This window comes from Snodgrassella sp. B3882, from assembly GCF_026535915.1.
GTDB lineage: Bacteria > Pseudomonadota > Gammaproteobacteria > Burkholderiales > Neisseriaceae > Snodgrassella.
The window spans coordinates 115,343-312,503 of the sequence record NZ_JAFNPF010000001.1 but is presented as its reverse complement, the minus strand read 5'-3'; the positions used below and the strand labels follow the sequence as shown (position 1 = coordinate 312,503).

Below are 197,161 nucleotides of genomic sequence, written 5' to 3'. Positions count from 1 at the left end.
CAGAAAACAGAAAACAGAAAACAGAAAACAGAAAACAGAAAACAGAAAACAGAAAACAGAAAACAGAAAACAGAAAACAGAAAACAGAAAACAGATTGCTGAAAAACTGAACAACAGTAAAGTGATGATCCACCAAACTAGCCAAATCAACCCCAGTAATAGCGCCTCAAGATTTTAGAGCCTAAAAAAACCTAAGCTTTTAGATAACTTAACTTAGGCATAGCTCAATATTATTGTGAGGGAAAATAAACAATAAAAAAAGAATAGATAACCAAAATCTGATTTAAATTCTAAGCAGCACAGCAATTCTCACTTAATTAAACCGCAGACTATCTATTGAATGACTACTTTAAAAAATATCACAGGAACGGTATCCTTAGCCTGGTCAAAACAACATTCATGCAAGCCAGCCATTTAACAAAATCTTGCAATCAAAATTTATTTATAAAACAACTTAAAACAACCATTTAGCGATATTGAAAAAATGAATACTTGATACAACATTGACATGACAAAACAGTTAATAACCCGTTTTTAGAGAACATCATATCCACCTTAACCAGTAAATTGCATATCATTGCGAATAGGAATGATTCCCAATAAAAACAAACTACATCCCCAGATAAAGAAAGTGAACCACTGTGTCAGCACTAACTCTGGATCAACTTCCACTTGGACAAACGGCCGTCATCAACTCCTTACTTCCAGAATCACAGCAGTTCAGACGTCGTCTGCTGGCCATGGGCATCACCCCTGGTAGCGAAGTCACCGTGATCCGAACGGCTCCGTTAGGAGATCCTCTTGAGATCAGAACCCGTGGATTCAATCTATGCTTGCGTCGTCAAGAAGCCCGAGCAATTAGCGTGGTGAAAGTTAAATAATGAAAATAGCATTAATTGGTAACCCCAATTGTGGCAAAAGCACCCTATTTAATGCCCTAACTGGCGCGCGCCAACACATTGGCAACTGGCCAGGGGTTACCATCGAACGCAAAACCGGTAGCATGCACATCAACAACCAGTCTATTGATATTGTTGATTTACCCGGCACGTATGCCATCGAAAATCTGCAAATCGCCACCTCTGAAGATGAGCTGATCGCGCGCGAGTTTGTATTGAATGAACCTGACAGCCTGATCGTCAACATCATTGATGCTACCAACCTGCAACGCAGCCTTTACCTGACTTTTCAACTGTTAGATTTGCAAAGACCAATGATCATCGTCCTCAACATGATGGACGCTTTAAAAAACTTGGGCGAACAAATCAATATCGCCAAACTAACCCAACAATTGGGTTGTCCCGTGGTACCCATTTCTGCCGCCAAAAAAAACGGCTTGGATCAATTAGAGCAGGTTTTGAGTGAAGTCATTCATAACCCAATCCTGCCTAATACCCAAATAGCTACCTTAGGTGACAAACAAACCAGCATTATTCATCAACATTTAGCCAAACTGCCAGCGGATAGCTTTATCCACCAGCTAAATCAATGGTCACTAATAGAGTTGCTATTAAATGGCGCAACTACCCAGCTCACCCCTGCGGAAACATCAACATTGCATCAATGTCAGCACGATTTATCAGCATGGTGTAACAATGAGATAGATGTGGCTCTAGCCAGTGCGCGTTATGAAGCTATCGATCAGCTTTGTCGTCAGGTCATTGAAAAACCGCGCGAGGCGAATATATCCCTGTCAGATAAGATCGACAATCTTACCCTTGGTCGATTTACCGGGATTCCTTGTTTTCTGCTGATGATGTATCTCATGTTTATGTTGGCCGTCAAATTCGGTTCAGTATTTACAGACTTCTTCGATGTATTATTCGCTACCATCTTTGTCGATGGGTTTTCCTATTTGCTCAACAGCGTACATGCACCCGCCTGGCTCACCGCCATATTGGCCAATGGCATAGGTAGTGGTATCCAAACCGTCGCCACCTTTATTCCTGTTATTGCGGCCATGTTCCTATGCTTGTCTTTGTTAGAAGATTCAGGTTACTTGGCACGCGCGGCCATGGTTGTTGATCGGGGTATGCGTGCCATCGGCTTACCTGGCAAAGCATTTGTACCTATGCTCGTTGGCTTTGGTTGTGGCGTACCTGCCATTATGGGTACCCGCACCTTAGAGTCTACCCGCGATCGTCTCATGTCTATCTGCATGATTCCATTTATGTCTTGTGGTGCACGCCTACCTGTTTATACCTTATTTGCCACCATCTTCTTTCCCCAAAATGCCGCAACAGTTGTATTCAGCCTTTACCTGCTCGGCATCGTCATCGCCATTATTACCGGATTAATCCTCAAGCACACTCTGCTACCGGGGGCTATCACTCCATTCATCATGGAATTACCTGCCTATCGCTTACCTACCCTGCGCGGCATGCTGTACCTGACCTGGTCACGACTCAAAGGGTTTATCTTCCGTGCTGGTCAGGCCATCGTTGTCATGGTCACCATCTTAAGCCTGCTAAATTCAATAGGTACCGATGGCTCGTTCGGTCACAACAACAGCGACCGCTCTATCCTCGCCGTCACCAGCAAAAAAATCACCCCCGTTTTCCAACCAATGGGAATCAATGAACACAACTGGCCCGCCACAGTGGGCATATTTACCGGCATATTTGCTAAAGAAGCCGTTATAGCCACACTCAATTCCCTTTATTCGATGGAAACTGAAGACAGCTCTAACGAGACATTTAACTTCATTGAAGGTGTAAGCAAAGCATTTAAAACCATTCCAGAAAATTTAGCTAAACTCAAAGATTCTGTATTGGATCCGCTCGGCATAAGCGCAGTAAACGAAGATTTAGCCAGTGTGCAGGAAGAGCTTGAAATATCAACGGGCACTGTTTCCAAAATGGAAAAATCCTTCAGCAATAATCATGCTGCCATGGCTTATCTCATCTTTATCCTGCTTTATACACCTTGTGCAGCTGCATTAGGTACCATCTATCGTGAAGCCGGCTGGCGCTGGATGCTGTTTGTTGCTGGTTGGACATTCTTCATTGGCTGGACATGCGCAACCTTTTATTACCAATCTTATTGGATCAGTGAATCGAAATCGGCCATCTATATCTTAGGCACCATAAGCCTGTTATTTATCTTATTGATTACCGCGATGAAAATGATCGGTCCGCGCCAGCCAACCCTACAGCGGCCTTCGCAACACCCCAACCCTGACAATTGTTGCCATTAAAACCATAATTTACCGTGACTTACTCAACATTTACCCATACAGATAGTGATCTTAGCAAATTAACCACCATCTGTATGGTCACCACGAAAGATCCCTAACCAATATAAATCCACTATCCAAAACATTGCAGCACAGGAACTTAATTTCGATGCTCATCACCGCCATTAGAGACTATCTGGTCAGCAAAGGACAGGCCAATTTGCAAGATCTGGCTCGACACTTTCAGGTGCAGGAAAGCGCCATGGAACAGATGCTGACATTCTGGTTGCAAAAAGGCACCATAGAGCAAATAAATCTAAACGATGAAAGTTGTTCAACAGCCAATTGCAGCGATTGTTTCTCCTGCCCGCCTGGAGTGAAAAAAATTTATCGAATTGCCGCAAAAATGCCTAAAACCATTCCCATACAACTGCTGCCAAGCTAGGAAATAAGCAAATCAACATTAAGAATAGGTAGAGCTACTGTGCAAAACGTGCTTTTCCATTACAATTACCCTTTTAGAATGAAACCAGCAATACCAGAGCAGTGGTCTGCATAGCGAAATAAAAGCAAGAGCTGAATTTTTCAGCAAAACCATCCTTAATCAGGATCGTGACCATTTGCACAGTCAAAGGATAAAACATGTGTGGTATAGTCGGCGCTATTCGCGCCCAAGACAAAGTTGTCGAATTTCTTACCAGCGGTCTGGAACGGCTGGAATATCGCGGTTATGACTCATCCGGCATCGCCGTTTGGACAGCTAATGGCATCGAACGCGTACGTCGCGTTGGTCGCGTCAAACTTATGGAACAAGCCGCCCACGCAGCTGGACTAAAGGGTAGTCTGGGTATCGGACACACCCGTTGGGCTACCCATGGTGGCGTCACCGAGCCTAATGCCCACCCGCACATTTCAAATGACCTGATCGCTATTGTGCATAACGGCATCATCGAAAATTTCGAAAGCGAACGCACCCGACTGCAAGAACTGGGATATCAATTTACCTCACAAACCGATACCGAAGTCATCGCCCACAGCATCCATTACGAATACACGCATAGCAGTGACGGTAACCTATTCCAAGCCGTACAAAACGCTTGTCAGCATTTTCAGGGGGCTTACGCCATCGGCGTCATCGCCCGCGATAATCCCGATAAACTCGTGGCTGCGCGTATGGGTTGCCCATTATTAGTTGCACTGGGTGATGATGAAAGCTTTATCGCTTCTGACGTCTCTGCCGTTATCGCCTATACCCGTCGTGTTGTCTTCTTAGAAGACGGCGATATCGTCCAACTTTCCACCCAAGGTATTGATATCCTGCTCGACAAACAGCAGCAGCCGGTAGAGCGCGAAATCAAAATGTCCGAGCTGTCTCTCGCTTCGCTGGAATTGGGTCTGTACAGCCATTTTATGCAAAAAGAAATTCACGAGCAGCCTAAAGCCATCACCGATACCGCCGAAGTATTTTTAGTTGGAGGCTTTGAACCGGAAAACTTCGGCACCAACGCAGCCGATATCTTCCAACGCATCCGCAGCATCAAAATTCTTGCCTGTGGCACCTCATACTACGCTGCCTTGACCGCGCGCTACTGGTTTGAAGCCATCGCCCAAATGCCTACCGATGTCGAAATTGCCAGCGAATACCGCTACCGCAAAGTTATTGCCGATCCTGAACAATTGGTGATTACCATCTCCCAGTCTGGTGAGACCCTCGACACCATGGAAGCGCTCAAATATGCCCAGTCTTTGGGCATGCAGCATAGCCTATCTATTTGCAACGTCATGGAATCTGCCTTACCACGCGAAAGCGAGCTGGTACTGTATACCCGTGCTGGTGCTGAAATTGGCGTTGCCTCTACCAAAGCCTTCACTACCCAACTGGTGGCACTGTTCGGGCTGGCTGTAACGCTAGGTAAAATGCGCGGATTGGTTACCCCTGCCGCAGAGGAGCAATACACCAGCGAATTGCGCCTGCTGCCTGGCAGCATACAGCACGTACTTAATCTCGAACCTCAGATCGCCAGCTGGGCAAACCAGTTTGCTGCCAAAAACAACGCCCTCTTTCTCGGCCGCGGTATCCACTACCCTATCGCCCTAGAAGGTGCACTGAAACTAAAAGAAATCACCTATATTCATGCCGAAGCCTATCCTGCTGGTGAACTTAAACACGGTCCGCTGGCACTGGTCGACCAGAATATGCCCGTTGTTGTGATCGCGCCAAACGACAGCTTGCTGGAAAAAGTCAAAGCCAATATGCAAGAAGTAGCTGCCCGTGGTGGAGAACTCTTTGTGTTTACCGATTTGGATAGTGAATTTACCGCCGGCGAAGGTGTGCACGTAATCCGCACTCCGCGCCATATGGGCGTACTTTCCCCCATCGTCCACACCATCCCCGTACAACTATTGGCTTACCACACCGCACTAGCCCGTGGCACCGATGTGGATAAACCACGCAATCTGGCCAAATCAGTCACGGTTGAGTAAAATAAATTCAAGCTAAAAGCGTAAAATGAGTTCTGAATTTCAGCTAAAAGCTAAAATAAATTCCCTATGCCAAACAATAGGGAATTTTTTTAGCCATCAAACTACTGCCACAATATCTAAAATAGTAAACATCTATTCCTCATACACATAACTTCAAATCCAAATAACACAAGCATAAAAGCATCTTCGCCTGCAACAGCATTACATTAAGCAGATTAATTCAAATAATACAGTTAAATCTTCATAAAGCAATTTATTATCAAATGTCATTTTGGACACGTTTAAGCTAGCACAACACGAGCTTGGGCAGAAATTTATAAATTTACATTAATGTAAAGGTGATACAATAATACCAATCCAGACACAGTTCGTTAGTGGATGTGCTGAAATTCAATGGTGCATATTATTTGATCAACTATTTTCACCAGAATAAAAACCATTTCTGGAAAATTTTATGTCATCAAATAGTGATCGATTCAAGAATTTTTTTAGATTGAATACTTCAATAACATCCAGAGTCAGTGGTCTGTTTTATATCTTCAAAGCTTATTGACCTGCATCAATAAACTGCTGAATCACGCTGGTAACTGCCGTAAAACCATTGCCATATGATAATAATTATTATTTAATCTTGCAGCCATCAAAAATATATCTAAGCTATGAAATCATTGGATCTAAGCCGTTTTTATGCCGCAAACGCCGACTTACCTTTTCAGAATAGATGGGCAGTCATGCCATTGCGAGCCAGTATGCCTGTGCCCGCTGAAAAGATGGAAGCAAATTGGCAATTATTACAGCAAACCTCTTTAACGGGCAACAAAAGACTGATTTATATTCATATTCCCTTTTGTGATACCCATTGTCAATTCTGCGGGTTTTATCAAAATTTGCTGCGTAAATTTGATACTGAAGCCTATATCGATGCTCTACTGAACGAAATTGCTTTGGAAATGAATAATCCGGCCATCCAGTCAGCACCAATTCATGCTGTGTATTTTGGCGGGGGAACCCCTTCTGCATTGCCTGCAGGTCAACTGGCTCGAGTCATCAAACTATTGAAACAATCTTTACCCTTGGCTCCTGACTGTGAAATCACCATTGAAGGACGGATTACTGATTTTGATGAAGCCAGAACAGACAGTTATATTGCTGCTGGAGCAAACCGATTTTCCATAGGCATTCAGACTTTTGATACAGCCATCCGCAAAAAACTGGGTCGCTTATCCGCCCGCGAAGAAATTATTGAAACATTCGAACGAATTGCGCTAAAAGACAGTGTTGCCTTGGTTTGTGATCTCATGTTTGGTTTACCCGGTCAAACCACACAAAGCTGGCAAACAGATTTAGAAATCGCTGCAGATTTGCCATTGGATGGCGTAGATTTGTATGCCTTGAATCTGCTTTCAAGTACACCATTGGCCAAACGTGTTGAAAATAAGCAGCTTGAACTGCCTTCCGTGGCAGCAAGACGAGATTTTTATCTACAAGGTGCAGATTACTTATATCGTCGGGGCTGGACGCAATTAAGTAACAGCCACTGGGGTAAAACCACGCGTGAGCGCAATTTATATAATCTACTCATCAAACAGGGTGCTGATTTCTTTGCTTTTGGTTCAGGTGCCGGTGGGCGCCTAGATGGTCAGTCCTTTATGCTGCAACGAGATTTAGCAGAATATTATGCTCAACTGCAACAAGGCAAAAAACCATTGATGATGCTTACTGGTCAATCCTTATTGGGGGATTGGCTTTATCAGTTACAAGCCGGAATTGAGCGAGGACGGGTAGAGTTACCAGCCCTGACTACCCAAAGCACCCTACTCAATCCGCTGATTGAACAATGGCAACAGTCAGGTTTATTGGTCAGCGATGACCATTGTTTCCGCTTAACGCCATCGGGTCGCTTCTGGTCAAGCAATCTGCTACAAGCCTTACAGCAACTATTACTAGAATTAAATAATCCTGAACATCTAAAGTTACAGGAAAAAATGATGCAAATACGCAAATCTGGTCAAGCGGTTCACCCGCATGCCACTGCTTCATAAACCATGCGGTTAAAGAAATCAATTTAATAAAGGGAATAATGATGTCTAAACAATCTCAACATAATGATCTTCATGCTTTTATGCAAACCAATCCAGAAGGCACATTGGAGCAGATTGCCCAACAATATCAGGCAACCATGACCGAGGTGATTGCGGCTATTCCAGATGCAATTATCACTGACGGCAGCCAGTTTGATACAGTGTGGCAAGAAGTTGCTGGTTGGGGGGAAATTACTTTCCTGGTGCACACGGCGGATATCATTGCTGAATTCTCCGGTGAGCTGCCAGAAGGCAAGCATGGTGCAGGTTATTTTAATTTACACCATAAACAAGGTTTTGGCGGGCATATTCGTGCCGAAAATTGCCAGCATATTGCTTTTGTAGAGCGTAATTTTATGCGTATGGCCACCGCTTCAATTCTTTTTCTCAATCACCATGGCGAAGCCATGTTCAAGATTTTTGTCGGCCGTGATCAACAGCGACAGTTGAAAGCAGATCAGTTAGAAAAATTCAGAAATTTAGCGCAACGTTTCAAATCTGCATAAGGCGAATCCGATGAAAACTTTATTGCTATTTGGGGTAAGCCCGAAAATGGGCACAGGCTATCAGGTATTGCAGCAAGCTATGCAACAACCAACACCATGGCGCTGTGTGGCTTTAGTCCGCGATGCTGAATTTGCCAACCAGTTAAATCAGCAAGGTGTGATCACCGTAGTCGGTGATGCCATGGATGCAACCAAGGTTCAAGAAATCTGTCAGCTGGCCGGTGCGGATACCGTTATTGTGTCCACACTGGGCGGATCGTCTGGTGCACATTATGAGGCACAGCGTCTGATTATGGATACGGCTGAACAATGTGGTATCCATCAAATGCTTCTGGTGACTTCACTCGGTTGTGGTGACTCATGGTCAACCATGTCTGAACGAGCCAAGCAAGCATTCGGGCATGCTCTACGTGAGAAATCTCTGGCTGAGGCATGGTTGCAAACCAGCTCTTTGAATTACGTTATTTTACGTCCTGGTGGTTTAATCACTGGGGAGATCACGGGTAAAGCAGAATGTTTTAGCCAGCAAGAGGTTCATGGGTGTGTTCATCGGGCAGAACTGGCACGGGTGATCTTAGAGAAAATTAAAGCTGATAAACTGGAAAACAAAATTTATGCTGTGGTTGATCCAAGTTTGTCTATGAATGAAAGATAAAATTTAATCCCTTTACTGGTGAATAGATCAATTTATGCACCAGTTAAAATTGGTCCGTATCTCAACCAAATTTTGACAGACGGACCAATTTTCGTTTAGCAATAAAGTTAAAATTTGCTTTAGGCTTTTTTCACAAAACACGCCTTCAACATAATTTTCATCCCATCTACCTTACAGTCGATTTCGTGATCCCCTTCAACCAAGCGGATCCCTTTGGCTTTAGCGCCTTTTTTTAGCACCTGACTGCTGCCTTTAAGTTTGAGGTCTTTAATTAAAATGACATCATCTCCATTGGCAAGCAAATTGCCATTGCTGTCTTTCACAACCAATTCATCAGTATTGCTGGCATTGTTAGCATCCCATTCATGCCCACACTCGAGACAAACGGTAAAGGTACCATCGAAATAGTTCTGTTCACTGGCACATTGTGGGCATATTTGTGTTGATTCTGACATATTAGACCTCTGCTAGGGTAAAGCGGGGATTGTACCGAATTTTCTCTGTCTACGACATTTTTATGTAAATTGTAGTCGAATCGGCTTAACAGTATAGTGTTAAGCCATTCTTTTTTTTTATTTACTGGTATTGTTTAGCGACTTTTTCCGCGCGTTTAAACACCAACTCATGCTCAGTCGATTCGTTTTTAATAAATTGATAGCCATTGGTGTTGAATTCATGCAGTAATTTTGGCGATTCCAGTTTATTGTCGACAATAAAACGAGTCATCAAACCCATTGCTTCTTTAGCATAGGCATTGACATTCATATATCTACCGGCTTTTTCATCCAGAAATACCGGTTTAATGACTTTGGCTTGGAGTTTATCCTGATCAATCGCTTTGAAATAGTTATCAAAAGCCAGATCAACAATGGTATCAGTTTCAGTGTCATTGAGGTAATGGGTCAGCGTTTCATGCCAGAAATGATATAAATTGATACCCTTCGGGTTTTCCAAACGGACATTCATGCTGAGGCGATAGGGCTGGATTAGATCGAGGGGTCGCAACAAACCATAAAGCCCAGACAAAATCCGAACTGCTTGTTGCATATAATCCAGTTTATGCAATGATAAATCATCAACATGCAAACTATTGTAGATATCACCACCATACGCAAATATAGCCTGTAAAGCATTGTCCGGAGTAAAAGGTTGATGCCATTCGCGGAAACGTTGTTGATTCAGTTCAGCCAAATGTGGGCTGATATGCATGATTTCTTCCAACTGGGAAAGACTCAGTTGACGGCACAGATGCACCAGTTGAGCACTTTGTTGTAGAAACTGAGGCTGAGTATAAGTAGAACTTAAACGGGGATTAGCAAAATCCTGTGTGGTTGGGGCGGCAATAACAGTTAACATACTTTCTCCTGTAATCAATATCTCACATCACTCGTCTATCGGATCAAACTTGAAGTTTAATCATAATAATAAAATACAAGTTTATGTTTTTATTTACTTTACCTGAGAAACAAACATGAAAACGGCTAAAGGTGTGAATTTAGCATATTGCTACACTGATATTACATTTTCCCAACATAGAATAATTGTATTTATTTTTGGCAATCAGACTCTTAGATATATAACGCCAACTTAAAAAATAAAAATACTAAAGAGTAAATTCGTACTATTTTCTTTTTTTTCTTTTCAGTTTAAATTATATATTGATGATTTAATTAAATATTACAATATAATATACCCATTATGTTTAAATTGATATGCCCAGAAAATGATTTGAGTGTATTCAATCAGTTTAATAATGTGTCATTCCATAGCCAATGAATTTTGCTGATTAATATTGTCATTTCACTGCCAATGCAGGTTTATTAAGACAAATTTATGCTACTGGTTGCCAAGTTCACTGTTTTGGCACACATTAGTTAGTGTGCCTACTTATTACAAATATTTGAATTGTACTGTTCTCAAACACCAAAGTACTTTGGTTAATTTAAACTAGATAATGTCTTAAAAAAACCTATTTAGTGACGATTATCACATTTAAATTCTATCCCTTCCGCATCAGGCACAATAAAATCGACTCCTCCACAGCCAAATGCGAACGATTCAAAGCCAAATACAACTGGCGGTAAATCTTTGAATAATTGTCCTGCCCATTGGAATTGATCATTTCCATCTTCATGGAAATTATTTAACTCAACCAATGAGGTACCTTCATCTTGAAACATGCGTCTTTTAAAAAGAGTGTTACCTTCATCATCTAAAACCAGAAGTTCTCTTGCCAAAATTTTATCAATTCCTAACCTTTCGGGTTGGCTTTCATCTACATAATCCTGAACATAAAAAGTCATATTATTCGCCTTAGCCAGGTAACTTTTTATCACCTTCGAGGCATTTCCATCATCTCTATTGGATAATTGATCTGCTCCTGTATGCGGATAATTTGCATTTGGAATGATTTGCCAGTCAAGGGGTGTAAGTTGTTTTTGTGCAAAAGGATTGTCTTTTGTTATATAAACGATTAAACCAGAATTTGAACGAAGCATTGACCATAACGCTTGCGGTAATTCAAATCCAATTCGATAATTTGTCGTTTCATATGGTGGGGTAAGATCGTATTTAAAAATATCTAATATTGCCGTGACTTCCATAGATGAAATGGGATAAGAAAATAGTTGATTGTTGGTATAATCATAAATCCTGACATACGCCGCTTCTGGAATCCCAGCCAATTTCATAAACAATTTACGTTTGTTACCGATTATGGTGTATTTTTTTTGGGTTAAATTGGCAGGCAATATCTTCTTGTCTGCATCGGGCGGTAAAGTTTCTGATAACGATACGTGAAAAAATTCCCGATCAGGGTCGATATATTCGACACTACTCACAGAATATAGATCTAAATCTTTGATCACTTTTATCTTCGATTCGGCTGCTTCAGTTTTATCCAACTTGGTGATGGTGCTGCAATTGCTAAGTATTAACAAAGTGATAAAACTCATTATTAATCGATATAACTGTTTTTTCATTGGGTTCCCCAAGCTTTTTTTTTGCGACAACATTATGCTATTGGTTGTCTAGTTCATTGTTTTAGCACACTTTAGTGTGCCTTTATATTACCGGTACTGGTATTGTAATTGTGTCGAATAGCAAAGTGCTTTGGTTAATTTTTAACTTGATAATGTCTTGAAAGTCCTATTTCATGGCGATTATCACATTTAAACGCTAATGAGTCCTTATAAGGTTACATTAAATACACTCTATCACCAGCAAATGACAACTTTGTATCAGCAAATCAACACTTACGGCATAAAAACTCTTTTTCTGACATTTTCCTAATTGTCGCCGCCTATCATTCACTACCCAGAAAAACGGGGATAATAAAGTAACCTCTGCTGAGAAATAACCAATCTGTCATCGTACATTTATGCAGCTATTGACGTCATCGGTAAACCAAATAGCGCGTCATATCTTATCTTAATTGCAATGAATATTCATGGCCACGGGGATGGAGTCAACTTGCGGCAACTTCGTGGCGCGACCCTATAGTTAATATCGTGAATCCTCTAAAGATATGGTCAGCTATAAATCCGCTTAAACTTTTTTCTCAGCTTAATCACCAACTCCATTAAACTATGATTATCAATTAATCTACTGACGATAAATAGAATGCTTGGTAGACATCTTATTTATCCAGTGACAAGATTTGCTATTTTTACCGACAACGACTATCGTATTGATACATAAGGAACAATGAAATTATATAAACTGTTTTGAAGGACGAAAAGGAAATTGATGATGAGTAAACTGGCAATTGTGGTTTTTTCTGGCTACGGTCATACCCTAAAAATTGCAGAGGCAGTAGCGGCGGATACGGATGCTGTATTGGTTGAAATTGATGCTAATGGTGATCTGGATAATGACCAGTGGCAACAATTACATTCTGCCAAAGGTATTATTCTTGCTGCACCAACTTATATGGGAAATGTACCTTGGCAATTTAAAAAATTTGCCGATGCCACTTCGGGTTTATGGGCTGAACGCGCCTGGCAAGACAAGATTTTTGGCGGTTTTACCAACAGTTCCAGTTTCAATGGTGACAAACAAATTACCATGATCTGGATGCAAACATTTGCTGCTCAGCATGGCGGATTATGGGTTAGCTTGGGCGTATTACCCGCAAACACTAAAGCTGCCGAGCGCGACGATGTCAATGTTTTGGGTGGTTCAGCAGGTGCAATGGTACAAACACCAGCTGATGCCAGTGTGGATGAAATCCCTCGCGGTGATATTGAAACAGTCAAAATCTATGTGGCTAGGATAAGTGAGTTAATCAACAAATTAAGTTGATCATGCCATTCTGAGCTGAGACTTCTATTGACGTAGCAAAGTGGATATTTCTTAAAAATATCCACTTTGTCGCATATTGTTGTTTACTCAACAGATTTGTGCGTAACCGGCTGTTGGCAATTTTTCCACCAAGATGCCAATATCGCCATCAATAAAGCGGTGAAGACAACAGCCAAAGATGCCCAGGAAGGGATATGCCACCATTTTACCACCAGCATTTTCCCGCCGATAAAACTCAATACCACCGCCAAGCCATATTTCAAATAAACAAATTTTTCCACCACATTGGCTAATAAAAAATACATCGCCCGTAATCCCAATACGGCAAAAATATTGGAAGTAAATACAATAAACGGATCTGTAGTTACCGCAAAGACGGCTGGAATACTGTCAACAGCAAAAACCACATCGCTTAATTCAATGACGATTAAAGCCAATAATAGTGGCGTGGCTAAACGTTTACCATTTTCTACCGTAAAGAATTTTTCATGATTAAAATGATCACTAACTGGAAAATGTTGATGCAACCATTTTATCAATGGATTAGCTTCAAGACCTTTATTGCCTTCTTTTTCAGGCAACATCAACTTAATACCACTATATAGCAGAAATAGCCCAAACAAATATAAAACCCAACTGAAGCGGCTAACCAATACCGCACCTAAGCCGACCATGATCGCCCGCAGTATTATGGCACCTAAGACCCCAAAAAGAAGGACACGATGCTGAAATGCCGCTGGTACCTTGAAATAACTGAAAATCAGCACGAATACAAATATATTATCCACTGATAAAGACTTTTCCAGCACATAACCTGTCAGAAAATCCATCACCGAATCGGCAGCAACGTCATGCCCCATTGATGGATTATGTAATAGTTCGAAATATAGCCAGACAGCAAATCCCAATGAAACACTAATCCATACCGTCGTCCACAATAAAGCTTCTTTACTGCTCACTTTATGTACGCCTTCTTTTTTTAAAGTAAGCATATCAATGACAATCATCACCATGACGATTGCGCTAAACACACCGTAAAAAAACGGTGTACCCACCGAATTTAACTGTGACTGCATGTTCTCTTCCTACTAAAAATATTGATCATACACAAATCCATTTGATTTTATAGAGTTTATTTTTACCATACCGGACATTGTTTGGCTTGTTTATCGACATTAGCATATTTCTGCTTAAAATTTAAAGCATTGTCGCCGTCTAATGCACCGTATTTGCAGCAAACTGACAGCCATCAAAAATAAAAACCATCCCTGATTGAAGTTGTATTGTTAATAATGGCACGATTATTATATAAAATCGTGAGGAAACGTTACTGAACATTTTACATATGCAAACAATCAATATGGGAGAAAATCAATGACTCAAGTTTCTGTTCAGCAACGCTGGCAGCAGTTGTGCCATGCTAAGCTCTTGTATCGGTTTATAGATGTATGGCTGCGCAGTTATGGTCAGGTTATGTTGCAGAACAATGCTTTATCAGGACTGATTTTTTTCACTGGCGTGTTGGTTGCGAGCTTAAGCATGAATAAACCTGAAATTGTCTGTGCCAGCTTGATAGCTGTTATTTGCGCCAATTTAATGGCTTATATTTATCAACTAAATCATAAAGCATGGCAACAAGGCATTTATGGCTTCAATGCCTGTTTAATCGGCATCGCCCTGGCTACTTTTTGTGAACAGTCATTGTATTTATGGAGCGAAATTGTTCTGGCTGCTTGTCTGTCGGTTTTCGTGACCCAAGCATGCAGTAACATCTTACAACACTGGTATCTTCCCTGTCTGACCTTACCTTTTATCCTGTTAAGCTGGCTTTTTTTACTGTGTATCCCAGCATTTTCGCAGTTAAATCCTAGCCATACCGTAAATGCTCTTACACATTCTAGTCAGTTCAATCTGCACACGATCACCTCAGGCAGCCTGTTGGGGCTTGCAGAAGTGTTTCTAGCTAATAGTACGCTGGCGGGGATATTATTTTTGCTCGGTCTTGCCATCAACTCACGCAAAATAGCGATTTATAGTGTGATCGGTTCTGCACTGGCTGTCGGTATAGCATTACTGTATGGCGGTCAGATGGAACTGATTAACTTAGGACTGTATTCTTTCAATGCGGTTCTCACCGCCATTACTTTAGCCACATTCTGTGATAAACAAAATTTGAAAACTGTGGTTTATATTTTACTGGGTATTATTCTAACCGTGTTAACACAAGCTGCTTTAATGGCTGTGCTTACACCCTATGCTATTCCAGTATTAACCATGCCTTTCGTGCTGGTCAGTTGGTTGTGGCTCTTAACCAACCAGGTTTTAAATCAAATTGACAGTGAACGCTAATTACTCTGCTCAGCAGAATAGACAAAAAAAAGACCGTTCCACTGCAAACGTACCTTTTAATTAAAAATAATACATTGGTGATATGGAAGACAAATTAAAAAGCATATCGATAAGAGGCAGGTTGTATCTTGCTTTAATCGGTATTGACAATGCTTTCAAACATCATAACATCAATAACGCTGAATCCAAGTGAATCATTAATATTCTCAGAGAATTTTTAAAGTCTGATAACTTAAGCGATTGGGAGGAATTAGCCAATAATATACAACTTATCAATATATTAGATCCTAAATTTGAGATAAACGACTTTTCGTTTGAGCATAAAATAGTTTTAAAGTTAAAAAATTTTATGCCCATATTCCTCGATGTTGATCAGAAATGATCGCTTACACCTTGAATGTGGGTTTAAATAATTTATATGGAGGAACTGGAGAATACAGTTCTTTAACAGTAGATCTTGTGCTAAAAGTTATATAAATCGGCAAAGAAAACCATTTAGAGTTACCCCATATAACTAACTTTTTAAATTATTCTTATCAAGACAAAGGTGGCTGGAGAAATATTTTCAATGAATAGAAATACACATTTGCTATGTTATCTACATAAAAATAATACCTCTTTTTTGTAGATAAAATAGGCTGTTTATTCTCTACTCAATCTTCATTTGGTAACTTATCCAGCTAAACAATCTCTTTGCCACAGATAAAAAAAGACTGCCTGATTAAGGCAGTCTTTTTTGATACAACATGTTGCAAACTATTAAGAACGTTTGAACATATTGCCGTATTTTTGATTGAATTTGTCCACACGACCGGTAGAGTCAACGATTTTCTGTTTACCAGTGTAGAACGGGTGACATGCAGAGCATACTTCAATATTGAACGTGTCTTTTTCCATGGCGGATTTAGTCACGAAAGTATTGCCGCAAGAGCAGGTCACAGTAATATCGTGGTAGTTTGGTTGAATGCTGTTATTCATAGTATCTTCCTCGGTTGGCGGGCACAGGGGTTGTGCCTGTACCTCTTAAAACGGATGTTTTTAATCAATTAATTATACACGTTCTGAATAAATTTTCAAGCCTGCAAAAGTGTAATTGGCATAAATGTACAGCCGTGCCAGCTAAAAGCTAACTCAGTTTCTGATCACCCTAGTACGCTGATTATTAACTCTGAGCCTGTCTGATCTGCTGTAAAAGTTGCTGAGTGGCCGCCCCGACATCAGGCTGAGCACAAATGGCAGAAATTACCGCGACACCGTCAACTCCAGTCTGCATGACTTGCGTAATATTACTGCGATTAATGCCGCCAATGGCCACGGCGGGACACTGCTTAGACTGCACCAGTTTTTGCAACTGTTCAACTCCAAGTACTGGCGCAGCATCACTTTTAGAATTGGTAGGATAAATAGGGCCAATCCCCAGATAATCAACCTGTTCCCAGGGTACAGATTGCATCTGACTGGCATTGGATACCGACAAACCAATCAATTTTTCGGTGCCAATCAATTTGCGTACCACATCAACCGGCAAATCACTTTGTCCAACATGAACACCATCTGCTTGTACCGCCATGGCCACATCAACCTGATCATTAATCAACAATGGCACCGTTGTCTCAGCCAAAACTTCCTTTAACGCCAAGGCAGCCTGATACCAGTCTCGCCGGTCATATGCCTGTTCAGAACGTAACTGTACCGCAGTCACTCCGTTGGCCACAGCGAGTTGCGTAGTCTGTACCATTCCGGCAATACCACCACACAAAACCGGATCCAAAACCAGATACAAAGTCAAATCAAGTTGCTTCTGCATTTTAAACACCCTTTGAACCAGTCGATCCCATCAAAGAAAGCTGATCCAGCAGCGACACGGCAAAGGTACCTAGCCCGGCATTTTTTTCTGCACCCTCTCCGGCTTTTTTCATCATATAACAAGCTGTCGCCGTTGCCAGCAACTTATCCTCTGCCCCAGCAATCAATGCCGCCACCATCGCCGATAAAGAACACCCAGTACCGGTTACTCTGGTTAGTGCATGGTCACCGCCACTAACAGCATAAACGGTTGCACCATCCGTAATGTAGTCAGTCTCGCCGGTTACCGCCACAATAGTCTGATATTGTTGTGCTAATTTGTTCGCTGCCCCCAGTGCGGATTCAGTAGGGTCCTGACTATCTGGTCCCTTAGCTCTGGATTGTTCGCCCGCCAGCATCAACACTTCTGCAGCATTGGCTCGAATCACCTGTGGGCGCAAGTTGAGAAGTTCATGTGCTAGATGGGTACGAAAAGACAAAGCTGGACTGACAGCCACTGGATCCAAAACCCACGGTACCTGAGCCTGCATCGCCTGCTGTGCCGCCAGCACCATACTGTGTGCACTTTGCTGCGTCACCGTGCCGATATTGATCAACAAACCATCAGATATCGTCACAAACGATTGCACTTCTTCCGCGGCGATCACCATCGCCGGACTGGCACCAATAGCCAATAAAATATTGGCGGTGAAGTTTTGTACCACCTGATTAGTGAGACAATGAATTAATGGTTGTTGTACCCGAACATTTGCCATAAACGGCTCGGCCTGAGCAGCCTGAAATTCTTGAGGAGATGACATATTCTTTCCTTTATAAAAATAGGCAGAGAAGAATAGGTCAGAAAAGACTTAGACTTCCCTACGCTGGTATGATCCAGATCAGGTTCAACGGGTAAAATCTCAGTCATCGCCACGCAACCAGCCAATGACACCCCGAGTCAATCGTATCTACTTAATTATGCAGATACCTGCCAAAAGATTCAATAACAATGTAAAGCATTGATAAAATAAGCACTAGGTACTAAAGCTAAACAGCATTAACCACGTCGCCAACTGGTACCACTAGCACTGTCCTCAAGCACAACGCCAGCAGCAGCCAACTCATCGCGAATGCGATCGGATTCTGCCCAATTTTTATCTGCGCGTGCCTGTTGTCGTGCTGCAATTAACGCTTCAATCGTCTCATTAGTCAGCGAACTGCCGTTTTCGCCAGCCCCGGCCTGCAAAAATTCTGCCGGTTCACGCTGCAACAACCCCATTAATCCAGCCAATCCCTTCAGGCAGCCGGCTAACTGACTGTCGTGCGTCTTATTCACTTCATTCGCCAGTTCGAATAACACCGCAACAGCTTCTGCGGTACCAAAATCATCATTCATTACTGTATAGAAGCGACGGGTGTAATCATTTAATTCAGCTTTGATCGTCACTTCTGCCGGCGCTGTATTCTTCAAGGCCGTGTATAGACGCGTTAACGCCCCCTTAGCATCATCCAAATGTGCATCAGAATAATTCAACGGACTGCGATAATGAGCACGTAAAATGAAAAAACGCACCACTTCAGCATCGTATTTTTGCAACACTTCGCGAATCGTGAAGAAATTTCCTAATGATTTAGACATCTTTTCATTATCAACACGAATAAAACCATTATGTAACCAATACTTAACATGACTGGCAAAATGATTTTTTTGTTCGCAACAGGTGTTTTTTTCAGCACCGCAACTTTGAGCAATCTCATTTTCGTGATGGGGAAACTGTAAATCAGCTCCACCACCATGAATATCAAACGGATTACCCAACAAAGCTCGGCTCATGGCCGAACATTCAATATGCCAGCCTGGTCTACCTCTGCCCCACGGACTATCCCATGCAGGTTCATCCGGTTTGGCCGATTTCCACAGAACAAAATCCAGCGGATCTCGCTTGTGATTATCTACTTCAACCCGTTCACCGGCGCGCAAATCATCCAGACTTTTACCGCTGAGTTGACCATAAGCTGGAAATTCACGTACTGAGTAATAAACATCACCATTATCAGCCACATAAGCCTTACCATTGGCGATGATTTCTTCAATCATCGTGATCATTTGTGAAATATAATGTGTGGCACGCGGTTCATGATCTGGTGGCAATACGCCTAAAGCAGCCGCATCTTCATGCATTGCCTGAATAAAAAAGTCTGTCAGTTCATGGATACTGATCTTCCTTTCATTGGCGCGAGCAATGATTTTGTCATCAATATCAGTAATATTGCGCACATACTCCAACGAATATCCCAACTCTCTCAGCCAGCGAGCCACCAAATCAAACACCACCATGACCCGAGCATGACCAAGATGACAATAGTCATAAACCGTCATTCCACACACATACATACGAACATGAGATGGATCAATTGGGGTAAATTCCTGTTTGGTTTTGGTTAAAGTGTTATATAAACTGAGCATATATGATTCCAAAGTGGCTTGATAGCAGCTCTTACATGCAAACAATGAAGTGATATCGTGCTGAAATCATCGTATTCCAGCCATCCGCGCCACAGCACATGTAGAGATAAAATAAAATTGTAATACAGACAGAAAAACTTGTCGCGCAAAGCTGCTTTCTGATACAACATAATCTTGCGACAAATGCATAATAAACGAATATAAAAATAACCCCTATCCGATCAAGCTGCTTTACATAACTTGCATTTTACAATCAGATAGCCTAAAACACTAAGTGTGTAGTTACTAAATAAATGTTTCTAAATAGAAAGGAGTCTTTATGGCTTTCATGAAACCACTGGCAGCTTTTGTTGCCGCTTCTACTCTGGCCTTAACCGGATGTATTACCGACCCTAACACCGGCGAAAGACATGCCAGCAAAACAGCCGTTATTGGTTTAAGCAGTGCTGCGGTGTGTGGCATTGTTGGCGCAATCACACACAATAGCCGTGGTGCCCGTAATGCGGCATTAGGTTGTGGTGCCATTGGTGCCGGTGTGGGTGCTTACATGGATTATCAGGAGCATTTGTTACGTCAAAAACTGGCCAACACCAATGTTGAAGTAAGACGTGAAGGTAACCAAATCAAACTCGTGATGCCTGAAAACGTGACTTTTGCTACTAACAGCTATCAATTAAATAGCAGTGCCACCTATTCACTGAACTCTGTAGCTGAAGTGTTGGCAAAATATGTTGACACCAATATTTCTGTGGCAGGCTATACAGACAGCACCGGCAATGACAGCATCAATATGCCATTGTCGCAGCGTCGTGCGCAAGCTGTTTCCAACTATTTAATCAACCGTGGTGTGGCGAGCAACCGCATCAGTGCAATGGGTTACGGCGCAGCCAACCCCATCGCCAGCAATGCCACCGCTCAAGGCAAAGCCCAGAATCGCCGTGTGGAAATCAAAGTCATTCCAGTACAGCAGAGCCGAGTAAGCACCACACAAACCTACGTTCAATAATTGCTTATACTTCCCTCCATCAGCCAAATAGCTGATGGAGGTATTTACTCAACATAGCCATCCAACTTCTGCGTTTATCGTCCATATAGTCTCGATTAGCACACCCATCTCTTACATTAGCTATATTGGTACTTAGATTTGCAACCACCCAGACAAAATTATTCACACATTCAAATAACCTTCCCTTACCAGTGTAGAATAAATTGACCATAACACAGTCAAAACCGGTTTTCCCAGAAACACCTCTCTTACTTTTAAATCTTCCCTTAAGCAAAAACTTTACTCTATTAATCATCACTCAATCATTCAGTATTCCCATCAAACCACCCATACCCTACTACCCTCTACACTAACTAATACCAAAATCATTACAGAATTTCTTGGACCAATTCCGACAAAATAAATGCCACATCTCTCAACCTGATATAACCTTAAACCAGAACAAATTTAACAAGCATCGTTAAACAAAAAAGCACTTCTTTCGAAGTGCTTTTTAAACATGCGCGCTTAAATATCCAGCGAACGATGCATTTTGGCTCGTTGTTCAATTCGTTTATTGATAAACCACTGCTGGATCAGAGTCAGGATATTATTGGTTAACCAATACAGCACCAAACCTGCAGGGAAGAAGAAGAACATCACCGAGAACATAATTGGCATGATTTTCATCATTTTAGCCTGCATCGGATCCGTTGGTGGCGGATTCATAAAGGTCTGCAAATACATCGTCAGGGCCATCAGTACCGGCAGAATATAATAGGGATCCTGACGACCTAAATCAGTAATCCAACCAATCCATGGTGCACCACGTAATTCAACCGAAGCAAACAATGCCCAGTACAAACCGATAAACACCGGAAACTGAAGCAACATCGGTAAACAACCACCAACCGGATTAATCTTTTCTGCCTTATAAATGGCCATCATCTCCTTTTGCAGGCGCATACGATCATCACCATACTGATCTTTTAAAGCCTGCAAGCGAGGCGCAACGGCGCGCATTTTCGCCATCGATTTATAAGAAGCATTGGTCAACGGGAATAAAATTGCTTTAACCGTCAGCGTCAGCAAAATAATCGCCCAGCCCCAGTTTTTCACCAGATTATGCCACCAGTTCAACAACCAGAATAAAGGTGAGGAAAACAGAGAAACTTTACCGTAATCCTTAATCATTTGCAGATTATCAGCTACATTGGTAATAACAGAATAGATCTGAGGGCCAGAATACAAAGAAATACCAAAGCTGCTGGTTGAGTTGGCAGGAATATCCTTAACAGGCACTCTTACCCCAGCTGAATATAAACCGTCACTGCGTTTGCGAATATCAATCTGACAATCAGTACCCGCACAAACACTTTCACCACCTTTAGGCTGTAAAATCCAAGTGGTCATAAAGTAATGTTGCATCATACCAATCCAGCCAGTATTGGTTTTGCGTTCATAGTCAACTTTATCGCGACCAGAAGCATAATCACTGTCCAGATCAGAGAAAGTCACTTTTTCAAATTTACCGGTTGGCGTATAAAGAGCTGGGCCAGTAAATGTATGATCGAAATAACCGGTACCTTCAGGTTCTTTGCCATCACGTAACACACGGTAGGCGACATCAAGTTGTAATGGTTGTGCACTTTGATTGGCAATCTCGTAGCGCAATCCAATCAAATAACTACCCTTAGTAAAGGTATAAATCTTAGATACCTGAATACCATTCTGTTCTGTAGCTGTTAAACGCACATCCAACTTATCACCGTTCAAGGTGTAATGCTTTTGCGCAGCAGTAAAAGTTAAATCTTTAAACAGGTAATCACCCTGTCGATTTAATAACACAGATTGGGCAATGTACTGATGACCGTTCTGACCATTATCGAGCAAAACAAAGGGTTTATTGGCGTCAGAAGTAGCTTTATATTGATTTAAAATTAAATGACGCAAATCACCGGTTTTCTCATCAATAATCGCTTTTACCGTATCAGTATCCACGGTAATCGGATCAGTTTTGCTCAGAGCAACATCACTAGTGCTGCTAACTGGAGCTGAAGAATTCGTTGCGGCAGATGATGTTTGTTGCGCTGTAACCTCTTGCTTAGGCTTCGGATACATCTTTTCCCAGCCCAACAAAATGGCCATAGTCAGCACAAAAAATATCAATAATCGTTTAAAATCCATAGTCTTTTCCGTATTTAATTGCTAAGGAAGAGGATCATCACCGCAACCACCCCATGGGTGACAACGACTGATACGTTTTAAAGCCAGCCAGCTACCCTTCACCACACCATATTTTTGCACGGCCAGCACTGCATATTGCGAGCAAGTTGGACGAAAGCGACAACGTGGTGGTAAAAGCGGGCTGATTGCATATTGATAAAAACGAATCAACCCAAGCAATAAAAATTTCATTGCGAAGTTTTACATGTACTGGCTGCTAGCAGTAGCTGTTGTAAATTATTGATTACAACACAGTAATCAGAATGTGTGAAAGGTTGGCGGACACGAATAATAATATCCACCGCAGGCATTTCATGCTTATGAAGCCGAAACCACTCTCGCAGAACCCGTTTCATATAATTGCGTTTGTTGGCGCGTTTGGCTACTTTTTTCGCCACAATCAACCCCAAACGAGGATAATCCAGAGAATTTCGCGCCTGAAATATCTGTAAACAGCCTCGGCTTTTTTGACAACGTAACGCAAAAACGGATGAAAAATCATCCGTTTTCAATAGGCGATACTTTTTGCCAAAATGAAATTCCATTATTAATGCTTACACAGCCAAACGTTTACGGCCTTTGGCACGACGAGCGGCCAACACAGCACGACCACCACGGGTTTTGCTACGAACCAGGAAACCATGAGTGCGTTTGCGACGGGTAACGGATGGTTGATAAGTGCGTTTCATAATTTATTCCCGAATTAACTTTAAATAAAACGTAGCATTACACAACAAGAACAGCACTTTGTCAATGTATATAGATTAATCTCCCTTTGCGCAAAACTGTCTTTACATAAATACAAAGCGTGGTCAGTATTTTGATTTATGCGTATAATTAGTATAATACACGTCATATGATATCTGTATTTTGCCCTAATCTCCGATTCACCCCAAGTTAAGCCAGAAGCATGACCATCACCGAGTTTTGGCCGCAGTGCCTGTTACATCTGCAACAACATTTACCTGCTCAGCAATACCAAATGTGGATTGCTCCCCTAACCGTGGGTGAAGAAGAGGGTAAATGGGTGATATTTGCGCGCAACACCTTTACATTTAACCATGTGCGTGATCGCTTCTGGTCGGCTATCGAAGAGGCTCGTTTAGCCATCAATCCAGAAAATACCCTTCCGTTAACGTTAAAAATCGGACAAGGACAATTATTGCAGGCTTCGGCCACAGCCTCAGTTCAAGCACCACAAGCCGAATCAGCAAAACCTGCTACTGAACCTTCCATCGAAACATCCCATCCTGCACCAGAGATGCCTGCACAACCAGCAGAACTGAAAAGCACCATCTCAGCGCAGGACATCATTGCTAAACGCTTACGCCATACTCAGCCAAAAACAGCAACAGAAACGGCTCAGCATGATGACATCATCATTAAGGCTAAAACCAATAAAGCTGATAAAAGCGAGCTGCCAGCTTCTGTAACTACAGACAACGCCAGCGAGCAAGCGAAAAAAAACCGCTACATCGATACCAACTTAAACCCCGAACATACCTTTGCAACCTTAGTACAAGGTAAAGGTAACCGCCTGGCTCATGCTGCCGCCTTATCCATCGCAGAAAATCCCGGCAACAGCATGTATAACCCGTTTTTTGTCTACGGTAGCACCGGCTTAGGTAAAACTCACTTAGTGCAAGCCATTGGTAACCAGCTTTTTGCCACCAATCCTAAATTTAAAATCCGTTATATCCATGCCGATGAATTTATTCGCGGCATCATGAACGCCTTTCACGCCAAATCCTTCGATGCCATGCGACTACAATATCAGCAAGTTGATCTGCTGATCATGGATGATGTACAGTTTATTGCCGGCAAAGATCGCACCATGGAAGAATTTTTTTACGTCTACAATCACCTGATAGATGAAAAAAAACAAGTTATACTCACATGTGATACCCTGCCATCACATATCGATGGCATGGACGATCGGTTAAAATCCCGATTCTCATGGGGACTAAGTTTAGAATTAGAACCTCCAGAGCTCGAAATGCGGGTAGCCATATTGCAAAAAAAAGCCGAATTGGCACAAGTGAAACTGGAGGATGAGGCAGCATTCTTCATCGCCAAGCACATCCGCAGCAATGTGCGAGAATTAGAAGGTGCATTTAAGCGCGTCGTCGCGCAGAGTCGCTTTGCTAGCCGTCCAATTGATGTGGGTTTAGCCACCGAAGCATTACAAGATATACTGGCTGTGAACCATAAACCTTTAACCTTGGAACACATTCAGAATACCGTAGCCAAATTTTACGGCATAACCATTAGCGACATGGTTGGCAAAAAGCGTACCCGTAATCTGGCTCGTCCGCGTCAAATGGCGATGACATTGGCGAAAGAACTAACACAGCTTAGCCTGCCAGCCATTGGCAGTGGATTTGGTGGTCGCGACCACACCACCGTCATGCATGCAGTTAAAAGTATTACCAAACTACGCAAAGATGATGCCGAAACGGCGAAAGCGTATGAAACCTTAATGATGATTTTACGAGATTAAACAAGGATCAAGGATATAGAGTATGCTGATATTACAAGCAGAACGCGATAGTTTGCTTAAACCGCTGCAAGCCGTAACCGGTATAGTTGAACGTCGCCATACCCTGCCTATATTGTCCAATGTTTTATTGGAAAGCCACCAGGGGGAAACAAAATTTCTGGCAACAGATCTGGAAATTCAGATTGATACCATCGGCCCACAAAGTGAAGCTGAAGATTTTCGCATCACCACCAATGCCAAAAAACTTCAGGACATCCTGCGCGCCCTACCCGCCGGCTCCATCGTGTCATTAGACTGGAGCAACAATCGTTTGGTTTTAAAAGCTGGCAAAAGTCGCTTTAACTTACAAACCCTGCCAGCCGAAGACTTTCCTCTGATGAGTGTCGAACAGAATGTGGATACCATATTCACCCTGTCACAGGAAACCTTTCGTGAAATGTTATCTCAGGTTCAATACAGTATGGCTATCCAAGACATACGCTATTACCTGAATGGGTTATTGATGCAAACTGAAGGCAATCAGCTTAGACTGGTTGCTACTGACGGTCACCGTCTAGCCTATGCAGCTTGCAACATCGATGCCGACCTACCTAAAGCTGAAGTGATTCTGCCGCGTAAAACAGTATTAGAACTGCTAAAATTGCTGATGTTTCCCGAGCAACCCATCACCATTGAACTGCTCAACAACCAAGTACGCTTCCGTTGTAATGACACCATAATTGTATCCAAAGTAGTAGATGGCAAATTCCCTGATTACAACCGCGTCATTCCCTTGGATAACGATAAAATTTTTCTGGCGAACCGCACCGAATTACTCGGCGCACTGGAACGCGCAGCTATTTTGGCCAACGAAAAATTCCGCGGCGCTCGATTACAGATCCAGCCAGGATTACTGAGCGTAACTTGTAACAATAACGAGCAAGAAGAAGCACGGGAAGAGCTCGAAATTGCTTATCAAGGGGACACCCTGGAAGTTGGTTTCAACATCAACTACCTCATGGATGTGTTGCGCAACGTGCATGCAGACGATTTACAACTGGCTTTTGGTGATGCCAACCGCTCAACCTTATTCACCATTCCCAACAACCCCAATTTCAAATACATCGTCATGCCGATGCGTATATAATTGTCATTTCAATAACTTAAAAACTGCCGTCAGTTCTTTCCAAGAAATAAAAATCATCTTAGATCGACTCACGGCAGTTTAGTTTTATGCAAAATCTAACAGATTCCAATAAACAGCATGTAAAACATCATGTTAAATAGATATATTATCTGAAATAAAATACGTTTTCTGCTATAATATATCCTTTGGTCTAACGTGTTCAGCCAGTTATTATCATGCTTATGAATGCCAAAAATAACTGGCCATATCCCCAGTACACCTAAATGACCAGCTTTTCAGATTAGTAAAGAATACTTATGACAGATCATCACTCTGAAGATTACGGCGCCGACAGCATCAAAGTTTTAAAAGGACTGGATGCTGTGCGCAAACGTCCCGGTATGTACATTGGCGACACCCAAGATGGTACCGGCTTGCATCACATGGTATTTGAAGTTTTAGATAATGCCATTGATGAGGCATTGGGTGGTTATTGCGACCGCATCACAGTAGCTGTCAATGCCGACAACTCCATCACCATCGAAGACAATGGTCGCGGTATTCCTACCGATATGCACCCAGAAGAACACCGTTCTGCCGCAGAAGTCATCATGACCATCCTGCATGCAGGCGGCAAATTTGATAATAACAGTTATAAAATTTCCGGTGGATTGCATGGCGTTGGTGTATCCGTAGTTAACGCCCTTTCCGATTGGCTACGCCTAACGATCTACCGCAACAACAAAGAACACTTTGTTGAATTCCGTCAAGGTGACGCTGTCGCCCCATTGGCGGTAGTCGGCGATACTGACAAACAAGGTACCAGAGTACAGTTTCTTGCCAGCACCGAAACCTTTGGCAATATCGACTACCACTTCGATATACTGGCCAAACGCATACGTGAATTATCCTTCTTAAATAACGGCGTTAGCATTGAACTGTTCGATAAACGCGATGGCAAACATGAAAATTTTGCCTTCAGCGGCGGGGTTGCTGGTTTTGTACAGTATATGAACCGCAACAAAACCGCTTTACATGAAAAAGTCTTTTATGCTAGCGGTGAAAAAGATGGCATGAGCGTTGAATGTGCCATGCAGTGGAATGACAGTTATCAAGAAAATGTCCAATGTTTCACCAACAACATTCCCCAGCGTGATGGTGGTTCCCATCTGACCGCCTTACGTCAGGTTATGACCCGCACCATCAACAACTACATTGAAGCCAATGAAGTGGCCAAAAAAGCCAAGGTAGACACCAACGGCGACGATATGCGTGAGGGTCTCACCTGCGTACTGTCCGTAAAACTGCCTGATCCAAAGTTTTCATCACAAACCAAAGACAAATTGGTTTCCAGTGAAATCGGACCGGTCGTAAACGAAGTACTAGGCAAAGCCTTGTCCGAATTTTTGGAAGAAAATCCAACCGAAGCCAAAATTATTACCGGTAAAATTGTAGACGCAGCTCGAGCACGCGAAGCAGCACGCAAAGCACGTGAAATCACTCGTCGCAAAGGTGTCATGGATGGTCTAGGGCTGCCAGGTAAACTGGCCGACTGTCAAGAAAAGGATCCAGCATTATCAGAACTTTATCTGGTCGAAGGTGACTCCGCTGGTGGTTCAGCCAAACAAGGGCGTGATCGCAAATTTCAAGCCATCTTACCGTTAAAAGGTAAAATTCTGAATGTCGAAAAAGCCCGCTTCGAAAAAATGCTCGCCAGTCAGGAAGTCGCCACCCTCATCACCGCATTAGGTGCCGGCATTGGCAAAGAAGAATTCAATCCCGAAAAACTGCGTTACCATCGTATTATCATCATGACCGATGCCGACGTAGATGGTGCACATATTCGTACCCTGCTACTAACCTTCTTCTATCGGCAAATGCCTGAATTGGTTGAACGTGGCTATGTCTATATTGCCCAGCCGCCTCTATACAAAGCCAAACACGGCAAACAGGAACGTTACCTGAAAGACGAGTTTGAAAAAGATCAGTTCCTGCTCAGTCTTGCTTTAGACAAAGCAAAACTGATTGTTGGAGACAGTACTCTGGAAGGCAATGCGCTGGCAGAGATTGCCAAACAATTTATTCTGGCACGCAATATGGTGGAACGAGAAAGCCGTATTATCGACAGTGCTGTACTCAAAGCCCTGCTGCACTACAATGAAAATGTAGACCTCAACACCGTAGCTTCTGCTGACCAAGCCATAGCAGCTTTAACCAGTATCATTAATGATGATCAACTAAAATTAGAACGCATCGGTGCCGATGACGAAGTGCAAATGATTAAAATTACCCGTCAATTGCATGGTAACCAAATGGTCAGCTATCTGGAGCAGAAATTCGCTGAAGGGCGCGCCTATCAGCTTATTCGTCAAACTGCGGCCACCCTCAGCGGCATGATGGACGCCCAGATCGAAGTTGTCAAAGGTGAACACACCACCACAGTATCTGGTTTTGCTCAGGCTCTGGATTTACTGATGACCAACGCTCAGAAAGGGCTGGGGATCCAACGTTATAAAGGACTGGGTGAGATGAATCCCGAGCAATTGTGGGAAACCACCATGGACCCAACCGTGCGCCGCCTACTCAAAGTCAAAATCGAAGATGCCATGGCCGCAGATGATGTATTCGTTACCCTAATGGGCGACGAAGTCGAACCACGGCGAGCATTTATCGAAAACAACGCTTTGAATGCGCAAGTCGATATTTAACGAGTTATACAAAACGCAAAAGGATGGCTATTGCCATCCTTTTTTGATTACTGGTTACTCCTCATCAATAAACTATATAATTAGAACTTTAAATCTGATACCAACTTTTTGAAACTAAATTATTATTTTAAAATTAATAAAGCCATAAAAACAATACCAGCACGGAATAAACTTAGTGCTTATACTTAATACAATTTATGGAAAATAGACATTTAACCATACATTTCAATAAACATAGAATACACGATATCAAATATTAAAACTACAGTTGACTCTTAAACAAAAAAATTTCTCTTGATTAGCCTAAACTATCCATACTATCCTTGAATTATTGCGTTAAATCCGCAACTAAAAACCAAAATTTAACCTAAGCATGGTTTGCGAATGATTAATCAATAGGGAAACTACCCTATCTCTCAACATATATAATCTGTATTAAAGCAACGATCATACACTATTTTATTTGTGCATTTAAACAATTTAGCACAATTCATTCATTTTAAATAATTTATTATTAGCAAAAAATAGTTAATAATACAGGTTGATTATCACGTTAGCGCATTCAATGTAGGAATATTATAAGCCCATAGATAATAAAGGGAATGCAAGCCAGTAACGAAAGTTTTAGCGAGCATTTTAGTGCGGAATTGTTAACGACTTATTAATTAACAAATATATTTGGTCAACTTAATACATTAGAATTCATTAATTTTTTATCAGAAAGTGAAGTTAATCCTATCCAATTCTTCTCTTTTTCATAATAAACCATCAAATTTCACCACCTATACCCTTAAATTTCTCAACTAATTCAGCAATTTTTTTGAACACCTTTTGTTTTTTGGGTAAATATTGCGGATTAAGCGGGCTCATTTTGGGCAAGACTTCGTTTAGCTCAGTGCCATTTTCCGTCGCATATTCACGTCTTAATGAAGATGAGATATAACGTTTAGTGGCAGCTTCATTTAACTCTTCCTCGCCAATTAATGCAATTACCTCGGCTTGTTGCTGTTGTTGGGCATATTGGTAAAAGGCATCAATCATATTGGTTTTATCAGCAATTGCACTCAAATCGGTATGTTGAATAAATTCAATAACCAATTCCTCCTTGGCTCGATAACCCAAACTGGCACGAATTAAACGCTGTGCATCTTCAACAATGATTTGTTTATTTTTGTCTTGTTTATTCTGCTCAAAAATTAACTCCAGAATATAATCCAAATTAATCTCTTGTGATTTTAATAAATCCACCTCAAAAACCACATCATCCCAATCAATGGTTAACTGCTCCTGTTTTTCTGCAGCTTTTTGCCTGTACAACCAATCACGAATATCATGGTAAGCTGAGCGGTAATTCTGAATGGCTCTTTCTGATGGTAACTTAATCTTTTGCATTTGCTCAAACTCATCATCTGAAACATAATGCAGCGCTTTGAACTGTTCAATCGCCTGTTTATCTGTCGGGTCCAGCTGTTGCAATGCTTTTAAAGCAATGTACTCATCATAATTTTGTAATGCATTATCGGCACGCAAATACTGGCCAAATAATTTAATAAACGCTTTTTTATCTTTTTCAGTAACAATTTGATCTGGATGGGGAAAACGTTGCTGTAGCTCAGCTACAAGAGCTATATATCCACTATGGATTTCACCGGAAATCTCATCGGTGTAACCCTGCATGCATTCATCATAGCTTTTTTCTAATACCACATTCTGAGTGTTTTTTTTGCAAAATATTTTAATCGCAGCAATAGTAGCTTGTTCTAAATCACGAAATGCCACAATATTACCAAACGCTTTCGTGTCATCGTAAATGCGATTGGTGCGTGAAAAGGCTTGAATTAGACCATGATAACGTAAATTTTTATCGACAAATAGGGTATTGAGGGTTGGCGCATCAAAGCCTGTTAAAAACATGCCCACGACGATTAATAAATCAATTTCCTGCTTTTTAACGCGCAAAGATAAATCACGGTAATAATTTTGAAATTGCCCGCTGCTAACATTATAGTTAGATTTAAACATTTGATTATAATCATCAATCGCAGAAGCTAAAAACTCTTTAGCACTTTGACTTAAAGCATTGGTTTCAAAGCTTTCATCAGGGATGATCCCTGCGGGGTCTTGTTGCTCATTAGCAGCAAAGGAAAAGATTGTAGCAATTTTCAATGGTTTAATGGATGCTGCTTGCAGCTTTTTTAATGACTCATAATACAGCTTTGCTGCGTCGACACTGCTTACGGCGAATATGGCATTAAAGCCTTTACCCGTACCCCTCAAGCGATGTGTTTTCTGGTTAAAATTGTTCAGAATATATTGGCTGATCTGTTCAATCCGTTTGGGATGCAGTAACGCTTGCTTATTTTCGGCGGCACTGAGTTTGTCCAAATTTTGCTCACATTCAATCGCTTTAAAATGCGGGCGTACATCATTATAGTCAACTTTAAATTTAAGTACTTTTTCATCCCGAATGGCATCGGTGATCAAATAGCTATGTAATTCACGCCCAAATACCTTTTCTGTTTTTTTTTCGCCAAACGCATTATCGTCCAAAATTGGCGTACCAGTAAAACCGAATTGATAGTATTTTTTAAACTTTTTCTTCAGATTTTTTTGTGCTTCGCCAAATTGTGATCGGTGCGCCTCATCAAAAATAAACACAACATGCTGATTATAGATTGCTAAATCATCCTTCGCTTTTATCAGATTATTAAGTTTTTGAATGGTGGTGACAATAATTTTATTATCTTGTTTCTCAATATTGCGCTCCAAACCAGCAGTACTATCCGAACCATTGACACTGTCTTTTGAGAATTTCTGATATTCTTTCATGGTTTGATAATCCAGATCCTTACGATCCACCACAAAAAACACTTTATCAATAAATTCCAGCTCAGTGGCTAGGCGCGCTGCTTTAAAGCTGGTTAGGGTTTTTCCTGATCCGGTGGTGTGCCAGATAAAACCTCCACTATATAAGGTACTCCAGTTTTTGGCCTGATAAGCACTGATAATCTGCCATAAGATCCGTTCGGTTGCGGCAATCTGGTAAGGACGCATAATCAATAAAGTATCATTGATGTCCAGAACCGAGTAAGTAGTTAACACGCTTAACAGCACACGGCTAGCAAAAAAGGTAGCGGTAAAATCTTTTAAGTCATTAATCGGTTCGTTTTTAACATTTGCCCAATTTATGGTGAAATCAAAGCTGGCCTTATCCCGTTTGGTGGTATTGGCAAAATACCGGGTATCGGTACCGTTTGAAATCACAAATAACTGTAAATATTTAAACAGCGAACTTTCCTGATTAAAACTCTCTTTACTGTAGCGATGAACTTGGCTAAACGCTTCACGAATGGCTAGGCCACGTTTTTTCAGCTCTACCTGTACCAAAGGCAGACCATTAACTAAGATGGTCACATCGTAGCGATTAGCATAATTACCGGTTTGTCGAAACTGGCGAATTACTTGTAATTTATTGTTACTGATGTTTTTTTTATCAAGAAGATAAATATTCTGAATATGCCCATCATCAAACACAAAATCGTAGATATAATTATGGTGAATTTTACGGCTTTTATCGACCATCGATTCATTAGGTTTATCCAGATACTCTAATACAAATCGCTGCCACTCCTCATCGCTAAACTGCATATTGTTGAGGGTTTGCAACTGCACCCGAATATTAGCCAATAATTTCTGCTGATTATTTAGCTCAGGCAGATATTCATAACCTTGACGGCTTAAATCCTGAATCAATTCGTATTCTAATTCATTTTCAGTTTGATAGGCTGTTGCCGGCTCTTCAAGCTTGGTGTAGTTATCTAAAATAATATAGTGATCTGTTTCGGCAATGGGAGTTGTGTAATTGACCATCTTCTATTCCTGCTCGTTAAAATTATAATTTTCGAGTAAATGCTTCAATAAAAAGGCAATAATTTGTTTTATAGATCCGGAAGCTTCTGTAACCCTTTCATAGCACAGGGTTGAATGACTGGCAAAATTAATTAACCATGTTAAATATACTTATATCATTAAGCAGTAAGTTTGATCAATGCTGATCGCTTAAAAACAAGTGGTTTTTTCATACAGGCTACGTGATAAGATAAAATAATATTTTTCAATTTTATTTTCCTAAATCGCTTCTTGCAGCAACTATTTTAAATACAGATGATAGGAAAAACTGTGGTTTGAATCGTCTATTTTGTCTTTTAGTTCAAAATAGCCATCTGCTAATCGTCTTAAAATATATCTGTTTTTTAATCCCAATTCATTATAAAATATATTATATAACAGTGAATTATGAGAAGCGATGATAAATTTAATATCAGATTTGCTCGTTTTAATTAATTTTGCGCTATCCACTGCCAATTGAATCAGATGATTCTCATCTAATGAGCTTACCGGATCATCAATAAAAATATAACGTAATTGGTCAAACTCATGAGTGGAACGCTCGCTTTCTTCTGCAATATTGCGTTCGGTAAACACTAAACTAATCAGTGTAAAAAATACTCTAAATTAGATTATTTTCTTCTCCTTTGGAGATTTTAATATTATCAATACACTGATCATTTCCTGCTGCGGACGAAAAGTAATAGCAGAAAAATCCTCATTGAAATGTGGCGTTAGGTTTTGCTGAGTATAAGCTTGGAAGTATCTGACCACATTTTGCTCCTGCCCTTGCTCTTGCAGAATCCAATCCGTAAATGAATTGGATGGAATGCTTTTTTGATGCTCGCCCTGCTGATATTGATCGTTAATCCAGACAAATAAATCCGCTGTAAATGCGTTATAGTAAAAAATTTTATGCCGTGTTAAGGCACTACTGTCTTCTTCATCCGCTTTATTCTGCGATACAATAAACTCTTTAAACGTTTGCGATAAACGGGTTTTGCCAGTGCCATTAAAGGCATAAATCAGTTGGTTTTTTTCCGTTTTGGGCGTTTCTATCAATCTGCTCAGCAATATTGATCAGTGTATTATGCATATTCCGATTGTCTTGTCTTATTTATCTTCCACCTTAGGAAAGTTCAATAATAAATTCCGATAGTATTCGTACTGTTTTTGACGTAACTCAATCTCACGCGGTAAACCTTCGCTGAGTGAAGTGGTGATTGCATCGAATTTATCTAGGATTTCAACGATACGGGCTTGTTCCTTAAGTGAAGGGATGGGGATTTTAAACTGTTTTACTTTTGCATCTGAAATTGAAGGATATGCAGTGCCACTTTGGTTTTCATTAACATAATTATTAAATCGTGTAGATGAAATACTGTAGTAAATCCATTTAGGTAAAATATAATTACAATTTGCTCTTAAAACGCAGTAACCTGTGCTTGCAATGTTTCCTGAAAACTCTTTATCTATTAACGTGAATCTTTGCAGTGTTGGACGAGTTGTCGCAAAAATAACATCATTTTCTTCAACAACCTTCTGTGCCCTACTTGGTGCATTACTAGCTGTTATTTTAGTTGTTTCAATAATTGATTTAGTTTCACGACTAACAGAAGTTAAATCAATATATTTATAAGCTCGATCAGTTTCTTTCCATTTTATATTGCTTGTTGATAAAGTTAAATTTTCTAATGTCTTCCACTCAACCTCATTCTCTTTAAAGGTCAATAATTTATCACGATAATAATCGTATTGTTTTTTTCGTGCTGTGAGCTCTGCTGTGAGCTCTGCTGTGAGCTCTGTTAAAGTGTCTAGAATACGAACGATTTCGGATTGAATCAAAAAAGAAGGCACTGGAATTTTTTTATTAGCATAATTACTAATCCATTGTCTCTTATGATCATTATCTATCTTTTCATTTGGGAGTGTATTCATCCAATAATAAATATATTTTAAATGATACTTTTCTGCATCAGCTGAACTGATAATTTTCATTGCTGAAGATTTAACTTTGAAATCAAAATTAACCCATTTATTTGCAGTTGTAAAATCATCAAAAATGATAACTGGATTATTTTTTCCTGTATAAATTCCATCTATATCATTAGTATAGCCTAAAATGAAAGTTTTACCAGCTGTCAAAACAGGCGTTTTGTATTCATCATTGTAATTTGTCGATGTAACAAGATATTTGGTAGGTTGTTCGTAATTTGCTATCTCATCTAAACTCTTCAACTCAACCTTAACAGCTTTCAACAACTCAATTATGTTATTACGATTGCTCATGCCTCAATCTCCGCTACAATTGCATCAATTTGGCTTCGTAAGCTATTGATTTTAGAAACAGTGTCTTTTATTTCTGCATTAAGCTTATGGATATCAATAATTTCACGGGTATCTTCGGCTTCCACATATGAGCTGACCGATAAATTATAGTCGTTGTCGGCAACGGTTTGGTTAGCAACCGATTTAGCAAAATATTCGACGTCTTGCTTGCTGGCAAATACTTGCACAATTTCTTCAATATGCTTATCGGTGAGGATATTGTTATTGGTTTCTTTTTTAAACAGTTTGCTGGCATCAATAAATTGCGTGGTTTTGCCAGTTTTGTTTTTTGCCAGTACCAGAATATTGACCGCAATCGAGGTACCATAAAATAAGTTTGGGGCCAGTGCTATCACCGTTTCGACAAAATTATTATCGATTAAATATTTGCGGATTTTTTGCTCAGCGCCACCGCGATAAAAAATACCCGGAAAGCTAACAATTGCTGCCCGCCCTCGCTCGGACAAGTAGCTTAATGCATGTAAAATAAAAGCAAAATCGGCTTTGGATTTTGGCGCCAGTATGCCAGCAGGAGCATAGCGGTCATCATTGATTAAAGTTGGGTTATCACTGCCAATCCATTTTATTGAATACGGCGGATTGGAAACAATGGCATCAAATGGCTTTTCGTCGCCAAACTTAGGATTAAGTAGTGTATCGCCCAAGGCGATTTCAAATTTATTGTAGTTGATGTTGTGTAAAAACATATTCATACGGGCAAGATTATAGGTGGTATGGTTAATTTCCTGACCATAGAATCCGTCCTCGATGATATGCCTATCAAACTGTTTTTTTGCCTGTAATAATAAAGAGCCTGAGCCGGCTGCGGGATCGTATATTTTATTGATCTTGGTTTGATTATGTAAGGCTAATTGTGCGATTAATTTGGATACATGTGGCGGGGTGAAAAATTCTCCTCCTGATTTACCGGCTTTGGAAGCATAATTAGAGATTAAATATTCATAAGCATCACCAAACACGTCTATATGGTTATCTTCAAATTGCCCAAAATCCAACTCGGCGATGCCATTGAGCACCGCAGCTAGCCGTTTATTTTTATCTTCTACGGTATTACCTAAGCGGTTGCTGGTAGTGTCAAAATCAGCAAATAATCCTTTAATATCGTTTTCAGAAGGATAACCGATAGCTGAACTTTCAATTGCATTAAAAATATTGGCCAAATGTTGATTTAAGTCGTTATTGGTATTGGCCTTAGCAACAGTATGAAAAAAAAGTTGGCTCGGATAGATAAAATAGCCTTTGGATTTAATGGCATCCTGTTTGTTTTCGTGAGTAATCTCATTATCAGAGATTGTTTTATAATCAATATTCTCGTCGCCTGCCTGCATATAATCAGCAAAGTTTTCACTGATAAAGCGATAAAATAAGGTGCCAAGTACGTATTGTTTGAAATCCCAACCATCGACAGCCCCCCTTACCTCATCGGCAATTTTCCATATTTGACGTTGTAATTGATCTCGTTGCTGAATGCTGATGGCCATGCTTAAATTCCATTTAATTCTAAATTTAAATATATATATCTAATATCGATACAAAAGATGAGAACGTGTATTTTACCAGCAAGGCAGCTTATTGGTTCATCAAGGTAATAAATAATATATACCTTAAAAAAAGCTTACCTAACTACTCTATATGCTTAAACCATAAAATCTGTATCCATACTGAAATTTTTGCTTTAAATTAACATTATTCTTTTATATATAATAATTGTAATTAATCAATATTTTGCACATTGTATCAATTGGAAATAATTGTGAAAGTTTAACTGTTTTTTTGCCTATACAACAAAATCAGTCTTAATAGTATAAGTGTAATTTGATGTTAAATAGACTGAGAAACACGGATGAAGGAATAGCTGCAAGACCTATATGGTTTTTATGACGAATATTGAAGTTAATTAACAACGTGTTGGTAAAGAAAATAGTATTTAATACATTGCATTCTTTTAACTAGATCATTTTGTACAATTATCATAACATCTGTAATCTGAATTCAACTCAGTATCAAACTTATATAAAAGATATTCAATTTCAGTTTTTTTCACTAAAAATGAGAGTTCTCCTACGAAAATAATAGAGGGTCGGTTTATCAAAGGTAATCAATGAATAACAGGCAATATATTTAATTATTTAGATGATAAAAATATATCGGGATTGAAGATTGTTTAAATTGAAACTTACGTTATAAAACTGAAGAGTTAAATCATGGTTTAACAGCTAATTTAATTTTTATTGCTCATATCTCTAATGATTTATTCATTAACCTTAAAGGCAAGGTATGAGCAATTAAGTAAATGGGTCATGTTATAGATTGATTTTTAACTATTAGATGGTAAAACCTTTTGAACAATCGCTGATAGTCAAAATATTAAGCATTAATCTTATTAATGTTTGAGTATAAAAATTAAACATTCTTTCATTAATTATTTCATCAAAGTTTCAATTCTAAACTATTGATGTAAAGCAATTTTAAATTTAAAATAATCCTTAATTAATATTCATAATGTAGAACCTTCAACTAAATCAATCATTTTTTAACAGTGAATTTCATCTTAATTTAGATAATATTTATCTAACCCATATTTTAAAAAAATAATATTTGATTAATATTAATTTTTCTAAATATATTTCATCATAATTTTGGAATTTATTTTATTAATTCAGACTTTAATCTGGACAAAAAACTATAAATTTCAAATAAAACCAATTAATTTATATATTACTTAATAGAATTTAATATTATATAACCTATATTTACTTATGTATTCAAATGTGCTATTTGTTTTGCATATTATTCATTATTGGGGAAGTAATGATTTTTACGACACATAGTGCACATCGAACAACATTTAAATATATCATTATGAGTGTAACGGCGTTATTTTATTACCCTTATTCATATGCCGTGAATCAATTTTCTGATACGCCACTTCACCTGCAAAGTCAATCTATTCAAACTACTGGCTATTCTGTCAAACCGAATATTACCTTCTTTATTGATGATTCGGGGAGTATGGATACGATTATCAAACGCCAATGTTATGCTCATTACCGTAAGATGACATGCATAACAAAAATTAAATACACCTATCTGGGTAAAATTTACTGGTCTTGCAGACAATGGGATACAGATCCTTGGAGTGCTGATGAAGTTCTTGTAGGATCAATATCAGGTCCAACCGAGCTCTCCGATAATGATTCAACCATCATTGATTATAAACATCCGCAGAACTGCCATAGTACCACGAGAATGTCTACGGTCAACAATATATTAGAACAAATTATCAACACCTATCGCAATGATTTCAACTATAGTATTCAACCTCTAAATAGCCATACTGAATATGAATATAAGCGAAATCCTATAACCGGGAGTTGGGGTTACTTTGCTACAGATACCCACCCTGAATATAATCAATTTTATGACACAGAGAAATTACAGAATTATGAATTTGTTATCGATACAATTAAGGGTAATCCAGACAAAGGAAAACGAGGTTTATATGCTAATGGGGGCACACCAACATTTGCCCGAATCAATGCCGTAGTCAGAAATACTTTAATGAATAAGTTGAAATACCGCTGTCAGAAATCCTATTTAATCATTTTATCCGATGGTGAGGCTGATACCAAAGAGCCCATAACTGATTCAACTTTACAACGCAATGGTCGAGATTTTGGTTACGATGGTTATTTCGATGGTAGTGTGGCCCGAAATGAAAATATGTTTAGCTACTATAATCGCGAATATCTATTGGCTCTAAGTTATTACACTGAAACACTGCGCACTAAAAATTTTGGTAAATACATCTATAATTCCCCTATTGTAGATAATTGGGGAGAAAATTATGTTCAAACTACCAAGCATTCAGACCGCCGCCTAACCGATGATGCTGGACAGCCTTGGGATGCTCCTGACCCATTGGCTCATTTGCCTGGACACACGCCTACATTTACTCAGACTGCACAAACTTTCACCATTAGTTTTGGTTTAGATGCTAATGGTAATAGAAGAGCGGTTGAACTAATGAGAAATGCTGCTTCTCCTAAGCCAGACTATGACCCTGTTACCAATCCTAATGCACGGTATTATTTCAATGCCATGACTCCTGATACGGTTTTAAAAGCCTTTGAAGATATCTTCAAAGAAATTGCAGCTCAGACAAATGAACAGAAAGAAAGCATTACCACTACTACACCGATTATGGGTGAATCTTCTACCTCAAAGCAAAATTTGTTGATCAAATCCAGAGTCGATACTGAGCATTGGAGCAGCCAATTGTGTTTTCATCCCAAAGATGAAAATGCTGCGGACAAAAATGATTGCAATAAACAGCCCTCTTTTGCAAATCGCCAACTGGTTTTGAATGATGGCAACCAGTCCTATCTTTTTTCTGGCAGTCTCTTTAGCGGTCTAAAAAATGATTCGTTTAAACTTGCCGATAACAATAATCTGAATAATCTGGAATGGCGTGATGGTTTACTCAATTGGTTTAGCCGCAGCACTGCCGATAACCAGATCAAACAAAACGGCTTTGTACTCGATTATCGCCAGCGTCCTGAAAAATCTGGTTTTGGTTCCACCAGAAATATGGGCGACATCATCAATAATCCCATCGAAACCATCGGCCAAACAGAATTCAACAAACAAAAATATCTGATTACCTCCGCCAATGATGGCATGGTGTATGTATTTCGTGCCGCCAACAGCGATACCAACCCATATGATCTGAAGTTCAACTACATGCCGATGTCGATTGAACGTAACAGTACCGATGGCTCCGATCTGGTCAGCCATTATTACACAGATCTGACCAGCAATAATTATGGCAAAGACACCAACCATCCTCATCGTTATTTGCTTAATGGTGGCTTTACCGTGGTTCAAACGCCCAAACTACCGAATAAATCGCAACAGATTTTTATGGTCTCTAATATGGGTCAGGCTGGACGCGGTGCGTTTGCGTTGAATATCGGTGGTAAAAGTCTGACTACCGGGAAATCCATTGCTGCGGATAATATGCAGAATGCCAGTTGGTACCATGAACTGTTTTTATTTCAAACACCGAGTGGCTTTAATAATCAATTCGGTTACACAATCGGCACACCTGCCGTAGCCATTACCCGTGTCAACCGAGAGCAAAATGCTGCCAGGGATACTTATAATACCCATCTGCGCGAACTGGCATTTATCAATAATGGGGTAAATTTCCCTAATCAGGAAACCCACGAAAATGAGTCTGCACTGTATATTTATGATGTCTTGGGTGTGGATGTAGGAACAGAAAGTTATAGCGTTATTGGTGACAAGAAAGGTCAACTCGTTAAGAAGCTGACGGCTGCAGATGGCAACGGCGGATTGGCCAGTCCGGTGGTATTTGACAGTGATAATGATGGCGTAGCTGATCTGGTTTATGCTGGTGATTATGGCGGAAATCTGTACCGCTTTGATATTCGCGATCCTCATCCCGATAATTGGACGGTTAATAAAATTTTCACCGCTGATGGTCCAATTACCACGGCACCAGTTTTGTTTGAAGCCGCTCACGATGATAAAGATCCAAATGCTGCACATAAAGTCATTGTGGTCTTTGGTACTGGAAGTGATCTTTATCAATCAGATCTGCAATCGAAAAAACAACAAGCTATATATGGTATCTATGACGATTATGAACAAAAAACGGTTTCTCCCGTGAATAAGGGTGAACTATTGCAACAAACCATGAGTTATAGCAATAATACTGGGCAATTATCCTCACTACCCTTCTCTTCTGCCAAGTATAAAGGCTGGTATTTCATGCTCAATACTGATGGTGAACGGGTGACAACTGCATTCAGTCAGCTGCTCTCTACTGGTATGGTGATTACCAGATCCTATGATTTGCAAAAGAAAAACGGAAATCAAGGTCCTAATAGTGATCCATGTCAGATTAAACATTCTAGTCAATCCACCAACATACAGTCACGCATTACACAGTTTGACAGCCGCAATGGTGGACAGATTGATAAAAATAACCCGCACTTTATTCTTGATCAGAATAAAAATACCATTCAAAGTAGTTATAGTATAAATGGCTTTATTGGTGTAATGGTATCGGGAATTAATCATTACAATTCACTTAATGCAGGTAGGTCTGGTCAACAAAAAATCCCTGGTGATATTACGCCAAACGAGAATTGTTTACGCGTAAAACCCAGCGCGCATCTGTCTAGTGGTGAATATATTGAATTAGGAGGGATACCTATGTGCCCAGTAGGTTTTAAACGTATTGGGTGGCGAGAAATTAAGGAAACTATTTATTGATAAGGTTAGGATAGATTAGAAAAGGTCAGATAGATATCTGACCTTTTTAGTATTAATTCGATGCTATTATGCTTTGAATAACACCAATACATGGCAAAATATTTTTTCTAAAGATAGTAAAATCATTTTATTACCAATTTTTAGCATCATATTTTTTGTGAAAAAAGTATTAGAAAACCATAACAAGATTAAATAGTACTCAAAGTAATCAGGGCATTTACTTTACCTAGAAACCAGTTTAAAGCATAGAGTGGCATAGTGGTTTTAACCCTTTACGCAGACCACTTGCCGTAACTGATGCACGATTTCCACTAATTCGTTTTGTGCGGTCATGACGGCATCGATATCTTTATAGGCCATCGGTATTTCATCGATTACGTTGGCGTCTTTGCGGCATTCAACGTGGGCGGTGGCTTTAATTTGATCGTCTATGGTGAATTGCTTTTTCGCATCGGTGCGGCTCATTACTCTCCCTGCTCCATGCGAACAGGAGCAGAAGCTTTCTTCATTACCCAATCCACGGACTATATAGCTTTTGGTGCCCATTGAACCCGGAATGATGCCCAATTCTCCTTTACGTGCTGATACAGCACCTTTGCGGGTAATATATATCTCTTCTCCAAAATGTTGTTCTTTCTGCACGTAGTTATGATGGCAGTTAATGGCGGCTAGATGGGTGGTAAATGGTTTGGTTATGATTGTGCGCATTGCAGCAATAACGTTATGCATCATGACTTCGCGATTGAGTCGTGCAAATTCCTGTGCCCAATGCACGGCCTCGACATAGTCCTGAAAATGCTCTGTCCCTTCCTGAAGATAAGCCAGATCTGAATCGGGTAGATTTCTAATATGGATTTCCATATCTTTTTTCGCCATTTCGATAAAAAAGGTGCCAATCACACTGCCTATACTACGTGAGCCGCTGTGTAACATTATCCACACGCTATCGGCTTCATCCAGACAGATTTCGATAAAATGGTTGCCGGTACCCAGTGTACCTAAATGACTGTAATTCTTGGCTTTTAACAATCGTGGATACTTTGCGGTTAATTTTTTAAAACCCGGTACCAGTTGCTGCCAGTATTGATAAACAATTGGAGGGGGATTTTGCCAGCTACCATTATGTCGTCCACTTATTTTGGAGGGCATGCCATGTGGCACGGCTTTTTCGATAACTTGACGCAAAGACAATAAATTATCGGGCAAATCAGTTGCCACTAAGGAGGTTTGTACGGCAATCATGCCACAGCCGATATCCACGCCCACGGCTGCCGGAATAATTGCACCTATGGTTGGGATAACGCTTCCGATAGTCGATCCTTTCCCTATATGGACATCGGGCATGACGGCTATATGTTTAAAGATAAATGGTAACTGGGCTGTTTTGATTAGCTGATTTTTTGCTCCATCCTCGACCGATACGCCTTGTGTCCACATTTTAATTGGTTTTGCATTTTCCGCTTGCAACACATTATATTGAGTCATTTCTAATCCCTGCTTTTATCATGCCAAAGTTGATGGCATGATAAAAGGTTTTTGTTTACTATTTTTTTGCTTGAATATTGATTAATCCATGCAATACTTGATCCAGTCCCCCAACTACGGAAATTTTGTCAATCCGCTCAGCAATGCGCTCGAGTGTTTCCATTTCTTTTAAACGCAAAGCCACTGGATTGTTTTCCATTACGCGGGCCGTATTGAGTAGGGACCGGGTAGCGGAAGTTTCTTCGCGTCGACGAATGACATTAGCCTGTGCTGCTTTTTCTGCTTCCACCACCTGAGATAAAATAGTTTTCATGTCACCCGGCAAAATAATATCTTTTACGCCTATACTTTCAGGGGTTATTCCGAAACCATCCATGTTCTTGTGTAAATAGGCACTGATAACTTCATCTAGAAGATTTTTATTCTCTAGCAATTCATCCAATGTGCGCATGCCAATTGCTTCACGTAGACCAAATTGCAATTGCCGATAGAGTAGTTGCTCGGGCTGAGCAGTCTTGGCAAAAGCCACAAGTACATCGCTGTAACGCCAATTGGCGACCAGATTGATACGCAAATTGACTTTATCTTTGGTTAAAATTTCCTGCCCAGAGATTTCCAATGTTTGCAGGCGCGTATCAACTATTTCTACGGTGATTACCCGATTAAATCGCCAATATGCGGTGATGCCGGCATCAAGTAATTTTTCAACCCGCCCATTGACGGTTAGCACACCTACATGATATGCAGGTATTTGAGCAATCAGCACATTGCTGTCACCAATGACATCTTTTTTACGTAATTTTGGTTGCAACACTTGTTGCACAAGCTGTTCTGAAAGTTCATATCCTTCATTCAGCTCAATAGTTTGCATGTGTTGTTTACATTTATTCAGCCAATATAATCGTTTGGTTCCAGGTGGCAGTATTTCAACCAACAAATCATCCTCAAAGCGCAAACCAACCTGATTTGCACCTACTTGCATTTGCACACAAAATTGTTGTAATTGTTCTGGAGCATTTTGTTCAATGGTAGCGGCTAAAAGATCTTCGATTCGGCTGTTCAATAATTTATATTGACCAAGTATTAGCTTATGCTGGAACTCACATAGACCTATTACTGTTTTCGGTGCAATAATCTGTACAAACTGATTGTCAACAAACAGGGTTCCTATTTGCTCATCAATAAAGTGATGTAATATTAATTCATTCAAACCTTTAATTATTCTATGGGTATTTCTTGCCTGTAGCAGTTCAAGTGCTATATCATCTGGTAAACGATAGCCTTGTTCAAGATTGACTTTTTTTACCAAATGAGTTTTATACCCTTGCCAAAACATGGCGTTTGAAGTAGGGAAATGTATTTCCACCAGCATTTCATCTTCATAACGCAATGCGATCTCATTATCAGCGACCTTGATAAAATGACAATATTTTTCCACTAAATGCGGGTAAAAATTAAGCAACTTATCTGCAAGAGAAGTCGATATACGATTTTCGGCCAGATCCACGTTACAATATGACAAAGAGAAAAATGGATCCCATAAAATATGCGTGCCGGCTGAAAGAATGGTATGAATTTCTCCTTTTTTAAATATTATTGCCAATTCCCCTTTTTTTACATCAATTTTTTTTAACATTTTCTTTCTCCTAAAAATCCAGTCAGCAAACAAAATAAATAGAGTAAAACGGATTAAGTAACGAAATAACAGGGGAAATTTTTTTGTCCTTTCTACATAAAAACCCGAAATTAATTAAAAAAATTTTGCCTGCTATCCGGTTTTTTTATCCCGAACAAACTCATTAATCAGAATGCTTAAGGTTAACCGGTTTGACCATATTTAAGCCTTAGCTACTTGGCTCACTTTTATTTACTGACTGGTACTACGGATAATACAATTTTAACTACATGGTTTTGAAACAGGATTCGAACCTGTTACCTATTGGTTCCTGACCAATTGCTCTACCGATGAGCTATTCAATAAAATCTCCGTGACAGGGAGGTGTCTTTCATACAGTTCGCAGTATGCAAAGAATACATGTTGATAATGCAGTATTAATCTATTGGCTAATCTATAGCTGCATTCGCTATGCACTTTACTGCCAGAAATACAGTTTGCGTTACCATCCGATTTGCATTCAGACAGGCTTATTTTACATTTAAATCATCTATTCCTATATAATTTTTTTATGTTTTTTTAAATAAAAGAGGCTTATTCTTGAGAAGAAAGAGTCTAAAGACAGTATGGTTTTTAACAACTGCATAATGATGCCAATTCATTATATAAAAATAAAATTATTTAAGTCCATTTTATGCGTGATTTCTAAGGCTTAAGTCTCTGAGTTCTAAGGTTAAAACCCCTTAGTTCTACTAAATCTCCGCATGACACTGAGGCATCAATGATGCCATGTGAAAAGATTAATCTTTTTTGGTCAGAATTACCTAAATATGATTTAAATAAAGACTAAAATTTTATGAGCTCAATCTTTATATATTTTTTAAAGTTTAGAATAAACAAATAAATTAATCATTAATTCATTTTGAAATTGGGATTTCAAATGGTAAAAATAAAGTTTAACGTCAATGCAAATTATGGTATTTAACTAGCTGTTATATCCAGTTGTTATATTAGATGGAATAAGGCATTCAGCTTTATTCAATCTTTGAATTTAATCATTTTGGCAATAAAAATTTATTCGAAATAACTTAAAGTATTATTAGTGATTAAAAGGTAATTAAAGCCTGCTCGCATCAGCTTGCAGGCTTAATAAGTATCAGTAATGAGTTTACCTTCACTGTGTAATTAACACACCATCCGTTGTAGTAACTGTTTGAATTCTGCACCGACTATCGGATGTTTCATTCCATAAGCCACTGTGGCTTCAAGATAGCCAAGTTTATCGCCGCAATCATAACGTTTGCCATTAAAAGCATAAGCAATCATTTTTTCTTCAGTCAGCAAACGGGCAATTGCATCGGTAAGTTGTATTTCACCACCTGCCCCCAAGGGTAAGTTGGTTAGAAAATCAAAGATTCGAGCTGATAATATATATCTGCCGACAACGCCAAGCTGTGATGGTGCTTCATCCGGATGAGGTTTTTCAACAATATTTTGGATATAGTCAAACTCGTTATGTTGGGTCACTTCTACAATACCGTAAGCACCTGTCTGTTGTGGATCAACTGTCTCCACGCCCAGCACATTAGATCCGGTTTGCTGATAAACTTCCATCATTTGGCTCAATGCACCAGGATGGGCATCGATGAGGTCATCTGCTAATACAACAGCAAAGGGATCCTGTCCGATAGCTGCTCGGCTGCACAATACAGCATGACCCAAACCTAACGCCGCCGGCTGACGAATGTACAGACAGGTAACATTAGGTGGCAAGATATCTTGTACAAAATCCAATAGTTTATTTTTATTCCGATAGGCCAGTTCTGTTTCCAGCTCATACGCTTTATCGAAATGGTCTTCAATACAGCGCTTGTTACGCCCTGTAATAAAAACCAGTTCAGTACAGCCAGCAGCTACTGCTTCTTCGACAGCGTACTGAATTAAAGGCTTATCCACGATTGGCAGCATCTCTTTCGGGCTGGCTTTGGTAGCCGGCAAAAACCGCGTCCCCATACCGGCTACAGGAAAAACACATTTACGGATTGGTTTGATGTTCATTATTCTTTTATTCCCAACATAGTCATCAATGAGCTCTGATCTAGTATGGTAACACCAAGTGATTCAGCTTTACTAAGTTTACTGCCTGCTTCACTCCCCGCTACCACATAATCAGTTTTTTTGGATACACTACCACTCACTTTACCACCGGCTTCTTCAATATGTTGCTGCGCCACGTCACGGGACCAGCTAGGTAAGGTGCCGGTTAATACGAAGGTTTTGCCGGCTACTGCCTCATTAGCAGCAGGCACGGTTTTTTGTGGCTGTGCAGCAAGTAACTGTTCGCGTAAAGAAATGGTTTTTTGCAGTAATGTACGATTTTCTGGTAGTGCACACCAATTCTGCCAGCTTTCAGGCAGGGCTTTATCGGTTAATAAGTTTGACCATTCATTTCCTGCGAGTTGCCAAAGTTTTACTGCCCGCGTTTCGGTTAATCCAGCATCAGGCAAGCGAGCTAACACGCGTTCAGGCGCAAAATAGTCACTCAAATTCATGCGTCTGGTTTCCGGTTGTGGATCAACTCCGACATCAAGTAATTCTTGTAACTGACTTGTCTGGTCATCCTGACTGAAAAAATAGGCAACGGAATGAGCGACAACTTGACCGATATCAGGCAAGCAAGCCAATAATGGTTCTGTCGCCTGTGTCAGCGTAGCCAAATCGCCAAAAGCTTGTGCCAACTGTTTAGCAGTGCGCTCGCCCACATGAAAAATTCCTAAAGCATAGATCACATTCGCTAGTGGTCGTTGGCGACTGGCATTAATACCGGCAAGAATATTTTCTGCCCATTTGGTAGGCTGTTGCTTACCAGCTTTCCCGCCTGTTGATAAAGCCAATTCATCCGCAGCAGCCTGATCAGCATCTGCTGCCTCTTGCTTAGCTTGTTGCTTCATGGCCAAAAGATCGTCTAATTGCAATCGGTAGACATCAGCGAAATGATGCACCCTTCCCTGAGCCACCAACAATTCTATTTGTCGGTCTCCTAGGTTTTCAATATCCATAGCTCGACGGGACGCAAAATGAATCAGTGCCTGTACTCGCTGCGCCTGACAAAGCATACCTCCACTACAGCGTGCCACTGCCTCTCCCGCTTCACGCACAACTTCATGTCCACAAACCGGACAATGTTCAGGCAGACGAAATGGTGGATATTTCGGTATAGCCGGAGCTGGTGTATTTAGATCCGTAGCTGGCTCCTCTATCATGGGTCGCTGGGCCAATACCACGGAAACAATTTCCGGAATCACATCTCCGGCACGACGTACAATCACAGTATCCCCTTGACGTACATCTTTGCGCTGTGCTTCACCTTCGTTATGTAACGTTGCGTTGGTCACGGTAACACCACCGACAAAAACTGGGGTTAGCCGGGCTACTGGTGTGATTGCACCTGTTCGTCCTACCTGTACATCAATTGCTTCAACCGTGGTGAGCATTTCTTCAGCCGGAAATTTTTGTGCAATGGCAAAGCGCGGTGCCCGAGCAACATAACCCAGTTGTTCTTGCTGAGCCAAACTATCTACTTTAATGACAACACCGTCAATACCGAAGGGTAAATCAGCTCGGATTTGGAATATGTGCTCATAGAAGGCAAGCACTTTATCGATATTTGCCTGCCCACATAAGGTATCTTGTGGCGGAATGGTCAGACCAAAACCAGCTAACAAGTTCAACTCCTGACTATGACTAGTCGGCACAAATTGTTTATCCAATTGCGCAATGCCGTAGGCATAGAAATGCAGACGACGACGAGCAGTAATTTTGGGATCAAGCTGGCGTAAACTACCAGCAGCTGCATTGCGTGGATTGGCAAAGGTTTTCTGATTCTCTGCCTGTTGATGGGCATTAAGACGCTCAAAATCTGCTTTTAACATCAAAACTTCACCGCGCACCTCTAATACATCAGGCACTTTATCTCCATGTAAGCACAAAGGGATATTGACAATTGTACGGGCATTTTCAGTGACGTCTTCGCCAGTATAGCCATCACCACGCGTTGAAGCCTGAACCAATAAACCTTGCCGATAAACTAAACTGATGGCTAAACCATCAAATTTTGGCTCAACAATATATTCAGGTTCAGTACCCAGTGCATTCTTCACTCGTTTATCAAAAGCGTGCATTTCGCTGTGATTAAATTGGTTATGCTCATCCAGCGGTGAAAAGGCATTATTCAAAGATAGCATCGGAATTTGATGTACGACTGCAGCAAAACGTTGCTGAACTTGTCCGCCAACACGCATACTCGGACTATCTGGCTGGCGCCATTGTGGATACTTTTCCTCAAGTGCTTGTAATTCACGAAACAGTCGATCGTATTCTGCATCCGGTACCGTAGGTGCATCCAGATCGTAATATTCATGCGCATAACGATTTAGTAAGGCCGTTAAATCTTTAATTTGTTGTTCGCTGACTGAACTCATGTTCCTTAAACCTCCAAGCAGCTATAAATAAAAAAATGGCAAACCCCAAAGCGGCTTGCCATTTTTTTGATGTCAATCTCAGGCAATGTTACGAAAAAAGTCTCTTTGCCAACTCACCACCGGGCATGATATCTACCCGTTTCATTTCCTTCTGGCGGTCAATAACATAGCGACGTACTTCACGTAGCCATTCGGTAGATAACTCTTCTACCTTGTCATTAACCAGATCCAGACCAAGTTGACTGGATAATTTTACAGCCATATCCATAAACTGATCGAAACATTTTTCACCGTTCGGTATGTGAACTATATCAAATAACATGCTGAATCCACGATAATTTTGATTTGCTAACAAACTACCGGTAAAAGGTGAATTGTCTAACGTAACAATACTGAATAGTGGTTCACCATTGGTATCATTAAAATAAAATGCACCATCATGAGCCAACTCAAATCCCAGTTTTTCCACTGAATTGCGCAATTCCATACCACTTACATTACTGCGCGAAACCAAATGAATGGCAATAGTCTGATCAACCCGAGCACATAAATCATCAAGTGGTTGAGCTACATTTAGAAATGCATCCATATCGGTCAGTAGCAGCAAGCCATCCATCTGTTCGGCAAACTTATTTGCTTGCTCAGCAAACTGCATCAATTCCTCTTTGGTTACCAAGCCATTACGGCTGATTGCCTGTAATCCAACCACAAATCCTTGATAATAAACACTGGGTATTGGCTCAGCAACCTGATAGCGATCATCCATTGTACATCCTACCAACCGAAAGCGAGAGCGACTACTCAAGCGTGGCATAGCGTGGAGTTCCTTGGGTTCATACAAAGCAATATAGGCCAGATAATCAAAGCGAGCGTCGAACCATGGTAATGGTTGTTTGGACATATCACGTACATCCAAAAGAGGTTTACGTCCTTTTACCGGAGCAGTACGGGATAATGACTGTAACTGTGCTGGAGACAAAAATTCTTTTGGCTTTTTGTTCAACGGTTGAGTTTGCCCAATCGGTTGATTTTCGGCCACTTCCTGATTAGGATTGGGATTATCTTGTACCGGTTGTGCTGTGTGCACAGATTCGGTAACAGGCTGTTGGGGCACTGTTTGTTGTACTACTGATTCAGGAGTGGAAACAGCAACAAAAGCTGTCGATTCGTCTTTTTGCAGCGGTGCAGTTTGAGCTGACGATTTAGTTGCTATCGAACCACCGTCACGCACTGAATTGACCGAGCTATCTAGCAAGGCATCTTTATTGGCATGACCAAATTGGTCGCGCAATTGTTTACGGTATTTGCTTTCCTGAAAAATATTATAGGCCAGCACCACCAGAATAAAGGCAGCTCCAAGTACCAGCGCAATCAAAACAGAATCACTCATTACATTTCCACTAAACAATTTGCGTCAACCGCAATGAAATTAACAATTAAATAGAATTATAACCAAAAATGCTTTTTGTGACAGCTTAGCTAGCCTTTGGCCATTGATAATCTGTTACAATAGGTAAATTTTCTTTACGCAATTTATCCCACTGAAAATAATGTCCCGGGTCAGTTTTTCGCCCAGGAGCAATATGCTCATGACCTATTATCGCTTGGATAGGATAAAAACAACAAATTGACTTTAACAATAAAGTTAATTGAGTATATTGTTCTGTTGTAAATGGCTCAAAATCACAGCCTTCCAATTCTATGCCAATTGAAAAATCATTGCATGCTTCTCTAGCATTAAAACGAGAAATACCGGCCTGAAAAGCAGCATCATGACAAGAAACAAATTGGGTTAATTTGCCATCGCGTTCGATAAAAAAATGACTGGACACTCTCAATGCAGTCAAAGAACGCAGGAAAACATCTTCTTCATGCTGATCAATCTGATTAGTGAATAAACGCTGCACCGCCCCATGCCCATATTCAAACGGAGGCAGAGAAATATTATGGATAACAACAATAGAAATATCACTGGAATTGGAACGCGGAGCAAAGTTAGGTGAAGGCAGATGCGTGCATAACTGCAACCATCCATTTTCCCACTGTGCAGCTGTTTGGTTGTCCATTGTATCAATTGATCAACTGAAAATATCTACATTAATACAGTCGGGTTCAGACGTCCAGTTAAAAGCTGAAATTAAATGCCAAATACTGCAATACCCATCGCAATATACATGACTAGCTAAACCCTCCCTGTCTGTACCTGGAATATTTAACTGAATATTTTCTGAATTTTTCCAATGAATAAACAGCAACCTACCTCAAATTGCTTAGAAAATACTTGCCAACTGCGCACAAATCTGGTTAAATGCGCACTCTTCCCCGATGGCCAGATAGCTCAGTCGGTAGAGCAACGGACTGAAAATCCGTGTGTCGGCAGTTCGATCCTGCCTCTGGCCACCATATAACCACTTTAAAGTGGTTATTTTTTTTGCCTGATTACCCTCAAATGATTAGCCAACCATCAGCTAATTGCCCGTGTAAATTCCTTGCTACACAATTTCATTTCCAACAAACCTAATGATCAATGAACATTGACGGTCTATTGATTCTCTAAACTTGAAGCTGATGCAATACCTAGTCATCGGTAATAGAGTCTTTTTCAAGCTAGTCGGTCATCAGTAAGTCTTTATTGGTCAAAAATCAGAATTAGCATTCAAGTTGCCAAATTTGATTTAATGCCGTTTATTTTTCTAATCTATTATTGATGCCTCACACAGTTGACACCCTAAATGATATGTCATACAACATCATCATTTTTACACACTCTAATCAATTGAAAGCCTATTAATAACTTCCTCACAACCGCAAGCTCCTTTTTAAGAAAAAAGGAGCTTGGCAATTGAGTATAAGCATGTGATGTTTTCAATTTTAAATTATTAAAAATAATTTACTTATTATTAACAATAAATGATTGAGCAAAATTTCAAATCTGATTTAAATTTCTATTTTAGTTATCAATTTTTCTAGACATTGGTTATTAAGATAGCACAACTAAACAAGGATGATCTATTTACAGGCGGAATTGAAAACGATTCTTAGATACCTATTACTCCAAGTCATATATCGGTATGGATTGAGCATAACCACGGCAATTTATGACAGTGTACGAAACAGTGTACGAACAAGTAGGCTATAAAGCTGATTAGTTCGCACACTGTTCCTTCGAATTTTCCGGTTATCTGAAATACACAAAACTATAAACCACTCAAAGAAAAGCTAAAGTTTGCCATAAAGATTTACAAGGCATCAAATTCTCAATACTTAGATGCTGTATGATCATATATTTTCCTTGTTAAGCTACCAGTTCATTTACTGCATTTTGTCGCCCTTTTTTCTGCAGATCTTCTCTGCAAACGCAGCAAGAAAGCGATAACTTCTACTTCCCTGATACACTAAGTTTTCGTTGAGGTTTATTTTTTATTCAATTAGCATAATTGAATAAAATTGTTCATAATTTCTTAACTAACCAGCTATCGTGTAACCACTTCTGTGTTTGTCTTCCTGCTCGAATAAAATCCCATTCTACGTCTCTTTCAAAAACCATTACGCTTCCATCTGGGGCAATAATCGTCCAGAAGTATAAACCTGTATTTAAATCACGGCATTTAACCTTCATTCCGGTCAAACTGACTTTTCCCCCATCTACCATAATCACTTCATCATGGGTATCAATCCAATTATTTTTATAATTGTTTAATAAATCTGGAGCAAATTCTTGCAGAAATTTAAGCGTAATCTCTAATGCTTTATCTTTAGTCACTTGTTCTTGAGTTGATTGATATTGCGGCAATAATCTAACAAATCCTTGTAATTTCCCAGACTCATCATCAAGTAAAAATGAAATATGCTGGCTGTTTAGTTGCATGGTTTGTTGTGGTTCAAACCGATATAACGTCACAGCTTGTTGGTTATGCTTTCCTTTATGAGTTAAAACTAAATTAAAATTGAGCTCATCATTGCTTAATAACCGTTGTAAGTTAGGTTTAAGCTGTGAACTAAGCGTGGTTAATTGTGTAACGTTCATAGTATTTTCCTTAGGTCGAGTCCAATGTTGTGCACTGTAGGATGAATATAAAAAACATAATCCAAATATCAGCGCGATCAGCCGTTTCGTCATAAATAAAAATCCTTAATAATGAGTTGTATAGCGCAGAGCAAAAGTAAAATCGAAAGTACTGTTAACAAAATAGGAGGATTGAAGAGTGTTGGTAAGAATGCCCCTAGACTTGCACCAATAAATAAAATGCAGGTATATAAAGAAGTTGCTATACCACGGTCTGTTAACTCTGATTGTGTTGATATACAGACGATCATGGAAGGAACGGCATAGGCTAGACCAACAATTAAAATAAAATGAAAGAGATAGAGAATAAAAGGCGAGTTCAGATAATCTAGCAAATAAAATGTGTGAATCAATAATGATATGGCCATCAAGCACAATGCTATTGCTAGTACATAGCTTGGCTTAATCAATTTAAAGAGATAGCCAGCTGTTAAACTAAATAGCATGGCAAATATACCGATGGTTCTTAAAGTTGGAACCAAATTAATGAGAGAACTACGGTGTAACACCGAATAAAGTGCGACAAAACTGAGTAAAACAAATACCGAGCATATATATATTGGGAACAATTTTTTATTGGTCAGGATATTAGGTAGCTTAGAAAATATAGATAAGAGCGAAGTGCCGGGTAAAGCAAGATTGTTTTGTTCACCTTTTAAACGGTAGCAATAAAAAATAATGGCACCACAGGCATAAATACCGCCTAACAGCCACATCGCATAAAAAAGTGTGTTTGTGATCAGGAAAGACCCTAACCATTGACCAATCGTTGCCGCAAGTAAAAATGCGCAACTGATCATTGATATGGCTTTAGGTCTAGAGCTTTCAGGCAGATTGATCGAAACCCAAGCTAAAGCAACGGGTGGAAACGAAGCTGCACAAAAACCTTGAACAGCACGAGCAAACAATAATAAATAGAAGTCTTGTAATAGTGGCACGACAAAACTGACACCAGCAAGTAACAACAGACCAATAATTAAAGTTAAATCCTTACCGATTCTATCGGACAAACTCCCCCATATAATCAATCCGATAGCGTAGAAAATCCCAAATAACGAGGTTAATAGTCCAATATTTTGAGCACTTGCATGTTGTACAAAAAGCAGTAAATTTATTGAAACCGGCATGAGTACATACAGTTGCGTAACCACAGCAAGTGCAATTAGAGGAATGCATAAAGTACCAAGCATTAATTTGTATTTCATTTTGAGCTCTCAATATCCAATAATTGTAGTTTAAATACAATTATTGGATTATAGGCTCAATTATAATCCGAGTACAACATTATTTGTTGTAAAAACATATTGTGCACTATAATAGGCTGTGACTCAGCGTATAAATAGGGTTTTGATATGGAGAAAAATTCCTTAAAAAATTCTTATGATGACTTTCTATCAACCGTAATTGTTGGTATTGGAGAAGTTTCTGAAATGACTAAAATTCCAGTACGAAAATTGCGTTATTGGGAAGAAAAAGGCATCATCAAAACAGTGGATCCGCAATCTAAATCACGTCAATTCGATTTGGCCAATATCAAAAAGATCATTCTTATTCAGGAATTAATTGAAGATGGATATTCATTAGATGGGGCGGCAAAAAAAGTTGAAGAAAGAATGGCTAAAATTGGATCATTATTAAATTTAATTCAAATCTAGATACCAATAAAATAATCAAACAAACTAATTTGAAGGAAAATTTTTAAACGATTTTTAAAATTCAGATGGATAAGATTAAAGGTATAAAGCTCAAAACCCAAAATCAAATGGGTTTTGAGCTAAATGATGACAATGATTCAACAATGCCAAAATAGATTGCAATCTGCAAAGTTGCACTTTTCAGCTGAACAAACCAAAGATGACAAGATGCAATGATGATGAATACACTCTTTCTATGTGTAAAAGCAACCATTTTATTTTTTAGACAAAAGCATCGAACCCATAATTCTTCAACTATTAGTCAACATTCTCTGTTACATATTTTTCTTCATCACCCTATTTCGTCTGAGCAGATCAACGATATTGTGCACCATTATAATTCACCTTATATCGATCATAATGCCAATAATATCATTGTCATCATTGCCGGATGTGAGACATTCTGAAGCGGTTACTCATCATTGATCATGAATCGAAACATGACCCATTATTCAAAAAGCGTTCCCATCCATGAGTGATTAAGCCAGATGCAAACCCAATCTCATTCAGAACAACCCTATTCAAATCATTCAGGGGTACGTGATCAACCCTCGTGGTGATACCTCAACATTATTTGTCAAAACACGGCAACTTGATTCTAACTACCCACATCACGATATGATCATTTTGTACCTAGCTCGTTTAATCAACGCCTTAAACCTGAGGACTAGCAGCAAACGAATCAATCAAATAATTTAAATTATCTGCTCAATAAGTCATCATAAACACCCATCTCATCGCTAAGTAATCTGTTCAATAAAATCCTAAACACATAATTCTTAAAGTAAATATGCAGCAATAATAGTAATATACAATTTTGCATGAGATTACATGTTTTAAAGATTTGCAATATGAATTCTCTTTTCAATTTTCACGAAATGGTATCAATACTAAAATAAACTACCTGATGTACTTATATACTCTGTATTTCAGCTGTATCAGCTAAAGATATTATCTAAACAAGATCTAAATAAACATCTCAAAAACAATTAATAAAAATTTGCATTTAGACATTATTTAGAATGATAAAACCATATTTGACTATAATGTATTTGCATGACGGTAGCGCAAATGCCTTAGCTGAACTGAGACCAAGACTATTGTAACCACCGTGAAAATACGTTATTGCCGGTTATTTGACAGTATTAAGCTTTAACGGCAAGATAAACACGCTGTGTTCAATAGCACTGCCAGCTTTGACAGGCTGACAAAGAGAGAGATACCCCGCTATCTCATTACAGAAGAATTTTGTCTGTACCCCCCCATTGTTTTCCTCTTCCATGGTTGACAGTGGCAGGGAGGCGTTTCGCCTACCGGTTCTCTTTGTCGGTCTGTCAACCCTGCCACATGTCTGCCGCCAATTATGTTTGACAGCAAAACAGCGGCTTTTGACCAAAGAGAGAAAGGCAGTAATAAAATGGGTATCTACAAACGGAAATTATTTAAATACAAACTTCAGTTGAGCTATTTAGGCTCATTAACTTGTGCTGGTGATCTCAGAATAATCAAAACAAACAGCCTCTACAGCATCAATCCTTGGCTGTATGTTCATAGAGCGACAGGAGGTTCTTCATGAATCAACTTGCTCCCAGCATACAGGAAATCAAAGCTGCATTACGTGCTAACTTACAATCAGCCCAACCATTTGCTCCATACTATCTACAACAGGTTACCTCACAAAATAATCATTGGAAGCAACAAAAGAATGAGATGACGGAATATATTGCCTATATTTTGTCACCTTATCTCATCAGCGCAGATTCTGACTGGCAGGACAGAGGTAATCTGGTTTTCCAACCCTGTTCTAACCCAATGGAAGCCGAATTACGCGTATTTTCATTTTGTAAACAACACAACTGGCAACCATTGTTATGGCGTGGGTTAACCCCGATAGCACATCAAATTTGGTCGGCCATGCTTAATCGGGAATAAAAAAACAGCCTATGGTTGCCAACCATAGGCTGTTTTCATGATGCAATTATAAATGCCACTATGATTAAAAGTTTCTAGACTCAATCATTCAAATCAATTAATATCTAATTTCGTAATTCAATTAAAATTCTGTCCAATACCCAATAAGAATAAATATAATACCAAAATAAGTACTCATCAATCTGAGCAACTAACCGTTACCGACCCAACTAATTAAACCACTGAACAAACACTTTAATATCTTAAACTTTCGATCCGTCCAGATTAAACATCTCTTTTCTAGCATTTGTAATAATTATTACATAGGCTGATACTTACAGCTGCCTCTACACTCGAAACAAAATCTATAACATTTGCATATCCATTCACTTTCAGCCAATGTGATGTCATCAATCTGGATAAGAAAATCATTCCTATCAACATTTTTTACTATGCGAAGAAAAAAGAACAAATGTTTATTCCAAAATTTATTTTAAAATATTTCATCATAATATTATTTATCAAAAACAAAATGTGAACAAAAATCAAACACATCACTAACCAAATTTCCATCAACTATTGAACATCTCAATTAGCAATCGTACACATTTCAATTTTGCCAAAATCATAGCAGTAAAAGTGTCCTACCATTCTCGCTTTAATAATTAATTAACTTTATCCTTTATCGAATTTAAATCGCTATGCCTGTCTCTATCTCCTCTATCCAAATATTTTTTTCACAATTCAGTTTCTGACCTATCAAACTGCCCATCCATAAAACTAACCAGTAAAAAACAAAAGTTTATTTGTAACCTAAGAATAGCCGAATTGAACTTTAGGATATTTACCCATTCACTTTCAGTGTTGATATTCTAGATTTCAATATACACAAAATTAATAAATTATTTCTACCTAACTTTTACAATCACTAATTCATACGAAACAATGCCAATAATGTTTCTTTTTGGATCATCATAATCTGACCAATACATCCCCACTCCAATTAGCCTAAGGATATAGAAAATAAATATCATTTCCAATGATTTAGCGACATAACCTATGGGTAAATAGGATTTTTATACTACTCAATAATCCAACAAATATCAGCAAAAAATATAATTATTCAGTCAGTTATCTAGAAAATTATCAATAGTATGAAATTTATAAGATTTTTTTAAGTCAAATGTAGTTTTAGAGTTTTCATTTAACAATAATCAGAGTATATTGATAATACTTATCACTTAGTAGCATGAATTAACGCTATTATTGTTGACCTTTACTTCGATTAAACCTTGCTGATCAACTAGGAATCAATCATGTCTTTTCAGAAAATCATCATTGCCAGCGCTGTATTTATGTCTATGTCTGCTCTTGCACAAGAATATCCAATGGGTAAACCCTTTATTAAAAATGGGATGGAAATATCCGGGGTCTATCTTCCCCCAATCACTATGGATACAGATGGGATGGATCATAGCAATATGCATTTACCCGCCAGTAAAGCAGATGTGCATATGGAGGCTGACATTCATGCCACAGAAGGAAATCCCAATGGCTTTGCCGAAGGTGATTGGATACCAAACCTGAATATCGAATACACCATCACCAAACTAAATAAAGGTGCGCCAAACCGTAATGCCAACTATAACCATTCCGGCAAATTTATGACAATGGTGGCTAATGATGGTCCACACTATGGTGACAACATCAAACTTGCAGGTCTGGGCAAATATCGTGTTACCTACCGCATTTCTCCGCCAACAGCAAACCAGATGGCACGACATATAGATAAGGAAACGGGAGTAGCTCCATGGTTTGAACCGTTCGAAGTAAGCTGGGACTTCGATTATGCCGGAGTGGGTAGAAAAGGTAGCTATTAAACCCTACTTGAATTAGGGATTATCTTCAAGATCAATCATTAGGATGATCCCTAAGGATATTGCCGACGAATTTCACAGACACAATTTAACTTGCTATGAAAAAAATTATATTTGCTTTCTTGATGTTAGTTAGCACACTGACGTCATTTTCTACTTTAGCCGATGATAAGGTGACGCTAGAACTTAAAATGAAAGATGGAGACATGATCCCGCTGGTTCTCAATGCCCCAGCTAATAAAATCATTCGCATCAAAGTGAGCAATATTGGCAAAGGACCAGTCGAGTTTGAAAGCACCCAATTAATCAAAGAAAAAGTGTTGGCTCCTGGGGCCTCATCAGTGATCGTCATTGCCCCTAAAAAACCGGGTACGTACATATTTTTTGATGATTTTCATCTTAATAAGCCTAAAGGTCAATTAATCGTTAAATAACCCTTTAGTTACTGGATAAATTTATGGGACAAGTGATCTTTGTCGTTTGGCGTGAATGCTTTGAGGCTCTTCTGGTTATTGGCATTATATATGCGTGGATCAAACGCAATCAGAACAGTAAAAAAGGGCTGCAATATCTTGCCGGCGGAGTAGGATTAGGCATACTGACTTCTGTCATTCTTGCATTGGTGATCAATGGGGTTTTCAAACAATTGACCGATGATCATCAAACTTATTTTCTAATGGGAATGTCTTTTCTGGCTTGTATCTTAATCGTGCAAATGGTTTATTGGATGAACAAAGCCAACCGAAACATGAAAGCTGTACTGGAAAAAAACATAGCGCAGCAGGTGGCACATGATTCATGGTGGGGGGCTTTGTTTATTGTCGCCATTGCCATCGCGCGTGAAGGCAGTGAAATTGTCGTTTTTCTGTCTGGTCAGATTATGCAGCTCAATCAGACCAATTATGCCAGCTTTCTGATGGCGGTTGTAATCGGCATTATCGTTTCAGCCCTGACCTTTTACGTATTTATTCTCACCAGCCGTTTTATCCGCTGGCAGAAGTTTTTTACGGTTACCAGTATTGTGTTGCTGTTTCTGGCTATCTCATTGTGTTTGAAGGCTGTAGAAGATGGTACTAACCTGCTGATGGAGCATGATGTAGCAATTCCTGACTGGCTCATCAGTCCGGCGTGGAATATTTCGGCATTTATCGACGACAGCGGGCTGATTGGTAGTCTGGCCTCTTCACTGTTTGCCTACCGTTCTCAACCAATGTGGATCAGTGTGATCACCTTTGGTATTTTCTGGTTCATTATGGGCATATTATTTTTAAGGAAAAAAAATCATGCTGCCTAGAAAGCTGACGTTCATAGCCTTAGGCCTTATATTTTTCCCTTTACTGTCTCCAGCACATGGTTTACGGGCACCGATCATCACTGATAGTAATGCGGTTCCTGCTAAAGGCGATATACCTACACCGAGTAAATATCTTCCCGCTATTCGCGCCTATCAAAGCGAAGTGGTACAAAAGTTAAACACCACTCAACGATATGTACAGCATATTGCTGAAGCTGCTCAATCAGGTGATCTGCAAACAGCCCAGCACAATTATATCTTGGCACATCAACACTACGAGCAAGTACGTACCATTATCCAATTATTTGCCAATGCGGATGAAACCATCAACTCGCGTGCAGATTATTATCTGGACGGAGCAAACGACCACGCTTTTGTCGGATTTCACCGCCTTGAATATGATCTGTTTTCTCGCAAGAACCTGACTGATGCCCATAACCAAGCGATTGCGCTGCATTATAAGCTGGCTGATTTACAAAAAAGGGTATCCAACGACGAACTGGAGATCGCCAAAATTATCCAATCAGCAGCTGATTTTCCTGAGATGATTCTAAAAACCAAATTGATGGGATTAGAAAATCAATATAGTCATAGCGATTTAGCTGATATCGAGGCAAATATACAGGGTTCTGCGTTAATTATCCGCTACCTGCGTCCATTCATACCGGCGACACAATACAGTCGCATTAATCAAAATTATCAACAAATTTTTAATATATTAAAAAAATACCAGTTATCTCAAGGACAATACCAATCATTTGAATTGCTCAGTCAGTCAGATCATGACCAGCTCTATTCACTTGTTAGCGAACTAGCGCAACTGCTGGCTGAGTTAAGATCACAATTAGGTGTTCAGGTTTATTATAAATATAAGCACTAAGGTATCCTATGCAAAAAAAATATACTGCCGTTCAGCAAGATGTGTTGGATAATCCACAGCGTCGCCAAGGCATGAAGCTACTGATGGCTGGAGGTCTCGGCCTGGCCAGCGTCGCGTCATCTAAATTAGTCAACGCCAACGAACGTTGTGGTCATGATTATAATCAGGCAGTCGATTATCATGGACTACATCAGGCAGGGGTGATCACACCTGACACCAAAGAAGCGATTTTCGTCGCCTTCAATTTAACTGTATCGCAAACAAAACAATTACAACAATTATTGCAAATTCTTTCGCAAAGGATTGCTTATCTAACCACGCCTCAGAAAATACCTTCTGGTAAAAATGATCAATTACCCCCAGCTGAATCAGGCATGCTTGGTCAGCGTCTTTCACCTGATTCATTAACCATTACTGTCGCCGTAGGTCACAGTCTATTTGATCAGCGCTTTGGGCTGTCAGAAAAAAAACCCAAAAAACTCATTCCCATGCCCCGCTTTCCCAATGATCGGCTGCAAAAACAATGGTGTGGTGGTGATTTATCTATTCAGTTTTGTGCCAATAGTCGCGAAAGCGTCATTTATGCTTTGCGTGACATCATTAGTCATACAAACAAATATATGATTCCCATATGGAAAATCGATGGTTTTTTGCCCGCGCGCGACATTGATAATCATACTACTGCAGTCAACCTGTTTGGATTTAAAGATGGTAGCGGCAATGCAGCCAATACCGATACCGCTAAAATGGATGAATTAGTATGGGTTACACAAAACAATAATGAACCAGCATGGTGTCTAGGTGGTAGCTATCAAGCCATTCGTCTTATCCGTTTCAACCTTGAGTTTTGGGATAGAACACCGCTTGAAGATCAGGAAAACGATTTTGGACGCTATAAGCACAGTGGCGCGCCAATGGGAATGAAACATGAGATGGACGATCCGCAAATGGATAAAGACCCTCATGGTGATCGTATTTTATTTGATTCGCATATGCGCCGGGCAGAACCGCGTATACCTGAGCGTCACGTGGCCAAATTACGGCGTCGCAGCTTCAGTTATTCACTCGGTGTATTGCCATCTGGTCAAATGGATATGGGTTTAATATTTGTAGCTTATCAAAATGATTTGAAAAAAGGCTTTATCGATACCCAGAACCGACTTAATGGCGAACCACTGGAACGCTATATTAAACCGTTTGGTGGTGGGTTTTATTTTGTGTTACCCGGTATAACTAAGGGCAATGAGTATCTGGGAAAAAAATTGATCGAAGCTTAATCTACTTTAAATAAATTTATACACATTGCGAACACATTTTGTTACTGCTTAATATCTACGTAATTATTTCGAACGCATTAAAAAGAATATTCAATCCAATTTTATCCATTGATTTGCATATTGACATGCCAATCAAATCTTATTGAATAAAATTATTTAGAAAATAGAACCTATAAAAAAAAACCTGTTGCATAGCAACAGGATTTTTTACCAGAAATTGATAATATCTTGTCTGACTCAAATCGATAAGATTTTATCCACAATTTCACGACTGTCTTTAGATAAGCCTTGATGCTGCTGAATACGTTGTAATTGTTGTTGCATCAAAATGCGTCGTTTTGAATCAAGTTTACTATAAAGATTGAAAGCCTGTACCAGACGCGAAGCAACCTGAGGATTAAACGCATCTATTAGCAGGATGTAATCAGTAATAAATTGATAGCCTTTGCCATCTTCTGCATGAAAATGGCGAATGTTTCGACTGAAACTGCCTAATAAGGAACGAACCTTATTCGGATTTTCCAGACTAAAAGCAGGATGTTCTAAAGCAGCCTTTACCTGAGATAAAGTATCTGCCCGCTGACTTGAGCCGATCAGATTAAAATATTTATCCATGACCAGATCATCTTTGGCATAGCGCTGTGCAAAGCGATCCAACAACTGATCACGACCAGTTTCAGGCAGATGATTAATCGCAGTTAACATCCCAAACTCATGAGTCATGTTGGTGGCACGTTGTTCATAGTCCTGCTGTATTTGTGTTAGCAGTGCCGAATTGGCCTGTACACCCCAACTTAGTAAGGTATTGTACAAACTTCGTATACCGGCTAAGTCTGGATAATATTCTTGCGCACATGGATGGCTGCTTTGCCGTTCCTGAGTTTCCGCCCAATCACGCCACTGCGCTAATGTATGTTCTATGGTGGTGGCCAAATTTTGTAATAATGCCTGGCGTGCTTGAACATATAAGCCTGGATCAATTTCCTGCGCATCTTCCCACAATTCAGACTCAGCCGGAATCTGCAAAAGTATGGCTTTAAAGGCTGGATCCAGATCTGCATTCATCGCTGCGGCAATGGCTTTAGCCAGTTCTACATGATGTGGAACCGGTTTACCTGCCTGAAGTGCCGCTACGTTGGCCGCAACAGCACGACGATATAATGTTTGCGCCGCTTCCCAGCGGGCAAATGGATCAGAATCATGCGCCAGCAGCAAAATCAAATCTTCATCATGATAAGGATATTCCAGTCTGACCGGCGCACTAAAGCCACGCAACAATGATGGCACGACATCCTGATTAACCTGATGCAGTACAAAAGTCTGCTCAGGTTGATTAAAAATTAAAACTGTTTCAGTAATCGTATTATTTTCACCGTCTAACTGAAATGACACTACACTACCATCACGACCCACCAGCCCCATTTTTATCGGAATCACCATTGCCTGTTTTTCAGTCATGTCTGGAGTGGGTGGAATAGACTGTTGTAAATGTAAAGTCAGCGTTTGTTTTTGATGGTCGTAAACGCCGCGTGCTTTTACCTGTGGCGTTCCAGCCTGACTGTACCACAACGCAAACTGATCCAAATTAACGCCATTGGCGTCTGCCATGGCAGCACGAAAATCATCACAGGTTACAGCCTGTCCATCATGACGTTGGAAATATAACTGCATGCCCTTCTGAAATCCTGCTTCTCCAAGAAGGGTGTGATACATGCGCACCACTTCCGCCCCTTTTTCATAAACCGTTAAGGTATAAAAATTATTCATTTCTTCATAAGAAGCTGGGCGAACTGGATGTGCCATCGGACCACTGTCTTCGGCAAACTGCATGCTGCGCAAAACCCGCACATTTTGAATTCGCCGTACTGCTCTGCTGGCACGATCGGCTGAAAATTCCTGATCGCGGAAGACGGTTAAACCTTCCTTAAGTGATAACTGAAACCAGTCCCGACAGGTCACACGATTACCTGTCCAATTATGGAAATATTCATGTCCGATCACCGCTTCTATGGCTTCAAAATCTGCATCGGTGGCCGTATCGCTACTGGCGAGCACATATTTAGTATTAAAGATATTCAGACCTTTGTTTTCCATGGCACCCATATTAAAGTCACCCACAGCCACAACCATGAAAATATCCAGATCGTATTCCAGATTAAACCGCTCTTCATCCCATTTCATTGCCTGCTTAAGTGATTCAAGTGCAAAGCCAGCTTTCGCCTTGTCTTCTGGACGGGTGTAAAACTTTAAAGCAACCTTTCTACCACTTTTCGTGGTAAAACTTCCTTCCAGAACAGATAATTGACCAGCTACCAGTGCAAACAAATAGCTAGGTTTAGCAAATGGGTCTCGCCAGCATACCCAGTGTCGTCCATTACTGAGTTCACCACTATCGAGTAAATTACCGTTAGACAACATCACGGGATAGCGTTTCTTATCCCCAATAATGGTCGTGGTAAACTGACTCATCACATCTGGGCGATCCAAATAATAAGTTATTTTGCGAAAACCTTCTGGCTCGTTTTGGGTATAAAGATTATTACCAGACTCATACAGCCCCATTAAAGTTTTGTTCTGATCGGGGTATAGGCGTGTGGTTAGTTCCAGTTGAAACGGTTCATCCGGCACAGTATGAATGGTCAGCTTTTCATCTTCAACATTATATTCATATGGACACAAAGCCTTGCCATTAATCACCACTTGTAACAATTTGGCACTGCCATCTAGCACCAATGGCTGCTGTGACTTTTTCGGCACGATACTCATGCGATTAAGCACATTGGTGTAAAAACTCTCTATCGTAAAAGTCAGACTGATAGTAGGAATGGCAAATTCTGGTGCCTGATAATCCTTAAGATAATGAACTACCTTTTTTTCATTCATATACATACCCTTTTATTTAACTTCGTGTCCATTGTATGGGTTAACTGCCTATTATCAACCAATGTCAGCAGCCGGATATCGCCCTACTTTAACATGATTTCAAGCCCGATCAAGCAGAAAAACTGCCTCTAACAGTCATAATGAAGTACTTAGCAAACATGAGTATTAATTATATCAATCAGTGCATTATTCTGACGATAAGGCCAGAAAATTTCTCCCTTCCTACCCTTCAAAGCCATATCTCTTTACCAAAGACTATTGTTTAATATGCCTGCAACCTTAATTAACCATAATATTCATAATCGTCATTAGCCTTCCATCATCAACTGATCATCTGACTCAATAATCTGACATTGAGCTAACAACTTGTTTTTATGCACATCATTTTATAAAAATAGCAAACTTTATATGTTGCTCATCAAGTTTGACAGCCAAAATAGAATTTATTTAATGACCTTAAAACAATGCCAATAAAGATTTTAGCGGGATTTGGATCAACACAGCTGAGAAACATGACATCCGAGATTTGGCTGAACACCCGCCAGCCAAAACAGGACACATTAAGCATAAAATAGGTCAAAACCAAGCTTAAAGCAGCAAAATAAAATTTTATTGGCACTGTAAAAATATTGTTATAAGCTTACAGGTTTCTATTAATCAGTGTCACATCAAACCAAGATATGTTTCATCGTGTAAACCTCGTTTGTCACCCTTACACCCTCGTAACATCTATTCTTAATGATTAAGCCTCTCCCATCTTCACTTATTTTCAAGGATATCTCATGAATAAGGAAATACAATGAGCAGACAGCCGGAATTAAAACGCACATTGAAAAACCGCCATCTGCAACTGATCGCTATTGGCGGCGCAATAGGTACCGGTCTTTTCATGGGTTCGGGTCGTACCATCAGTTTAGCAGGTCCGTCTGTCTTGTTTGCCTATATCATCATTGGTGCTTTTTTATTTTTCGTTATGCGCGCCATGGGGGAATTACTGTTACATAATTTACAGTATAAATCCTTTGTCGATTTTACCGCGGATATCCTTAACCCTACCGTCGGTTATTACGTTGGTTGGTCTTATTGGTTCTGCTGGGTGGTGATTGGCATGGCTGATATCGTGGCGATTACCGGCTATACTCAATTTTGGTGGTCGGATGTTCCACTATGGTTACCGGGCATTTTGAGCATTGCCATATTATTGGCTTTAAATTTATTGTCTGTGAAACTATTTGGCGAACTTGAATTCTGGTTTGCTTTAATTAAAGTGTTAGCAATACTGGCATTAATAGTCTGTGGAGGTTATTTAATATTTAGTGGATTTGTCAGCTCATCAGGCACTAAAGCGCAAATTAGTAATCTATGGACACACGGTGGCTGGATGCCTCATGGCTGGTCTGGATTTTTTGCCGCCTTTCAAATTGCCATCTTTGCGTTCGTGGGCATTGAACTTGTTGGTACAGCCTCTGCCGAGACCGATGATCCCTATAAAACCTTGCCGCAAGCTATTAACAAAATACCCGTGCGAGTGATCGTGTTTTATGTACTAGCATTATCCATTATCATGACCGTCACTCCATGGAATATGGTTGCTCCTGATCGTAGCCCTTTTGTTAATATGTTTACCATGATTGGCATTGGTGCGGCAGCGACGATTATCAATTTTGTAGTATTAACCTCAGCTTTATCCTCCGCCAATAGTGGGATGTATTCCACAGGCAGAATGTTATATGGTCTGTCTAAAAACGGGGTTGGACCTCGCGTTTTTGCCCGCTTATCGGCTCAAGGAGTGCCGCAAAACGGCTTGTTATATTCCTGTGCTATGCTGTTAATTGGCATAGTATTGCTGTATGCAGAAGGGAATGTGATGAAAGTGTTCACCATCGTGACCACTGTGTCCAGCATCTGCTTTATATTTGTTTGGGCAGTAATATTAATCGCCTATCTACGCTACCGACATATCTATCCACAGGCACACGCCAAATCATCTTATAAAATGCCTTGTGGGATTCCAATGTGCTATGCCTGTCTTATTTTCTTTGCTTTTACGCTATACCTCTTCAGTCAGGATAAAGATACTTTAACAGGTCTGCTCGCTACCCCATTCTGGTTTTTTCTACTGACACTATTTTTACCCGTGTTTAAAAAACAATTGAAAAAACCGATCGTGTTGGCAACAGATTCAGAAAGCCCTACTGATCAGACATTTAATGAATCTCATGAATAAATAACACATTCTATACTTTTCAACTGATCATCGAAATAAAAAAGCTAAGACATGAATATGTCTTAGCTTTTAGTTTTAGCATATAAAAACCGAAATGAATTCAAACCTACACAATCAGTGCTCAACCCAGCTTAGTGCATCGAATTGAGACCAGATATGCTACTGGCCTGAATGCATTTTAATCCTGTGCCCGAGCTGTCTATCAATATGCAATCAGCTCAATGATACCATTGAGCTGATTAAAAACCTTTTATAGAAATTCGGGATCAGGTTTTTTGGTCAAACGATTACGTAAATCGCGGCGGAAAACTTCAATAGTCCACATCCATAACAGTGTACCAATAAGCTCAGAAAACAGCTCATCAAATGGCAGATTCCAAGCGGCAGGAGACAGATTCAAAATAGGCAGCACAATACCATGGAAAAGAATGGTTACTCCAATACCAAACGCTAAACCCTGCCAAAGTTTTACTTTAGGAAAAATTTCTGCTGCAACACAGTACAAGACCGCCCAAACAATAGAAAACAAAATGTGGACCAAACTACCTCCCCAGTTGATCACCTGATCAGAATACGTGTACACCAAATTATGAATATCAATGCCCATATCCTGAATCATCTGAATAGGTGGAGCGATACGGTCTGGGGTACGTGGTGGCATAATGCCTTCCGTACCTGACTTAACAAATGCAGAAATCAGTCCGCCCATAATACCGGCAAAAAATGCCACGCCATAATGACGTGCCTCGGGTTTGGTTCTAACAAATAAATTAAACATTATTTAAATCCTCTCAGAATATATATATATTAACAATTAAGCTAACTTTTTCTGTTATATTTAATTATGGTTAAGATTTTACCCCTGAATTTATTTAAAATGCAAATAGATTAACTTGGGTCAATCAGATTTAAATTGATAATTTTAATGTTAAATATCGATAATATTTATGTTATTATGTTTATATGATTCATTTTATTATATTTAGTAGCTCGGGGAATATCTAGCTGAATAATGGTGATGCTTAGTTAGCTTAAGACTTTATCATTAAGATAATAATAAATAATATTATTTTAATCTATACTTAATTATCTACAATCCATCTCTGCGCAGAGATTCAATGTTTAACTTGTCTTGAACGTAAACAACAGACATGAACTATATAAAAGGAGCATGTTGCCCTTATGATTTTGCTTTACGATTTTTGCTCATTGGCGGTCTAAAAATGATCTTAGCTACACTATGCCCATAGGGGTTTTCACTTGCTTTAGACCACATTCTGCAACACTGTTATTTCATACTCTCTTGAGTTACTGGTTTTATTTGAGTCATTTTTGAGAAATAAACTTATTGCTGTTCGAATAGCTTCCGTTTTGGCTATGGAAACTCAATTGCCCCAGTATCTATTTCTTTTACTTCATACCCCATAATCATCATAAACTGAGAACTTAGCAAACATAATCCTTGTGATACAACGATGGCTTTGTACACTTTTTCCTCCATCGCAGCATATCAAACTCCTACATCCCAATCTAGCCAACCACAGCATATAAACAATTGATCTTTGAAATATAGTGTTGTTCTCACCCACCAATTTGCGCCAGCCTTACCTTATTTTTTACCACCATATATGCAATCACATGACTTCCGTCTAAAGAGCGAAATATTTATTGACACACTTAGTTCAGACTTTCATTTATGTGCTTTGAAAATCATGGAGTAGAAATATAGCGCTGAATAGGCGTGCAAGTTTTGAATGATATAGACTTGAACAAATTCAATGCAATTTTGAACCACAATAATAAGTCAGCAACCATACAACATTGCTTTTTATCGACTGGCAGATGGATAAATAGCGCATGAAATCATCATCGCTTTGATATGTGACGATACAAACTAATTCTATTTATCATGATAAAAGTCATCCTTATTAACGTTTACGATGCTTAATGGACGCCGAAATAATCAGCTTTTGTAGCCAGGGGATGATATGGTTAACCCTAATGAACCCCACATCTTTTTGGGTTGAATCGTTAATCTGACCCGTCCACTTATCTTGACTAAAAATCTAAGCCACAGAAGACCAATAATCTATATGGTTTTTTTATGATCAACACCTTTTTTAGTATTTTAAAATATTTCATGCTATCGGTTGCTGCATAATTTAAGCATTATTCTGTTTATTTTACTTATATTAAACAAACATAATCCTCTGTATAACATTGATTTCATATATAAATTACCCTTGAACAATTATTTTTGAACAGATTGCATCAATTAAATAAGGAAAATGAAAAGACTGAGAATCAAATACCATATTGATAATGATTATCATTATCAATATAATGATGATGAGTCTGATTATTTGAAATCGAAGTTATGCCAAAACCTACGCCTATCAGCTTGGAAGAGATTAATAACACCGTACGTATTCCGGACGCTAAGTCAGGTTTTTTCCGCAAACTATGGGCTTTTTCAGGTCCTGGCGCTTTAGTTGCTGTAGGTTATATGGATCCGGGAAACTGGATTACCTCCATACAAGGAGGAGCACTATATGGTTATTTGCTCTTATCCGTTATCTTAATTTCCAGCCTTATAGCCATGCTGTTGCAAGCGATGTGTGTAAAAATAGGCATCGTTACCGGAATGGATCTGGCGCAAGCCACCAAAACACTGGTTGGCAAAAAAACTTCTTATTGTTTATGGATCACCACAGAATTAGCCATAATTGCCACCGAAATAGCAGAAGTGATCGGCGGAGCAGTAGCATTAAATCTGTTATTTAAAATTCCCCTATTGATCGGCGTTTTATTAACCGTATTAGATGTCTTCATTCTGTTGTGTTTAATGCAATTTGGTTTCCGCAAAATCGAAGCGATCGTTTTTTGTCTGATCGCAACCATTTTCATTATTTTTGTTTATGAAGTAGTTAGAGCGTCTCCGGAATTCAGTCAGATTATGAATGGATTTATTCCTAAGCGTGATATTTTCACTGCCACCATCAAAGGACATGATTCAGCTTTAATGTTGGCACTGGGGATCGTGGGTGCAACAGTGATGCCTCATAACCTCTATTTGCATTCATCCATCGTACAAACCAGAAAATATAACCGAACCAACAAAACCAGCCTGAAAGAGGCCATTAAATATGCCACCCTTGACTCCAACATCCAATTAACCTTCTCATTTTTAATCAACTGTTTGCTACTAATTCTCGGTGCTACCCTTTTTTATGGAAATAACCCCGATGATCTAGGCCGATTCACCCAGCTCTATGATGCTTTAAAAAACCCGCACATAGTGGGCACAGTAGCCAGTTCAACCATGGCTACCCTGTTTGCCGTTGCTTTGCTCGCTTCAGGTCAAAACGCAACCATTACTGGAACACTGACTGGACAGATAGTGATGGAAGGATTCATCAATTTATCCGTACCGCTATGGGTCAGAAGAATCATCAGCCGTGGTTTAGCCATAACACCAGTCATTTTATGTATCTATATATGGGGGGATAGAGAAAATATTGTCGAGAATTTACTGGTTTATACTCAGGTTTTTTTGAGTATTGCCCTACCTATATCCATGATTCCTTTAATCCTACTCACATCCAATAAACACAAGATGGGTGATTTCGTAAACAGTCAGTTGACCATGATCGTCGGTTGGGTGGCCACAACAGTACTGATCATTCTCAATGTCGAATTAATTTACGAAACAATCCAGTCACTATTTTAAATAGACGGAAAATCACAGACAGTAGTAAATTAACTTAAAAGCTAATCATTCATTGCCTCAAGCTGTATTGGATACCTGAAGCCAACCATAGCCGGAAAATTTTTCCGCAGATAAAATCAGATTTTGCACAAACAATATTAGAAACTGAATGTATTTATCACCATTATCAATTTGAGCTGATCAAGCAAAATACCTTGATGTATTTTAAAACTAACGCTATTTATTCTCCATACTATTATTGCTAAACTGATTTTACATAGCATTATCAGTTGAAATATTTAACTTACTACTCATCTTATTGAAATAAAAGCCTGACACGTATTATCTGAATAATAGTGCTAGGCTAAATATTCGTTATCGTTTAAGTTTCCTAATCGTTTTTTCGTGTTGAAGTTTTATCCAAGCTAGTAAAACAGATGTCAAAAATTTTTCCTCTTCACCCTAAACATCCGGAACGTATCTGCTGGGGCTGTGACAAATACTGTCGTCAGGATGATCTGTTGTGCGGTAATGGCTGCATTCGCATTCCCCATCCGTGTGAAGATTTTGGTAAACAGTGGTATTTGCATGGAGACTGGTCAGGATTACTTTCAGAAAAACAGCGTGCGCAGATTGCAGCAGAGCAACAAGCTCAATCGCCCGAACCTGAATCCGACAAAACCACCAAACCACACATTAAATTAGCTCTGAAAAAATAATTATCAGATTCAATTGATTGGCTGAAGCGAAAAGTGATCAGGTGGATTAAGTCTAAATATTTAGCACATAATCTGAGAGACCTGCATCAGCCTAATGAATCAATTAATCGCTAATTGCAGAACAACGCTTTAGGCTGTTGGGTTCAGTTTGATTTTTTTTAGCCCAAATAGTTACCTTGGCTTCTAAGCCTCGGCTTAATACTCTCTGTATTATGGTTATTTTTGAATCTGTGCATGGAAACCGCACCAATATAGTATTTGTATTACAGTAGCTAATCTCTAATGTGATCAAGTTTGATGATTACCATGCCAGTACATTGAGTTTAGAGCAAAAGGTTAAGTAGCGTGATCATCCTGAGCTGTAAAACACTACTTGACCCAATGATCAAGAAAATGAGTCTCACTTTATAATGATATTAACCAAACAGTACAAACATAAGTAAAATCGCCTGTTTCTCACACAGGCGATTTTTTTGGTATTACAACTTCCTCATTTCTACAATATGTCCTTGTATACTTGGCTTTTTTTCGGATATTAAGTCCGTTTGCTAAACTGTAATTTATCAAGCAGAAATAAGCAAGAAACTATAACTATAATCTCAGAAAAACCCATTTACTACTTTTTTTTAACGGATATTGATTTTTTATTTCATGCTTTTTGATAATTAACCAGTTTAATTGCTTTAATGTAAAAAACAGGTGATGCTATATCACCTGTTTTTTAAGTTGGCTAACTAAATAATTAGTTATTTCAACCTGTTAATTCATTTGTGTCGCCTGAATTGCTGTCAATGCAATGGTATAGACAATATCTTCAATCAACGCACCACGGGACAAGTCATTGACTGGTTTATTCAAACCTTGCAACATGGGTCCAACACTCAATACATGTGCGCTACGTTGAACTGCTTTATAGGTGGTATTACCCGTATTCAGATCAGGGAAAACAAACACAGTAGCCTGACCAGCTACTTTGCTGTCTGGAGCCTTCTGTTTGCCCACACTGGGTACACTGGCCGCATCATATTGCAATGGTCCATCAATATCTAAGTCACCACGTTTTTGCTTCGCTAACGCTGTGGCTTCTTTAACCGTATCAACATCCGCACCGCTACCAGATGAACCAGTAGAATAAGATATCATGGCTACTTTAGGATCGATACCAAACGCTTTGGCTGAATCAGCAGACTGAATAGCAATGTCAGCTAACTGTTCGGCAGTCGGATTAGGATTAACGGCACAGTCACCATAAACCAGAACCTGATCAGGCATCAACATGAAGAACACACTAGATACCAGACTGGCACCTGGCGCGGTTTTAATCAATTGCAAGGCTGGGCGAATGGTATTGGCTGTAGTATGTACCGCACCAGACACCAGACCATCCACATCACCGGTAGCCAACATCATCGTACCCAATACCACCGTATCTTGTAATTGCTGTTCAGCTTGTTCAGGAGTTAAACCCTTGCTCTTTCTTAATTCAACCATCGGAGCAACATAACGGGCACGGATGCTGTCTGGATCAATAATTTCTAGAGAAGATGGCAAAGTAATGCCTTTAGCTTTAGCGACTTCTTCTACTTCTGATTGTTTTGCCAGCAGAACACAACGGGCAATGCCTTTAGTTTCACAGATGGCAGCGGCGGCAATAGTACGTGGCTCATTACCTTCTGGTAAAACGATGCGTTTGTTTGCTTTGCGAGCGCGATCCATCATCTGATAGCGGAAAGCGGCCGGAGACAAATGCTGGTTAACTGGTTTAGCCAATTCACGGCACAATAAATCTGCATCCAACTGTGCAGCCACAGCCTGAGCAACAGTGCTTACCTGCCCCACTTCAATTGAAGTTGCCACAGCGGTAACCGCACCCAGACAATCTAACTGTTTGCCATGCTGAGCCAAAACACTTTTAACTTCATCGACAAAGCCTGATGGTAAAGCTACAGCAGAAGTTAGAATAAAACCACTGATTTCAGTATGGCCAAAAGAATAATCATATGCAGACAGCAACAATTCAGCTGCTACTGTAGCTGATGTTTTATCCGCAACGGCAGCAATCAGAATAACGCGAGCATTCAAAGCTGCGGCAATTTTCACATTCTGTGCTGGCAGATAGCTGCGGCCCGCTTCAGGAACCACGCCTTCAACCACCACTACTTCATGCGCAGCCTGCGCTACTTGGTCAAAAGTGGCAACAAAACCTTCAATAGCATCATCAGCCCGACCTTGATAAACCTGCTCATCCAGTTTGGTCAAGGACAAAGGTTCAGGCATAGTTTGACCCAAAAGCCCTTGCACCAAAGCAGCTGTTTGATCAGCAACATCAGCACTTACCGGCTTGAAATACAGCGGAGTGTGTTTTTTCAGAGCAAAGGTTTGTGCAACACCCAGACCAATAGCGGTCAATCCGTTTTGTGCCCCTGTTGGCACCAGCAAAAATTGCGGCATAACTATCCTTTTCATTTAATAACAACAGCAGCCTAAGCTGCACTTTTTTATCATCTCTTATTATAGATCAATTCAGAGCATCACATCATTGAATAACATCAATATCAACGCTAAAAAACGACAAAATCCATTGAACCCTAGACATGGCTAACTTGAATGCTGATCAATACAAAACAGTATAGACAGCCGGATACCGTGTACTGGCAGCGGCGGACAAATGCATCAACCTATCATGCAGATCATTTATACCAAAATATGGTTTTATCTTGATAGAGGATTTATGCTACTTCATCATCTATTCTGTCTGAATATATTACGCATAATTGCACTTGAAGTGGCAGATGACCTCCAAATTAATTAGTCCATAAGCTACTAAACTGGGCTAACCCGTTTTCCTTACGTTCCTGGCAACATGACGAGCGCAAAAAATGACCGCTACAAATAAAATCACCTTAAAATAATTTCCACCGCCCTTTGCTCTGTACAGACTAACTAATCATCATCTACTCAAACCAAATTTAAAGAGAAGATTGCATCTCCAGCAACATTAAGCTTATACCTTAATGAAAACAGCCTTGTTGATATCCGAAAAGTATTCAGTTATCAACAAGGCTGGGTGAACAGACCATGGCTTAAATCGAATATTGCCACAGCCCGTTTCATTAGGCTTACCGTGTTAATGGACGGCTGTGCCAATCTAATTCATCTGCAAGGATAAAGATTTACATCTTACTCAGTTCAGAAGATACATATTTTATTTCATCTTTAATGTTCGACCACAAGTCTTCACGAGCCTGCCCCTCCAATTTAGCCTGACTCAGTAAACTATTTTTGGTGTAGGGTTTGTATTTGGCAGGAGCTTTCCGATCAAACCAGCAACGGGTTTCCGAAGATAGACTTTTACCATAATAATCCTTGTTCAAATAATATAATCCTTTCATCCGAACAGTAGCTTTGATGGTCGACCTATTAACGGTTTTCTGACAGTACTCAGTAAAAGCAATATTTTTCATTACCGGTCGATCAACCATATTACCCTGTCCATCATCAACTTTCTCTGTTCCAACCTTAATATTATCGTGCCGTGTCATTGATTGAACGTTGTCACGTTTTTGTTGGTAATCTTTTTTGGTGGTGAGGTTAATGACCAGATTAGCTTGCTCGGGGGATGAAACAAAATCAATATACCATTCGCGCAACTCTCTACGAATGTTCTCACTGTAAACAGACTCTGCATCAATATAAATTTTGATTCGTCCTTGACGATAGTGACTCGAAGCCAGTTGAGCCGCGTCTAGGTATGGCCCATACTGGCGGTACACTTCCACAGCGCTGTTAAAATATGAAGCGGCTAGGCGATGATCTTTAAACAGCTTGGCTTTTTGACTGACTGTTTTCCCCATTTGATAATTTGCTTGAGCTTCCAAAGTACGCCATTTTTTTTCATAAAAAGCGGCTTGTTTGACGCTGTCTTTGTAATTTCCTAGAGGTTTATAAACTTGCTGTGCTTTCTGAAAATTGATCACGGCTTGTTTATAATTTTGATTTTTCACGTCATTTTGTGCGGCACGATAAAACTCTTCAGCAGCCGTTGTATAGTATAAGTTCTGACTTTCTTCCGCACGCTTAGCAATGTCCTTGTAATTAAAATACTTGATCCCTTCTCGATATTCCTTTGCTTTGCGTAGATAATCCTGACTATTACCTACCACAATATTGTCCGCTTTATCATAATACTGGGAGGCAATACTCTGTTTTAAATTTTCCTCAGGATACTGCTTTAAAAAATCCTCAATAAAGTTACTATAGCCTCGTCCGCTTAGCTTCTGTTGCATCGTCAATAACAATTTATAATTTCTAATTTTTTCGTCATAGTTTTGTGCATGCGCTTGGTCAATATTTTTTTGTGCCATCTGTGACACCTTAGTCACCGTATTTTTTAGATAATCTACATCCTTTTGTTTCCATTCCTTGTTTTTTTTCTTCAAACGCTCACTTTTGGCATTATAGTTCTGCGCCAAAATTTTAATTCCACCAGAATAATCGCCTTGATTAAACTTATCTTCTGGGTTGTCGAAGAACAAGGAACAACTTGCCAATAAAATACTTAACGTAATGACAAATAATTTCTGCATTGAACACTCCGATTTATTAATAATTTTTAATAAGTGCAAAGAAAAGAAAACATATATTATCATTTAATAACTTAAATAACAATAACTATAGTTACTTTATTTCTACAATAATCCTAATCCCTGCTAGATGAATTTGCGTTCATGCAGCAAAATTTTTAAAGATATTTTCTATTAAACAGCAAAAAAATCGTCTGCTTCACCGCAGATACGTTAAAATGAACTTTCCCATTATTTCCAGCCAGATCTAGCTCAAATTATCTTTTTTGATTTAGATAAAAATCAGATAATGTTATTGAAAAAAAATAATCCTTATTACGATCCTAGCAAACCTCACCATACTCCTGATGGATTTTGTAATCCGCAACCTATCATGATTAAGCAGCGTGATGTATTTCGATGGAATTGGGAAAGATTTTCACAACGCTTACCTAAACCGCCCAAACAAGGATATGCGGAGTTTGCCCGTCATTGGTATCAACAGCCTGATTTCAATTTACCGGATAATCGGCTTTGGTGGATCAGCCATGCAACCATTTTATTGCGTCTAAGAGACTGCACCATTATTACTGATCCGGTATTTTCACAACGGGTTTCCCCCGTTTCATTTATCGGACCCAAACGGCGCACACAACCGGCCGCCACCATTGACGAGTTACCGGATATCGACGTGATTGCTCTATCACACAACCACTATGATCATCTGGACAGAGCCAGCATTATTCAGTTAGCACGACGCTTTCCGTCAATTACGGCTGTTGTCCCTTTGGGACTAAAACCAAAAATGCTCAACATGGGCGTCAAAAATGTCATTGAACTGGATTGGTGGGAGTCGGCGAACTGCAAAGGGATTCACTTCCATTGCGTGCCTGCTCAACACTGGAGCCAGCGCGGTATATTTGATCGTAACCAAAGTTTATGGTGTGGCTGGATAATGCAGGTGGCTGAATCATTTACCTACTTTAGTGGTGATACCGGATTTAACGAATTTATGTTTCAACAGATTGCTGCTCGCTTTCCGCGCATAGACATGGCGGCTATCCAGATTGGCGCTTATGCCCCGCGCTGGTTTATGCAAAACCAGCACATTGATCCGCAGCAGGCAGTGGAAATCTTTAAAATACTCCATTGTCGTCATGCCATAGGTATGCATTGGGGGGCTTTTGAATTGGCTGATGAGCCATTAGACGAACCGCCACAATTACTGGCTGAAGCCTGCGCTCAGCAGCAAATTCCTTGTGGCAAATTCGAAAGCATTCGAATGGGCGCCAGCCGACCAATCAGTACTTAAACATCTCAGTTAGCTGAATATTTGCACCCCGTATAGCTGAAAATTAGCAATACAATAGTCATTAAACTTTCATATGCAAATTAAATAAACGCTTTAAACCCTAATTTACCGTGTGTTTTGCTATAGATATTGAAATCATTTAATGTATTAGCAAATACTTCACCAGATGCTCAAGGTATTAATAAGTCCTGTATTCCAACGGCAACCATTGCAATCATTTATGATGATCAGAGTTGATAAGCAATATGATTAACAACCATCAATGATCATATTTTTAATGTCACACAACATTTAATCATGAAGATAAATATTATTTGCACTGCGCTAACGATGGGATAAATCAACATCTGAATCATCTTCAATGACTCAATGTTCAACATGAGATTTTGAAAAAACAATTAGCTTCAACTATATGATCAACTGTCACCTTAATTGGCTGAATGATTAAATTAATTTAGATGATCTACCAAAATGGGTAGCCATACCATTTATGGCTGCCTTTTTGGTAACAACATTTGAGTTGCTAGTTTTGACTGTTATCTTGAGCATCCAGACTCAAAAAATCTTGAGAAAGATAGTTAAAACAATCGAAGTGGGTTTGCTATTGAATCGGTCAATTTTTTTTCAGCACATGGTAGTTAAGATTATTGTCGGGACAAAAATAATGTTTTTCCTCTAGAAGCAGGCGCAGCAACGATTATAGAAAAGATAAAACAGATTTTTAATATTCTGCTGATCCCCTCGGCATGAAGGATATACCCTAAGAAAAATGAAATCAGCGAAGTTGATTTGGCTGATTTTTGCCAATGTTCCTCAGGCATAAAGATGAAATTATGCCCAAGGATAGATCACGCCAGACTTAATACGTTTAATATCAAAAAGAAAATTATACGTGGTGATACAGTTCGGTCATCATCTGATTGAATTCTTCACGAAAATCAGCACTGACGTAGGGTCTGAGTAAACTTAAAGTTTGATAAGTGCCTCGGTATTTTGAGGCTTCTGTCAAAGAGGGTGCATATAAAGCACTGTCATAGTCACACCAGTACTTGGTAATTAACCAAATATTAACCGCCATGTCTTTGCGCGCTGTTTCATCAGTCTGAATCAAACCGATATCAGTTAAATGTTGCAACATATTAAGCAACATAGGTGATACCTGAACACGGGTAAATTTATTGTGTTCGCCCAATAATTCAGCACTGCGCGATAGCATCGCATTTAAATCACTGAACAAAAACCGGTACTGCCACATGACATCATATACACCAAACATATAGTTTTTGATGGCTTCGGTGGTTTGTGGCGGTGCTGCCTGCAATAAATAACGCAACAGTTCTTCACTATAACGTTTAAACAGCTGCATGATGATTTCATCTTTATTGCGGAAATGATAATACAGATTACCAGGACTGATCCCCAGATACGAAGCAATATGATTAGTAGTGACGTTACGTTCCCCTTCTTCATTAAACAGCTTCAAACTGGCGTCAATGATGCGGTTATAGGTATTCGGGCGTGATCCTTTGACCATTAGATTTTTCTTTCAATTATCTATCTTCATTCGGTGGTGGGAATGTATTACGGTTCATACCATATATACTGCTCAAGCTCTCAATGCCTCATCAAGATTGGGGCAGCCAAACTGGTTCTGTTTCCAGTTGCACCGCAAAACGTTTAGCCACACAAGCACATATGTATTGTGCCAGCGCTACCACATCGGCTGCGGTAGCCTGATTTTTATTAACCAGCACCAAAGCTTGTCGATCATGCACAGCCGCGCCACCTAACTGATGGCCTTTTAGCCCGCACTGGTCGATTAACCAGCCTGCAGCCAGTTTGATACGCCCGTCAGATTGTGGATAATGCGGCATATGAGGATTCTGCTCTAATAATACTGCTGCTGCTTGGGCATTTACAATTGGATTTTTAAAAAAACTACCTGCATTTCCGAGTAATCGCGGATCTGGTAATTTATGGCGACGAATATCGCAGATTGCCTGAGCAACTATGGCTGCATTGAGAGGTTGATTTTGCGCCAGCTCATTGGCCTTTTGTTCCAAATCGCCATAATGAAGCTGGGGTTTAAAATGACGTGAAAGCGCAAATTGTACTGAGGTAATGACATATCGTTTACCGGCAGCATGCTTAAAAATACTGTCTCGATAGGCAAAATGACAGTCATCCGCCTTCAGCCATACCCACTGTTCTGTCATCAGATCAAAACAATGAACCGCCGCAATACACGATTGAACTTCAACACCATAAGCACCGATATTCTGTACCGGAGCAGCCCCAACTGTGCCGGGAATGAGACTTAAGTTTTCCAACCCACTCCAGCCTTGAGCAACGGTGTATTGCACAAAATCATGCCAGTTTTCCCCAGCTGCTGCTTCGACCAGTACTTTGTCGCCATCATCAGCCATCAGCTGAATACCACGATTTGCCATGCGCACCACCAAGCCTGGGTAATCAGCGCAAAACAAAATATTACTGCCACCGCCCAGCCACAGCACCTGCTGTGCATCGTATTCCGGTAAAGCCAATATATCTTTTAATTGATTTTTATCCGTCAAAGTGACCAGAGCCTGAGCCCGTACAGGCAAACCAAAAGTATGCAGGGCTTGTAAATCAGCATCATAACTGACTTTAATCATGATTCTCTTTCGCTATGCTGATGGACCAATGACTGACTTTTTCGGTTCAGATACCACACTAAGGCAACTGCTGCTCCAGTTAAAGCGATCACCAACGCTAACCAGAAACCATAGAGTGCCATATTGAAATACAAACCAAACAAACAGCCAATCCCTAACCCCAGTCCCCAAAATGTAATCGCATGGATGACCATCGGTACTTTGATCAGTTTATAGCCACGCAATGCATAAGAAGCGATAGTTTGGGTGGCATCAGAGAGCTGGAAAATTGCCGCAAAAATGAGCAATGTTCCGCCTAACACAATTACATCCTGTTCTTGTGTAAACAACCCTATCCAGAAATGGCGGAATATCAACAACATCACACCGGTACAGCAAGCGCCAATCAACCCCATCACCAGCCCTACGCCAGAGACAAAGCGCGCGCGTACCCAATTATTAGCCCCAACAGCCTGTCCCACACACACTGCCAGAGCAATACCAACACTTTGTGGAATCATATAAATCAGCGAAGTAATATTGATGACCACCTGTTGCGCAGCAACCTGCGTTACCCCGAATCGAGCAATCAACGCCACAATAAACGTAAACAAACTCACTTCCAGAAAAAACGATAACCCAATTGGAATGCCCAGCAGCAATACTGCCCATTGTGCGCGCCAATTTGGCCACTCAAAACGGGCAAACAAGCCAAAAGGAGCAAAAAAACGCTGACGAACAATATAGATACCCAACACAATAGCGTTAAACCAAAAACAAATTGCCGAAGCCAGACCACAACCTGCACCACCCATAGCGGGCAGGCCAAATTTTCCATACACAAATACATAATTAAGAGGAATATTCAGCAACAAAGCAATCAGACTGACGATCATAATAGTCTTTGGTTTGTTTAAAGAAGAAGCAAAGGCATATAAAGAACGATGAATCATCGCTGCCGGCAAACCCAGCGAAATAAAAAACACAAATTGACCAAATGTTTGGGTGACATACTTTCCCATATTAAAATACGCTTGCAATGGCGAAATCAACGCCCAAAGCAAAAGCATGCCTAAAACACCTAAAAACAACCCAAACCACAGACCTTGCCGTCCTTGTTCACCGATTTCAGTCGTTTTTCCCGCACCGTATAACTGCGCCAAAATTGGTTGCAAAGCAGCCATCACACCTAATAATGTTATATACAAAGTGGTAAAAACGTTAGAACCCAAAGCCACACCAGCCAGATCGTTGGCACTGGCATGTCCGGCCATCATGGTGTCCACCGCACCGACACCCACCTGAGCAGCTTGAGCAATCAGAATGGGCAGAGCCAGTCGCACCAAACGGCGGCATTCATTCAGCAGTTCACTTCTGCTATGCTCATTCAATTCAAATAACATGTCTCACCTACCAATAATTACAGCTTAATATTTTTTCAGCACCGTTACGACATCACAGCAACGCTGACACATTCAGCAAAAACAGGCTGCCTGAATCATTCAGACAGCCTGTTCCAGCAAAAAAGACTTATGCGCGTTTGCGGAACTCAAAAGTGCGAGAATCAATTTCTACTTTATCACCATTTTCAACATAAGCGGCCACCTGAATTTCGGCACCACCAACCAGACGTGCATTTTTCATCACTTTTCCAGAAGTATCACCTTTTACAGCTGGTTCAGTGTATTCTACTTCACGAACAATGATGGTTGGCAATTCCACAGAAATAGCACGACCATCATAGAACGTTACTTCACATTTTTCTTCCATGCCGTCAACAATAAACTTGATTGCATCACCAATATTCTCAGCTTCTACTTCATACTGATTGAATTCATCATCCATAAACACATACATCGGATCAGCAAAATAACTGTAAGTACACTGTTTGCGGTCCAATACCACCACATCGAACTTCTCATCAGCTTTATAAACTGTTTCAGTAGCAGCACCAGTCAACAGATTTTTCAGTTTCATTTTTACCACGGCAGCATTACGACCGGATTTATTGTATTCGGATTTCTGCACCACCATTGGATCATTGCCCACCATAAATACATTACCCGGGCGCAATTCTTGTGCGGTTTTCATGTGTACACTTCCAATATAGAATTAATAATTAATAAGTATATTATTTTAGCGGAATTTGCCTAAATCTGGCTAGCCTTTCCATGGCACTACTGTGCAAATGCAGCGAATCCGACCAAGTTGAAGCTGCATTTACCCAATTTTGCCATTCAGAACGCAGATTCTGCCACAACCTCAAACGTAACGATTCCGACAAATGTTCGCCTCCATTCAAATCTGCCGACAAAGCAAGAACTGCTTCACGCACAGAAGCCGGCCAGTTTATTGACGCCTTGTGCCAGTAAGCATCCAGTTTTTGCAAATGCACTGCTTCTTCCTGTTGATAAATATGCCATAAAAACGGCAATCCTGCCCACAAAGCCCGCACAAAACTATCTTCACCACGCACTATGGCGCCATCGGCCAACCACAACAAATTATCAAAAGCAGACTGAGGAACAAAAGGGATACGCACCATGGTCACTTGCTCCAGCTCGAATGTATCGCCAACCTGTTGCAAGGCATCAGCTGCAATCACACCAGCAGCACGCAAACTATCCACCACCTCATGGCCGGCTAGCCATAATGTTATCGGCTCATTAGCACCGCGCCACATAGACAGCCATTGAGCCCAACGCTCACTGGTATAGGCAAAAATCAGCCACAATTGCCCAACGTGCTCTAACGGCAATCCATATTGCTGCTTAAAAGCCTGCTGCAAACACGGTTGTTGTAAAAACTCATTCCGTCGGGACAGATAATTGGCCTCACGCAACAGCCCACCACTTTGCTGATCTATACCCATAAACCAAAAATACTTAGCTAAACCATTGCCCTGTAAGGATGGCATTGCCTGTAAATCAACCGCCCAGTCTTCAGCAGTGAGATATTCCCAGTTGAGCCATAATGGTTGGCACTGTTGCATACGCCGTAAAACCGGGCTGGGTAAATCACAGCCAAACGTCTCAATGACCATAACAGGGTCTGCCAGCTGAGCTAATCGTAATGATACAGAATCCTCATCAGACCATTTTTCCACCATTACAGCATCCTGCACAGCAGCCAACTCTGCTGCTAGCACCAGTTTACCCAGCGCAGCCACATCATCAATCCAAAGCCGCACTCGCCATGGAAAACTGCAGGCCAATTGCATACACAGGCGCCACCCAACCCCTACATCACCCCAGTTATCGATCACACGAACAAATACCCACACCTCATCCGCAGTACATTTAGATGAAGAAGACACCCGTGAAATTTGTTGCTGCATAAAAATCCTTAAATCATTTATCTGAGGCAACTACTGCCATGTTAACTACCTGTCAAGTGCATACCACCCTTGACATTTTACATTTATCCACATGTAGCCCCTTAACACTTCAAATAAATATCAATTTTACAAATCCAAAAATCCAATGAATATTAACAAAAGTAATTCATTGATTTTAAATGATTTATTTTTCAGGCTTATTTTTTAGGCAAGGGCATGCAAGTCTTGATTTTTCGGCAATTAAGTGCCCGATGCCGTTATTTTCCACAAATTTATCCACAGATATTGTGAGCATATTCTTAAACCCTTTATAGACAAGGATTTTTAAACATATGCCACATTGCTTTGAAAAATAGCCGGCAAGAACCTCATGCTATGGTAAAATAAACAATAACCTTTATAGTTGTAAATACATTATGTCTGATGCACTTTTTGCCAAAGAAACCATAGCAGTATCTCTAGAAGAAGAGATGCGCCGTTCCTACCTTGATTACGCCATGAGCGTGATTGTAGGTCGCGCCCTTCCCGATGTACGCGATGGTCTGAAACCGGTTCACCGCCGCGTGCTGTTTGCGATGCACGAATTAAATAACGACTGGAACCGAGCCTATAAAAAATCAGCGCGTATTGTCGGCGATGTCATCGGTAAATACCATCCCCACGGCGACACAGCGGTTTACGACACCATCGTACGCATGGCGCAGGATTTTTCCATGCGCTACATGCTGGTGGATGGTCAGGGTAATTTCGGCTCTGTCGACGGCGACAGCGCCGCAGCCATGCGATACACCGAAATCCGCATGGCGCGCATTGCGCATGAAATACTGGCAGATATAGACCAGGAAACCGTCGATTTCATTCCTAATTACGACGGCAGCGAGCATGAGCCGGCTGTTCTGCCCACCCGTATACCGGCACTACTTATTAATGGCTCTTCCGGTATCGCAGTTGGCATGGCCACCAACATACCTCCTCATAACCTCAACGAAGTGATTGGTGGTGCCAAAGCATTACTGGCAAATGAAAACCTCAGCGTTGATGAACTGATCGATCTCATTCCGGCACCCGACTTCCCAACTGGTGGCATTATCTACGGATTAACCGGCGTGCGTGAAGGCTATCGTACTGGTCGTGGTCGCGTCATTATGCGTGGCAAAACCCATATCGAACCGATAGGTAAAAACGACGAACGCGAAGCCATCATCATTGATGAAATTCCCTATCAAGTTAATAAAGCCAGACTAGTCGAAAAAATTGGCGAGCTGGTGCACAATAAAATTCTGGAAGGCATCTCCGATTTGCGCGATGAATCCGACAAATCGGGTATGCGCGTTGTCATCGAACTGAAACGCAATGAAAATGCCGAAGTTATTCTGAATCAACTCTATAAATTGACTCAGTTGCAAGACAGCTTTGGCATCAACATGGTGGCGTTGGTGGATGGTCAGCCACGCCTACTCAACTTGAAACAGATTCTTAGCGAATTTTTGCGCCACCGACGCGAAGTCGTTACCCGTCGTACCCTGTTTGCCTTGCGTAAAGCTCGCGATCGTGGACATGTGCTCGAAGGTTTGGCTGTTGCCTTATCCAACGTAGACGAAATCATCACCCTGATCAAATCTTCCGCTACCCCACCGGAAGCCAAAGCCGCATTAACATCTCGACCATGGCGTTCTGAGTTAGTGGAAAACATGTTGGTGCGCAGTGATATCGATGTCAAACTGATTAAACCTCAAGAGCTGCCAGATAATACTGGACTAATGGCTAACGGTTACTTCCTTTCCGATGCTCAGGCTCAGGCCATTCTGGATATGCGCTTGCAACGCCTGACCGGTCTGGAGCAAGATAAAATTGTTGACGAATACAAAACCGTACTGGAAAACATTCTTGACCTGCTCGACATATTGGCCAATCCAGCTCGGGTGAACCAGATCATCCATGATGAACTGACTGCAATTCAGGAACAATTTGGTGATAACCGTCGTAGCGAAATTAATCCATTTGGCGGTGATATTGCAGACGAAGATCTCATCCCACAACGCGACATGGTCGTAACCTTAACCCATGGTGGTTATATTAAGACTCAGCAAGTAGACGACTATCAGGCTCAACGGCGCGGTGGACGTGGTAAACAAGCCACAGCCACCAAAGACGAAGATTTTATCGAAACCTTGTTTATCGCCAATACCCATGACTTCCTGCTGTGCTTCACCAGTCTGGGCAAATGTCATTGGATTAAAGTCTATAAGCTTCCAGAAGGTGGACGTAACAGTCGTGGACGACCAGTCAACAACCTGATCCAGTTAGAAGAAGGTGAAAAAATCAACACCATCCTACCGGTGCGCGAATTCAGCGAAAACGAATATGTCTTCATGTGTACCGAACAAGGCATCGTTAAAAAAACCTCGTTAATCGACTTCTCCCGTCCTCGTTCTGCCGGCATTATTGCCCTGGGGCTGGATGAAGGAGATCACCTCATTGGTGCCGTTAAAACGGCCGGCAAACATGACATCATGCTCTTCTCCAACGGCGGCAAAGCAGTTCGCTTCAACGAAGATAATGTTCGTCCAATGGGGCGCAGCGCTCGCGGCGTGCGCGGTATGAAACTGGCAGATAACAATCAGGTCATCAGCTTGTTAGCTTACGATAGCGAAGAAGATGGCGACAAACTAGTCCTTACTGCTACCGCCAATGGCTACGGCAAACGTACTGCCGTTGATGACTACCGCCGTTCCGGCCGTGGCACCCAAGGCGTCATTGCCATTGATACGGGCGAACGCAATGGCGATCTTGTTGCTGCTACCCTTGTGGCCGACAGCGATGACTTGATGCTGATCACCAGCGGTGGGGTATTAATTCGCACCAAAGTGGATCAGATTCGCTCTACCGGTCGCGCTGCGGCTGGCGTCAAACTCATCAACTTAGATGAGGGCGAAAAACTGGTGAGTCTCGAACGCATTGCTGAACCAGAAGAAAACAGCAACACCGAAGTCGATGTACTTGAAACCCCAGAAGACTAAATCCATAATCATCCACAAAGCCGACTGTATCCAGTCGGCTTTTTTCTTTCATACACAACAACCAGGCATCCTTTCAACACCTTGTGTATGACATAGATGCATCGTGTACTTGATAATAATAATGAAAGCCACTATCATTCACATCAACAAAAAAATTTCTATTCAAAGGAAGAGCCATGTACGTTTGTCTGTGCAATGCTATTACCGATCGCCAGATAAAAGAAAGCGTAGCTGCCGGAGCCAATAGCCTGACTGATTTACAATCGCAGCTTGGCGTTGCTACCTGTTGTGGCTGTTGCGCTGATTTAGCTAGCTCCTTTCTGTCTTCACATCACGAAAGTCAAACCAACTGCTGCAAAACTGGCTCCTAATCAACTTCTACCACATTCAAAAATAATTCTGAGAAAATGATGGCTGAGAGAAGCCATCCATAATAGATACATACGCTCAACAACCAATAGTCTATATTGCACCATCACCCGCAGATTTTGGGCAAAATAACTATGGAGTATTCGGCAGTAAAAATTTTATATTCTCAACAGCTTATGAAAAATATTCAATAACAACTTAGTCAAATCTACTTCCAGTACATAAAGTAAATATTTAAGGCTATACCTGTATTGGGTAGACAGATCGTATCCGATACTCACCATATTCATCAGATGATCAAATAAAATAATGCAAAATAGAACATTTTAATAATTATTTTTTCCCAATCAGGTCAATTTATAACTCCCTTAAAATGACAATTGGTAGTAAGAATAATGATCGACTGATTTAAATACCAAATGGCTTTGATGTTGTTGTTCAAACTTATTTTGTGTTTTATTCGCAGATCCAATTCAACTTTTACTGTGTTTTGACACATTTGAATCATTATCATTAATAATAAATTTATTAAGCATGACTATTTATGATTAGAAGCTTCAAATCTGGAAAAATTTTCCACCAGAAAAAGCCAATAAAGAGCTGACGCATTTTTTTTACATTAAATTTATAAACATTTCCATCGTGCATTTAATATAAAATACACCCTAGCCATCACCCCATGTAGTGGTTTTTGTTAACTACTGCTAAGCTTAAGAAAAATATGCTATATTATTTTTCAAGTGATTTACAAGGCAATAAAATGGATATCAAATTAACCAAGCATGACAAACGCTATATTGAAGGCACGGATGATGTGTACAGCATCATGCAACGTGTATTATTGCGTGATAACAAGATTGACCAAGAAAAAGAACATCTTTGGATGATTGGGATGAATCAAGCTGGTTATATACTGTATATCGAACTGATTGCACTTGGCACCTATAAATCGGTCGACGTTGAGCCCTTAAATGTGTTTCGTGTTGCAGTGATGAAAAACGCCTCACGCGTGATTTTAGTCCATAATCACCCATCCGGATCACTGACTCCGTCCGAAGCAGATAAAGATATCACTGACAGATTAATTCAAGTTGGACGCATTTTAAATATCGACCTTGTCGACCACCTCATAATCACCCCAAAATCCTATATTAGCTTCCGCAGTACAAGGCTTATGGACGAGTTAGAACAAAGTCTAAAATACGTCCCAACTTATCAAGTGGTTGAACGCATCCGTAGGGAAGAAAAGTTGATTGCTAAAGAGAAGTTAGCGGTTGAAAAGGATAAGACGAAAACAGAAAAAGCACGTCGAGAAAAAGCAGAGACTGAAAAGAAAATACTGATTAATGCTTTGTTGGATAAAGGTGTTCCCGTTGAAGATATTGCTAAGATTTTGGGGATTACACCAAGGGCAGTTGAAAAAAATTGTTGGTGAAACGGAGTAATTACAAATTTTGCGTAATAATCTATTTTATTTAAATAAAATAGATTATTACACAAATAAATTAGCAAAAATGCAGCAATGGTTGTCCTTGTCTAGCGTAATAAGAAGAAAACCGAGCAATAATATCTTTCATAAAATATGGCGAAATTTGCATTTTAAACTGAATACGGTTGGCTTTAATTTGAGAGTCAAAAAACTCTTTTTCAATCCCATGAAATTTTCTAAAATTAATATATCCAGGCTCAAAACTATTTGCTTTCGGTAAAAAATGATAATAATCGCAATTATTGCTATTGATTCTCTTATCAAATTGTTTTGCTTCACTATTTGTCAAAACTTTATTTTTTATTTTCTCATAATCAGCTTTTGCTGTTTTATAAGAATCAATTTCAAGCAATTGAATATATGTTGTTTTATTGTTTGCTAAATCGCATGCAGGAGTGATTACAATATAATTTTTATTTTCATAATAACAAATTAAGCCCGTACTAATTGGCTTATCTGGTTGATATTTAAGATAACATTCTTCAGGTAAAAGTTTTTCATGCTCATTATTCAATAAATAGTAAATATTATTTAATACATGCCTTAATAAACTCTTTTCGACATCAATCCCATCTTTTTTAGTGTATTCTATCCATGCTTGATGTTCTGGAAGCATAAAATCTTGAAAAACCTTATGAAGGGTTGTCTCAAAAGTTCCTTTAGCTCCCAAAATTTTAGTCAAACCAGTCTTATATACTTGATGTATATATGTAATCACATCATGATGTACATGATATCCTTTATCAAAGATGCTCATAATGGGTATTTTTGGGATATCATCTGGCGTCCCTGTATAAATGATAGTTGGAATTCTAATTAATTTATCATATATTTTGTTTGAAATATAATCAGCTCCAACGCCATCAGCTGTTCCTATTTTCAAATCAATAATAGCACAATCGAAGTCTTTTAAATCAATTTGTTCAGCAGCTTCTAGAGTCTTAACAGCTGTTAAAATTATATTAATGTCATTTATTTTTTTATAACGTTCTATAGCCTCTTCAAATGCAGAAATAATTTCAGCATCATCTTCTAAATAAAAAATATTAATCGTCATTCTTCAATCCTTTATTCTGTTTATTGAGCAATCGAAAATACGCACCATCTGTGGACTCTAAAACCAATAAGTCGAAACCTAAACGATTTGCTGTTTCTCCTGCAATGGTTAATCCTATCCCTATACCATCTATTTTAGTTGTAAAGCCAGGCTCAAATATAGCTTCTGAGGCAATCAATTCCGGATTTATTCCCGGTCCGCTATCTTTGTAATCAATAAACTGGATTTGTTCGTTTTCAATAATACAGTCAACAACAATTCGTTTAGGCTCTGAATTATTTTTTATCATCCAATACAAACTATTTGAAAATAGGTTAACAAATAATGATATAACATCTTGTTTATAACCTTGAATTATTTTATTATTAAAACCAGTAATATTTAAAATAATATCGTTTTTACTATAAGATTCTTCTAATGAAGTAAATGAATAAGCATTTTCGTAAGCGTTCCTAAGTTCTTGCTCTAAATTAATCTCAATAGGTCTTCCTCTTTTTCCTGTTGCTAAAGGATCCAACCTTTTTAATAAATTAGACAAATTGAGCACATTTTTATCAATTTTACCAGATGCATCTTTAATTTTAAGATTTAGTTCGGTCGACGCTGAGGTTAAAAATTTATCAATATCATCATTTAAAAAAATAATTGAATTACGTATATAACTGATATAATGACGTCCTTCATGAATAACATATTGAACAAGTTTACCTAATGTAGCTTGAGCTTGGAATATTGCGATTTGTTGTTGAATAAATGCTAATTTTTCTTGTCTTTTTTCTGCATCTTTATCAATATATGAGATGATTTTTGCTGTAACTTCAGGTGGCGCTTGTGTTGAGATTAAATGTTGTGTAATTTCACTTTTTAGATTTTCAAATGAAAAAACTTCTTGTACAACCTTCTCAATAGACTCTCTTTTTTTATTCGATAAGGCATTTCGGAATATGCTCCTTTTTTCTTCTAATTTAGCAATAACTGTTTGTGTAATTTTAATTAGATTTTCATACGCAAGATTATTTTTCAATCCGTCTCGAGCAGTTTTCTCAATAAGATCCGAGCTTTCTTCTGATTCAATTAAAACAAACCCTATAACTTGATCACTACCTATTCTTAAGCTAGGATTTTGTACGCGACGTTTGTCAAGTTCTAACCAATCAAACCCTGGATCACCAAGAGGACGAATTCTAAAACCATTTCGATAAACCCCGATACCATTATTTGCATTTAATAAACTTTTGGCTTGGTTTTTTCCTACATAGTTCCCTTGATCATCTTTTAATCCCTTTCTTATTAAATTATCAATATCGTCAGAACCACGATCAAACACACGTATATCAAAGTATAAATTTCCACATGATGTCTGTTTATCTAACGAAAAATTAATTGGAACTGTCTCTTCCTGCCCTTTATATTTTTGAAAGGTATATAATAATTCACATTTACCTGAATCTGTTATGCTTCCTTTTATCCTATAATCTGATAATTCTAAAAGAGGAAAAGGCTCAATTATTTCATTAATATTTTGACCTAAGAAATTAAAAGTGATTAATTCAATTTCAAAATTATCATCTGAAGAATGCTTGTTTGGTAATTCTTGTGGCGGTATGAGTTTTTTTAGTTGAAACATCAACTCATTAAACTGTTTTTTATTCCATTCAGATTCAGAAAATTTACTATTTATCGTCAAAGTAGTACCGGAAGGTAAGGAGTTTTTAGATAATTCAACTAAAATTTCAACTTGATCTAAATATTCCGAGTTTTCAAAATCAGCCCATACTAAATAAATTGTTGTTGTATTTCCGTTTGTATCTGTTGTTTCTAAAAGTAAATCTTCACCTAAAATTGAGGCCGCATATCGTCCAATTCCTTTGCGACCTTGCATAACCCTTTTACCATATGGACTTAATTTTCTTTTCAATTTGTCATCAGTTGAAGGCACTAACCATTGATTTAAAACAACATCAGTAGTCATCCCATGACCATTGTCCGAAACTTTTAGTGTTTGGATATTGTTACATTCATCTTGAGAAAATTCTAATGTTACTTTTGATGCATTCGCATCATAAGAATTTTTTACCAACTCTATAAGAGCTGCGTGCAAATCTTGTATTAGCTCTCTACCTATCGTTAACACATGGCGCCCTGCTGGGCGAATCTTTGCGGTAATACTATCCATAAAACCTCTCAAAAATTATGATTAATTTATTAAAATTTCCTTGATAGTTTTAGCTAAAACCTGTGACATCAGCGGAGGCACTGCATTACCAATTTGAGTAAATGCAGCGGTTCTAGATCCTTCAAAAAAATAATTATCTGGAAAAGATTGTAATCTTGCCGCTTCACGAACTGAAATAGAGCGGGTTTGTGTTGGATGAATATAGTAATGCCCATCCTTAGCAATATGAGCAACTAACGTATGCGAAAGTCCATTTAAGTCTACGACTTTGAATCTATCCAAAAAAGAAGATATATTATTTTGAGTTCTCAACTTTTTAGGCAAATCATTGTATTTGAGCCGATGCTTTTCATTATTCCATTTATCTTGAACAATTTTATAAATAGCTAAATCATTTGTGTTGTGGGGTCTTGTAATATGTTGGGTATAAAAATCAAAATTTTCTCTAACATGATATTTTTTTTGATACTCCGATGCAGATTTTTTATATTTACCATTGGAAATAGAATCGCCTGGTTTTAATACTTCTAAATCATGAAAAACATCAGCTGTAGTGTATTTTTCAATCATTTTTGGAAAGTCTGGATAAACTAGTTTTTTTGATTTTAAACTACCAATGATAATAACTCGTCGTCTTGATTGTAAAACACCAAACTCTTCTGCTTTTAAAATCTGATAATCTACATTATAGCCTAACTTATCATAATAACTACGTAAATCATTAAAGTACTCACCTTTATTTGCACTAATAATTCCAGGCACATTTTCAAATACAAACATACTAGGTTTATATTTCGCAAGAATTTTACCATATAGTTTGTATAGTTTCACACGTTCATCGTTATCCCAATCAATACCATGGCGACCTATAAGGGAATAAGCTTGGCATGGTGGTCCCCCAATTAATAAGTCAACTTTCTTGAATTTGCGTAATTTGAGATTTTTATCAATTTGTTTATAAATATAATTTAAGTTAGCATCATCAATTTTTAAATTTAAAATTGAATCTAATAAATCTATCGGTAAATTTTCATATAAATCTGCTCGAGAAATTTCAGCTTTTAAATAACTGGCATAAATATCTAATTGATTATTATTTTTCAAATAATGATATGCTAATCTTGTTTTTAAGGTATAACAAGCATCAACATTCATTTCGACATGAATAATTGGCTCAAAACCATTTCTAATAAAACCTTCCGAAAGCCCGCCAGCCCCAGCAAAAAGATCTACATAAGTTAACATTATATTTTTTTTAACTTTTGTACTTGACATCATTTTTAAAACAAGACCTATATAAAAATTTTGTTTATTATATATGAAATCTATTTGATTAATAACTAGATTATGACTTAGCTATACTGGTATCAAATTAAAAACCTCTTAACTGTAATCTGATTTCAAGTTAAAACTAGTCAAATATTCGCCCTACGCACCACGGGCAGTGAAATGGGGGAGCCAGAGAGTTTTGTTGGATACCTTTGGACGCCTGTACATCAATATTGTACGACCGCTTTAAAGACGAAAATTCTGGGAATTTTTTAACAATTTTTATCTATTAGCTCAAAGGATTAATTGTACGCATCAACAAACAATCAGCTTAATCTTATTGAAAAACTTGCATGTATCTTTGCCACAAACCCCCATTTAAATTTAAATATCTTCCAACATTTAACGCTGGAAACCTTAACAACATTAGATAGTGTTATAGATCAAAAGGAATTTTCTGTGCTGGTAAACTTCATTTTATAGTTATTAATTTATCACCTAAATAGTATCAATACGCAACGGCTAAATCATCTCCGCTCTGGTCGGTTTCGCCTATAAATAGATGATGATAAGCATCGATAAGAATTGCACCGAGATGATCCATGGTATCAGTATAATCATCAACAATTCGCACATCATGTCAACGTATTTTGAGGGAATGAATTACATCGTTAGGTATACGTCCTTCCACTTTAAGATTATTGGAAGATGCACCCCATGTGCGGCGATGTAACCCTCTTGGTGCATTAATGGCATCTTGTGGTGTCATGCCATAATCAACAATTCGAATCACAATTGCCGCTTGCGTTTGTGGTTGACCTTCTCCACCCATGGAGCCATAAACTAGACAAGGTTTATCATCTTTTAAAAGCATGGCTGGATTTAACGCATGAAAGGTGCGTTTATCTGGCTCTAACAATTAATATGGTTAGGATCTAACCAGAAAAACTACCGCGATTTTGCAATAAATTTCCATTATCTTAAGCAATAATGCCGGACCAAAAGATGATTGTATTATTGCATGTAAATCTTGACCAATTGGGTATAATAAAATTATAGGAATAAAAATTGCCATTTTATTGGTGAAAAAAATGACATTTTAGGATATGAAACTCATTCTGCACTATAAATCCTTATTAAAGGCAAATACCTTAACTTATTTAATACCAATGGCGATTATATGCAGAAATATCAAGTGCAAGCGGAAGCTTTTTATGGCAATGGGGACATCCCTTTTTCAATAGCAGAGTTTGTAAAATATCATGCACAAGATATTAATTAAGCTTCCTTAACGCGAAATCACTTTAACAAGAGAACACGCGCATAATATTCAAAAAAAATGATTAATGGTGATTATGCAATTCCTCCTTATTTCCAATATTGTACATATGCCATTTCATCTGTTTTAGACGAATATGGTCTACAAGAACTTTATTTGTGACCTGACTCTTTGGAAGAAGCTGTAAAAGAGATTGAAGATACATAAGGGCAATCTAATAAAAATAATTAATTTATTATTTTAAGTACCCGTTTTTAGCCAATATGGCTTATGTATTGGGAAGATGTGAGCATCTTGTTTGCTTATCCCAATAACATTCACACAGCAATTTGTACCACTAATGCAATAGAGTCTTTAAATAGTGTGATTCGTTATGCTATCAAGAACCGCAGGTTTTCCCTGACAGATGATTCGGTTAGAAGGTCATTCATTTAGCGATAAAACCAGTATCCGCAATATGGACAATGTCTATTTGAAACTGAAAAAGTGCGAGGAATCGATTTATTGTCGGATTTGATGACAGAATCAATTGTCACTTTTAACTGGCAGTTACACAAAATTTAGGAAAGGGTCAAAATTAGTCATTGCTTGGCTATTTTTTATAGTCGAGAGGTTATAACCCATTTTAAACTTAGACCTCTTGCTGCAAACACCATCATTGATGGTACCTGATCAATATCTTCCCCAACCAACAAAGCACAATATTTCTGCTGTTCGTCAAAAACATTCTCAATCACTAAGAGAATATTTTGCTAAACTAAGTTCGCCAAACGATAAAACGAATATTATTCATCAACAATCTATCGTTTCCGCATTCCATACCCCATTTTTTTTCACGCCCACAACCAGACCTTCTGTTTCTATCCCAGCTTGTCCAATTAATGCGCCAGTGCCATTCCATATTCCACTCTGGCCAATTGCAGACCATCCACCTGTTTCACCATAATAATTTGCCATCGCCACCAGCATTTTGTATTGGCGCGCATATTCACTCAGTATCCGGGTATCTTCAGCATAACCATTAGCGGTAATCAGCATCGAGCACAAATATATTGTTGCCCCTTTACCGGCTATATTTGCCGCATGAACAGAATTAGCTGTATCCGCACAGATTGCCAATCCTATTGATTCGCCGCCACAATCAAAAACCAACTCTTCTTCACCCTGTGCAAATATTTCATTTTCTCCAGCATGTAAATGCATCTTACAATAAGTTGATGTGGCGCAATTAGGGCGGAATATCAGCAAACCAATCCCAACTTTACCGCTCTGTTGCCATACCGGTGCACCGACAATGATGGTGATGCCAAATTGGTCAGCTAATTCACGAAAAATGTTCAGTCTGACATCATCAGCTGAAAACGCCAGTTTTTCGGCCAGTTCAAGTTCATACCCTGTTAACGACAATTCTGGAAAAATAATCATTTTTGCATTCGCCTCAATTGCCCGTTTAATTAAACGCACATGCCTGCGCGTATTCCAACCAATATCTCCCGCTACTGGACGAAACTGGGCTACTGCCAATGTAAAACCATCCATCATAGATCCCTTTTTATGCGTAATTTAAATCATTTATACTCTACTCTACCTTAACCTAATAAATATAATTTTATTATTCCATCTATCACTTCACAGCAGATAAATCGAGAAAATTCATGCTATTTTCCAAACAATTACAGGGGCATTTAATTGCACTGATTACTATTGTGATCTGGGCTACAACATTTATCTCCACCAAACTATTATTAATAGATTTTCAACCAATCGAAATTCTGTTTTTACGCTTTTTATTGGGCTATATTACTCTATGGCTGATCTGCCCACGCCGTTTTCCGTGGCAAGGCATAAAACGCGAATCCATTTTTATCGGTGCAGGATTTAGTGGCATTACCTGTTATTTTTTGTGTGAAAATACCGCACTAACTTATACGACTGCATCCAATGTCGGCGTGATCGCCAGCCTTTGTCCGGTTCTAACCGGTGTATTAGCTATCTATTTTTTAAATGCCGAAAAACCGAGCAAACCATTTTATTTTGGCTGCCTGTTTGCCATTATCGGCATTGCTCTGATAAGTTTCAACGGAAAATTTGTCCTTGCTTTAAATCCCTTGGGAGATATTCTTGCGCTCTGTGCCTGTTTATTTTGGTCGTGCTATTCCATTCTGACCAAAAAGAGCAGTAATTATGGCTACCCAATTATATCATTGACCAGACGTTTTTTCTTCTATGGGCTAGTCTTTATGCTACCTATGCTTTATTTGCTTAATTTTGAGTGGCAGCTATCTCGATTCAGTAAAGCCGATAATCTTTTCAATCTAATTTTTCTTGGTGTTGGTGCATCTGCTCTTTGTTTTGCTTCGTGGAACTATGCTGTAAAACTACTGGGGGCAGTTAAAATCAGTATTTACATCTACTTAATTCCCATATTTACTATTATTGCAGCTGTCATCATTCTCAATGAATCTCTTACTTGGATTGCTGTTGTTGGCACTTTATTCACCCTTACAGGTGTAGTACTGTCAGAAAATAAAATAAAGATCAGAAAAAAATCACAGCCAGAATGATCAGCAAACCTTCCATAGCAATTGAACAACTAAGCGACATGTTCATACAGTTAAAAGATCATTCATAGATGATGATTTTTACCTTGAACATAGTCTGCAAAACTCACATCCGCAGCCAGCAAACCTTGCTGATGCTGCTGATACCAGTCAATTTTATCATTCAATACACGTACATGTTGTTCCAATTCAGCTTGTTGCTGCAAAAATGCCGCTCGGGTTTGCAACAGCAAATCCAGCCGAGCAGCTATGGTCTCGTCTCCCTGACTTCGTAATAGTACATACTGCTGTAGCTGCGCCATACTCATACCCGTATTTTTTAAGTGCAACACAAAGCGCATCCAGTCTACATCGTGTTGCGTATAATAACGACGCTGATTTGCCTGCCGTTGAGGCTTAATTAAACCCATACTTTCATAATAGCGAACTGTTGCCGTGGTTAACTTAAACAGTTCAGCAAAATCCCGAATGCTATAGACGTTAGAATTAGTGGACGAGTTATTCATACAATATGCACACCAAATATAAGTTTTGATAATATTTATTACTACGTTTATGCTTCAAATCCATTTACATTACATCATTTCTCAACACTTCATATCAAATGTTTATATCCAACGTAAATTGGTCTTTCACTTAGATAATTCATTTTCCAATTCTTAGAGAGCTTTTATACCCAATCAAACAAAGCTAAATTGCCTATTTGGTTATTTATCAATTTCAAAGCCACTCTACCCAAGTTCAAAGCTAAATCATTTTGTACCAATGATTCTTAAGCTTTTTTTCCATTACTTTCTCTACATTGTTTATCATTAATCAATACCCACTTGGCTTGAATTCATTCATTGATCTAACTATTTCCATTTTTTATCTTTAGATATCACAACGACCTCATTTGATATGTTCAATTTAATGCTTGAGTTAAAGTGAACTTTAAGTTTTATACTTAAAGCAAACCACAATAGGAGCAAAACCATGTCTATCGATTTTGAACAAATTTTTCCACAAGGCAAGATAAACAGTAACTATGCACAATATTTTGTTGGTCAAAGTTATTTAGCCAATCTTGCTGCAATTGATGACAATATTGATGTGGACGTGAGTAATGTAACGTTCGAGCCAGGTTGTCATAACCACTGGCACAAACATTTAAATGGCTATCAAATACTGCTTGTTACCGCCGGTCAAGGCTGGTATCAGCAAGCGGGTCAGCCGGCTCAATTACTTAATCCGGGTGATGTAGTCGTTATTCATGCAGGCATAAAACACTGGCATGGAGCGACTAAAGACAGCTGGTTTAGCCATGTTGCCATCACCAAAGGGCAAAGTGAATGGTTAGAGCCAGTTGACCAAAATGTTTATAACCATTTATAAACATTGTATTTATAGGAGAAATATTATGAAAAAACAAACAGCGGGTCATGATTTATTGGGTGATTTCGCCCCACAATTTGCCCATCTAAATGATGATATTTTGTTTGGTGAAGTTTGGTCCCGACAACAGCAATTGCCAGCCAAACAACGCAGTATGATCACTATTGCCGCATTAATCAGTGGTGGTAATTTTGAGCAGTTAAAAGCACACCTGAGTATTGGCAAGCAAAATGGCATTACTAAGGCGGAAATGGTCGAAATCATCACTCATTTAGCTTTTTATACAGGTTGGCCTAAAGCATGGTCAGCGTTTAATTTGGCTAAAGAAATTTACCACGACAACGAAATATAAACTGAGCTAAACTACAGCAGTTTTGACTGCCATTTAAGTGAGCAAGTTGAAAAACCATCAAACTAACGAGCAGAAGAAATCAACGATAATGATTAAATTTTAGTCAGAAATCCAGCGAGTTGGTTAGATGATCAAACTATCAATGATAAGAAGGGATAAAATATGGGTGTACAGAATAAAGTAGTGATTATTACTGGAGCTTCATCAGGTATTGGCGCTGCCACAGCTCGGTTGCTGGCTAAAAACGGGGCAAAAGTTGTGTTGGCTGCACGTCGTGAAAACCAATTACAACAACTGCAGCAGGAGATAACTCACAATGGCGGACAAGCTATTTATCAGGTAACTGATGTACGCCAACCAGCGCACCTTCAATCATTGGTAGAATTGGCACAACAGCATTTTGACGGTGTCGATGTTATTTTTAATAATGCTGGCATTATGCCAACCTCTCCCATTAGTGCCCTGAAAACCAAAGACTGGGATGACATGATTGATATCAATCTGAAAGGCGTACTCAATGGTATTGCAGCAGTGATGCCTATTTTTACCCGCCAGAAATCGGGTCACATCATCACCACCTGCTCTATCGCCGGCATTAGAAATTATATTAACTGCGGTGTATATGGTGCAACCAAATTTGCCGTTCATAATCTGATGGAAGTGATTCGACAGGAAAGTGTTAAAGAACAAACCAATATCCGTACAACCACTTTGAACCCAGCTGCCATTAATACCGAACTTCTGCACAGCATCACTGATGAAGCAGTATTACAAAGTATGACTAAACTTTATCAAAAAGTGGGCATTAGTCCCGAAGCTATTGCCAGGGTCGTTAATTTTGCGATAGAGCAGCCTGAAGATACCAATATCAGTGAATTGACTATTTATCCTACTAAACAGGCTTAATCAATTTGGCGTAAACTGTACGATATCAGTTTGCTAAACATTTTCTGTTTATTAATAGACTGATGATCATCTGTAACCCATTTACGTCAGGTGGAATTAAGCTGAATACCAACCGAATGGGCATCAAAAAATGAAGCAAATATGGTGAATTGGGCGACATCTATTCTTTTTAGTTGCAATTCTCCTGCAGATGAAATCATATTGATTAAAATTCAAACAAAAACCCGAGTTTATGGCTCGGGTTTTCATCTAATAATATAGTTTTAAATCCTGAAATGCTTATCAGAAAGACTTATTTTCGATTACGCAAATAATCCAATGTTTTCAGCTGAGCAATGGCCGCCGCTAAAGCTACATGAGCTTTGGCTAAAGATGCATCATCCTGAGCTTCATGAATACTTGATTCGGCCGCTTTTTTAGCTTCCTCAGCACGTTGCTGATCCATTTCAGCACTGCGAACAGCCACATCGGCCAAAAGTGTAATCTTATCCGGTTGCACTTCCAATACACCACCAGAAACAGCCACCAGAATTTCATCTTTCTGATCAGGTACCCTTAAACGAAGGGCACCAGGACGCACCAGACTCATAATGGGTTCATGGTGAGGATAAATACCAAGTTCACCTTCTAACGTGGGCACCACAACAAAACTTGCCTCGCCGGAATAGATATTTTCCTCATTGCTCACTACTTCCACTTGCATGGTACTCATCAAGCGCTCCTTAGTTTAGGGTTTTCGCTTTTTCAGCAGCTTCTTCGATATTACCGATCATATAGAAAGCCTGTTCCGGCAGGTGATCATATTCACCATTAAGAATAGCTTTAAAGCCAGCAATCGTATCACGCAAAGAAACATATTTACCTGGAGAACCAGTAAACACTTCGGCCACGTGAAACGGTTGCGACAAGAAACGCTGAATTTTACGAGCACGATTAACTGTTAATTTATCTTCATCAGACAGTTCATCCATACCCAAAATGGCAATAATGTCGTTCAATTCTTTATATTTCTGCAAAGTGGTCTGTACGCCACGTGCCACATCGTAATGATCCTGACCAATAACAGCCGGATCAAGCTGGCGTGAAGTTGAATCTAGCGGATCCACAGCAGGATAAATACCTAACGAGGCAATATCACGACTCAGTACCACGGTTGCATCCAAGTGAGCAAATGTTGTAGCTGGAGACGGGTCGGTCAAGTCATCCGCGGGCACATATACTGCCTGAATTGAGGTAATAGAACCGGTTTTGGTAGAAGCAATACGTTCTTGCAAACGACCCATTTCCTCAGCCAAAGTTGGTTGATAACCTACAGCTGAAGGCATACGACCCAACAGTGCAGATACTTCTGTACCGGCCAGCGTATAGCGATAAATATTGTCAATAAATAACAAGACATCACGACCTTTACCATTTTCGTCTTTTTCGTCACGGAAATATTCGGCCATGGTCAGCCCAGTCAATGCCACACGCAGACGATTACCTGGTGGTTCATTCATCTGACCGTATACCATCGCTACTTTATCCAGCACGTTGGAATCTTTCATCTCATGATAAAAGTCGTTACCTTCACGTGTACGCTCACCCACACCGGCAAATACAGATAAACCACTGTGTGCTTTGGCGATATTATTAATCAATTCCATCATATTGACGGTTTTACCTACACCTGCACCGCCAAACAAACCTACTTTACCCCCTTTAGCGAATGGGCACAGTAAGTCAATGACTTTAATACCGGTTTCCAGTAGCTCGGTTGAGCTTGAAAGCTCATCAAATTTAGGCGCCAGCTGATGAATAGAGCGACTATTCTCGGCTTTGATTTCACCGGCTTCATCAACCGGATGACCTAAAACGTCCATGATACGACCCAAAGTGGCAGTACCAACTGGTACAGTAATCGGGGCGCCGGTATTGACCACAGCCATACCGCGTTTCAATCCATCAGAAGTACCCATCGGTATAGTACGTACAATACCATCACCCAATAACTGTTCGACTTCGAGAGTTAAGTCGATATCAACAAGTTTTAGAGCGTCATACACATTTGGAATAGCATCATGTGGAAATTCTACGTCCACCACTGCACCAATAATTTGTACGATTTTGCCTTGGCTCATTATCGCATCCTAAGTTTATTTGACCTGTACCGCTTAAACAGCAGCAGCACCGGCCACAATTTCTGATAACTCTGTGGTAATCGCCGCCTGACGCGATTTGTTATATACCAGACGTAATTCTTTGATGGCATTGCTGGCATTGTCGGTAGCAGCTTTCATTGCTACCATGCGCGCAGCCTGTTCGGCAGCCATGTTTTCAGATAACGCCTGATATACCACAGACTCTAAATAACGGCGGATTAAAAATTCCAGCACTTGCTGCGGGGAAGGTTCATAAACATATTCCCAGCCATACTCTTTGCTTTCGGAAACCTCGTCTAATACGCTCTGACCGATTGGTAAGAGTGTTTCCAACCGCGCTTCCTGACGCATAGTATTGATAAAGCCGGCATACACCAGATAAATCGCATCCAGTTGACCTTTAGCATATCGCTGAAAAATTTCTGTTAACGGACCCAGTAATGCGGCCAGTTTGGGGGTATCACCCATCCCAACAACACTGGCAATCACATTGATACCCACTCGATTACAGGCTGCTAACCCTTTGCTGCCCAGACATACTACTTCGGTATCCAGACCCTGATTGGTACATTCCTGCACTTTATGAAAGAATGCTTTCAGGATATTAGCATTCAGACCACCACATAAACCTTTGTCACTGGTAATCACAATAAACCCAACGCGTTTACTGTCATTATTACTTCGTAGCATAGGTATATTATGGTCTGAATGGGTTTGAGCCAAATGGTTCATCACCAAACGAATTTTATCGGCATACGGTCGCGCCTGACGCATCCGTTCCTGAGTCTTCCGCATTTTAGAGGTAGACACCATCTGCATCGCTTTGGTGATCTTTTGAGTATTTTGAACACTGCGAATTCTGGTGAGAATCTCTCTTCCTACTGCCATTTCAGACTCCTTTCAATACCCTACTTACGCTTGGAAGTTGTAAGACGATTTGAAGGTCTTCATGGCATCATCCAGTTTCTGAGCATTTTCATCGCTCAGTGTGCCGGTTGCATCAATGTCTTGTAATACTTGCGGACACTGAGTACGCACGTGACCGAGAAAATCTGCTTCAAAAGCCAACGCTTTGGCTACTGGAACATCATCATATGAACCATTATTAATTGCCCATAAGGTCAGTGCCATTGCACCGGTACTCAGCGTGCTGAACTGTTTCTGTTTCATCAGTTCAGTCACCACTTCACCGTGACGTAACTGTTTACGTGTTGCTTCATCCAGATCAGAAGCGAACTGGGAGAAAGCAGCCAATTCACGGTATTGTGCCAATGCCAGACGAATACCACCACCGAGTTTCTTAATCACTTTAGTCTGTGCTGCACCACCCACACGGGATACAGAGATACCGGCGTTGATGGCAGGACGGATACCAGAATTGAATAAGTCTGTCTCTAAGAAAATCTGACCATCAGTAATGGAAATCACATTGGTCGGTACGAAAGCGGATACGTCACCGGCCTGAGTTTCAATAATCGGTAACGCAGTAAGTGAACCGGTTTTGCCTTTTACTGCACCTTTAGTCAATTCTTCTACTTCATGAGCATTGATACGAGCTGCGCGCTCCAGCAAACGAGAATGTAGATAGAACACATCCCCAGGATAGGCTTCACGACCAGGTGGGCGACGCAAAAGCAAGGAAATTTGACGATAAGCCACAGCTTGTTTGGATAAATCGTCATAGACGATCAAAGCATCTTCACCGTTATCGCGGAAATATTCACCCATGCTACAACCAGCATAAGGGGCAATATATTGCAAAGCTGCCGCTTCAGATGCTGTAGCAGCAACGATAATGGTGTGATCCATGGCTCCTTGCTCTTCGAGTTTGCGCACAACGCTGGCAATAGAAGAAGCTTTTTGACCAATAGCAACATAAATACAGATTACACCGGTATCTTTTTGATTGACAATGGCGTCCAATGCTACTGCTGTTTTACCGGTTTGGCGGTCACCAATGATTAACTCACGCTGTCCACGACCAATTGGTACCATTGAATCAATCGCTTTCAGACCAGTTTGCATTGGCTGATCCACAGACTGGCGTGCAATCACTCCAGGGGCAATTTTTTCAACTGAAGCTGTATGAGAGGCATTAATTGGTCCCTTACCATCGATCGGACGACCCAGCGCATCGACTACACGACCTATCAACTCCCGACCTACTGGGACTTCTAAGATACGTCCGGTACAGGTTACTTCATCGCCTTCTTTAATATGCTCGGATTCGCCCAGAATCACGGCACCGACGGAATCACGCTCCAGATTCATGGCCAGACCAAATGTATTACCGGGAAACTCTAGCATTTCCCCTTGCATGACATCTGATAAACCATGAACACGCACAATCCCGTCGGTCACTGACATTACGGTACCGCGGGTACGTAATTCGGTGTCAACATTCAAGTTTGCGATTTTGGCTTTAATCAAATCGCTAATTTCAGCAGGATTAAGCTGCATGAAAACTCTCCTAATTCATCAATGCCACATGCAGGCTATTCAATCTGCCTTGCACGGACAAATCCAGTACTTGGTCACCAACTTCAACTTTTATGCCACCAATCAATTCCGGCGCCACTATCTGATGCACTTTCAATTTGCTTTTGAAATGTGCTTCCAGATCAGTCACTATGTGCGCAAACTGCGCATCATCAATTGCATATGCCGTGTATACGGTAGCTTCTTTGATGTGGTTAAGCGACAAAGTATAATCTTGGAATAACGTATAAATTTCTGGCAATATTGATAAACGTTTGTTTTGTGCCAACAGAACCATGAGATTTTTGATACTCTCAGCAGGCTGATTATCCAGTAAAGAGATGATAGCTTCAGCCTTTTTTCTGTCTTCACATTCTGGTTCATCTATCAATAACTGTACTTTTGTTTGCAGTACAATTTCAGCCAGCGTTTTCAGTTCGTCCAACCAAGACTCAATCTGATTTTGTTCTTGTGCCAGACTAAATAATGCTTTGGCATAGGGTCTGGCTATGGTTGCGAACTCAGCCATGGGTTTACAGCTCCTGTTTCAGGTTCGCCAGCAATTGGGCATGACGCGAAGCATCCACTTCACTGCGCAAAATAGATTCAGCCCCTTTTAGTGCCAAATCTGCAACTTGTTGGCGCAATGCTTCACGAGCCCGGTTGGTTTCCTGCTCAACATCAGCTTTCGCCTGAGCCAGAATGCGCGCTGCCTCTACAGATGCTTGATTTTTGGCATCTGCAACAATTTGTGCCGCACGTTTCTCCGCATTGGTCACCATTTCGGCAACCTGATTGCGCCCCTCAGCTAAGACATCAGCAACTCGTTTTTCCGCCTGTGCAAAATCATTTTTACCACGTTCAGCCGCAGCCAAACCTTCGGCAATTTTATCAGCACGTTCATCAAGCACTTTAACAATGGGTGGCCATACGAATTTCATCGTAAATAGCACAAACATGATGAAGACAAGTACCTGTGCAATTAAGGTTGCATTAATATTCACTATTAAACCTTTAGAATTTGCGCTTATTAATTAAGCTGTTAACAACCAACAAATCTAAAACTTATTACATTTTCAGGTAGTACAGGAATGATACGCCCACAGAGATGAAGAACAGAGCGTCAACCAAACCTGCCATGATGAAAAATTTAATTAGCAGTGATCCCGATAATTCTGGCTGGCGAGCAGATGATTCCATATATTTAGCACCCAACAAACCCACACCAATTGCACTTCCCAGTGCAGAAATGCCAATCATCAGACCACAAGCGATTGCGATTAAACCACCCATTTACTTCACTCCTTAAGATAATCAAGAATATTACAACTAAACAATTTACCCTTAATGGGAATCATGTGCCTGACCCAGATAAACAAAGGTCAGTACCATAAATAAATATGCCTGTAAAACAATTACCAAAATGTGGAATATTGCCCAAGCTAATCCAGCAATAATTTGCGCTGAAAATAATAAAATATTCTGCTTATCACTGGCACCTGCCATACCCCATGTACCACCTAATAAGGCAATAACAAAAAATACAATTTCACCAGCATACATATTTCCAAATAACCGCATGCCATGAGACAGTGTTTTGGATATAAACTCGATGATATTCATTACAAAATTTGGAATGAATAACCAAACACTATTACCAAACGGGGCACAAAACATTTCATGCATCCAGCCAGAAAAACCTTTGATTTTAAGGTTATATACAATACAAAGGAATAAAACTGAAATAGCCATTGCCATGGGTGTGTTTAAATCAGCGGTAGGAACAACACGCAGATAAGCATGAGGATCGCCGGATAAACTTTGCCATAATCTAGGTAACAGATCCACTGGCAGCAAGTCCATGGTGTTCATCACCATGATCCATACAAAAATGGTTAATCCAAGCGGCGCGATGACTCTGCGAGATTTTTCGTTGCTGATTAACTCTTTGCAACTACTGTCCACAAATTCCACTAGTAATTCAACCGCAGCCTGTAAACGTCCAGGCACACCTGCTTTCATTTTTCGCGCAGTAATGAACAAAATGAAAAAGACCAAAATACCCGTGGTGATAGAAAAAAAGAGTGAGTCTAGATTAATGTATGAGAAATCAAATATTCCAGTTTGTACATCGGGTGATTTCTGAGTTAAATTAATTAGGTGATGGCTAATATATTCGCCCGGAGTCATCTCTGTGCCGCTCATAATAACAATCTTTTTCTAAGTGTGAATAATCCTGCCTGACTAACTAATATCAGTCCGATCAGGAAAGCAAACCAATTAACAGCAGAATAACATATATATACCAGCAACATCATTAAAAAAACCATTAAAACTTTACTGACTTCAACGGTTATGAGGGTTGCAAGTGATCGTGCCGGAAAGTGTTTTACGGCTTTAAGAGTTAATAGTACCAATAAAGTGGGTATTAAGTAACACAATCCACCTAATACGGTTGACCAGATAGCAGAAGTGTCCCACACCAATGTGGATACACAAATTGCGACAAACAACATGACTGTTTGCCAAGTCATGATCCACTTCATCCTATCACTCTGGGAATACTACAAGTTAACTGGATTAATATAATCAACATACCCAACAACGTCAAGTAGTGTGATCTGCAGTTGTGTATGCGGTGTAATGATATTTTCTTATTTATGCCATTCTCTTGCTTTAAATCAGTTTCCGTTGATCCTGAGTTTGACATCATGCTGTTATTCTGTACGAACTGAATCCAATCCCAACTGCTTGAGAAGGTTTTCTAGCGTTTCTGGATTATCGAAATGAAAAACAATTCGACCGTTATGCTGATTTTTACTTTGCACCTGAACGGGAACGGCAAAACGTTGCTCTAAAGCTGCCTCAATATGACGAGCTTCAGTACTTTTTTCCTGAACTGGGCGTGGTGGCGTTTCTGGTTTGGATAGTGCTTGCTGACTACGCCGCTCTACCTCCCGCACAGACCAACCATTCTGTGCGGCTTTTTGCGCCAAATCGATTTGCTGTATTACCGGCAAAGTCAGTAAAGCGCGCGCATGCCCCATTTCCAGTTGCCGGCTATAGATCAGATCTTGTACAGGTTCAGGCAAGTTAAGTAAACGCAAACTATTTGAAATGCTGCTGCGACTGCGACCTACGGCTTTGGCCACGGTTTCATGGGTAAGTCCAAATTCATCTACTAAGCGCTTTAACCCTTGCGCTTCTTCGATCGGGTTTAAATTTTGACGCTGAATATTTTCGATCAGCCCCATCGCCAAAGCTGCTTCATCAGAGATGCTTTTGACCACCACTGGAAGTTCGTTAAGACCAGCTAGTTGCGCAGCGCGCCAACGACGTTCACCGGCAATGAGCTCGAATTGTTGTAAACCCATTTCACGGACGATTATTGGCTGAATCACACCCTGTGCACGGATGGATTCTGCTAATTCCTGCAATGCTTCATCATCTATCTGCGTACGTGGCTGATATCTGCCAGGTATAACATCGGTAATGGCTACTTTGGTCAAGCGATCACCGCCAGTTATGTCACTACCCGAACCCAGCAAGGCATCAAGCCCCGCTCCTAATCCTTTTGCTTTTGCCATGTAACGCTCTTTATATATTCAATGATTTACATCACTGTTCTGTTGATGTGGTTAATAAATGTCAGGAGACATTATGCCTGTTTCTGTGCAGCGCGCAATAATACTTCATCTGCCAGAGCAAGATAGGCCTTAGTCCCAGTAGCTTTTGGGTCATATTGTAAGGCTGGCATACCATGACTTGGCGCTTCAGCCAAACGGATATTGCGTGGTATAGGGGTAGCAAAGAGTTTGTCTGGAAAATGCGCACTTAACTGATCATCAACCTGTTTGGCTAACAAACTGCGCGGATCATACAGTGTGCGAACGATACCCAGAATATCGAGTTCTGGATTGATTGCCTGGCGGATTTTACGCACAGTAGCAATTAAATCTGAAATTCCTTCTAAGGCATAGTATTCACATACCATTGGCACAATGATGTATTGAGCCGCCACCAGACCATTGATTGTTAATAAGGTGAGTGTTGGCGGGCAGTCGATAATGATATAGTCATATTGATCTGCTATTTGACTCAAGGCATTTTTCAACCGCATTTCCCGCGCCAGTTCTTGAACCAATTCAACTTCGGCACCGGCCAAAGCCCTGTTTGCCGGCAGCACATCGAATCCGCCATGCTGTGCGGGTGTAATGGCAGACTGGATGTCAACATTACCCAATAACACTGCATAGATACCATTGCTCACATTACCTTTATTAATACCGCTGCCGGTGGTGGCATTTCCCTGCGGATCTAAGTCAACAATCAGAACTTTACATTGACGTTCAACGAGTGATGCGGCTAAATTGACTACGGTTGTGGTCTTACCCACACCACCCTTTTGATTGGCTACGGCGATAATATGCGCACTCATGTATTTTCTTTCTTACGTACCAGCACCATATGCCGTTCAGCATTTAAATGAGGAACTGTCAGTTTATCTACCTGAACCAGTTCGACATTGTCAGGCAAACGCTCGATTTCCTCATAGGGGTAAACTCCCTTCATCGCTGCCCAACAACCTCCTTTAGCCATAAGCTGTTTGGTGATGGTAATAAAATCGTTTAATTCGGCAAAGGCGCGACTGGTAATGACATCAAATTGTTCTCCTACCATCGCTTCCACGCGAGCAGTGATAACTTGTACATTAGTCAGACCCAGTTCAATCACAGCCTGCTGGAGAAATGAAGTTTTTTTACTGTTGGCATCTAAAAGTGCTACTGGCAGATCCGGTCGAGCGATGGCTACCGGTATTCCGGGCATACCCCCACCACTACCTACATCAATTAAGCCACGAGCGTGTTCGACATAAGGTAATAAGGTCAGGCTATCGAGAATATGATGGCTGATGACATCTTGATCATTGCGCAAAGCAGTCAAGTTATAGGTGCTGTTCCATTTTTTCAACAAGTCTATAAAAGCCAGTAACTGTAATTGTTGTGGCACTGTCAGATCAATGTTCATTTGCTGCAAACCTTGTTGCAACATAGATTTCATATCAGTCATGCTGTTTAGCTCCCTCGAATCCCCGTTTCAGATGAACCATCAGTAGGGCAACCGCCGCCGGCGTGACACCTGAAATTCGAGATGCCTGTCCTACTGTTTCTGGTCGGAACTGATTCAGTTTTTGTTGTACTTCGGCAGATAGGCCCTTAACTTGTGCATAATCTATATTAAATGGCAATTTGAGCTTTTCCAGATTTTGACGATGACTCATTTCTTCATTCTGTCGCTCAATATAGCCTTGATATTTAGCCTGTATTTCTACTTGTTCAGCCGCATCTGCATCCAGAATCTCTTGTTGTGCATTGGGCAAGGTCATTAAATCAACATAGCTGACATTAGGTCGACGCAACATATCTAATAAACTGGATTCTTTACTTAATGGCTGACCAAGCACTCGTTGCTGCTCATTAATTGGCAAATTCAATGGCGTATACCAGATTTGACTAAGCCGTTGTAATTCACGCTGTACTGATTCCTGTTTTTGGGTAAACATTTGCCACTGCTCATCCCCCACCAAGCCAATACGCCGCCCTAATTCGGTCAAACGCATATCAGCATTGTCTTCACGCAGTTGTAAACGGTACTCAGCTCTGCTGGTAAACATGCGATATGGCTCGGTCACGCCTTTAGTAATCAGGTCATCAACCAGTACACCTAAGTATGCCTGATCACGCTGCAACACCAGCGGTTCGTCTTCACGAATGTATAACACGGCATTGGCTCCTGCCAGTAAACCCTGTGCCGCAGCTTCTTCATATCCGGTGGTACCATTAATCTGACCAGCAAAAAACAAACCAGCAATGGTTTTGGTTTCCAAACTGGATTTGAGATTACGCGGATCGAAATAGTCATACTCAATCGCATAACCCGGTCGCAGTATGTGGGCATTTTGCAATCCAGGCATGGAATGAACCAATTGCAACTGGATGTCAAATGGCAAACTGGTGGAAATACCGTTAGGATAAAACTCGTGGGTAGTGAGTCCTTCGGGTTCCAGAAATATTTGATGACTGTCTTTATCGGCAAAGCGATTGATTTTATCTTCGATCGAGGGACAATAACGTGGACCAACGCCTTCAATTTTACCGGTAAACATTGGGCTACGATCAAAACCGCTACGAATGATTTCGTGCGTCTGTCCGTTGGTGTGAGTAATCCAGCAAGAAATCTGACGTGGATGCATAGCACGGCTGCCGCGCACAGAAAATACGGGAGCCGGATTGTCACCCGGTTGTTCTTTAAGTTGACTGAAATCGATACTTCGTCCGTCAATGCGTGGCGGCGTACCGGTTTTTAATCTTCCTTGTGGCAGATTAAGTTCTTTCAAGCAACCAGATAACTGTTGCGCTGCCGGGTCCCCCGCACGACCACCTGCATAATTTTCCAGACCAATATGTATTTTACCAGCCAGAAAAGTACCGGCCGTCAAAACGATGGCCCGACCTCGAAAAGTGACGCCCATCGAGGTCTGCACGCCGACTGCTCGACCATGCTCAACCACGATATCTTCAACCTGCTGTTGGAACAATTGCAGATTAGGCTGGTTCTCCAGCATTTCACGAATGGCCGCTTTATAAAGAATGCGGTCAGCCTGAGCTCTGGTCGCTCGCACTGCCGGTCCTTTCGAAGCATTCAGGCGTCTAAATTGAATACCCGCATAATCGGCGGCCAAAGCCATCGCTCCGCCCAGCGCATCTACTTCGCGCACCAGATGTCCTTTGCCAATACCGCCAATAGACGGATTACAAGACATTTGACCCAATGTTTCGATATTGTGAGTAATCAGAAGGGTATGGGCTCCCATGCGAGCTGCGGCTAACGCAGCCTCTGTACCGGCATGACCACCACCAACCACAATAACGTCGTATTCAATCGGATAATTCATTTTCGCAACAGTTAGCTCCATAAGCTTGTGCTAACAGGCAGATTTTGCCTGAGCAAAATTGTTTTATTTTACGCGAGCTACTGCTTTTTGTCAGGTTGCACAGCGATTAACTCGGTGAAAAAACTTGTATTAATTCTGTATAACAATCACTATTGATTATGATGCACTGCCTGCCATGCGGCATCCAGCCTCGCCCCTGCCGCCTGCAAGCTCGAATCTGCTTGCTGACGCTGCTGTTCAGCCTGATTAAAGTCATTCTGTAATCTGGTGACATTGTCTTGTGCATTACGTAATTGCAACTGTGCGCTTTCAAGCTGGATTTGCAGTTGCGAAAACTTAGTACGGCTATTATTCTGACTGGATAAGGCTGCCTGATAGGCCTTTTGCGCACTGAGTAATTCAATTTCCGCGGGGGTTTCTGCCTGCACCACGGAAGCTGCTATCAATAGTAACCATAAACTGTTTTTTAATTTCATGGCTTTATCCCCTTTAATAAAATTTAATGACCACAGACATGTTTATATTGCTGCTCTACTGCCGAACCATGTGTCACATTCATTGGGCGCAAATCGGAGTCATTAAAATGATCCTGACGTATTATTTCGCCTTTAGCATCAAGTAATTCTACATCGAGTATGCGGAATAGTTTGCGACCGCAATCAATCTGAGTAGTACTGATGGCAGTTTTATAGGCCGGCGTGTTACTGTAATACTGTTGTTTTAAATCGATAACGGTTATACGGTCTCGAAAGGTAACCAAATTATTTTGGCGTTTAATGCTACCGCTATCCAGCGCATACTGAAGATTGCCACTGGCGGAGACACCTAGATTAATCCAATGACCATTAGCACTGAGCGGAGAATTGGTATTCTGACAGGCGGCTAATACAATACTCATAGCCAACGTGGTAACAAGATAACGCAGTTGAATGATTTTCATGTTTATTCCTTATAACTGACTTAAAGTACAGTCGGAAAAGAAAGTTAGTTGCAGTACAATACCTGTTTCAGAACAAAAGCAACAGGTGTTTAGTGACCCATGCCAAGCAAATTTTACACGATGTTTTCGGATATCCGGAATTTCGTGGCCAACAGGCGGAAATTATCGACACAGTGGCTCGTGGCAACAACGCCCTGGTGTTAATGCCGACTGGAGCTGGCAAGTCCTTATGTTATCAAATTCCAGCTCTAATGCGCGCTGGTGTCGCCATAGTCGTTTCACCTCTTGTTGCTCTGATGCAAGATCAGGTTACCGCTTTAACCGTCAATGGCATATCCGCAGCCTGTGTATTCAGTGGAACGAGCAGCGACGAAATCAGGCGTATTGCTGATGAAATTATGGCAGAACGGCTGCAGCTTTTGTATGTCGCACCAGAACGTCTGGTTATGCCAAAATTTTTACAATTTTTACATAATACTCATATTAGTCTTTTTGCCATAGACGAAGCTCATTGTGTCAGCCAGTGGGGACATGACTTCCGTCCAGAATACCAGCAATTATCTATTTTAGCAGAACAGTTTGCCGATATACCACGTATAGCCCTCACCGCGACGGCGGATACCGCCACTCGTCGTGACATCCAACATTATCTGCATTTGTCAGATGCGCCATTGTTTATTTCAAGTTTTAACCGTCCAAATATTGATTATCAGGTGGTGGAAAAAAATAATGGAAAAAGACAGTTATTGCAATTTATTCGCTCACAAATGAATGGTCAAAATGGTATTGTTTATTGCTTATCACGTAAAAGAGTGGAAGATATCGCCGCGTTTTTAAGCGAAAACGGGCTCACGGCTGTACCGTATCATGCAGGACTGGACTGGGAAACTCGCAGTCAGAATCAACGTCGTTTTACTCAGGAAGATGGCATCATCGTCGTGGCCACCGTGGCGTTTGGCATGGGCATAGACAAACCGGATGTACGTTTTGTTGCTCATCTGGATATGCCTTCCAGTATTGAACACTTTTATCAGGAATCCGGACGAGCGGGACGGGATGGTTTGCCCGCCATTAGCTGGCTATGTTACGGGCTGAATGATTGGGTACTGTTACGTGAGCGCATTCAGCTGGCTGAGCGGGACGACGCGCAAAAACGAATTGATTTACAAAAACTCGATAGCATGCTGGCTTTTGGTGAAACTGCTGATTGTCGCCGCCAGTTGTTGCTGCGCTATTTCGGTGAAGAAAGTCAGCCATGTGGTCATTGTGACAATTGCATTGATCCACCCCAAAAATTTGACGGTACCATTTTGGTACAGAAACTACTGTCATGCGTCTATCGGGTCGGACAACGTTTTGCTACCGGTCATGTGATCGATGTTCTACGGGGGCGCGATTCAGACTGGGTGCACCGCTTCGGTCATCAACATCTATCCACTTTCGGCATCGGGCGAGAGCAGACGGTAAAAGAATGGCGAACAATAGTACGCCAATGTGTTGCAGCCGGTTATTTAAATGTTGATATAGCCAATCAGGCTTTACAATTAACTGAACAAGCGCGTGCCGTATTAAAAAATCAGCAGCAAGTATGGCTGCGTCCATTACAACATGATCAATCTCGCAGCAGCCACAGTACTGATATCTGGTTGCGCACTGAACGCGAAGAACGGTTATGGCAAAAATTGCGCGAATGGCGTAAAAACCGTGCGCGTCAAAATAATGTACCGGCTTATACCATCTTTGCTGACCGTACCTTACAAGATTTAGTACAGCATCCTCCAACTACCCTGGCAGATTTAAATCAAATTTATGGATTGGGTGAAAGCAAAATCAAAAATTTTGGACAAGATATTATTGCGATTTGTCGCCAATGGGCAAATTAAAACCTCTTTTATACAAAAGTATCAACGACAGCATATTACGTTTGATTTAAAATAGGTGATGAAACTGTTAAAATCTTCCAGCCCTTTCAACGTTGAGCAATACATCATCATGATTAAAATGTCTAACAACATCAACATCATTAATCTATAGTTGAGCAGTTATCCATGCCTTTCACGTTCGCCCATCCTGCTATTGTTCTGCCGTTATATCGTTTGCGCCGCTACTTTTCTTTGACTGGTCTCATCATAGGCAGCATGTCACCAGATTTTGAGTATTTCTTGCGCATGCATATTATGAATCACTACGGACATGAATTATCTGGACTCTTTGCCTATAACATCTTTACCAGCATCATCGTTGCATTTGTATTTCATCATATTATTCGTAATCCACTGCTGGATAATCTACCGCAATTTTTATATCAACGTCTGGCTAGATATCAGACGTTCAATTGGTCAGCTTATTTCAGACAACATTATCTTATCGTGATTTTCTCCATATTCATCGGTAATCTGTCACATCTCTTTTGGGATGCCTTTACTCATCCGCATGGATTTTTTGTCACACACCTGATCTGGCTACAGACTCAACTTCAAATTGGCTCTTTAACCTTACCGTTATACAAAATATTGCAACATAGCAGCTCAATAATTGGCATGACTTGCATCTTCGGCTTCATTCTGTTGCTACCGAAAACAACTTTATCCACGCATCACATTGATCCTAAATACTGGTTAACACTGATCATACTCAGCCTCTTAATTGTTACTACTCGAGTTCTCATCAATAGCAATGGGCTATTAATAGGCAACTTGATTGCCTCCTCCATCATGGCACTGTTCATTAGCTGTATCATTACTGCCATACTACCCAATTACGTGCACAAGCAGCAAAACTAACCATCATTAACCATTCAGTATTGGCACATATATCCAAAAATAAATATTAAAAATCAGATATAAAAATTGCATTTACGCTGAAGTGATCCAGCAAATGTGTTACCGAAAAACGCACTAGCAATAAAGAATATGTAAATTGGATTACATTTATTTACCAAATTACACTCACATTTAATTGATTGAATTAAATAGACTTCCAAACCTCATTTCCGCCACACAATGAGTTAAATCAAATAAAAGTCAAAAAGGGCACTTTCACCACATACCCAATCCCATATATAGTAAAAAAAAAGCAGGAATGAGCAGATAACTACTAGATATAGATTTTTTCTAATATACTTGTCTGCTCTACTCCATTTTATTGAATAGCCAGTGTGGTGATGGCCGCCTACTGCGGTATGAGAAGGAATAATTGACATGAAACCCGTTGTAATTAAAAGAGATGGCTGCAAAGTACAGTTTGACGCAGCCCGCATTAAACATGCCATTCAACGTGCGGCAGAAGCTTGTCAGATTGCTGATGAAGATTACTGTGCTCAGGTTGCCGCAGCCGTTACTGCAGCAGTGGCCGATCGGGATTATGTTGATATTCATGATATTCAGCAAGCAGTAGAAGACCAACTCATGGTCGGTCACTATAAAGAACTGGCCAGAGCGTACATTGAGTATCGCCATTCCCGTGATGTAGCACGTGAATCACGGGGGCGTCTGAATCGTGAAATCCAGGGTCTGGTAGAGCAAACCAATTTTAGTTTGTTGAATGAAAATGCCAATAAGGATAGCAAAGTCATCCCTACCCAGCGAGATTTACTCGCTGGGATTGTAGCCAGACACTATGCACAACAACATCTGTTACCGCGTGATGTGGTTCTGGCGCACGAACGGGGCGAAATCCATTACCACGACCTTGACTATGCACCCTTTTTCCCGATGTTCAACTGCATGCTGATCGATCTAAAAGGCATGCTAACTAATGGGTTTAAAATGGGTAACGCAGAAATTGAGCCGCCTAAATCCATTGCTACAGCTACTGCTGTTACGGCGCAGATTATTGCGCAAGTAGCTAGTCATATCTACGGTGGCAGTACCATAAATCGGATTGATGAAGTTTTGGCCCCATTTGTGCGCGCCAGCTACGACAAACACCTCGCCGTCGCCAATGAATGGAATATTGCCAATGCAGCCGACTATGCTCAAGCTCGTACAGAAAAAGAATGTTACGACGCTTTTCAGTCACTGGAATATGAAGTGAACACCTTGCATACTGCCAATGGACAAACTCCCTTTGTCACTTTTGGTTTTGGCTTGGGCACCAGCTGGGAAAGCCGCTTAATTCAAATGGCCATCCTACGTAACCGTCTGGCTGGCTTGGGCAAAAATGGCAAAACAGCCGTTTTCCCCAAACTGGTATTCAGTATCAAAGACGGCATCAATCACAAAGCACAAGACATTAACTACGATATCAAACAACTAGCATTAGAATGTGCTTCCAAACGCATGTATCCTGATATTCTCAACTACGATCGCGTCGTTGAGGTCACAGGATCCTTCAAAACACCAATGGGCTGTCGCAGCTTTCTTGGCATCTATGAAGAAAACGGCGAGCAGATTCATGAAGGACGCAACAATCTGGGCGTGATCAGCCTAAACCTTCCACGCATTGCCATCGAAGCTCAGCATGATGAAGCACGTTTCTGGTCATTGCTAGACGATCGCCTGCAACTATGTCGCAAAGCATTGATGACACGCATTGCCCGCTTCGAAAATGTCAAAGCACGTGTGGCTCCAATCTTATATATGGAAGGAGCTTGTGGCGTACGCCTAAATGCGGATGATTCCGTCGCCGAAATATTCAAAAACGGTCGTGCTTCAATTTCTCTGGGTTATATCGGTTTGCACGAAACCATTAATGCCCTGTATGGTACTGATACACACGTCTTTGACAGCGAGACCCTGCGTCAAAAAGCCATTGCTATTGTAGAAAAACTTCGTCACACCGTCGATCAGTGGAAAGCAGAAACCGGTTACGGTTTCAGCCTGTATAGTACGCCAAGTGAAAACCTCTGCGATCGATTCTGCCGTCTGGATACCGCCCACTTCGGCGTTATTGATGGCGTTACCGATAAAGGTTACTACACCAACAGCTTTCATTTAGATGTTGAGAAAAAAGTGAATCCATACGATAAAATCGACTTTGAAGCACCTTATCCAAAAATGGCCAATGGTGGTTTTATCTGTTACGGTGAATATCCTAATCTGCAACATAACTTACAGGCATTAGAAGACGTATGGGATTATAGCTATCGTCATGTTCCGTATTATGGTACCAACACCCCTATCGACGAATGTTATGATTGCGGATTCAGCGGTGAATTTTCCTGCACCAGCAAAGGTTTCGTCTGTCCTAAATGTGGCAACCACAACCCGGCACGAGTTTCGGTTACTCGACGCGTATGCGGTTATCTAGGCAGTCCAGATGCCCGTCCATTCAATTCCGGTAAACAAGAAGAAGTGAAACGTCGGGTTAAGCACCTTAGTCAGCAGTGCGGTGCGCTCTAGACATGAATTACCACCAGTATTATCCGGTTGACGTTGTCAATGGTCCCGGCACCCGCTGCACCTTGTTTGTGGCTGGTTGCGAGCACAAATGCCGGGGTTGCTACAACGCCACAACCTGGCGGGTAGATTCCGGCAAACCTTTTGATCAGCAGATGGAAAATCGCATCATCCAAGATCTTAATGACAGCAGAATCGTCCGGCAGGGCTTGTCCCTGACCGGTGGCGATCCTTTGCACCCGCATAATTTACCCGCTATCCTACATTTGGTGCAACGTGTTAAGCAGGAAACAACAAACAAAGATATTTGGTTGTGGACCGGCTATACCCTAGGCGAACTGTCAAGCGCACAATTAGAAATTGTAGATGAAATTAACACCTTAATTGATGGCAAATTTATACAGGAACTTAAAGATCCAGCATTGGTCTGGCGTGGAAGCAGTAATCAAATTATTCACTTTTTACGCTAACCCAGTCAGATTAACCACACATTAAAATTTCTCCAGCCCTGAAACAACTCTGGCGCAACTGAAGCCAGCATTCATTGCCAAGGCGGTAATCCATTTTATGCAAATTAATTCTATTTAAAACTAACTAATTCCATGACGCCTTATCAAACAGACTTCAAATTTGTTTGATATGAGCATAAAATCCGCCTTTACCCCGAAGAATGCAAAATTCAGCTTTTAAACCATTTGCATCACAATTGACCTAACCAGCGCAAAAGCGTTCTGATTGGATTCACAAACAGACCAAACAACCTTATTATTTGCAATTTTTAACTGTACACTTCAGCCAAACCTCAGTAGGCTAGTTATAGCTTGATAACCCTATTTCATCTAATACCTTGATCATTCCTAAATGAGTACAATAGATTTAAGTCACAAACGTGCTGAAACTCAGGCAATGCTAGATGCAGCCGACCTATTATTTGATCGTTCTAGCTGCGAAGCTCAATTAGAACGCATGGCCAAAGAAATCACCATTACCCTTGGTGACAAATATCCGCTAGTTTTGCCCGTCATGGGCGGAGCAGTGGTATTTACCGGAAAACTTTTACCACTGCTGCGCTTTCCGCTGGATTTTGACTACATACACATTTCTCGCTATGGCGACAAACTTCAAGGCGGCAATTATCAATGGCTGCGTGCGCCGCAAAATGCTGTAGTTGGTCGACATGTGTTGGTACTAGATGACATACTGGATGAAGGACATACACTGGCTGCGGTAAAAAAACAGATCATGCAGATCGGAGCGGCAAGCTGTTCTACTGCTGTTTTTGCTAATAAATTAATTGGGAAACCCAAACCAATTACCGCAGATTTTGTCGGCCTGGATGTCCCGAACCGATATGTATTTGGCTACGGCATGGATGCTGAAGGGAAATGGCGTAATCTGGACGAAATCTACGCAATGGCAGAGAAATAACGAATTAGTTTGCACTTTCAACATGATTAAACTGAAGTAGAAATCCAGCATCACCCTTTTCTGCTTCAGTTCGCTTAATGGTTTAACCACATTTGCATGAGGGCGGCAAACAGACTGATCACACAACTTCGTGTGAATATCGCTAGATAAAGATCATTCTATTTCGCTTACAAAATAAGGCAGCTCCCAAGTACCATCATCAAAACCGCGACAAGGTCCAGTTGTAATATCTGAAGAACGCAAAAATTGCTGTCCATTCCATGTCCAATATATGCGACTCCAGCAATCTCCGATGCCCCGTGTTTTTTGTATTTCTGAGATTTTACCATCACTATAGTCGGTACCCCAACGCGTAACAAATTTAATCTCATTCTTATTGGCAGACGTACCTTTTGGGATAACCCAATACGCTTCACCAGAATTGTAAACTCCTAACAAGCAAGAGGCAGCAAGTAAATCATTATCTTTGTTTAATGCAAATAGCTGAAATGTTGGTTTGTAGGTCTCTTCAGCAGATTGAGATAAATCTAAAAAACAATCCGCTTCATTTTTATAATGTGTTTCAAAATCGGGGAAACGCCTTATCACTTCATCGAGCGTCAGTTTTTGACTGTGTTTAGGGCTGATAACCGCAGCTTTTTTTATTATAGGGGCAGGAATAGATGGATAAACGTGGGACTCGTCTTTATTGCCCGTTTTTATAATGGCACCTATCGTACCAATGCGACCTTGCACTTCATCCATCTTTAACATAACGGCGTTAAATCCCGCATTCGATATTCGCCATGTGTTATTATTTTGCTGAAAACTTACCGTTTTATCATTGCTTTTTAAAGCTGAAATAATTGATGAAATTTGCTTTGGCCGTAATTCATAGGGCTCATCATCCGTTTTTACGGTACCTAATACTTGATTATTGACTGCAACAGTTATAGGGGTATCACTTAGCTGCTCGATTTCGTCATCTTTTATTCTGACGTAACCACTCAATGATTGATTAGCACCCGCTTTACGGACTAATAAGATTGAAATTCTTGAATCCAATTCTCTGGTTGGCTCTTGATGATCAAAGCCAACAGCACGACAAGTCAATGTATTATCGCACACAATATGCCAATCTTCATCTTCAAAGTAGACACCTTGATTTGTCTGAGCATTAACCAAATTGATGCTTAAAAACAATGATAAACAACTATAAAAAAACAGCACATCAGTTTCCAATAAAATTCATCTTTCAGCTATCATAACAGATAAAATTAAGGTCTTTAATTATATTTGGTATAAATTGAAGCTAAATCAAATTTTATCATTAACATAAACTTATAAGCTTGTATTTGATAAATATCATTGCTAGTGAATCACCCCATCTATTGAGTGATCTTAAAAATAGAGGTTACTACCATCACCCTGATCACATAGTTAGATTTGACAGAAAATAGCCAATTTTCATGCTACACAACATAACAAATTGAATTTACAACCGAGTACCATACACAATGCAATCTATTTTTCATGAAATAGTAAAGCCCCATAAAACCCATTTCTCTCTTCAGCTAAATTTTTAGTCTTCTCAAATCACTGAACCACAGCAACAAACTTAAACCCAAATATGGTAATTCTGATAATGACTCGTTTTGCTGATAACGAACTAATGCAGAAAACTATTTAGCTAATTAAACTAATTAACAATAACCTGTAGCTTGTTTTTTCTATTGATATTTTGTACTTTTCCGCGGAATAATGATCCTCTACATCTATCCATTCAACAAACTATGTGTTCACTGAACATACTCCCCAATCATTTGTTGATTCCCATATATACTGCATAAAAATAAAATATTATTTAAATTTTTAATGAGTATTGATACGTCATTAAGTAGTTCAAAGTATTCCATTTGAGCACAAATAAATTATAATAGACAATATGTTCCGTCATAACATATTATTTTTAATCATTAATACCAATTTGATTCAGTATTTGAGTTGACAAAACCAATATTAAATATAATGATGAATAGATATATTTGGTCAAATAAACATTAATTTACACAGAAATTGAATATTAACAAGTTAACTTGCGACAGAAATATACTCAACTTTCAACATTAAAAAAAATGTTATAACTCATTTTATGTTAACTATTAAACTTAATAACAAAATGTAATTTATTGGTTTAAAACACCAAAAACCTTATATTGAAGAACATGAATACTTAAAATATACAGTTCATTAATTTCTAAAACCCTATATGAATCAAGTTAATTTATATATTAATACAAAAGAAACTAGATCAAATTTTATAATTATTTCAATTAAAATAATACCTTATATTCAGAAATTTCAATTTACAAAAGGAATTTTTATTAACGAATACAACAACATTAATTACTTAAACAGTTTTTTTATTAACAATATATTGACAAAATAAATTCTTACAAAGTATGATGATCGTCCCGTATCCGTAAATACGGGCAGCTCTGGAAGGCTGTTATATCGGACGGACTGGATGCTAAGGTTTATATCTTGGCTTCTTTGTCCGAACACCAAGTCATTGCATGCCCACAATGGCAGACGATGGCAGGGAGGCTCACGCCTGCCGGTTCTGATTAACGGTCTTCCAGCCTTGCCATTCTTCTGCCGCCCATTGTGTCTGGAAGCACAACAGCGGTGTAACAGGAATAATCAGGAAAGGCTGTTTTATGACTATGTTTATTGTAGCTTTACGCTATCTCGAAGCGTACATGCTACGCCTGTTTCCTCCGGCGATGGTTTGCATTGAAAATTGATGGTTGCAAGAAAAATGCTTGTACCTTCATGCAGTAAGGATGCATCAACATTTGATCCTTATTGATTCTGACTAAATTATGATGGATTGCCTGTTTATAAACATATAAATATGGCAATTTTAGCAACTGATTAGATTAATTTATTAATATCGTATTAAAAATTCGACTTGGATTGTAACTTTACATTTCATAAAACAATTTGTAGGAACAAATATATATGCAATTAATATTTTTATATATTCTCGATTCATTAAAGCTAATATTGAGGATTTTTTTTCAAAACATATAGTTAGCTTTACTGATAACAGAATAAAAGTTTGTTTGTCTATGTTTCCTGGTTCTTTTGCTTTTTTAAGGCAGAACCAGGCTTTTTGCATTTAGACTACTTATCTTCACGATCAAAATAATATCTACTGACCTGGATTCAATTTTTTCATTTCGTCCTTGATTTTTCAAGCTGCAAAGCAACTAAGCTCAAGAGCAATAAGCCTTTTTTAAAAGCAATTTTATTTTTTTTAAGAACGGGGTAATGAGTAATAAAGTGGATACAACAGATATTATATGGCTATAGCTGTCAATTTTTTGCTGGTTGTCCATTATAAGTATTAAAATGTATCTCAATTAATTTTAAGCAATATCTTATTTTTTAATGATTGATCATTAAATTAGATTAAATTAACCTATAAATATTGCATTATCATAATTTAATATTTTATTTTCTGACTCATTTTATGTCAAATTAATAAGCATGCGCTAATTAATTGTACTATTATATTTGCATAAAAATTATATAAGAATTTTAAATACCTTCTCAATCCCATCTCAACCCTGTTTGTCTGTATTGATTGTGTATGGTTCAAATGATTAATCATTAATCGGACTGAATGTCATGAATTCAATCTTGGCTCAGGTATATAGCAGTAATATGACCAGTGCCTGAGAAAAATATTGAACGGCGCTGGTTGAGATTAACTTTGCCACGTTGCCAAACCTTGCCGAAATCTAAGCAGAAAGGCAAATATGTATAGAGCTATATTGGATTCATGATTAATCTATTAGTGACGGTAACTCTGTGATCTATTAATTGCGCTGACTGTATAGATACTGCTACATTTTTAGTTAAGATTTCTCATGCGTTCCTGTATCTTTTCTCTCAAAGAGACGCAGATACGTATCCAGTCATCTCTTTATTGGATAAAAAAAGTAGAAATATGATCCTCATAAACCTCTCTATTCTTATCAGTACAAATTTTATTAACTTATTGTTGCTTTATGAAGTACAAATATTTTGCATCACATTCTGAGAAAAGTACAAATTCATTCATTGAGTTACCGTAATTTTGTATAATTATGGAATCCCTTTTATAAAGCCCTTCAATTGAGTTCATCTGCAAATAAGTATTACTATTATCTTCAATTAATTTATATATTCCTTTACCTTTTAAATTAACTCCTTCATATATAAAAAATGAATCCTTTTTTAACTCTATTTTTATGGATTCATTACAAATTTTGTTATCAGATATTAAATAAATACCTGAAATTTTGTTATTTGCACATCCTATTAGCAAAAAACTAAATATTATTAATATATATTTCATTTTACTTTATTTATTTATTTTGAATATTATTAACTAGTAGCTCTACTTCTAGTAGTAGCTCTACTTCTACGGGTCTCAATCCTATTTTTCCTATCTCTTTTCTCATTATTTCTTTCCCATCCTTTTATAGAACTCCAATTTAAGTAACCCTCTGTCAACGCTAAATATTGTATGTAACAATCTCTAGATTCATTAGTGTTTAAAACTGCATATTTATAAACTGCATCATGTAGCTCCCAACACCGACTATTCCTAATTAAAGTAGATACACCTAGGGCACTATCAAGGCAGCGCAATGAGATTATATTGTCGTCTGCGAAGGTGACAATATGAACAAGATACCCACGAGCAACACCCTTCATCTAATCCAAACTTAAATCTATATTTCAACTGCTTGGATTTTAGCTTGAATATACTTTTTCATGACAGCCCAAACCCTCACCTGCTAGAAAATTATATCTCTTTCTTAGTTGATCTTTAGTTAAATTGTGTTTATTTGCTAGATCTCTAAACTGTTTATTTTGAGCCTGGTTATTTCTTGAAGCATTACCTTTTTGTCGCCCTATTCTTCCCTTATACCCATAATGCACCCTAATTTTTTCTTCGGTAACTTAATCGTTTTCGTTGTCCTGTACATTAAAATTATAAACTTTTTCATCATGAGGTACGGTTTCTAAGCTTAGAATTTTGACCTAACGCCGTCTTGGTTTAAGATGGTTTATCACCTATCAAGCTGGTTTCATTACCTGCTAAGAATTAAAAATAGTACAAAAAAAATCATCTGTGAACTATTTAACCATGATACTTTGTTTCTACAACTGAAAATGGGTGATTACTGCCAATTATTTTATTTTTATTAGCAACACATCATTCCCAATTTAGATCATAAGATTCATCACTGGCCTAGGAAATATCCCAGAGAATTTTTTAATTTAAAATTGTGTTCAAACAGTATATTCAAACCATTTAGTGGGCTAATGTTAACATCAACCATTTTATTATTTGTTTATCGTGTAATTTTTTCGGTGATTAACCCATTAGGACAATCTATAGACGTCACTAATACCTTTCCCTCTCTTTCTAATCTCCCAGTACAATATATAAATTAAAAGGAATCGTCATCAAGTTCTAATTTAATTATAGAACTTGCTTCACCTCAAAAGGCGCTTTTTATCACTAATTTTGATTTTATATTCTTGAAAAATTACATCACTATTTTTTAAATAAATCTTTAATCAATTCTACTATGCTGTTGATCCAGCAATGATTACTTCCTCTTAATCTTCGCTAGTCGTCCAAGCATTTTGGAGTGGCAAAATCCCCTTCATATCTGAATTTTAGTCAGTATAGTTGGGTACCTCGTGATCTATTGGCTTAAATAACCCTTTATTTATCGACTCTTAAGATGAACAACGCCTGAACTATAACTAGCCATGCCATTTAAAAGATAAAAATTGCAACTTTGACTAGTTTGTTTATTTCAGATTAGTCATAACCAGTTATCGTTAAGGTACAAAATTAATACAGAATCAGCTACGATGACTTTTGATTAATTCACCTAAAAATCGATCGCAGCGATTTAGTTGCGCCAGCTCTATAAATTCATTTGCTTTATGCGCCACACTGATGCTACCCGGACCACAAACAACGGTTTGGATGCCACTATTTTGGAACTGACCGCCCTCCGTAGCGTAAGCAACCTTAGATCTCTGTTTATCATCGACTAAGTGCATCACTAGCTCATGCAATTTTGCATTAGCTGCATCATTTAGAGCCGGAACTTGCACATGATGGGTTAATTCAACTTTAGCTTCAGGCGCAACAGCCTGCATAGCAGGTAAAATTTCCTTTTGAATATAATCCTTTATAGGTTGGATCAATTCTGCTACGGTCATATGCGGCAAGTTGCGATAATCAAATTCGAATGCACAATATTCTGGCACAATATTGATGGCGGTACCGCCTCGAATCATACCCGTTGACACGGTGGCAAATGGTACGTCAAAAGCATGATCCAGATCGGCTCGCGACTGTAGCTGTTGTGCCAACTGATTAATAAACACGATCAGTTTAGCTGCATATTCGATGGCATTGACTCCTTGTGGGGTCAAGGAAGAGTGGGCATTTTTGCCGTGAACTTCACAGCAAAAAGTATGGATCCCTTTATGCGCAATCACCATTTGCATTGAAGTGGGTTCTCCGACAATACAATATTGTGGTTGCAAATCGCGCTTGGCTAATTCAGCTAGCATGACTGGTGCACCCAAACAACCAATTTCTTCATCGTAAGAAAGCGCAATATGCAAGGGCTTGGTTAATTTTGTCGACAGCATCGCCGGCACCGCCGCCAATACGCAGGCTATAAACCCTTTCATATCGCTACTGCCTCGGCCATACAGGCGCTGATCGCGAATATCCGCGACGAAAGGATCTGATAACCATTGCTGCCCATCAACAGGCACAACGTCGGTATGTCCAGATAGGACAATACCTCCATTTGTCTGACCATCTGCCGCGGGAAGGGTAACAAATAAATTGGCTTTATTACCCTGGGCATTAAGCGATAACCAAGGCGATAATCCTTGATTCTCCAAATAATTGGCTACATGGTTGATTAAATCCATATTACTGCTTCTGCTGGTGGTATCAAAACCAATTAATTTTTTTAGCCATGCAACACTATCCACGACACACTCCTTTAACTTAGCCCATGCACGACTTATTGAAGTCAACTGTTGGGCTGTATACACAACAATACCCTATTAAACCATGATACCAGCTACAATAAGGAAATAAAGAAAGGCAAACTCAATGAAACAACAATTTAAACTCGAAGGTCATCCTCACATAGCATTATGCGATTTGTTAAAACTGACTGGAATAGTCGAAAGCGGCGGACGAGCAAAACAAGTGATCAGTGCCGGTTTGGTTCAGCGCAATGGGCAGGCAGAAACCAGAAAAACTGCAAAACTGATAGCAGGCGATTGTATTGACTTTGAAGGTCAGATAATAGACATAATTGATTAAACCTGTAAACACACCGAATTTCTATCCAATGACAGCTCATGATTAATAATAAATGTTATGATGATAGAAATCACGTGGTAATTTGACTTAATGTTATATCCATCAACACGCTTGCAATAACGAACAACCAACCTTGTTCACATCTATATAGTCACATATTAAATTTCATGAGTATTGATTTACATTGCCACTCTACTATTTCCGATGGCGCTCTGACACCTACGCAGCTAGTAAATCTGGCTCATGCCAATGGTTGTACCATGTTGGCTTTAACCGATCACGATCATACTGCTGGATTAGCGGAGGCGGCTACTCAAGCACAAAAGCTGGGGATGAGATTGATTAATGGTGTGGAAATCTCTGTCAGTTGGCGCGGCCGAACTATTCATATTGTTGGTCTGAATATTTCAGTTCAGAACACTGAATTACAAAGTTTGCTAGCTCAATTGCGTGCAGGTCGTTTGCATCGGTTATGTGCTATTAGTGAAAAACTGGCGAAAAAAGGAATTACGGGTGCCTACGAAGGCGCCATAGCATTGGCCACCAATGCTGAAATGGTGACCCGCACTCATGTTGCTGACTTTCTGGTTAATCAAGGATATGTGCGCAAAAAAGCCGATGCCTTCCGCAAATATCTTGGTGATGGTAAGTCTTGTAGTGTGAAACACCAATGGGCTGAGTTAGGCGAAACAATCCAAGCCATTCATCATGCCGGAGGCATTGCCATCATTGCTCATCCCATGCGTTATGATCTTTCGGCTACCGCGCGGCGCAACCTTTTTAGTGAGTTTAAGGATTTGGGTGGTGAAGCCATAGAGGTGCACAGTGGACGAACTAACTTAAATGATCGTCTGAATTATGCGTTATTGGCTCAGCAATTTGGTTTTCTAGCCAGTAGTGGCAGTGATTTTCATCGAGTAGGTGATTATGGTGGTGGGCAGCTGGGTGTTTGCCCTGAATTACCGCCAATTTGTCAACCTGTATGGAATATGTTTTGCTGAAACCAGTTTTTTCAATATTTATAAGCCCTATTCACGTGAATGATGCAATGAGTTGATCAGGTAAAATGAATTTACGCAGTCACTTTTAGTAACCACTTATGTACATTTAGTTAGATTTACTTTTCAACATTGGAGCCAAATCAAATGTCAGAACTCATCTTATTAGCTACCCATAGATTGTTTAACGGCGAGCAACGTCGTTACCGCCACTACAGTCAGGTTAATCAGTGTGAGATGACATTTTCAATCTATATACCTTCGCGGGCATTAGCTGGATACCAAAGACCAGTAGTGTACTGTTTGGGTGGTTTGACTTGTACCGATGAAAATTTTTCTATTAAAAGTGGCGCTCAACGTTTTGCTGCAGAATGGGGCATCGTTTTGGTTATGCCAGACACCAGCCCCCGTGGCAATGATGTTGCAGATGCAGATATCGAGAATTTGGGACAGGGAGCAGGTTTTTATCTTAATGCCACTGAACAGCCGTGGGCAACGCATTATCAAATGTATGACTATATAGTGTATGAACTGCCACAATTAATTGAAAAACATTTTTCGGTTAACCAGCAGCGAGGCCTATGTGGTCACAGCATGGGTGGACATGGAGCACTCATGATTGGTTTGAACAATCCTCAGCGTTATACATCCATATCCGCTTTTGCTCCTATTGCTCATCCCAGTGCAACGAAATGGGGACAAGAGGCATTTACAGCTTACCTCGGTGCCAATACTGCAAACTGGGCACACTATGACAGCACCCTTCTTTTACATCACTCAATTCCGACCAAATTACCTATCCTCATTGATCAAGGCGGTGCAGATGAATTTTATCCTGCTCAATTGCTTCCGGAAGATTTTGTTAAGCTGGCAACCAGCAAGGGATTGAATATTCGCTTTCATTTGCACAAAGACTATGACCATAGCTACTACTTTGTCAGCAGCTTTATTGAAAGTCACATCTTTTTTCATGCCACAGCTTTTGAGCTATAAGCTGAGCAAAATTTCGCTCAAAAAGATTTTTCATGGTCGAAAATTAAATTTTTAAATGAATAAAAAAGAAAATGATGCAATTGAAAATGCAGCAGATAAATTTAGACTTATACGGTTGAGTTCTATCTGTAAAGCTTTGATCGTCAACTTGGTAAAAATCAAATTAGCTGGGTAGATGAGAAATGCAAAAACTGGACGCAATTGGGAAAACTTGCTGGATATTCAGCATTTATCTCGGACATGAATAGCATGGCTGGCAAACTTAAAAAAGAGCAGAAGACTAAAATCTTCTGCTGTAGTCAAATTTTATATTGGAGAAAACATAGCGCCGTGTAACGTTTTAGGCATCAATAACCGATTTACGCGCAAAGGTTTTTTCACAATAATGACAACGTAAACGAGTTTCTCCATGATTGATGCGCACGTAAAATTGACTTTTAACTGGTTCCCCATGACTCGCACAGTTGCTATTAGGGCAGGAAAATACTTCACTGATGGTATCTGGTAATGTCAAAGTCCGTTTGCGTACTACTTTAAAATCCGCAATATCATTCACCGTTGCTCTAGGTGCAAACAACGCCAGCCTGTTAGCCATGGCGTCATCCATCAACAAGCCAGAAATTTTAATAATATCTTTGCTACCATTTGACTGGCTGCTTAAATTGAACCCAACCGTCACCGCATTGCCAGAATGCAATAATTTAAACTGGCGCAGAATCGTTAATCCCTGACCTACTGGGATATGATCTATGACTGTACCATCTTTAATTGCTTCAACACTTAAAGTGTTTTGATTCATTATCATCTTCCTTATACATCAGGTTTATTCAAATCGTTTCATTCAAAATAGCCGCCAGAATAGCTTGACGAGCATACATACCATTGTTTGCTTGTTGGAAATAATAAGCATGAATACTACCATCCACATCAGGATGGATCTCGTCTACTCTGGGCAAGGGATGCAGAATACGCATATTAGGTTTTGCATCGGTCAGCATGGCTGCACACAGACTGTAACTTCCGTTTATGCGAGCAAATTCCTGCTCATCGAAACGTTCCCGTTGAATACGTGTCATATAAACAATATCAGCCCATGCCAAAGCTTCTTCCAAATTAGTCAAAATCTGATAACTACAGCCCATATCATCTAACTGCTCACAGATATAATCTGGCATAGCTAAGGTTGGTGGAGAAATAAAAGCAAATTCACATTTCCATCTACTTAGTGCTTGAACCAATGAATGTACCGTACGTCCGTATTTCAAATCTCCAACTAAAGCAATTTTCAATTGCTGTAATTTCCCTTGCGTTTCTTGAATGGTTACCAGATCAAGCAAAGTCTGCGAAGGGTGTTGATTGGTACCGTCGCCGGCATTAATTACCGGCACATGCGCAAATTCACTGACAACCCGAGCGGCACCATCTTTTGGGTGACGCATCACAATTGCATCTGCATAATTACTGATGATCCTTGCAGTATCCGCCAGTGTTTCTCCTTTTTTAGCACTGGTATTAGCACCATCCGCAAATCCTATTACCTTGCCACCAAGACGTTGAATTGCGGTTTCAAATGACAACCGTGTACGAGTTGATGGCTCAAAAAAACAGGATCCGATCAGGCGATCCTGTAATAAATTACCCTGTGGCTGTTGCTTCAATCGCAGCGCGGCAGCCAGTAAAAACTCCAACTGTTCAGTTGACAGATCATTAATCGAAATGAAATTTTGCCGAAACAACGGATTAGACATAATGAACCTTCAGAACTTTATCAATAGGCATAAAAAAACCCGTCAGCTAACGGGTATAGATATTGAGAATTAAAACCCTATCCTGCTCAAATAAAAAGCGGATAAAAAATGTCGGCTGGGCTGACACCATGGCTTAACTCCTTAATTTTTAGCAGTTGATTATCGCACAGATATCAGAACGGTAAAAGTCGTCCACTTTGCGTTACAATAATCATCATTGCCATTATTCATTTCTGTTTACATTGATTTACCACCATCTGGCACTGAATGTGCCCATCTTTTCATTATTGACCTACTCCCACCCTACCATGCTGGCGGTTGGGACACGTGTTGCCGTACGTTTTCGCAAGCGACTAATCACAGCCATCGTGTGGGCTAATAATATTCAACCCGAAATTGATACTGAAAAAATTTTACCTATCGAAATCGTTTTTGATGATGGTTGGTTTCTACCGCATGACTGGCGTGAATTATTGAACTTCACCGCCCGTTACTATCATTATCCTCTGGGACAGGCTGTCAGTGCTGCATTACCAAAAGGCTTACGTGACCCCAAAGCTATCTCATTGCCCAAACCAGATGAAGTGTATCAATTAAGTGATTTAGGCAAAACTCAGACCGCTCCGGCGGGACGCTTTCCGAAACTAAACGCCTTGTGGCATCGCCTGCAAACGTCAGCATCAACATTGAATCAACTGAAGGCTGAGCATAATCAGGCTGAACACTACCTGCAAAAATGGCAGCAACAAGGTTGGATCACATCAAATTCTATTTCACCATATGGGATCATTCCGGATAGCCAACACCAACTCAATCACCAACAATTAGAAGCCAGCACAGCGGTACAAGCTCAATTTGGTCGTTTTGCACCATTCTTACTCTATGGCATTACGGGGAGTGGTAAAACAGAAGTTTACTTTGACATCATGGCAAAAACCTTACAGCAAGGTAAACAAGTTTTGTTTCTATTACCGGAAATTAATCTGACACCACAACTCATGCAGCGTGTACAGCAACGTTTTCCAAACACCACCACAGTGATGCTGCATAGTCAGACTGCAACTGGCGAACGCACACGTAACTATCTTCGTGCAGCACTGGGTCAGGCTCCATTAATAATCGGTACTCGTCTAGCCGTATTTACCCCAATACACAATCTAGGCTTAATCGTTATTGATGAAGAGCATGACCAATCGTTTAAGCAAGAAGCAGAGTTAAGATATCACGCTCGTGATCTGGCTGTGTGGCGAGCAAAACAAAATAGCTGCCCTATTGTACTTGGTAGTGCCACTCCATCACTGGAGAGCTGGTACCAAATGAAACAGGGGCATTACCAACTACTGCAATTAACCCAGCGTGCCCACATCAATGCCAAGTTACCTAAAATTCACTTATTAGACACCCGTCGCCTATCACTGGATCACGGCCTCAGTGACGCCATAAAACAAAAATTGCAAACAAACTATGAACAAGGTGGGATGAGTATGGTGTACCTGAACCGCCGTGGCTTCGCACCTGCCCTCTTTTGTAGCGCCTGCGGTCATGCCTTTGGCTGTCCCAACTGTTCAGCCAAAATGGTTTTGCATCAGCACGCCCATCAGCTACGTTGCCACCATTGCGACTTTCATCAACCCATACCGCATAAATGTCCCGAGTGTGGTAATCATGATTTAACTGCGGTTGGACAAGGTACTCAGCGCATTGAAGAAAACTTGCGCAACTTACTACCTGGAGCAAAAATCTTACGGGTAGATCGCGATACCATTTCACGCAAACAAGATTGGGCCAAAATCTATACGCAAATTTTGCATCAAGAAGTAGATGTTCTGATCGGAACACAAATGTTGGCTAAAGGGCACGACTTTCCACACCTGAATCTTGTTGTCGTATTAAATGCCGATAACAGCCTGTATAGTGCTGATTTTCGAGCTCCAGAACGCCTCTTCGCAGAATTAATGCAAGTAAGTGGACGAGCCGGTCGAGCAGATGGAGATGGTGAAGTTTGGGTACAAACTCAACAACCCGAACATAAAGTTTATCAAGCATTAGTCGCTCAGGATTACCTCACCTTTGCCAGTGCGGAACTAACTGAAAGACAAGAAATGAACATGCCGCCGTTTACTCATATGGCAGCTATTCGAACAGACGCCAAAACCATGAGTGAAGCACAAAAATTATTAAGGGAAACATTAAAAGGTATCAAACAACACGAGCAACTACCTGCAAATGTTCATGTCTTTGGTCCGGTGCCCATGCTTATGGCTAAATTAGCCGGCTATGAAAGAGCACAAATTTTTCTGGAAAGTCAACAGCGCAAAGAACTTCACCAAACCATTACATTATGGGATAATTGGTTAATTTTTCTTAGTAAATATTATCCCAAAACGCGCTGGCTAATAGATGTTGACCCATTGGAACTATAAATCAAACCTTTTTTTCTTCTTCATCCTGATCTGGATGATTCCTCTACAAAGCTTGTCCGCTGTCTCCTTTGGCAGGCTACCGCCTAACCAGACAGCCATATACGTTGCCGATCTCAAAACAGGTCAAATTCTTTACCAGCATCGTGCCGATGTGGCTATTAATCCAGCTTCAACCATGAAACTGGTTACCGGCTATGTAGCCTTAAAACAACTGGGACCCAATTATCAGTGGTTAACACAATGGCGCAGTGACGCGGCAATAGAAAATGGGACTTTAAAAGGCCATCTATATTGGTATGGCAGTGGTAATCCTGTGTTTGATCAGCGGGATTTACAACAAATGCAGGCACAACTACAAGCGAAGGGAATTCGCAAAATCAACGGCAGATTAATACTTGATCGCAGCATCTGGTCTAATACAGGCAGTGCTGACAACTTTTTAGCAGATCAAAATGAAGTTTTCGTCACCCCTCCCGATCCTCATATGCTAGCCTATCGGGTATGGTGGTTAACCATCGCCACCAATAACCAAGCTCAGCCAGTAGTCATGGTCGACCCTCCTTTACCCAATGTCGTCGTACAACAGCAAATAAAACTACATAACCACAACATCCCCTGTCCATCGGTACGGCATTTTGTCCACACCAAATTTGATGGTGTCACATTACAGATCCAAGGCAAAGTTCCAGCCAGTTGCCTGAAAAAAAGTTGGTTTATTAACACCAACAAACTTAGTGCGGCGGAATTTGCTGCGCATAGTTTTCGCGCATGGTGGCAGCAAAACAACAACGATATTGGTTTTAGCATCGGCACATTGCCAAAAAATACCCGAGTTTTGGCCTCACACCGATCAAAACCATTGTCAGACATTGTTGCCGACATGAATAAATACTCTAATAACACCATAGCCCGTACACTTTTTCTACGGTTAGGTGAAAAACGTCAGGGTGACACCATCTATAATGCCAAAGCCCTAACCCTACAGACTTTACAACAAGCTCATATTGACACAGCAAAACTACAATTGGAAAACGGTTCTGGTTTATCGCGTAAAGAACGAGTCAGTGCTCGCCTCTTAGGGCAGTTATTACAAAGTGCCTATCAATCATCTTTCGCACCACAATTTATTAGCAGCCTACCCATTGGGGGCGTCGACGGAACATTAAAAACCCGCTTTAAAAATACAGGTGGACAATGGCATCTCAAAACCGGCACACTGAAAAACGTCAATGCATTGGCTGGTTACTGGATCCCTAACTCATCAACACAACATCCTTTAGTTGTGGTCGCCATTGTCAATACTCCGGGAAACCATGTCGCCGATCTAGATATACTGGTACGTTCCTTAGCCAATTCATACCATAAATAAATACACAACAGGTCGACGAACCATGTTCATCGACCTGTTAACCACCAAGAAAACAGATTAATCACGACCACGCAAACTTTTCCAAGTGCGTGACAGCCATGATTTTTGTTTTTTCTTTCTAGTCATATCCATAATCTTAAGTTTATTCAATATCATTATAGATAATTGGAGAATATTCAGATAATGTAAAACATAAAATTATTTAGTTACAAGAAATACAAAACTTTTAATTTTCAAATTTGTTTAATCGCGTTAACCTACTAACGCTAAAAATACAGTGTTACCAAGAAGCTAACCTATTCAGGTAATAAAGTAATATTACTAGGGTCCCGACCTTGCTGCTTTAATCCTACTACCGAAGTAAATAACATATCACTAGAGGAATTCAAAACAGTTTCAGCTGAATCCTGAATTTCACTGATGACAAAACCGATCGCCACTACCTGTGCGGATACTGCTGGATCAATACCAAACATACTACATGCAACAGGAATCAATAATAACGAACCGCCTGGAACGCCAGAAGCACCTAAAGCACAAACCGTAGCTAAAATACTTAATAGTAACGTTTGAATAAAACTGATATCCAAGCCCAACGTATGAACCGTAGCCATCGTCATCGTCGTAATCGTAATCGCTGCACCATTCATACTCATTGTCACACCCAATGGGATAGACAAAGAGTAGATTTCTTCAGGTAATTGCATCCGCTCCGCCAAACGTATATTAACCGGAATATTGGCAGCTGAGCTACGAGTAAAGAAAGCAGTAATTCCGCTATAGCGCAAACAAGTCAACACCAACGGATATGGGTTTTTGCGGAAATTCAAATAGACAATAAGTGGATTAATCACCAAAGCAACAAAGATCATCAAGCCTAACAATACCCCGATTAATTCCAGATAATTTTTCAGCTTAGCCAGACCATCACTAGTAAAATGAGCAGCCACTAAGCCCAGCACACCATAAGGGGCAATGGCAACCACCAAACGGACTACCCATATAGTTGCATCCGACCAATTTTTAATCACAGATTTAGTTGCATCACTGCTATGGCGCAAAGCAATACCCAGAGCAGTAGCCCAAGCTAAAATGCTAAGAAAATTACCCGTTACCAAAGCACTGACAGGATTATCCACAAATTTAAGGATTATATTCTGCAGAATTTCAGCCACACCTTCTGGTGGTTTTTCAGAGGTGGGTGGCACATCCATCACCAGATGTAGAGGATATAAATAACTAACAGTTGAAGCCAATACCGCTGAAATCAAAACAGTTAAAGCATAAAGCCATGCCACAGATTTAATACTGGCTGCATTATCAAACTTATTATTAACAATGGACGAAATCACCAATACAAATACCAGAATAGGTGCAGCCGCACGCAAAGCCTGTATAAATACCTTCCCTAAAAATTCCAACTTAACCCCATATTGCGGTAAAAATGCCGCAATAAGACCACCAATAATCATACATACCAGCATGCGTACGATTAGATTACTTTTAAATAAAATCCATAAAACTTTTTTCATTGATAATCCTCAATTCCAGGACAGCTTCAGTATAAAGCATCATCTTTTACAGGTATTCACCCTCTTAACTCATTGAAAATAAACAAACCAAGATGGAGTCATCTTAAATATCTTAACAACCTTATAGAATATCAACCAGAAAATGTATTCTATTAAACAAATAAAAACAAGTTTAACATCAAAATTTTTTTCTTAACCCTCTAATAGCAAATTAATTTTGAAATTAAGATTTAATATAGAACTTCCACCATCAACGAATTTGACAAACAGCAAACATCCCAAAATGTTATACTTTAGCTTAAAATGAAACCAAACTAATTTCCATCATGAATACCGAACCACATAATTACATTTTATGCATGAAATGGGGGCAAAAATATTCTGCTGAATACGTAAATAGACTATATAGCATGGTTAAACGTAATTTAACCTTACCCTTTTCCATGATATGTTTGACTGATGATTCGCAAAATATCCATCCCGATATTCAATGCTATCCCTTGATACCACTAAATTTACCTAGTGGTTTACCAGAACGTGGTTGGAACAAGCTTACCACATTCAATGCTGAATTATACGGGCTAAAAGGCAAGGCATTATTTCTTGATATTGACATAGTCATTATAGATAATATAGATTGCTTTTTTACTCAACCAGCAAGTCGTGATGATGAAGTGATGATTATCCGAGATTGGAAAAAACCATGGCGTATGGTCGGTAATAGTTCGGTGTATCGATTTAATATTGGCGCGATACCTGATTTAATGGATTATTTCCGTACCCATTTCGAGCAAATACGACAACAATTTCGTCACGAACAAGCATTTTTATCTTGGTATATCCGCCAACATCACCAACTGAGCTATTGGCCAACAGGATGGTGCCTGAGTTATAAATACAATGTATTAAAAAAATTGCCTTTTGCGTTATGGCAAGCCCCTGAACAGCCCACTAACGGTAAAATTATAGTTTTTCATGGAGAAGTCAATCCACCTGATGCAATCTCAGGCGGTGGTGGTAAATGGTATCGCAAAGTTTTACCAGCACCATGGTTAGAAAACTATTGGCAATGAACTCCAAATAAAAATGAAACTGATCAAACCACATACAAAATTTATAATTATTGGTAATGCAGATGAACAGCATTCAATAAACGACTTTATTTGTGAAGATGATATTATCATTAGATTTAATGAACCAAACACAAGTTGTACACTTATGGCAGACTGGGTATTTATCGCTAATGGCTATACGCAAATTCGCCATCTTCGCATTAATCACCAATTTTTCAAACCTGATACAGAAGTTTTTTTTCGCTATAGCAAAGAAGATATTTATCAAAGCTGCTATGAAAAAATAGCATTGCATAAGCGCATAAAATATCGTTGGCGTTTTCCAAAATGGATAAAAAAATGCAACCTAGATCTTTATAAACTCAATATTGTACCCAAGGAAATATATCTACAGACCGTTGATATGATTATGCATTCCTTACCAAGTACAGGTTTATTGGCCATAAACTATGTATCAGATAGATTCCCAAATAATCAAATATTTCTGCATAATTTCACCTATAATGGCTGGAGTGGGCATGATTGGGATAGTGAGAAAAAACTAATCCAGCAATGGCTGGATATCGGCAAATTAAAAAATATATAATCCATTTTGATATAAATGTATCTGAAATCTAATTTTTACAATTAAATAATTTAATTAAATTTTATATTAGCAATTAGAATACAAAATAATAGCTTAACAGCTTTACTATACATACCCTGTTGCATAAGCAAAGATACAATAATCCATTCTGATATTTTTTTATCTTGATAAAATTGACGCGACATTGTAACTAAGTCATTTTTCTCTTGATCTGATAAATTGGATAAATGTATTTTTTTTAGTGTACGATAATAATAAATAGCAGATTTATATAACAAGTAAGCTCTACTTTTAGCATCATGCATTACATCTAATGCATATTGTGCTTGCTGAACATATGCTTTAATTCCAAATAATTGGAACTTACCCATCTTTTGAGCTATTGAATCTTTCCTTATACGATAATGAACAACGACTTCAGGAAAATAGTAAAAATTCTCACATTTGCTCAATAAAATTGGTGTATAAGCAATATCTTCAAATGCAGGAATATCAAAACAAACTACTCCATCAATTAAACCACGACGGAATATCTTATTCCAAAAATAATGCTTCCCATCTAAAACTGCTGTTCGGTAAATATCTACTGCAGACATTTCAACCAAAGTATTCTCTGGATGATAAGACAAAGTTTCTCGATGTTTTATTTTGTTACTCTGATCAAAAAAAACATCATAGTCAAATAAAAGAACATCAGGTTTAGCGTGACATAAAATTGAAATAATCTTTTTTAAAAATTTTCCTTCAATTTTATCATCAGAATCGATATACCAAATATATTCAGCCTGACTTGCATTGAGCAGAATCCCTCGAGCCTTAGTCAGTCCTACATTATCATTACCTCGTAAAATTCTGATACAAGCATCAGGATATAAGGCCATATATTTTTCAATAATGCAAACAGAATCATCTGGAGAGGCATCATCAAAAAATATAATTTCAATTTCTTTTGATAAAGAAGGCAATAATTCCTGTAACAAACTTGGTAAATATGAGGCTACATTGTATACAGGAATTAAAATACTTAACTTCATTATCAACCTTTGCATTTTTCATTAAATTCAATATCAAAGTCAAATTCACCCTTAATGATTGGGACCTTAATTCGCATAGAATGTAAGAAAACAGATAATTGCCGAATGCCCATCCGTAACTGAGCGAAAACCCTTCGAAATTTAAAAGTCCAATAATCCATGCGATTATTTGATTTTGGTTTTATAGGATTTGTACTAATAGTTGAATGAAAAGAATTGTTTAGAGGCAAGTTGTAAGTTGTGCATTGATCTAATTGGATAGCTGCTGCTGGATAAACTTGCCAAGCATTTAATTCATATGTTGAACTTATAAATGCATCTGCTAAGGCAGGCATCGAATGGTGAGCTCTTGATAACAATTTTTTGGCACCAGATGGAAATAATAAATATGCAGCACTACCATTTCGATCTTGAAACAGTTTTCTCATCTGATAGTCATTGATTAGATCTATTGATTCCCTGCTTAACCATTTATATCTGTTTCTAGTTTCAAAATTGATATAGTCTACCTTAAGATTGTTGTCTTCAATCGCTTGTAAAATTGTAGGAACAGATTTAGCCAATAACGCATCATCTTCCAGAATTAACCATGGTTCATTTGAGTCATAGACAAATTGCCATGCTGCTTTATGACTTAGAAAACAAGCAACTTCGGCTGGAAATAATTTTCTTTGCCACCCATTAGCTAGTTTTTCATACTCATCTAAGGAGATATTGCTGCCTTGAATTGCAGCTAATCTATGCATAGGCAAATTTAATCGAGCAAGTTGTTGTTTTTGTAAATTTAAGCGATCTTTAGAATGATCAAGATTGATTAGCAGAACAGATATCATAGAGTATTTTAATTTTATATTTTTAACTTCAAGTATTCGGTTTAGAATACAACCCTTAAATTAATTATTTACTAAACAAAATGCTTTCAATTTCTTTAACACGATCCAATCGGCGTTGAACACTTTTTTTTCTAAAGCTCAACCTAAAAAATTTTTCTTTTAGACCTTCCTTTTCTTTAATACTGCGACTTGCCTGTAAATGCTCTATATATATTTTTTTAGAATTTTGTTCTAAATTGCTCTTACAATCAAAGATCCAACAAAATTCTCTAGGCAGCTCTGCAACAGCATATTTAGATTCTGTTAAAAGTTTATCTTCTTGTAAAATATCCTCTAAAACCTTTTGATCCCAGACATCAACTCTTTGCTTACAAGAATTATTCCACTCTTTCATTAAATCCAAAGCTTCTTGAGTGTCATTTAAAAACAATGTTCCAGACATTAAATGACCATCTTCCAAATCATGACAAACAGCAATATCACATTGAAAATTATTTAAATATTCTAAAGGTGAATGATGAAATACGGCGTCAACATCCACATAGAGTAAAGGACCGCGAATTTCTCTACGTTTCATTTCGAGAAAAGCCGATTTAAAAGAGGTATTTTTTATCCAATTTCCATGATTTTCAACAACTGTTATATCGACCTTAATATTAAGTCGTTCTGCTGAAGCACGAAATCTTTCAGCCTCATGAGTATAGAAAGTATCGTTTGTATGATAAGCAACTACTGTTACATTTGATCCTGATTGAGCAATCATATTTTCGAATACCATTTTTGGAAATGGTATCGTGGCTTTCTTAATATCAGCATTCCATGCTCTATTCCTCTTCAATATTATCATTTGTTCCACAACTATCCTTGTTAATCAATTTAATAAATTTAATCTTAGCTCTTTTGTAAAGCAGCCAATTCATTAATTATTAAACTGCATATTATGCAATAATGCATAGCGACCATTCTTTTCAATTAATTCCTTGTGCTTACCCTGTTCGACAATTTCTCCTTGATGCATGACTATAATGTTATCTGCTTTCTCAATGGTTGAAAGTCGATGGGCAATGACAATAGTAGTTCGATTCTGCATTAAAGTTTCCAATGCAGCTTGAACTAAACGTTCTGATTCAGTATCCAGTGCACTTGTCGCTTCGTCTAAAATTAATATAGGAGCATCTTTTAACAATGCACGAGCAATCGCAAGTCGTTGACGCTGTCCTCCAGAAAGTTTCATGCCCTGATCACCTACCTGGGTTTTTAAACCCAAAGGCATATCCTGTATAAAAGACCATGCATTCGCAGCCTTAGCAGCTTGAATGATTTCATCTTCTGAAGCTTTTGGAGATCCATAGGCAATATTATTTGCAATTGTATCATTAAACAAGACAACATCTTGACTAACTAGAGACATCTGAGATCTAAGGCTTTTTAGCTCATAATCTTGTACATTTACACCACCAATTGTTAATTCCCCAGAAGTTACTTCATAAAACCGAGGAATTAAATTTACTGTTGATGTTTTTCCACAGCCTGATTCTCCCACCAAAGCTACAACCGTACCTTGTTTTACAGTTAAATTCAGATGATGAATTGCATCTTTTTCGGAGTTGGGATATCGCAAAATAACATTGTTAAAAACAATATCTCCTATTGGCAAATTCAGTTTTTTTTCCCCATTATCTTGTTCTTCTGGCTCATCTAAAAAGCGAAAAACACTATCTGCAGCCATTAATCCACCTTGTAACACAGACGACATGTTGGTAATTCGTTTGAGTGGATCAAACATCATTAGCATTGCAGACAAAAAAGACATAAAATCACCTGCAGTAAAACCAGAATGTGTTGCTCTGCGAGCTGCTAAATACAGTATTAAAGATAATGAAGTAGCTATCATTAATTGTGTAACAGCACTCCCTATAGAAGTATATGACTGTCTTCGAACAGCTAAACTTCTTAATGCTTTATTGGTAATGTCTAGACGATGTTGTTCATATTCTTGACCACCATAAACACGAACAACTCGAGTACCATCTATGGACTCAGACAAAATTTGCATGACTTGACCCATGTCATTTTGACTTTTAGCCGACAAACCTCGAATTTTCTTGTTTATAACTCTTACACACCATCCTATTAGAGGGATAGTCACAAAAGTGATTAAAGTCAATTGCCAATCAAGATAGAATAGCCAAATAAGTAACCCCAATACCGTTACACCATCTTTAGCAAAGACTGTAATAACATCAAAACCTGCTGCCGTTATACCTCTGGCATCAATCGTTATTCGTGACATCATTCTGCCTCTGCTATTTTCTTGATAATAACTAATAGGCAGCATCATCATTTTTGCAAATAAATCTTTTTGAATGGATTGAACCATTCGATTGGATATATAAGCACTTGTATATTCGTTGATATAATTAGCTATTCCTCGGAAAATAAATAGTCCCACTATTTCAAGAGGAATCCATTTCATAATTTCAAGATTTTTTTCGACAAATCCGTTATCGATAATAGGCTTGAGCAAAGAAGCGAATAAGGGACCCGTTATACCAACGATTATCATCGCTATTACGGATGTAAAAAAATACTTCAACAATCCTTTCATATAAGGAAACAAACGTTTATATAACTTGCCAGAAGTATATTGATTTTTTTGCCTGCTTTTATTCATCCAAGGATATCACTATTAAATTTAATTTTTAGATTGTAATAAAGTTCTTAAATCATTAGCAACATCTGCCCAATTTCTAAGTTTGGTATTTTTAATTTTCATTTCTAAACTTTGACGATATTCAGGTTGATACACTAACTTTGTAATAGACTTTGCAATACTCTCAATTGACAAAGGATCACAATATTCTACTAAGTCCATACCAACTTCTGGTAATGAAGTAGCATTAGATACAACAGCAGTCTTTCCATAAGACAAAGCTTCACCAACTGGTAATCCCCACCCTTCATACAAACTTACCATCGCGACAAATAAACAATTTTTATACAATAAATCTAGTTCATCATCAGTAGCATTATTTAAAATCGTAACATAACCATATAAATTAGCAGTTGTGTTTAATACACTCCAAATATTCTCAGAATTCCATCCACTTCGGCCAACTATGACCAATCTAGGCAAATCACAATATCCTTGATCTAATAAATGTTTCCATGCAAGAATTAAGCGCCATAAATTTTTTCTTAATTCAATAGTGCCTACACATAAAATATATTCAGAACTTAAAACAGTTTTGGATAAATCTGACAAACTACTTAAAAGCTCAAGATCACTTGGAATTGGATCCTTTTCCTCTTGGACAATTTTTTGAGGAATTGAAAAACCGATTTGTACTAAAGGAAGAGTGGTCACACTTTTTTCAATTTTATGATCATTTAAAAATTTTACTAAATCACCTTTAGCACTTTCCGAATCTGAAATATAAAAATCAGTATAATCAGCAGACTGATACAGCCATTTATAGAAATTTTTGGTTAAATCTTTATGAACCATGTTAGGCGAAATAATAGGAATTAAATCATAAACCATAGTAAATATGTTTACACCTATTAATTTAACCTGCTTATACATTTTTATATTTTCTAAACGCCAAGTTGAGTCTAAAAGCACTAACTTATCATTTGAATTTATAACATCAAGCAATTTTACGAAATTAATATCTGTCTTTTCTAACTTACGATATTGCTTCCATTCGCTTATATTTACACCCCTTTTATTAAAGCGTTGATCTTTCTTAAAATGGGCAGCTAGATCGAAACGTGTTCTATGAATAACATATTTAAACTTATTGTTTTTATATTTTAAAATCAAGGCACCAGGTCCTAAGATGCCTAATTCTACGAAATAATCATAGGTTAAATCTGGAGATTCCCAATTCTGAAAATCAGATTTTTTGATATTCAATGCAAAATATTCTTTTTCTCTTCCACCAGCCACTTTCGCAAAACATATCCAAACTTGTTGATTTTCATTGTTCTGAAATTCCTTCAAAATCATTGCCACTACGCGTTGAATACCTGAATAACGTCTATACATACTTAAGTATGTTAACATTTCACTGATATCAAAAATTATTTTTTCATTATTCATAAAACTCTCATGTTTCTGTTTCATTAATTGTTTAGCATCCAAGATATAGTGTCATTTAATGAGTAAGAACTATCGGGGTTAATGACACTCTTTAAAAGACTATTATCACCACACAAATTAATGATTTCATTTTTTCGAACAAAATTAGGATTTATATTAATTTTAAGAAAATGGTTGCTATTTTTTTCGCATATTTCAATGACTTCTTTTAACGAATATTCTTTACCTGTACAAATATTACATACAAAACTTGAAATTCCGGTTTCGATCAACTGTCTATACGCATTGACAACAAATCTTACATCATTATATTCCCGATATACATTGATATTACCTAATTCGATAAATGTTTTTCGTTGTTTAAAATGTTCAACAATTTTAGGAATTAAAAAATTATTTTTTTGACCTACCCCAGTATAGTTGAATGGTCTGACAATAATAATCGGCAAGTCAGTCATGTAAATTTTGGCAATGTACTCCATAGCAAGCTTACTAACAGCATAGTCATTTGCAGGAAAAACTTCATCCTGTTCTGAAATGATAGATTTGGTAGTATTGCCATAAATATTGGCACTGCTTGCTATCAAAATGGACTTTGGTTTTTTTCTTAATTCTGCTGATACAGCTAATAAATGACGAGTTCCTACCGTGTTTACATCATATAACTGCTGAATATTGTCATGCCCTACATATGCAATTGCAGCCAGATGAATGATGATATCTGGCTGAATAGTTTGTAAACAATTACGTAAAGAATCTACATTTAAAAGGTTTAGAAAAAAATAATTACTGGCTGTAATGGATGGATCGGTTCCTGAGCGGTAAACTTGATAACCTAATGACTCCATTTCTAGTTGCATATATTTACCAGTAAAACCTTCACTTCCTGTGATAAGCACTTTCAAACCAGAATTTTCATTTTTGTCCATTAAAATGAAGTCCCTTTTTTATTACGATCTATATCGGCTTCAACCATCATTGTGCATAACTCTTCTAAGGTGGTTGTAGGACTCCAGCCTAAAATATCTTTAGCTTTTTGTGGATTTCCTATTAATAGGTCAACTTCAGCCGGTCGATAAAATTTCGGGTTAACTTTAACTAATACTTTTCCTGAATTTATATCAATACCTTTTTCACATTCACCATTTCCTTCAAATTTTAATTCAAAGCCTGCGGCTTTAAATGCCATCATTACAAAATCTCTTACGGTTTCGGTTCTATTGGTTGCCAAAACAAATGTATCAGCGGAATCTGCCTGTAGCATTCTCCACATTCCATCCACATAATCCTTTGCAAATCCCCAATCTCGTTTCGAATCAAGGTTTCCTAATTCTAGACAATCTTGTAGACCTAATTTGATCTTTGCTACTGTGTCAGTAATTTTTCTAGTTACGAATTCACGACCACGTAATGGTGATTCATGATTAAATAAAATTCCGCTGCTCGCAAAAATATTGTAACTTTCTCTATAATTTATTGTCATCCAATGAGCATATAGTTTTGCCACACCATAGGGGCTGCGGGGATAGAAAGGTGTCGTTTCGGTTTGGGGAATTTCTTGAACCTTACCAAACATCTCTGAAGTACTTGCCTGATAGTAGCGAACATCAGGTTTTACAATCCGTATTGCCTCTAAAAGATTTAGCGCACCTATTCCCGTGATTTCTGCAGTAGTTACTGGTTGGTCAAATGATACGCCTACGAAGCTTTGCGCAGCTAGATTATAAACTTCGTCTGGTTCAATATCTTTTATTAACCGTATACTGGCACTGATATCTGTCAAATCATATTCCACCAAAGACAAGTTAGGATGATTTTCAATACCTAATTCTGCTAAACGCCAAAAATTTACTGAACTCGTTCTTCTATATGTTCCGAAAACTTTATATCCTTTATTAAGTAGTAACTCTGTTAAATAGGCTCCATCTTGTCCTGTTATACCTGTAACAATTGCTTTTTTCATAAAATACTTACCCTCAATTTGAAAATATTACATACAAAAATTAAAAAAAAACGTGATCTTCATTGGTGTAATTTTACTATAATATATGTATCTATTTTGACATTTACTTTAATTCAAAATAAACAAATTTAGTTTCAAATATATATAGCTACATAAACTATGTCTAATCTCAAAACTTTAATATTTATTAATTTAATAGTGCTTTATAACTATTCCAAATCTTTGATAATTTGAAACAAGCTTTGACCAGTTTCCAACCATGAATTAGGTCGATAATTTAGCCTAATAAGGTCTTCTTTATTTGACACATACTCAGGATGAGATAATAAAAACTCAATTTGTCTTGCCCAAGCTTCTGAATCATATGGATCAATATAATCTATAAAATCTTTGCCAACTTCGGGAAGCGAAGATCTATTTGATGCAAGACAGTATTTACCAAGTGCTAAACTTTCTGCAACAGGTAAACCATACCCTTCAACAATCGAAGGAAATAAAGTAAACATGCAATTTTTATAAAGATATATCAATTCATTATCAGACACATCTTCCAAAATTAAAATTTTATCTTTAACACGGATATCGTTATTTAATTGATTAAGAAAATCGTTAACCAACCATCCCTTACGTCCGACAAATAAAATTTTGGGTAAATTAGAAACCTTTTTTTCAATCAACTCTAAATAGGCTCGATATAAAACTTGATGATTTTTTCTAATTTCTATAGTTGAAACAAACATTAAATAAGGATGTTCTGTTAATTCTTTAAGTTTTGGAGAGTTAGCAATATTTGCATACTTATTAACAAATTGACATCCTAATGGTATGATTTTAATTGGCGTTTTCTTGTGATTATTGTGCTGTAGATAATTATATAGTTCTTTTTCAACATATTCGGAATTACAGCAAAAAAGATCCGCTATTCGCGCTAAACGTTTTAAATGCTTTTTAAATAGTATATTTGCCTGTTTTTTTACAAGTTCTGGGTGCTTTTCAGGAATGATATCGTAGCATAATACAGTAATTTTCAATTGTATATTTGATTTTATTTTTTCTAATTCAAAAAAATCTCTAGATTTGATATTCAAACCAGAAGAAATCAATAGATCTCCAGACTCAAAAGGATGATTAATCCTATTAAAATATATATTTATTAAATGAATACGCTTCAAAATACTATTAAGCATTTTTTTGCATTTAACTTTAATTTTTACAAAAAAATTTTTACGAGTTCGCAAATGTCTTTTTGAATTATAATCATTTACATTTATATTCTTTTCTTCCGGATTTGCATAAAAGTCCAAAATTTTATTTATTTGATTTTCATCTAATTCTTTAAATCCACTTTTTGCATCGTAAGTACAAAATTTAATCAGATCACCATCAAGACGGAGTTTATTGAAATAAGTAAATATTTCATATTCCGTTCTTGGAATGCCAGATAATCTTGCGAACTGGGATATATTAGAAAGATGTAACCAAATCATATAAACTCTTAAAATTAATTTTTATGCAAAATTCGATACAGTAGCGAACTCATTGTATCTTTAATAACGACCAATTGTTTGCTTTTTGAATAGTGATTTTTATCAGACATATGATTCTTAGTCTGTTGCTGGCAATGATTTTCAGTCCCTAATTCATATAATGAATAATGGATCCCTAAATCTTGTGTTACATTCGCAAAACGATGTGGAAAATCCAGCTTTTTGGGTTCAATTGCACAAGTGTAAGCATATGGACCTGTAATACGTAAAACTGCTTTTTTTCCCACGCCATGAAGCCAAGGATTATATACCTGTAGGTTTCCCAACACATTATGCAAAACTTCTTTTAAAAAAGGATGCCCACAGGTTGATAAGATAGCCCACTGAATATATTCTTTGTAATTTAAGTATTTAAGCTCTTTTGGTTGAATTAATTGTTTCTCCCAGTGAGATAGTATAAATAAATCATCGTCCCTTAGTACGCTATCCAAGGGTTGGGTCAATGTGGTTTTAATATCTAGATATACCCCTCCCTTTTTATAAAGGAGTAAATATCTAAATAAATCTGCTCTTGCTGGTCCCAGCTCTGGTGATATAGAAACATATTCTTTCAAAATATCGCTTCCATATTCAGCTAATATAAATTTTTCTACATCTTCATCATCAAAAAAATGATAGCTCCAACCTGGATTTAACTTACAGATATAATCTATATTTTTTTTCAATTCTGGTTTAAGGGCATCCCAACTTTTATACGTTTGATAAATAGTCTTAGGAATTCTGTCTCCCAAAATGACTTCTGGTAGACTATAAGGATGTTTCCCATTGTTTAGAAGAAACTGATATTTCTTGATAGACATGTTAAGGACTTTAATCAAGTTCAACCATTAAGGCGTAAGAAATTTCGCTGATTACTAATTCATAAAAAAGTATTAAACATTTGGTTACTTACAATTTACGTCTTGAATAAACCGGATGTAAAACTTATTTTCGTTCAAAATCATCCTGCAATCGTTCAATATCATCTTCTCCGGTGTATTCCCCAACTTGTGCTTCAATTAAGATCACAGGAATTTTCCCATCGTTAGCCAATCGATGTACTTCGCCCATTCGTATATAAGTACTTTCATTGGGTCGCAAGAAAAAAGACTCTTCACCGATAGTTACCGTAGCCGTACCTGAAACAACTATCCAGTGCTCACTTCTGTGCCAATGACGTTGCAATGATAAGCGTTTTCCAGGTTTAACTTCGATACGCTTAATTTTATAACCTTCTGTATCTTCTAAAACAGTATAACTTCCCCATGGGCGGAACATGGTTTTATGTTCTGTTAACAGTTTGTGATTATTTTTTTTCAATTCTCCGATCAGTTGCTTTACTTTTTGTGAAGAACCCTTATTGGCGACTAACAATGCATCGGGTGTATCAACGATAATACAATCATTGATATCAATTGTAGTTATTGTTCGTTCGTGACCTAAAATTAAATTATTATGACTATTTAACCCAACATATTTTGATTCTAATGTATTTCCGCACTTATCTTTAGGTAAAATTTGATCTAAAGCATCAAAACAGCCCAAATCTGTCCATCCAAATTGTGCTGGTATCATTTTGATTAATTTTGAATGCTCTAGGACAGCATAATCAATACTATTTTCGGGGATATTTTGCATATCCTCCAACGGAACTCGATGTGTATTATCGCTACCCTTGTCGATGTTGGTGAAAGCATGTTTACAAGCGGTTAAGATTTCTGGGGCATAACGTTCTAGCTCTTTTAAAAATACACCTGCTTTGAAACAAAATATTCCTGCATTCCAAAAAAATTTACCAGAAGAGATATATTCTAAGGCCGTTACTGCATTTGGTTTTTCATGGAATTTAGTTACATTTAAAACATGATGATTTTCTAGTTCACACTCTATATACCCATAACCTGTTTCCGGCGAGGTGGGTTTAACGCCAATAGTAATGATGTAGCCTTCTTTAGCTTTTTCTTCAGCCAAGTGCATTATATTTTGATAAATTGATTGTTGGGTGATCAAATGATCAGAAGGTGTGACTAAAACCACATCTTCTTCATCCAAATCCATACAAGCTAATGCTATAGCAGGTGCAGTATTTCTTCCAATTGGTTCAATTAAAAATCTTGATTTCTTAAGAGACAAATGTGTTAACTGCTCTTTTGCTAAAAAAAATTGATCCATATTTGTAATGAAATAAAATTCATCACATAACTCTTGATTATAATGAACAGTTTTTTGAAATAATGATTGCCCCTCTAATAAGGGTATGTATTGTTTAGGCTGAGCATTTCTACTTATTGGCCATAGTCGCGTTCCTTGGCCACCACATAATATGATGTTAATCATTCTAAAACCATTATTTATTAAAGAATTTATAGATAAATCTAACTTTTTCTAAGATTCTATATTATAACTTTATATTACGGGCAATAAGTCCGATGTTTACCATTTTTTTGTAAAAAATTTATTTTTTTTTCTTTTCTTTTTTAAAGTCTTTTTTTATAGGTTGATTTTATGAATTTTTTAATTACTGGAGGTGCTGGTTTTATTGGGTCTACAATGATTAAGTATTTACTTAATCATACAGATCATAAGATATTAAATGTCGATAAATTAACCTATGCTAGTAACGTAAATCTCTTAGAACATTTTAATCAACATTCGCGCTATCAATTTTTTAGAACAGATATATGTAATCGTAGAGATTTGGATGGGCTTCTTGAACAATTTAAACCTAATATTGTTATGAACTTTGCTGCTGAAAGTCATGTAGACCGTTCAATTCATTCTCCAGCAGATTTTATCAAAACTAATATTATGGGTACATTCACATTATTAGAAAGTTCATTTAATTACTGGAAAAAACTCAATTCAAAACAACAACAATCTTTTTGTTTTCATCATATTTCGACAGATGAAGTATATGGCGATATTGTTGATACAAATATAAAATGCACTGAACAATCACCTTACAGACCTAGCTCTCCCTATTCAGCCTCTAAAGCCAGTTCAGATCATTTAGTTAAAGCTTGGTATCGAACATATGGGTTGCCAATTATTATCACTAATTGCACTAATAATTATGGTCCTCACCAACATCTTGAAAAACTAATTCCTTTAACAATATGTAATGCTTTAAATCATAAACCCATATTACTATATGGTAATGGAAAACAAATTAGAGATTGGTTATATGTTGAAGATCATGTTCGTGCGCTTTATTTAGTTGCAACTAAAGGCAATCGAGGCGAAACATATAATATAAGTAGTGACTACACATGTGAAAATATTGAAGTCATTTATTCTATTTGCAATATTCTCGCTACAATCAGACCCTTCGATTATACTAATTTAATCCAATTTACTTCTGATCGACCAGGTCATGATTTTCGATATTCATTGGACAGATCCAAAATCGAATTTGAATTAGGTTGGAAACCGAAGGAGACTTTTCAATCTGGATTGGAGAAAACTATAGAATGGTATTATAAAAATTTACCCATATTGTCTTTATAAATCTAATTATGTTTATGAAGCTTCAATTTTTTTAAAAAAATAGTTTTTATAATTTGTCCAAAAGATTTAATGTTAGAAATAATGTTTTAATGCTTTACTTCACTTAAATAACATGGTTACTTTATTCTAAGTTGTATTTGAGATATATAATGATCGTTTATGATACACCTCTACATAATCTATTGATTATTGAACCATGTGTTCATATTGATGGTCGTGGCTGGTTTATGGAAAGTTTTAATCAAAAAGTATTTAATGAAGCTCTCCGTAATCGAAATCAGCTTATACCTGTTTTTGTACAGGACAATCATTCGTTATCGCATAGAGGTGTAATCAGAGGATTACACTATCAAATTTCTCCGCATGAGCAGGGCAAACTAGTCCGTGTTGTTCAAGGTTGTGTCTGGGATGTTGCGGTAGATATTCGTCCAGACTCCTCGACATTTGGTCAATGGTACGGAGTAGAACTTTCAGCAACTAATCACCGACAGTTTTGGATACCTGCAGGATTTGCTCATGGTTTTATTGCACTGGAGGATAATACTCAGTTTTTATATAAAACTACTGATTTTTATGCTCAGGAATGTGAACGTAGCTTACGCTGGGATGATCCAGAGCTGGCAATTAACTGGCCTATTTCAGCAGATATGGAAATTAGTATAACCACTAAGGATGCTCAGGCCGCTTATTTTGCCGAATACCAACAAAATAACTAAATAAACCATTTATTAGCTTTTGCATTCGAGTCAATAATGTTTTCAGATGCTAATTTGATTGCTTAATTATATTAATAACCTGCTCTATCATTTTTAGGTTGTTTTTGCTTTTTTTCTACAAAATATAGACATAATCAGATTAACTGTTATGTCTATTTTTTGATGATTTATACGCCAATAAAGCCATGATACTATTATTCTCTATTTGAAATCATTTTCTGGATGTATTGATATTATGCAGGACATTCCTCTCAGTATCTGGCTTATTTGGGCATTTGTACTAGTATGCGCTATTTTTTTCACTCATCTAATTTCTCGACAAAGATTATTGAAGGAAAGACAAGCGGCGCAATTAAAATTGCTTGAAACACAAAATGAACAAATACTTGTCCGTAACGAAGCAGAAGCTTTGCAACAACTTGTTGAAACTAGAGCTGTTGAGCTGGAGCATTATCGACAGGAATTACAACAGGTACAGAATCGCTTGAGTGCTGCTGAAGCCATCAACTCACAATTAGTTGGTGTTCAAGAAAGCTTAGAGCAAACCAGACAGGTTTATCTATCAACTACAGAACAATATCAACACGTTGCTACCAAGCTGGCTGCTGCTGAACAGCAATTGACTAATTGGCAACAGCGTGAACAGGAATGGCATTTGCGTGAACAAGAATTCGCAGTAACGGTGCAAGATTTAAGTCTTGCCAGAGTGGAAAATGGTCGCTTATCCACACAATTAAAACATGAACGCGATTCTTTTGCAGAAAAGCTGGCTATCTTGAACGATGCACGCTCCAGTCTAAGTGATCAATTCAAAGCTTTGGCTAATGATATTTTAGAAGAAAAAAGTAAACGTTTTAGTGAACAAAACAAACTTAGTCTGAATCAGCTATTAAATCCTTTACATGAGCGAATGGTTGGATTCAGTCAATTAGTTCAAAATACTTATGAGAAGGAAAGCAAACAACGCACCACGCTTGAAGCCGAGCTAAAACACTTACAACAACTCAACGCGCAGTTACATAATGATGCCAAAGCTTTAACTGATGCGCTAACAGGTACCAAAAATAAACATCAGGGTAATTGGGGTGAGATGATTCTAGAAAAAGTGCTTGAAAATTCTGGTTTGGTTAAAGGACGAGAATATGTATTACAGGCTTCTGCTACCGTGATAGATGAATCTGGTCGTCAACGACGTCTTCAACCTGATGTATTGGTTAATTTGCCAGAAAATAAACAAATTATTATTGATGCCAAAACATCTTTAACTGCTTATGCACGATATACACAAGCATCAGATCAAAAAAGTGCCGAACAGGCCTTGAGTGCACATATTCAATCGGTACGCCAGCACATTAAAGACCTTTCAGCTAAAAATTATGATGAGATTGAAGGATTAAATACGTTAGATTTTGTCTTTATGTTTATTCCCGTCGAACCTGCTTATTTGTTAGCATTACAACAAGATAGCCAGTTGTTTGATGATTGTTTTCAAAAACGTATTATGTTGGTTGGCCCAAGTACGCTACTGGCTACGCTACGAACTATTGCACATATTTGGCGAAATGAACAACAAAATCAAAATGCTCTGAATATCGCTAAAGAAGGGGGTAACCTCTATGATAAATTTGTTGGCTTTGTGACTACCCTAGAAGGTGTTGGCAAAAATTTAAACCAAGCCCAAGATCAGTTCCAACGAGCCATGAAGCAATTGTGTAGTGGTCGTGGCAATTTAGTCGGTAAGGCAAAAAAATTGCGCCAACTCGGGGTACAGTCAAATAAAACTATGCCTGATATCTGTCGTGAATATGAAAATGTAGAGCAGCCGTCAATTTTATTGAGCGAAATTGACTGAGAAACGTTAACATTCCACTACTGATTGCTTTATTTAGACAAAATTAGTTTACAATAGTTGATTTTTACTATGACCGAGTCAAGCCAATGTGTATTCGGCTATTTATCTGATCTCTTTTTATGACCAATACTTTTTCTAAAAAAAATAATTCGCTCTGGCAGGATATATTCAATCGGCGAATGCTAATTTGTGTGTTTACTGGATTCACTTCGGGTTTACCTTTGTATTTTCTGATCAATTTGATCCCTGCATGGTTACGCAGTGAGCACATAGACCTGATAACTATTAGCTTGTTTTCGATGATCGGTTTACCGTTTACCTGGAAATTTATATGGTCACCCCTGCTCGATGTTGCCCAGCTTCCATGGCTAGGTCGGCGACGTGGCTGGATGTTCATTACTCAAATAGCCCTTTTATTTTCATTATTAAGCTACATCAACCTTAATCCAGAAACTGATATGCGTATTATCAGCGGTGTTTCTTGTATGGTGGCTTTTTTTGCTGCCAGTCAGGATATTGTTCTCGACGCTTTTCGTCGGGAAATTTTACCAGACGAAGAATTGGGGTTGGGTAATGCTGTACACGTTAATGCATATCGCATTGCAAGCTTGGTCCCTGGTTCACTTTCTTTAATTCTTGCTGATATCTATCCTTGGTCAACGGTGTTCTTTGTCACCGCCTTATTTATGCTGCCCGGTTTATTCATGACCTTATTTTTGGCACAAGAGCCAAAGCTACCAAACATCGCGCCTAAAACTTTTGAAGAAACTTTTACCGAACCTTTTAATGAGTTTTTTTCTCGAAAAGGAATGAAAGGGGCTTTATTAGTGCTGACCTTTATCTTTTTCTACAAACTGGGTGATAGCATGGCGACCGCATTAGCAACACCGTTTTATCTGGATATGGGTTTTAGTAAAGAAAATATTGGCCTAATAGCCAAAAATGCTGGGTTATGGCCATCTATTATTTCCGGTATTTTAGGCGGTATTTGGATGATCAAGCTGGGTATCAACCGAGCTTTATGGTTATTTGGTATTGTACAGGTAGTGTCTATTTTAGGATTTGTCTGGTTAGCCAGTGAAGGACCGTTTCAGGTAATTGGTTTAAACCAACGCATAGCCTTAGCAGGCGTAATTGGATTTGAAGCGGTTGGAGTGGGGTTAGGTACTGCCGCTTTTGTCGCATATATGGCGCGAGAAACCAATCCAGCGTTTACTGCTACGCAACTGGCGTTGTTTACTAGTCTTGCTGCGGTACCAAGAACATTTATGAATGCCGGTGCAGGCTATTTAATTGAACTGATGGGATATGTAAATTTTTTCTGGTTGTGCTTTTTCTTAGCTTTTCCCGGGATGCTGTTGCTATTTAAAGTGGCACCATGGTCTAAAAACTATGCTGCAGAATAAAGGCTTATCAACCAAGTTTGAGTTGGTGTTCAATCTGATTAAATTGCCAAATATTCAGTTAAAAAGTGCAGTAACAACGATTTTTCGGCACTTTAATTTAGGTGTTACTATCTGAAGTGTCGAAGGTCATACATTTTGCTCATGCTAGTCTGCTACATGAGCTTTACCATCTTTCAAATTAATCATTTAAAAACGCATTATATTTTTTTTCATGTCCAATGGTGGTCATCGCTCCATGCCCAGGCAGCACCCTCGTGTCATCCGGAAGAGTCAATAGTTTAGAGCGAATATTGTGAATCAAATCAGCATGATTGCCACCTGGTAGATCTGTCCGCCCTACCGTTTCACGAAACAAAACATCACCAGCAATCAATAATTTGTTTTCTTGGTTATAAAACACGACATGCCCTGGTGTATGACCGGGTATATGCAAAACCTGGAATGTATATTGACCAACATTTAATTCATCCCCTTCTTCCAACCAACGTGTTGGTTTAAAAGACTGACTTATAGGGAAACCATAATTTGCCGTGACCTCGGGTAATGCGGCTATCCAGTACTCATCATGACGCTGTGGACCCAAAACCGGCACGTCGTTCAATTTTATTAAATCATTTACCCCGCTGATATGATCTAAATGCCCGTGGGTTAACCAAATAGCTTTTAAATTAAGTTGTAGCCTATCAACTTCGGCAAGCAAAAGTTTTGCTTCTCCGCCAGTGTCTGTTAAAACTGCTTCGTTGCTTTCATCATCCCATAATAATGCGGCATTTTGTAAAAACGATGTGACAGGGATGATTTTTATTTGCAAAGCCATGTTGTTCCTTTAAATATTTAATTCCTATTTTGGGCATATAATCGGCACAAAGAAGCTAATCTTTAATCCATTTTCAGGCAATATTTAATGGCGAAAATGTCGCACTCCAGTAAATACCATTGCCAAGCCATGTTCATCAGCAGCTTGAATCACTTCGTCGTCTCTGATAGAGCCTCCGGGCTGAATAATCGCTTTTATTCCTTGTTTAGCAATCACATCAACGCCATCACGGAACGGGAAAAATGCATCCGACGCTGCACAGGCTCCGCTAAGATCAAACCCGGCTTCTAGCGCTTTAGATGCAGCTATGCGGGTTGAATCCACTCGACTCATTTGCCCTGCACCGATCCCATAAGTCTGACCGCTCTTACCAAATACAATGGCATTGGATTTTACAAATTTGGCTACATTCCACACAAACAATAAATCCTGCAATTGCTGCTGAGTAGGTTTACATGCTGTAACTACCTGAACATCTGCTAGTTGCAACTGGTGATTATCGGCAGTTTGCACTAATAAACCACCACCAATACTTTTTAATTGAAATTGTTCACCGCTAGCCAGCATTGGTACTTCTAATACCCGTACATTTTTTTTGGCAGCAAGAATCGACTGGGCTTCTTTTGAGAACTTGGGCGCGATTAGAACTTCTAAAAACTGTTCAGTCAATACTTCAACGGTAGCTTGGTCTACTTCACGATTGAACGCAATGATGCCACCAAATGCACTTGTTCGATCAGTCGCCAAAGCTAGCTTGTATGCCGTTAATGTATCCGCTGCTACGGCCACACCACAAGGGTTTGCGTGTTTAATAATCACGCACGCAGGTTGTTGAAAAGTTTTTACTGCCTCCCAAGCTGCATCTGCATCCGCCAAATTATTATAAGATAATTCTTTACCCTGAAGCTGCCGGTATGAAGCCAAACTACCTTGAACCGGGACCTGCTCACGATAGAAAGCAGCTTGTTGGTGTGGATTTTCACCATAACGTAAATCTTGTGCTTTAATCCAGCTATGATGAAGTATTTGCGGGAATGCTTGTTTTGTAGAAGGCGTTGTTAAAGTTTCATCATCTATTTGATTGAGATAGCCAGCAATCATGTCATCATATTGAGCGGTATGTGCAAAAGCTTTTTTAGCCAAATGAAAACGGGTACGACGGGAAATTCCACCGTGACGTAGTTCTTCAATAATATCGGCATAATCATTACTATCAGTAACTATAGCCACATCTTGCCAGTTTTTAGCTGCAGACCGTACCATTGCCGGACCACCAATATCAATATTTTCGATAGCCTGTTCTAATGTGCAATCTGGACGGGCAACCGTAGCAGCAAAAGGATATAAATTAACACAAACCAGATCAATCGGATTGATATCATGCTGCTTCATTTGCGCCATGTGTTCAGGAAGGTCTCGTCTGCCCAATATTCCACCATGTATTTTAGGATGAAGTGTCTTAACCCGACCATCTAGCATTTCCTCAAAACCAGTATAATCCGCTATCTCAGTCACTTTTATACCTGATTGAAGTAGCAATTTGGCGGTACCACCAGTGGAAATTAGCTCAACATTCAATTGCTCTAACTGTCTTGCAAATTCGACCACATTTTTTTTGTCGGACACGCTAATTAGAGCTCGCCTGATGACAGTCATCACCTTCCCCTTTATCAATATCGTGATTTAGCCTAAAAGATGGTATTGCATTAATTTTTTTCGCAAAGTATTGCGATTTAACCCAAGAATCTGTGCTGCACGGGTTTGATTTTGTTCACAGACTTCCATCACACAACGCAAAAGTGGCAGTTCCATTTGCTGTAATACCATATCGTATACAGCACAGGGCGTTTCACCGTCCAAATCAGCAAAATATTGTTTAAGATTTGTCTCAATACATTGTGCGATACTGACTTTGTGGGTTTCACTCATTTATAATTTCCTCTCGGTACAAGACAAGACTACATCTGCATGTTATCCCGATAAGCACATGGCCAGACAGCCAACTGTGCTATTTGTTGACTTAAAAAAACATCTATCATCTGCAATTGTGTACAACTATCATCTATACAATTAATCTTACGACGAAAATCCTGGCCATCTACTAATCCAGCAACATACCAACCTATGTGTTTACGACCAATGCGAACCCCCAGATACGCGCCATAAAATTCGTGTATTGAACGTATATGCTGAGAAATGATGTTAGCGTGTTCTGCAACACTCAACCTAGCCGGCAAACATCCGTGTTCATAATAATACTGTAAATCTCGAAATAGCCACGGCTGCCCTTGAGCTGCACGACCGATCATCACCCCATCAGCTCCAGTTTGCTGGGTGATGCTAAATGCTTTCTGAGGACTTGTTAAATCCCCATTTACCCACAAAGGAATATCAATTTGTCGACGTAACTGAGTGATGAGTTCATAACGCGCCAAACCATGATACATTTGCGTTCGTGTACGTCCATGTACTGCTATAGCAGCGATACCCGCCTCTTGGGCAATACTTCCAATAGTTAAAAGGTTACAATGATCATCGTCCCAACCCAGACGAGTTTTTAAAGTCACAGGCACAGCTACAGCATCGACCACTGCGTGTAGAATTTCCGCAACCAATCTTTCATTTTGTAATAAAGCACTACCAGCTAATTGATTACATACTTTTTTGGCCGGACATCCCATATTAATGTCGATGATCTGCGCACCTCTGGCAACATTATAACGAGCTGAAGCTGCCATTTGCTGCGGATTATTGCCTGCAATTTGTACTACACGGACACCACTTTCGCCGGCAAAATCTGCTCGTTGTAACGTTTTGCGAGTCTGCTGTAAGCTAGGATCACTGGTCAGCATTTCACTTACAGCCCATCCCGCACCAAAATCACGACATAATTGCCGGAAAGGTTTATCGGTAATACCGGCCATCGGTGCCAGTGCGAAAGGAGCATCAAGCTGATAGGAGCCGATTTGTATCATAAAATTACTTTAACCAAAATCATCCAGCACAAACCAAAAATGTCATTGTACAATTTTTAAGCAATTAATCCAAATAGACGGATCATTAAACCAGCACATTTACCTTTTTAAATTCTAAACTTTAAAATGAACTACTGATCAATGAACCAAAAAAACTTTAAACAATTTTGATATTTCATTACTGTTAATCTTTAAATCAAAATTAAAAATGACTCTTAACTTGCAGATGTTAAGAGTCTTGAAAAAGATTGAGAACTAACACTGACTTTGTTCTTCCAGCCAGTCCTGAATTTGTTGATGAATCTTGGCTGAACTTAGACCCAACTGTTCATGCAACAAACCTGTATCTCCATGTTCAGTCACTTTATCTGGAATACCCAAAACCAATACCGGTATATTGATATTTGATTGAGCCAACACCTCAAGCACAGCACTACCCGCACCGCCAACAATACTGTTTTCTTCCAGTGTAACCAAATATTTATGTTCATTGGCCAGTTGCAATAACAACGTTTTATCGACCGGCTTAACGAAGCGCATATCGGCCACGGTCGCATCTATCGCCTCAGCGGCAGCCAAAGCTGGTTGCACCATACTTCCAAAAGCTACTAACGCAATGTCTTTACCTTTTCGCCGGATTAATCCTTTACCGATTTCTACCGTATCCAGATCAGTACCTGCTGCCACTCCTGTACCTACGCCACGTGGATAACGAACAGCAGCTGGTTGATTTAGCTGATAACAGCTTGATAACAACAAGCGACATTCACGTTCATCACTGGGCACAGCAATAACCATATTAGGAACACAGCGCAAATAACTCAAATCATAGACACCAGCATGTGTTGGACCATCTGCACCAACAAGACCTCCACGATCAATTGCGAATAAAACAGGTAAATTCTGCAAAGCTACGTCATGAATTAATTGATCATAGGCTCGTTGTAAAAAAGTTGAATAAATAGCTACCACCGGTTTCATATGCTCACAGGCCAAGCCGGCGGCAAAAGTTACTGCATGCTGTTCTGCGATACCTACATCAAAGTAACGATCCGGATAACACTGAGCAAATTCGACCAAACCGCTACCCTCCCGCATTGCTGGTGTGATCGCCAGCAGATTCTTATCTGCTGCAGCTTGATCGATAATCCACTGGCCAAAAACCTGAGTGTATGTCACGGCTGTTGCAGAAGCAGGCTTAATTAATCCTTGTGCCGGATCAAAAGCGCTTACTGCATGAAAAGCCACTGGATCATTTTCTGCCAGTTCATATCCTTGACCTTTTTTAGTCATAATGTGCAGAAACTGGGGGCCTTTTCGATTCCTAATTTCCTGCAACACTTCCACCAACTGAATCACATCATGACCATCGACAGGTCCTGTATAAGCAAAGCCAAAGTTATCAAATAACGACAAAGTTGAAGTTGTGCTTTCTTCAATCAAACCTTTGATTTTATTTTCCACTCGATGTGCGACATCCAGAGCACCTGGTACTAAACCTAAAACCCTTTCAGACTTATACTTAATAGATCTGACAATATCCTTAACCTCATGCAATGGATTGGTAGCCAGATATTTGGGTAATGCCCCGACATTAGGAGAAATAGACATCTCATTGTCGTTTAAAATAACCAGCAAATCTACATCCATATCACCGGCATTATTTAAAGCTTCGAATGCTTGTCCGCCAGTCATGGCACCATCGCCAATAATGGCCACACTTCTATTCGGTTTGAATTGCAACTTATCCGCGACAGCCATTCCTAAGGCAGCACCGATCGAAGTTGAAGAATGGCCTACACCAAATGCGTCATACTCGGATTCGCTTAATTTGGGAAATCCCGACAAACCACCATATTGACGCATCGTATGCATCAGTTGTTTACGACCGGTTAAAATCTTATGCGGATAACTTTGATGTCCTACATCCCAGACTAAATGATCTTGCGGCGTTTTATACACATAATGTAAAGCAATTGTCAGTTCAACCGCCCCAAGATTGCTGGCAAAGTGTCCTCCCGTTTTACTTACAGAATGGAGTAGAAAGGCACGCAACTCCTCTGCCAATTGTGGCAATTGTGACATATGCAAACGACGAATATCATCGGGAGAATCGATCTTGTCTAACAGAGGAGTAGAAATCATATTCAGGCTTCACTTAAAAAACAATGCAGAGTTAATGCTGCATCACTTAACCAAAATTAACTAATTATATGGCAATTATATAGCATTGAAAAACTCTTGCGCTGTAAAACTACCTGATTCAAATCAAGCCTGAAATACCAGAACAAAATCCTAACCTGTACTGTTGATATTTATTCACGGTGATAAGGATGATTATGTAAGATAGATTGTGCACGATATAATTGTTCAGTTAGCATTACCCTAACCATACCATGCGGTAAAGTTAAGCTAGAGAGGCGCATCAGCAACCGAGCTTTGGCTTTTAGCTCTTCAGTCATACCATCAGCTCCGCCAATGACAAAGCACAAATTTTCTCCCTGCTGCTGCCACTTACTTAACCAATCAGCCAGCTCCATAGAAGTAGGCGCTTTACCACGTTCATCTAGAACGATCAGAAAACTTTGCGGAGGTATGGCAGCCATAATTCGCTCTTCTTCCGCCGCCATACCTTGAGCTGCATTGACTCCAGAACCGCGTTTTTCAGGTTTTATTTCTTTTAACCTAAATTGGATGTCCCGACCAAAGCGTTTGCTGTATTCCGCCACAGCTTGATCAACCCACTGCGGCATTTTTGTACCAACCGCCAAAACAGTAATATTCATGGCTTTTCAAAATAAAAAATATAATAGAATGTTCAAACATTCAATTTTGACAACCAACAATACCCTTTTTTAACTACATCAATCTGCGGCTTGCCATGGTTTAGCCGCACCATTGTGAAAAGAAGGTTTTTCACCTCCCCACAACGCTTCAATATCATAATAATCCCGTACTGCCGGTTGCATCACATGCACAACCAAATCACCAGCATCAACTAAAACCCATTCACCACTATCCAGACCTTCAGTACTGATGATTTCAAAACCAGCCTGTTTTAGTTCAACAGCTACATTATTAGCCAAAGCCTTCACTTGCCTGGTGCTGTCGCCACTGGCAACAATCATTCGCGCAAACAAAGAAGTTTTAGCTGAAGTATCCAGAACCGTAATATCCTTACCTTTAACGTCTTCCAGTGCGTTAATACCAATGGCAACCATCATATCCCATTGAGCAATCAATTCTTTATCCATAAAATACTACCTTGTTTAAATACAACATCAATCAAGTAAAACAAAAAGGGCACTGATTATGCCCGATAAAGACCTTCATGGTCGACATATTCTGCCACTGCAGACGGTACATCATCTTGTCCACCATCTGTCCAGTGTGTGCGTATAAAAGTAGAACTAATCGACCAATAATCAGCCTGCAAAATAAATGCTCGGCCACCATCATTTCCTTCTGGCTGCAAACTATATTTAGTTAAAGCATTGTGTAACCACTTTTGCAACGGAGCCGATATCGACTCTAATCCTGTGTTCCCTCGAGCAGCCACGGCCAAATTAACGCTTTTCAGCAATGCTTGATAACGATACCAACGTGGTAATTGCATCAGCGAGTCCATTCCAACTAACCACCATAACTGAGACTGTGGCAACATCTTTTTAAAAAATGATATTGTATCAAATGTATAGGTAGGTCCACTACGCAACAAATCACAATCAGAAACATCAAAACGATTGTCCACACAAATAGTGCGCTTAACCATCTCTAATCGTTGTATCGCCGTGGTTTTAGAAGTTAATTGCTTATGATATGGCTCACCAGCAGGAATAAAAATAACTTTTTCCAGACATAACTCATCTGCAAAAGCACGCGCGATATGAACGTGACCGTTATGTGGTGGATCAAAAGTACCGCCAAACAAACCAATGCGTCTCATATTGATGGATGCTCATCTCCATTAATAACCACAGATAATTCTCCTGTTACCGGATCAATAATCAGACCATGAACCTTAATTTCTGGCAACATCAGAGGATGCTTTCGAATCATATTCACCGAATACGTTACCGCTTCTTCTACCCGATCGAAATCAGTCAACCATTTATAAAAATCAATTCCGGCATTTTCCAATACCTCAATGCATTCATCCGTGATGCCCCGGCTGCGCATCCGGTCTAGCATATCGGGAACATGCAGCGCCTGCATGCCACAATCTTTATGGCCTATCACCATAATTTCATTGACATTCATCTCAAACACCGCCACCAGTAATGACCGCATTACAGATCCCCAAGGATGAGTAATCAGAGCCCCGGCATTACGGATTACTTTAGCGTCACCATTTTTCAACCCTAAAGCACGTGGTAACAAGTCAAGAATACGGGCATCCATACAAGAAACAATAGCAAGATTTTTCTCTGGATACTTATCCGTAAAAAATTGCTCATATTCACCTGCACCGACAAACTTCTGATTAAAGTCCATAATTTCTTCAATTAAAGACATCTTGCTTCCCTTCCCTTGTATACGCCAGCTAGATTAACATCAACTTCTTATAATTTATATTACCTGGTATTAAAGTATTAGGCAGCCAATTGGCTGCCTGACTATTTCAGAAATGATTACGCCCCTAGCCACAGTAACTTAAAAGCCCATAATGCAGCTATAATCCACACCATGTACGAAACATCTTTAACCTTGCCACAAAATAACTTAATCAGCGCATAACTGATAAAGCCCATCGCAATACCATCAGCAATAGAATAAGCAAAAGGCATGAAAATCAACGTAAAAAAGGCTGGTGCTGCTTCTGAAACATCTTTCCAGTCAATTTCCGTCATACTGCGCATCATCAGCACGCCCACATATAATAAAGCCGGAGCTGTAGCATAAGCTGGCACACTCGCCGCCAATTTAGAAAACCACAAGCTCGCCAACATTAAAAGACCGACTACGACAGCCGTTAAACCAGTACGACCGCCGGCAGCGGCACCTGCTGCAGATTCCACATAAGCAGTGGTAGAAGAAGTACCGAGACCAGCACCAACCACAATTGCGGTTGAATCTGCTAATAACGCTTTTTTAACCCGTGGCAATTTACCATCTACCAACAACCCAGCACGACCAGCCACGCCAATTAACACTCCAGTGCTATCAAATAAATCAACAAAAAAGAAAACAAAAATTACACTTACCAAACTCATGGTAAATAAATCATGAAAATCTAGCTTTAAAAAAGTGGGTGCCAGTGAAGGAACCGGAGCAAATACTCCTTGGAACTGATTCAGCCCTATAATTGATGCCACTGCAGTGACAGCTAAAATCCCAATAATAATGCCACCGCGGACACGAAAATGCTCCAAGGTCACAATCAGACAGAATCCGACAATGGTCAACATAACCTGTGGCGAATGAATATTACCCAAGCTAACCAGCGTGGCAGGATTTGAAACCACCACTTCAGCACTTTTCAACGCTACTAACGCCAGAAATAACCCAATACCACCACCAATTGAGAATTTCAGCGAATTAGGTAATGAATTAACAATCGCTTCGCGAACTTTAAACAAGCTCAGAATAATAAATACAATACCAGAAACAAAAACCGCACCCAGAGCCACTGGCCATGGAATTCCCATTCCATTAACGACAGCATAGGTAAAATAAGCATTTAATCCCATTCCCGGCGCCAGAGCAATCGGATAGTTGGCAACCAATCCCATCATCATACAGGCAAAAGCTGATGAAATACAGGTAGCCACAAACACTGCACCAAAATCCATACCTGCATCTTTAAGAATAGTTGGATTTACCACCAAAATATAACTCATGGCTAGGAAAGTAGTCAGGCCAGCTAAAACTTCAGTTCTAACACTACTGCCACTTTCACTAATCTTAAAAAAATTATCCAAAAAAGAACGACCTGCAGGGTTCATACACTTTCCTTATGCAAGTAGAGGGTAAAGGCACAATACCTTAAACCTCTAACAGCCTAATCAAACAATCATCAAAAAAAAATAGATTAACAAAAGGTTATGAGATGAAAACAACACAAAACCTATCCATTCAGCATATTCTACATAACGTATAAATTCTTTTATATTCGATCATTTTTTCAATCGGAAATCACCATTTGTCCGCGTAATGAAAAAGTAAAAGCTTCTATGATTTCTAATTCCACCATTTGATTAATCAGACGCGGATGACCAGTAAAATTAACCACCCGGTTATTTGCTGTTCGAGCTTGTAACTGATCTGGATCTTTTTTGGAAACTCCTTCTACCAAACAACGCTGTATTGTTCCAACCATGGTTTGATTAATTCTTGTGGTTTCCGATTCAATAATCTCATTCAGTGCTTCGAGTCTTCTAACCTTTTCTTCATGGGGTGTATCGTCCGGTAAATTAGCTGCTGGCGTACCTGGACGGGGACTATAGATAAATACGAAGCTTAAATCAAAAGCGACGTCACGAACCAGCTTTAGCGTCTGTTCAAATTCTCGTTCAGTTTCACCCGGAAAACCAACAATAAAGTCTGAGCTTAAGCACAAATCAGGACGTATAGCACGTAATTTACGAATAATATGTTTATACTCTAAAGCAGTATAGCCACGCTTCATTGCCGATAAAACACGATCTGAACCTGACTGTACTGGTAAATGCAAATGCGAAACCAGTTTTGGCAAATCACGATAGCACTCAATGATGGCGTCAGAAAATTCCCGTGGATGACTGGTAGTAAAACGCATTCTTTCTATGCCGGGAATCTCATGTACAATTCTCAATAGCGTAGCAAAATCGCAAACCTCTCCATCACCCATCTCTCCACGATAAGCGTTCACATTTTGGCCAAGTAAATTAATTTCTTTTACGCCTTGCTGTACCAAACCTGCAATTTCAGTCAACACATCATCTAATGGGCGTGAGAATTCTTCACCACGTGTATATGGAACCACACAAAAACTACAATATTTCGAACAGCCTTCCATAATTGAAATAAAGGCTGAACCACCTTCTACCCTAGCAGGAGGCAAATGATCAAATTTCTCAATTTCTGGAAAAGAAATATCAACTTGCGATAATCCACTGGTTTCTTTGTCCAAAATCATCTGCGGCAAGCGGTGTAAAGTTTGTGGACCGAAAACCACATCGACATATGGCGCTCGCTGGATAATGGCCTCCCCCTCTTGAGACGCCACACATCCCCCTACCCCGATAATCAAATCTGGATTTTTAGCTTTCAGTGGTCGTATACGTCCTAAATCTGAGAATACCTTTTCCTGGGCTTTTTCCCGAACTGAGCAAGTATTAAACAAAATTATATCGGCTTCTTCAGCATTATCCGTGCGCTCTAATGGTTGCCCTTCAGCCAATACAGAAAGCATTTTATCGCTGTCATATTCATTCATTTGACAGCCAAATGTTCGTATAAAAACCTTCTTCATAACACTATACAATCTTAATAAATTTATTGATTGGATCGAAGCAAACGATCACGTTCTTCAGCAGTTAAAATCCAAATATCCTGAATACGTTCAGATCGATCAAAACGGACTGCCACTGTTCTATTGCGATAATTTTGCAACTTATTATAGGTTTCAAAATTATTCCTATCGTTTCGTACACGGATGTTACTACTGAGTAGAAAGGACTTATTTCCATTAACTATTCCTAGCGTGACTGTACGTAGCCATCCTCTTTTAGCCGAACCCAAAACAACTTCCTTACCAACAGCATTCTTCAGAACAGCAATTTGAATATCGTTGGGTAAAATACGACCAGCCCAACTATGAGCAGCAATCAGAAAAATTAATGTACAAACACTCACACGTAAAAACTTCATCGTACCCTCCAATAACTCTAAACAAACTTTAGTAAACGTAATTTATCGCCACAGAGTTTATGCAAGTACGAAATGGTTAGAACAAATATCAACTCATTTCGAATCTACTTGAATCAAAGCAACACGATCTTAATTAATCTGAATTTGTTTTCTAACAGTACAAGCTGACAGTAATCAGTTTAACCAAGAATTCATAGGTTAAAATATGGAAAAGCAAACCCTATGCTTAAAACAGTTGAAAGAATGAGAATTCAAATCAACTTAAACTCAGTAAAATTACAAAATAAAACAAGCCAGCCTTGTGGGCTGGCTTGTTAGCGTAGCATAATTACTCGGCTACAGCTTCAGTTTCAGGTGCTTTTTCAACCAGCTCAACTAAAGCCAGAGGAGCATTATCACCTTTACGGAAACCATATTTCAAAATCCGTAAATAACCACCATTGCGATTAGCAAATCGTGGACCCAACTCATTGAATAATTTTACAACAACATCACGATCACGGGTGCGATTAAAAGCCAAACGGTGATTAGCTAAAGAAGGTTTTTTTCCTAAAGTAATCAATGGTTCAGCTACACGACGTAATTCTTTTGCTTTTGGCAAAGTTGTTACAATTGCTTCGTGAGTCAACAATGAATTGGCCATATTACGCAACATAGCAGCACGATGACTGCTGGTGCGGTTTAATTTACGGTTACCATTACGATGACGCATGTCATTATCCTTTAATCATCAAACTTGTGGCTTTTCAAGACTGGCCGGAGGCCAAGCTTCCAATTTAGAACCCAACGTTAAACCTTTGGAAGCCAAAACTTCCTTGATTTCGTTAAGAGATTTACGACCCAGATTAGGGGTTTTCAATAACTCATTCTCTGTACGTTGAATCAAATCGCCAATATAGTAAATATCTTCAGCTTTCAAGCAATTTGCCGAACGAACGGTTAACTCAAGATCATCAACCGGACGAAGCAGAATTGGATCAATCGGTGGTTCTTTCTCTTCAATAACCGCTACTGGAGTACCCTGCAGATCTGCAAAGATTGACATTTGATCAATCAAAATACAGGCAGCATTGCGAACCGCTTCTTCTGGGTCAATAGCGCCATTGGTTTCAATATCCAAAATCAGACGATCCAAATCTGTTCTTTGCTCAACACGAGCTGGTTCAACTTCAAAGCTAACACGACTGATAGGCGAAAAGCTTGCATCTAATTGAATCGCGCCAATACGCTTGTGGTCGTCTTTATTTCGACGGCCAGACACAGATTCATAACCCCGACCTTGTTCAACTTTAATTTCCATGCTGATACTGCCGCCTTCTGAAAGGTGGCAAATAACATGATCAGGATTAACAACTTCTACATCATGTGGTAACTCAATATCGGCTGCAGTAACAATACCAGCACCAGATTTTTTCAGATTTAATGTTACCTCTGTGCGGCCATGCACTTTAAACACTACGCCTTTGAGGTTCAGTAAGATATCAACAACATCTTCCTGCACAGCATCTAACGTAGAATATTCGTGCAATACGCCTTCAATCGTTACTTCTGTCGACGCATAACCATTCATTGATGACAGTAAGATACGACGCAAAGCATTACCCAAGGTATGGCCGAAACCACGTTCAAACGGCTCCATAGACACTTTGGCACGTGTAGCAGACAAGGTGTCGACGTCAATTTGACGTGGCTTCAAAAATTCGGATGTGTTTTGCATTTAACTGTCCTCACTTAACAGGCTTTATTTAGAGTAGAACTCTACTACCAGCTGTTCGTTAATATCGCCACTTAACTCAGAGCGATCAGGCATGCTTTTAAACACACCTTCTAGTTTGCCTTCTTCAACGGACACCCAACTTGGCAAACCGATCTGACTAGCCAAACTGAAAGCTTCCTGAATACGCACTTGTTTTTTAGCTTTTTCACGAACAGCAACAACATCACCAGCTTTCACTTGGAAAGAAGGGATATTAACAACCTGACCATTAACGGTAATCGCTTTATGTGATACCAATTGACGTGCTTCGGCACGGGTAGAACCAAAGCCCATACGGTATACAACATTATCTAAACGAGATTCCAACAACTGAAGCAACAATTCACCAGTCGAACCTTTACGACGGGCTGCCTCAGCAAAATAACGGCGGAACTGACGTTCCAAAACGCCGTAAATACGACGAATTTTTTGTTTTTCACGCAATTGCAATCCGTAGCCAGACAGACGAGGCTTTTTCGCACCGTGCTGACCAGGAGCAGAATCCAACTTACATTTAGAATCTAGAGAGCGACGAGCACTCTTCAGAAACAAATCAGTGCCCTCACGACGGGCTAATTTACATTTCGGGCCGGTATAACGTGCCATACTCGAATACTCCTGTTAAATACGACGTTTTTTAGGTGGCCGACAACCGTTGTGTGGCAACGGAGTAACGTCTGTAATACTGGTAATTTTGAAACCAAGAGCGTTGAGCGCACGTACTGAAGATTCACGACCCGGACCAGGACCTTTGATGCGAACTTCAAGATTTTTTACGCCATACTCTTGGGCAACTTTACCAGCTGCTTCCGCCGCAACCTGAGCGGCAAATGGTGTGCTCTTACGTGAACCTTTAAAACCAGCACCGCCAGAGGTAGCCCAAGATAATGCATTGCCTTGGCGATCGGTGATAGTAATGATGGTATTATTGAATGATGCATGTACATGCACAATACCTTCACTGACAGATTTACGTACTTTCTTGCGCACACGAGCTGTGTTTGCTTTAGCCATTATTATTCCTTATCAATTATTTCTTACCTGCAATTGCCTTACGTGGGCCTTTACGGGTACGCGCATTAGTGCGTGTACGCTGTCCACGGCAAGGTAAACCACGGCGATGACGCAGACCACGGTAGCAGCCCATGTCCATCAAACGCTTGATATTCATGGTTACTTCACGGCGCAGATCACCTTCTACATGGTATTTAGCAATCTGTTCACGCAAAGCATCAAGTTGAGCCTCATCTAAATCTTTTACTTTAGTGCTCGGCACAACACCGGCAGCTTCGCAAACTAATTTAGCACGAGACGAACCAATACCATAAATAGCCTGAAGGCCAATTACGATATGGGCATTGTTAGGGATATTTACCCCTGCAATACGAGCCATATTTTTTCCTTAGGGCAAAAAGTCGGTCAGTATAACACAAAGACTTAATATTATTCAATTAGCCTTGGCGTTGTTTATGACGAGGGTCAGTACAAATCACTCGTACGACGCGATTTCGACGAATGATTTTACAATTACGGCAAATTTTCTTTACCGACGGCTGAACGCGCATAATATTTCCTTTCTACTCTTAGCGGGCGCGGAAAACGATGCGAGCACGAGACAAATCGTACGGAGTCAATTCCACAGTCACTTTATCTCCAGGGGAAATACGAATGTAGTGCATACGCATTTTTCCTGAAATATGACCTAAAACGACATGATCGTTTTCAAGTTTAACTTTAAAGGTTGCGTTGGGCAGGGTTTCCAAAATTTCACCCTGCATCTGTATAGTATCTTCTTTAGCCATAATACTTAACGTCGTGATGATAATGATTTCATCGCAGAACGCTTCATCAGATGTTCGTACTGACTACTCATCACATAAGAAGCAATTTGCGTTTTAAAATCCATGGTCACCACCACCAGAATCAGCAGTGAGGTGCCACCTAAGTAGAAAGGTACATTCATCGCAGAAGTTAAAACTTCTGGAATCAGGCACACGATAGCAATGTATATAGCGCCCCAAAAAGTCAGGCGTAACACTACTTTTTCCAGATACCGACTGGTTTGTTCACCAGGACGGATTCCAGGAACAAATGCACCACTTTTCTTCAGATTTTCTGCCATTTCTCTTGGACTGAATACCAACGCCGTATAGAAATAACAAAAGAAGATAATAGTAGCTGCAAATAGCAAAATATAAACAGGTTGACCATGTTGCAACAAGGTGGCCAGTTTTTGCAACCATCCATCCTGATTAGCTGAACCAAACCAGCTTAATAACGTAGATGGGAACAAAATAATGCTGGAAGCAAAAATTGGTGGAATGACACCAGCCATATTTAGCTTAAAGGGCATATGCGAATTCTGCGCTTGCATAATTCGATTGCCAACCTGACGTTTAGCATACTGAACAGGCACTTTTCGCTGAGCACTTTCGATATAAACTACAGCATATATCAAAGCCAAAGCACCAATTATTAAAGCAACAGCCATTAAATAACTGATTGATCCCTGACTGGTTAAGGTTAATAGACGACCAATACCAGCAGGTAAACTAGCAGCGATACCAGCAGTAATAATCAGTGAAATGCCATTGCCTAATCCACGTTCAGTTATCTGTTCACCAAGCCACATTAAAAACATGGTACCGGTAACCAGACAAACCATAGTTGACAAGTAAAACTCGAATTGATTGACTACAACCACATTTTGTTGATAAACAAAAGCAGCTGCACCAAAACTTTGCAATGTAGCCAGCAAAACTGTACCGTAGCGAGTATATTTGGTAATGGTTCTTCGTCCCGCCTCTCCTTCTTTCTTTAATGCCTTTAAAGAAGGTATGATTTCAGAAGCCAATTGAACGATAATCGATGCCGAAATATATGGCATAACACCAATAGCAAATATACTAAACCGTTGCAAAGAGCCGCCAGAGAACATATTAAGCATACTTAATATGCCTCCACCAGCACTCTCATACAATTTGGTCAAAGCAGCACCGTCCACACCGGGCACTGGTATATGTGAGCCGATGCGGAATACAACCAACGCACCAAGTAAAAAAAACAGACGATTTTTTAAATCACCGAACTTTGATAGTCCTGTTGCGGATTGCGGATTAGCCACTTGATTCCTTGCCTTATTCTGCTACTTTGCCACCGGCAGCTTCAATGGCTTTTTGCGCACCTTTGGTGGCTTTAATTCCATTTAAAGTTACCGCCTTATCAATACTGCCAGATGCAATAATTTTTACATTTAAAGCAGTAGCGGGTACGAGACCAGCTTGTTTCAGTACCAAAACATCAATTTCAGATACTGCAACTTTAGCCAAATCATCTAAACGTACTTCAGCGTTAAAACCAGCAGTTAAAGATTTAAAGCCACGTTTCGGCAGGCGACGCTGCAAAGGCATCTGACCGCCCTCGAAACCAACTTTATGATAACCACCTTTACGGCTTTTCTGCCCCTTGTGACCGCGGCCACAAGTTTTGCCTAAACCACTGCCGATGCCACGACCTACACGACGAGCAGCGTGTTTGGCACCTTCAGCTGGTTGAATGGTATTCAAAAGCATCTTAATTCTCCACTTTCAAAAGGTAGCTGATTTTGTTGATCATGCCACGATTTTCGGGTGTATCAAGCACTTCAACGGTATGTTCGCGACGACGCAAACCCAACCCACGCGCACAGGCACGATGAGCGGCAATAGTACCGATCAAGCTTTTAACCAATGTGATACGAATGGTTTTTTGCTCACTCATGATCTGCTCCTAAAATTTCTTCTACGGTCAGGCCACGTTTAGCAGCAATTTCAGCAGGTGTGTACAACTTAGACAAACCATCCAATGTTGCGCGAACAATGTTATATGGGTTGGTTGAACCATGTACTTTGGCTGAAATATTGTGAATACCCATTGCATCAAAAACTAAACGCATTGGACCACCCGCTTTCACACCATTACCTTCTTTGGCTGGTTGCATAAATACGCGAGTAGCACCATGACGACCAATCACTTCATGATGAATAGTACTACCATTTAAAGGTACTTTAATCATGTTACGACGTGCTTGATCCATAGCTTTTTGTACAGCTACAGGCACTTCTTTAGATTTACCTTTGCCCATACCGATGCGACCATCACCATCACCAACAACGGTTAGAGCCGAAAAAGCCATGATGCGGCCACCTTTGACCACTTTAGTTACACGGTTTACGGCTACCATTTTTTCGATCAGGCCGTCACCGCGTTCTTCAGTTTCGTGTTTTGCCATATTTCTGGTCTCCAGTTTATTAGAAGCTCAAGCCGTTTTCACGGGCTGCCTCAGCCAAGGCTTTTACGCGACCATGGTATTGAAAACCTGAACGGTCAAACGCCACAGATTCAATACCGGCAGCTTTGGCTTTTTCAGCTATACGTTTACCAACTACAGTAGCGGCTTCAACATTGCTACCGTATTTGATGCTAGAACGCACATCAGCTTCCAGAGTAGAAGCCTGAGCCAAAACTTTATCGCCTTCAGCGCTAATAACCTGGGCATAAATGTGATTATTGGTGCGAAAAACGCACAATCTCACTTTGTTCAGGGCTGCGATTTTGGCACGGGTTTTACGTGCGCGACGCAGTCTTGCTACATTTTTATCCATCAGTGAGCCTCAATTATTTTTTCTTGGTTTCTTTAATAACGACACGCTCATCAGCATAACGCACACCTTTACCTTTATAAGGCTCTGGTGGTCGGAAGCTACGAATTTCGGCCGCCACTTGACCTACAACCTGCTTATCTGCACCAGCAATGATGATCTCAGTAGCAGATGGTGTCGTAGCGGTAATGCCTTCTGGCAATTCGTAGTTAATTGGATGAGAGTAACCCAAAGAAAGATTTAATACTTTTCCTTGAGCCTGAGCGCGATAACCTACACCAATCAGCTGCAGTTTTTTCTCAAAACCATTGCTGACACCAACTACCATATTGTGCAGCAAGGCACGCACAGTACCTGACAGAGCGTTTGCTTTATTGCTGTTATCGTTAGCAGTAATTACCAATTGACCATTATCTAAAGCAACATTAACTTCAGCATGCTGGTGCAAAGATAATTCACCATTTTTACCTTTTACGGTAATAGCCTCTGGAGAAAACTTAACGTCAACGCCAGCCGGAACAACTACCGGATGTTTTGCAATTCGAGACATGTTTTCCCCTTAGGCAACTACGCACAATAACTCACCACCAATACCATTGGCACGGGCTTTGCGGTCAGTCATTACGCCTTTAGAAGTGCTCACAATCACAACGCCCAGTCCATTCATTACTAATGGAATGTCGTTGGAACCTTTATATACTCGCAAACCAGGGCGTGATACACGCTGAATGCGCTCAATCACTGGCTGGCCAGCATAATACTTCAATTGAATTTCCAATGTCGCTTTTGCTTCAGCAGATACTACAAAATCTTCTACGTATCCTTCTTCTTTCAAAACTTTGGCAATAGCCACTTTCAGTTTAGAAGAAGGCATGATTACAGAAGCTTTATTCGCACGCTGTGCATTGCGAATACGGGTCAACATATCGGAAATAGGATCATGCATACTCATATTATCTACTCCTATTACCAGCTGGCTTTGATTACGCCCGGAATTTCGCCACGCATGGCGATTTCGCGGATTTTGGTACGGGCCAAGCCGAATTTACGGAAATTGCCACGTGGACGACCAGTCAAAGCGCAGCGACGACGTTGACGAATCGGGGCAGCATTACGCGGAATTGCCTGTAATTTTAGGCGTGCCTGAAATTGCTCTTCATCAGTTGCATTAGCATCATTGATGATAGCGAAAATGGCTTCGCGTTTTGCAGCATATTTTTTTGCCAAAGCTTCACGCTTTAGCTCACGATTAATAAGTGCTTTTTTAGCCATAATTAACCCTTAAACGGAAATTTGAACAGAGACAGCAATGCTTTAGCTTCTGCATCAGTTTTGGCAGTTGTGGTAATAGTGATATTTAAACCACGTAAAGCATCGATTTTATCGTATTCAATTTCCGGGAAAATGATTTGTTCACGTACGCCCATGTTGTAGTTACCACGGCCATCGAATGATTTACCATTCACGCCACGGAAGTCACGTACACGCGGCAACGCAATAGAGATCAGACGATCCAGAAACTCATACATACGTTCACGACGCAAAGTAACTTTACAGCCGATCGGATAGTTATCACGGATTTTAAAGCCTGCAATTGATTTACGGGCTACAGTTACCACTGGTTTTTGACCTGCGATTTTTTCCAGGTCACCAACTGCGTGTTCCATTACTTTTTTATCGGCTACCGCTTCGCCTACACCCATATTCAAGGTGATTTTTTCAATACGCGGTACTTCCATGATGGACTTATAACCGAACTGTTTAGTCAATTCTGGAACAACAGTGGTGTTATAAAAATCTTTTAAACGAGCCATTGATTACTCCTTAAGCTCCCACAGGGGCACCAGTAGATTTAAATACACGGGTACGAACTACTTTACCGTCTACTGTTTCTACTTTGATACCAACGCGGTCTGCTTTTTGGGTTTCCGGATTGAAAATCGCCACATTGGAAATTGCCAATGGCGCATCTTTGGTGATCACACCACCCTCAATCCCACGCATGGGATTTGGTTTTTGGTGACGTTTTACACGGTTCACACCGTCAACAATCACTTTTTCACCCAGAACGCGTACGACCTTACCCTGTTTGCCCTTATCTTTACCGGCTATGATGACCACTTGATCACCAGTTTTAATCTTTTTCATCGCAACCTCACTTACAGTACTTCAGGAGCCAATGAAACGATTTTCATGAATCGCTCAGTACGTAGCTCACGGGTTACCGGGCCAAAAATACGGGTACCAATTGGTTCCAGCTTAGTATTCAACAATACAGCAGCATTGTTATCGAATTTAATCAGCGCTCCGTCGTTACGGCGCACGCCTTTAGCTGTACGTACCACAACAGCGTTGTATACATCGCCCTTTTTAACGCGACCACGAGGAGCTGCGTCTTTTACGGCCACTTTAATAATGTCGCCTACTGAAGCGTAGCGACGCTTAGATCCACCTAATACTTTGATACACATTACGCGACGTGCACCAGAGTTGTCAGCCACATCTAAGATGGTCTGCATTTGAATCATGTTATTACCTTTTAAAATCCAACTTAATTTACCTTTTTCAATTAGCCATTTACAACTTAAAGCTATTTGAAACCATTAATGGTTCTAGTAAACCAGTCTTGGGTCCCGAAGGGAGAGTTCCGGCGAACACCGGAAACTTTCAAGATCTGAAAGTTAAGGAACGAAGTTTACAGACAATATGGAATTGTCGCAAGACTTCGTTCCCTAATTGAAGCGCATTGTTGTATTAATTATACATTACGCGCTTTTTCAATCAGCTCTGTTACAACCCAGCTTTTGGTTTTAGACAACGGGCGACCTTCGGAAATGACAACAATGTCACCAATTCCGTATTGGTTTTGCTCGTCATGAGCATGGATTTTAGTTGAACGACGAATTACTTTACCATAAAGCGGGTGTTTCACTTTACGCTCAACTAGGACAGTCACGGTTTTATCCATTTTGTCGCTCACAACTTTGCCCTGCAAAGTACGTACGTTTTTAGCTTCAGTCATCACTCACCATCCTTCTGGCGCAAAATGGTTTTTACACGAGCAATATTACGACGCACTTTTTTCAGCTCACTGTTTTTACCCAGCTGGCCGGTGGCATGCTGCATACGCAAACCAAACTGCGCTTTCAACAGGCCAACCAGTTCTTCGTTTAACTGCTCAACAGATTTGTCTCTCAATTCACTGGTTTTCATTATTGACCTACCTGTCGTTTAACAAACACGGTCGGAATTGGCAACTTAGCAGCAGCCAACTCAAATGCCTGACGTGCCAAAGCTTCGTCAACACCGTCCATTTCATATAGCATTTTGCCTGGCTGAATTTCAGCAATGTAATATTCCACATTACCTTTACCGCCACCCATACGAACCTGAATTGGCTTTTCTGTTACCGGTTTATCTGGGAATACACGAATCCAGATACGACCACCACGTTTAATATGACGAGTCATCGCACGCCGCGCAGCTTCAATCTGACGCGCAGTCAGACGACCGCGACCCACAGCTTTCAGACCAAAATCACCAAAACTAACTTTATTGCCACGAGTAGCAATACCGGTGTTGCGGCCTTTTTGCTGTTTGCGGTATTTCATTCTAGTTGGCTGCAGCATTTCGACCACCTGCCTTTCTGCTGTGTTTCTTTTCCTGTTCCGGCTTAGCCTGAATTTCACCTGGGGTCAATTCACCCTTGTAAACCCAGACTTTAATACCGATGATGCCATATGTAGTTTTGGCTTCGCTGGTAGCGTAGTCAACATTGGCACGTAAGGTATGTAGAGGTACACGACCTTCACGATACCATTCGGTACGAGCAATTTCGATGCCATTCAAACGACCAGAAGACATGATTTTAATGCCTTTGGCACCAACGCGCATGGCATTTTGCATAGCACGTTTCATGGCTCGACGGAACATCACACGTTTTTCTAACTGACCGGCAATATTATCAGCAATGATTTGTGCATCAATTTCCGGTTTACGAATTTCTTCGATATTGACGTGAACTGGCACACCCATGATTTTTTGCAAATCACGTTTCAATACTTCAATATCTTCGCCTTTTTTACCAATCACGATTCCTGGACGGGCACTGTAAATGGTAATACGAGCAGATTTTGCCGGACGCTCAATAACTACACGTCCTACTGAAGCATTGGCCAAACGTTTGCGCAAGAAGTTACGTACATCGATATCTTCTTTTAGCACACGGGAAAAGTCACCGCTTTTGGCAAACCATTTGGAAGACCAATCTTTGTTCACTGCCAGGCGAAAGCCTGTAGGGTTAATTTTTTGTCCCATCGCTTTTCCTTAGTTGCCCACTATCACGTTGATGTGACAAGTTTGTTTCTCAATGCGATTACCACGACCTTTGGCACGTGCCTGAAAACGTTTCAGACTTGGACCTTTATCAACATAGATGGTAACCACTTTCAGTTCATCAATATCAGCACCTTCGTTGTGCTCGGCATTAGCCACAGCAGACTCCAATACTTTTTTGATTAACTCAGCACCTTTTTTCGGACTAAAAGTCAGAATATTCAACGCTTGGGCAATATTTTTACCACGCACTAAATCTGCGACCAGACGGGCTTTTTGCGCAGAAATACGGGCATTTTTGTGTTTTGCACTAACTCTCATGTTTTATCCCTTATTTTTTAGCCTTCTTATCAGCCAGATGGCCTTTGAAGGTACGGGTCAATGAGAACTCACCCAATTTATGACCAACCATGTTATCGCTAATGAAAACTGGCACGTGAGTGCGACCGTTGTGCACAGCGATGGTCAGACCAATGAAATCAGGCAGAATAGTGGAACGACGTGACCAGGTTTTAATCGGGCGCTTGTCGTTATTAGCACGAGCCGCATCGACTTTTTTCAGTAAATGCAGGTCGACATATGGGCCTTTTTTTAATGAACGAGCCATATCAGTTAACCTTTATTTGAGTAACGGCGGCGAACAATCATGTTGTTCGTGCGTTTATTACGACGAGTACGATAACCTTTGGTCGGTGTACCCCATGGACTAACCGGTTCACGGGCTTCACCAGTACGACCTTCACCACCACCATGTGGGTGATCAACCGGATTCATTACCACACCACGTACAGTTGGACGAATACCGCGCCAGCGTTTGGCACCAGCTTTACCCAGTTTTTGCAGGCTTTGCTCTTCATTGCCAACCTCACCGATAGTGGCTCGGCAATCTACATGGATTTTACGCACTTCACCAGAGCGTAAACGCAATTGAGCATACACTCCTTCTTTCGCCAACAGCACTGCAGAAGCACCTGCAGAACGAGCAATCTGTGCACCTTTACCTGGCTTCATTTCGATGCAATGCAGGGTGGTACCAACCGGAATATTGCGGATTGGCAAGTTATTACCTGCTTTGATTGCAGCTTCAGGACCAGATACAAGTACTGCACCAACCTGAACGTTGCGCGGAGCAATGATGTAACGACGCTCACCATCCAAGAAACACAATAAAGCAATGTGCGCAGTACGGTTTGGATCGTATTCAATACGTTCTACTTTGGCTGCAATGCCATCTTTGTCATTGCGTTTGAAGTCAATAACGCGATAGTGATGTTTATGACCACCACCTTTATGACGGGTAGTGATGCGACCACCGTGGTTACGACCAGCAGTAGAAGACTGTTTTTCTAAAAGTGGTGCGTATGGAGCACCTTTGTGCAAGCCTTCTGTTACCACGCGTACCATGCCGCGACGGCCAGCAGAAGTAGGCTTCATTTTAACTATAGCCATATGCTTATTCCTTATCTGCAGAAGCAGCAGCAGATTCGATATCCAGCTCTTGACCAGCCGCTAGGCTAACATAAGCTTTTTTCACATCGCTGCGCTTACCGATGGTACGGCCAAAACGTTTACTTTTGCCTTTAATGATGGTGGTGGCTACAGAATCCACTTTGACATTAAATAGTAATTCCACAGCAGCTTTAATTTCCTGCTTGGTGGCATTTGGCAATACTTTAAACGTCATTTGGTTGCGGTTTTCAGCCAGCATGTTGCTTTTTTCAGAAACAACAGGAGCCAAGAGCACTTGCATTAAACGTTGTTGATTCATACCCATTGCTCCTCAAGTTGTGCAACTGCTGCTTTAGTAAGCACTACTTTTTTGAAGCGCAACAGATTGTAAGGATCAGTTTGCTGTGCTTCCAGAACCAGTACATTCGGCAGGTTACGGCTGGAAAGATAAACATTTTCATCCAGCTGTTTGGTAATGAATAAAACTTGTTCCATACCCAGATTTTTTACCTGTTCGGCAAATGCTTTGGTTTTAGGTGTAGCAGCAGATAATTCATCGATAACAAATAGTCGCTCGTCACGCACCAACTGAGACAGAATGGCCGCCATACCAGCGCGGTACATCTTACGATTTACTTTTTGAGTAAAGTTCTCATCTGGTTTGTTCGGGAACGCACGACCACCACTACGCCATAGCGGAGAAGAAGTCATACCAGAACGGGCACGACCAGTACCTTTTTGGCGCCATGGTTTTTTAGTGGAATGTTTTACTTCAGCACGAGTCAACTGTGAACGGTTGCCAGAACGAGCATTAGCCAAGAAGGCAGTAACCAGCTGATGAACCAGATCTTCATTGTATTCACGTGCAAACAAAGCATCAGAAGCAGCAACTGCACCTGCTACCTGACCTTGAGCATCAATTAATTTCAGTTCCATTACGCACCTACTTTCACGCTCGGACGCACGATAACGTCACCATTAACCGCACCCGGTACTGCGCCTTTAACCAGCAATAGCTGACGTTCAGCATCTACGCGCACGATTTCCAGATTCTGGATGGTGGATTTAACGTTACCGTATTGACCAGCCATACGTTTACCTGGGAAAACGCGACCCGGATCCTGTGCCATACCGGTAGAACCAGGCACACGATGGGAACGAGAGTTACCATGAGAAGCACGTTGTGAACCAAAATTGTGACGTTTGATGGTGCCAGAAAAGCCTTTACCTTTGCTAGTACCGGTAACGTCGATTAACTGACCTACTGTAAATATGCTGACATTGATTTCAGCACCTACAGTCAATTCGCCCAGTTTTTCAGCAGAAACGGCAAATTCTACTAAACCACGTCCGGCTTCAACACCGGCTTTGGCAAAGTGACCTGCCTGAGCCTTGCTTACGCGATTGGCTTTTTTCTGACCAAAGGTAACCTGTACGGCAGTGTAGCCGTCGGTATCTTCGGATTTGAGTTGAGTGACACGATTAGCAGACATATCCAGTACGGTTACTGGAACTGAAGCACCGTTCTCATCGAACACGCGCGTCATGCCTACTTTGCGCCCAACCAGACCTAAAGTCATAGTTATTTCCTTTTATAAAGGGACCAATTACGATTGATTGGCCTCGCACAAATAAAGAATCTTGCCGACGTAAAATCGGCAAGTTTGCGATGATATCATGCATATTCTGCCAAATCAATCATTTGGTTTTATTTGAAGCAATTTATCATATTTTTAATCAATGCTTGAGTAGTCAAGTCCTAAATATTCGACGCTTTAAGCCTGAGAAAGCCTAGTGTTGGATTAAGCTTAATCCACGGCTTGTTGTGCGTAGGCAAAACTTAAAGCTCTGAATATGCGATGATTTCTATTTAAAGTTACGTTATCGCAAAAATAAGCAGACTCAGGAGAGCGAATGGCTGAAAGTGATTTAAAATTAACTTACTCAGCAATTAACAAGGCTCAGAAAATTTAAATACCATGAAATCATAATGATACAAATCTGAAATTTGACTAGGACTATTTATCATCCTGTTTTACCCTTAAAAAACTTGATGCCAGTACTGAAGATTATTAAATAGAAGTATAAATATTAGTTATGGATTACTGTGAATGAGGATTCGGATGATTTTATTGTTTATATTCTTTCTTTAATAAAAATTTATTAATATTTATGCCAGCTTGGATCAATAACTTCATTAATAATACCCATATGCAATTTTGGTGCACTGTAAATGCAAATGGATATTCTGATTTATTCTGCCTTAGTATCAATGTTGAAATACCTGATATTTTTTTCTTGTTTAGCTGCTGAAAAAAGTTGGGCTAATCAATCATGGCAGCATGAATAGTAAATTAGACGAAACAAGTTGAAGATTGGTGCATTTACTGTGGCATAGCAATTAAATTTATACCGTGTTAGTAAGAGTTGGCTGGTATAAATAGTATTTAGAGATGGCATAGGCAATTCCATTTTTTAAGGGAATTAGCTGTACTAAAGCATTCTTCTGGTCAATCTACAATTTCGTAATGATTTATTCTCCGCAAATTGCAAAACAGCCTTTCCTATATCTAAACAGTATATTTTGCTGCTGAACTGCATTCATGGTTGTTAGCAGCGGTTTTCCTAGCCATTCGTAAGGTATTACATGCATATGATATTTTGTTTCTTTATCTAGCTATCTATTTTACCCGCTTAATTCATTGGTGATATTTTGCAAAAACTGAAGTCTTTCCTGTTTGATTTTATGTTCCTCAACAGCTTGTTTGATAGCACATCCTGGCTCTTGGCGATGACTACAGTTATGAAAACGACATTTGCCGATATAGGGACGCATATCGGGTAAATAGTCGAGTAAATTGGTTACGTGCAAATGGTGCAAACCAAAAGCTTGCAATCCCGGCGAATCGATCAACTGACTATGATCATCCAAATCATACAGCTGGGCATGAGTAGTGGTATGGCGACCAGAGTCTAACGCAGTCGAAATATCACCAACTCGCGCCTGATGATGACCAAGTAAAGCATTAGTTAAAGTTGATTTACCCATGCCAGATTGTCCAAGCAATATGGCGCATTCGTTTTGTAAACGCTTCCGTAATTGGGTAACATCAGCTAAGGCACTGACATTAATCAGATCATAACCTAGACTTTGATAAAATTTGAATTTATCCAACCATAGAATATTTTCAGACACATCTGCTTTATTTAAAACAATTAATGGCTTAATTTCAGCTGCTTCAGCGGCCAATAACGCACGCTGGAGTAGCATTTCGCTTGGCGTCGGCACCGCTGCTAACACGATCAAGATCAAAGTAACATTAGCTGCAATAAGTTTGCTACGAGTAGCATCCTGCCGATACAGCAAGCTGTGCCGAGGCAAATAATCTTCGATTACAACCTGTTGTTCATTAATCGGGTTGATATGAACTTGATCACCACAGGCGAAATCAATTCTTTTCTTTCGTGTGGTTGCCTCATAGATATTGCCTTCGTCGGTACGGACGATAAAACGTCGACCAAAACTGGCAATAATTTGAGCGGTAGTTAATCCATTTTTGGACTGTTGTGCCATATTCGTGTGCTTTTTAAGAATCTGCGTTACATTCTATCAAAATAAAAGGGATCTATTTTATAATTAGCAATTCAGAAAAATTGCGGGAACAATACGTTTATTAAAACCAATACATTAGCTTACCTAAATATTTTTTTCCTTTTCGGCTTGTTCGTCAACCAACTCTTTGGTCAGCAGTTTGTAGTTGTTAAATCTATACGCTTTTGTTTCATTTTAAATAATTTATTTTCATCGCATTGCTGAGGCTCAGAGAGAGGTTGTTAAATGATTTTGGGGGTTGAATAATAACCATAACCTTGTGGAACGTAGAATAGCTGCGGTGATTTAGGATTGAATTGCTGGATGTAATCTAAATGACTGATTTAATAAAAGGCGCAATGAATACATTGCGCCTTTTATTAACTTGAGAATTGGCAGTGATAGGTAATTAACGACGTCCGCCAATTATGCGTAAGAAGAAAATAAACATATTGATTAAGTCTAAATATAATTCCAGAGCACCAAATATCGCATATTTCTGCATTTGCTCAGGAGCAGTATTTTCAGCTTCTAAAGCCTCACCCATGGCTTTTAATTTTTGCGTATCGTAGATCGTTAAACCAATAAAAATCGCTAATCCGATATAGTTGATGGCCCAATATATAGTTGGGTTACGCAAAAAAATATTAACGGCAGTGGCAATAATGATGCCAATTAAGCCCATTAACAGGAATCCCCCAACACTGGATAAGTCTTTTTTGGTGGTATAACCTAATAGGGTTGTTGCTGCAAAAGTACCTGCGGTAATAAATAGTGTACTGGTTATGGTTACAGAAGCAAAACGGACTAAAATTAAAGATAAAAATAATCCAGTTAGAGCAGAATACACTATAAATAATGCAGTTGCTGTTTGGGCACTAATCCGATTGATTAAAAAAGAAATAATCATCACAGCAGCTATCTGACCTATCATGATACCCCAAAACATTAAAGGGTTATTTAAAATGGTATACATGACTTTGCCATCATTGATTGCCATCCATGCTACAACAGCGGTGGTGAGTAATCCAATGGTCATCCATCCATAGGTTTTGGTCATAAATTTTTGCATGCCAACAGCTGAAGGGCTTTGGACAAGTATTTGATTATATACATTCATTAGAATACCTTATCTTTATTAATCAAGATTTCCAACCAAAATCATTATTGAAGTGGTTATATTTTATAGGGTTTTCCAGCTTTTAATCTGCATCGTTATTGAACTGACTTCGCTATTCAACACCATATTCAATTTAATAAGGCACAAAAAGCAATTAGATTACCTGCAAATATCAGCATTAACACAATAAAATATATTTTAATTATAGTAAATTATGGCGCTTATTTGAATAGTTCTTTTAAGTATACCTTTAAAATAAAAGTTATTTTTGGCAATCATCAATATGGTGTTTTTCTGATTATACCTTATTTATGGCTTGCCTTTGCTTGGAGCGACTGTAATGCAGCAATACGCTCTTGAGCACCCGGATGCGAATCATAGAAGCGGGAATACCAGATATCGCTAACTAAACTGGCAGCATTGGTTCGATACAACTTGGTCAGTGCTTGAATTAGATCACTGGCATCGGCATATTGAGCTGCAAATCTATCCGCTTCAAATTCATTCTTGCGCGACATGATGCTACTTAATGGTGAAAAGGGAAAGGTGAAAATAGGCAAAACCAACATAAATAATAATAAAGCCATCGCATGGCTAATTTCATGCACGCCTAACCCAAGATAAAATGCCGGCTGCGGCAGCAACCAGCCCAAAATGGCTAGGATAAACAAGCTGAGTAAAAAGGTGACGATCATTTGCTTAAGTACATGTTTATGCGCAAAATGACCTAATTCATGCGCTAAAACTGCTTCTACCTCAGCCGGTTGCATGTCTTTTAATAAGGTATCGAAAAAAACGATCCGTTTATTTTTTCCCAAACCGGTAAAGTAAGCATTGCCATGTCCACTGCGCTTAGAACCATCCATAACGAAGATGCCATCGCTATGAAAGCCAGTACGTTGTAATAATTTTTCGATACGGGTGCGTAACTCTTGATCAGTTAACGGAATGAATTTGTTAAATAAGGGCGCAATCCATTTGGGAAATGCCCATAACATAATGAGTGAAAACACCATCCACACCAACCATACGGCGAACCACCATGCTCCTCCAAATATAGGATGTAGCATTAGTTTCTGCATGATGAGTAATATGATATATAACAATGGCACCCCAATTATGATAGCCAACAAACACCCTTTCAGTTGGTCTGCTATAAAAGTTTTCAAAGTCATATTATTGAAACCAAAGCGAGTTTCTAACCTAAAACTGCGATACCACGCTATAGGCCAACTCAAGACCATATTGACTAAAGAAAATAAGCCAATCAACACGATACCGTAAGCAAGGCTGTTTTTAACCCATAGTTGACTGATACGCGCCAGTAAATCTAACCCACCACCTAAAGTGAAGATTAATAAAAGTAGTGCTTGAAAGATGATTTCATAACGAGCCAACTTTTGTTTAGCCAAAGTATAGTCGGCTGCTTTTTGATGTTCAGCTAAAGTTACAGTATCAATAAATGCAGCTGGTACATGATTACGATGACTCAATACCATCTTACTTTGACGTATTGATAAGTATAATTGTCCAAATATGCTGATTACAAAAAAAACCAGAAATAAAATATATACTGTATGTGAAGAAAACTGAATCGGCATAATTCTGAGCAATGATTTAAAAATCTCATTGTAACGAAATTTTATGATCACTGCTGAATAATCGTGTGAATAACCCTGTTATATCTGGACGATAACTATAATATTTGATACGCTTTTACAGGAATTTCATCTTAATATTGCACAATTCAATTTGGCTATCATAAAGCAATAAGATTCCGCACCTAACAACAAAGCAAATCATTGAATTTTAATTTTGAATACTCGTTGAAATGAATTATTTTTATATACTATTATTTTTCTATTTTTTATGCAGTTCATGTTTTGGACAGGAAAACGACAATTCGATAACAAAGCCGCCTATCAATAAGACATACTCTATGGGTAATCACCAATATTATGAATCCATCAAGATTTTGAATTCTAAACCGGATATATTTAACAAAAAACAGTTTGATAAAGCTGCAGAATTAGGAAAGTACATTTATACAGACAATTTGGGAAATAAAGTCATTGAATCAGGTGGAGAGTATTTTAAATCAATTGGAAGAGGTGAATCTGTCTATGTACAAGTCACTATATTGAGGGAGAATCCTTTAATTTCATTATATAAAGAATTTTATCCAAATAGTATAATAAAAAGAAAGTCGCTGTATTTTTTAGATAATAATTCTATCGGTGCGACGCAACTATTTGATAAAAATGGGAAAATGATTAGAGAAATAAATGAAGATAAAAAATATAATAATATAAAATATAATGAGATTATTTCTTTTTTGATAAATGAAAATCTTTATCATGATCATTCTAAAGAGATGAGAGGAGAATTGTCTGCTACTTACATACCCAAAGTAAACAATAATCAAGATAAAAAACCATTTCAAAATAAAGATATTTGGATTATCAAGAATTTTATTTCTCCACCTACATTTGAACATATTTATTATATAGATGCTCAAACAGGAGATATATTAAGCCATCTTTATAAGGGAAAAGAACTGATACAAGATAAAAAAACTTCAAAGGTAAATAAAAACGATTAAAAAAAAGCCTTTTCAACAAAAAGGAACAGGAAAAATTTGAGTAAAAATTATTTGAAAAATATGTTCGCAAACATAACCAAGAATTTACCTGACGATTTTTTCAAGATGCTCAGAATCGATAAATAATACATAAATTGAGAAAAAATCTATTTCAATGTTTTCTATTTAGCCGTAACCATTTCAAAACTTAAAATCTCTTTCTATCATTTTTCTAATATGAATTTTTGAATTTGTAGAAAACATATGTATGGGCAGGCACTAATAAAAATTAATCGAATTATACTGTTTACATATATATTAATTTTGAAAATCTAAATAATTTCGGTTATGTAAAGAACAGGAAAGTTTGCCTCAAAATTTAAAACTTAACATTAATCAATGTCTGCAATTTACCGCGCCATTCAAGATAAATACTATTACTAAATAACAATGGAGGTTTAAAAAATTCATAGAAAGAATATGTTGACTTTAATCTATCAACCATTACAGAAAAAAGTTAAAATATTTTTTTATTGTAGATATTTAAAGACCCTTAATGCAAAACGCTAAAAATCTTGCTTGGCTTGATATGGAAATGACTGGATTAAATCCAGATCATGATCGCATCATTGAAGTGGCCATGATTATTACTGACTCTGATCTAAACGTTTTAGCTCAATCAGAAGTATATGTTATTCATCAGCCTGACAGCATTATTGACCACATGGATGCCTGGAATACGGCTACACATAATCGTACCGGATTGGTTGCCAAGGTCAAAGCTTCTACCTTGAATGAAGCTGAGACAGAGCAAAAATTATTGGACTTTATGAGTGAATGGATACCGGAGAAAGCGTCACCTATGTGTGGTAACTCCATCCATCAGGATCGTCGCTTTATGGTGCGATATATGCCAAGACTGGAAGCTTATTTTCATTATCGCAATTTGGATGTATCCACTTTAAAAGAGTTAGCCAAGCGCTGGAATCCACCAATAGCGAAAGGGGTGACGAAAAAAGGAGCTCATCAGGCATTGGATGATATTCTGGAAAGTATCGAAGAAATGGCGTATTACCGTAAATATTTTTTAAAATTACCCGAATGATTTTGTATACTGTGCTCTTGTTTTTTTCCACCCATTACTGTAATCAAAGATGAATCCTTTCTGTTCTATTAATCAGACCGCCATCTGGGCACAATTGCATCAGCACCAGCGCAGCACTCGGTTTTTACACATGCGTGATTTATTTGAACAAGATCCAGATCGCTTTGACAAAATGCATGAAAAGTTAAATGGATTGTTGCTGGATTACAGTAAAAACCGCATTACTGAAGATACGCTGACATTATTGATTGAACTTGCCAATGTAGCTGATCTTGGTGGGTGGATAGAAAAAATGCGCTGTGGCGAAAAAATCAATATCAGTGAAAACCGCCCTGTTTTGCATACAGCACTCAGACTTGAAGCCAATGCTGAGGTTTATGTTGACGGACACAATGTTGTGCCGGATATTCACGCTGAGCTGGAAAAAGCTTTTTCTTTTGCCGAATCTGTTCGCAACGGTGACTATAAGGGCGTAACGGGAGAAACGATTACCGATATTGTGAATATAGGTATTGGTGGCTCTCATCTGGGTCCTGAAATGGTCACGTTGGCTCTGCGTCCTTTTCATCAATCAGGATTAAATATTCATTATGTATCCAATGTTGATGGCGCGAATCTCATGCAAGTTTTAAAAACCATCAACCCAGCCCGAACTGTATTTATCATAGCCAGTAAATCCTTTACTACTCCAGAAACTCTTCTGAATGCGCAGGGGGCGAGACAATGGTTTTTACAACAAGGTTTTACTCAACAAGATATTGCGCGTCATTTTATTGCCATATCCAGTGCAACTGATAAAGCACAGCAATTTGGTATTGATGGCAAAAATATTTTTGCCATGTTTGATTGGGTGGGTGGGCGTTATTCTGTCTGGTCAACAATCGGCTTATCGGTGATGTGTGCAATTGGCAAAAAGAATTTTCAAGATTTTCTTGCTGGCGGAAGAGCCATGGACGAACATTTCTACCATGCGCCATTACGACATAATATACCCGTACTCATTAGCCTGATCGGCTTGTGGTATCACACTTTTTATCAAACCACCAGCCACGCCATTATTCCTTATGATCATGGCTTGCGCCGTCTGGCTGCTCATTTGCAACAATTAGATATGGAAAGTAATGGCAAGCAAGTTGGTCGTTATGGCGAGCATCTGGACTTTGATACCGGACCTGTTATTTGGGGGGAAGAAGGGGTTAACTGTCAACATGCATTTTTTCAGTTATTACATCAGGGTCCACGGTTAATTTCCGCTGATTTTATTGTACCCATCAATAGCTTTTATCACGTCAGCACCCAGCATAAAGTTCTGGTGGCTAATGCCTTCGCTCAGACAGAAGCACTGATGCACGGCAAAACACTGGCTGAAGCTTATGCAGAATTAATGCATCTGGATAATAGGCAGCGTGATATTTTGGCACCACAAAAGGTATTCCCTGGTAATCAGCCATCAAATACCTTGTTATTAGACGAAATTAATCCATTTAATCTAGGTATGCTTCTGGCAATGTATGAACATAAAGTATTTGTACAGGGTATTATCTGGGGTATTAACTCTTTTGATCAATGGGGGGTTGAATACGGCAAAGTTTTGGCAAAAAATATTCAGCCGGAACTGAGCGGGCAAGAACCGCTAAGTCATGATGCCTCTACTAATGGTCTTATTGCTTATTTTAGAAAGCATCATCATGACTCAAACTCTAATTGACATCACCACTAAACTAGATGAACTTGGACATAAAGTTACCTGCGCGGAATCCTGCACTGGCGGGTTATTAGCAGCCCAATTAACCCGATTACCCGGTAGTTCAGCTTGGTTTGAAATAGGCTATGTTACCTACAGCAATCACGCCAAAAGTCAACTTTTAAAGGTAAATGAGACCACCCTGAATCATTATGGCGCTGTCAGCGAAGAATGTGTACGTGAAATGGCACTAGGTGCTTTGATTGCCGCTAAAGCTGATTATGCTTTGTCTATTTCCGGTATTGCTGGTCCCAGTGGTGGTACTGCTGAAACCCCAGTCGGAACAGTATGGTTTGGTTTGGCGACAAAACAACGCATTAGTGCCCAACAACAACATTTCTTCGGCAATCGTGATGAAATACGGACAAAAGCGGTAGACTTTGCTTTAACACTTTTGCATCAATATCTATATCGTTAAATTAGACGTTTTTCACAGTTTCAAACCAAACCATCTTTTTTTCGAACATAGAAATAACTCAAAGCCAGTCATTTACATGACTGGCTATGGTAAATATTTCGAATTTAAATCACGGCAATGAGCTTTATTCTATGCGTTCTCCGTGAATGCTGAGATCCATGCCTTGATGCTCTGCATCACGATCAATTCGTAGACCCCCGCAGATTTTGGCAATGCCTTGCAGTAATAGATAAGTGATTACGCTGCTATAAGCAATGGTGATGACCACATCTTTAATTTGTGCCACTAACTGACTCAATATTGAAGCATCACCAGCAAAAATGGCATTGCTAAACAGGATACCCGTCAGAATTGATCCAACAATACCACCAAAGCCATGGATACCGAAAGCATCCAGAGAATCATCATAGCCAAATTTTCGCTTCAAATACACCGAGGCACAAAACGTGCCAATGGTTGTCACTGCTCCAATAATGAGCGCAGCCTGCGGTTCAACGAAACCCGCTGCAGGGGTAATGCCAACCAAACCGGAAATAGCGCCAGAGGCCAAACCTAGAGCAGATGGTTTGTGGCCAACCATTTTTTCGCACAACATCCAAGTCAATGCTCCTGCAGCTGCCGCTATCTGAGTCACTGCCATCGCCATACCAGCCGAAGCATCTGCCGCGCCTGCTGAACCAGCATTAAACCCAAACCAGCCAACCCATAACATTGCCGCACCAGTCAAAGTCAATACCATATTATGTGGTGCCATAACGTCTCGACCAAATCCAAGGCGTTTACCAATGACTAAAGATGCGACTAAACCTGCTATACCCGCATTGATATGCACTACCGTACCACCTGCAAAATCCATTACTGGTGTTTTGGATTGCGACATAAAACCACCGCCCCATACCCAATGACAAATAGGCGCATAAACCAAAATGACCCATAGCCCAGAAAATAATAATAAAACCGAAAATTTTAAACGTTCTGCAAATGCTCCGGTTACTATCGCTGTAGAAATAATGGCAAAAGTCATTTGGAAAAACATAAATACCGATTCAGGCACGGTACCCTCACCATTGACTATGGTGGTCATTTCTCTAAACTTATCCAGTCCCATGCCATGTAACAGAAAGCGGTCAAATCCCCCAATAAAACCATTGCCTGGTGTAAAAGCCAATGAATAACCAATCACCATCCAAATCACGCTAACCAGAGCAGCAATAGCAAAACTGTGCATCATGGTGCCGAGCACATTTTTTTTGCGTACCATCCCGCCATAAAACAAAGCTAAACCGGGAATAGTCATGAATAAAACCAACACAGCCGAAGTCATTACCCAAGCCGTGTTTCCACCATCAATCTGCGATAGTGGACGCCACCAGCTATTCAGATCTGCAGCCAACACAGGTAAAGGCAAGATCATCATTGCCACAGTTAGAAATTTGCTCAATTTATTCATATTCCTTCCTACTCATCAATTGTGCGATTGCTAAATGGGGTTTCGATCAGTCTCACTTGTCCGCATCCGAATCGCTTCTTCGACCGGCATGATATCGATTTTGCCGTCGCCCACTTTAGCGGTTGCCACCGAATTTCTACTTACTTCGACAACACATTCAAGTCACTCATCTGGGAAAGTAATTTCAATTTAATTTTGCGGAGAAAATCGACAGCATATTCGGCACCACGATAGATTTCGGTAAGACCCTGTTGATGTCCAAAACCTTTTACTGCACCAAGCGTCATCGCCTGCACACACCTATTTCTGTAAGAATTTCCCGTATATCATCTAAATTAACCGTTTTAATCATTGCCGAAATTTTTTCGATCCCAAAGATGATTATTTACTCAGTTAAGCTGATCCCATCCACATGAAACGGATTGATCCGGTAAAGATCCCAACTCTGTCCTAACCATATCCATTTTTCGCATGGTGAACAAACCTTAAAGGTTTTTAAGGTAATTGCAAAGTTGCATCAAAATTTTTGGTGTATCAAACGACATTTCCAGCTAAACAAAGAATCCAGAATTGATATCAACTTAAATATATTTAAATTAAGTATTATCTAATAAATGAACTATTTAATGCTCTCTTTTCACCTAATTCCCATGTTAAGCCACACTTAACTCTACTGGTCTTTACATATGAAATTCAGATAGTGAATTTATGGCAAGCTTGATGATGATCGGCGTCACTTTAGAAATACGGATGAAACCCATTCCAGTCAACCCTTAAGATTGTGCTGCCTGCACACTAAATAAGACTGCATTCAGGTATAATATCAGCATAATTTTTCCTTTTTTCGCCATCGACGTTCAATAAAAGGGATGTATGCCAACTTATAATCGTGATGAAATTGTCATTCAAGGAATGACCTTAAATAATAAACGTTTTCGTCCCAGTGACTGGGCAGAACGTTTATGTGGAATTCTGTCTTCTTTTGATCATGGACATCGTCTTAGTTATCACCAATGGGTACGTCCTGTTCTCATACAAGAAATTCGCTGCGTATCCATTGATAAGCAACTTCAACAAATTAGTCCTGCAGCATTTAAATTTCTGTTGGATTTTGCCAGAGACAATGATTTACGTGTTATAGAGGGCGAAGATTTTCTTTCAAAACCGCAAAAGTATCAAATGGTAGAAAATAGAGAGCCTTTACCATGCAGCGATACGCCCCAAAAAAACAAGATCGAACCCGTCTCACCAAACACTTTTTCCTCAGAAAGTGAATCAATATTTTGGCGCGAATTAGATGTAACAGAATCCAATATAGCTTTCACCGCGTTTCAACAACAATATGCCAATTTGCATGATATGGCACAGTTTGAGCAATTACTTTTATTGCAGCAAGCACAAGGATACAGATTGATTGGTGTATTTGAAAAAGATACACAAAATGCGGTTGCTGTATGCGGCTATAGAATTTATGCAGATTTTTATAGTGGGCATTATCTTAAAATTGACGATATTGCAGGATACCATTGCAGCCTGACTGATCAGCATATCAATCTGATTTTATCTGCATTACAACAGATAGCTGTAAAGGAACATTGCAGTGCCATAATGGCAAGCACAACAATCGCTTTAGACAACCCATTGCATCATTTTTATCTGAAACATGGATTTAAGCTGTTTAGTCATCAATATAGTTTGTCTATTTCTTCAACATGATTTAAATATCAAAAAGATTGATTTAGTTCACTTGGCTGAATTAATCATGTAGATTCACTATAATGCTAAAAACTCTGCGTTGAGCCGCCTTTTATATTTAAACATGGCGGTGATTATTATTCTTTAACGAACAAATTGCAAAATATTCATTCAATACAATGATTTAATTCTGACTAATGCTAAGTCATTATCCTTGCAGAAAATAGGGTCATTTTTATTGTATAGTTAAAAAAAACTGCACGAAATCTCAATTCGTGCAGTTTCATTATTCAAGCTCAATTTACTCGGCATCTGCCAAATAGCCACGCAATTTTTGCATCGCCTTGGCTTCAATCTGACGAATACGTTCTGCTGACACGCCATATTCACCAGCCAGATCATGCAGGGTCAAACCACCATCATCACCCAGCCATCGGCTTTCAACAATATGACGACTACGATCATCCAGCTTAGCCAACGCTTCCTGCAAACCTTCTGTCTGCAAAGCATAATGCGCCTGCTTGGCCAATACTTGCGTTGGTTCAGAAGAACTATCTGTTAACCAATCAATTGGAGCAAAATTATCATCGTCGTCATTTTCTGCCAGTAAAGAAACATCTTTACCGGTCATACGCTGCTCCATTTCCATGACTTCGGAAAGTTTAACACCTAAATCGTCTGCAATAGACTGCGCTTCTTTATCGCTTAACGCTGACATGGATTTACGCATACTGCGTAAATTGAAAAATAATTTTCGCTGCGGTTTGGTGGTCGCCACGCGTACTAAGCGCCAGTTGCGCAAGATAAATTCATGTATTTCTGCTTTAATCCAATGTACTGCAAATGAAAACAGACGTACACCGCGGCTAGGCTGAAAACGTTTTACCGCCTTCATCAAACCAATATTGCCTTCCTGAATCAAATCTGCCTGATTCAGACCATAACCATCATAACCCCGTGCAATGGAAACCACCACACGCAGATGTGACAAAATCAATTTCTTTGCTGCCTCAAGATCCCCTTCAATCTGACGAATAGCCAAATTCTGCTCTTCATCAGGAGTAAGCATCGGAATATTATTTACAGTATGGATGTATTGCTCCAAACTGCCGTGTCCAGTCGGCACGGGTAATGCAAAAGCTTTATTCATGCCTATCCTTTCTGTGTGTACCTGATGGTTAAATTAACTATCCGGTTGTAACAACCTCAAAGTCGATTCAACAATCAAGTGAGTAATTCATTATTGTAGTCAGATCAATAATGTACTTCAATCATTATTTTTCATCCGTATTTATTTGGTAAAATTGAGTATAAATACTTAATACAATAAATATATGATAGTTATACCATAAATTATGTCTTTTTGATACGGAAACGACCATAAAGCCAAAATACCGTCAAAAATAACAAACAAGTTATGGCCATTGGCCAACTACTGCCCATCCGCATATATGGAGTTAGTCCCTGATAGCCTTCAATTTTACCTTCAAGGACTGCCTCAATATCCGGTTCTAGTTGTGCAACAACCTCACCTTTTGGATTGATAATTGCAGTCATTCCTGTATTAGTAGCACGCACCATATAACGACCGGTTTCAAGAGCTCGTGCTTGAGATTGCTGTAGATGCTGCTGCATAGCATGTGACTTTCCATACCAAGCCATATTACTGATATTAGCCAACATACTGGATTGTTTTGCTGCTGCGATCAGCTCATCACCAAAACCATCTTCATAACAAATATTGAAACCAACTCGCTGATTAGCCAATTGCAATGGAGCTTGTGCAGACCCGCCTACTGAAAAATCTGCTAAAGGAATATCCATACGTTGGTATAACCAGCCCAGCATATTGGGTAATGGAATATATTCACCGAATGGTACCAAGTGGTTTTTGGCATAAGAAGGCGGTTCTGTTTGTGCTGCTGCGGTAAGATTGACTACCGCATTTAGATAACCCTTGCCATCCGCAGTATACTGAGGAATGCCGACGGCTAAAGCCGATCCATGTCGATTAGCGGTCTGCACAAATAAATCCAGATCCTTGGGTGACATATCTTGGCGCATAATTGGTATTGCCGTTTCCGGCAGGATCACAATATCGGCCTGCGTAGAATCAACCTGATCAAGATAACGCTGTAAAGTCCGTTGTAAAGAATTTTCATTCCATTTTAATGTTTGTTCAATATTACCCTGCCCTAAAGCTACTGTAGCCTGTGTACCATCTGGCTGAGTAAAATTGTGCTGTAACAATAAAGCTCCGACAGTCCACAGTGCGACCAAACTAATTGCAAAACCTATTTTTGCTCGTTTTTTTGGGTTTAAATATAACATTGCCAACCATGCAGCGGTTGCAGCCGTCACTAAGGTAACCAAGAAAATACCACCAACAGGGGCATAACCCGCTAATGGGGAATTTGCTATCTGGCTATAGCCTAATGCGCCCCAACCAAAACCTGTTAATGCTCGTTCGCGGACAAACTCTGCTAGGGTCCACAACAGCGGAAACAAGATGGCATAACGTATGCTGACTGAGACTCTGAACTTCCCTAATAGCCAAAACACTGCAGCCGGATAAATGGCCAGATAGGCTGGCAAGAGCAAAGTTAACGGCAGTGCAAGATACTGAGGTAATCCAGCGATATCATGTAAAGCAGTATCGACCCAATATAATAAGGACGTATATGCTGTTAATGCCCAAAAATAAGCCGAACGAATACGCCATTCAGGTCTAATAGCTTGATAAACCAGCAATTCAGCCAAGAATAGTGGTAAAAGCCAATAGTGATAATAAGGTGCAAAAGCCAATGGCACCATTACCGCAGACAATATCAAAGACGGCCAGTAAAACCACCCCTTACTCAACATCATATATAAAGGATGCTGCTCAGTTATATTTGGTGTATCTGTCACTCAATCTCCATTATTGTGAATTGATTTTAGTCATTCTCTACATTGATCAGTAGGACCCAAATAAAGGACGGACTAATCATTTATAATATCATTAAACCTTAATATTTGATTTTGCATAATATTCCGTTGCCACCAGGTGATGCAATCAGATTAAGGTTAATTCATTTGCATATTTATATGCCATTTTAGCAAAGATCTTTACGATAGTTCTGATTAGTTTTCTTGCTTTATGGTGACCATCAAAGTCTGCAATCGTCGCGCATCGGCTCGGGCAACGGTAAAATTCAATTTGCCAATGGTAATTTTTTCTCCACGTACCGGCATGTGCCCTAACTCTTGAATAACCAATCCACCAATAGTATCAACTTCATCATCAGAGTAGTTGGTACCAAAAAATTCATTGATACTGGCAATTTCTGTCACGGCATTGACTCGAAAACGCTCTGCCGATACGGCAAAGATATTATCAGCACTATCATCCTCATCAAACTCATCTTCAATATCGCCGATAATCGGTTCGATGACATCCTCAAATGTAACCAAACCTGAAGTACCTCCATACTCATCAACGACGATAGCCATGTGATTGCGCTGTTCGCGAAAATCTTTTAAAAGTATATTTAAGGATTTACTTTCCGGTACAAAAACGGCCGGTCTGAGAATCTGATCTAATTGAAATTGCTCTGCCCGTCCCCAGTACTTCAAAAAATCTTTGGCATGTAAGATGCCCAGAATTTGATCTTTGTCTTCTCCAATTACCGGAAAACGTGAATGAGCCGTATCAACAATATAAGCAATGATCTTATCTGTAGAATCATCGATTTTAATCACATCCATTTGACTACGGGTGATCATGACGTCACGCACTTCCATATCTGAAAAATCCAAAACATTTTTCAGATATTGCAAAGTATCTGCATCAAATACCTGCCGTTCATGTGCTTCACGCAGTGTTTGCAAGACATCATCTTCAGTGTCTGGTACTTCACCTGCGATACGGTTAACTAAGCGTTCAAAAAAACCTGGTTTCGACGAACTATCGTCCATATTTAATATTCATCCTGTGCATAGGGATTAGGGTATCCTAACTGATCCATGATACGAATTTCAAGAGCTTCCATTAATTCCGCTTCATCATCAGTGATGTGATCATAGCCCATCAGATGCAAAACACCATGTACAGTCAAATGAGCATAATGAGCCATCAATGGTTTATTTTGTTCTGCCGCTTCTTTTTCAATGACCTGAGGGCAGAAAATCAGATCACCATGTAATACATTTTTACTTGCATGGTACACAGCTTCACCTTCATTCAAGGCAAAACTGAGAACATTTGTTGCATAATCTTTTTGTCGATATTGACAGTTTAATTCACGTGCAGCTTCTTCATTATATAAAAGCACAGCTATATTAGCGTAATAAAATTTATTTTTACATGTCTGCCAAATCCAGTGTCGAAACTGTTTTTGATCAGGCACATGTTCACGATGGCTAAAATTATCGACACTTAAGTTTAAGACTTGTTCTAAATGTTCTAAAAAAAATTTCTTCTTGGCGATCTTCATTTAAATGACATAGCTATGAGTAATAAAATGATTTAATCTGATGAATTAAATTAGCTCGAATAATATACGCAATTTTAATATCAATTCAATTTATTTTTTTGCAATAATGATTAAAGATAAAAATGGAAATACTCCACTGATTTTAGCTTTAAACCATTCAATATTATATGCAAGAAAGCATAGTTTTCAAATTAATCGCAATTTTATCAAAAACAAAAAAGGGTTCGAGATAGTCTACAAAAGTAATATCGGTCATGGCTGCTGGGCTGAACGCCCAAGTATGAATTTTTCAAACAGCCATTGAAGATATGAATATCACAAAAAAATCTAAAAATTCCTCTTATTCGTTAAAAGATGGAAGTGGTCTGTCTTTGCATATAGAACCCAATGGCGCAAACCTTTGGCTTTCGCCTTTACTGGCAAGGTACGCAGCAACGCATTTCCTTTGGTACCTTCCCTGATATTGATTTAAAATCTGCACGAGAACGACGTGAGTAAGCCAGAAGCTGTCTGACTAATAGTATTGATCCACGTAGTTATAAGGTAAAAAACAGAAGATGAAATTTGGGGAATTACCTTTGCAAAGTTTGTTGAACAATGGAAATCGCTTAAGCTAAAGAAGTTAGGTACAGACTTTAAGAATTGGCAAAGTACTTGTATACAGATTGACCACTACTTACGTGAGGTTTGTTAACTGTGTTAACGCAGTTCCCTTGAGTGTCATTACTCAAAAAGAAATTATGCAGGGATTAAGGCACATTGAAGTCCGAGGAGCATTATCTATTGCTCAAAAAATACCGAGCCTAGTTGAATAATATTCTTGGATACGCCATTGTTGAAGGTTTATTTTAAATTAAGCCGTGTCAATGATGTGGATGAAGTACTACTGCCCTGTCGCCCCAAAAAACATAATCTTTATCTGACGATAAGTGAAATACCTTAACTACTGTCTGCACTGACCTTTTATTAGGGGGGAAGGTGTATTAAATTTTAGAATAAGCTATGATTGTTAACCGCTGTAAGACTGAGCGAACTGCGTTATGCTGAGCCTGCCCATTTTGATTTAGACAAAGGCTTATGGTTGAAGCATGTCAAACAGTTACAAAAACATGCT

The 197,161-nt window shown here is 39.4% G+C and carries 173 protein-coding genes, 2 tRNA genes, 2 pseudogenes and 1 riboswitch; of the genes and pseudogenes, 56 read left to right on the top strand and 121 right to left on the bottom strand.

Annotated elements, in window-relative coordinates; all coding sequences use genetic code 11:
* Positions 1–641 precede the first annotated feature (641 nt).
* The 7 genes from J3U68_RS01415 (at position 642) to J3U68_RS01385 (ending at position 8,901) form a co-directional block, all read left to right on the top strand.
* Positions 642–881, top strand: a complete 240-nt coding sequence (locus tag J3U68_RS01415) for a FeoA family protein (protein ID WP_267373804.1) — start codon at positions 642–644, stop codon at positions 879–881.
* The gene (gene feoB, locus J3U68_RS01410) at positions 881–3,196 is read left to right on the top strand and encodes a Fe(2+) transporter permease subunit FeoB (RefSeq protein WP_267373801.1); all 2,316 of its coding nucleotides are present in this window, start codon (positions 881–883) and stop codon (positions 3,194–3,196) included. Before J3U68_RS01415 ends, feoB begins: the two co-directional genes overlap by 1 nt.
* A 148-nt stretch (positions 3,197–3,344) precedes the next feature.
* Entirely contained in the window at positions 3,345–3,620 is a 276-nt protein-coding gene (locus tag J3U68_RS01405; RefSeq protein ID WP_267373799.1) for a FeoC-like transcriptional regulator, read from the top strand.
* A 197-nt stretch (positions 3,621–3,817) separates the two neighbouring features.
* A complete protein-coding gene (glmS, locus tag J3U68_RS01400; RefSeq protein ID WP_267373797.1) occupies positions 3,818–5,659 on the top strand; it encodes a glutamine--fructose-6-phosphate transaminase (isomerizing) in 1,842 nt (613 codons plus the stop codon).
* Positions 5,660–6,318: 659 nt separating this feature from the next.
* Entirely contained in the window at positions 6,319–7,701 is a 1,383-nt protein-coding gene (gene hutW, locus J3U68_RS01395) for a heme anaerobic degradation radical SAM methyltransferase ChuW/HutW (protein WP_267373795.1), read from the top strand.
* Positions 7,702–7,742: 41 nt separating this feature from the next.
* Complete coding sequence (gene hutX / locus J3U68_RS01390; protein WP_267373793.1) at positions 7,743–8,246, top strand: heme utilization cystosolic carrier protein HutX; 504 nt, start codon at positions 7,743–7,745, stop codon at positions 8,244–8,246.
* Between the two features lie 10 nt (positions 8,247–8,256).
* Complete coding sequence (locus J3U68_RS01385) at positions 8,257–8,901, top strand: NAD(P)H-binding protein (protein WP_267373790.1); 645 nt, start codon at positions 8,257–8,259, stop codon at positions 8,899–8,901.
* A 119-nt stretch (positions 8,902–9,020) separates the two neighbouring features.
* Here the strand turns inward: J3U68_RS01385 and J3U68_RS01380 are convergent, their stop codons facing one another.
* From J3U68_RS01380 to J3U68_RS01370, 3 genes are all read right to left on the bottom strand, one after another.
* Positions 9,021–9,356: a zinc ribbon domain-containing protein YjdM gene (locus J3U68_RS01380; RefSeq protein WP_267373788.1), complete on the bottom strand. Its 336-nt coding sequence runs from the start codon at positions 9,354–9,356 to the stop codon at positions 9,021–9,023.
* 121 nt (positions 9,357–9,477) lie between these two features.
* Positions 9,478–10,257, bottom strand: a complete 780-nt coding sequence (yaaA, locus tag J3U68_RS01375; RefSeq protein ID WP_267373785.1) for a peroxide stress protein YaaA — start codon at positions 10,255–10,257, stop codon at positions 9,478–9,480.
* A 617-nt stretch (positions 10,258–10,874) separates the two neighbouring features.
* The gene (locus J3U68_RS01370) at positions 10,875–11,882 is read right to left on the bottom strand and encodes a hypothetical protein (RefSeq protein ID WP_267373781.1); all 1,008 of its coding nucleotides are present in this window, start codon (positions 11,880–11,882) and stop codon (positions 10,875–10,877) included.
* Between the two features lie 769 nt (positions 11,883–12,651).
* On the opposite strand from J3U68_RS01370, the gene J3U68_RS01365 reads away from it, so the two are divergent.
* Complete coding sequence (locus J3U68_RS01365; RefSeq protein WP_267373778.1) at positions 12,652–13,203, top strand: flavodoxin family protein; 552 nt, start codon at positions 12,652–12,654, stop codon at positions 13,201–13,203.
* Between the two features lie 83 nt (positions 13,204–13,286).
* Here J3U68_RS01365 and J3U68_RS01360 read toward each other — a convergent pair whose 3' ends face one another.
* A complete protein-coding gene (locus J3U68_RS01360) occupies positions 13,287–14,279 on the bottom strand; it encodes a TerC family protein (protein WP_267373776.1) in 993 nt (330 codons plus the stop codon).
* Positions 14,280–14,577: 298 nt separating this feature from the next.
* Here J3U68_RS01360 and J3U68_RS01355 point away from each other — a divergent pair, with 298 nt between their 5' ends.
* On the top strand, positions 14,578–15,552 hold the full coding sequence (locus tag J3U68_RS01355; protein WP_267373774.1) for an urea transporter: 975 nt from the start codon (positions 14,578–14,580) through the stop codon (positions 15,550–15,552).
* A gap of 759 nt (positions 15,553–16,311) precedes the next feature.
* Here J3U68_RS01355 and rpmE read toward each other — a convergent pair.
* From rpmE to cysS, 4 genes are all read right to left on the bottom strand, one after another.
* Positions 16,312–16,530: a 50S ribosomal protein L31 gene (rpmE, locus tag J3U68_RS01350; RefSeq protein WP_267373771.1), complete on the bottom strand. Its 219-nt coding sequence runs from the start codon at positions 16,528–16,530 to the stop codon at positions 16,312–16,314.
* Between the two features lie 184 nt (positions 16,531–16,714).
* The gene (gene thiE / locus J3U68_RS01345) at positions 16,715–17,359 is read right to left on the bottom strand and encodes a thiamine phosphate synthase (protein ID WP_267373769.1); all 645 of its coding nucleotides are present in this window, start codon (positions 17,357–17,359) and stop codon (positions 16,715–16,717) included.
* A gap of 1 nt (position 17,360) precedes the next feature.
* Complete coding sequence (gene thiM, locus J3U68_RS01340; RefSeq protein ID WP_267373767.1) at positions 17,361–18,158, bottom strand: hydroxyethylthiazole kinase; 798 nt, start codon at positions 18,156–18,158, stop codon at positions 17,361–17,363.
* Between the two features lie 38 nt (positions 18,159–18,196).
* Positions 18,197–18,303: riboswitch (TPP riboswitch) on the bottom strand.
* 91 nt (positions 18,304–18,394) lie between these two features.
* Positions 18,395–19,804, bottom strand: coding sequence for a cysteine--tRNA ligase (gene cysS, locus J3U68_RS01335; RefSeq protein ID WP_267373765.1), 1,410 nt, complete (start codon positions 19,802–19,804; stop codon positions 18,395–18,397).
* Positions 19,805–20,123: 319 nt separating this feature from the next.
* On the opposite strand from cysS, the gene J3U68_RS01330 reads away from it, so the two are divergent.
* On the top strand, positions 20,124–20,810 hold the full coding sequence (locus J3U68_RS01330; protein ID WP_267373763.1) for an OmpA family protein: 687 nt from the start codon (positions 20,124–20,126) through the stop codon (positions 20,808–20,810).
* A gap of 507 nt (positions 20,811–21,317) precedes the next feature.
* Here J3U68_RS01330 and yidC read toward each other — a convergent pair.
* Genes yidC through rpmH form a run of 4 tightly spaced genes read right to left on the bottom strand, consistent with a single transcriptional unit; the run spans position 21,318 to position 23,704 of the window.
* The gene (yidC, locus tag J3U68_RS01325) at positions 21,318–22,976 is read right to left on the bottom strand and encodes a membrane protein insertase YidC (RefSeq protein ID WP_267373760.1); all 1,659 of its coding nucleotides are present in this window, start codon (positions 22,974–22,976) and stop codon (positions 21,318–21,320) included.
* 21 nt (positions 22,977–22,997) lie between these two features.
* On the bottom strand, positions 22,998–23,207 hold the full coding sequence (gene yidD, locus J3U68_RS01320) for a membrane protein insertion efficiency factor YidD (RefSeq protein ID WP_267373757.1): 210 nt from the start codon (positions 23,205–23,207) through the stop codon (positions 22,998–23,000).
* On the bottom strand, positions 23,204–23,560 hold the full coding sequence (gene rnpA / locus J3U68_RS01315) for a ribonuclease P protein component (RefSeq protein WP_267373754.1): 357 nt from the start codon (positions 23,558–23,560) through the stop codon (positions 23,204–23,206). The genes yidD and rnpA overlap by 4 nt, the downstream gene beginning before the upstream one ends.
* Positions 23,561–23,569: 9 nt before the next feature.
* Positions 23,570–23,704 carry a 50S ribosomal protein L34 gene (rpmH, locus tag J3U68_RS01310; protein WP_004283944.1) on the bottom strand — a complete coding sequence of 45 codons (135 nt, stop codon included), beginning with the start codon at positions 23,702–23,704 and terminating at the stop codon, positions 23,570–23,572.
* 221 nt (positions 23,705–23,925) lie between these two features.
* On the opposite strand from rpmH, the gene dnaA reads away from it, so the two are divergent.
* From dnaA to gyrB, 3 genes are all read left to right on the top strand, one after another.
* Positions 23,926–25,515: a chromosomal replication initiator protein DnaA gene (gene dnaA, locus J3U68_RS01305; RefSeq protein ID WP_267373732.1), complete on the top strand. Its 1,590-nt coding sequence runs from the start codon at positions 23,926–23,928 to the stop codon at positions 25,513–25,515.
* Positions 25,516–25,537: 22 nt separating this feature from the next.
* Positions 25,538–26,641, top strand: a complete 1,104-nt coding sequence (dnaN, locus tag J3U68_RS01300) for a DNA polymerase III subunit beta (RefSeq protein ID WP_267373728.1) — start codon at positions 25,538–25,540, stop codon at positions 26,639–26,641.
* A 296-nt stretch (positions 26,642–26,937) separates the two neighbouring features.
* Positions 26,938–29,328: a DNA topoisomerase (ATP-hydrolyzing) subunit B gene (gene gyrB / locus J3U68_RS01295; RefSeq protein ID WP_267373726.1), complete on the top strand. Its 2,391-nt coding sequence runs from the start codon at positions 26,938–26,940 to the stop codon at positions 29,326–29,328.
* A gap of 768 nt (positions 29,329–30,096) precedes the next feature.
* On the opposite strand, the gene J3U68_RS01290 is transcribed toward gyrB, so the two are convergent.
* The 5 genes from J3U68_RS01290 to J3U68_RS01270 form a co-directional block, all read right to left on the bottom strand.
* Entirely contained in the window at positions 30,097–33,198 is a 3,102-nt protein-coding gene (locus J3U68_RS01290; protein WP_267373723.1) for a type I restriction endonuclease subunit R, read from the bottom strand.
* A gap of 279 nt (positions 33,199–33,477) precedes the next feature.
* Positions 33,478–33,813, bottom strand: a complete 336-nt coding sequence (locus J3U68_RS01285) for a hypothetical protein (RefSeq protein WP_267373721.1) — start codon at positions 33,811–33,813, stop codon at positions 33,478–33,480.
* Between the two features lie 30 nt (positions 33,814–33,843).
* Positions 33,844–34,290, bottom strand: coding sequence for a hypothetical protein (locus tag J3U68_RS01280; protein WP_267373718.1), 447 nt, complete (start codon positions 34,288–34,290; stop codon positions 33,844–33,846).
* Between the two features lie 39 nt (positions 34,291–34,329).
* The gene (locus tag J3U68_RS01275) at positions 34,330–35,505 is read right to left on the bottom strand and encodes a restriction endonuclease subunit S (protein ID WP_267373715.1); all 1,176 of its coding nucleotides are present in this window, start codon (positions 35,503–35,505) and stop codon (positions 34,330–34,332) included.
* Positions 35,502–37,046 (bottom strand): type I restriction-modification system subunit M, encoded by a 1,545-nt coding sequence (locus J3U68_RS01270; protein ID WP_267373712.1) that lies wholly within the window; start codon positions 37,044–37,046, stop codon positions 35,502–35,504. Before J3U68_RS01270 ends, J3U68_RS01275 begins: the two co-directional genes overlap by 4 nt.
* A gap of 1,330 nt (positions 37,047–38,376) precedes the next feature.
* Here J3U68_RS01270 and J3U68_RS01265 point away from each other — a divergent pair.
* Positions 38,377–41,868 carry a PilC/PilY family type IV pilus protein gene (locus tag J3U68_RS01265; protein ID WP_267373709.1) on the top strand — a complete coding sequence of 1,164 codons (3,492 nt, stop codon included), beginning with the start codon at positions 38,377–38,379 and terminating at the stop codon, positions 41,866–41,868.
* Between the two features lie 264 nt (positions 41,869–42,132).
* Here the strand turns inward: J3U68_RS01265 and J3U68_RS01260 are convergent, their stop codons facing one another.
* From J3U68_RS01260 to ampD, 7 genes are all read right to left on the bottom strand, one after another.
* Positions 42,133–43,353 (bottom strand): RtcB family protein, encoded by a 1,221-nt coding sequence (locus J3U68_RS01260; protein WP_267373706.1) that lies wholly within the window; start codon positions 43,351–43,353, stop codon positions 42,133–42,135.
* Positions 43,354–43,411: 58 nt separating this feature from the next.
* Positions 43,412–44,989, bottom strand: a complete 1,578-nt coding sequence (locus J3U68_RS01255) for a slipin family protein (protein WP_267373703.1) — start codon at positions 44,987–44,989, stop codon at positions 43,412–43,414.
* Between the two features lie 270 nt (positions 44,990–45,259).
* Positions 45,260–45,333 (bottom strand) — tRNA-Pro (locus J3U68_RS01250).
* Positions 45,334–46,153: 820 nt separating this feature from the next.
* A complete protein-coding gene (gene galU, locus J3U68_RS01245; protein WP_267376176.1) occupies positions 46,154–47,020 on the bottom strand; it encodes a UTP--glucose-1-phosphate uridylyltransferase GalU in 867 nt (288 codons plus the stop codon).
* A gap of 5 nt (positions 47,021–47,025) precedes the next feature.
* Positions 47,026–49,449 carry an NAD-dependent DNA ligase LigA gene (ligA, locus tag J3U68_RS01240; RefSeq protein WP_267373700.1) on the bottom strand — a complete coding sequence of 808 codons (2,424 nt, stop codon included), beginning with the start codon at positions 49,447–49,449 and terminating at the stop codon, positions 47,026–47,028.
* 88 nt (positions 49,450–49,537) lie between these two features.
* Complete coding sequence (locus J3U68_RS01235) at positions 49,538–50,824, bottom strand: cell division protein ZipA C-terminal FtsZ-binding domain-containing protein (protein ID WP_267376175.1); 1,287 nt, start codon at positions 50,822–50,824, stop codon at positions 49,538–49,540.
* 100 nt (positions 50,825–50,924) lie between these two features.
* A complete protein-coding gene (gene ampD / locus J3U68_RS01230) occupies positions 50,925–51,515 on the bottom strand; it encodes a 1,6-anhydro-N-acetylmuramyl-L-alanine amidase AmpD (protein WP_267373698.1) in 591 nt (196 codons plus the stop codon).
* 261 nt (positions 51,516–51,776) lie between these two features.
* Between ampD and J3U68_RS01225 the strand changes: the two genes are divergently transcribed.
* Positions 51,777–51,852: transfer RNA gene (locus J3U68_RS01225), tRNA-Phe, on the top strand.
* Positions 51,853–52,900: 1,048 nt separating this feature from the next.
* Here J3U68_RS01225 and J3U68_RS01220 read toward each other — a convergent pair.
* A complete protein-coding gene (locus tag J3U68_RS01220) occupies positions 52,901–53,476 on the bottom strand; it encodes a YcdB/YcdC domain-containing protein (protein WP_267373696.1) in 576 nt (191 codons plus the stop codon).
* An 89-nt stretch (positions 53,477–53,565) separates the two neighbouring features.
* Positions 53,566–54,720 (bottom strand): MFS transporter, encoded by a 1,155-nt coding sequence (locus J3U68_RS01215; protein ID WP_267373694.1) that lies wholly within the window; start codon positions 54,718–54,720, stop codon positions 53,566–53,568.
* Between the two features lie 147 nt (positions 54,721–54,867).
* Here J3U68_RS01215 and J3U68_RS01210 point away from each other — a divergent pair, with 147 nt between their 5' ends.
* The 7 genes from J3U68_RS01210 to efeB all read left to right on the top strand — a co-directional run bounded on the left by J3U68_RS01210 (position 54,868) and on the right by efeB (position 62,448).
* The gene (locus J3U68_RS01210; protein WP_267373692.1) at positions 54,868–55,170 is read left to right on the top strand and encodes a MerR family transcriptional regulator; all 303 of its coding nucleotides are present in this window, start codon (positions 54,868–54,870) and stop codon (positions 55,168–55,170) included.
* Between the two features lie 1,611 nt (positions 55,171–56,781).
* Entirely contained in the window at positions 56,782–57,141 is a 360-nt protein-coding gene (locus tag J3U68_RS01205) for a hypothetical protein (RefSeq protein ID WP_267373690.1), read from the top strand.
* A gap of 1,295 nt (positions 57,142–58,436) precedes the next feature.
* Positions 58,437–59,000, top strand: a complete 564-nt coding sequence (locus tag J3U68_RS01200) for an iron transporter (RefSeq protein ID WP_267373687.1) — start codon at positions 58,437–58,439, stop codon at positions 58,998–59,000.
* Positions 59,001–59,095: 95 nt separating this feature from the next.
* The gene (locus J3U68_RS01195; RefSeq protein ID WP_267373685.1) at positions 59,096–59,431 is read left to right on the top strand and encodes a cupredoxin domain-containing protein; all 336 of its coding nucleotides are present in this window, start codon (positions 59,096–59,098) and stop codon (positions 59,429–59,431) included.
* 23 nt (positions 59,432–59,454) lie between these two features.
* Positions 59,455–60,291: an FTR1 family iron permease gene (locus J3U68_RS01190; protein WP_267373683.1), complete on the top strand. Its 837-nt coding sequence runs from the start codon at positions 59,455–59,457 to the stop codon at positions 60,289–60,291.
* Entirely contained in the window at positions 60,281–61,171 is an 891-nt protein-coding gene (locus J3U68_RS01185; protein ID WP_267373681.1) for an EfeM/EfeO family lipoprotein, read from the top strand. The genes J3U68_RS01190 and J3U68_RS01185 overlap by 11 nt, the downstream gene beginning before the upstream one ends.
* Before the next feature lie 8 nt (positions 61,172–61,179).
* A complete protein-coding gene (gene efeB, locus J3U68_RS01180; protein ID WP_267373680.1) occupies positions 61,180–62,448 on the top strand; it encodes an iron uptake transporter deferrochelatase/peroxidase subunit in 1,269 nt (422 codons plus the stop codon).
* Positions 62,449–62,685: 237 nt separating this feature from the next.
* Here efeB and pepN read toward each other — a convergent pair whose 3' ends face one another.
* A complete protein-coding gene (gene pepN, locus J3U68_RS01175) occupies positions 62,686–65,331 on the bottom strand; it encodes an aminopeptidase N (protein ID WP_267373678.1) in 2,646 nt (881 codons plus the stop codon).
* A gap of 799 nt (positions 65,332–66,130) precedes the next feature.
* Between pepN and J3U68_RS01170 the strand changes: the two genes are divergently transcribed.
* Complete coding sequence (locus J3U68_RS01170) at positions 66,131–67,558, top strand: amino acid permease (protein ID WP_267373675.1); 1,428 nt, start codon at positions 66,131–66,133, stop codon at positions 67,556–67,558.
* Between the two features lie 250 nt (positions 67,559–67,808).
* Here the strand turns inward: J3U68_RS01170 and J3U68_RS01165 are convergent, their stop codons facing one another.
* Entirely contained in the window at positions 67,809–68,336 is a 528-nt protein-coding gene (locus tag J3U68_RS01165) for a YagU family protein (RefSeq protein ID WP_267373673.1), read from the bottom strand.
* A 1,599-nt stretch (positions 68,337–69,935) separates the two neighbouring features.
* Here J3U68_RS01165 and J3U68_RS01160 point away from each other — a divergent pair.
* Together J3U68_RS01160 and J3U68_RS01155 are read left to right on the top strand one after the other, a co-directional pair.
* Entirely contained in the window at positions 69,936–71,288 is a 1,353-nt protein-coding gene (locus J3U68_RS01160; RefSeq protein ID WP_267373671.1) for an Nramp family divalent metal transporter, read from the top strand.
* Positions 71,289–71,704: 416 nt separating this feature from the next.
* On the top strand, positions 71,705–71,986 hold the full coding sequence (locus tag J3U68_RS01155; protein ID WP_267373669.1) for a DUF3079 domain-containing protein: 282 nt from the start codon (positions 71,705–71,707) through the stop codon (positions 71,984–71,986).
* Between the two features lie 759 nt (positions 71,987–72,745).
* Here J3U68_RS01155 and pta read toward each other — a convergent pair.
* A complete protein-coding gene (gene pta / locus J3U68_RS01150; RefSeq protein ID WP_267373666.1) occupies positions 72,746–74,437 on the bottom strand; it encodes a phosphate acetyltransferase in 1,692 nt (563 codons plus the stop codon).
* 722 nt (positions 74,438–75,159) lie between these two features.
* Positions 75,160–76,572 (bottom strand): hypothetical protein, encoded by a 1,413-nt coding sequence (locus J3U68_RS01145; RefSeq protein ID WP_267373664.1) that lies wholly within the window; start codon positions 76,570–76,572, stop codon positions 75,160–75,162.
* A 286-nt stretch (positions 76,573–76,858) separates the two neighbouring features.
* On the opposite strand from J3U68_RS01145, the gene J3U68_RS01140 reads away from it, so the two are divergent.
* Positions 76,859–77,860, top strand: a complete 1,002-nt coding sequence (locus J3U68_RS01140; protein ID WP_267373662.1) for an MBL fold metallo-hydrolase — start codon at positions 76,859–76,861, stop codon at positions 77,858–77,860.
* A gap of 886 nt (positions 77,861–78,746) precedes the next feature.
* On the opposite strand, the gene J3U68_RS01135 is transcribed toward J3U68_RS01140, so the two are convergent.
* From J3U68_RS01135 to J3U68_RS01115, 5 genes are all read right to left on the bottom strand, one after another.
* Positions 78,747–79,394 (bottom strand): TetR/AcrR family transcriptional regulator, encoded by a 648-nt coding sequence (locus J3U68_RS01135; protein ID WP_267373660.1) that lies wholly within the window; start codon positions 79,392–79,394, stop codon positions 78,747–78,749.
* 91 nt (positions 79,395–79,485) lie between these two features.
* The gene (gene murB / locus J3U68_RS01130) at positions 79,486–80,517 is read right to left on the bottom strand and encodes a UDP-N-acetylmuramate dehydrogenase (RefSeq protein WP_267373658.1); all 1,032 of its coding nucleotides are present in this window, start codon (positions 80,515–80,517) and stop codon (positions 79,486–79,488) included.
* Positions 80,514–81,899 (bottom strand): MATE family efflux transporter, encoded by a 1,386-nt coding sequence (locus J3U68_RS01125; RefSeq protein ID WP_267373656.1) that lies wholly within the window; start codon positions 81,897–81,899, stop codon positions 80,514–80,516. The genes murB and J3U68_RS01125 overlap by 4 nt, the downstream gene beginning before the upstream one ends.
* 127 nt (positions 81,900–82,026) lie before the next feature.
* Positions 82,027–82,587 (bottom strand): elongation factor P, encoded by a 561-nt coding sequence (efp, locus tag J3U68_RS01120; RefSeq protein WP_100090392.1) that lies wholly within the window; start codon positions 82,585–82,587, stop codon positions 82,027–82,029.
* A 40-nt stretch (positions 82,588–82,627) separates the two neighbouring features.
* Positions 82,628–83,833, bottom strand: coding sequence for an elongation factor P maturation arginine rhamnosyltransferase EarP (locus tag J3U68_RS01115; RefSeq protein ID WP_267373650.1), 1,206 nt, complete (start codon positions 83,831–83,833; stop codon positions 82,628–82,630).
* 416 nt (positions 83,834–84,249) lie between these two features.
* Between J3U68_RS01115 and gyrA the strand changes: the two genes are divergently transcribed.
* The 3 genes from gyrA to J3U68_RS01100 all read left to right on the top strand — a co-directional run bounded on the left by gyrA (position 84,250) and on the right by J3U68_RS01100 (position 88,657).
* Positions 84,250–86,853, top strand: coding sequence for a DNA gyrase subunit A (gene gyrA, locus J3U68_RS01110; protein WP_267373648.1), 2,604 nt, complete (start codon positions 84,250–84,252; stop codon positions 86,851–86,853).
* Positions 86,854–87,029: 176 nt separating this feature from the next.
* The gene (locus J3U68_RS01105) at positions 87,030–87,224 is read left to right on the top strand and encodes a (2Fe-2S)-binding protein (protein ID WP_267373646.1); all 195 of its coding nucleotides are present in this window, start codon (positions 87,030–87,032) and stop codon (positions 87,222–87,224) included.
* A gap of 758 nt (positions 87,225–87,982) precedes the next feature.
* Positions 87,983–88,657, top strand: a complete 675-nt coding sequence (locus tag J3U68_RS01100) for a JAB domain-containing protein (RefSeq protein ID WP_267373643.1) — start codon at positions 87,983–87,985, stop codon at positions 88,655–88,657.
* Positions 88,658–88,727: 70 nt separating this feature from the next.
* On the opposite strand, the gene J3U68_RS01095 is transcribed toward J3U68_RS01100, so the two are convergent.
* From J3U68_RS01095 to J3U68_RS01080, 4 genes are all read right to left on the bottom strand, one after another.
* Positions 88,728–89,768, bottom strand: a complete 1,041-nt coding sequence (locus J3U68_RS01095) for a hypothetical protein (protein ID WP_267373641.1) — start codon at positions 89,766–89,768, stop codon at positions 88,728–88,730.
* On the bottom strand, positions 89,758–91,944 hold the full coding sequence (locus J3U68_RS01090) for an ATP-binding protein (protein ID WP_267373638.1): 2,187 nt from the start codon (positions 91,942–91,944) through the stop codon (positions 89,758–89,760). The genes J3U68_RS01095 and J3U68_RS01090 overlap by 11 nt, the downstream gene beginning before the upstream one ends.
* Before the next feature lie 21 nt (positions 91,945–91,965).
* A complete protein-coding gene (locus J3U68_RS01085) occupies positions 91,966–93,222 on the bottom strand; it encodes a DNA cytosine methyltransferase (protein ID WP_267373635.1) in 1,257 nt (418 codons plus the stop codon).
* Positions 93,223–93,853: 631 nt separating this feature from the next.
* Entirely contained in the window at positions 93,854–94,087 is a 234-nt protein-coding gene (locus tag J3U68_RS01080; RefSeq protein WP_267373633.1) for a gamma-glutamyltransferase, read from the bottom strand.
* Between the two features lie 669 nt (positions 94,088–94,756).
* Here J3U68_RS01080 and J3U68_RS10640 point away from each other — a divergent pair.
* A pseudogene (locus tag J3U68_RS10640) lies at positions 94,757–94,965 on the top strand (transposase); the annotation flags it as partial.
* A gap of 319 nt (positions 94,966–95,284) precedes the next feature.
* On the opposite strand, the gene J3U68_RS01075 reads toward J3U68_RS10640, so the two are convergent.
* Positions 95,285–96,031 carry a carbon-nitrogen hydrolase family protein gene (locus tag J3U68_RS01075; protein ID WP_267373631.1) on the bottom strand — a complete coding sequence of 249 codons (747 nt, stop codon included), beginning with the start codon at positions 96,029–96,031 and terminating at the stop codon, positions 95,285–95,287.
* 116 nt (positions 96,032–96,147) lie between these two features.
* On the opposite strand from J3U68_RS01075, the gene J3U68_RS01070 reads away from it, so the two are divergent.
* Positions 96,148–97,056 carry a DMT family transporter gene (locus tag J3U68_RS01070; protein WP_267373628.1) on the top strand — a complete coding sequence of 303 codons (909 nt, stop codon included), beginning with the start codon at positions 96,148–96,150 and terminating at the stop codon, positions 97,054–97,056.
* A gap of 62 nt (positions 97,057–97,118) precedes the next feature.
* Here the strand turns inward: J3U68_RS01070 and J3U68_RS01065 are convergent, their stop codons facing one another.
* The gene (locus J3U68_RS01065; RefSeq protein WP_267373626.1) at positions 97,119–97,559 is read right to left on the bottom strand and encodes a MerR family transcriptional regulator; all 441 of its coding nucleotides are present in this window, start codon (positions 97,557–97,559) and stop codon (positions 97,119–97,121) included.
* Between the two features lie 469 nt (positions 97,560–98,028).
* Between J3U68_RS01065 and J3U68_RS01060 the strand changes: the two genes are divergently transcribed.
* The 3 genes from J3U68_RS01060 to J3U68_RS01050 all read left to right on the top strand — a co-directional run bounded on the left by J3U68_RS01060 (position 98,029) and on the right by J3U68_RS01050 (position 99,685).
* A complete protein-coding gene (locus J3U68_RS01060; RefSeq protein ID WP_267373623.1) occupies positions 98,029–98,427 on the top strand; it encodes a cupin domain-containing protein in 399 nt (132 codons plus the stop codon).
* 25 nt (positions 98,428–98,452) lie between these two features.
* Positions 98,453–98,779 carry a carboxymuconolactone decarboxylase family protein gene (locus tag J3U68_RS01055; RefSeq protein ID WP_267373621.1) on the top strand — a complete coding sequence of 109 codons (327 nt, stop codon included), beginning with the start codon at positions 98,453–98,455 and terminating at the stop codon, positions 98,777–98,779.
* A 162-nt stretch (positions 98,780–98,941) separates the two neighbouring features.
* A complete protein-coding gene (locus J3U68_RS01050) occupies positions 98,942–99,685 on the top strand; it encodes an SDR family oxidoreductase (RefSeq protein WP_267373619.1) in 744 nt (247 codons plus the stop codon).
* Between the two features lie 292 nt (positions 99,686–99,977).
* Here J3U68_RS01050 and J3U68_RS01045 read toward each other — a convergent pair whose 3' ends face one another.
* The 15 genes from J3U68_RS01045 to J3U68_RS00975 form a co-directional block, all read right to left on the bottom strand.
* Positions 99,978–100,397: a F0F1 ATP synthase subunit epsilon gene (locus tag J3U68_RS01045; protein WP_267373616.1), complete on the bottom strand. Its 420-nt coding sequence runs from the start codon at positions 100,395–100,397 to the stop codon at positions 99,978–99,980.
* Between the two features lie 10 nt (positions 100,398–100,407).
* Positions 100,408–101,805, bottom strand: a complete 1,398-nt coding sequence (gene atpD, locus J3U68_RS01040) for a F0F1 ATP synthase subunit beta (RefSeq protein WP_267373614.1) — start codon at positions 101,803–101,805, stop codon at positions 100,408–100,410.
* 33 nt (positions 101,806–101,838) lie between these two features.
* Positions 101,839–102,714, bottom strand: coding sequence for a F0F1 ATP synthase subunit gamma (gene atpG, locus J3U68_RS01035; RefSeq protein ID WP_267373612.1), 876 nt, complete (start codon positions 102,712–102,714; stop codon positions 101,839–101,841).
* Positions 102,715–102,738: 24 nt separating this feature from the next.
* Positions 102,739–104,286 carry a F0F1 ATP synthase subunit alpha gene (atpA, locus tag J3U68_RS01030; protein ID WP_267373610.1) on the bottom strand — a complete coding sequence of 516 codons (1,548 nt, stop codon included), beginning with the start codon at positions 104,284–104,286 and terminating at the stop codon, positions 102,739–102,741.
* A gap of 10 nt (positions 104,287–104,296) precedes the next feature.
* On the bottom strand, positions 104,297–104,833 hold the full coding sequence (locus J3U68_RS01025; protein WP_267373608.1) for a F0F1 ATP synthase subunit delta: 537 nt from the start codon (positions 104,831–104,833) through the stop codon (positions 104,297–104,299).
* A gap of 4 nt (positions 104,834–104,837) precedes the next feature.
* Positions 104,838–105,308 (bottom strand): F0F1 ATP synthase subunit B, encoded by a 471-nt coding sequence (locus J3U68_RS01020; protein WP_267373605.1) that lies wholly within the window; start codon positions 105,306–105,308, stop codon positions 104,838–104,840.
* A gap of 64 nt (positions 105,309–105,372) precedes the next feature.
* Complete coding sequence (gene atpE / locus J3U68_RS01015; protein WP_267373603.1) at positions 105,373–105,597, bottom strand: F0F1 ATP synthase subunit C; 225 nt, start codon at positions 105,595–105,597, stop codon at positions 105,373–105,375.
* A 51-nt stretch (positions 105,598–105,648) separates the two neighbouring features.
* Positions 105,649–106,509 (bottom strand): F0F1 ATP synthase subunit A, encoded by an 861-nt coding sequence (gene atpB / locus J3U68_RS01010; RefSeq protein ID WP_267373600.1) that lies wholly within the window; start codon positions 106,507–106,509, stop codon positions 105,649–105,651.
* Positions 106,506–106,838, bottom strand: coding sequence for an ATP synthase subunit I (locus J3U68_RS01005; RefSeq protein WP_267373597.1), 333 nt, complete (start codon positions 106,836–106,838; stop codon positions 106,506–106,508). Before J3U68_RS01005 ends, atpB begins: the two co-directional genes overlap by 4 nt.
* A 183-nt stretch (positions 106,839–107,021) precedes the next feature.
* A complete protein-coding gene (locus tag J3U68_RS01000) occupies positions 107,022–107,891 on the bottom strand; it encodes a ParB/RepB/Spo0J family partition protein (protein ID WP_267373595.1) in 870 nt (289 codons plus the stop codon).
* A 71-nt stretch (positions 107,892–107,962) separates the two neighbouring features.
* Positions 107,963–108,742, bottom strand: a complete 780-nt coding sequence (locus J3U68_RS00995; protein WP_267373593.1) for a ParA family protein — start codon at positions 108,740–108,742, stop codon at positions 107,963–107,965.
* Complete coding sequence (rsmG, locus tag J3U68_RS00990) at positions 108,739–109,374, bottom strand: 16S rRNA (guanine(527)-N(7))-methyltransferase RsmG (RefSeq protein WP_267373590.1); 636 nt, start codon at positions 109,372–109,374, stop codon at positions 108,739–108,741. The genes J3U68_RS00995 and rsmG overlap by 4 nt, the downstream gene beginning before the upstream one ends.
* A complete protein-coding gene (gene mnmG, locus J3U68_RS00985; RefSeq protein ID WP_267373588.1) occupies positions 109,367–111,259 on the bottom strand; it encodes a tRNA uridine-5-carboxymethylaminomethyl(34) synthesis enzyme MnmG in 1,893 nt (630 codons plus the stop codon). The genes rsmG and mnmG overlap by 8 nt, the downstream gene beginning before the upstream one ends.
* A 149-nt stretch (positions 111,260–111,408) precedes the next feature.
* Positions 111,409–111,735 (bottom strand): hypothetical protein, encoded by a 327-nt coding sequence (locus J3U68_RS00980; RefSeq protein WP_267373586.1) that lies wholly within the window; start codon positions 111,733–111,735, stop codon positions 111,409–111,411.
* A 23-nt stretch (positions 111,736–111,758) separates the two neighbouring features.
* Positions 111,759–112,199, bottom strand: a complete 441-nt coding sequence (locus tag J3U68_RS00975; RefSeq protein ID WP_267373583.1) for a surface-adhesin E family protein — start codon at positions 112,197–112,199, stop codon at positions 111,759–111,761.
* Positions 112,200–112,291: 92 nt separating this feature from the next.
* Here J3U68_RS00975 and recQ point away from each other — a divergent pair, with 92 nt between their 5' ends.
* From recQ to J3U68_RS00950, 5 genes are all read left to right on the top strand, one after another.
* Positions 112,292–114,082 (top strand): DNA helicase RecQ, encoded by a 1,791-nt coding sequence (recQ, locus tag J3U68_RS00970; protein ID WP_267373581.1) that lies wholly within the window; start codon positions 112,292–112,294, stop codon positions 114,080–114,082.
* Between the two features lie 165 nt (positions 114,083–114,247).
* Positions 114,248–114,982 (top strand): DUF4184 family protein, encoded by a 735-nt coding sequence (locus J3U68_RS00965; protein WP_267373578.1) that lies wholly within the window; start codon positions 114,248–114,250, stop codon positions 114,980–114,982.
* A gap of 417 nt (positions 114,983–115,399) precedes the next feature.
* Positions 115,400–117,541, top strand: coding sequence for an anaerobic ribonucleoside-triphosphate reductase (gene nrdD, locus J3U68_RS00960; protein ID WP_267373576.1), 2,142 nt, complete (start codon positions 115,400–115,402; stop codon positions 117,539–117,541).
* Positions 117,542–117,543: 2 nt separating this feature from the next.
* Positions 117,544–118,008: an anaerobic ribonucleoside-triphosphate reductase-activating protein gene (nrdG, locus tag J3U68_RS00955; RefSeq protein WP_267373574.1), complete on the top strand. Its 465-nt coding sequence runs from the start codon at positions 117,544–117,546 to the stop codon at positions 118,006–118,008.
* Between the two features lie 391 nt (positions 118,009–118,399).
* Positions 118,400–118,966 carry a hypoxanthine-guanine phosphoribosyltransferase gene (locus tag J3U68_RS00950; protein WP_267373572.1) on the top strand — a complete coding sequence of 189 codons (567 nt, stop codon included), beginning with the start codon at positions 118,400–118,402 and terminating at the stop codon, positions 118,964–118,966.
* A 153-nt stretch (positions 118,967–119,119) separates the two neighbouring features.
* Here J3U68_RS00950 and J3U68_RS00945 read toward each other — a convergent pair whose 3' ends face one another.
* Positions 119,120–120,187: a DUF1176 domain-containing protein gene (locus J3U68_RS00945; protein ID WP_267373570.1), complete on the bottom strand. Its 1,068-nt coding sequence runs from the start codon at positions 120,185–120,187 to the stop codon at positions 119,120–119,122.
* Positions 120,188–121,472: 1,285 nt separating this feature from the next.
* On the opposite strand from J3U68_RS00945, the gene J3U68_RS00940 reads away from it, so the two are divergent.
* Positions 121,473–121,745, top strand: a complete 273-nt coding sequence (locus tag J3U68_RS00940) for a hypothetical protein (protein WP_267373567.1) — start codon at positions 121,473–121,475, stop codon at positions 121,743–121,745.
* A 1,266-nt stretch (positions 121,746–123,011) separates the two neighbouring features.
* On the opposite strand, the gene J3U68_RS00935 is transcribed toward J3U68_RS00940, so the two are convergent.
* On the bottom strand, positions 123,012–123,353 hold the full coding sequence (locus tag J3U68_RS00935) for a hypothetical protein (protein ID WP_267373565.1): 342 nt from the start codon (positions 123,351–123,353) through the stop codon (positions 123,012–123,014).
* 1,529 nt (positions 123,354–124,882) lie between these two features.
* Positions 124,883–126,040, bottom strand: a complete 1,158-nt coding sequence (gene argE, locus J3U68_RS00930; RefSeq protein ID WP_267373562.1) for an acetylornithine deacetylase — start codon at positions 126,038–126,040, stop codon at positions 124,883–124,885.
* Between the two features lie 124 nt (positions 126,041–126,164).
* On the opposite strand from argE, the gene J3U68_RS00925 reads away from it, so the two are divergent.
* The 3 genes from J3U68_RS00925 (at position 126,165) to fghA (ending at position 128,371) form a co-directional block, all read left to right on the top strand.
* Entirely contained in the window at positions 126,165–126,380 is a 216-nt protein-coding gene (locus tag J3U68_RS00925) for an RNA-binding S4 domain-containing protein (RefSeq protein WP_267373559.1), read from the top strand.
* 167 nt (positions 126,381–126,547) lie between these two features.
* Entirely contained in the window at positions 126,548–127,381 is an 834-nt protein-coding gene (locus J3U68_RS00920; protein WP_267373557.1) for a PHP domain-containing protein, read from the top strand.
* 144 nt (positions 127,382–127,525) lie between these two features.
* The gene (gene fghA / locus J3U68_RS00915) at positions 127,526–128,371 is read left to right on the top strand and encodes an S-formylglutathione hydrolase (protein WP_267373554.1); all 846 of its coding nucleotides are present in this window, start codon (positions 127,526–127,528) and stop codon (positions 128,369–128,371) included.
* Positions 128,372–128,711: 340 nt separating this feature from the next.
* On the opposite strand, the gene pyrI is transcribed toward fghA, so the two are convergent.
* Together pyrI and pyrB are read right to left on the bottom strand one after the other, a co-directional pair.
* On the bottom strand, positions 128,712–129,170 hold the full coding sequence (gene pyrI / locus J3U68_RS00910) for an aspartate carbamoyltransferase regulatory subunit (protein ID WP_267373552.1): 459 nt from the start codon (positions 129,168–129,170) through the stop codon (positions 128,712–128,714).
* A gap of 28 nt (positions 129,171–129,198) precedes the next feature.
* Complete coding sequence (gene pyrB / locus J3U68_RS00905) at positions 129,199–130,119, bottom strand: aspartate carbamoyltransferase (RefSeq protein ID WP_267373549.1); 921 nt, start codon at positions 130,117–130,119, stop codon at positions 129,199–129,201.
* A 242-nt stretch (positions 130,120–130,361) separates the two neighbouring features.
* Here pyrB and J3U68_RS00900 point away from each other — a divergent pair, with 242 nt between their 5' ends.
* Both J3U68_RS00900 and dacB read left to right on the top strand, forming a co-directional pair.
* A complete protein-coding gene (locus tag J3U68_RS00900) occupies positions 130,362–132,542 on the top strand; it encodes a primosomal protein N' (RefSeq protein ID WP_267376173.1) in 2,181 nt (726 codons plus the stop codon).
* A gap of 34 nt (positions 132,543–132,576) precedes the next feature.
* Positions 132,577–133,911 (top strand): D-alanyl-D-alanine carboxypeptidase/D-alanyl-D-alanine-endopeptidase, encoded by a 1,335-nt coding sequence (gene dacB / locus J3U68_RS00895; protein ID WP_267373547.1) that lies wholly within the window; start codon positions 132,577–132,579, stop codon positions 133,909–133,911.
* 296 nt (positions 133,912–134,207) lie between these two features.
* Here dacB and sstT read toward each other — a convergent pair whose 3' ends face one another.
* Entirely contained in the window at positions 134,208–135,443 is a 1,236-nt protein-coding gene (gene sstT, locus J3U68_RS00890) for a serine/threonine transporter SstT (RefSeq protein ID WP_267373545.1), read from the bottom strand.
* A 410-nt stretch (positions 135,444–135,853) separates the two neighbouring features.
* Here sstT and J3U68_RS00885 point away from each other — a divergent pair, with 410 nt between their 5' ends.
* A complete protein-coding gene (locus tag J3U68_RS00885) occupies positions 135,854–136,516 on the top strand; it encodes a hypothetical protein (protein WP_267373543.1) in 663 nt (220 codons plus the stop codon).
* 13 nt (positions 136,517–136,529) lie between these two features.
* Complete coding sequence (locus tag J3U68_RS00880; protein WP_267373540.1) at positions 136,530–137,102, top strand: hypothetical protein; 573 nt, start codon at positions 136,530–136,532, stop codon at positions 137,100–137,102.
* Positions 137,103–137,152: 50 nt separating this feature from the next.
* Here the strand turns inward: J3U68_RS00880 and J3U68_RS00875 are convergent, their stop codons facing one another.
* From J3U68_RS00875 to J3U68_RS00830, 10 genes are all read right to left on the bottom strand, one after another.
* A complete protein-coding gene (locus tag J3U68_RS00875) occupies positions 137,153–138,136 on the bottom strand; it encodes a glycosyltransferase family 2 protein (RefSeq protein WP_267373539.1) in 984 nt (327 codons plus the stop codon).
* Positions 138,137–138,138: 2 nt separating this feature from the next.
* Positions 138,139–138,969 (bottom strand): glycosyltransferase family 25 protein, encoded by an 831-nt coding sequence (locus tag J3U68_RS00870; RefSeq protein ID WP_267373538.1) that lies wholly within the window; start codon positions 138,967–138,969, stop codon positions 138,139–138,141.
* Between the two features lie 64 nt (positions 138,970–139,033).
* Positions 139,034–139,816 (bottom strand): putative nucleotide-diphospho-sugar transferase, encoded by a 783-nt coding sequence (locus tag J3U68_RS00865; RefSeq protein ID WP_267376172.1) that lies wholly within the window; start codon positions 139,814–139,816, stop codon positions 139,034–139,036.
* A 72-nt stretch (positions 139,817–139,888) separates the two neighbouring features.
* Positions 139,889–141,643 carry a lipid A export permease/ATP-binding protein MsbA gene (msbA, locus tag J3U68_RS00860; protein WP_267373537.1) on the bottom strand — a complete coding sequence of 585 codons (1,755 nt, stop codon included), beginning with the start codon at positions 141,641–141,643 and terminating at the stop codon, positions 139,889–139,891.
* 21 nt (positions 141,644–141,664) lie between these two features.
* Entirely contained in the window at positions 141,665–143,074 is a 1,410-nt protein-coding gene (locus J3U68_RS00855) for a glycosyltransferase family 4 protein (protein ID WP_267373535.1), read from the bottom strand.
* 23 nt (positions 143,075–143,097) lie between these two features.
* On the bottom strand, positions 143,098–144,003 hold the full coding sequence (locus J3U68_RS00850) for a GDP-mannose 4,6-dehydratase (RefSeq protein WP_267373533.1): 906 nt from the start codon (positions 144,001–144,003) through the stop codon (positions 143,098–143,100).
* Positions 144,003–145,037 (bottom strand): GDP-mannose 4,6-dehydratase, encoded by a 1,035-nt coding sequence (gene gmd / locus J3U68_RS00845; protein ID WP_267373531.1) that lies wholly within the window; start codon positions 145,035–145,037, stop codon positions 144,003–144,005. The genes J3U68_RS00850 and gmd overlap by 1 nt, the downstream gene beginning before the upstream one ends.
* 209 nt (positions 145,038–145,246) lie before the next feature.
* Complete coding sequence (locus J3U68_RS00840) at positions 145,247–146,524, bottom strand: glycosyltransferase family 4 protein (protein ID WP_267373528.1); 1,278 nt, start codon at positions 146,522–146,524, stop codon at positions 145,247–145,249.
* A gap of 14 nt (positions 146,525–146,538) precedes the next feature.
* The gene (locus tag J3U68_RS00835; RefSeq protein WP_267373525.1) at positions 146,539–147,384 is read right to left on the bottom strand and encodes a glycosyltransferase family 32 protein; all 846 of its coding nucleotides are present in this window, start codon (positions 147,382–147,384) and stop codon (positions 146,539–146,541) included.
* A gap of 124 nt (positions 147,385–147,508) precedes the next feature.
* Complete coding sequence (locus tag J3U68_RS00830) at positions 147,509–148,900, bottom strand: mannose-1-phosphate guanylyltransferase/mannose-6-phosphate isomerase (RefSeq protein ID WP_267373523.1); 1,392 nt, start codon at positions 148,898–148,900, stop codon at positions 147,509–147,511.
* A 168-nt stretch (positions 148,901–149,068) separates the two neighbouring features.
* Between J3U68_RS00830 and rfbB the strand changes: the two genes are divergently transcribed.
* The 4 genes from rfbB (at position 149,069) to J3U68_RS00810 (ending at position 154,044) form a co-directional block, all read left to right on the top strand.
* Positions 149,069–150,070 (top strand): dTDP-glucose 4,6-dehydratase, encoded by a 1,002-nt coding sequence (gene rfbB, locus J3U68_RS00825; RefSeq protein ID WP_267373521.1) that lies wholly within the window; start codon positions 149,069–149,071, stop codon positions 150,068–150,070.
* A gap of 149 nt (positions 150,071–150,219) precedes the next feature.
* Positions 150,220–150,786 (top strand): dTDP-4-dehydrorhamnose 3,5-epimerase, encoded by a 567-nt coding sequence (gene rfbC / locus J3U68_RS00820; protein ID WP_267373519.1) that lies wholly within the window; start codon positions 150,220–150,222, stop codon positions 150,784–150,786.
* A 235-nt stretch (positions 150,787–151,021) separates the two neighbouring features.
* Entirely contained in the window at positions 151,022–152,638 is a 1,617-nt protein-coding gene (rmuC, locus tag J3U68_RS00815) for a DNA recombination protein RmuC (protein ID WP_323811414.1), read from the top strand.
* 119 nt (positions 152,639–152,757) lie between these two features.
* On the top strand, positions 152,758–154,044 hold the full coding sequence (locus J3U68_RS00810) for an AmpG family muropeptide MFS transporter (RefSeq protein WP_267373517.1): 1,287 nt from the start codon (positions 152,758–152,760) through the stop codon (positions 154,042–154,044).
* Positions 154,045–154,222: 178 nt separating this feature from the next.
* On the opposite strand, the gene J3U68_RS00805 is transcribed toward J3U68_RS00810, so the two are convergent.
* The 43 genes from J3U68_RS00805 to J3U68_RS00595 form a co-directional block, all read right to left on the bottom strand.
* Positions 154,223–154,861 carry an MBL fold metallo-hydrolase gene (locus J3U68_RS00805; protein ID WP_267373515.1) on the bottom strand — a complete coding sequence of 213 codons (639 nt, stop codon included), beginning with the start codon at positions 154,859–154,861 and terminating at the stop codon, positions 154,223–154,225.
* Between the two features lie 84 nt (positions 154,862–154,945).
* Positions 154,946–156,517 (bottom strand): bifunctional phosphoribosylaminoimidazolecarboxamide formyltransferase/IMP cyclohydrolase, encoded by a 1,572-nt coding sequence (gene purH, locus J3U68_RS00800; RefSeq protein WP_267373512.1) that lies wholly within the window; start codon positions 156,515–156,517, stop codon positions 154,946–154,948.
* A gap of 27 nt (positions 156,518–156,544) precedes the next feature.
* Positions 156,545–156,790: a helix-turn-helix domain-containing protein gene (locus J3U68_RS00795; protein WP_267373509.1), complete on the bottom strand. Its 246-nt coding sequence runs from the start codon at positions 156,788–156,790 to the stop codon at positions 156,545–156,547.
* Between the two features lie 29 nt (positions 156,791–156,819).
* Entirely contained in the window at positions 156,820–157,833 is a 1,014-nt protein-coding gene (gene dusB, locus J3U68_RS00790; RefSeq protein ID WP_267376171.1) for a tRNA dihydrouridine synthase DusB, read from the bottom strand.
* A 258-nt stretch (positions 157,834–158,091) separates the two neighbouring features.
* Positions 158,092–159,981, bottom strand: coding sequence for a 1-deoxy-D-xylulose-5-phosphate synthase (dxs, locus tag J3U68_RS00785; RefSeq protein WP_267373507.1), 1,890 nt, complete (start codon positions 159,979–159,981; stop codon positions 158,092–158,094).
* A 170-nt stretch (positions 159,982–160,151) separates the two neighbouring features.
* A complete protein-coding gene (gene rlmH / locus J3U68_RS00780) occupies positions 160,152–160,622 on the bottom strand; it encodes a 23S rRNA (pseudouridine(1915)-N(3))-methyltransferase RlmH (RefSeq protein ID WP_267373504.1) in 471 nt (156 codons plus the stop codon).
* A 78-nt stretch (positions 160,623–160,700) separates the two neighbouring features.
* Positions 160,701–161,090, bottom strand: a complete 390-nt coding sequence (rsfS, locus tag J3U68_RS00775) for a ribosome silencing factor (protein ID WP_267373501.1) — start codon at positions 161,088–161,090, stop codon at positions 160,701–160,703.
* A 56-nt stretch (positions 161,091–161,146) separates the two neighbouring features.
* Positions 161,147–161,782 (bottom strand): nicotinate (nicotinamide) nucleotide adenylyltransferase, encoded by a 636-nt coding sequence (nadD, locus tag J3U68_RS00770; protein ID WP_267373499.1) that lies wholly within the window; start codon positions 161,780–161,782, stop codon positions 161,147–161,149.
* Positions 161,779–162,351, bottom strand: a complete 573-nt coding sequence (locus tag J3U68_RS00765; RefSeq protein ID WP_267373497.1) for a beta-class carbonic anhydrase — start codon at positions 162,349–162,351, stop codon at positions 161,779–161,781. Before J3U68_RS00765 ends, nadD begins: the two co-directional genes overlap by 4 nt.
* 116 nt (positions 162,352–162,467) lie before the next feature.
* Entirely contained in the window at positions 162,468–163,781 is a 1,314-nt protein-coding gene (locus J3U68_RS00760; RefSeq protein WP_267373496.1) for an NCS2 family permease, read from the bottom strand.
* Positions 163,782–163,960: 179 nt separating this feature from the next.
* Positions 163,961–165,289 (bottom strand): tRNA (N6-isopentenyl adenosine(37)-C2)-methylthiotransferase MiaB, encoded by a 1,329-nt coding sequence (gene miaB, locus J3U68_RS00755; protein WP_267373494.1) that lies wholly within the window; start codon positions 165,287–165,289, stop codon positions 163,961–163,963.
* A gap of 23 nt (positions 165,290–165,312) precedes the next feature.
* Positions 165,313–165,687 (bottom strand): hypothetical protein, encoded by a 375-nt coding sequence (locus J3U68_RS00750; protein WP_267373492.1) that lies wholly within the window; start codon positions 165,685–165,687, stop codon positions 165,313–165,315.
* A 328-nt stretch (positions 165,688–166,015) separates the two neighbouring features.
* Positions 166,016–166,399, bottom strand: a complete 384-nt coding sequence (gene rplQ / locus J3U68_RS00745) for a 50S ribosomal protein L17 (protein ID WP_037487099.1) — start codon at positions 166,397–166,399, stop codon at positions 166,016–166,018.
* An 18-nt stretch (positions 166,400–166,417) separates the two neighbouring features.
* Positions 166,418–167,404, bottom strand: coding sequence for a DNA-directed RNA polymerase subunit alpha (locus J3U68_RS00740; RefSeq protein WP_267373487.1), 987 nt, complete (start codon positions 167,402–167,404; stop codon positions 166,418–166,420).
* 24 nt (positions 167,405–167,428) lie between these two features.
* Positions 167,429–168,049: a 30S ribosomal protein S4 gene (gene rpsD / locus J3U68_RS00735; RefSeq protein ID WP_267373485.1), complete on the bottom strand. Its 621-nt coding sequence runs from the start codon at positions 168,047–168,049 to the stop codon at positions 167,429–167,431.
* Between the two features lie 15 nt (positions 168,050–168,064).
* Positions 168,065–168,457: a 30S ribosomal protein S11 gene (gene rpsK / locus J3U68_RS00730; RefSeq protein WP_025331688.1), complete on the bottom strand. Its 393-nt coding sequence runs from the start codon at positions 168,455–168,457 to the stop codon at positions 168,065–168,067.
* A 16-nt stretch (positions 168,458–168,473) separates the two neighbouring features.
* Positions 168,474–168,836 (bottom strand): 30S ribosomal protein S13, encoded by a 363-nt coding sequence (gene rpsM / locus J3U68_RS00725; RefSeq protein ID WP_037406984.1) that lies wholly within the window; start codon positions 168,834–168,836, stop codon positions 168,474–168,476.
* A 58-nt stretch (positions 168,837–168,894) separates the two neighbouring features.
* A complete protein-coding gene (gene rpmJ / locus J3U68_RS00720) occupies positions 168,895–169,008 on the bottom strand; it encodes a 50S ribosomal protein L36 (protein WP_003697674.1) in 114 nt (37 codons plus the stop codon).
* A gap of 18 nt (positions 169,009–169,026) precedes the next feature.
* Entirely contained in the window at positions 169,027–169,245 is a 219-nt protein-coding gene (infA, locus tag J3U68_RS00715; protein ID WP_037585332.1) for a translation initiation factor IF-1, read from the bottom strand.
* Positions 169,246–169,250: 5 nt separating this feature from the next.
* On the bottom strand, positions 169,251–170,567 hold the full coding sequence (secY, locus tag J3U68_RS00710; protein WP_267373379.1) for a preprotein translocase subunit SecY: 1,317 nt from the start codon (positions 170,565–170,567) through the stop codon (positions 169,251–169,253).
* A gap of 13 nt (positions 170,568–170,580) precedes the next feature.
* A complete protein-coding gene (gene rplO, locus J3U68_RS00705; protein WP_037488451.1) occupies positions 170,581–171,015 on the bottom strand; it encodes a 50S ribosomal protein L15 in 435 nt (144 codons plus the stop codon).
* Between the two features lies 1 nt (position 171,016).
* Entirely contained in the window at positions 171,017–171,202 is a 186-nt protein-coding gene (gene rpmD, locus J3U68_RS00700; protein ID WP_267373376.1) for a 50S ribosomal protein L30, read from the bottom strand.
* Complete coding sequence (gene rpsE / locus J3U68_RS00695; protein ID WP_093092412.1) at positions 171,195–171,713, bottom strand: 30S ribosomal protein S5; 519 nt, start codon at positions 171,711–171,713, stop codon at positions 171,195–171,197. The genes rpmD and rpsE overlap by 8 nt, the downstream gene beginning before the upstream one ends.
* Positions 171,714–171,732: 19 nt before the next feature.
* The gene (rplR, locus tag J3U68_RS00690) at positions 171,733–172,086 is read right to left on the bottom strand and encodes a 50S ribosomal protein L18 (RefSeq protein WP_267373373.1); all 354 of its coding nucleotides are present in this window, start codon (positions 172,084–172,086) and stop codon (positions 171,733–171,735) included.
* Positions 172,087–172,099: 13 nt separating this feature from the next.
* Complete coding sequence (gene rplF, locus J3U68_RS00685; protein ID WP_267373371.1) at positions 172,100–172,633, bottom strand: 50S ribosomal protein L6; 534 nt, start codon at positions 172,631–172,633, stop codon at positions 172,100–172,102.
* 9 nt (positions 172,634–172,642) lie between these two features.
* On the bottom strand, positions 172,643–173,035 hold the full coding sequence (gene rpsH, locus J3U68_RS00680; RefSeq protein ID WP_267373369.1) for a 30S ribosomal protein S8: 393 nt from the start codon (positions 173,033–173,035) through the stop codon (positions 172,643–172,645).
* A gap of 14 nt (positions 173,036–173,049) precedes the next feature.
* Positions 173,050–173,355 (bottom strand): 30S ribosomal protein S14, encoded by a 306-nt coding sequence (gene rpsN / locus J3U68_RS00675; RefSeq protein ID WP_100091195.1) that lies wholly within the window; start codon positions 173,353–173,355, stop codon positions 173,050–173,052.
* Positions 173,356–173,357: 2 nt separating this feature from the next.
* A complete protein-coding gene (gene rplE / locus J3U68_RS00670; RefSeq protein ID WP_037488468.1) occupies positions 173,358–173,897 on the bottom strand; it encodes a 50S ribosomal protein L5 in 540 nt (179 codons plus the stop codon).
* Positions 173,898–173,907: 10 nt separating this feature from the next.
* Positions 173,908–174,231, bottom strand: a complete 324-nt coding sequence (gene rplX / locus J3U68_RS00665) for a 50S ribosomal protein L24 (RefSeq protein ID WP_267373364.1) — start codon at positions 174,229–174,231, stop codon at positions 173,908–173,910.
* Between the two features lie 11 nt (positions 174,232–174,242).
* A complete protein-coding gene (gene rplN / locus J3U68_RS00660) occupies positions 174,243–174,611 on the bottom strand; it encodes a 50S ribosomal protein L14 (protein WP_025331700.1) in 369 nt (122 codons plus the stop codon).
* A gap of 230 nt (positions 174,612–174,841) precedes the next feature.
* Positions 174,842–175,105, bottom strand: coding sequence for a 30S ribosomal protein S17 (gene rpsQ / locus J3U68_RS00655; protein ID WP_037488475.1), 264 nt, complete (start codon positions 175,103–175,105; stop codon positions 174,842–174,844).
* Positions 175,105–175,296, bottom strand: coding sequence for a 50S ribosomal protein L29 (rpmC, locus tag J3U68_RS00650; protein WP_267373358.1), 192 nt, complete (start codon positions 175,294–175,296; stop codon positions 175,105–175,107). The genes rpsQ and rpmC overlap by 1 nt, the downstream gene beginning before the upstream one ends.
* Positions 175,296–175,712 carry a 50S ribosomal protein L16 gene (gene rplP, locus J3U68_RS00645; protein WP_037488478.1) on the bottom strand — a complete coding sequence of 139 codons (417 nt, stop codon included), beginning with the start codon at positions 175,710–175,712 and terminating at the stop codon, positions 175,296–175,298. Before rplP ends, rpmC begins: the two co-directional genes overlap by 1 nt.
* Positions 175,696–176,400, bottom strand: coding sequence for a 30S ribosomal protein S3 (gene rpsC, locus J3U68_RS00640; protein WP_267373355.1), 705 nt, complete (start codon positions 176,398–176,400; stop codon positions 175,696–175,698). Before rpsC ends, rplP begins: the two co-directional genes overlap by 17 nt.
* Positions 176,401–176,409: 9 nt before the next feature.
* Positions 176,410–176,739, bottom strand: a complete 330-nt coding sequence (rplV, locus tag J3U68_RS00635) for a 50S ribosomal protein L22 (RefSeq protein WP_037488483.1) — start codon at positions 176,737–176,739, stop codon at positions 176,410–176,412.
* A gap of 10 nt (positions 176,740–176,749) precedes the next feature.
* Positions 176,750–177,025, bottom strand: coding sequence for a 30S ribosomal protein S19 (gene rpsS, locus J3U68_RS00630; protein ID WP_025331704.1), 276 nt, complete (start codon positions 177,023–177,025; stop codon positions 176,750–176,752).
* Positions 177,026–177,030: 5 nt separating this feature from the next.
* Complete coding sequence (gene rplB, locus J3U68_RS00625) at positions 177,031–177,867, bottom strand: 50S ribosomal protein L2 (RefSeq protein ID WP_267373348.1); 837 nt, start codon at positions 177,865–177,867, stop codon at positions 177,031–177,033.
* Positions 177,868–177,871: 4 nt separating this feature from the next.
* Positions 177,872–178,186, bottom strand: a complete 315-nt coding sequence (gene rplW, locus J3U68_RS00620; protein WP_267373346.1) for a 50S ribosomal protein L23 — start codon at positions 178,184–178,186, stop codon at positions 177,872–177,874.
* Positions 178,183–178,803 carry a 50S ribosomal protein L4 gene (gene rplD, locus J3U68_RS00615; RefSeq protein ID WP_025331819.1) on the bottom strand — a complete coding sequence of 207 codons (621 nt, stop codon included), beginning with the start codon at positions 178,801–178,803 and terminating at the stop codon, positions 178,183–178,185. The genes rplW and rplD overlap by 4 nt, the downstream gene beginning before the upstream one ends.
* On the bottom strand, positions 178,803–179,447 hold the full coding sequence (rplC, locus tag J3U68_RS00610) for a 50S ribosomal protein L3 (protein ID WP_267373327.1): 645 nt from the start codon (positions 179,445–179,447) through the stop codon (positions 178,803–178,805). The genes rplD and rplC overlap by 1 nt, the downstream gene beginning before the upstream one ends.
* A 1,106-nt stretch (positions 179,448–180,553) precedes the next feature.
* On the bottom strand, positions 180,554–181,441 hold the full coding sequence (gene rsgA / locus J3U68_RS00605) for a ribosome small subunit-dependent GTPase A (RefSeq protein WP_267373325.1): 888 nt from the start codon (positions 181,439–181,441) through the stop codon (positions 180,554–180,556).
* Positions 181,442–181,868: 427 nt separating this feature from the next.
* Complete coding sequence (locus tag J3U68_RS00600) at positions 181,869–182,579, bottom strand: Bax inhibitor-1 family protein (protein ID WP_267373323.1); 711 nt, start codon at positions 182,577–182,579, stop codon at positions 181,869–181,871.
* Between the two features lie 305 nt (positions 182,580–182,884).
* Positions 182,885–184,078 (bottom strand): M48 family metallopeptidase, encoded by a 1,194-nt coding sequence (locus J3U68_RS00595; RefSeq protein WP_416384647.1) that lies wholly within the window; start codon positions 184,076–184,078, stop codon positions 182,885–182,887.
* Between the two features lie 440 nt (positions 184,079–184,518).
* Here J3U68_RS00595 and J3U68_RS00590 point away from each other — a divergent pair, with 440 nt between their 5' ends.
* From J3U68_RS00590 to J3U68_RS00575, 4 genes are all read left to right on the top strand, one after another.
* On the top strand, positions 184,519–185,181 hold the full coding sequence (locus J3U68_RS00590) for a hypothetical protein (RefSeq protein ID WP_267373319.1): 663 nt from the start codon (positions 184,519–184,521) through the stop codon (positions 185,179–185,181).
* Between the two features lie 535 nt (positions 185,182–185,716).
* Positions 185,717–186,265: an oligoribonuclease gene (gene orn, locus J3U68_RS00585; RefSeq protein ID WP_267373318.1), complete on the top strand. Its 549-nt coding sequence runs from the start codon at positions 185,717–185,719 to the stop codon at positions 186,263–186,265.
* A gap of 49 nt (positions 186,266–186,314) precedes the next feature.
* Complete coding sequence (gene pgi / locus J3U68_RS00580; protein ID WP_267373316.1) at positions 186,315–187,973, top strand: glucose-6-phosphate isomerase; 1,659 nt, start codon at positions 186,315–186,317, stop codon at positions 187,971–187,973.
* Entirely contained in the window at positions 187,954–188,427 is a 474-nt protein-coding gene (locus J3U68_RS00575) for a CinA family protein (protein ID WP_267373315.1), read from the top strand. Before pgi ends, J3U68_RS00575 begins: the two co-directional genes overlap by 20 nt.
* Before the next feature lie 124 nt (positions 188,428–188,551).
* Here J3U68_RS00575 and J3U68_RS00570 read toward each other — a convergent pair whose 3' ends face one another.
* Together J3U68_RS00570 and J3U68_RS00565 are read right to left on the bottom strand one after the other, a co-directional pair.
* Positions 188,552–189,877, bottom strand: a complete 1,326-nt coding sequence (locus J3U68_RS00570) for an ammonium transporter (RefSeq protein ID WP_267373313.1) — start codon at positions 189,875–189,877, stop codon at positions 188,552–188,554.
* 30 nt (positions 189,878–189,907) lie between these two features.
* Positions 189,908–190,247 (bottom strand): annotated as a pseudogene (locus J3U68_RS00565) (P-II family nitrogen regulator).
* 503 nt (positions 190,248–190,750) lie between these two features.
* Here J3U68_RS00565 and J3U68_RS00560 point away from each other — a divergent pair.
* The gene (locus tag J3U68_RS00560) at positions 190,751–191,593 is read left to right on the top strand and encodes a DUF3579 domain-containing protein (protein WP_267373311.1); all 843 of its coding nucleotides are present in this window, start codon (positions 190,751–190,753) and stop codon (positions 191,591–191,593) included.
* Between the two features lie 280 nt (positions 191,594–191,873).
* On the opposite strand, the gene rpoH is transcribed toward J3U68_RS00560, so the two are convergent.
* The 4 genes from rpoH to ybeY form a co-directional block, all read right to left on the bottom strand.
* Positions 191,874–192,722, bottom strand: coding sequence for an RNA polymerase sigma factor RpoH (rpoH, locus tag J3U68_RS00555; protein WP_267373309.1), 849 nt, complete (start codon positions 192,720–192,722; stop codon positions 191,874–191,876).
* Positions 192,723–192,925: 203 nt separating this feature from the next.
* Positions 192,926–194,440, bottom strand: coding sequence for an apolipoprotein N-acyltransferase (lnt, locus tag J3U68_RS00550; RefSeq protein WP_267376170.1), 1,515 nt, complete (start codon positions 194,438–194,440; stop codon positions 192,926–192,928).
* A gap of 255 nt (positions 194,441–194,695) precedes the next feature.
* Positions 194,696–195,529, bottom strand: a complete 834-nt coding sequence (locus J3U68_RS00545) for an HlyC/CorC family transporter (RefSeq protein WP_267373307.1) — start codon at positions 195,527–195,529, stop codon at positions 194,696–194,698.
* Positions 195,530–195,531: 2 nt separating this feature from the next.
* Positions 195,532–196,047, bottom strand: a complete 516-nt coding sequence (gene ybeY, locus J3U68_RS00540) for an rRNA maturation RNase YbeY (protein WP_267373305.1) — start codon at positions 196,045–196,047, stop codon at positions 195,532–195,534.
* Between the last annotated feature and the right edge of the window lie 1,114 nt (positions 196,048–197,161).

Excerpts from the sequence above, each read along its gene's own strand:
- feoB (WP_267373801.1), top strand. The coding sequence starts at position 881 with ATGAAAATAGCATTAATTGGTAACCCCAATTGTGGCAAAAGCACCCTA.
- J3U68_RS01405 (WP_267373799.1), top strand. The coding sequence starts at position 3,345 with ATGCTCATCACCGCCATTAGAGACTATCTGGTCAGCAAAGGACAGGCC.
- glmS (WP_267373797.1), top strand. The coding sequence starts at position 3,818 with ATGTGTGGTATAGTCGGCGCTATTCGCGCCCAAGACAAAGTTGTCGAA.
- hutW (WP_267373795.1), top strand. The coding sequence starts at position 6,319 with ATGAAATCATTGGATCTAAGCCGTTTTTATGCCGCAAACGCCGACTTA.
- hutX (WP_267373793.1), top strand. The coding sequence starts at position 7,743 with ATGTCTAAACAATCTCAACATAATGATCTTCATGCTTTTATGCAAACC.
- J3U68_RS01385 (WP_267373790.1), top strand. The coding sequence starts at position 8,257 with ATGAAAACTTTATTGCTATTTGGGGTAAGCCCGAAAATGGGCACAGGC.
- J3U68_RS01380 (WP_267373788.1), bottom strand. The coding sequence starts at position 9,356 with ATGTCAGAATCAACACAAATATGCCCACAATGTGCCAGTGAACAGAAC.
- yaaA (WP_267373785.1), bottom strand. The coding sequence starts at position 10,257 with ATGTTAACTGTTATTGCCGCCCCAACCACACAGGATTTTGCTAATCCC.
- J3U68_RS01370 (WP_267373781.1), bottom strand. The coding sequence starts at position 11,882 with ATGAAAAAACAGTTATATCGATTAATAATGAGTTTTATCACTTTGTTA.
- J3U68_RS01365 (WP_267373778.1), top strand. The coding sequence starts at position 12,652 with ATGAGTAAACTGGCAATTGTGGTTTTTTCTGGCTACGGTCATACCCTA.
- J3U68_RS01360 (WP_267373776.1), bottom strand. The coding sequence starts at position 14,279 with ATGCAGTCACAGTTAAATTCGGTGGGTACACCGTTTTTTTACGGTGTG.
- J3U68_RS01355 (WP_267373774.1), top strand. The coding sequence starts at position 14,578 with ATGACTCAAGTTTCTGTTCAGCAACGCTGGCAGCAGTTGTGCCATGCT.
- rpmE (WP_267373771.1), bottom strand. The coding sequence starts at position 16,530 with ATGAATAACAGCATTCAACCAAACTACCACGATATTACTGTGACCTGC.
- thiE (WP_267373769.1), bottom strand. The coding sequence starts at position 17,359 with ATGCAGAAGCAACTTGATTTGACTTTGTATCTGGTTTTGGATCCGGTT.
- thiM (WP_267373767.1), bottom strand. The coding sequence starts at position 18,158 with ATGTCATCTCCTCAAGAATTTCAGGCTGCTCAGGCCGAGCCGTTTATG.
- cysS (WP_267373765.1), bottom strand. The coding sequence starts at position 19,804 with ATGCTCAGTTTATATAACACTTTAACCAAAACCAAACAGGAATTTACC.
- J3U68_RS01330 (WP_267373763.1), top strand. The coding sequence starts at position 20,124 with ATGGCTTTCATGAAACCACTGGCAGCTTTTGTTGCCGCTTCTACTCTG.
- yidC (WP_267373760.1), bottom strand. The coding sequence starts at position 22,976 with ATGGATTTTAAACGATTATTGATATTTTTTGTGCTGACTATGGCCATT.
- yidD (WP_267373757.1), bottom strand. The coding sequence starts at position 23,207 with ATGAAATTTTTATTGCTTGGGTTGATTCGTTTTTATCAATATGCAATC.
- rnpA (WP_267373754.1), bottom strand. The coding sequence starts at position 23,560 with ATGGAATTTCATTTTGGCAAAAAGTATCGCCTATTGAAAACGGATGAT.
- rpmH (WP_004283944.1), bottom strand. The coding sequence starts at position 23,704 with ATGAAACGCACTTATCAACCATCCGTTACCCGTCGCAAACGCACTCAT.
- dnaA (WP_267373732.1), top strand. The coding sequence starts at position 23,926 with ATGACCATCACCGAGTTTTGGCCGCAGTGCCTGTTACATCTGCAACAA.
- dnaN (WP_267373728.1), top strand. The coding sequence starts at position 25,538 with ATGCTGATATTACAAGCAGAACGCGATAGTTTGCTTAAACCGCTGCAA.
- gyrB (WP_267373726.1), top strand. The coding sequence starts at position 26,938 with ATGACAGATCATCACTCTGAAGATTACGGCGCCGACAGCATCAAAGTT.
- J3U68_RS01290 (WP_267373723.1), bottom strand. The coding sequence starts at position 33,198 with ATGGTCAATTACACAACTCCCATTGCCGAAACAGATCACTATATTATT.
- J3U68_RS01275 (WP_267373715.1), bottom strand. The coding sequence starts at position 35,505 with ATGAGCAATCGTAATAACATAATTGAGTTGTTGAAAGCTGTTAAGGTT.
- J3U68_RS01270 (WP_267373712.1), bottom strand. The coding sequence starts at position 37,046 with ATGGCCATCAGCATTCAGCAACGAGATCAATTACAACGTCAAATATGG.
- J3U68_RS01265 (WP_267373709.1), top strand. The coding sequence starts at position 38,377 with ATGATTTTTACGACACATAGTGCACATCGAACAACATTTAAATATATC.
- J3U68_RS01260 (WP_267373706.1), bottom strand. The coding sequence starts at position 43,353 with ATGACTCAATATAATGTGTTGCAAGCGGAAAATGCAAAACCAATTAAA.
- J3U68_RS01255 (WP_267373703.1), bottom strand. The coding sequence starts at position 44,989 with ATGTTAAAAAAAATTGATGTAAAAAAAGGGGAATTGGCAATAATATTT.
- ligA (WP_267373700.1), bottom strand. The coding sequence starts at position 49,449 with ATGAGTTCAGTCAGCGAACAACAAATTAAAGATTTAACGGCCTTACTA.
- ampD (WP_267373698.1), bottom strand. The coding sequence starts at position 51,515 with ATGGACAACCAAACAGCTGCACAGTGGGAAAATGGATGGTTGCAGTTA.
- J3U68_RS01220 (WP_267373696.1), bottom strand. The coding sequence starts at position 53,476 with ATGAACGTTACACAATTAACCACGCTTAGTTCACAGCTTAAACCTAAC.
- J3U68_RS01215 (WP_267373694.1), bottom strand. The coding sequence starts at position 54,720 with ATGAAATACAAATTAATGCTTGGTACTTTATGCATTCCTCTAATTGCA.
- J3U68_RS01210 (WP_267373692.1), top strand. The coding sequence starts at position 54,868 with ATGGAGAAAAATTCCTTAAAAAATTCTTATGATGACTTTCTATCAACC.
- J3U68_RS01205 (WP_267373690.1), top strand. The coding sequence starts at position 56,782 with ATGAATCAACTTGCTCCCAGCATACAGGAAATCAAAGCTGCATTACGT.
- J3U68_RS01200 (WP_267373687.1), top strand. The coding sequence starts at position 58,437 with ATGTCTTTTCAGAAAATCATCATTGCCAGCGCTGTATTTATGTCTATG.
- J3U68_RS01195 (WP_267373685.1), top strand. The coding sequence starts at position 59,096 with ATGAAAAAAATTATATTTGCTTTCTTGATGTTAGTTAGCACACTGACG.
- J3U68_RS01190 (WP_267373683.1), top strand. The coding sequence starts at position 59,455 with ATGGGACAAGTGATCTTTGTCGTTTGGCGTGAATGCTTTGAGGCTCTT.
- J3U68_RS01185 (WP_267373681.1), top strand. The coding sequence starts at position 60,281 with ATGCTGCCTAGAAAGCTGACGTTCATAGCCTTAGGCCTTATATTTTTC.
- efeB (WP_267373680.1), top strand. The coding sequence starts at position 61,180 with ATGCAAAAAAAATATACTGCCGTTCAGCAAGATGTGTTGGATAATCCA.
- pepN (WP_267373678.1), bottom strand. The coding sequence starts at position 65,331 with ATGAATGAAAAAAAGGTAGTTCATTATCTTAAGGATTATCAGGCACCA.
- J3U68_RS01170 (WP_267373675.1), top strand. The coding sequence starts at position 66,131 with ATGAGCAGACAGCCGGAATTAAAACGCACATTGAAAAACCGCCATCTG.
- J3U68_RS01165 (WP_267373673.1), bottom strand. The coding sequence starts at position 68,336 with ATGTTTAATTTATTTGTTAGAACCAAACCCGAGGCACGTCATTATGGC.
- J3U68_RS01160 (WP_267373671.1), top strand. The coding sequence starts at position 69,936 with ATGCCAAAACCTACGCCTATCAGCTTGGAAGAGATTAATAACACCGTA.
- J3U68_RS01155 (WP_267373669.1), top strand. The coding sequence starts at position 71,705 with ATGTCAAAAATTTTTCCTCTTCACCCTAAACATCCGGAACGTATCTGC.
- pta (WP_267373666.1), bottom strand. The coding sequence starts at position 74,437 with ATGCCGCAATTTTTGCTGGTGCCAACAGGGGCACAAAACGGATTGACC.
- J3U68_RS01145 (WP_267373664.1), bottom strand. The coding sequence starts at position 76,572 with ATGCAGAAATTATTTGTCATTACGTTAAGTATTTTATTGGCAAGTTGT.
- J3U68_RS01140 (WP_267373662.1), top strand. The coding sequence starts at position 76,859 with ATGTTATTGAAAAAAAATAATCCTTATTACGATCCTAGCAAACCTCAC.
- J3U68_RS01135 (WP_267373660.1), bottom strand. The coding sequence starts at position 79,394 with ATGGTCAAAGGATCACGCCCGAATACCTATAACCGCATCATTGACGCC.
- murB (WP_267373658.1), bottom strand. The coding sequence starts at position 80,517 with ATGATTAAAGTCAGTTATGATGCTGATTTACAAGCCCTGCATACTTTT.
- J3U68_RS01125 (WP_267373656.1), bottom strand. The coding sequence starts at position 81,899 with ATGTTATTTGAATTGAATGAGCATAGCAGAAGTGAACTGCTGAATGAA.
- efp (WP_100090392.1), bottom strand. The coding sequence starts at position 82,587 with ATGAAAACCGCACAAGAATTGCGCCCGGGTAATGTATTTATGGTGGGC.
- J3U68_RS01115 (WP_267373650.1), bottom strand. The coding sequence starts at position 83,833 with ATGCAGCAACAAATTTCACGGGTGTCTTCTTCATCTAAATGTACTGCG.
- gyrA (WP_267373648.1), top strand. The coding sequence starts at position 84,250 with ATGTCTGATGCACTTTTTGCCAAAGAAACCATAGCAGTATCTCTAGAA.
- J3U68_RS01105 (WP_267373646.1), top strand. The coding sequence starts at position 87,030 with ATGTACGTTTGTCTGTGCAATGCTATTACCGATCGCCAGATAAAAGAA.
- J3U68_RS01100 (WP_267373643.1), top strand. The coding sequence starts at position 87,983 with ATGGATATCAAATTAACCAAGCATGACAAACGCTATATTGAAGGCACG.
- J3U68_RS01095 (WP_267373641.1), bottom strand. The coding sequence starts at position 89,768 with ATGACGATTAATATTTTTTATTTAGAAGATGATGCTGAAATTATTTCT.
- J3U68_RS01090 (WP_267373638.1), bottom strand. The coding sequence starts at position 91,944 with ATGGATAGTATTACCGCAAAGATTCGCCCAGCAGGGCGCCATGTGTTA.
- J3U68_RS01085 (WP_267373635.1), bottom strand. The coding sequence starts at position 93,222 with ATGATGTCAAGTACAAAAGTTAAAAAAAATATAATGTTAACTTATGTA.
- J3U68_RS01080 (WP_267373633.1), bottom strand. The coding sequence starts at position 94,087 with ATGCTTTTAAAAGATGATAAACCTTGTCTAGTTTATGGCTCCATGGGT.
- J3U68_RS01075 (WP_267373631.1), bottom strand. The coding sequence starts at position 96,031 with ATGGATGGTTTTACATTGGCAGTAGCCCAGTTTCGTCCAGTAGCGGGA.
- J3U68_RS01070 (WP_267373628.1), top strand. The coding sequence starts at position 96,148 with ATGCTATTTTCCAAACAATTACAGGGGCATTTAATTGCACTGATTACT.
- J3U68_RS01065 (WP_267373626.1), bottom strand. The coding sequence starts at position 97,559 with ATGAATAACTCGTCCACTAATTCTAACGTCTATAGCATTCGGGATTTT.
- J3U68_RS01060 (WP_267373623.1), top strand. The coding sequence starts at position 98,029 with ATGTCTATCGATTTTGAACAAATTTTTCCACAAGGCAAGATAAACAGT.
- J3U68_RS01055 (WP_267373621.1), top strand. The coding sequence starts at position 98,453 with ATGAAAAAACAAACAGCGGGTCATGATTTATTGGGTGATTTCGCCCCA.
- J3U68_RS01050 (WP_267373619.1), top strand. The coding sequence starts at position 98,942 with ATGGGTGTACAGAATAAAGTAGTGATTATTACTGGAGCTTCATCAGGT.
- J3U68_RS01045 (WP_267373616.1), bottom strand. The coding sequence starts at position 100,397 with ATGAGTACCATGCAAGTGGAAGTAGTGAGCAATGAGGAAAATATCTAT.
- atpD (WP_267373614.1), bottom strand. The coding sequence starts at position 101,805 with ATGAGCCAAGGCAAAATCGTACAAATTATTGGTGCAGTGGTGGACGTA.
- atpG (WP_267373612.1), bottom strand. The coding sequence starts at position 102,714 with ATGGCAGTAGGAAGAGAGATTCTCACCAGAATTCGCAGTGTTCAAAAT.
- atpA (WP_267373610.1), bottom strand. The coding sequence starts at position 104,286 with ATGCAGCTTAATCCTGCTGAAATTAGCGATTTGATTAAAGCCAAAATC.
- J3U68_RS01025 (WP_267373608.1), bottom strand. The coding sequence starts at position 104,833 with ATGGCTGAGTTCGCAACCATAGCCAGACCCTATGCCAAAGCATTATTT.
- atpE (WP_267373603.1), bottom strand. The coding sequence starts at position 105,597 with ATGGGTGGTTTAATCGCAATCGCTTGTGGTCTGATGATTGGCATTTCT.
- atpB (WP_267373600.1), bottom strand. The coding sequence starts at position 106,509 with ATGAGCGGCACAGAGATGACTCCGGGCGAATATATTAGCCATCACCTA.
- J3U68_RS01005 (WP_267373597.1), bottom strand. The coding sequence starts at position 106,838 with ATGACTTGGCAAACAGTCATGTTGTTTGTCGCAATTTGTGTATCCACA.
- J3U68_RS01000 (WP_267373595.1), bottom strand. The coding sequence starts at position 107,891 with ATGGCAAAAGCAAAAGGATTAGGAGCGGGGCTTGATGCCTTGCTGGGT.
- J3U68_RS00995 (WP_267373593.1), bottom strand. The coding sequence starts at position 108,742 with ATGAGTGCGCATATTATCGCCGTAGCCAATCAAAAGGGTGGTGTGGGT.
- rsmG (WP_267373590.1), bottom strand. The coding sequence starts at position 109,374 with ATGACTGATATGAAATCTATGTTGCAACAAGGTTTGCAGCAAATGAAC.
- mnmG (WP_267373588.1), bottom strand. The coding sequence starts at position 111,259 with ATGAATTATCCGATTGAATACGACGTTATTGTGGTTGGTGGTGGTCAT.
- J3U68_RS00980 (WP_267373586.1), bottom strand. The coding sequence starts at position 111,735 with ATGAAATTAAAAAACAGTTTATGGTTACTATTGATAGCAGCTTCCGTG.
- J3U68_RS00975 (WP_267373583.1), bottom strand. The coding sequence starts at position 112,199 with ATGAAAATCATTCAACTGCGTTATCTTGTTACCACGTTGGCTATGAGT.
- J3U68_RS00965 (WP_267373578.1), top strand. The coding sequence starts at position 114,248 with ATGCCTTTCACGTTCGCCCATCCTGCTATTGTTCTGCCGTTATATCGT.
- nrdD (WP_267373576.1), top strand. The coding sequence starts at position 115,400 with ATGAAACCCGTTGTAATTAAAAGAGATGGCTGCAAAGTACAGTTTGAC.
- nrdG (WP_267373574.1), top strand. The coding sequence starts at position 117,544 with ATGAATTACCACCAGTATTATCCGGTTGACGTTGTCAATGGTCCCGGC.
- J3U68_RS00950 (WP_267373572.1), top strand. The coding sequence starts at position 118,400 with ATGAGTACAATAGATTTAAGTCACAAACGTGCTGAAACTCAGGCAATG.
- J3U68_RS00940 (WP_267373567.1), top strand. The coding sequence starts at position 121,473 with ATGCTAAGGTTTATATCTTGGCTTCTTTGTCCGAACACCAAGTCATTG.
- J3U68_RS00935 (WP_267373565.1), bottom strand. The coding sequence starts at position 123,353 with ATGAAATATATATTAATAATATTTAGTTTTTTGCTAATAGGATGTGCA.
- J3U68_RS00925 (WP_267373559.1), top strand. The coding sequence starts at position 126,165 with ATGAAACAACAATTTAAACTCGAAGGTCATCCTCACATAGCATTATGC.
- J3U68_RS00920 (WP_267373557.1), top strand. The coding sequence starts at position 126,548 with ATGAGTATTGATTTACATTGCCACTCTACTATTTCCGATGGCGCTCTG.
- fghA (WP_267373554.1), top strand. The coding sequence starts at position 127,526 with ATGTCAGAACTCATCTTATTAGCTACCCATAGATTGTTTAACGGCGAG.
- pyrI (WP_267373552.1), bottom strand. The coding sequence starts at position 129,170 with ATGAATCAAAACACTTTAAGTGTTGAAGCAATTAAAGATGGTACAGTC.
- pyrB (WP_267373549.1), bottom strand. The coding sequence starts at position 130,119 with ATGTCTAATCCGTTGTTTCGGCAAAATTTCATTTCGATTAATGATCTG.
- dacB (WP_267373547.1), top strand. The coding sequence starts at position 132,577 with ATGATTCCTCTACAAAGCTTGTCCGCTGTCTCCTTTGGCAGGCTACCG.
- sstT (WP_267373545.1), bottom strand. The coding sequence starts at position 135,443 with ATGAAAAAAGTTTTATGGATTTTATTTAAAAGTAATCTAATCGTACGC.
- J3U68_RS00885 (WP_267373543.1), top strand. The coding sequence starts at position 135,854 with ATGGTTAAACGTAATTTAACCTTACCCTTTTCCATGATATGTTTGACT.
- J3U68_RS00880 (WP_267373540.1), top strand. The coding sequence starts at position 136,530 with ATGAAACTGATCAAACCACATACAAAATTTATAATTATTGGTAATGCA.
- J3U68_RS00875 (WP_267373539.1), bottom strand. The coding sequence starts at position 138,136 with ATGAAGTTAAGTATTTTAATTCCTGTATACAATGTAGCCTCATATTTA.
- J3U68_RS00870 (WP_267373538.1), bottom strand. The coding sequence starts at position 138,969 with ATGATATCTGTTCTGCTAATCAATCTTGATCATTCTAAAGATCGCTTA.
- J3U68_RS00865 (WP_267376172.1), bottom strand. The coding sequence starts at position 139,816 with ATGATAATATTGAAGAGGAATAGAGCATGGAATGCTGATATTAAGAAA.
- msbA (WP_267373537.1), bottom strand. The coding sequence starts at position 141,643 with ATGAATAAAAGCAGGCAAAAAAATCAATATACTTCTGGCAAGTTATAT.
- J3U68_RS00855 (WP_267373535.1), bottom strand. The coding sequence starts at position 143,074 with ATGAATAATGAAAAAATAATTTTTGATATCAGTGAAATGTTAACATAC.
- J3U68_RS00850 (WP_267373533.1), bottom strand. The coding sequence starts at position 144,003 with ATGGACAAAAATGAAAATTCTGGTTTGAAAGTGCTTATCACAGGAAGT.
- gmd (WP_267373531.1), bottom strand. The coding sequence starts at position 145,037 with ATGAAAAAAGCAATTGTTACAGGTATAACAGGACAAGATGGAGCCTAT.
- J3U68_RS00840 (WP_267373528.1), bottom strand. The coding sequence starts at position 146,524 with ATGATTTGGTTACATCTTTCTAATATATCCCAGTTCGCAAGATTATCT.
- J3U68_RS00835 (WP_267373525.1), bottom strand. The coding sequence starts at position 147,384 with ATGTCTATCAAGAAATATCAGTTTCTTCTAAACAATGGGAAACATCCT.
- J3U68_RS00830 (WP_267373523.1), bottom strand. The coding sequence starts at position 148,900 with ATGATTAACATCATATTATGTGGTGGCCAAGGAACGCGACTATGGCCA.
- rfbB (WP_267373521.1), top strand. The coding sequence starts at position 149,069 with ATGAATTTTTTAATTACTGGAGGTGCTGGTTTTATTGGGTCTACAATG.
- rfbC (WP_267373519.1), top strand. The coding sequence starts at position 150,220 with ATGATCGTTTATGATACACCTCTACATAATCTATTGATTATTGAACCA.
- rmuC (WP_323811414.1), top strand. The coding sequence starts at position 151,022 with ATGCAGGACATTCCTCTCAGTATCTGGCTTATTTGGGCATTTGTACTA.
- J3U68_RS00810 (WP_267373517.1), top strand. The coding sequence starts at position 152,758 with ATGACCAATACTTTTTCTAAAAAAAATAATTCGCTCTGGCAGGATATA.
- J3U68_RS00805 (WP_267373515.1), bottom strand. The coding sequence starts at position 154,861 with ATGGCTTTGCAAATAAAAATCATCCCTGTCACATCGTTTTTACAAAAT.
- purH (WP_267373512.1), bottom strand. The coding sequence starts at position 156,517 with ATGACTGTCATCAGGCGAGCTCTAATTAGCGTGTCCGACAAAAAAAAT.
- J3U68_RS00795 (WP_267373509.1), bottom strand. The coding sequence starts at position 156,790 with ATGAGTGAAACCCACAAAGTCAGTATCGCACAATGTATTGAGACAAAT.
- dxs (WP_267373507.1), bottom strand. The coding sequence starts at position 159,981 with ATGATTTCTACTCCTCTGTTAGACAAGATCGATTCTCCCGATGATATT.
- rlmH (WP_267373504.1), bottom strand. The coding sequence starts at position 160,622 with ATGAATATTACTGTTTTGGCGGTTGGTACAAAAATGCCGCAGTGGGTT.
- rsfS (WP_267373501.1), bottom strand. The coding sequence starts at position 161,090 with ATGGATAAAGAATTGATTGCTCAATGGGATATGATGGTTGCCATTGGT.
- nadD (WP_267373499.1), bottom strand. The coding sequence starts at position 161,782 with ATGAGACGCATTGGTTTGTTTGGCGGTACTTTTGATCCACCACATAAC.
- J3U68_RS00765 (WP_267373497.1), bottom strand. The coding sequence starts at position 162,351 with ATGTCTTTAATTGAAGAAATTATGGACTTTAATCAGAAGTTTGTCGGT.
- J3U68_RS00760 (WP_267373496.1), bottom strand. The coding sequence starts at position 163,781 with ATGAACCCTGCAGGTCGTTCTTTTTTGGATAATTTTTTTAAGATTAGT.
- miaB (WP_267373494.1), bottom strand. The coding sequence starts at position 165,289 with ATGAAGAAGGTTTTTATACGAACATTTGGCTGTCAAATGAATGAATAT.
- J3U68_RS00750 (WP_267373492.1), bottom strand. The coding sequence starts at position 165,687 with ATGAAGTTTTTACGTGTGAGTGTTTGTACATTAATTTTTCTGATTGCT.
- rplQ (WP_037487099.1), bottom strand. The coding sequence starts at position 166,399 with ATGCGTCATCGTAATGGTAACCGTAAATTAAACCGCACCAGCAGTCAT.
- J3U68_RS00740 (WP_267373487.1), bottom strand. The coding sequence starts at position 167,404 with ATGCAAAACACATCCGAATTTTTGAAGCCACGTCAAATTGACGTCGAC.
- rpsD (WP_267373485.1), bottom strand. The coding sequence starts at position 168,049 with ATGGCACGTTATACCGGCCCGAAATGTAAATTAGCCCGTCGTGAGGGC.
- rpsK (WP_025331688.1), bottom strand. The coding sequence starts at position 168,457 with ATGGCTAAAGCAAACACAGCTCGTGTGCGCAAGAAAGTACGTAAATCT.
- rpsM (WP_037406984.1), bottom strand. The coding sequence starts at position 168,836 with ATGGCTCGTATTGCAGGGGTAAATATCCCTAACAATGCCCATATCGTA.
- rpmJ (WP_003697674.1), bottom strand. The coding sequence starts at position 169,008 with ATGCGCGTTCAGCCGTCGGTAAAGAAAATTTGCCGTAATTGTAAAATC.
- infA (WP_037585332.1), bottom strand. The coding sequence starts at position 169,245 with ATGGCTAAAGAAGATACTATACAGATGCAGGGTGAAATTTTGGAAACC.
- rplO (WP_037488451.1), bottom strand. The coding sequence starts at position 171,015 with ATGCTTTTGAATACCATTCAACCAGCTGAAGGTGCCAAACACGCTGCT.
- rpmD (WP_267373376.1), bottom strand. The coding sequence starts at position 171,202 with ATGAGTGAGCAAAAAACCATTCGTATCACATTGGTTAAAAGCTTGATC.
- rpsE (WP_093092412.1), bottom strand. The coding sequence starts at position 171,713 with ATGGCAAAACACGAAACTGAAGAACGCGGTGACGGCCTGATCGAAAAA.
- rplR (WP_267373373.1), bottom strand. The coding sequence starts at position 172,086 with ATGGATAAAAATGTAGCAAGACTGCGTCGCGCACGTAAAACCCGTGCC.
- rplF (WP_267373371.1), bottom strand. The coding sequence starts at position 172,633 with ATGTCTCGAATTGCAAAACATCCGGTAGTTGTTCCGGCTGGCGTTGAC.
- rpsH (WP_267373369.1), bottom strand. The coding sequence starts at position 173,035 with ATGAGTATGCATGATCCTATTTCCGATATGTTGACCCGTATTCGCAAT.
- rpsN (WP_100091195.1), bottom strand. The coding sequence starts at position 173,355 with ATGGCTAAAAAAGCACTTATTAATCGTGAGCTAAAGCGTGAAGCTTTG.
- rplE (WP_037488468.1), bottom strand. The coding sequence starts at position 173,897 with ATGGCTCGTTTAAAAGATTTTTATAACACCACTGTTGTTCCAGAATTG.
- rplX (WP_267373364.1), bottom strand. The coding sequence starts at position 174,231 with ATGAAAAAGATTAAAACTGGTGATCAAGTGGTCATCATAGCCGGTAAA.
- rplN (WP_025331700.1), bottom strand. The coding sequence starts at position 174,611 with ATGATTCAAATGCAGACCATCTTAGATGTGGCTGACAACTCTGGTGCA.
- rpsQ (WP_037488475.1), bottom strand. The coding sequence starts at position 175,105 with ATGACTGAAGCTAAAAACGTACGTACTTTGCAGGGCAAAGTTGTGAGC.
- rpmC (WP_267373358.1), bottom strand. The coding sequence starts at position 175,296 with ATGAAAACCAGTGAATTGAGAGACAAATCTGTTGAGCAGTTAAACGAA.
- rplP (WP_037488478.1), bottom strand. The coding sequence starts at position 175,712 with ATGCTGCAGCCAACTAGAATGAAATACCGCAAACAGCAAAAAGGCCGC.
- rpsC (WP_267373355.1), bottom strand. The coding sequence starts at position 176,400 with ATGGGACAAAAAATTAACCCTACAGGCTTTCGCCTGGCAGTGAACAAA.
- rplV (WP_037488483.1), bottom strand. The coding sequence starts at position 176,739 with ATGAGAGTTAGTGCAAAACACAAAAATGCCCGTATTTCTGCGCAAAAA.
- rpsS (WP_025331704.1), bottom strand. The coding sequence starts at position 177,025 with ATGGCTCGTTCATTAAAAAAAGGCCCATATGTCGACCTGCATTTACTG.
- rplB (WP_267373348.1), bottom strand. The coding sequence starts at position 177,867 with ATGGCTATAGTTAAAATGAAGCCTACTTCTGCTGGCCGTCGCGGCATG.
- rplW (WP_267373346.1), bottom strand. The coding sequence starts at position 178,186 with ATGAATCAACAACGTTTAATGCAAGTGCTCTTGGCTCCTGTTGTTTCT.
- rplD (WP_025331819.1), bottom strand. The coding sequence starts at position 178,803 with ATGGAACTGAAATTAATTGATGCTCAAGGTCAGGTAGCAGGTGCAGTT.
- rplC (WP_267373327.1), bottom strand. The coding sequence starts at position 179,447 with ATGACTTTAGGTCTGGTTGGGCGCAAAGTAGGCATGACGCGCGTGTTC.
- rsgA (WP_267373325.1), bottom strand. The coding sequence starts at position 181,441 with ATGGCACAACAGTCCAAAAATGGATTAACTACCGCTCAAATTATTGCC.
- J3U68_RS00600 (WP_267373323.1), bottom strand. The coding sequence starts at position 182,579 with ATGAATGTATATAATCAAATACTTGTCCAAAGCCCTTCAGCTGTTGGC.
- J3U68_RS00595 (WP_416384647.1), bottom strand. The coding sequence starts at position 184,078 with ATGGTATTGAGTCATCGTAATCATGTACCAGCTGCATTTATTGATACT.
- J3U68_RS00590 (WP_267373319.1), top strand. The coding sequence starts at position 184,519 with ATGGGTAATCACCAATATTATGAATCCATCAAGATTTTGAATTCTAAA.
- orn (WP_267373318.1), top strand. The coding sequence starts at position 185,717 with ATGCAAAACGCTAAAAATCTTGCTTGGCTTGATATGGAAATGACTGGA.
- pgi (WP_267373316.1), top strand. The coding sequence starts at position 186,315 with ATGAATCCTTTCTGTTCTATTAATCAGACCGCCATCTGGGCACAATTG.
- J3U68_RS00575 (WP_267373315.1), top strand. The coding sequence starts at position 187,954 with ATGACTCAAACTCTAATTGACATCACCACTAAACTAGATGAACTTGGA.
- J3U68_RS00570 (WP_267373313.1), bottom strand. The coding sequence starts at position 189,877 with ATGAATAAATTGAGCAAATTTCTAACTGTGGCAATGATGATCTTGCCT.
- J3U68_RS00560 (WP_267373311.1), top strand. The coding sequence starts at position 190,751 with ATGCCAACTTATAATCGTGATGAAATTGTCATTCAAGGAATGACCTTA.
- rpoH (WP_267373309.1), bottom strand. The coding sequence starts at position 192,722 with ATGAATAAAGCTTTTGCATTACCCGTGCCGACTGGACACGGCAGTTTG.
- lnt (WP_267376170.1), bottom strand. The coding sequence starts at position 194,440 with ATGATGTTGAGTAAGGGGTGGTTTTACTGGCCGTCTTTGATATTGTCT.
- J3U68_RS00545 (WP_267373307.1), bottom strand. The coding sequence starts at position 195,529 with ATGGACGATAGTTCGTCGAAACCAGGTTTTTTTGAACGCTTAGTTAAC.
- ybeY (WP_267373305.1), bottom strand. The coding sequence starts at position 196,047 with ATGAAGATCGCCAAGAAGAAATTTTTTTTAGAACATTTAGAACAAGTC.